The sequence below is a fragment of the Leucothrix pacifica genome (assembly GCF_003172875.1).
GTDB classification, from domain to species: domain Bacteria; phylum Pseudomonadota; class Gammaproteobacteria; order Thiotrichales; family Thiotrichaceae; genus Leucothrix; species Leucothrix pacifica.
In genome coordinates, this window is sequence record NZ_QGKM01000013.1 from 57,672 (window position 1) to 225,784 (window position 168,113).

Genomic DNA, 168,113 nt, shown 5'->3' on the forward strand with positions numbered 1-168,113 from the left:
CACCGTGCTTTATCAAGCGCTTCCAAAACACATGACGCTCAAATAAGATCTTCGGGTGATTATTCAGAAAACCAGTCCCTGCTGACTCCACTTCATTGACCGCTTTAATCGCAGCCAACTCAACCCCTAAACGCTCAGCAGCCGCGACAAGATCGCTTTCTGCCAGGTAGCGGCTTGATGATTGATCCAAAAAGTGACTTCCCATTAGCGTCAGTAGTTTCCAGGTCTTTTCACCAATAATTCCATCGACAACTAATTGGTTTTCCCACTGAAACGCCATCACAGCTGCTTGCGTTTTTTTATCAAACTTACCGTCAATTGCAAGTACATAGCCCAAACCGCTTAACATACTCTGGGCCTGAGTGACTGCATTTGTATTACTGCTATTTAACTTAATTTTATAAAACATATCGTTTACCCCCTGCTGGATTTGAACTATGCCACTGCTTTTTCAGCCCACCTGGCATCCTGAAACTCTGCCAGGTGCTGCGTACTGGTAGTGTTATTAGCAATAACGTGTTTCACCATTTCCGGCTCATAAATAAAGCGCGCACTCTCATTAAACGCAATACGGTTTCCTTCAGAGCTAAAACGTTTCAGCTTATTAGTACCAATTTTAATCCAGCTCTTACGCACATCCGGGCGAGGACTAAATACCAGGTTTTCCTCAATCACTGAGTTTTTTGCCATCCCCAAGGTGATACCGTGATAATGATCAGTCGCCACAATATTGCCTACAACCTGCCCATCCTTCATCAAACCGTTAAAGCAACCAATTCCCTGCATCATGCGTGCTCCCGGCAGATCTGAACGATTCCAGATATAGTTATAGAGGACTGAAACGCCACTCAACACACCCTCGTCCGGACTTGGTGCTTCATGATTCCACATTTGAATAGCGTCAGAGTGGACTTTGTCACTTCCACAGCTCTTGGAAAACATAATGTAGTTATTGGCTAGCTTGACGTTATCCGCCAAGGCTCGCATGCCATCATTAAAGAAATTAGACACGCGGTTAGCAATGGCTGAGCCATGTTTTGCTCTTACCTCGATACCCGTGCGAACGTTGAAAACTTTATTAAACCGAGCATAACAGTATTCACCATCTAAGATGATCCCGTTACGGGCTTCCTCCAACCAAGTGCGTTCCTCCCAGGAATCCGTGTTCTCTGTTGTAAACACTCGTAACCCCTCTACAAGGCAATGCTCACCATTTAGCATGACCATAGGCAACTCAGGATGAAAGCCAACATCACTGGATAGACCGGTGATTTCTGTTCTATCCATGCCACTAATTTTAAGATGACGGCAATCATTAACCGTTAAACGATTGATCACAAGCTCTTGATCCGGTGCAGGAAGCACCTCAATCGGGCTTTCTTCACTACCCAGATCGTAGAAGCTTAGAAAACGGAAGTGACCAGATAGATACACCGTGCTCTTGTGGTTGGAATCAATCAGCTGGCCATTAATCACCAGATTCTCCCCGGTCCCATGAAAGTTATATTGCTTAGACATTGTTGTTCTTCCTCTTGGTAGTAATAAAGACTATCGGCCAACTGATGATACAAATGTATTAAAAACCAGCGACGAAATAAGTCTCTACTGCTACCCCTCGAAAATCCAACGTTATTAAATCACCTGAAAATTATTGCTCGCTGTTACACGGTAGTCTTTTGGTTGCGATTGAATAATGATGACGTGATAGGCAATAAAATTATTTTATGATTGAATAGCAGTGGCTAAAAAATATCCTGTTATTGGATGACAGCCCCTGATTTCAAGGATGTAATTTAATAACATTGCGAAAAAGTGAGAGAATAAAGAACGTCGGCTGATGAATAAGAAAAATCTATAGGAATACTTTGGGCGAGACAGTTCCTATTCAGCCGACGGAAAATAGAATAAATTTTAAACATTAAAAAGGGGCTACCCATGAAAACAATAAGGTATGGCTTAATCGCTTGCGTACTATTACTCAGCACAAATGCACACGCTGGTTCCTGCCAGGTAAGCTACAAAGCCAAGAAAGAACAAATCGATAGATTTCTATTCAGAGATGTAGAGACCCTTAAGTACTCATCGGGAACAATATCCGGGGTTGGGGATACCAAAGAAAAATGCGAGGCGAACGCCCTGCAGAAAATAAAACAGAAAGGTTGGACGATCACTTACTCTGCAGTAAAAATGAACTGATAACAGAGCCGTGCAAGAATCATAATAAACATCTGAGTTTAAACCGGGATAGTACGAGTACTACTCGCCTATCCCAAAATTACATGTCATTCAGTCTGTAAAAATCAAAGCCCGTGGATACCGGTAGCATCTACCTCAAGCCAATAACCTTCCCTTCTTCTGACTTTAACCAAACTTTTCTCAATAAATTTAGCGCCTAACTCTTCCCTAAGCCGCTTAATGGATTGAACGGCATGATCACCCATATCCAGTGAATGCAGAGGTTTGCCGATTACACGATTGTGTGCCAGTTTTCGCAGACTTTCGATCTGTGTTTTATTGAGCTCTAATTCAAGATTATTTAACTTTACGCGGTTTGCCGGTAGAAACTCCAATCGCTCGCAAAGGAAACCGGTTTCCCGCCAGAGATCAATCTTCTTCAAATCAAGACTTCGAAGATACATTTGATAAATCAGGATGCCTAGCAGCAAAATAAGAGTCGCGAATAGCACACCAATCGTTACAGTAAACAAGGTCAGTGTTTTTGATACATAACCGTCAAAAAGAGATAAAGCAGCTGACTCTCCACTGCTGGACGGTGAGTTTTCCCAATAAAGAAATTGCTCAGTAGTTTCTAAGTGCTTAAGTACTGAGCCGTTCTCAGCAACCTGTAACACATGCACGACACCAATCAACACGAAAATTACCAATAACGTAATTGCGCCGCCGACAATCCAGAGAAATAAATTTTGACGTGTTGAACCACGTTGTTTTTTAGCCACGTTGTAACCCCTTACATCATGTGTGATGAAGGCTATTTTGAAACTACCTAATGATCCGTATTAAGAAGACTGCTAGAAGCAGTCAATATATTCCCTATATAAAGTACAGCAAGCCTAATTAGAATAATTTTAATACACTATAACGGGAATAATTTATTGCTGCAATCGATTATTTATATCACAAGAGATCTTTAAGAATAGCCTATAGTTGACAGTCAATATCAAGTCACTTCCTCAGTTTTCTTCTTATCACCACCAATCGTTACAATAAACAACAGGGCAAAGAAAAGACTCGAGGTAATACTGATCAATAATTCCAGTGTAATCCGTAGCGCTTTGACACCTCGAATGGCACCTTTGCCTAACAGACGAAACACACCCCGGGTATGGATACCATAACGCTCAGTCACCCGATGCACCCGATTAAGGTCAGCAGTATTATCGACATATTGTAAAAGATGAATACTGTCAGCAACGGAGGTATTCTTACGAATCCCATTGGCTTGCTCTGCTAATGCGCTAATTTGACGGGCAGCCTGAGGGTTATATGCTTGCTTAGCGATTCGGCTAATACTGCTCAGGTCAGCATTTTTACTCTGCCGGAGAAATTGCTGCCAATCAAACACCTTGCCAGCCATCACAGTCAGTTCATCACGAAAACTTCGGCTAAGTCTGTTCATACGAGTAGCGAGTTTGAGTGTGGAAGCACCAGCTTTAACCGGTGCAGCAGCACCTAAAGATCCTATGCTGGCTGCCGTCAGACCAACGCCAACACCTGCTAATGATGTAATCAATTGATTGACCGGTAAGCCCTGCTGGTAACGGCTATATTGTTCGCTAAGGTCGCGCACATCCCCCACTACGGTGAAGTCTGCTGCTAAAGCACCGGCAACCCCTGACATATCTGCCCCCTTACCAGATAAAAAGCCTTCAGCAAATCCGCTCACATTTTTAGTTAAGCGAGCGCCTGTGGTGTCATGCTTTAACAGGTAATTTTCATAAGCCGGATAGTCGAGTGCGTGATTGTAGCGTTTACCGATGGCAAGCAAAGAGCGCGCCTCATCATACTCTTCAGCCCGAAGTGCATCTTCAACGGACTGTTGAAGCACAGCTGGCTCTACCCGTTGGGCCAACATTTGCTCAATATCAGGCGGATTAATATCATAATCCCAATGCTCAGCGATGCTCACCAGACTATAAATAAAGCCGGCCAACCAAACTAAGAGAAATATTTGTCGGAAAAAAGCACCCATACTCGTTTGAAGTATCTACCAGAAGAAAAGTTCACCAAAGCCGGTGACAACTCCCTCTTAGTATAACAAGTGGGGTGAACCACAACATTACATCGAATAAACAATGCGATCTGGCAGATGAGCATATCGCCCAATGAGTGACTAACGATTAAGGGATACTTAGGACTGTTTTTTCAGATACGCATCGCGTGCAGACTTTGCATGACTAAACATATCCATAATGCCGCTACTGTCTGATTCAGCAACCATGTCATGCAGACTACTTAAATTTTTCTGGAAAGCTTCGATAGACTCCAGAATAGCATCACGGTTTTCCAGACAGATATCTCGCCACATCACCGGGTCACTGGAGGCAATGCGCGTAAAGTCACGGAAACCTCCGGCAGCATAGTGGAAGATATCTTCTGAGACTTCAGAACGAGATAAGGTATCGACCAGTGCGAAAGCCAGTGCATGTGGTAAATGGCTAGTTGCTGCCAATACACGATCATGGTTCTCGACATCCATACTCTCAACATCAGCCCCTGCCGCTTCCCACATTGCTATGACACGCAGCTCAGCATCGCGACTAGTGTGAGCTAGTGGTGTAACAATCACTTTATGATCAACATATAAATCAATCAAAGCTGCTTCTACGCCACTTTTCTCCGCACCTGCAATGGGATGACCCGGTACAAAGTTTTCCGGAACAGTGCCGTAAACAGACTCTGCAGCCGCCACTACACTTGCCTTGGCGCTACCCGCATCCGTAATCACCGCATCCGCTGAAGTATGTCCTTTGATAGCTGATAACACTGAGGCCATCGCACCCATTGGCACCGCTAACAAGATCATGTCAGCATCTTTTACCGCTTCTGCCGGATCGAGTGTGTAGCGGTCTATAACCCCAAGCTCAACAGCCTTTTCTAAGCCTGATGCCTGACGACTGCAACCAACGATTTCTTCACAATAATTCGCACGCTTTAAGGCTAAGGCCAAAGAGCCACCAATTAATCCAACACCAAATATGACTAACTTTTTAATCATATCAGCTCTTACAAAATCGCTTTGGCGTAGGAACCCAGCACACGAATGTACTCAGCTTCATCATCCAATTCAGCCAACGCAGCTTGCATCGCGTCTTCACTAATATGACCGTTAAGATCCATAAAGAAGAAGTAATCCCAATGCGTGTCAGGTGCCGGACGTGACTCAATACGGGTCATATCCAAACCATGTCGCTTAAGTGGTTCTAATAAATGATACAAAGCACCAGAGCCATTGTGAGTGGATATCAAAATGGAGGTACGGTCATTACCACTTGCTGGCACATCTTCTTTACCAATCACCAGAAAACGAGTGACATTATTCGGTGAGTCTTCGATATGTGGTGAAATGATTTTCAAATCATAAAGTGATGCGGCATTTTCACCTGCAATCGCCGCTGACTTAGGATCCTCAGAGGCCAGACGCGCTGCTTCAGCATTACTTGCAACCGCGATCCGTGCAACACCCGGGTAATTTCTATCTAACCAGTCACGACATTGCATCAAGGATTGCTCATGTGAGTAAATGCGCGTAACGCCACTCATATCCTTGGTTTTATTCATTAAATTCTGGTGAATCGCTAAATGTATTTCGCCGCAGATCTTTAGTGGAGAACTAACAAACCTATCCAATGTATGCGAAATCACACCACCAGTAGAGTTTTCAATCGGCACAACACCATAGTCTGCTGTTCCGGCTTCCACTTCGCGAAACACTTCAGAAATCAACATAAATGGCAGCGTACCTACCGCCTGACCAAAATGTTTTTGCGCCGCCGCTTCTGTGAAGGTGCCAGCCGGACCGAGATAAGCCACTTTGATTTGCTGTTCCAGCGCCAGACAAGAAGAAATGATTTCACGGAAGATTGCGGTGACACGCTCCCCGGCCAACGGCCCGGGATTTAACTCGGTGACTCTACGAAGGATTTGTGCCTCACGTTCCGGACGATAGAATTTGATATTCTTTTCACCCGCTTCCCGCTTGGTTTCCCCAACCTCTTCAGCACAGTGTGCTCGTTCGCTGAGCAAACCGAGAATTTGGTTATCGATTGCATCAATACGATCCCGTATTCCACCGAGTTTAGTCAGTACTGCCTTTTCCGCATCCTTGGAATCTACTGAATCCATGGAGGTTGGTTTCCCCTCTTCGCTCATGTACTTGTCCGCTCAAATTCTTTCATAAAGTCAATCAATGCATCCACGCCAGCCTCTGGCATTGCATTATAGATACTCGCCCGCATGCCACCCAAAATCCGGTGCCCTTTCAGATTCATCAACTGATGCTGCTCAGCCTGTGATAAAAACTCAGCTTCCCTGGATTCATCAGCCAATAAGAAAGTCACATTCATGATGGAACGTGAATCCATAGCTACGATATTTCGATAATAATCTGATTCATCGATATAGGAATATAGCTTGGCTGCTTTCTGCTGATTACGCGCTTCCATGACCGTTAAACCACCCTGCGCCAGCAACCAGTCGAACACTAGCCCCGCCAGATACCAGCCATAAGTTGGTGGCGTATTAAACATAGAGTCGTTTTTGGCATAAACCGAATAATCCATCATTGACGGAACATTTGCGCCGGCATGACCAATTAAATCATCGCGCACAATCGCTATCGTTAAGCCGGCAGGGCCAATGTTCTTCTGAGCTCCGGCATAGATCAAACCAAAGTTATTAACGTCTACCGGACGAGAGAGAATGTTCGAAGACATGTCACACACCACAGGAACATCCGCAATGTCCGGCGTGCCAGCAAACTCAACACCTGCAATCGTCTCATTCGAGGTGTAGTGAATATAAGCAGCACTTTTATCGCAATCCCAGCTCGAAAACGCAGGCATTTGCATATAATTTTGCGATTCACCACTGGCTGCGATACGTACATTGCCACCAATTCTACGTGCTTCCTTAATGGCCTTAGTTGCCCAGATTCCGCTATCGATATAGTCCGCTGAAGCACCGGGCTGCAGTAGATTCATCGGTATCATGGAAAACTGTGTGGTAGCACCACCCTGTAAGAACAGCACTCTGTAATGATCGGGAATTTGCAATAACTGGCGTAAGGCAGTCTCTGCATGGTCAGCAATCGACATGAAGTCTTTACCACGATGACTCATTTCCATCACGGACATGCCAGTTCCCTGCCAGTCCATGATTTCGTCGCGTGCTTGTTGTAGTACGGCTTCCGGCAAGACAGCCGGCCCCGCACTAAAGTTGTAACAACGGCTCATATGTATCCCTGTAAAAGAATGGTCGGCCTATTCGTCGTTATCTGAGCTATCACCTGCAGCCTGATCACCTAAATCTGCATTCTCAGCGGACTCATCAGTACTTGTTTCGACTGTGGCTTCACCCGTTGGTGATTTTGCTGAAGCGTCATCCGGGGCAATAGGATTACTCTCTTCGTCTAACTCCTCGTCATCATCACCTTCCATCTTGGCAATACGCTCAACCTGAGTCAGCAATTCACCTTTACCCAGTTTGATCAGCGTCACACCTTGCGTATTTCGACCGGTGACAGAAACGTCTTTAACTGCTGTTCTAACCAATGTACCGCCATCAGAAATCAGCATGATTTCATCTTCGTCATCGACCTGAACCGCACCTACCGCATTACCATTACGCTCAGAAGTCTGGATTGCAATAACACCCATACCGCCACGTTTCTGTACTGAGAACTGATCCACTTCAGTTCGCTTACCAAAGCCGTGCTCCGTCGCCATTAATAAGCGACCCTCAGTCAGAATAAGCAGTGCATTAACTTTAGCACCCTCTTCCAACTTGATACCGCGTACACCAGCAGCCGTTCGACCCATGCCACGCACATCATTCTCGTTGAAGCGGATTGCTTTACCGTTACTAGTGAACATCATTACATCGCTTTCACCATCAGTAATCGCCACATCAACCAGCTGATTATCATCACGCAAGTCAATAGCAATAATGCCGGATGCACGCTGGTTAGAGAATGCTTTCAGATCAGTTTTCTTAACCGTACCGTTCTCAGTCGCCATAAAGATAAAGCGATTATCTTCATACTCACGAATTGGCAGCACAGCCTGTATATGTTCATCTTCCTGCAGCGGTAGCAAGTTCACCATCGGTAGGCCACGAGAGTTTCGGCTGGCGATAGGTAATTGATAAACCTTAAGCCAGTACAAACGACCCCGACTTGAGAAGCAAAGAATAGTATCGTGTGTGCTGGCAATGAATAACTTCTCGATGAAGTCTTCATCTTTCATCTTAGTAGCAGCCTTACCTCGACCACCACGACGCTGCGCATGATACACATCCATCGATTGCGCCTTCACATATCCTGCATGCGACAGAGTGACTACAACCTCTTCATCAGGCACTAAGTCTTCCATGCCGAGGTTTTCACCAATAGTATTAATCTTAGTGCGTCGATCGTCACCGTACTGATCACGTGTTTCGATTAACTCGTCACGGATTACCTGAAGCAAACGCTCAGGGCTTGAAAGAATGTCTAAGAAGTCGATAATGCGATTCAGGATCTCACGATACTCATCCAGAATCTTGTCTTTCTCAAGACCTGTCAGGCGGTGTAAGCGTAACTCAAGAATTGCTGAAACCTGTGCTTCAGACAACCAGTAACCGTCATCCTTAAGCCCGTATTTAGGATGCAAATCTTCCGGACGTGCATCAGAAGAGTTACCTCTTTGCAGCATTTCCAGCACGATTTCAGCAGACCAAGGCTTGGCCAGTAATGCCGCTCGCGCATCAGCAGGTGTTGCCGACGCTTTAATTGTCGCAATGACTTCGTCGATACTCCCCAGCGCAACCGCTAATCCTTCTAAGATATGCGCGCGTTCACGGGCTTTTCTCAGCAAGTAGATAGTACGGCGCGTCACTACTTCACGACGGTGACGGACAAAGGCTGCAAGAATTTCTTTCAGATTTAGTAGTTTTGGCAGGCCATCGATCAGCGCCACCATATTGATACCAAAACTGGATTGTAGCTGGGTGTGCTTGTAGAGGTTGTTCAGCACAACTTCCGGCACTTCGCCACGCTTAAGGTCAACCACCATGCGCATACCGTCTTTATCAGACTCATCGCGCAGCTCGGAAATACCTTCAATCTTTTTCTCTTTAACAAGCTCAGCGATCTTTTCGATCAAACGAGCTTTGTTTACCTGATACGGCAATTCGGTCACGACAATGCGGTCACGACCGTTTTTATCTTGTTCAAAATCAGCAACACCACGAATACGGATACTACCGCGTCCCGTATGGTATGCCTGATTAATTCCCGCAGCACCGTTGATGATTCCGTGTGTTGGGAAATCTGGGCCGGGGATATATTCCATCAACTCATTAATATCCATTTCAGGATTATCAAGCAGCGCCAATACACCGTTAATCACCTCGGTCAGGTTATGCGGTGGAATATTGGTTGCCATACCTACCGCGATACCGGAGGAACCGTTGACCAGCAGGTTAGGAAGTCGCGTCGGGAAGACAGCAGGCTCGGATTCAGACCCATCGTAGTTTTCGATGAAATCAACCGTTTCTTTGTCAAGATCCGCCTGAAGCTCATGCGCCAGTTTAGACATCCGGACTTCGGTATAACGCATCGCAGCGGGTGAATCACCGTCCACGGAACCAAAGTTACCCTGACCATCAATCAGCATATAACGCATGGAGAATGGCTGCGCCATACGAACCATGGTGTCATAAACCGCAGTATCACCGTGAGGGTGGTATTTACCGATAACATCACCGACTACACGAGCCGATTTTTTGTAGGGTTTGTTCCAGTCGTTGCTGAGCACATTCATCGCGTATAAAACACGACGGTGAACTGGCTTGAGACCATCGCGTACATCAGGCAAAGCACGCCCGACAATAACGCTCATCGCGTAATCCAAATAGGATTTACGCATCTCATCTTCAAGGTTTATTGGTATTATTTCTTTTGCGAATTCGGCCATAATTTTTGTCTAAGACGCTTCCTAAAATACATCGATAGAAGTATAACAGAATTGTCACAAAAGAGTTCGTTTTCGCTGCGATTAAGTCCGCTTAAAATGGCTTTATGTTGTTGCGCAGCTATCGCTTGGAAACAGGCTCAAACGATCAGTCGATAATACGATACCAACAGACTCACCTAGCTGATGTTTTGCCAAAGAAGACAGCAATACCTGCAACTGCTCACCGGAGCTTAGTTGCAGTGTGTACATGTAATATCCGCCTCTGAACTGACGAGATACCAGCTCTGCCTGAATCGCTGATGAGACGCTAAGCTGAACATACTCAGGACGTACCAACACCTTAACTTTATCACCAGATGAAAACGACTCTGCAGCGGTGGTCGATAAGACCCCCATCGCCGTTTCAACCCCCTGCTCTGTGATAGTGCCTTCCAGAAAGTTACTGCGACCGACAAAGCGCGCCACAAAGGCAGTTTTAGGATAATGATAAAGCATTCGGGCATCGTCCCATTGCAGTAGATGCCCATCATTCAACACGCCAATCTTGTCCGCCATACTAAAAGCTTCGTGCTGATCATGTGTGACCATGACAGTAGTGATATTTTCGTGTTTTAAGATACTGCGGATTTCTTTGGCAAGCGTACCCCGTAATTCCACATCCATACTGGAAAATGGCTCATCCAACAATAGCAATCGTGGTCGGGGAGCCATCGCTCTGGCAAGTGCTATTCGCTGCTGCTGCCCGCCTGACAACTCATGTGGGTATCGATTCGCATAGCCTTGTAAACCGACCAATTCCAACAACTCATTGAGTCGCGCTTGTTTCTCCGCCTTCTTTTGATGACGAATACCAAAACAAATATTCTGCCCAATACTCAGGTGAGGAAATAAGGCGAAATCCTGAAACACCATGCCAATATTGCGCTTTTCGGTTGGTAGAGTATGGTTAGCAGAACTAAGCAGGTGTTGTGAGGACTTTATCTCACCGGACTGTAACGATTTAAATCCGGCAATCGCTCGCAGCAAGGTCGTTTTACCGCAGCCACTTGGCCCCAGTAAACAGGCAATCTCACCCTCTTCCAGCGTCAGTGAAATTTCATTTAGCACCTGCTTATCTTGGTAAGCCAGCGATACTTTATCCAGTGTCAACACACTCACTCTGCTGCTCCTCGGGGACGTGCTTTAGCAATTGCTTTACTTAATAAAATAACCGGAATGATGCCTGCCATCACAATCATTAGCGATGGTGCTCCGGCATCCGCCAAGCGTTCATCTGACGCCATTTCATAAGCGCGTACTGCCAGTGTATTAAAATTAAATGGTCGTAGAATTAAAGTTGCCGGCAACTCTTTCAAGACATCCACAAATACCAATAATAATGCGGTCAGGACGGTACCTTTCATAATTGGCAGGTGGATTTTGCGTAATACGCCAAACGGAGATAAACCGAGGCTTCTGCCAGCATCATCCATGGACGGTTTAATTTTACCTAAACCGGCATCGACAGCCTGTATCGACACTGACAAGAAGCGCACCGTATAGGCAAAGATGAGCGCGAAAAGCGTACCTGACAGCAACAAACCACTCGATATACCAAAGTACTCAGTAAGCCATTGGTCAATCGTATGATCTATCCACGCCAGAGGCAGCATAACACCCACCGCAATAACAGTCCCGGGAACGGCATACCCCATGGAGGCGACAGCAACACTACCCTTTACCATCGGCGTTCCCAGTAAACGCTTAGCATAACTTAATAACAAAGCAAAACAGACAGCAACCACCGCAGCAATAGCGGCAAGCATGACACTATTAGTCGTTAACACGACAAAATCAGACGTAAAGGTGTGTTGCGCTGTTGTTAGTGTCCAATACAGTAATTGGCTGGCCGGAATTAAGAAGCCAAAAATAACTGGCAAGCTACACGACAAGGTTGCCCAAAATGCAGGCCAACCCTTCAGGGTGTAGCGCTGCCCACGCTGCTCTTTATTAGAGGTACTATGAAAACGTGCTTTTCGTCGAGAGTAACGCTCCAGCAAAATCAAGATCGCCACAAAGCTGAGTAATAGCGACGCTAGCTGTGCAGCAGAGACACTATCATCAAGGCCGTACCAGGTTCTGAAAATTCCGGTGGTAAAAGTGGTAACACCGAAATATTGAACGGTGCCGTAGTCCGCCAATGTCTCCATGAGCGCCAGTGACAGGCCAGTAATAATGGCGGGACGTGCCAGCGGAAGTGCTACACGCATAAAACCTTGAAACGGGGTATTTCCTAATGTGCGGCTAGCTTCCAACACAGAGACAGACTGCTCAAGAAAAGCAGCACGCGCCATCATATAAACGTAGGGATAGAGTACCAGCGATAACATCGCGACGGCACCGCCGATTGAACGGATTTCAGGAAACCAGTACTGACCGTATCGCCAGCCAAACCATTCCCGTAACTGACTTTGCACAGGACCAGCAAAATCCAACACGCCGGTATAGGTATAAGCAATGATGTAAGCAGGTATCGCAAGCGGTAATAGTAATGACCAAGACAGCAGTCTTCGACCGGGGAATTCGCAGGTTGAAGTGAGCCACGCCGTTATGATGCCCATGGATAAAACACCCACAGTCACGCCTAACATCAGTATTAAGGAGTTACTGATGTACTCACCAAGCAGATTGTCATACAGGTGTTGCCAGTTTTGATTAAAGGGCTGAAGCACAAAACCCAAAACCACCAACACAGGTAACGCCATCAGTAAGCCGATCAACACGACCCACCATGATCTGATACCGATCAATCCATTGTGCAAATTGCTCTACCTTGCATGATTAGCTGATAAACGAAAGCCCTCCGAACCACTCCGGAGGGCCAAAGCTTGTTAGAGTATTATCTCCAACCAGCGCGATCCATTAATTTTACTGCATCAGCGTTGTTTTCACCTAATACTGATAGATTTAATTGGTCAGCTTTGAACTCACCCCACTCTTTCATTAGATCACCCCACTTAGCACCTTCTAATACAGGGAATTCGCTATTCACTTCTGCGTACCATGCCTGCGATTCAGCATTGACTAAAAACTCCATCAACTGTTTCGCCTGATCAACATTTTTCGCCGCTTTAGTCATACCAATTCCACTCACATTAACGTGCGTGCCGCGATCTTCCTGATTAGGCCAGAAAATAGCGACTTTATTAGCAGCATCAATTTGATCCTGATCACCACTTGTCAACATGCCGCCGTAGTAGTAGGTGTTAGCTACGGCAATGTCACAAATTCCGGCAGCAGCTGCTTTAATTTGGTCACGATCTCCACCTTTAGGCGGTTGAGCAAAGTTCTTAACGAAACCTTCTGCCCATGCTTCAGTTTTTTCAGCACCGTTCGCCGCAATCAGTGAGGCCACTAGCGACTGATTGTAAATATTACCGGATGAACGAATACATACACGTCCTGCCCACTTCTCATCATCCAATGCTTCATAAGTAGATAACTCTGAAGGAACAACTTTACCTTTCACATAAAAGATTGGACGAGCGCGAACAGAGAGCCCAAACCAGTAAGATTCCGGATCACGTAAGTGCTCTGGTACGGCTTTATTTAAAACCTCAGAATCTACTGACTGCAATACATCGACACTTTTCGCGCGATACAAGCGACCAGCATCTGTTGTGATTAGCAGATCAGCCAGCGACTTATCACCCTCCAGACTAAGACGCTTCAATAGTGCATCCGCGCTACCTGTGACGAGATTTACTTTGATATTGGTTTGCTCTGTAAACTTATCCAGCAATGGCTTGATTAACTGTTCTTTTCTCGCAGAGTATAAATTTACCTCTTCCTGATCAGCCGCATAGCTCGGTGCCATGCTTAACATTAGTCCACTGAAGAGCGCTACCTTTAACAATTTCATGTCATTTCTATCCGTGTTTAATTGATGAATAGATGCTAATGTAAATGCTAAAGATTCGCAACAACAATATCGTTCTATCTTGCTAAATGGTACATTTGTCAGCCTATAGATGAAGTTCATACCTACATTTAATAGACTAGAAACTATAAGAGCGTGATTTGACCCACGACCTCACAATTAATAAACAATAAGCACTTACAAAGGCCCCACAAACAACGATGGAAAAAATAGCCTTGATCATCAACTCCCTAAGCTCAGGCGGTGGGGAAAGAGTTGTCGCCACCCTTTCTCAGGGATTTGCAAAAAACTATGATGTCACCATCATTGTCTTTAACAGTAATAATGTAGATTATGACTTTGGCGGCAAACTGATCGATATAGATTGCATTGAAAAGAAGAGCCTTATTGGTAAGTCTTACAACCTCCTCAAACGTAGCTACAAACTAAAGAAGTTATTTAATCGGGAAAAGTTCGATCATATCTTTGGCTTCATGGAGTCAGCTAACTACCCCGCGATACTGGCATCCAGAGAGACCATCGCATCACTGCATATAGACTTTCATTTCCTCGGTGCGATTGACCGCTTATTGATTAGCTCTTTTTATCCTCTGGCGAAGCGCGTTGCACCAGTATCGGATGATATTGCCAGCTCGCTCAGAGAACAGCTCAAACTCAACAATGTTTCGCGAATCTACAACCCGGTGCCTTTTCAGGAACTGGAAACTTTGTCATCGGAGCCTTTTGAGCACCCTCGTAAGTTTATCATTGCTGTCGGGCGGCTAACCTACCAAAAGCACTTCGACCTGATGATTGATGCGTTTACTAAGTCTAAGGCGCAGCAAGACTGCGATTTGATCATCCTGGGAGATGGTGAGCTTCGGCAAGAGCTGGAGGCACAAGTGCAAGCACTCGGTATGGAGGATAAAATTCACCTGCCAGGGCGCCTTAAGAATCCTTTTGTTTATATGAAAAATGCGGAATTCATGACATTGTCAAGTCGCGCAGAAGGCTTTCCAATGGTACTTATTGAAGCCTTATCATTAAGCTGCCCTGTTATTTCTGCAGACTGTCCAACAGGCCCTCGTGAGATTGTGCAGAATGATGTCAACGGCTTTTTGATTGAGGAAGGTAATCAACAGATTCTTACCGATACAATTGATAAGTTATTTTACGACAAGACATTGAGGGAAAAGTTGAGTGCGAATGCCCGACGTTCAGTTGAACACTTATCAGTAGAGAATATTTGTGCGGAATGGGTTGCACTGTCTAAACAAACTTAGTGCAACCTCATCGCATACAGAAGATGGGCGAGATGTTAACCGTGCGAGAGTAACGTCCCCCACTCTCCCGTTTCATCATTATATATACGTATACGAGTCAGGCTGGCGTAGTCCACATTCAAACGAAACAGGTTCTCATCTTGCATACCGAGAATATGCATCATAATCACCCGTATCACACCGGCATGTGTAACCAGTAATATATTCTGCCCCGCATGTGTTTCAGTCACTTCATTGAAAGCCTTCAGTACACGACTTCTAAAGTCCAGAAATGCTTCTCCATTCGGAGGAATAACACGGGTAGGCGCTTTCCACCAGGCATTCAGCGTTGCAGCATTTTCTTCTAAGATATCATTAGGCGAAAGTCCTTCCCAATCACCAAAGTCAGTCTCCTGAAATTGATCATTGACCAGTAGCTCCAGCTCTTCCTGCGTGGCCAGAGATTCCGCAAACTCGTGACAACGCTGCAAAGGCGATGTAATGATTTTGTCCCAGCTTTCCTCGCTCTCCAGAGACTTTTGCATCTGCGCCCAACCTTTGTCACTTAACGCAGGATCGGTACTTCCACAAAAAACATTACCCAACTCTACTTCGCCATGACGAAGTAGAGTAATCATGGTGGTTTCTGACATATTTTATAATTTTATGACACGCGTCGCGTGATCACCCTTGAGGTTATTTGTATCAGACTTATCGTCAGTCTGTGTAAGTCGCAGCCACAATCTCGTATTCACGCAGACCACTAGGCGCTTTTACAACAGCCACATCACCTTCTTCTTTACCAATCAAAGCTCGGGCGATAGGTGAAGAGACGGCAATTTTGTTTTGCTTAATATCCGCTTCGATATCACCAACGATCTGATAAACAACGATTTCTTCAGATTCCAGATCTTCAAGCTCAACAGTCGCACCAAAAACAACACGACCTTGAACACCTAAAGTTGCAACATCGATAATCTGACCAGAAGACAGAACAGACTCTAACTCCTGGATACGACCTTCAGTAAAGCTTTGTTGCTCACGTGCAGCATGGTACTCGGCGTTCTCTTTCAAATCGCCGTGCTCACGCGCTTCAGAAATCGCCTGAATAATTCTCGGGCGATCTTCTGTCTTAAGACGTAGCAATTCTGCTTTCAGTAGTTCTGCACCTTTCGCAGTGATGGGAGCTCTATTCATGACGCTTTCTCAATACCTTCATGTAAATCTTGTAGGCGATAAACCTCTTCACTATCCGTGAATGCCATTGCCTCACAAAGTGCCCAGGCACCTGTGATTGTGGTGGTATAGGTCACCTTTCCTTGTAACGCTTCACGGCGTATCTCATATGAATCGTTGATGGCCTTTTTACCCTCGGTTGTATTTATAATCAAGTTTATCTCATCATTCTTGATCATATCGACAATATGAGGACGACCTTCTCTGACTTTGTTTACCGGCGCACAGTCAAGACCTGCTTCATTAAGCAAACGGCATGTGCCACGAGTAGCCACCAGTGAGAAACCAAGTTCAACTAAACGCTTCGCAACATCAACCGCGTGCTTGCGATCGGCTTCACGAACACTTAAAAATGCCTGCCCAGCTTTATCAGGGAAATCGATGCTCGCGCCACGCTGTGACTTACCATACGCTTCAGCAAAACTTCTGCCAACACCCATGACTTCACCCGTCGATTTCATTTCTGGACCAAGTATCGGATCTACACCCGGGAATTTGATAAACGGGAATACTGCTTCTTTTACTGAGTAGTACTCAGGAATCACTTCCTTCAATGTACCCTGCTCAGCCAATGTTGTACCTGCCATGCAACGTGCAGCGATCTTAGCTAACGGCTGACCGATTGCTTTAGACACAAAAGGGACAGTTCTTGATGCACGAGGATTTACCTCAAGCACATAAATATCGTCGTCTTTAATTGCGAACTGGACATTCATCAGACCAACAACATTCAGCGCCTTACCCATTTTCACACATTGATCTCGCATACGATCCTGCAGCTCTTCGCTAAGTGAATAAGGAGGCAATGAACATGCAGAGTCACCAGAATGGACACCCGCCTGCTCGATATGTTGCATGATGCCGCCAATTAAGACATTTTCGCCATCACAAATAGCATCCATATCCACTTCAATAGCATCATCAAGGAAACGATCCAACAATACTGGCGAATCATTTGATACTTGTACGGCATTCAACATGTAATGGCGAAGGTCTTCCTCGTTATAAACAATTTCCATAGCGCGACCACCCAATACATAGGAAGGACGTACAACCAATGGATAGCCAATCTCAGCAGCCAGTGCAGCACCTTGTTCAGGGCTTCTTGCTGTACGGTTTGGTGGTTGTTTCAGACCTAAACGCTCAATCATTTGCTGGAAACGCTCACGATCTTCAGCCAAATCAATAGAATCAGGGCTGGTACCAATAATTGGTGTGCCACTTGCCTCTAATGCTTCCGCCAGCTTTAAAGGTGTCTGACCACCGTACTGAACAATTACACCTTTCGGTTTTTCAAGATCAACCACTTCCATTACATCTTCAAGCGTTAGTGGCTCGAAGTACAAGCGGTCTGACGTATCGTAATCCGTTGAAACAGTCTCAGGGTTACAGTTAACCATAATCGTTTCATAACCATCTTCCCGCATCGCCAAAGCAGCATGAACACAACAATAATCAAACTCAATACCCTGACCAACACGGTTTGGACCGCCACCGAGTACCATGATCTTTTCACGATCACTTGGCGCAGATTCGCACTCTTCATCATACGTTGAGTACATATACGCAGTATCCGTCGAGAACTCCGCTGCACACGTATCCACACGCTTATAAACCGGGCGTACACCCTTGTTACGACGGTATTTGCTCATTTCTTTTTCGCTGACATTCAGCAATTTAGCCAAACGGCGATCAGAGAAACCTTTACGCTTTAGCTCAAATAAGTCTGCCTTATCAAGGTCACTCAGGAACTTGCCATCAAGGGATTGCTCCATTTCGAACAACTCCTGCATTTGATCCAAAAACCATGGATCGATGGCAGTATGTTCAAACAGTTCTTCAGCCGTCATACCAAAGCGGAAGCCATCAGCCACGTACAAAATACGCTCAGGCCCGGCTTCTGTTAACTCACGACGCAAGGTATCTTTTGCATCAGACGCTTTAAGGTCTAAACGTTCGTCCATACCATCGATGCCAGTTTCCAAACCACGCAATGCTTTTTGGAACGACTCCTGGAAAGTACGACCAATTGCCATCACCTCTCCCACCGACTTCATTTGAGTCGTTAGGCGATGATCGGCTTTCGGGAATTTCTCAAATGTGAAACGAGGAATCTTAGTGACAACGTAGTCAATTGTTGGCTCGAATGATGCTGGAGTTGCACCACCTGTGATCTCGTTACGAAGCTCATCCAACGTGTAACCAACCGCCAGCTTTGCGGCAATTTTTGCAATTGGAAAACCTGTTGCTTTAGAGGCCAATGCTGATGAACGAGATACACGAGGGTTCATTTCGATAACAATCAAACGGCCATCTTTCGGGTTAACCGAGAACTGTACGTTTGAGCCGCCAGTATCAACACCAATCTTACGTAATACATCAACCGATGCATTTCGCATGATCTGATATTCTTTATCCGTCAGTGTTTGAGCAGGTGCTACAGTGATCGAATCACCCGTATGGATCCCCATCGGATCCAGGTTTTCAATTGAGCAGATGATGATGCAGTTATCCGCAGTATCACGAACTACTTCCATCTCATACTCTTTCCAACCAAGCAGTGACTCTTCCAAAAGAATCTCAGTTGTCGGAGACATATCTAAACCGCGCTCAGCAATTTCTTCAAACTCATCACGGTTATAAGCGATACCACCACCCGATCCACCCATGGTGAACGAGGGACGGATAATCGTCGGGAAGCCGAGCCCTTTTTGGATCTGGCGTGCTTCTTCCATACTATGCGCAACACCGGAACGCGCTGAGTTCAGACCGATATCTTCCATCGCACGACGGAATTTTTCACGATCCTCAGCCATGTCGATAGCTTCTTTTTTGGCGCCGATCATTTCAACGCCAAATTTTTCCAAAACACCTTCACGATCAAGGTCCAGAGCGCAGTTTAGTGCAGTCTGTCCACCCATCGTTGGCAATAAAGCATCCGGACGCTCTTTTTCGATAATCTTTGAAACGGATTCCCACTGAATCGGCTCGATGTAGATCGCATCGGCCATCTCAGGGTCTGTCATAATCGTTGCAGGGTTTGAGTTTACCAAAATGACACGGTAACCCTCTTCTCGCAATGCTTTACACGCCTGTGCTCCGGAATAGTCAAACTCACACGCCTGACCAATTACAATCGGACCTGCACCGACGATCAAAATACTCTTTATATCTGTACGCTTAGCCATGAGTGATTAACCTTGGTTCTCCATCAGTGCAATGAATTTGTCGAAAATGGGGGCGATATCGTGCGGCCCTGGGCTTGCTTCAGGATGACCCTGAAAACTAAATGCAGGAACATCCGTTCGCTCGATTCCCTGAAGGCTATCGTCAAACAAAGAACGATGCGTCGCTTTTAACGTCTCAGGCAAGGTCGCTTCATCAACGGCAAAACCATGGTTTTGACTAGTGATCATCACTTTCTGTGTTTCCAAATCCTGAACAGGATGGTTCGCACCGTGGTGACCAAACTTCATTTTGGCAGTCTTAGCGCCACTTGCTAAACCAAGTAATTGGTGGCCGAGGCAGATACCAAAAGTAGGCACTTTATGCTCTAGTACCTCTTTAATCGCATCAATAGCATAGTCACAAGGCTCAGGATCTCCCGGACCATTCGACAAGAACACGCCGTCAGGCTTCATCGCCAGTACTTCAGAAGCTGGCGTCTTAGCAGGAACCACAGTGACGTCACAACCACGGTCGACCAACATTCTGAGAATGTTGCGCTTAACACCGTAGTCGTAGGCAACCACTTTGAACTTAGCCTGATCAGCACTTAGCGTCAGTTGCTCAAGCGGAGGCAATTGCCAACTCCCTTCATTCCAGCCGTAAGCTTTGTCTGTGGTTACTTCTTTGGCAAGATCCATTCCCTTCAAACCCGCAAACCCTTGGGCAGCAGCCAATGCTTCTTCCTCAGACAAGTTTTCACCTGCCATGATACAGCCGCGCTGAGCACCTTTTTCACGAAGGATTCGGGTAAGACGACGTGTATCGATATCAGCAATCGCCACGATACCTTTTCGTGACAGGTAGTCAGGCAGGCTTTCTTTACCACGGAAGTTGCTATAAATGCGTGGAACATCTTTAACGACAAGACCGGTAGAGAAAATGCGATCGCACTCTTCATCTTCTTCATTCACACCAACGTTACCGATGTGTGGGTAAGTTAGCGTTACAATTTGCTGTGCATAAGAAGGATCCGTAAGGATCTCCTGATAGCCGCTCATAGACGTATTAAATACGACCTCTCCAATGCTTTTTCCATCGCATCCGATTGATTCACCCTGAAAGATACTCCCATCTTCCAAGACTAAAAGTGCACGTTTTTTCAACGTTGCCTCCATAGTAGACTAATCCAGAGTTTGCTTGTTAACGGCTGTTGAGCACCACAACTGTCCCAGTATTCCAGTTGGGTGAAGGGATAAATCCCCAGTCTATATGTATTCCACATACAAAACGGGATGGAGCTTTCAATGTTTGAAATCCCATCCCGTGTTTTTGTCAGCGTAAACCTTCGCTATTCTAATCGAAAGCCGCTCTAAGATCTATGCGTGTTGGCTAAAAAGCGGAAGCTTTCCTAAACTTACGCTTAATCAGTTATTCGCAGTCAGTACTTTAATTTTTTCATCGATATCGCGAATTATTTGAGCCAATTTACGGTTATCATCAGCAACCTTGCTAAATTGATTTTTTAGAGACACATTCTCCTCGTTCGCAGCCTTCAACTTATCTGTGATCGATTGCAGTTTCTTATATGAACTTTGGTATTCCAAGCTCACTTCGTCGGTTCCATTCATTAACACCTCATCAGGATCTGGCAGCACAACTAAATCAGCAGACTGTTTACCAAAGCCTTTTTGAGCGGCAGCCAAACCAAATGGTGACACGATATCCATACTCACCTTACTAACCGAGGTTGCAGTAGCCTCATCGGAAGATTCTTCAACCACCTCCGTTAAAACCGCTTCATCCGGAGCTTGGTATTTACTCAATGTCTCATTGACATCATCAATAATAATATCATCGCCTTCAAGCAGCACCACCTCAAGCGGCTTCTCTTCTGCAAGGTTGAGATCTAAAAACCCAGACTGCTGTTCCGATAATAGCGGCACCTCAGAATTCGTCAGATTGATAAATGTGTCTTCATCTGTTTCTGTAGATGTAGTGACTACAGCACCTTCCTCTTGAGTCATCGCAACGACTTGCTCATCTGACTCTACGGGCTCAGGAGTATGCCGTCTTGGCCCTGACTTGAAAGGATTCTGATAAGGATCTTTGGGGCTTGCAATGATGGTTTGCTCTTGTTTCAGAGACGCATTGGGTGAAGATAGCTGCTCATCCCCGTCAACTGTTGTAACGGTTGAATCAGTTGCTGACATGATTTGTCCGGATATAGCCTCAGGCGCGACTAACATATCTTGAACACCATCACTCTCTGCACCACCATCTACACCATCAACAGCCAGCGAGTCCTGCATGGCTGAGACCAGATTCTCACCACCGATTTTCACCGTTTCACCCGTGTCGGACAGCTTATCCATGGATGATTCATTTACCTGCTGATCAACACCTAAGCCATCAGGTTTGAATGGTGAAGGTCTGTTTACCGCACGCTCTAACTCAGGTCTTGGAACCTCTGCGACCCGAAGCGTTTCATCCGCTATCATCTCCGGACGCGAGTTCAGATAGCCATAAACCAAACCAAACAAGCCTAACGCTAGCAATCCAAACAGAATATTCTTTTTGTGACTTCTCAACATTTTATCTATCTCTTGGCTAACAGCAAAAACACCGTGTCAAAAGACAGATATCCCGTGCTGAAGTATCAAATATTAAGAAATAGATTAGTGCAATATCAGCAAGTTACTCATGCCCTTCCCGACGAACTACCCGAACTCTGGGCGTGGCCGGAAAAAGCGATTATTTAGTTAATTCAAGCGTATAGAAAGCATGGATGAACGGTTACATTACTACCCTTCAGCCAACACTAGACTGTAACCCAGATAGTCAGCAAGGTGATGCATGTGGGCAGGACTGGTAAACAGATAAACCAACACCACCAAACTTGCCAGCAGCATCAAATAGCACAATACGAGCCCGGCTACAGCCAACCTCATACCACCAAACCGATACGGGTTGTGTTTGATTCTGGCACAGGCTATATGTCCGAAAATAATGCCCGGAACAGCAATCAAGGCGCCTAAGAACAGAGATAAAAAACCAAAAATTAATGCAATAACAGATAATCCCACTTCCGGTTGATCCGGATTTGCAGGCATACTTACAGATGACATACGACACTCTCCTTTCGCAGAAATCCGGCTTCTTTACTTTCGGTCCTTCGAAAGCTGGGGGAAAGATGAAGAACGATAAAAATCGAACCAGCCAGATCACATCATTAATTTACTTTTCACAGAGCTCTGACAAGAAAGAATGACTCACTCACTAATTAAGCGATTCACCATTCAGGGAATAGCGATCAATATCTTATTACTATGTAGCTTGGTCGCACTTGTCATCGGGGTTACAGCTCCACTGTTAACCTTACAGAAACTTTATTTTATTGAAAACTCCATTTCTTTAATTTCAACTATACAGGTACTCTATCGCGATCAGGAATGGCTACTATTTAGCATCATTTCTGTGTTTAGTTTATGCGTGCCGGTAATCAAAATTGTCAGCCTGTTATTAATCACGAATGTTGAATATCGCCCCGGATCATTACTGGATAAATCACTCTCTCTAATAGAGACCCTCGGCAAGTGGTCGATGCTGGATGTATTCGTCGTGGCACTGCTGCTGGTTTCTGTCAAATTGGGGGCTCTCGCCAAAGTAGAAGTGCACTACGGTCTGTACGTGTTTGCATTCTCAGTCATTTTAACAATGGCTTTGAGTTTTTGGATTTACAGCCTCGCACACAAGAAATAAAGCCCATATATTTTAACTATGAGCCAATGATAAAAATTTAGCTGACCTTTTGCCTCGCTTTGCTACTACTAATTGATAGGAATCAGACAGATTCCATAGATTCATTACCGATCCTTAAGCTTTACGGGACATTAAACTTAACCTAATCCCATCAAAGCCATAGGAATATTGTTGATATTCATGCAATATATTAGGCAAAAGCAGATTTGTTAACGCGCACTGGAAGCGCGAACCCCGCACAAACTGATACTTCACAGGAGATGAGAACCATCATGATAAAACGAGCACTGCTACTACTATTGCTTACCGCCGTATGGGCTTTTGGCAGTTGGTGGTACTACACCTGCATGATCAAAGGATTCTGTCGCGCAGATGGTGAGTTCACCAGCGTTGCAGATAAAGCCAAAACAGCCGCTGTTGGCGCAACTGCTGCAGCCACAGGCGCAATCGTTGCCGGTGCAGACAAAGTTGCTGACGCTGTTCAACCTAAAACCACTGATTTTGTTGATCAGGATGGTGATGCAATATCGGATGAAGATGAGCGCGCACTGGGAACAGACCCGGCAAATGTTGATAGTGACGGTGATGGCGTTAATGATAATGAAGAGCTTGGTGTAGACCTTGTTAACCCAATCGACACTGACAACGATGGCATTATTAACGCACTGGACGAAGATGATGATAACGATGGTATCCCTAGTGCAGTTGAAGCAGGCTTAACCAGTAATCCACTAAGCGCAGACAGTGACGGCGACGGAGTCAATGATGGCGACGAACTGGGCGCAGACAAGGATAACCCTACCGATAGCGACAACGACGGAATCATTGATCTGATTGACAACATTGATGATAACGCGGCTCAGGAAAAAGCTGATACATCTAAAGAGAGCGATGATGATGCCGCAGCAGCCGATACTACTGAACAACAAGCTGCCACTGCGGATCAGGAACAAGCGCCTTCAGATGAAAACACTTCAGATGATGATTCTGCTAACGTCGCTCAAGATGCACCAGCTCCCGCTGCAGATGACGAAGTAACAGTAGATACCGGAGACGCGCAGCAAAATGCGAGTGCAACTTCAGACATCCCTGTTCAAAAGAGCCGTCTCTACTTCCCGTTCCGTTCAGCTAACCCGGGACTATCAGAGGCCGCAACTGAGTACTTTGAAGGTGTTGTTGCATGGCTTAACCAAAGCCCATCGAACTCCGTAGTACTGACAGGCCACACCGATGATGTGGGTAAAGCTGAAACCAACCTTGATCTGGGCCTCAAACGTGCCGTGGAGATCAAGAACCTGATGACCAAGCTTGGCGCAGACCCTGCACAAGTTGATGTTGCATCAATGGGTGAGACTCAACCAATTGCCTCGAATAAAACTGATGAAGGCCGACGTAAAAACCGTCGTGTTGAGTTAATTCCGGCTATTAAATAATAAGTGAAATACATGGATTGCAGCCGAAAGGCCGCCGTGCTTGAGGATATAAGATGTTTGAACACGCTGTAACAAAGACTTATGAAATGAAAGATGCCAGCCTGGAGTTGCTGATTATGCTTGCCGGCTCTTTCTTACTGGGCTGCCTGTTTTGCTGGGCACTTGGTTCTCGTAAACGCAAACGTAATCTGAAGGAGGTATAAGGATGCCTGCAGACTACTCCTTACTAGATGCAACGCTAGAAATTTTGCTGATGCTGCTTGCCGCCTTTATCTTAGGCTGGCTATTTTGCTGGTTGATGAAAAAGCTTTTTGGCCGCAAGCAAAAAGACACAATTGAATACACCCACGATGCAAAGTCAGCCGACCTAAATCTACAGGTTACAGTTCCGGGGCAACGTACTGGCTTATCTGCCAGCAGTCGTGAGCGACTGTATGACCCTGAAGTTGGCATTCCAAGAGCTGATATTGATACGGATATTGATGTAGACATCCCTACCATTAATGAGCCTAAGCTCGGTTCGGTTGATATCGACACACCAGATGTTGAGCTTCCTGATGTCAATATTGATACGCCACGCCCACGAATCGATATTCCTGACCTCAAGACCCCCGACGTCAGCCTGCCTGACCTCGATATAAAAGGAAAAGTAGATGCCGGGCTGGATGTTGGTAAAGGTGCTATTGGTAAAGGGCTAGGTGCAGCTGCAGCAGGTATCGGTGCTGTCGCTGTTGGTGCAGGCGCGCTAAAGGACAAAGCCGTGGATGCCGTTGGTGATATTGAGCTGAAAAAGCCAGACATCGATTTACCAGACGTTTCAATGCCTACCCCTGACATTCATACACCAGACATCGACTTACCTGATGCTCCTGATACTGACCTATCTGCAGATCTGGACCTGCCGCCAGATGTGAAGACTCCAAGCATTGATGCCGAGCTACCGGATTTGGACGTCCCCGATCTTACTGCTGATGTAGATCTTCCGGATATTGATGTACCTGACTTAGGGGCTGACGTAAGCCTGCCAGAGGTCGATCTGGATAGCTTAAAAGCAAAAATTGATCTACCAGATGTCGACTTACCTGACTTAGATACTGATCTCAATATTTCAAAGCCATCAATTGATGTTGATATGCCTGACGTTGATTTACCAAGCATTGATACACCTGACCTTTCGGGTGCGGCTCAGGCTACCGTTGACAGCGGCAAAGGCCTTCTTGGAAAAGGTCTGGGAGCAGCAGCAGCGGGAATCGGAGCGGTGACAGCGGCAGGCGCAAGCCTCAAAGCCAAAGCTGCCGATAAAACGCAGGCAATGGGTGAAAGTCTGACTAGTCCTGACCTACCGAAGCGAAGAGACAACCCATCGGCTAGTGTTGATAACCGCAAAGTCGATGCCTCAGAAACAGGTGATAATCTAACACGTATCTCAGGTATTGATGATTCCACGCAAGCGCTATTGAATAGCAAAGGAATAACCACCTATGAACAGCTTCGTACAACTGACCGTGGTACTCTCAAACGCTACCTCAGCGAGGCAAGCAACGACAAGCTAAGTGCGGTTGAACCTGCTAGCTGGCCACATCAGGCCAAACTCTGTGCTGACAAAAATTGGGTCAAACTTTCAGAGTATCAGTCATTCCTTGCTGGCAACACCAAAGATCTGACCGAGAAGCGCTCAAGTGCTTCCTTTGATGACCCCATAAAGGATGACCTGAAGAAGATTGAAGGCATTGGTCCGTTCTTTGAGAGCCTGTTAAACAAGGCTGGCATCACAACTTACGAACAGCTGAAAAACAGCAGCAGAGATTCTCTTAAAGAAATTATCGATGCAGCTGGGCCAGACTATCGTATGCATGAACCTGAGACTTGGCCATATCAGGCCGGACTTGCTGATAGCGGAGACTGGAAGAAACTTCAGGACTATATTCAGTTCATGACTGGTCGCAGTTAGACCGACGATCTCAACGCTATAAGAGCCTCCCTGACCGGAGGCTTTTTTATTAGCCAAACTTCTGTTTTTAAAGCAATAATCCGACGAACTGCAAGAGCAGGTGCTTAACTTATTGTCAGACCATGCTAATATTAGATTGATCAACAACAGTCATAAAAATAATGTTGACAACAAACATAATAAAGCAAGGTACCGACATGAAGAAATTCATCCTCCCCCTATTTCTGGTGTTATTGGGCACCCAAGTATCACACGCTGATATCTATAAATGGACTGATAAAGACGGCAAAGTCCACTACTCAGCAACTCCCCCTAAAGAACCCCAAAAAAATGTAGAAGACATTGAAGATGAAATCAAAGCTAATATAGGTAAAGTACAGCCCTCAACTTCTTATCAGGCACCTGCAGCGACTACTGAGAAAGCAGAAGAAAACGCTTCAAAAAAGCCCTCTGAGCAAAAAAATAAGGATCGTTATAAAGGCGACCGCTCACCAGCCAGAGTCGCTTATTGCAATAATTTGAAAAATAATATCCATACAATGGAAAACAATAAAAACGCCAAGCTAGTCAAGGAAGGTGAGTCTAAACCTTTGACTAGTGAACAAGTCGAGTCCCAACTCAAGAAAGACAAAGCCAGTTTAGCTAAAAACTGCATCGGGATTTAATTGACTAAGACACCACATCACTAATACGGCGCAACCTACTTAGTGATGTGGTGCACTCCTTTCATATATGATTATTACAATCCACCCCCTCATTTGATTGTGTTCGCCATACTTCCCAACGCTTTCTGATTAGTTGATTTAGCAGTATACTGTTCTGCCAAATCAACTTCAGAAGCCTGCGGACATTTATGAGAGTTTCCCAATTTCCTATTTCTACCCTACGTGATACACCTGCCGATGCTGAAGTCATCAGTCATCAGCTAATGCTCAAAGCAGGCATGATAAAACGCCTAGCGTCAGGTCTCTACACGTGGGGCCCGCTAGGCCTTAGAGTGCTTAGAAAAGTTGAGAACATCGTTCGTGAAGAAATGAACCGCTCCGGCGCGATTGAAGTGCTCATGCCATCTATCCAACCAGCAGAGCTTTGGAAAGAGTCCGAGCGATGGGAAGAGTATGGCCCTGAGTTATTGCGCATCAAAGATCGAGGTGATCGTGAGTTTTGCTATGGCCCGACACATGAAGAAGTCATCACAGACTACATTCGTAATGAGATAAATAGCTACAAACAGCTACCGGTTAATTATTACCAGATTCAAACCAAATTCCGCGATGAAATCCGTCCTCGATTCGGCGTAATGCGTTCGCGTGAATTCTTGATGAAAGATGCCTATTCTTTCCATACTACTAGCGAGTCACTTCAGGAGACTTATGATGTGATGTATGAGACTTACCAACGCATTTTCACACGCTTAGGGTTAAACTTCCGTCCGGTACAGGCGGACAACGGCTCTATTGGTGGCAATGGCTCACATGAGTTTCACGTATTGGCTGACTCTGGTGAAGATGATATCGCATTTTCAAACAGCAGCGACTACGCCGCCAACATAGAAAAAGCACCCACAAAACCAAGTACGCTTGAGCGCCCCGCTCCTACGGAAGAAATGGTGAGCTTTGAGACGCCCGGCTTAAAAACGATCGATGCGCTAGCAGAGGCAATGAATATACCCGCAACGCAGCAGGTAAAAATCCTCTTAGTTGAAGGTGAGGATGATTCTACGGTCGCATTGTTACTGCGTGGTGATCACAATCTGAATGAAATCAAAGCTGAAAAGATCGACGGCATCACGGCACCACTAACCTTTGCCACTGAAGAAACCATCATCAGGCTAACTGGCAGTAAGCCGGGATCACTTGGACCTGTGGGCCTTAACCTTCGCGTGATCGCAGATTATGCTGTCGCGCCACTATCTGACTTCGTTTGTGGCGCAAACAAAGAAGGATACCACCTTAAAGGTGTAAACTGGGTTCGTGATCTCCCTGAGCCTGAGTTTATGGATATCCGAAATATCGTTGCGGGTGACCCAAGTCCTGACGGTGAAGGCGAAATAGAAATTCGCAGAGGAATTGAAGTTGGTCATATATTCCAGCTTGGTACAAAGTACTCTGACAAAATGGGCGCTAAAGTACTCAATGAAAATGGCAAAAGCCAACTCATGACTATGGGTTGCTACGGTATCGGAGTATCACGTGTCGTCGCATCATGCATCGAGCAGAATAATGACGATAAAGGAATCATCTGGCCAATAGCAATGGCTCCATTCCAGATCGCACTCGCTCCGTTGAACTACCACAAATCAGATGACGTTAAATCGACTGCTGATCAGCTGTATACGGATTTGACTGAGGCTGGCTATGATGTACTTCTTGATGATAGAAATATACGCCCCGGCGCAATGTTTGCTGATATGGAACTAATTGGAATACCACACAGAGTAGTCATATCTGACAGAGGCCTTAAAAACCAGCAGCTGGAGTATAAATCAAGAGCCGCTGAAGAGGCTGAGACCATCGAACTGAAGAATGTAATTCAGACAATCACTGAAAAGCTTAGCTAAACACTCTACAACCCACCTCACTAACGTTGTGAGGTGGGTTTAGACTGACACTTCTCTGATATCTGCAGCGCACTTAATTATTCAAAAAAGTCACTTATCCGTCCCTTGAGCACTGAAAAGTAATCCGACTCTCCAGTCGGCTCATTCTCCGTCTCAGCACCGCCTCCCAAATCAGTTACAGACTTTGCCAACGCAAGTACCACTCGTGCTACTTGCGCATAGTTTAACACCACACTTTCAGGCATGTAGCCATCTGACACCCGTAAGCTCAACATATCGCTGACCTGAACTGCCGGGTAATCATTCAACCAATAGTTAACATGGTCAGATCCCGTTACTAATGGGAAGTTTTCCGGCGCGCTGAATGACTCTACCGGCAAACCTAAAATACTAGCAAAGCTACCCTTAACAGATCGGGTAGTTGTGAAATCCTGAAAGCGACTCGATAACGCAATAAAATTCCCCTGATCAGGATACAACATATTCATAAAGGAAAATGGATAACGCTGAGAATTCTCCTTCTCTGTAAAATAACCAACGCTTTTTAAAGAAATCATTAACTTTACAGGTATGTTTGCATCTCGTAGCAACTTTGCATGATGGTAACTTCCCATCTCGAGAGTACCGTTAGCGGCTACACCTGCTGAAGCATAGGCAACGAATTCAACGGATATAGGAAGCTCTTGATCTATTGCCGATAACAAACGGGCTGCTTCTAAGAATGCGGCTACACCGCTGGGATTCCAGTATTTTCGGGTTGAATCGGTCGGCGGTAAATACTGCACACCAATCACCACTCTTTCACTCGTTCTGGGACCAAGCCTCAGTCGAACATTGGTATGGCGACCACCCATTGTTGTATAGCCTTGCTGACTTGGCTTGCCGAGACGGGAAAAGTAATTGAATATGTAATTATCTGCAGAAAGTGCTTCGCTAGCCAATTCCCGGGATGTATTGATGTGAATCAGATTAGTGACGTGATTTTGTAAGTTTGACTGATTGACCTGTGGAGGGTCATTTACAGCCTTTACAGGTAATAGCAATGGCTGAGTAATTAAAAACCACAGTACTGCACACACGACGACTATAGCTATTAACCAATCAAGAGTTCGGGCAATAAACCTGCTCAACATAGGGCTAAAATCCTTATCAAATTACCTTACCAGAATTAGAATGCCCCTAAATCACTAATCCAAGTACTACATTTATCAAAGCCCGGCACTATTGTAGATTATTATGATGAGACTTCCATAAAAAAACCGGCAAAAGCCGGCTTTTTTAAAATCGCGATGCTAATTAAAGCGCGCGAATACGAGAGTTCAAACGGCTCTTATGACGAGCGGCTTTATTCTTGTGGATTAATCCTTTCGTAACACCTGCATCGATTGCAGGTACAGCAGCAGTGTATGCTTCAGTTGCTGTCTCTTTGTCGCCAGCTTCAATTGCTGTAACAACACGCTTGATCAACGTGCGCATACCAGTTGTGTAGTGCTTTTTATGAACACGACGCTCTTCTGACAAACGTACACGCTTCTTTGCTGATTTGATATTAGGCAAAACTATTCTCCCGTCCGGGCGTCAAAATTTAAGACGCGTATTGTGCCGGATCTAACAACTATCGGCAAGATGAATTTTCATCTTTTTTAGGCTTAACAATGAAAACACCGATAGCACTATGAATCGTGACTATCGGTGCTTTGCAGACTTAACAGTAAACACGTGCTAAATCTTTTGGCTCAACGGTGTTGAGGGCAATTACATCATTCCGCCCATGCCACCCATACCGCCCATACCACCCATATCAGGCATACCACCGGCAGCAGCACCTTCAGGAGCAGGCATGTCAGCGATCATTGCTTCAGTGGTAATGATCAAACCAGCAACTGATGCTGCATTTTGCAAGGCTGCGCGAGTTACTTTAGTTGGATCTAAGATACCCATCTCGATCATATCGCCATACTCAGAAGTACGTGCATTGTAACCATAGCTGGCTTCGCCACCTTTTACTGCATTCAGAACAACTGATGCTTCATCACCAGCGTTAGTACAGATCTGACGTAGAGGCTCTTCCATTGAACGACGCAGGATATTGATTCCCATATCTTGATCATGGTTCTCACCACTCAAACCATCAAGTGCATTCAGAGCACGAACCAAAGCAACACCACCACCTGGTACCACTCCTTCTTCTACCGCAGCACGAGTTGCATGAAGCGCATCTTCAACGCGAGCTTTCTTCTCTTTCATCTCAACTTCAGTCGCAGCACCAACCTTAATTACTGCAACACCACCAGCTAGCTTAGCAACACGCTCTTGCAGCTTTTCAGTGTCATAGTCAGAAGTAGAAACTTCAGCTTGTGCACGAATCTGGTCAACACGAGCTTTAATATCAGCAGCATCACCAGAACCATCAATCACTGTAGTGTCATCTTTAGTAACAGCAACACGCTTAGCTTGACCTAGGTCTTCTAAGGTTACTGCTTCAAGACTCAGACCCACTTCTTCAGAGATCACCTTACCGCCAGTCAGAATCGCGATGTCTTCCAACATAGCCTTACGACGATCGCCAAAACCAGGCGCTTTAACAGCAGTAACTTTTACGATACCGCGCATGTTGTTAACAACCAATGTTGCCAACGCTTCACCTTCGATATCTTCAGCGATGATCAACAAAGGACGGCTTGCTTTTGCAACCGCTTCCAATGTTGGCAGCAAGTCACGGATGTTTGAGATTTTCTTGTCATGTAACAAGATGAACGGATTCTCAAGCTCAGCAGCCATACTCTCTTGATTGTTGATGAAGTATGGAGACAGATAACCGCGGTCAAACTGCATACCTTCTACAACACCCAACTCATTCTGAAGAGAAGTACCTTCTTCAACAGTAATAACACCTTCTTTACCCACTTTGTCCATTGCTTCAGCGATAATTCCACCGATAGACTCGTCAGAGTTAGCAGAGATCGTTCCGACCTGAGCGATAGCCGCAGAATCAGTACAAGGCTTAGACTGCTCACGTAGAGACTCAACTGCAACTGTTACTGCTTTGTCGATACCACGCTTAAGATCCATCGGGTTCATGCCAGCAGCAACTGACTTCATGCCTTCGCGAACGATTGCCTGAGCCAATACTGTAGCAGTAGTTGTACCGTCACCAGCGATATCAGAAGTCTGTGAAGACACTTCTTTAACCATCTGAGCGCCCATGTTTTCGAACTTATCTTCAAGCTCAACTTCTTTCGCGACTGATACACCATCTTTGGTCACAGTCGGAGCGCCAAACGCTTTATCCAAAACGACGTTACGACCCTTAGGACCTAAAGTAACCTTTACTGCGTTAGCCAGAATATTTACACCATTCACCATACGTGAACGCGCGTCATCTCCAAAACGTACTTCTTTTGCACTCATTGTTGCTATTCCTCAATTCTTTCTAAATGTCATTGCCACAGATTGGCAACAGTCAATTATTTATGCTTCAACGACAGCCAGGATATCGTCTTCTTTCATCATCAGCAGCTCTTCACCATCAACTTTGATAGTCGTACCAGCGTACTGACCGAAAAGAACCTGATCACCAACTTTTACATCCATCGCGCGCACATCACCAGAATCAGTGATCTTGCCATTACCAGCAGCAATAACCTCACCGCGATTCGGCTTTTCAGTGGCGCTATCCGGGATGATGATCCCGCTTGCAGTAGTACGCTCTTCTTCAGTGCGGCGAACTACGACGCGATCATGCAAAGGACGAATATTCATGTTCTCACTCCATACATATTTTAAGGGTTGTAACGTTAAATTGCCCTGCGATTAGCACTCTGGGCTTGTGACTGCTAATAATAGGGACGGCACAATAGCAGTTCAAGGGACAATATTTAAAAAAATATAAATTTATATCTCAGAAAGACTTTTCTGAGCAGGAGGGCATTACTTGTTACCGATGTGCTTGTCCGGCTTTTGACTGTACTCACCTTCGATGATGTCCTCTTCGGTCACGACAGAAGCACGAAAACCAGAGGCACCGCCCATACCAGAGGCCTTGATCACGGATCGACTAATGAGCTGATCAACCAGAAAACGACGTGTAAAAGGCACTAAACACATAAAACCCATTGCATCGGTAAAGAAACCGGGGGTCATTAACAAGGCACCACCGATCAACAACAACACGCCCTCGATCATTTCACGCGCAGGCACGACGCCAGTAGACATATTTTTTTGAAAACGCGCTAGCGTAGAAAGCCCTTGCTGCCTCAATAAATAAGCACCAATAACAGCCGTCGCGACAACCAGAAGGATTGTTGGTAGCGCACCGATCACAGTGCCGACCTGAATTAACAGATATATCTCGATGATCGGAACAACCAAAAACAGAAAAGCAAAAATGGGAAATGTGCGCACAGTGCACCTTAAATCATATGAATATTAATTCGATAATGTATACGATTCTGCAAATTTCAAGAGCACTGTAGCATATCCAAATGAATAACGACTCTCCTACCTGAATCTAACTAGCCTTAGCCAAATAGATATTCTCAAAGGCAACAGGCTTACCACAGTGATAACCTTGAGCGTAATCAACCCCCATACGCTTGAGTAGTTGCTTTGTTATGTCTGTTTCGACAGATTCGGCAATAGTAGCCAAATTCATCACCTGCCCTACTTTATTGACCGCATCAACCATTGCTGCATCGACACGATTCTTACTCATATTGCGAATAAACCCACCATCAATCTTTAAGTAACTCACCGGTAGATCGCGCAAATAGCTCAATGAAGAAATCCCGCTTCCAAAGTCATCAAGTGAGCCACAAGCACCAAGCTCTATTAGTTCATCCAGCAAAACCTGACTACGCATGAAATTCGCTAACACAATGGATTCTGATATTTCAAAACACAAGAAAGAAGCCGGCACATTGCGATCTTCAAGCACCGCTTTCACAAAGGAAACAAAAGTTTCGTCATTCACGCTATCAGCCGACAGGTTAATTGTGAAAATTTGTTTAACTTTTGTGTCGGAAATAAAATCACCGTTAGCAATACAATTTATCGTCTTATCTACCACCCAACGATCTAAACTTCCCATCAATCCTAAGCGCTGAGCAGATGGCATAAAGCTACCCGGAGACAAAATCTCACCTTCATGCGGAAGTCGGACCAGCACCTCATACTGCCTCTCCTGACACTCACCCTCCGCCTGCAATGGCATGATTGGTTGGACATATAAAGTAAAGCCATCGTGCTTTAAAGCGCTCTTGAGTACTTGCTCCCAGTTTTCGCCTTGTTCCTGCTTCTGCTGACTAGACTCATCATGAGACTCGATATCATCAACATATAACTGATTGCGACCGAGCTTCTTGGCGGTGTAACATGCCTCATCGGCACTCAACATTAAACGTCCCATATCTGTTACACGATAGCTCGAATCAAAGCCCACAGCACCCAGACTAACACCAACCTGAAACGTATTTTGACTCCAGGAAAAACGATACCCCTGAATATCTTCAAGTATTCGTTCCAGAATCACTTTGGCTCGTCCAACACCACAATCGACAAGTAATATGGCAAATTCATCACCGCCCGTTCTGGCTAAACAGTCCGTGCTTCTGACTCTCTTTGAGAATAAGTCAGCAACCTGCTTAAGTAATTCATCACCCGCAGCATGACCACACACATCATTAACTGTTTTAAAGTGATCAAGGTCCATATAACAGAGAACATTTGTTGTCTTTTTCTCCTGACCTTCTGCCAGAGCCTTTTCCAGAAACTCCTGAAAACTTTTGCGATTATAAAGACCAGTGAGAGAGTCTCGCGATGCCTGATTATAGAGCTCCTCCATAGCAACCCGGTCAGCCGTTACATCTTGTAAAACTAACGCCACGTACTCAATATCACCTTCTTCGCTTTGCACAGGTGCGGTCTTAATTTTTACGTATTTGGATTCTGATTTTTTACTGAGTAGCTTTACATCATGAAGATCAAACATGCTATCCATTTTGCTGAACTGATCTTCAATTATCTGTACCAGAGTGTCAGCGCTACGACCACCATGCAAACTAACAATTTCGCTGATAGGACGATTCGCCGCGTCTTCATTACTCCATCCGGTGATGAGAGATGCTACATCGCTCAGATATTCAGCCTGCAAGTTTCTATTCACCCGGATTACACCGCCAGCCGTTGCTCCGAGTAATGCTTCGGTGTTCTTAAAAGACAATCTTGATGCCTCATGCGTAAGACCCAGAATATCTTGGCTCTTCATCGAATCAGACTTAATTTTATAGAAAGCGACACCCAGTGTCACAATCATAAGTAACAGAACCGACTGCAGCATTGGCAGATAGACTTGAAAACCAGAAACCTCGGTCACATCAAGGAATTGCCACCCAGCCAAGAGAACGCTGAGCACAACCAACAGTACTAAGGTCATGACAGGAACAGTGTTATTGTTATCCGGGAGAACGTTTCTGACTTTCATAGCGGTATATTCTTATTTTTATTACCACTAAATTTACAGGCATCCGTTCAGTTATACTACATTTTTCCGACACCATCCGACGAACGTCACATCTTCACCCACAAAAAATTAAATAAAATCTATTAACAACAACACCAACAATAAGACGAAGTTTTATCTACTCAATCAATCCTGATAAAAAATTTTATATATTTATATTATTAAACCGTAATTAATCTTGACTTAAAAATAGATTTAAATGTAAATATAATTCTGCATTAATAAAACTAGGTGATAAACGTGAGTACTTTAGATTACGATCAGTTTGACAGAGCAACATTGCTACAAATAATGGATGAGATTCCACTTGAGTTAAAAAAGCGCGACAAAATAATGCGCCAGGAACTTAAGTCTAAAATGCAAAAGCTAGCTGAAGAGGCTGGCTATAGCCTTGATGATATTCTAACGGGTGGTAAAGCGAAGGCACCCACTAAAAAGGCGGCACCCAAGTATGAGAACCCGGACGACCCATCGACCACCTGGACCGGACGCGGCAGAAAACCACTATGGGTAGTTGCGGCACTAGAAGCAGGTAAAACACTGGAAGATCTGGAAATCAGCTGATCGAATTTAGCATTTAAGTCACCACCAGCACTTACATCACGGCCGGTGGTGACTTCGATTTAGCGCTAACAAATCTATAGCCACCTGAAGATACATTCTTTATACTTGACCGACTAATAATAAAAAGCAGTCAATAAATCCGCGGAAACGTTAGCATCCACGCACTAACCTTAGGCGTATATGGCATGAACGTTACATAGTATACTTCGATAGGTATACCGTCAGTGACTGTGACATAAATCATTAAACCGGACATGCGAAATATCATGAAAGCTTTTTTCTCAGTTATAGTTTTACTCATTACCACAAGCTTGTACGCCGCTTCGGACACGCTCTTGCGGCCGAGCGAAGCTTTTAAACTAACGACTGAAACTATTGATTCACAGACTGTTCGTGCAACATGGACGATTGAAGAAGGTTATTATCTTTATCGCGATAAAATAGATTTCATCAGCGAAACACAAGACTCCAGCGTTGCAAACGTATTCAAACCGGCTGGTAACCCAAAAAAAGACCCAACATTTGGGGAAGTCGACATCTACAGGGGCGTCGTTACTTTTGATATTTCATTACAGCACAACAACAGCAATTCTCCACAACTCATACAGTTACTGAGTAAATCCCAAGGTTGTGCGGACATCGGGCTCTGCTACCCTCCTCAAAAGCAGACGGTTAATGTAAAGCTGCCACCCAGCTTCTCCAATACGGCAACATCAGAAACACCATTGAATAACCCTATCAGCCCAGTTAGTCTGGCAGATGAGCTTGGTATCAGTAGCATCACAGGTACTAGTGAACCCGACAGTATTACCGGCATCGGTGGTATTAGTAGCATTGGTGGTAACCAAGCCAATGAACCACTACCACCTGATGAAGCATTTAGATTCGATATTATTGCAACAGACAGTAATACACTCAATGCGAGATGGAATGTCACACCAGGCCATTATTTATATCAACATAAAATAGGCTTTAAAGTTGATGGCAATAAACACAATGTAACCTTAGGAAAGCCAAACTTACCCGAAGGTAAAGCTTACAAAGATGTCTATTTTGGAGATGTCGTTACCTATGATAAAGATTTTGAAGTTACTGTTCCTGTCAGTGGTTATAACGAAACGCTAGAAGTTATTACTGAATATCAGGGGTGTTCAGAACTAACCGGTATCTGCTATCCACCACAAACCAAAACAGAATTAGTTGATTTCTCAGCTTTTCCTCCCTCAACGATTACAAAAGCCCAAACTGGTAGTGATGCATCAAATACTACCGATGCAACAACAACTGAAAAGACAGCAACACCTACAGCCGACACTACCACTATTACAGAATCAGCTTCACAACAAAGTGCGCTCAGCGATGCATTGAAAAACAAGGGCATACTGGCTGTTATCGGACTATTTTTCTTGGGCGGTCTGTTATTAACCTTTACACCCTGTGTATTCCCGATGATCCCAATACTATCGGGAATCATTACTGGGCAAGGTGAAGATCTATCCCGAGGTAAAGCATTTGCTTTGTCATTAGCTTATGTCGTCCCGATGGCCCTCACTTATGCAGCAGCAGGTGTTATCGCGGGCTACACGGGTGCAAACCTACAAGCAGCGCTACAAAACCCTTGGGTACTGAGCATGTTTGCATTGTTGTTTGTCATACTCTCACTATCAATGTTTGGCTTCTATGAACTGCAGATGCCTAGCGCCATCCAAAATAAGCTGAACAATATTAGTAATACTCAGCGCGGCGGAAGTCTGGTTGGCGCTGGCATTATGGGTGTGCTATCGGCGCTCATTGTTGGCCCTTGCGTCACCGCTCCACTAATCGCAGCACTTGCTTACATCGCTGATACTAAAGATGTTGTACTTGGTGGACTTTCATTATTTATGCTTGGCATGGGAATGGGCGCCCCTTTACTCGTTATCGGTGTGTCTGCAGGTAGCGTACTACCCAGAGCAGGCGCATGGATGGAGACTGTTAAACACATCTTTGGCGTTATGATGCTTGGTTTAGCCATCTGGATGCTCGACCGTATTGTCCCACCTCAAATCACCCTGCTATTAAGTGGTATTCTCTTAGTCGGTAGCGCGATCTTTTTGGGAGCAACCGACTCACTCAATGAAACGTCTTCGGGGTGGAAGAGACTTTGGAAAAGTAGCGGACTGGTCTCACTATTACTCGGCACCATTCTAATTATAGGGGCTGCTGCGGGAAGTAAAAGTTACTTTGCTCCATTGTCAGGACTACTGGCGACTAATAGCCCTAATAATTCCAGCGACACTCTGGCTGAGCCGACTGGTTTACAATTTAAAAAGATATCAAGCCTGAGTGACCTTGACAGCACACTGCAACTGGCCAGAAACACCAACACCCCTGTAATGCTCGACTTTTATGCCTACTGGTGCTTACCTTGCCGGGAAATGGAACACACTGTGTTTAGTGATTCGGATGTTGTTGCTACATTGGAAAACACTATCGTCATACAAGCTGATGTAACTGATATGAATGAAAATGACAGCGCGCTCCTGAAGGAACTGGAAGTATTTGGCCCTCCTCATGTCATTTTCTACGATAGAAACGGTGAGGAAAGAAAAGACTTCCGAATCAGTGGTGAAATGAAGCTAGAACCATTTAAACAGCATATCCAGCGCTTCTTATCAAACGTCTAGTGTTTGACTGCTGCCTAAAATATATTTAATTCATCTTGCATCTGCGAAATACCCACCCTATAATCTGCACCTCATTCGGATGCGGGGTGGAGCAGCCAGGCAGCTCGTCGGGCTCATAACCCGAAGGTCGTAGGTTCGAATCCTACCCCCGCTACCAATTCACAATGAGTGATTTTAAAGACATTCGTTGTGGGCATCAGCTTGTATTCTTGATGCTTACACAAAAATAAAAAGGCCCCGATAATCGGGGCTTTTTTATTATCTGCTTCATGGGATAGCAATATAAATGCACGAGCAATTAGATCAATTAATTAACTCTACAGTAGTTGGCCTGGGGTTTGAGCTCTGGGGTTATGAGTATCGCCCTCATTCTGAAAGCGCGTTATTACGCATTTTCATTGAAAAAGAAGGCGGTATTTCAATAGACAACTGCACTCAGGTAAGCCGCCAAATTGGTGCTGCGTTGGATGTAGAAGATCTGATTCCGGTTGCTTATATTTTGGAAGTATCATCGCCGGGTATTGATCGCGTGTTATTCACACCTGAACAATACCACAGATATATTGGTGAGCAATTAAAGGTACGAACCCGCTCCCCTATCGAAGGGCGTCGCAACTTTAGAGGCAGTCTCGAAGCAGCAACAGATACACATGTTTCCGTCTTAGTAGACAATGAAACATTTGAAATACCATTTGATGTAGTAGATCGGGCCCGTTTGGTGATGGCATAAAATTAAAAATGCCCGCTTTATTTTTAAGGAAGGACTCATGAGCAAAGAAATTTTATATGTTGTTGACGCCGTCTCAAACGAAAAGAATGTCGATCCTGAGATTATTTTCGACGCAGTCGAGTCAGCACTAGCCACTGCAACGCGAAAGCGTTTCGGCATGGAAATGGACGTCCGCGTGACAATCGATCGTGAGTCTGGTGAGTACGATACATTCCGTCGCTGGCAAGTGGTTGATGACGAAGATCCGGAGTTTGAAAGCCCTGAGCGTCAGATTCTGTTGAGTTATGCAAAGGACAAAGGCCTGGATGCTGACATCGGCGATTTTATCGAAGAGCAAATTGAATCGGTAGAGTTCGGGCGTATCGCTGCACAAACTGCTAAGCAGGTTATTGTACAGCGTGTTCGTCAGGCTGAGCGTGAGCGCATTGTTGAAGCATTCATGGACAGAATTGGCCAATTGGTACTAGGAACGGTTAAGCGTACTGACCGCCGCGGCATTGTATTGGACATGGGTGAAAACGCTGAAGCAATCATTCCTCGTGAAGAAATGATTCCTCGTGAGAATGCTCGTGTTGGCGACCGTATGCGCGGCTTGCTAAAAGAGATTCGCGAAGATGCCCGCGGCCCACAGATGATTGTGAGTCGTACTGATAACAAATTCCTTATTGAGCTATTGAAACTTGAAGTGCCGGAAATTGGGCAGGAGTTGATTGATATCATGGGGGCTGCCCGAGACCCTGGCTCTCGCGCTAAGATTGCGGTTCGTGCCAACGTACCAAATCTTGACCCTATCGGTGCTTGTGTTGGTATGCGTGGTTCACGTATCCAAACCGTTACCAATGAATTGAGTAATGAGCGTGTAGATATTATCCCTTGGGATGATGACGTTGCGAAATTCACCATTAACGCAATGCAGCCTGCTACTGTGACTTCTATCGTTGTTGATGAAGATCAGCAAACCATGGATATAGGTGTTGATCAGGAAAAACTATCACAGGCCATTGGTAAAGGCGGCCAAAATGTTCGCTTGGCGAGCGAGCTGACAGGCTGGACGCTAAACGTCATGAGTGAAGATGACGCGGAGCAAAAAGCCCAGCAAGAAACAACGGCTATCATTGAGTTATTTGCTGAGCAATTGGATGTTGATGAAGAAGTCGCTACAATTCTTCACGAAGAAGGCTTTACCACTCTCGATGAAGTAGCTTACGTCCCTATTGAGGAAATGGCTCAGGTAGAAGAGTTCGACGAGGAAATCATCGAAGAGCTTCGTAGCCGTGCTCGAAACGCCCTACTCACCTTGGCAATTTCAGGTGGTAATGGTAAGCCAGCCAAAGACCTTCTGGAAATGGATGGGATGAGTGACGAGCTAGCAAACAAGCTGGCAGGTGCTGGCATTTGCACCATGGAAGACCTAGCCGAACAATCTATCGATGAACTTACTGTTCTTGATGGCATTGACGAAACCCAGGCGGGCGAATTGATTATGACCGCACGCGCACCGTGGTTCGCCGATGAAACTTCGGAAGACGACGCAACAGCAACCGACTCAACCATTAAGCAGTCTGAGTCAGATGTTTAAGGCGACAGGAGAAACAGAATATGTCAGAAATTACCGTAAAGAAACTATCCGAAATTGTGGGTGCTCCTGTCGAAACACTGCTACAGCAGATGAAAGACGCAGGCATTCACGTTAATGGCGCAGATGACAGCATCACAGACCGCCAAAAACTTGATTTGCTAGAGCACATCCGTCAAAGCTCGGGCTCTACTGAAGAAACCACTGCAAAAACAGGCAAGATCACTCTGAAGAAGCGCTCAAACAATGAGCTCAAGCTATCTGGTGGTGCGGGTAAAGGCTCTCGCACGGTCAATGTTGAGGTACGCCGAAAGAAGACGATTCTTCGTCGCAACCAAAATACTGCAGGCGCTGCTCAAGAGACAGAAGCTCCGGCAGCGGAACCAGCTGCTCCGACCAGCTCGAGCCGTACTGAAGAACTTGCGAAACAGAACGAATCAGAGCGCATTGCTCGTGAGCAAGCTGTACTTGCTCGCCGTGAAAAAGAGAGCAAAGCAAGTGAAGCGAAAGCTGCTGCTGAGCAAAAAGCTGCTGCAGAACAAGCAACATCGCAGGCAGAGACTCCTGCCGCTGATGCCCCACCTAAAGAAGCAGTTACAGCAAAAACTGAAACAGTAACTCCGGCAGAAAAAGAAGCCCCTACTCCTGAAAAGGCAACTGAAGCAACACCTGCCCCCAAAGCCGAAGAAACGCCTGCACCTAAGCAGAAAGCCAAACCGGTTGAGGAAGCTAAACCTGCTAAGCAGGAAAAGCCAGCAAGTGAGCCAGAAGCTAAAGCTGAAACTCCGAAAGCTGACACAGCAAAAACCGAGACAGCACAACCAGAAACAAAAGCTGCTGAGGCTGATAAGCCAACACTAACGGTTAATAAAACCAAAGTTGATGATAATGGCTTACCAACTGACCCAAAAGCACGCCGTGCCGCTGTTGCAGCGAAAGCCCGCGCTGAAGCTGCCGCTATCTTTAAGAAGCGTCCTTCTCGCGCCAAGGTCGCTCCTAAACCTGCACCTGCCCCTGCTCCGGCTGCTGAACAAAAGCCAAAGGAAGCCGCAAAGCCGGCTGCTAAACCTGCCGCTACACCAGCGAAACCTGCTGAAAAGGCAAAGAAAAAGCCTTTCCAGGGTCGTGGTGGTGCTCCGGGTCCATTGCACATTAAAGATGGTCGTGGCAATCGCAAGCAAAAAGGCAAGCGGGGTCAACAGCGTCGTCAGGAAAATACAGTAGACCAGTCTACGGACCATGGTTTTGAAATGCCTACCGCACCAATCGTGCGTGAAGTTGAAATTCCGGAAACAATTGTTGTATCTGAACTGGCTCAAAAACTTGCCGTCAAAGGTGCTGACATTATTCGTGCCATGATGGGCATGGGTGTGATGGCAACCATCAATCAGGCACTGGATCAAGATACCGCTATCCTGATTGTTGAGGAAATGGGCCATAAAGGTATTGTTGCTAAGTCACAAGATGAAGAGTCTCAAGTCGCTGACTTGATCGAAAACATTGGTGATTATGAGCAAACTTCCCGCCCACCGGTTGTTACTATCATGGGTCACGTTGACCACGGTAAAACATCGCTACTGGATTACATTCGTGCCTCACGCGTTGCTTCTGGCGAAGCAGGTGGAATTACACAACATATCGGTGCTTACCACGTTGAAACACCAAACGGTATCGTGTCATTCCTTGATACACCGGGACACGCAGCATTTACAGCAATGCGTGCTCGTGGAGCAAAAGCCACAGACGTGGTCATTTTGGTTGTTGCAGCAGATGATGGCGTAATGCCACAGACTAAGGAAGCGATTGAGCATACCCGCTCTTCCGGTGTTCCTTTGATTGTTGCAATCAACAAGATTGATAAGCCTGAAGCTGACCCTGAGAAAGTAAAGACTGAACTATCTAACTTCGGTGTTATCTCTGAAGATTGGGGTGGTGAAGATATCTTCGTCAATGTTTCGGCAAAAACCGGACAAGGCGTTACAGAACTACTGGAATCAATCCTGTTAGTGTCTGAACTACTGGAACTCAAAGCCAGAACTGATGGCCCAGCAACAGGACTTGTTATTGAATCTCGCCTCGAAAAAGGTCGCGGTGCGGTTTCTACCGTACTGGTTCAGCAAGGTACTCTGAAGCGCGGCGACATGGTACTAGCTGGTAGTGAGTACGGACGTATTCGTGCGATGTTGGACGAAAACGGCAAGCCAATCAACGAAGCTGGCCCATCTATTCCGGTAGAAGTACTTGGTCTATCAGGCACTCCATCAGCGGGTGAGCCAGTGATGGTGATGGAAAACGAGCGTAAAGCCCGTGAAATTGCTGAGATGCGTCACAACAAAGAACGTGAAACCCGCTTTGCTGCCCAACAAGCTGCGAAGTTGGATGAGATGTTCTCTAAGATGAAAGATGGCGAGAAGAGTACGCTGAATATTATGCTAAAAGCAGACGTTCACGGCTCTTTGGAAGCACTCAAAGACTCTCTGAGAAAACTATCTACTGATGAAGTTGCCGTTAAGATTGTTTCTTCTGGTGTGGGTGGAATCAGTGAGACTGATGTTTCATTAGCACAAGCCTCTGAAGCAATTATTATGGGCTTCAATGTACGTGCTGATGCAAGTGCTCGCCGTATTGCTTCTGAATCAGGTATCGAGCTTCGTTACTACAGCATCATCTATGAGCTAATCGACGATGTACGTAATGCACTGAGTGGATTGTTGAAGCCTGAACTGCGTGAAGAAATGACAGGTCTTGCTGAAGTTAAAGGTGTCTTCAAAGGCTCTGGCTTTGGTGCGATCGCTGGTTGTTTGGTCACAGAAGGTGTGGTCAAGAAAGGTAATCCAATCCGCGTATTACGTGACAATGTGGTTATCTTCGAAGGTGAGCTGGAATCATTGCGCCGTCATCAGGACGATGTTCAGGAAGTTCGCATGGGTACTGAATGTGGTATTGGTGTTAAGAACTACGATGACGTCAAAGAAGGCGACCAAATCGAAATCTATACTCGTACCTTGATTGAACGGACGCTGGATAAATAATGCCAAACGACTTTTCTCGTACTGACCGCATTGCCGAGCAGATCAAACGTGAATTAGCGGTCCTGATTCGTAATCATGTCAAAGACCCACGGGTCGGCATGATTGCGATTCTGGATGTTAAAGTCACTAAAGATTTGGCACAAGCTAAGGTCTACTTCGACACACTAGATACTGAATCCCATCAAGATTGTGAAAAGGGCTTGAATCGTGCCGCAGGTTTCTTGCGTCGCGAACTTGGACGTGCCGTTAAACTACGTGCCACCCCTTCCCTGCAATTTATTTATGATGATACTGAGCTGAAAGCCAACCAGCTTTCTCACATCATTGATAAAGCAGTGGCATCTGACAAGAAAGACGACCCTACTGACTGAATGCCAAAACCAAAGACTGGACAACCGTTGGACGGTATTGTTCTGCTCGATAAGCCCTTAGGTTTGAGCTCCAATGCCGCCCTCCAACGTACTAAACGAATCTTTAATGCACGCAAAGCCGGTCACACCGGTAGCTTGGACCCATTAGCGACAGGCATGCTTCCCATTTGCTTTGGTGAAGCCACCAAAGTGTCCTCATTTCTGCTGGACTCCGACAAGCGCTATATCACAACCGCTAAACTTGGTCAGACCCGAACCACGGGTGATCTGGAAGGCGATATCGTTGAAGCTCGCGAGGTTCCTGCTTTAAATCTGGATACGATCGAAGCTGTTCTGGACAAGTTTCGTGGACCGATCGAACAAATTCCACCGATGCACTCTGCCCTCAAACATGAAGGCACTCCGCTATATAAGCTTGCCCGAAAAGGCGTCACAATCGAACGCAAAGTGCGTCACGTCACCATCCATGAATTGAAACTACTGGACTTTACGGCTGACACGTTAACGCTGGAAGTGCATTGCAGCAAAGGCACGTATATACGCACGCTAATGGAAGATATTGGCGAGACACTGAACTGTGGCGCTCACCTGACTGAACTGCGACGCACCGAAGTATCTCCTTTTGGTGAATATACCATTTACACATTAGAAGCACTGGAAGCACTTGCCGAGTCTTCACAACTCACAGAAACTTTGCTGCCAATTGATTCCGCCATTCCGCATTGGCCAATGTTACAACTCACGAGCGAACAGACACAGCGCTTGTGTAACGGACTCAAAGTTGACCGCTCAGACCTGCCGGATTCTGATGGAATACGCCTCTATGATCCGGAAGGAAAATTTCTTGGTATAGGCCAACGCCACGAATCAGGTCAATTAGCCGCAAAACGTCTAATGAGAACAGATTAAAAGGCCTATCATGTGTTTAATCATGCACCTAAAGCATGATATGATGCGCCGCTTGACCCACCGCTTGGTATTAATGAATCCATCAATTAACTCTAGGCCTTGGGAATTTAAATCGATTCGCCTTGCGAATCAAACGTATGGAAATAAAAGACAATGTCTTTAAATGCAGAAACTAAAGCAGCAATCGTTGCTGAATACGCAGTAAAAGAAGGTGATACTGGTTCTTGTGAAGTACAGGTTGCTTTGCTGACCGCAAACATTAAGCACCTGACTGAGCACTTCAAAGCGCACAAGCATGACCATCATTCACGTCGTGGTTTGCTAAGAATGGTTAACCAGCGTCGTAAATTGCTGGACTACCTAAATGGTAAGGACTCTGGTCGTTACCAAGATCTGATCAAGCGCCTCGGTCTGCGTCGCTAAATCGATTTCAAAAAACACCGCTTCACGGCGGTGTTTTTAGTTGGGCAATATTACATGCCTGACACCGGGCAAATACTCATAGCACAAAGTGCTCTCATTCACAGGTACTCACCTGCTATAAAGTTTGCCAAATAAGTATAACAAGTCGTCACGCAGGAAGGTTGTTCAAAAGCAGTTGTCTCCTACAAGCTTGAGCCAAACCGAAAACGACTATTTTTGAACAGCCTGCCGGTGACTCAAATTTCAGAAAGGAATAATTATGTTTTCTGTTGTAACTACAACATTCCAGTATGGTGAGCATACTGTTGAGCTAGAAATGGGCGAGATCGCTCGCCAAGCAAGTGCTGCTGTCAAAGTTGATATGGGTGGTACTGTTGCACTGGTTTCCGTGGTTGGAAAGAAAAACGCAGACCCTGGTCGTGACTTCTTCCCACTAACGGTTAATTACCAAGAAAAGGTTTACGCAGCGGGTAAGATTCCCGGTGGTTTCTTCAAGCGTGAAGGTCGTCCTAGCGAATCTGAGACATTGATTGCACGTCTGATTGACCGCCCAATTCGTCCATTATTCCCTGAAGGCTTCATGAACGAAGTTCAGGTAATCGTCACTATCATCTCTATCAACCCTGAAGTTGACCCTGCGATCCCTGCAATGCTGGGCACTTCTGCAGCACTAGCAGCATCAGGTATTCCTTTTGCTGGCCCAATTGGTGCTTCGCAGGTTGGTTTCGTTGATGGTGCATACGTCCTGAATCCAAGCAAGACTCAACTTGAAGAATCTAAGCTAGACCTAATGGTTGCTGGTACTGACGGTGCGGTTCTGATGGTTGAATCAGAAGCTCAGGAGTTGTCTGAAGAAGTCATGTTAGGCGCTGTGGTATTTGGTCATAACCAGATGCAAAGTGCGATTGCAGCGATTAAAGAGTTTGCTGCTGAAGTTGGCAACGAAGCGTGGGACTGGACTGCACCTGAAAAAGATACTGCACTTGAAGAAAAAGTTGCTGAAATCGCTGAAGCAGACGTGATTGCTGCATTCCAGGTTGCTGATAAGCTGGATCGTCAGGATCAGGTTGCAGCTGCTCTGGACAAAATCATCGCGACATTGATTCCTGAAGATGCAGGTGAAGACGCGCCTTCAGTGGATGCAATCAAAGGTGCATTTAAAGACCTTGAAAAGAAAGTGGTTCGTGGCCGCGTTATTGCAGGCGAGCCACGTATTGATGGCCGTGATACTACAACCGTTCGTGGCATCGAAACTCGCGTTGGTGTATTGCCAAGAACTCATGGTTCTGCCCTATTCACTCGTGGTGAGACTCAGGCACTGGTTGTTGCAACACTGGGTACTGCACGTGATGCACAGATTATTGATGCATTGAGCGGTGAGTACAAAGATCACTTCTTATTCCACTACAACTTCCCTCCATACTGTGTGGGTGAGACTGGTTTTGTCGGTTCACCTAAGCGTCGCGAAATCGGTCATGGCCGTTTAGCAAAGCGTGGTGTATTGGCTGTAATGCCTGATCAAGAGACATTCCCGTACACAGTCCGTGTTGTTTCTGAAATCACAGAATCAAATGGTTCAAGTTCGATGGCTTCTGTTTGTGGTTCATCATTGGCATTAATGGACGCTGGTGTTCCGATCAAAGCACCGGTTGCTGGTATCGCAATGGGCTTGGTTAAAGAAGGCGACAAGTACGCTGTACTGACTGACATCTTGGGTGACGAAGATCACCTTGGCGATATGGACTTTAAAGTGGCTGGTACTCGTGAAGGTATCAACGCACTACAGATGGACATTAAGATCGACGGTATCACGCAAGAGATCATGCAAACTGCATTGTCTCAGGCTCATGGCGCACGTCTTCACATCCTTGATGAAATGGAGAATGCTATCTCTAAGCCTCGTGAAGAGCTATCTGAGTACGCACCTCGCTACGTTGTGATGAAGATCAACCCTGACAAGATTCGTGAAGTTATCGGTAAGGGCGGCGAAACAATTCGCAGCATTACAGAGCAGACTGGTGCACAGATCGATATCAGCGATGACGGCACCATCAAGATCGCTGCTATCGATGGCGTTGCTGGCAACAAAGCAAAAGCGATCATCGAGTCAATCACAGCTGAAGCTGAAGTGGGTAAGATCTACGACGGTAAAGTTGCCAAGATCATGGACTTCGGTGCATTCGTTACAATCCTTCCGGGCAAAGATGGCCTGGTACACATCTCTCAAATCAGCAACGAGCGTGTTGAAGATGTTAATGCTCACCTGAAAGAAGGTCAGGAAGTACGCGTTAAGCTGCTTGAGATCGACCGTCAGGGACGTATGCGTCTAAGTATGAAAGAGGCGAATGCTGATGATGCAGCACCAGCTGAAGCAGATGCAGTGACTGAAGAAGCGCCTTCTGAGTAAACTACTCGTGCAATACAGGGTCACTAAAACGTGATACCAGAAAGGCCTCTTCGATAAGAGGCCTTTTTTTTGGCATCCAAAAAGCATTACACTACGTTATTAATCACAACACTAATAAATGTTCCCGGGCTTGAATTCACCCGATGGAGCACTTAATTATGGACACACCGATGGAAGATAACTTTGCGGAACTTTTGCAGCGCTGTTCCCGGCAAGATCAGCAGGCATTTAAGCAGCTCTATCAGGAAGCATCACCAAAACTCTACAGTTTGGCATTACGATTGATGCAGAAGCCGGAATTAGCGGAGGATGTGTTACAGGAGGCGTTTATCAAAATCTGGCAAAAGGCCGACAGTTATAACGTACAGAAAGGTAAAGCACTGACTTGGATGGCAACAGTAACCCGTAACAAGGCTTTGGATAAATTAAGAAGTCTGAAACTTAAATATGCTGAGACGGATATTCAGTATGAAGGACTCGATTTTGCCTCTGATGATTTAGAACCAGAACATCAGGAAGACTTGAGTCAGGAAATGCAAAGGCTAAGGGAATGTCTGAAACAACTGCAGCCCGCACAACGTGAGTGTATTTTACTCTCGTATTATTACGGCCACACCCACCAAGAGCTGTCAGAAAAATTAAATAAGCCATTAGGAACCGTTAAGGCCTGGATCCGTCGTGGATTGGAGACACTAAAACCATGTCTGAGTTAAATCGATATCAAAACCCGGAAATTTTTGAAAAGCTGGCGATGTCCTATGCTGCGGGCACGCTGCACGGTCGGGCGAGACGCCGCTTTGAAGCACTCAAAGAACAGCACTTTTACCTTGAGGCAACCACTAACGCCTATGAGAGCCAGTTTGGCAGCTTGGTTGAATTATTACCCAACGAAAAGCCTTCGGATCAAGTCTGGAAAAATATTGAATCCAGTATTATGGCAGACATTAGTGAGAGCGAACCTAAGGCAGAGAAACGTCAGTGGTTCAGTTGGTTTAAGCAAAGCTATGCTTTTGCATTGATGGCTCTATTAGTAGCGACACTGGTTGTAATCAACCCTTTCTCGGAGATTGAGGAAGCAGTAGCCTACAGTGTCGTGTTCGAATCTGAAGACAAAACACCAATGGCGATCACACGTATTACACAAGATGATCTGTCTGTCTCGGTTGATATCGTCAAAGATATTCCGGTAGATGATGGCTCAGTTTTGAAGCTATGGTGTCGCCTGAAAAAAGGTGGCAAAGCCATGATGATGGGCACGATTTCCAAGACTGGTCGCACTGTGCTGAAGATAGATGAAAAAGAGTGGGATAACCTGAAGGCAGTTGGTATGTTGGAAATCACATCAGAATCTGCAAAGACAAGTGCTAGCCCAATGACTAAAAAAACCATATTATTAGGACAACTCAATCCGATTACTAGATAATTAGTAAAATAATATGAATAGATCGATTACATCATGCCTGCCAATTCGCGCAGGCATTTTATTACTCAGTGCTTTGCTATTAATGGCTTGTGGCACAACGGCTCACTCAACCTCCTACCGCGTGGCTCTCACTCCTGAGGGTTTTAGTGGCAATCAGTACATGAGAACCAAGCTTTTAGGCAGTATCGCGTTGAGCGGAGCAAAGACTAATGGCATTCCAATGGTTGAGTTATCCGATATCGCCTGGGACCCAACAACTCAGACGCTTTATGGAATATCCGATAATGGCTACCTCTACACCATGAAACTGACATTCAGTAATGATCGATTGCTGAATACCAAAGTGGTCAAAGCAGTAAAACTAACCGGCTCCAACAACAAAGTACTCAGCGGTGCGAACAGAGACTCTGAAGGCTTAGATCTCATCAGAAAAAACAACCGTAGCGAGTTAATCATTTCTTTTGAAGGGAACAGCCGCGTTGAGCGCTATAACACTAATGGACAATATATCGGTACGATTGCCATACCTAAAAAAATTGCTAACAAACGTAGCTACCGAAATGGCAACAAAGCACTGGAAAGTGTTGTTGTACACCCTAAATTTGGCGTACTAACCGCCGCAGAACTGCCGCTTAAAGCGAACTATATCAATACCCAGACCATTTACTCACAACATGGTAAAGAGTGGAACTTCCCGCGATACAAAGCTGCAGAAAGCTCTATCACCGCGTTAGAGGTACTGTCCAATGGCGATATACTGGTTATGGAACGCGCCTTCTCAGGAATCTTTCAGCCTCTGGTGATTAGTCTCAGACAATTACAGATAAACCAATGCGACCAAAAGAATAACTGCCCTATTAAAGACATCGCTGTATTTAGCAGTGCTAATGGCTGGACTATGGATAACTTTGAAGGACTAAGTCACCTAAATGGGAATCGCTATCTAATGGTATCGGATGACAATAAAAGCCCGATACAACAAACGCTTATGGTGATGTTCGAAGTATTGCTCTGAGTGAGTAAATACCTGTCTGATCAGACAATTCTCTTGTAAGAAAGAGACTGTTACGAATAAACGATGTGAGTGACTTCTGACTAAGACACCTTACCGGGCTGTGGCACGAGCGACAGCCCATACAGACACCTTTTCTACACCCGCATCTTTAAGTAATTGAGCGATCGTGTTTGTTGTTGCCCCAGTGGTAATTACATCATCTAAAATAACGATGTGACGAGGCAATTTAACACCCTCTGTTAATTCAAATGCGCCTCGTAAATTCTCCTCACGCTCCTCTCCCTTCACCATCGTTTGATGCTTTGTATTTTTGATACGCTTGAGCCCCTTGAACAAAGGCACGGGTAAATGCTTATTCATAGCCCGATAAAGCTCATGCGTCTGGTTAAATCCACGCGTTCTCAAACGCGCTTTATGCAAAGGCACCGGAACAATAGCATCCGGCATATCTAGCGCTAACTGTGAGAGATGTCTGGCCAACAGAGTACCAAGTACGTTGGCATTCGCGAGCTGATTAGCATATTTCATGCGAGTGATGAGGTGATCAACCGGAGAGGCGTAGTGCAGAGCACACGTGACGGAATCAACAATAATAGGATGTAATTCACAGTTCAGGCAGACGGTCTGCTGTGGGTTTTCAATTGGAATACCGCAGTCACGGCAGGTATGAAGCAACCAAGGTAAATCTTGCTGGCACGCTGTACAAAGTGAGATACCATCATCACTGATCGCATCACACAACACACAAGACGGTGCGAACCACTGTTTCAGCCTTGCGCCAAGCATAGCCCGCACCGGTCTGTTTAGAATGACAAATTATAAATAAACATGTGCACCGCTATACTCGCCACGTAACCCAGTGCAATCGCCCACGTCCACTTTAAGTGAGACATAAAAGTATAAATGCCACGTGCTTGTCCCATCAATGCAACACCTGCTGCAGAGCCAACGGACAACAAAGAGCCACCCACACCGGCTGTCAGAGTAACCAGTAACCACTGACCGTGTGAAAGTTCAGGATTCATACTTAGCACGGCGAACATCACCGGAATGTTATCAACAATAGCAGACATCACACCCACTAGAATGTTGGCATAGGTTGGACCTAATACACCATAAAGCACACCAGAGACCTGCGCCAGATAACCTAACGCCCCCAAGCCACCAACACAAAGGATGACGCCATAGAAAAACATCAAGGTGTCCCACTCAGAGCGTTGCAATTGGTTGTAAATATCAAAGCGACCGATACGGTTATCATCAACTCTGGAACGATCACTATTTTTCAGGTGATGACCATAAAGTTGCAACAAACCAAGACCTGTCATCATGCCCAGCATTGGTGGCAGGTGGAACATATTGTGGAATGTAACTGCAAGGAAAATGGTAAAGACAAACAAGCCCACAACCACAAAAGCACCATATTTTAAACGAGTCTCTTCTGTTTTGGGCTGAGGGTGCGCCTTAGGCAAGAACATTGAAAAGATAAATGCCGGAATTAACCAGTTCACAAGCGCAGAAGGCAACAAACCCAGGAAGCCACCAAAACTGACTTTACCGGCCTGCCAAACCATTAGCGTCGTAATATCACCAAATGGACTAAACGCACCACCGGCATTGGCAGCAACCACAATATTGATACAGGCAAGAACAACAAACTTTTTCGTCTTATCATTTTGTAAGATGGCTCTTTTACCACCCGAGACTGAGATCACCACCGCAGCCATCAATAAGGCAGTTGTCAGGTTATCGGCCAGTGGTGAAATAATGAAGGCCAGCACACCCGTAATCCAAAAGATTCCTTTCAAGGTAAAACCTTTAGAAATCAACCATCCGCGTAACGAGTCAAATACGCCTCGCTCCTCCATTGTATTGATGTAAGTCATCGCTACTAACAGGAACAACAGAAGATACGCATACTCCAGCATATTGTGACTTAGGAATGCATCAACCTGATCAGACTGACCAATTCTTTGATAAGAAATAGCAACAATCACCCAAATAATACCGGCTGCAACAATGACCGGTTTTGATTTTCTCAGGTGAATGACATCTTCCAGGATTACTAACGTGTAAGCCACCAGAAAGACCAGTACAGCAATCCAACTAAGGGGAGATGTTGTTAAATCATGAGGAACTAAGCCTGTGCTTCCGGAAGAGGCAAACGCAGGTGAAATACACGCAAGCAGCATGCCCAGCAGCAGCGCGATTTTAGGATTGGTAGGCACGATAATATTCTCGAATTAGGTTATGCTTAATCTGAGCCAGATTAAAAAAGCGCGAATTGTAGCATGCCAAATTAGAGGATCGATAATACTCAACATGGATAAACTAAGCCATTTCAACCATAACGGAGAAGCTCACATGGTCAATGTGGGCAGCAAAGATATCACACACCGAACTGCAATCAGTACAGGGCGGATTGATATGTTAGATAGTACCCTTGAACATATTTTAAAGGGTGACAATAAAAAAGGTGATGTACTCGGTGTTGCCCGAATCGCTGGCATCATGGGGGCTAAACGTACCGCTGATTTGGTACCACTTTGTCACCCCTTAGCACTGACTAAAGTCGAGATTGATTTGGAAACTCAAACGAATCCTCCCTCAGTGATTTGTACCGCCACGGTAGAAACCCGAGGACAAACAGGCGTTGAAATGGAAGCGCTCAGTGCCGTTCAAATTACTCTGTTGACTATTTACGATATGTGTAAAGCCGTGGATAAAGGAATGCGCATTGAAGGGGTGAGATTATTGGAAAAGCGCGGTGGAAAGTCAGGAACATGGAATGCTGAGTAACCCAGCAAAGAAGGTATCGTGCACTAAACCTTAAGGATAATTAACTAAGCTCGTAATGAGCAGAGCATCCGGCAGCTTTAGGCTAGATAGAGCATCCGCCACCAAAACGATGTGAGGTGGCGGATCAATCAAAGCCGACTACTTCGAATCAGGCAGGGTGATATTGAGTTCCAGCATATCGAAGTCATCTCCCTTCTCCACCTGAAAATTCACATCATTATCACTGACCGATACGTATTTACGAATCACTGCAATAATCTCTTCACGAAGCTTTGGCAAATAGTCCGGACCTTTGTGGCCACCCGCGCCCATCGCATGCTCGTGAGCAATCAGAATCTGTAATCGCTCCTTTGCTGCCTTTGCCGTATTTTTCTTACGGTCCTGGCGAAATAAGTCAAATAAACCCATAATTCTACGACTCTCCTTAGCCGAACAGTTTCTTGAAGAAACCCTTCTTCTCAATATCCATAAATCGGTGAGGAATATCTTCACCAAGGAAACGGTCGATAGCATCAGAGTAAGCCATACCCGCGGTACTTGCCTTGTCCAGAATGACTGGCTGACCACTGTTTGACGCCTGCAATACACTGCCTGACTCCGGGATTACACCCAATAGAGGAATCGACAAAATCTCAACAATGTCGTCTACACTCAACATGTCACCGCCTTCAACACGCTCAGGAGAATAACGAGTCACCAGTAAGTGCTCTTTTACCGTATCGCCACGCTCAGCTGCTTTTGATCGGCTCTGAAGAATCCCAAGAATACGGTCAGAATCACGCACAGAAGACACTTCAGGGTTGGTAACAACAATTGCCTCATCCGCGAAATAAAGTGCCATAAAAGCACCCTTCTCAATACCAGCCGGAGAATCACAAACGATATAATCAAAGCCGTCTGCTTTCAGCTCTTCAATAACTGACTCAACGCCTTCCTGACTCAAAGCATCTTTGTCGCGGGTCTGTGAGGCAGGTAAAATAAACAGGTTGTCTACTCGCTTATCTTTGATCAGTGCCTGCTTTAATGTTGCTTCACCATTGATAACATTAACAAAATCGTAAACAACACGACGCTCCACACCCATAATCAAATCCAGATTACGTAGGCCCACGTCAAAATCAATCACAGCAGTCTTATTACCTTTTTCAGCCAAACCGGTTGCGATCGCTGCGCTGCTGGTAGTCTTCCCCACACCACCTTTACCAGAGGTGACAACAATTACCTTACTCAATAGTGCTCTCCTAATTAATTCTGCCACCGACTATTCCCAGCCAATGGCATACAGCCCGCTCATCATAGCAAATAAACGTAAACGCTTATCTCCTAATCCAATGCTTCAATTATTAACTTTTCTCCATCCAAGCGAATCATCGCTGGTTTTCCGCGCAAATCAGTATCGCCTTCATCCAGTAATTGATAGCGCCCGGCAATCGCAATCAGTTCTGCGTCCAATGACCGGCAAAATATTCTGGCATTTGTATCACCATGCACACCGGCCAGTACGCGCCCTCTCAATGCGCCATACACATGCACAGAACCACTTGCCATAACTTCTGAACCCGCTGATGTATGTGTCAGCAGTACAGCGTCACCCTCTTCCACAAATACCTGTTGTCCTGAGCGAACCGGTTTTTCGATCAACTTGCTGATATTAGCCGATGCTACCGGCGTTTCCTCAACCTCAGCTGGTGCCTTTACCTCATCAGACTCAGAGGCTTCTTCTGCTACAGCAGCTGCTTCTGCTTTCTTAGATGACTTCGGGCCTGCTCTTAACACAGACCAACCTGCCTTGATAATTGCAGCTTGTTGCTCCGGCTCAACACCACGAACACCTACCGGCACAAACATCAAATCGATCAAACGTTGCTTCAACGCAGCTAAATCTAACTCTGCTAGCGTCTCTACAATCAAACTACAGTCAACAATGACCGGACTATTCAAAAAAAACGACGGTACCTCATCACGCTTTTTTTCCAGCTGGTCAGCAATCTCTTTCACATTAGTAGAGTGCAGATGCAATACGTTCAGCATTGACATCTCACCTTTTATTTCCATCGCTGTATTACTCACACCGTGATCCCTGTGCTAATTTTCATGACCTGTGATAATAGCCCATTTAGCATCGCAACTCACCGTAAATACGCGTACAATCACCGCCTTTTAAGCTAAGTGCTATGCCGACTCCAACACTGAATCCGGTTTACCCCTCAAAAACCAATAAACTGATCCATTGGGGACGACTACATGGCTCAGCACAAGAGCTACTGATTGCCAATGCTGCCAAGGAATTTCAGGGACTCATCGTCGTTGTGACTCCGGATACCCACAGTGCTTATCTGGCACAGGCACATATCAAATTCTTCTCCGGTCTTGAAAAAGTAGATATTTTTCCGGACTGGGAAACATTGCCTTACGATGTTTTCTCACCCCATGAAGACCTGATTTCACAGCGTTTGAAAATGCTGCATCAATTGCCGCGCACTCAGAAAGGCGTACTGATTGTGCCGATATCAACCCTGATGCAACGCTTAGCGCCAACGGATTATGTGAATCAACATGCCTTGTTGCTCAAAAAGGGTGAAACACTCGATATCGATAACTTCAGGCAGCAGCTTGAAGCATCCGGCTACCGCCATGTCACTCAGGTCTATGAACATGGTGAATACAGCAGCCGTGGCTCGCTGATTGACCTGTTCCCGATGGGCAGTGAAAAACCCATCCGTATTGATTTATTCGATGATGAAATTGACAGCCTGCGCACTTTTAATACCGAAGATCAGCGTACGCTGGAACAAGTAGATTCATTCGAGCTGCTACCCGCTCATGAATTCCCACTGAGTCCGGACGGCATTAGCACTTTCCGTAAGCAATACAGCGAACAACTCGGTGGCGATTTATCCCGTAGCCTGATTTACGATAATGTCACACAAGGTAATCCACCAGCGGGGATTGAATACTATCTGCCGCTGTTCTTTGATCATACCGCTACGCTATTTGACTACCTGCCAGAGAAAACACTCTTCATCTACAGCGAAGAGGTGAAAGCTGCTGCCGAGCACGTTGAAAAAACAGTGATTGAACGTCACGAGCAACGTCGCCATGATATCGAGCGCCCTATTCTGCCACCAGAGCGATTATTCCTCAGTACCAATAGTTTGTTTGACCTGCTTGAAAATCTGAGACGTATCGAAACATCGCGCTTTGAACGACCAGAGCCTTGCCATAATTATGCGGTGCGTACGCTGCCATCCATGCTGATTCAGGCACGTAGCGAAAAGCCAATGATGTTGCTGGAGCAATTTCTAAAGCAACATGCCGGACGCTTATTATTCACAGCAGACTCAGCGGGTCGCCGTGAAAATTTAATGGGCCTGCTACGGGACAATCACTTTTCACCAACGCTCAGCACGGATTGGCAAGAATTCATCGACACCACTTCGCCGTTTGCTGTCACCACAGCACCGTTAGAAGAAGGCTTATGGGTACTCAATGAAACTGACCCAACTCAGTCATTAGCCGTCGTTCCTGAATCCATGCTGTTCGGTCAGCAGGTGCAGCAAAAACGTCGTCGCCGCAAACCCACGCGTGATGCCGACGCTATTGTTCGCAACCTGACAGACCTTACCGAAGGCTCGCCAGTGGTTCATGAAGAGCATGGTGTAGGTCGCTATTTAGGCATGCAAAAGCTCGATGCCGGCGGTATTCCTCAGGAATTTATTACGCTGGAATATGCGGATAAGGCAAAGCTATATGTGCCGGTTGCCTCGTTACATTTAATTAGTCGATATACAGGCACATCCGCTGACAAAGCACCGCTGCATAAGTTAGGTAACGACCAGTGGGATAAGGCACGCAAGAAAGCCGCTCAAAAAGCACATGATATCGCTGCTGAATTATTGGAGATTCACGCCCATCGTGCTGCACAAAAAGGTCATGCTTATACGCTGGATGAGCTGGAATATAATTTATTCGCAGATGCCTTCGGTTTTGAAGAAACACCGGATCAGGCCACGGCGATTGAAGCGGTAATTGAAGATATGTGCGCACCACGCCCTATGGATCGTGTGGTCTGTGGTGATGTTGGTTTTGGTAAGACGGAAGTGGCTATGCGCGCTGCGTTTGTCGCCGCCAATGCGGGCAAACAAGTCGCCATGATTGCACCAACAACACTTTTAGTTCAGCAGCACACCCGTAACTTTCAGGATCGCTTCGCTGACTGGCCGTTTGAGATTGCCTCACTGTCACGCTTTGGCACAGCCAAGAGTACCCAACAGACACTGGATGGCATTGCCAGTGGCCGCATTAATATCATTATCGGCACGCACAAACTGATTCAGGGTACGGTTGAGTTTAAAAACCTTGGCTTGGTCATCGTCGATGAAGAGCATCGCTTCGGTGTGCGCCACAAAGAACAGCTGAAGAAAATGCGCGCCAATGTCGACATGCTGACCATGACCGCCACACCGATTCCGCGAACGCTGAATATGTCACTGTCTGGTCTGCGTGATCTCTCAATTATTGCCACCGCACCTGCCGCGCGACATGCCATTAAAACCTTCATTAATGAGTGGGATAAAAACACCATTCAAGAAGCTTGTGCCCGTGAGCTTTCACGGGGTGGTCAGGTGTACTTCCTTCACAACGAAGTAAAAAGCATTGCCAAAATCGCAGATGATTTACGCGCTATGCTGCCTGATGCCAATATCCGCTTTGCTCATGGCCAAATGCCAGAAAGCGAACTCGAAGGCATTATGAAAGACTTCTACCATCAGCGATTCCAAATACTGGTGGCAACGACCATTATCGAAAGTGGTATCGATGTGCCTTCGGCGAATACCATACTGATTAATCGTGCGGATAAATTAGGGCTGGCGCAGCTCCATCAGTTGCGTGGTCGAGTTGGTCGCTCCCATCACAAGGCTTATGCCTACCTGATCGTTCCGAACCGCAAGAACTTAACCAGCGATGCGAAGAAGCGTCTGGAAGCACTGGAGTCACTGGAAGAGCTGGGTGTTGGTTTCACACTGGCCTCACATGATTTGGAAATTCGTGGTGCAGGTGAATTACTGGGTGATGATCAAAGCGGCCAGATCCAGGAAATCGGTTTCACTATGTATAACGACTTGCTGGAACGTGCAGTCAAAGCACTCAAAGCCGGCAAACTGCCAAAGCTGGAAGTCGGTGGCGGCAAACAAACCACGGTTGACTTAGGTGTACCCGCCCTTATTCCGGACGACTACCTACCGGATGTGCATAACCGTTTGATTCTCTACAAGCGTATTGCCAGCGCAGAAGATGCGGAATCCTTACGTGATTTACGTGTAGAAATGATTGACCGCTTTGGCCTACTGCCTGAAGCCACGGCCAATCTATTTGAAACAACACGCTTAAAACAAATTGCTCAGGACCTCGGCATTCTCAAGCTGGAACTTGCGGCGGAAGGCGGACGTATTGTTTTCAATGACTCACCGAATATTGACCCAATGAAGTTGATTCAGCTGGTACAAAAACGCCCTTGGGAGTTTAAGTTACTGGGGCAAGATAAAATTAGTTTTGAATACGCTGAATCCACTGTTGAACAACGCGTGCAGTGGGTGAAAAGGTTGTTTAATGATATTAAGCAGGAATAAAGCCCTCAGCGATATCAGCCTTCTTTCTGAGGAGGCTGATTACTACATCAAGCGACTCGCCTCTTGTCACTCCAAATTTTGTCACACGCCATTCATAAAACCAGCCTATAATTCTGTCTTTTAAAAGCGACAGGTATTCGTTCGTGGCAAACATAGGCATTAATGGTTTCGGGCGCATGGGTCGTCTCGGTATTCGCGCGGCATGGGGTAACCCTGCATTTAATTTCACTCACATCAATGAAATTGCAGGCGATGCGGCAACCTCAGCACACCTTCTTAAATTTGACTCGGTTCAGGGAACTTGGCCAGTGGATTGCAGTGCTGAAGGCAGTGAAATGATCATTGGTGACCACACACTCACTTACTCCAGCAATCAAGCCATTGAAGACACCGACTGGTCTGGCTGCGACATTGTGCTGGAGTGTAGTGGCAAGTTTAAAACTGTTGAATCCTTACAAGCCTATTTTGACCAAGGCGTGAAAAAAGTCATTGTGTCAGCACCAGTCAATGATGTGCTGAATGTGGTTTATGGCGTGAATGATCACCTCTATAACCCAGCAGAAGATCATATTGTTACAGCGGCATCCTGTACCACTAATTGTCTGGCGCCAGTGATTAAAGTAATGCATGAAAAAGTCGGCATTAAACACGGCTCGATGACTACCATTCATGATATTACCAACACTCAAACCATTATTGATAAAGGCCATAAAGACCTGAGACGTGCGCGTGCTTGTGGGCAATCTCTTATCCCGACCAGCACAGGGTCAGCTAAAGCCATTACCAAGATCTTTCCAGAGCTGACGGGAAAATTGAATGGGCTGGCAGTTCGCGTGCCACTGCTAAACGCTTCACTCACCGATTTAGTGTTGGAAGTTGAACGCGAGATTACCGCTGAAGAAGTCAATGCACTATTCAAAGAAGCCTCTGAAAGCTATCTGAAAGGCATTCTTGGTTATGAAGAACGCTCGTTGGTATCAGTTGATTATAAGGGCGATCCCCGCTCCTCTATTGTTGATGCGCCATCCACCATGGTGATCAATGGTACGCAGGTGAAGATTTATGCCTGGTATGACAACGAGTGGGGGTATATGAATCGCATGATGGAGTTGTGTGAGAAGGTAACACAAACTCTATAATCACCTGCTTGACTGGCAGGTTATCCAACGCTGCCAGTCAAACTGATATAGCATAAGCCCAAACTCAAACACGGCCTTATCAATGAGCAACTCTCCTGCATTCAAATTCGACAATAGCTACGCCAGACTTTCTGAAGACTTCTATGCCTCAGTTGATCCTACACCAGTCAAAAGTCCCTCGTTAATCAAATTCAATACAGCGTTGGCAGAGCAATTAGGCATCAACGTATCAGCATTAAGTGATCAGCATCTGGCAGAACTTTTTTCAGGGAATGAACTAGCAGAGGGTTCTGAGCCGATCGCAATGGCCTACTGCGGGCATCAATTCGGCAATCTGAACCCGCAATTGGGCGACGGGCGCGCCATCTTGCTTGGCGAAGTTATTGCAAAAGACGGCCTACGCTACGACATTCAACTCAAGGGCCCCGGTCGCACACCATTTTCAAGAAATGGCGATGGACGTGCCGCACTTGGCCCAATTCTTCGCGAATACTTACTCAGTGAGTCTATGCATGTATTGGGTGTGCCAACTACGCGAGCTCTGGCAGCTGTGAGTACTGGTGAAATGGTGAGGCGTGAACAGCTGTTACCTGGGGCCATCATAACTCGCGTTGCTCGTGGCTTTGTCAGAGTCGGCACCTTCCAGTATTTTGCGATTCGTGGAAAAATTGATGGCACCAGAAAGCTGGCTGACTATGTGATTGATCGCAACTACCCCGAACTCAAAGCGACTGAAACTCCCTATCTATCGCTATTAGAGTCAGTAATCGAGCAGCAAGCCAAACTCATTGCGAAATGGATGCAGCTTGGCTTCATACATGGTGTGATGAACACCGATAATATGTCTGTTTCAGGCGAAACCATCGACTACGGCCCCTGTGCCTTTATCGATGAATTCCATCCGACAAAAGTATTCAGCTCAATTGACAGGCAAGGCCGATATGCCTATCAAAACCAACCTGCCGCGGGTCATTGGGATTTGTGCCGGTTCGCTGAGGCCTTAGTGCCCTTGCTTGATGAGGATCAGGAAACAGCTGGTGAAAAAGCCCAACAGGCGATCAATACCTTTCCAAAGCATTATGAGCATTACTGGCTCACAGGAATGGCGCAAAAGCTCGGTTTGAGCGCTCCCACTGAAGCAGACCGTGGACTTATCAACGCCCTACTGGATTGCATGGCAGAAAATAAGGCCGACTTCACTCTGACATTTTACCATCTCTCCAATGCACTAGCAGAGAGCACTGAAAACGATGGAGCTATTCGTCATTTATTTAGCAACCCAGAGTCATTTGATGATTGGGCTAAGACCTGGCGCAAGCGATTAAGCACCGAGCAAACAAGTGATGAAGCGCGCCAGATCGCAATGCATGCAGTAAATCCACTTTACATACCCCGCAACCACTTAGTCGAAGCGGTCATTCGTGCTGCCGAAGATCGAGGCGATTACCAACCGTTTTATGAGTTATTAGAGGTGCTGCAACAGCCTTATACTGAACAACCAAGAAGGGAGCGATTAGCAGAACCACCAAAGCCCGAGGAAGTCGTTCTGAATACGTTTTGCGGGACTTAATGAATTAGCACTCACTACCCAAGCAGAAAACAATCCATGACCAGAGATCTCAAAAACTACCTAACCGTCACCGGCGGTTATTGGGCATTTACCCTTACCGATGGCGCCATCCGTATGCTGGTGGTTTTGTATTTTCATCAACTCGGATACTCAGCACTCGCCATCGCTTCGCTGTTTTTGTTCTACGAGTTTTTTGGTGTCATTACCAATCTGGTTGGCGGTTATCTGGCGTCACGACTCGGTCTGAATGTCACCATGCATATCGGGATGGCCATGCAAGTGGTTGCGCTCGTTATGCTGGCTGTACCTGAGGCATGGTTATCCGTTGTTTATGTCATGGCGGCTCAGGCCTTGTCAGGTATCGCGAAAGACCTCAATAAAATGTCTGCCAAAGCTAGTGTCAAAACGCTGGTTACTGATGACAGCAACGGTCAATTATTCAAATGGGTAGCAATACTCACCGGCTCTAAAAATGCATTAAAAGGAGTTGGCTTTTTTCTTGGCGCTGCACTGCTGCAATGGCTTGAGTTCAGAGGGGCACTATTCGCTTTAGCAGGTGGCCTTTTAATCGTGCTAATCATCACTTGGATGCTGCTGCCTAATGAACTTGGCAAGGCTAAAGCCAAACCCAAGTTCACCCAAGTCTTCTCACAAACAGCCGCAATCAACTGGTTGTCAGCCGCACGCTTTTTCTTGTTTGGTGCGCGTGACGTTTGGTTCGTCGTCGCCCTACCCGTATTTTTGCACAGCGTACTTGGCTGGAGTTTTGTCACCGTAGGGAGCTTTATGGCGTTGTGGGTGATTGGCTACGGCTTTGTGCAAGCTGGCGCGCCTGCATTGCTACGTAAAAGCGCACAGGGCCAACAACAGAAGCTTGCCCGGCACTGGGCACTCATCTTATTAATAATTCCCTCTGCGATGGCGATAGCCCTGTCACAAGGCTTTTCACCATCGGTTGTGGTCATCGCCGGACTTGCCTTATTTGGCGTGGTGTTTGCGATTAACTCAGCGCTGCACTCCTACCTGATTCTGGCGTATGCCGATGGCGATAAAGTATCTCTCAATGTCGGCTTCTACTATATGGCAAATGCAGGTGGCAGACTCATCGGCACTATATTATCTGGCTGGGGATATCAACAGTTTGGTCTGGAAGGTTGCCTGTGGATTTCAGCGTTATTTATTGGACTAACCTTTTTGCTTTCGTTCAAGCTCCCTCAGCTCGGCAGAGCCGCTTAAGCCATCGCGAGCAAGTAAAGCTTTGTTGAAGCAGCGCTTGCAGAATAACAGACACAAAAAAGCCTCGATAAACATTTGCTTACCGAGGCTCTTTCTATTACTGATCGTGGTCAGTACCAGTAACTAAATCTTGGCGGAGAGACAGGGATTCGAACCCTGGGTGGGCTACAAACCCACGCCGGTTTTCAAGACCGGTGCATTCGACCACTCTGCCATCTCTCCGAAGAGCGCGTATAATAATCAAAAACCATCATACACGCTAGTGCTTTTTCAAACTTTTTTAAAATTATTCCTTAGACCCGCCAGAACCTGACGCACTAGGGAAAACTGCAACATTCGTACCGTCATCATAGTCCGATATTTTGCACACACCGCGCTCTTTCACTTCATCAATGCGTACCACACTATGCAGAGGAATAAAGCTACGCTTCACACCATCAAACTCTGCTTTCAGCTTCTCTTCGCTAGGATCAATCACGATCTCACTAGCGTTGCCAAACACGATCTCTTCAACCGCTAAGAACCCGTATAAATCGGACTCATAGACCTGTTTAGCGAAGATATCGTAGACCTTATCTTTATTGATAAAACTGATTTTGTACAGCCGTGAATCGTTCACGCGGATCCCACCTTGAATAAATTGATCGGCCTTTCTACCAGATAAAGATAGCGACCGCAATTAAACCGCGAGACTTTTTAATTTAAGCAGAATCAAACGTGCCGCATCCTCGCGTAAAGCCTTGCGAATCTGGCTTGCTTCTTCCCGCTTACCAAGGACATAGTCTGCATCGTAGTTCATGGTTTTATCAAGTTTAACCTGATCTGACGCGACCGTTTTTCCATCAATAATAATTTTATAATCAAACAGGATGAACAGCATGTACTGGCGCACATCAAGATCTGCATCGAAAGAAGCAGTACGTCTGTCCTCTGATAACCGACTAATGACTAATCGTGTATTCGATTTACTACGGGTGGATAAATTACTGCGCGCATCTGTAAAACTGTCTTTGAGCACCCGACCAAAACCAGATCCCGTACTAATACCCTCCAGTTTTACTTGCTGAAGGGTATCTGGTAACGCAGTCGTTTCCCGCAGGTGAAAACCACAGGCAGTAAGCGCTAACAAAAGCACTACACTCAGAGATATTGTACCGATATGAGCGAGCTTCATACTGCCTCCAGTTGATGGCACTTGCCGGGTATTAGCCAACGACAATGTTAACTAAGCGACCTTTCACTACAATAATCTTGCGGATGGTTTTGTCTTCAAGAAAACGCTGAACGTTACTATTTTCCTGAGCCATCGCTTTAACGCTATTCTCGTCCGCATTCACATCCACGTCGATCTTACCGCGCAGCTTACCGTTCACCTGTACCATCAACTGCACAGTACTTTGAACCAATGCCTGCTCATCCACCTCTGGCCATGGGTAATCGATCACGGCATCGCTATGCCCTAATCCTTCCCACAACACCTGAGTCACATGCGGTGCAATTGGTGACAACATGAGTACTGCAATTTCCAATGCTTCCTGACGTACGCTCAATGTTTGAGGATCAGTACCTTTGAATTTGGAGACATCATTGATCAACTCCATATTCGCCGCGATAGCGGTATTAAAGGTATAACGACGCTGCATATCATCGGTGACTTTAGTCAATGTCTGATACAGTTTTTGGCGCAATGCTTTCTGTTCATCGTTAAGGCTAGCCACATCCAACGCTGGCGCTGTTCCGGCACTCACATGCTCCTGCACCATACGCCACAAACGCTTGAGGAAGCGATTAGCACCCTCAACACCAGAGTCTGACCATTCCATACTTTGATCTGGTGGAGCCGCAAACATAGAGAACACGCGCAAAGTATCCGCACCATACTCTTTAATCAGCTTCTGAGGATCAACACCATTGTTTTTGGACTTGGACATTTTACTCATGCCCGATGCAATCACTTCTTCACCCGTTGCAGTCAGTGTCGTTTTAATCGCTTGCCCGCGACTATCACGCTCAACCGTCACATCTTGTGGAGCAATCCAGTTTTGACCGCCCTTTTCATCCTCAATGTAGAAGGTGTCACATAGCACCATACCCTGAGTCAGCAATTTAGTGAATGGCTCATCACTGTCAACCAAACCTTCATCACGCATCAGCTTGTGGAAGAAACGCGCATACAACAAATGCAGTACGGCGTGCTCGATACCACCGATATATTGATCGACCGGCAACCAGTAATCTGCACGCTCATCCAGAATAGATTTATCGTTATCAGGCCCTGTAAATCGCGCGTAATACCATGAGGATTCAAAGAAGGTATCAAAAGTATCTGTTTCACGAGTCGCTTCGCCACCACACTTCGGGCAGCTGGTCTCGTAGAACGAAGGCATTTGCTTAATCGGCGAACTACCGGACTCATCAAATTCAACGTCAATCGGCAACTCAACTGGCAACTGATCATCCGGAACCGGTACTGCGCCACAATCATCACAGTAGATAATTGGAATCGGGCAACCCCAGTAGCGTTGACGAGATACGCCCCAGTCGCGCAGACGGTAATTAATGGTCTTACGGCCTTTGCTATGCGATTTCAGTAAATCAGCAATGGCATCAAACGCTTCTTCAGAAGTCTGACCATCAAAGTCACCGGAATTAACCAGTACACCTTTTTCAGTGTATGCCGCTTCCTGAACATCAATCTCATCGCCATTAGCTGGTGCAATTACCTGCTTAATTGGCAAGCCATAGCTCTTGGCAAAGTCCCAGTCGCGCTCATCATGACCTGGTACAGACATCACCGCGCCTGAGCCGTATGACATCAATACAAAGTTCGCCACCCAAACCGGCACTGTTTCACCCGTTAAAGGATGAATCGCGTACTCACCGGTTGGCATACCACGCTTTTCCATGGTCGCCATATCAGCTTCTGCGGTTTTAGCAGTCTTACAGCTTTCGATAAATTCAGTCAGTTCAGGATTGTTTTCAGCAGCACGTAATGCCAATGGGTGCTGGGCTGCAACAGCCACATAAGTCACACCCAATAAGGTATCAGGGCGAGTGGTGAATACTGACAAGGTGTCATCGGAGTCTTCAATACCAAACTCAAGATCAACGCCTTCAGAACGACCAATCCAGTTCTCCTGCATGGTGCGAACCTGCGCAGGCCACTCTTCTAACTTCTTAACGTCAGACAGTAACTCATCCGCATAGGCAGTGATTTTGAGGAACCATTGGTCAATTTCACGTTGTTCAACCAATGCACCGGAGCGCCAGCCACGGCCATCCACCACCTGCTCATTCGCTAATACGGTGTTATCAACGGGGTCCCAGTTTACCGTGGCTTTCTTACGGTAAACCAAGCCCTTTTCAAATAACTTAAGGAAGAACCATTGCTCCCAGCGATAGTAGTCCGGCTTACAGGTCGCTAGCTCACGAGACCAGTCATAGGCAAAGCCCATTTTCTGCAACTGGCCGCGCATGTCAGCCATATTGGCATCTGTCCAAGCCGCTGGTGGCACATTGTTTTTGATCGCAGCGTTTTCTGCAGGCAGTCCGAAAGCATCCCATCCCATTGGTTGCAGGACATTTTTTCCCTGCATACGCTGAAAGCGACTGATTACATCACCGATTGTATAGTTCCGCACGTGTCCCATGTGGAGCTTGCCACTTGGGTAGGGGAACATAGACAGGCAGTAGTACTTTTCTTTGCTCTCATCTTCTGTAACAGTAAAGGCATCTTGGGCATCCCAAAAGGCCTGAACATCGGCTTCAACGGTAGAATGATCGTATTGTTCCTGCATAAGCGTCTTGGTAATAATTCTATAAAGCAGGAAGGATACCGAGGATTAACCCCATCTGCTAGTGATGAATGTTAGTTAATGTGGATATTTAGTGTTGTTTTTTGTTTTTTATCACCCACTTGCAGCCCTACATAAAGCCACTTTATCTGCTTATTGATCCTACTTTTATTTAAAGGTTTTCAATTACTTCGCGAGCTATCCGTTCGCTGTAGGCGTGTATCTTCCAGTGGCCCGGACTCCAGCCTTTTAAAAAGCGATAAAAATCTGTCCAGGCGATTGGGTACATCGGTCTCCAGGCAACCTCAACATCCGATGGATTAATCTGCGGCTGATGAACGGCTAATGCAGTAGTCAATTCTGTAAAATAAATATTCAATAAATCAGTTTCGTAACGCTCGCAATCCGCTTCATTCAGGCAGCTACTGATAAAGTAGGCAACATCTTTCATGCCGCAACCACCACCCACATACTGAAAGTCGACAGCAGCGACCTGCTTGCCATCCTCTGAAAAACAAAAGTTGGCCAATTTGGCATCACCGTGCACAAAGGTCTGGAATGGTGCTTCGTTTAATCGATCATCTAATACTGAAGCGGCTTGTTTCAGCGCCCCTTCTTCCATACCTGCAAGCTCATCAGGCCGTGTTGCCAAGTGCCAATAGGTACCAACCGGCCACAGCTGCTCTGGCGTTTTCCCCAGAAACGTTGCATGAAAGTTGGCTAACCACTTCAGGCAAGCGGTTATGTGTTCCCAATTCGCATTACAAACCAGTGACGGAAAACCATTACTGCTAAGGTCTTCCAATATCATGATAAAACTATTTTCTTGTTGCTCCAGACCAAGCGTTTTTGGAACGCGACAGTGCTCGTTACTATGGTCTGCCCAACGTTGGTACCATGCCGTTTCTATTTGGTAAGAACGCAGTTTGCGGTGATGTGAAAAATCCGTATTCCAGCCTCTGGGGTGCTGACTTAACTCTGGCAAGCGGACGTGTTTGACAATGACTGATGACCATTGAGAACCGGTTAATTCATACCGCTCCAAGCTGCCGTAACCGCTCCACAAGCTTTGTATCGTCGTGACAGACCGAATGTCGATGGCTTGGGTAGCATCCAAAATCATGTCTTTAAGTTGTGTCTTCATAAAGTTTGTTATCTACTCAAAATTCTGAGAACTAAGTGGATCAAGTTGCACCTATTGGCCATCAATGATCTTTTAAAAAATGACTGCTCCCCATTAGGGTCAATTTACAGATGGATTAGCTCTGTGCTAGAACTATTCACACGAGGAATCATGAATAGTCACAGTGAAATCAATTATTTCCAAGCTTGTACGATGTCTACTGCCAAGCCTTCTGCTGATTAGTTCAGTCCAGACTGCGATGGCTGCCTCCCCATTAGCTGAGCAAGCCTCCCCATACTTACGAGCACACGCTAAAGATGCCGTTCAATGGCGCCCTTTTGGCACAGCAGCCTTCGCTGAAGCAAAAGCTAAGGATAAAGCAATATTATTATCCAGTGGTTATTTATCTTGTTACTGGTGCCATCGCATGTCTGAAGATAGCTTCAGGAAAAACGCAGTTGGCCAACTGATTAATCAACAGTTTATCCCTATTTTACTGGACCGTGAACTAGAGCCGGAAGTGGATGATTATCTGCAAAAATTCATGACTCAGCAACGCGGTTTCGGCGGCTGGCCACTGACCGTAATGCTCACTCCTGACGCAAAACCGATTGCCGGATTCAGTTATCAAGCGGCCGATGAATTTATTAACACCATCAACAGCTTTTCAGAGAACTGGCAACGACAGCGTCAAAATATCGAAGCAAGTGCTGCGACCAAATCAAAACAACTAATATCGCCATCAACGTCAAAAGCCAACGCTACGACGCTTGATAAACAGAGTTTATTAAATAACTTCTTGGAACAGAGCCAACGCATCGCTGACAATGACTATGGGGGTTTTGGACAAACTGAAAAATTTCCCTTTGCGCCACAATTGGCAACCTTACTTTATCTGGATCGGTTGAAACAAACCCCACAAGTCGAGCTTCGTAACTTTTTAATGATTACATTGCAAGCCATGATGGGCGGTGGTTTACGGGATCATGTGGGCGGTGGCTTCTTCAGATACTCGGATAATCGTCAATGGTCAGCGCCGCACTTTGAACAAATGCTTTACACGCAGGCGCTAATGGCTCCTCTGCTTTTGCAAGCCGGTGAGCAGTGGAAAAACGGTGCTTTCACCGAAGCTGGCAGCGAGGTATTACTAGGTATGATTAATCACTTCCAGCGACCTGACGGCTTATTTCGTACAGCACTTTCTGCCGTCAGTGAAAAGGGGCAAGCAGGTGGATACTATCTATGGACAGAATCTAATTTAAAAAAGCTGCTTGGTCGTGATTATTCCAATATCTATGCACTGGATACCGGCACGCCTAAGCAATATCTGCCACTGATTCAGGTAAGTGGCTTGCAGCGGATGAGTATTCGGCAACGCTTATTGAATGAGCGACAGAAGCGCCAGATGAAATACGACGATAAGGCGCTGCTGGGCTGGAATGGACTCGCGCTATCTGCACTGGCGAGAGGTAGCCAGTTGCATCCGTCTATTTATGATGCAGGGGCACGTTTATATCAGCAGCTTGAGCCACTGTTAGCAATGAAGACATTACCTCGTCTGATTGATACCAAACAGGCAGGGCCGGCCCAATTCACGGATCAGGTTTATTTTGCTCACGGACTCTATCAATGGGGGGCGGCCAGCAAAAATCAATCACTCATCAGTCAATCCGGTCGTTTGCTTCTGACACTTTATGAGAATTATTACCAAAATGGCTACTGGCAAGCAGCAAGCGATAAACCACTGATTGGGGAACAACTGAGTCGGGCGTTAGTTGACACCGAACTTCCCTCAGCCAGTGGGCTATGGCTCAAGACCTCCAGTCAATTACTGAACGACTCAGTTCATAACGATAGTAGTGAAAAACAAACGATAGCGCTTCAGCAAGCCTTAAAAACCATTAGCAAGCAACTCCCCGACACACTTGTTGATGATGCCTTTTTTCACGGCACCAGCCTCAGCGCCCTGCTTTATATCGCCACTCAGAACCATGCCGCAAAGGAGTCAGACCATTGATTATCGCACCACATAACAAATGCGGAAGAATAGATAGTTACCGCCCCTTATATGGCTGGCTAGTGTTATTTGGTTTGATGCTATTCGGTGGCTTTTTGCTGTGGTGGCATGAGCTGTGGCAACCCGTATTAACGCAGGATAAAACTTATCTGTCCGGTGTCATTATCATATTATTCATACTCGTAACCCTGTACTTAGGACGCTGCACCTGGCAATTAACCCAGCAATCCTTACTGGCTGAAGACTTAATCAACGCACCGCACACTAACGAAAATACTCAACAACACAATAGTGGCACCAGCACGCAAAAAACGGAACATAGCTCTTTAAACACTCAAGGCTGGGCCTCGGAGTACCTTCACCTATTACAACAAAGTCAGCAGCAAACTGACAAAGGACAAAACCTTACTGAGTCTTTACAGGCCAGATTAGTGGAGCAAGTTTATGGCCCACATAGCTCAGGCTGGTTTCTGTCAGACCTATTACTACGTCTTGGATTGATGGGTACAGTGATTGGCTTTGTACTAATGCTTGGCTCCGTGGTCAATCTGCAGGATGAAGGAATCAATGCCCTCAAACAGCTAATGACCAGTATGAGTAGCGGTATGCAAGTAGCGCTTCTCACCACACTCACGGGACTCGGCTCTGCCATGCTGATTAGTCTGCAATGTCAATGGCTGGACCGCTGCGCCGATCAACTAGTCAGCCGGATTATTGAAATCAGTACGTTCAATGTTTCATCAACCAATGGCCACCATACGGAGAGTCATTGATGGCTGGCCTCTACCAACGCCAGCGCAACAACCAACGCACAGACCCGTTTATTGATTTGTTATTCAACACCCTGCTCGGGTTTAGCTTTTTATTTCTGATCAGTCTGGTGTTTATCAACCCCGACGAGGATCAGGCCAAGGTGGACAAACAAGCCGAATACGTTATCACCATTAGCTGGGACAAAACACTGGCCGATGATATTGACCTGTGGGTGTATGCGCCAAGTGGTCATACCGTTTCCTATCTGCAAAAAGAAGCGGGTTGGCTGCATTTAGACCGAGATGACCGCGGTGAAGTGAATGATAAATTGCTGATTGACGGTCGTGAGGTAGTCCATGCAGTCAATGAGGAAGTAGTCACTATTCGTAACCGACTTGCCGGTGAGTACATTGTTAATGTGTACTTTTACGCAGCCGATAGCAAAAAGCGCCCACCCCGAAAAATACCAGTCAAATTGAAAATCGACCGCATAAACCCACGCTTTGAAACAGTGTACGTTGATCAGGTGGAGCTGACCGCGCAGGACCAGGAGCTAACCGCAGTGCGTTTTACACTTGATGATGAGGGCAAAGCCGGTCAGTTCAATAAACTCCCCAAACAGCTCACACCCTATGGCTTGGACCACATGCCTGAACAGATACCGGATGACTTATGGACCAAATAAACGCCAGCCTGCCACTTGTGTTCGCCTACGTGTTACCGCTGTGTTTATTGGTCTGGCTATGGCTATCGGTAAACATTAAATCTCGTACCAAACTGTTGTTAACGCTTTGCTTACCCGTGATCTATGCAGTACATTGGTATGGTTTACAGAGCTTACGCGGTTGGCCTGCCAATCAATCATTACCAAATCAATTTGAATTGATTGCTGCCGATGTGGTCGAACCCGAAGCTAGTCAGAATCGCGATGGCAAAATCCACTTATGGATTCGACAAAAAAGCAATGGCGAGCCCCGTGTGTATGGTCTGCCCTACACTCGCCAATTACATAAAATACTATTTGAAACCAAGCAACGCATGGAAGCAGGCCAAACTCAAATGGGAAGACTCTACGATGCCAGCAGTAATCGCGGCGCCGCAATTGGTAACAACCAAAAACTGGAATTCCAGAATGCGACACGCGCGATGCTGCCGCCTAAATAGAGACTTCATTTATCCCCCTCATCAGATTGATCCAAAAAAATTAGGCATCCCCCCCACATTGATGACCTAAGCTTATACAACAATCACATCTGATTATTATTGGAGCGAAATTATGAACCAACGTCAGTTTAAGCTAATTTTACGAAACGCCGTTCTCGCCGCAATCCCCCTATCCGCTCAAAGCGGCTGCATGACTGCTGCTGACTCCGTCAAAAAAGACGATGAGCCAATCAAAATAGACAATCCCTGCCGCACCGGTGAATCTACCCGCAAGTCCGCAACGGAGGCTTACAGCGCGCAAATTGACTTAGTCAAAGAGCCGATAAGTGCTCAGCAATGTATTGCATTGTGTCAGGAAGCGTTTCAAAAGAATCGAATTGGCGGGCAAACTGATTTTGCAAAGTTGGAAAAAATTCAGGCCAGTGACTGTTCAACCAAAACACAACCGTTTACCAGTCGCCCCTTCCGCGCTCCTCCACTTGCCGAACCATCAACATTGGTCTCTTGCCAGATCGAATACACCGCGATTCATTCGCCTTACACTTGCCCCAAAGTGGTTCCGGGAAGAATGCCAAATGGTATACAGATCAATGACCGCAACGATACAACCCAAAGCAGTATCGCAAGCTATCTGGCGAATATGGCGGCGATGGAAACAGCCGCAATAACAGCCTTTGAATATTTGGTGCGTGAACTCACTGCTTACGGCGCGCCAGAAACGCTGATTGCTCAAGCTCAACAAGCTGTTGATGAAGAAAAGCGCCATGCTGAAATGGCAGGATTGCTGGCAGCAGCTCATGAAGCAACGGTGCCTGCGGTTCAGATCGATGACTTTATGTTGCGCTCCATGTATGAAATTGCACTGGAAAATGCGATCGAAGGCTGTGTGAATGAGACTTTCGCAGCGGCCTGTGGTATCTGGCAAAGTGAGTATGCGCAGATGCCTGTGTTTAAAAAGATCATCGGTTATATCACTGATGAGGAAATAAGCCATGCAGCATTATCATGGGAAATCCATCACTGGTTAATGCCTCAGTTAACACCCATGCAACAACAAGCTATTAGCAAAGCACAAATCAAGGCAGTAGATGAGTTGATGACGAGCTTCAGGCAAAAAGGTGATCCGGCACAGCAGTCTGCATTTGGCCTACCTGATGAGGCTAGTGCATCAGTGATTTTATCTCAGCTCCAGCAGAGCACCTGGCGAGACATCCCGTCAGTTCATTAATAATACGGGCTGAATATACCAAGCTGCAGATACCCCACAACTATGAACTAGTTTAGAATGGGGTATCTTTTTAAGTCACAGGATCATTCATGGATACGCAGCTCACGACTCTTTCCAGCTTCATCATCGACGAACAACGCAGACTCGGAAAACAAGCCAGCGGTGAATTCACCGGCTTACTAAACGATATCAGCATTGCCTGTAAGAGCATCGCCTCATTGGTCAATAAAGGTGCGTTAGCGGGGGTTTTGGGTGTAGCAGGCAGTGAAAATGCCATGGGTGATGCGCAGAAAAAGATGGATCTGATCGCGAATGATTTGTTTATCAACGCGCTGCAGCATAACGGTCACTGTGCCGGAATGGCTTCAGAGGAGCTGGACGAGATATTAACGCTACCGGAAGGCAAAATTCGGGGGAGCTATCTGGTTACGTTTGACCCGTTGGATGGCTCATCCAATATGGATATCAATATCGACGTTGGCGCGATCTTCTCAATCCTGAAAGCACCGGCCAGTGGTGAAGATCCGACGGCAGAAGACTTTGCACGTCCTGGTGTTGAGCAAATCGCAGCAGGTTATTGCTTATACGGCCCTTCCAGCATGTTTGTACTCACCACAGGTAATGGTGTCAATGGTTTCACTTTAGATACCAGTATCGGTGAATTTATCCTGACCCACCCTGATATGAAAGTGCCAGAAACGACTAACGAGTTTGCCATCAATGCTTCCAACCAGCGTCACTGGGAACCGGCGGTCCAGCAATATATTGCGGACTGTCAGGCCGGGGAAACAGGCACATTGGGCAAAAATTATAATATGCGCTGGGTAGCAGCCATGGTCGGTGAGATTCACCGAATTTTATGCCGGGGCGGTGTATTTCTTTACCCAATTGATGAGCGCAATCGCGAAGCTGGCGGTAAGTTACGTTTATTGTATGAAGGAAACCCAATGGCGATGATTGTTGAGCAAGCAGGTGGTTTAGCCAGCACAGGTTATCAACGTATTATGGAAGTCATGCCCAATGGCGATCCCCATCAACGCGTTGCGGTCATCATGGGATCAAAGCAGGAAGTAGAAACAATTCTGAAGTATCACGAAGCTTAAATTCTGGCTAACAAGTGACATGATGCCGGGCGATTCCCGGCTAAGACAATCAGCTCATAAAAAACGGCGTTACCTGCATTAGGTCAACGCCGTTTTTATTACCAACCGTATAAGACTGACTTGAGAATCCGATAGAGTAATGACTTAGCTCGTGGGCTCGTTTCTGAATGCATCCGCCAGATACTGCATCATCGACCACACAGTCAGAATGGTGGCAATCGCTAACAACGCCAAACCAATTTCATGCAGCGGTATCCCCCAAAGCGGTTTGTCATACAGCAAGAATGTAAGTGACATAATTTGTGCAGCAGTCTTCAGTTTTCCGGTAAACGCAACAGCTACTTTGCTACGTTGACCGACTTCAGCCATCCATTCACGTAGCGCTGATATCAATAATTCTCTGCTGACTATAATTGCGGCGGCAATAGTCACCCAGGCATTCGCCTGACTTTCTACGATTAGAATTAAAGCGACAGCAACCATCAACTTATCAGCGACCGGATCAAGAAACGCCCCAAAGCGCGACTCTTGCCCCCATCGTCTTGCCAAATAACCGTCGGCCCAATCTGTAAAGCCAGCTAACGCAAAGACAATTGCAGTGGTCAGAGGGTAGTCTAAATAGAACAGCACGACCATTAGCGGAATTGCCAGGATTCTCAGGTACGTCAGCATTATCGGTATATTCAGTATCATGTTGTTACCATATCGGTTGTTTACGGTTTACAGACCTGTTTTGGTTATTCACCATTAAACCGATCATAGATTTTTCCAGCTAAAGCAACACTGATTCCGTTTACTTTTGCTAACTCTTCTACGCTTGCCCGAGTGATCGCTCGTAGCCCGCCAAATTGTTTTAACAACTCTTGCCGACGCTTCGGCCCTAATCCTTCTATACCTTCCAGTGGTGATGTGGTTCGTGCTTTTTGCCGCTTCTGTCGGTGACCTGTGATCGCAAAACGATGCGCTTCATCACGGATCTGCTGAATCAAATGTAAAGCACTGGAGTGAGCCGGCAATTCAACACGCCGTTTACCAATTGTCAGCGTATCCAACTCAGCACGTCGCCCCTCTCCTTTGGTGACACCAACGATATCAACCCCTGAAATCTGTAATGACTCCAGTACTTTAATCGCTTCGTTAACCTGTCCTTTTCCACCATCAATAAACAAAATGTCCGGCAACTTGGCATCTGACTCTGTTACCTTGCCAAAACGTCTGCTTAGCGCCTGTGACATTGCGGCATAATCATCACCAGGCGTGATACCTGTAATATTGTATCGACGATATTCACTCTTAACCGGCCCTTCTGCGCCAAACACAACTTGTGAGGCAACGGTCGCCTCACCTTGCATATGACTAATATCGTAACATTCCATTCGGGTCGGAATATAATCTAATGCCAATGCTTCCTGCAATGCATCCATGCGTTTTTCAATACTGTCTTTTGAAATCAGTTTATTCTGGAGGGCATGTAAAGCATTCTTCACCGCCATCGCGACCCAACGCGCACCATCGCCTCGTGGCTTCCAGGTGATACTGATTTTACGTTCAGCCTTTAGTGCCAGCATCTCTGTTAACAGTTCAGCCTCTTCCGGCTCATGGCTTAACAGAATCTTGGCAGGAATGGTCCGGCTCAGATAGTACTGGCCGATAAAGTGAGCGAGAATTGCGCTCTCCTCCAATTCTACTGCTGGCAACTGAGGAAAATAATGACGACTACCCAAATTATTACCAGAGCGAATTGTCATGACTTGCACACAAGCCACTTCAGAGGCTAACTGTAGTGCAATGACATCCACATCACCCTGTCCACCACTGATGTATTGCTGTTGCGACACCAGCCTTACTTTTTCAATCTGATCCCGATACTCCGCAGCCTGCTCAAAGCGCAATTGGGCCGAGGCTTTCTCCATTTGAGCCACTAGCGTTGCCGTTAGCGCTTCACTTTTTCCCTGCAAAAACTGCACCGTAAAGTTAACACTTTCGCGATAATCACTGACACTGATTTCATTGGTACACGGTGCTGTGCAGCGTTTGATCTGGTATTGCAAACACGGGCGAGAACGATTTCGGAAATAGCTATCCTCGCACTGACGCGCCTTAAATAGCTTTTGCAATTGCCCCAATGTTTCGCGAACAGCGCCAGCACTGGGATAAGGACCAAAAAACTGCCCTTTCTTTTTTCTGGAGCCGCGATGGAAGCTTACACGAGGGTATTTACCCTCAGAAATATAGATATAGGGATAGCTTTTATCGTCACGCAGTAACACGTTGTAGCGTGTCAGGTGTTTTTTGATGAGGTTGCTTTCGAGGAGTAATGCTTCTGCTTCGGTATCTGTAATGGTGATTTGTACATCACAGACCTGTTTTACCATTGACCAGATTCGCGAATTAACTAAATTTCCTCTGAAATAACTGGACACACGGTTCTTAAGATCTTTCGCTTTGCCGACGTACAGCACTGTATTGTCGGCACTCATCATACAATACACGCCGGGCTTATGAGGAACCGTCTTTAAAAAAGCCTTACTATCGAATGATTCCGGTGTAGGTGCAGACATGACAGGTGATCAAGGCTAATAGCGTATCAGCGCTGAGCCCCAGGTAAATCCACCACCGAAGCCTTCCAAGAGAATGATCTGGCCTCGTTGAATCCGGCCGTCTCTGACTGCCTCGTCAAGTGCCAAGGGAATGGATGCACTCGAGGTATTACCATGTTTATGTACCGTAACGACCACATGATCCATCGACATCTTTAGCTTTTTAGCGGTTGCCGAAATAATCCGGATATTCGCCTGATGTGGCACTAACCAGTCAATATCGGACTTTTGCATCTGATTCGCCTCAAGCGTTTCATCTACAATCCTTCCCAATGTTTTGACCGCAAAACGGAATACCTCATTGCCACGCATTTGCAGATACGCTTCGCCCTTTAGGTAATTTTCACGACCATCAGAAATACCACCACTCACATTTAACAAATCTTGGTAACGACCGTCAGAATGCAGGTGTGTTGAGATAATTCCTGCTTCTTCATCGGCTTCCAGAACAACCGCACCGGCACCATCAGCAAATAATATGCAGGTACCGCGATCATTCCAGTCAATAATGCGTGACATGGCTTCTGCACCAACGACCAGTGCACACTTGTGGGTACCACTTTTGATAAACTTATCAGCGACGCCTAGTGCATAAACGAAGCCAGTACAAACAGCCTGAACATCGAATGCTGTCGAGCCATTCGTGATGCCTAAGCGCTCCTGTAGAATCGAGGCCGTACTCGGAAAAACTAAATCAGCTGTTGTCGTTGCAAAGACGATCAGATCAACGTCATTAGCTTCTTTACCAGCCATTTCCAGCGCTAAACGTGCCGCATGCTCGCCAAGCTCGGATACGGTCTCATCTTTAACAATATGACGTTGATGAATACCCGTACGTTCTACGATCCACTCATGTGAGGTATCAACCATCTTTTCAAGATCATGATTTGTCATGATGGTGGGAGGTAAGTAACTCCCGGTACCGGTAATGCGTGAATACATAGTTAAACCTTTATTGTGCTTGTTTCTGCCCTTCATCAACCAATGCCTGAAGGCGATGGCGAATATGCTTAGGTACTTCTGCTTTGGCTTCTTTTCTGGCAATGCTGATGGCGTTAGCAAACGATAAACTGTCTGCACCACCATGGCTTTTTATCACAATCCCTTGCAATCCCAAGAAGCTGGCTCCGTTGTAGTTTCTGGGGTCAAACTGTGTTTTCAGCGCTTTGAGCACTGGCATTGCAACCAGCGCCATTAACTTTGTATACCACGTTCGCTTGAAATGAGCTTTGAGGTCATTTGAAAGCATTTTGGCCAGACCTTCAGTGGTTTTTAATGCCACATTACCCACAAAGCCATCACATACAACCACATCAACCCGATCACTGAATATGTCATCACCCTCGACATAGCCAATATAATTCACAGGTGCTTCTTTAAGCAACCGATTCGCCGCTTTGACTTGCTCATTACCTTTGATATCTTCCTGACCGATATTCAGCAGACCAACCTTCGGTGAATCCACTTTATCAATCGCTCTGGCAAGCTCATCACCCATTATCGCAAACTGATACAGATGCTCAGCAGATGAGTCTATATTAGCCCCCAGATCAAGCATGTGGGTATGCCCGTCATGAGAGGGAATAGGACTACAAATTGCCGGGCGGTCAATTCCGGGAAGTGTTTTGAGCACAAAGCGTGCCGTCGCCATCAATGCGCCGGTATTACCAGCACTGACAGCAGCATCCGCTTTGTCATCTTTAACAAGGTTGATTGCCACACGCATTGAAGAGTCTTTCTTACCACGTAAGGCAAGTGCGGGCGGCTCATCCATATCAACCGTTTGACTGGCATGATGAACCGTCAGACGAGAATCATCCTGAGCATTGAGTTCGCGCAGCTTTTCGTTAATCTGCGTTTCGTCGCCAACCAGTATCAGGGAGATATCACTATGCTGCTTGAGTGCTTCGATAGCCGCAGAAACAGTGACGGAGAGACCATGATCCCCACCCATGGCATCCAAGGATATACGGTAGTGCGAGTCCATGTTAATGTCCAATCATTCGTATATTTTAGTACGCAAAATCGCGGGACGTGCCCGCGATTCTGTGTATCTTGACGATGAAGAGAAGCGTATTGCTTACTCGTCACCCTCTTCCAATTCTTCAACTTCAGCTTTAGGCGCAATCACCTGACGACCACGGTAGAAACCGTCTGGAGTCATGTGATGACGTAGATGAGTTTCACCTGAAACAGGATCAGTTGATAATGTTGCTGCTTTCAACGAATCGTGTGAACGACGCATACCACGACGTGAACGAGTCACTTTACTTTTTTGTACTGCCATTGTTCTAGCTCCAAGTAGGCATACGATCTTAAATCAGATCAACTGCCTGGGTTCTTAAGGTTCTGTAACACTGCAAAAGGGTTTTCACGCTCTTCTTGCACTGCTTTCGTTATCGCTTCTGGTGTTGCTTCGATTAACGGCTTATACGGCTCACATTGATCATGCATCACTAATTGAGGGATATTTAACAGTACTTCATCTTCAACAAAGTCCTGCAGAATAATCCGCCCATCTTCAACTAAGTAGGTCTCATAGCCACCTTGCAACGGCTCTGCCTGCTCATCACTCGAAACCATCACCAAATCTATCGGATTATCGATAGTAATGGATACCGGCTCAAGACAACGCTGGCAAATGAGACTAAGCTCACCAGTCACTCTTCCTTTTATAGAAGGCAGTCCAGACTTGTTCTTAAAAAAGGACAAATCAACAGAGAAAACGCCTGTCTTATCTGCGAGTAAATCTGAAATTCTTGAGAAGTTTGCAACCTCATACTCCCCTTCGAGCTCGCGTCGTTGCTCGATTAGGCGATACGGATTGACTTCTACTGGTAACCTAGTTGACATAAGCGCGGGATTATAGGAATTTCTGCCCCTGTCTGTAAAGCTTTATTATGCCCTTTTCTCAGCAATACGAACAACGGCACATAACTTTACAATTCGTTATTGTTTTGAAGCACTAGATTCACAGTCGTCCTAAACCGAGACATATTTATATGTATAAACTGGTACTCGCATCAAGCTCACCTTACCGCAAAACATTATTGGAAAGATTACAGCAGCCCTTTGTCTGCGACTCACCTGATATCGATGAAAGCCAACAACTCAATGAAACACCCAGAGATTATGTGGAACGTCTTTCAAAAGAGAAGGCAGAAGCAGTTGCGGCAAGACACCCCGACAGCCTGATCATCGCTTCGGATCAATGCAGCGTCATAGATAATGTAATTTGCGGTAAACCCGGACACCATTCTGCGGCCATACAACAGCTACAACAAAGCTCTGGCAATCGAGTGAGTTTTTATACCGGACTATGCATTATGAATAGCAATAATCACGAGACACTATCGGCTGTCATACCGTTCCATGTTGACTTTCGTGACCTTACCCTTCAAGAAATTGAACGCTACCTCAACGCTGAGAAGCCCTATGATTGTGCGGGAAGTTTTAAAGCAGAAGGACTCGGCGTGACACTATTTAAAAAAATGGAAGGCGATGATCCCAATGCCTTAATTGGCCTCCCTCTGATACGCCTATGCGAGATGCTACGCCAATTCGGACTTAATTTGCCATAATCACCACTAAAACCCTGAAAGCAGTGAATTATTGTGTTTACGCCCCGAACAAGCATCAGTACAATAGCGCCCGAATTGCCCTATGGGCACTGAAGTATTTGGATTTTAACATTTTATATTTATTTGGAGTCTCTCGTGGCTATCGAACGCACTATCTCAATCATCAAGCCTGACGCTGTTGCTAAAAACGTTATCGGTCAAATCTACGCTCGCTTTGAAGCAGCTGGCCTGACAATTCTTGGCGCTAAAATGAAGCAACTTACTAAAGCTGATGCTGAAGGTTTCTACGCAGTACATAGCGAGCGTCCTTTCTTCAACGACTTAGTTTCTTTCATGACTTCAGGTCCTGTTATGATTCAGGTTCTGGAAGGTGAAGATGCAATCGCTAAGAACCGTGAGCTAATGGGTGCGACTAACCCTGCAGAAGCAGACGCTGGAACTATCCGTGCTGACTTCGCTCAAAGCATTGATGAAAATGCTGTTCATGGTTCAGACAGTGCAGAGAATGCTAAAATCGAGATCGACTTCTTCTTCGGTGAAGACGAAGTTTGCCCTCGTTTACGTTAATAAGGTCAAACAATGAGTCAAGCTGGCACGGATAAAATTAATCTGCTCGATATGAGTAGTGACAAGATGAAAGAGTTCTTACTGCAACGCGGTGAGAAGCCTTTCCGTGCCACGCAATTGATCAAGTGGCTTCACCAATATCTGGTGGATGATCTGGATCAAATGACCAATATCAGTAAGGCGATGCGTGCGGACTTGGCAGAAATTGCAGAGATCCGCCTACCAGAAGTCGTACTAGACCAAGCCTCCGCTGACGGGACACACAAATGGGTGTTACGTCTGGCGGATGGCAATTGCATTGAAACAGTCTACATCCCGGAAAGTGAACGCGGCACACTATGTGTTTCGTCTCAAGTTGGATGCGCACTAGACTGCACTTTCTGCTCTACCGCAAGACAAGGCTTTAGCCGCAACCTAACCGTTGGCGAGATTATCGGCCAACTGTGGATTGCCCGCAAAACCCTTCAACCTGACCCTAATGCTAATCGCGCAGTCACTAATGTAGTGATGATGGGCATGGGCGAACCATTACTAAATTTCGAAAACGTTGTCGACGCCATGTCTCTAATGCTGGACGACAATGCTTATGGTTTGAGTAAACGTCGCGTTACTTTAAGCACCTCCGGAGTTATTCCTGCACTTGATCGCTTACGTGAACGCATCGATGTTTCACTGGCTGTATCACTACATGCACCCAACGACGAGTTGCGCGACAAGCTGGTGCCGGTTAATAAGAAATACCCTATCAAAGATTTAATTGCTGCTTGCCATCGTTTTCTGGATGGAAAAGCCGCTCGCGAACACATCACCATGGAATATGTGATGTTGGATGGCGTGAATGATTCTGATGAACATGCACGCGAACTCATCCAAACCCTGAAAGGACTCTCAGTAAAAGTCAATCTCATCCCGTTTAATCCGTTCCCGGATACGCGCTACAAGCGATCATCCAACAATAGGATTCATCGCTTTTATGAGATTTTAGCGAACGCCGGCATGGTCGTCATGACTCGTAAAACCAGAGGTGATGATATTGATGCTGCCTGTGGGCAGTTGGCCGGAGAAGTTCAGGACCGAAGTCGCCGAAAAATCCATTTCGCCAGACTGGAAAAAGAGATCACCTAAACATGTACAACTCAATAATAATAATAAAAAAAATCATTCTCCTCGCACCACTACTGATCAGCCTCAGTGCTTGTAGTGGTAACCCAAGCAAAGCCTCACCTAAAGACACAAAAGCGGCAGACTACAATGCACGGCTTGGTGCGGAATACACCCGCAAAGGTAGACTTAATCTGGCGAATGAAAAGTTACAAAAAGCACTTGAACAAAACCCTCGCTCAGCGGACGCCCATCATTATTACGCCTTGCTCCAGCAAAAGCTGGGAGAAACAAGCACTGCGGATACACACTTCAGAAAAGCCTTAAAACTAGATCCAAAGAATCCTCAGTTACTCAATAATTATGGCTCGCATTTGTGCAAGAACGGTTACTACACTGAGGCCAGCAAACAATTTATGGCCGCACTGAATGATCCCCTTTATACTACACCGGAATTCGCTTACACTAACGCCGGTATCTGCATTAAGAAATCTGGCAACGTGGTACAGGCTGAAGAGTATTTCCGCAGAGCATTGGTGAGCAAGCCAGCATTCGGATCAGCACTGTACCAGATGTCTAAGATAAAGTACGAACAAGGTGACTATGCCAGAGCACAGGCATTCCTGCAGCGGTACCATGAAAAAAACAGGCAAGATACTGAAACAACCTCACTTTGTGTAAAAATTAATAATGGGCTCGGAGACACTAATGCCGCAGCACAATGCAGTAATAGATTAGCCGGCAGTTATTCCGGCACCTGATAATTTGCGGAATTTGGTAGCTGAGTCAGCTCAATAATCAGCCCCAAAAAATAAATGGAATTAGGCATTCATGGCAGTAGATCAAACTATAGAATCATCCGAAGTTACTGACGTTCTTCCGGGGGACTTAACCGCTATATTGAGGCATCACCGTGAAGAGCATGGCTTAAATGTCAATCAGGTTGCAGAGGCGCTGTGTTTATCTCCAAAAATCATCACCGCGCTTGAAGCTGAAAAGCTTGACGAACTGCCGGAGCCACCTTACGTAAGAGGTTACTTAAGAAGCTTCGCCAAGTTCACTGAAGTTGATCCCACTGAAATGATCAATGCCTACGAAAAGTTACGTGGTGCCAAGCCCAACGAGCTGGATTATCACTTTGCCAACTCACCTGCAACAAACCAGCGCAAGCGTGGTATTTCGTCGGGCATTCTAAAATTTGGATTACTCATTGTTTTACTTGGCCTACTCGCCATCTTATCTATGATTCCGGGAGTACGTGACTGGGCCAGCACTACCTGGAGCAGCTTCTCACAGCAATCTGATCCCGGCTTTACCGCGACGAATCAAAACGACAATCCTTTACTCACTGGGAACATCCCTCCACCACTGCCGATTAATGAAGACGGTGCTACGGGCGACACGCCGGTTGAAGGCGAAGCAGCATCGACTGACACTGTTAACACTGGCTTCCCAAGTGTTGCCGATGCTCCGGTTTCTGCCGATGCAACGACCAACACAGAAGCAAATGCAACAACTCCTGAGACAGAGGCAGCTACTGAAGAAACGGAAACAGCTGAAGGCAGCGAAAGTGCTGATGATACTGAAACTGACACCGCTTCAGTAGAGGTACCTGAAGGCAGCAGCGCACTGAAGTTAGTATTTAATGACGAAGTCTGGATGCGAATCAGAGACAGTGAGAAAAAGAAACTATTTGAAGCGCTCTCGCAGAAAGGAGATACTAAGGAATTGGTTCTGCCCAAGCCGATGGAAATTCGCGTGGGTAACGCACAAAGCCTGGAACTGACAGTCGATGGAAAACCGTTTGATCTCGCGCCTTTCACAAGAGGCAGTGTGGCTAACTTTACTATCGAATAATACAGTACCGATCAATTTTCCAAGACCTTAGACAAAGACATGCCCAAAGTTATTCAATCGATCCGGGGAATGCATGACATTCTTCCGGATCAATCCGCCGCTTGGCAACACCTCGAAGGCACCATCCGCACACTCTTCACTCAATATGGTTACAGAGAGCTTCGTACACCGGTACTAGAGCCTACAGAACTATTCTGTCGCTCGATTGGTGAAGTGACCGACATTGTTGAAAAAGAGATGTACACCTTTGACGACAGAAATGGTGACAGTCTGACACTCAGACCAGAGTGCACAGCTAGCTGCGTACGGGCGGGCATTCAGAATGGCCTACTTTACAACCAGCAACAACGCATTTGGTACATCGGCCCAATGTTCCGGCACGAGCGCCCTCAAAAAGGACGTTATCGTCAGTTCTATCAGGCTGGTATAGAAACCTATGGCATTCCCGGGCCTGATATCGATGCTGAAGTCATCGCTGTCTCTGCCAGACTCTGGCGAACCTTAGGCATCAAAAACGTCGAACTGCAACTCAACTCTCTGGGAAGCAACGAAGCACGCATGCAATATCGAGAAGTGCTGATTGAATACCTAAAGCAGCATGAAGATGTATTGGATGAAGACGCTAAACGACGCATGCTGACCAACCCATTGCGGGTATTGGACAGCAAGAACCCCAAAATGGCGGATATTATTGCTGCGGCCCCTCAACTTCTGGATCACCTTGACGACGAATCAAAGGAACACTTCGATCGCCTCAAGATGTTATTGGATGAGATGGGGATTGAGTATGTAATCAACCCTCGACTAGTACGTGGATTGGATTACTACTGCCGTACGGTTTTTGAGTGGGTAACAACCGAATTAGGCACACAAGGTACAATCTGTGCAGGTGGCCGCTATGATGGCTTGGTTGAGCAATTAGGCGGCAAGCCTACCACCGGTCTTGGTTTCGCAATGGGCCTTGAGCGTATACTACTATTACTTGAAGAACAGAATATAGAGGTACCTGCACTAGCACCTCACATCTACATTGTCATGCAGGGCGAAGAGGCCGAAACAAGCGGACTAACGCTGAGCGAGACCTTACGCAACCAACTTCCACAACTACGCATTATGAGTAACTGTGCGAGCGGAAGCTTTAAAGCACAAATGAAGCGCGCTGATAAATCAGGCGCTGAGTACGCAATTATATTGGGCGACAATGAACTTTCCGAGGGGGTTGTCACAATTAAACCATTACGAAACCAAGGCGAGCAATGCCAGGTATCACGAAATGGTTTGGTTGAACAACTGACGAAAACAGCTTTTGATGGAGAATAATAATGGCTGAAGAATTAAAGAGTGATGAAGAACGCGCAGAAGAACTCAAAGCGTGGTGGCGAGAAAATGGTGTCTCTGTAGCTGCTGGCGTAGCAATCGCAGTTGCCGGTGTGGTTGGCTGGCAGCAATGGCAGCAATATCAAATTCGTCAGGCAGAAACAGCCTCTGCTCTGTTTCAGCAAGCACAAGCCACTGAAACTGATAAAGTTGCCGCACTACAGAAAGTTAGCGAAGAATATGATTCAACACCTTACGGTAGTTTAGCTGCATTATCAGCCGCCGCCGAGACCAGCCAAAGCAATCCAGCTCAGGCTATTGAGTCCCTGAAGAAAGCGCTAGATGGCAAAGATCCGAATCTGGCAACCATTGCTAAACTTCGCCTTGCGAGAGTTTACATTGCTGAAGGAAAATTGAACGATGCAGAAACTTTGCTGGATACGAATCTAGCAGTCGCTTACACTTCTCTGGTAGAAGAGCTTAAAGGCGATTTATACGTCGCTAAAAAGGATTTAGATAAAGCACGCGCAGCTTACGACAAAGCCATCCTCAGTGCAGGTAGTAATTCTGTTCAGTATTTGAAGATGAAGCGTGACAACCTTGGTAAAGGAGCGTAACCACGTGATTAACAGACTACCCCCCCATGTCTCAATGTCGGCACTGACCCTGTCTGTAAGCCTTGTATTATCAGGCTGTAGTGGTCAGTCCTTTCCGGGTAGTCAACTTTTAGGTGGACAGCAAAATGCTTACGTAGCACCTACGCTTAAACCTCTGAAAACCATCGCAACTAACAACAACGCCCAAACCCTGTGGCAAGTTGACACGGGTGCTGCCAACAGCGGCGTTAAAGTTCATCCTTTTACTAATGATTTTGCAGTTTTTTCAGCTGTTGGTGGCACTGTCGCAGCCTGGGATAAACAAACAGGCAAATCTCTCTGGAAGAAATCAGTTGGTGACACTGTTACTGGTGGCGTGAATGGCGGTAATGGCATGGTTTATGCTGGTACCCGCAGCGGAAACGCCATAGCGCTGGATGCCAAAAGTGGAGATATTCGTTGGATCGCACCGGTTGGCACTGAGGTACTAGCGATATCGGAGTCCAGTCAAGGTTTCGTTGTATTCAGAACCATTGACGGTAAATTACATGGTGTTAAAAGTAGTGACGGTGAAGTTGTATGGCAGCGCCAGCAACGCACGCCTCAACTTTCTGTTTACGGTGCAGGCACCCCAATTATTGTATCAAAAGGTGTCATTGCTGGTTTTGATAACGGCAAGGTAGCCGCTTACTATCTGGCGACAGGTAAGCCAATTTGGGAAATAACGCTTTCTACTCCCAAAAGCAACTCTGACAGTGACAGCATTGTTGACGTCGATGGACGCTTAACACCACTCGGTAATGCCTTATTTGCGAGTAATGCTAATGGCCGTGTCATCGGTGCCAATATGACAACCGGTAAAGTTGGCTGGGCAAAAGCATTTGCCTCTTCGACAGGCACTGAGGCCAATGAGAAAGGCCTCTACAGTACCGATGAGCGAGGGCACATCTGGAAACTTGCTCCACTGAGCGGGGACAACATTTGGAGTCAGGACTCCTTAGAAAACCGCCAGCCTACAGCGCCTACATTAACCAGCAGCGGCAGTCATATTATAGTCGGTGACCGACAAGGCAACTTGCATTGGATTGATACCAATAATGGCCAAATCACCAGCCGAATTAAGGCAGACCCGGCGGGCTATGCGGTCGCACCAGTGGTTAATGGTGACATGATGTTCGCACTCGGTAGAAGCGGCATACTGACTGCTGTTCGCACTCGCTAAAGAATTTTTTTAAACATGAGCTACTTCGGTGGCTCATGCTATCTACACTACAGCTTTCGCTGAATCATAATTTGCAGTGACCGCTGCCCGTTAAACTCATTAACTGACAGTTGATACAGAAAGTGGGCCTTTTCACCAATCTCTGGCCACTGCTCAACATCGATATTAAAGGCGATTGCCGATAACGCTCCACTCTGCCCTTCTTTTCTAAGCATGTACTTTAAGTGTGCACCTTTAAGCACACGACGCTCAACAACTTCAAATACATCATCAAATACTGGCGCGGGAAAAGCCTGCCCCCAAGGAATTCGTTGAGACAGCTCTTCAGCTACTGCCAAAGAAAATGACTCCGGCTCAAGCGCCCCATCACTTAATAACGCCTCATTAAATACCGAAGGGCTTACTTCAGACGACACCACCTTGGTAACTGCAGTTTCAAAGTCAGCAAAGTCCTCTGTTTTTAAGCTCAAACCGGCAGCCATCGCATGCCCACCAAACTTTTCAACCAGACCTGTGCTTGAGGTCGCAACCCGGTCAATGACATCGCGCATATGAATACCTGGAATAGAACGGCCTGAGCCTTTAATTTCTCCACCGGTTCCGGGAGCAAAGATAATACAGGGTCGAAAATAACGCTCACGAATCCGTGCAGCAATTATGCCGACAATACCCTGATGCCATTCTTCATGATAAAGACAGATAATCGGTGGCAATGCCTCCTGATTAAGCTCGATAGAATCAAGTAGCTTTAGTGCATCCTGTTTCATCCCTGACTCAAGTTCGCGACGAGTTCGATTCATCTCATCCAACTCTGCCGCTATATTCATCGCAACATCAGTCGAATCGGTTAGCAAACATTCAATACCTAATGACATATCATCAAGACGGCCCGCAGCGTTTAAACGTGGGCCACAGGCAAACCCTAAATCCTGACTACAGGTTTGTTTATGATCTTTTTTTGCTACCCGCAAGAGTGCTGCTACTCCGGCAGTACATTGCCCAGCCCTTATTCGCCTCAATCCCTGCTCTACTAATATCCGATTATTTGCATCTAAGGGAACAACATCAGCAACCGTGCCTAGTGCGACTAAATCTAGCCATCGCACAATATTTGGTGAGGGAAGTTGCCTTTTCTCAAAATAATTTTGTAGTGTGAGTGCCTGTTTCAGTGCCAGCATCAGGTAGAAAATAACCCCTACACCCGCCAGATTTTTAGACTCAAACTCATCACCTGGCTGATTTGGATTTACAATCGCTACCGCTTCAGGCAATTGACTTCCGGGCAAGTGGTGATCAGTAATAACAACATCAATACCTAACTGACTCGCGTAATCCACACCCTCAATGCTTGATATCCCGTTATCGACAGTAATAATGAGCTCCGGACGAAACGGCGCTGCAACATCGATAATCTCAGGCGTTAAGCCGTAGCCATACTCGAAACGGTTCGGAACGATATAATCCACAGACTGAAACCCAAAAGCAGACAAAGCCCGTTTGCATAGGGCAGTGGCTGTTGCACCATCAGCATCAAAATCCCCGACAATTAATATTCTCTGCTGCTTCTCAAGTGCAAGACAAAGTCGTTGTGTCGCGACATCAACACCCTTCAGACTATGAATCGGCTGAAGGTGCCTTAGTTCGCTCGACAGTAAGCGCTCATCATCAACTCCCCTGCTCGCTACAATTCGGCTAAGTAGCGCCGAACAATTATGAAATACCGGGATTTCTGTCGGAACCGGACGACGAATAAGGGTTACAGATTGCATATTTAGATGTTTATTCCCTGAAGTTCTAACTAAGCGACCAATCCGCGCTTATTATCAAAGCAGTCAGCCCAAAAACCATCTGATCCATAGCTTTTTAATCACTATAGATGTGCACCTAATACACTTAATGTTTCATATTCATGTATTTAGAGCTACACTTCTGCGGATCATAATCCAGCAGCATTCCCCATGAATCATACCCCACCCGAGACACTCATCCAACACAGCCGTAATTGGCTGGAAAATGTCGTCATTGCTCACAACTTCTGTCCGTTCGCTAAACGCGAATTTATCAACAACACAATCCATTTCGACGTCATCCCTCACTCAGACACTGAGGCTTGTCTGGAGTCCCTAATTGTGGCGTGTGAGCAGCTTGATAATAATCAGAACATTGAAACCAGCTTGCTAATCCTACCGAATGGTTTTAATGATTTTGAGCAGTATCTGGATTTACTGGAGTATGCTGACAGACTGCTGGAAGCCCAGAATTATGAAGGGATCTATCAAGTTGCAAGCTTTCACCCCGATTACTGTTTTGATAATGCAACACCCGATGATCCCGCAAATTACACCAACCGCTCACCCTATCCTATGCTCCATTTGCTGAGGGAAGCTAGTATCGAGAGAGCTTTGGAACATATCTCTGACCCTGAAGCTATTCCTGAGACCAATATTAAAATAGCTGAGCAATTGGGAATTGAAACATTGAGACAACAATTTGAAAACTGTTTTAAGGACGACTAAACCACTGAATAGCTTAAAATAGCACCACTTTATCTGCCGAGTTAGAAACACAATGGATTTGCAGGTATGCTACACAAGCTGTCAAAACAAACAGAGATACGCTAGCTACCGTGTCATGCAGATATCTCACAAAATTGTGGTTTGATTGAACCATATTACAGCCATTTAACGACTAGCTACGCACCGAGCGAGTTAACAGAATATTTAGGAACAAAAACACAATGCAGTGTCGCATCTGTTCGAACCAGGAAAAAAACACCACCTACGAAGCCCGTGAGATGATGCTTGGCATCAGAGACATGCATACATACTTTAAGTGTGGTGAATGTGGCTGCCTACAAATTGCTAATGTGCCTGAAAATATACAGGAATATTATCCCGGTGATGATTACTATTCTTATGACCAAATAAAAACAGAAACGGGTCTTAAGAAAATGCTGATTACGCTGCGAGATCGCTATGCAGCAACAGGCCAGGGATTCATTGGTAAGCTATTACAAATGAAAATGCCTCATGACAAACTACCGAGGCTTCAACAAGCGGGTGTATCGGTTCAGTCTCGTATTCTGGATGTTGGTTGTGGTGCGGGTCATTTACTGCACTCGCTTAAAGAATGCGGCTTTGAAAACACACATGGTATTGACCCATTTAATGCTAAGAAAATTGAGTATGCCAATGGATTGACCATTGAGCAAAAATCAATTCATGAGGTCACCGAAGGTGGTTGGGATCTCATCATGATGAATCATTCCTTTGAACACGTACTTGATCAGCACGAGACACTGACACAAATTAAGAAATTACTAAGCCCCAACGGGGTATGCATGATACGTATCCCAACCGTAAGCAGTTGGGCTTGGGATCACTATGGTGTTAACTGGGTTCAGCTGGACGCACCGAGACACTTGTTCCTTCACTCCCAAGAAAGCATGCAATATCTGGCTGACAAAGTTGGCTTCGAGCTTCGCGATACGATTTACGATTCATTTGCATTCCAGTATTGGGGCAGTGAACAATACCTCAAAGATATTCCATTAAACGATGAGCGTTCTTATGCGGTCAATCCTGACAAGTCTATTTTCAGTGACCACCAAATACAAAGCTATGCAATCCGAAGCAAAGCGTTGAATGCCGAGCAACAGGGTGATCAGGCGGCATTCTACTTACACAATAAATCGGCATAAGTTGAATGACTAAGAAAAAGAAAATACTGGCTATCTCATCTCCGGGCGGTCATTGGATTCAGTTGAATAAAATCTGTAATGACATGGAACAGCGTTTCGACGTGGTCTATGCCACCGCGGGCACTCAGTATGGCTCACAAAAGAGTCATCGGAAGATTCATAACATTATGGATGCCAGTGCTGATAGCAAACTCAAGCTGATTCCTCTCGCGGTTCAATTACTAATTATTATGGCTAAAGAACGCCCTACTGCGATCATCTCGACGGGTGCTGCGCCCGGTGCTATCGCTGTTTTAATTGCAAAATTCCTACCCATTAAAACTATTTGGGTAGACAGCATTGCCAATGTTGCAAAATTATCCCGCTCCGGAGATATGGTAAAAAACCACGCGAACCTTGTCATCACTCAGTGGGAGCCCTTGAGTGATGGTACAAAAATTCGTTACCAAGGTTCTGTCTTATGATTTTTGTAGCAGTAGGTACACAATTCTCGTTTGATCGCTTAATCCAGTACATGGACGAGTGGGCACGTGATAATGAAGAAACTGTTGTTGCTCAGATAGGTGAAGGCAGCTATGAACCTAAACATATGCAATGGGAACGCTTTCTGAACGGTGATCAATATAATAAGAATATAAAAGAGTCCAGTGTATTTGTCTCTCATGCAGGCATGGGAAATATTATTAGTGCTCGTGAAAACCAGACACCTATCATTGTAATCAATCGTCAATATGAACTCGGTGAACACCGCAATAATCATCAGGCTGAAGGATTATTATGGATGGGAAAACTGCCGGGTGTTTACACTGCAGATACTCAGGAAACGCTTTACTCACAGCTTGAGTCACGTGACGCAATGGAGTCTCCGGAAGAATCAGACAATCAGAACCGTCAAAAGCTGGTTAGCTTTTTAGGTGACTATATAGACGGCAGTATCACCTGACCCATGCAGATTATTCAGAAACTCCTCCGTAATCCGCTCATTATTCAAAGCGCTTTGTCAATTATTGCGCGCTTTACCGGGGTTGCTTTAAACTTTGCTGTGGCGATACTGGTGACACGCCAACTAAGCCTTGGTAATGCGGGCGTCGTTTTCTTATTAATGACTTTTGTTGCCGGTGTTGCGTTAATCAGTCGAGTCGGTCTGGATCAATTGATAGTAAAAGAAGTCGCGAGCGCTCATGCCGATCACATTGACTTTAAATCAGCTTATTTAAAACATACGCACCTGCTCGTTCTCTACATCTCACTTGGTTTTGTCGCAATCTGGTTATTATTAAGCCCAACGATGCGAGATGCTTTTTTTCACAATGAAATTGAGCTCAATCAGTTAATGTGGGCGTCTGTGTGCATCATATTTTTTAACTTCATGATCGTGAATAGCTTTTATTTGAAAGCCGTTCAACAGTCCTCTTTATCGGTATTAACACAAAATGCTTTACCGGCAGTTTGTTTTTTACTGTTTATTGGTTTGGGTTGGTCATACTTCGGCTCGGGGCAAGGCCACATAATTATTTATATCGCCTCGCTTGTTTTAGCAGGCGCTTGCTCATTTATTATTATAAAGCCCTATGCAATTCGACGATTTAAAGCGGACCACAATGCCCCTCCTTTAAGTCAACTGTTTGTTAAATCACTACCACTGGCGCCCGTATCGCTGTTTTCATTTATGATGTTGTGGGCTGATACGGTCATGGTCGGTTATTTTCTCAACAATGAAATGGTCGCACTTTATAACGTTGCTGCAAAAATATCCTATATCAGTCTGTTTTTCCTCGGCGCGCTGGATGCAACAATTTACCCTCGCTTGTTAGCGGTATACAATCACCAACCTGAAAGGCTTTGGAACTTCTTCTGGCAAGCCACTGCACTCGTCATCGTCGTATTGCTTGTGGTTACCGGAATTATGTATGGTTTATCCGATCTTTTATTGGTCGTATTTAAACCCGAATACCTTGCAGCCTCAGGGGTGTTAGCACTGCTACTACTTGCACAACTACTACGTGCAGCTAGTTTAACGTTCTCGTTTTTATTTATTGCCAGAGAAAAAGTTCGTTTTTTAAACGTGTCACTGGCGATTGCAATGGTTGTTAATTTAATTGCAAATGTAGTACTCATTCCCAAGTACGGCATAGAAGGCGCGGCAATTGCGACGCTGATGGCTAATGCAGCCTTGGTTGCTTTAGTGATTATTTTGTTTTATCAGCAGAAATTGCTGACTCGTTCCCAAGTAAGTGAAGCCGCAACTTATGATTCTTAGAATACTGGCAATCCTGTTTATTATTTCCATCTTTATTCCGGTGGAATTCCACTACTTGCTGGGAAGCCTTCGCATCGAGTCCTATCGTATTGTATTAGGACTAGCTCTGGTTGTTAGTATTATCAATATTAAGCAAGTATTAGACAGGGCCGATATTGTCGATGTATTACTGGGTATATTCATTATCCTCGCCACCTTGAGCCTGATGTATAACCATGGTGTCCAGAAAGGCCTGGAGTCATCAGGGATTTTGGCGATAGAAGTGCTCGGTTCGTTCTATCTAGCCAGACTCTTTATCACCACTCCAAAACGCTATTACTCGGTGAACATGGCGTTTGTAACGATTCTGTCATTGGTATTAGTCTTTTCTCTGTACGAAGCATTTGCTCAGCACCGTATTCTGCACGAATGGGCAACAAAAATAACCGGCAATAACTCGCTGGATTATCGCTTATATACACACTATTACATTCGTTTCGGAATTATGCGGACAACCAATTTGTTTGCGCATCCGATACTGTACGGCACAATCGGGGCGATTTTCTTCCCGTTTGCCATATTGCTAGTGATCAATAAATTTAAGCTAGTGAATTTAGCAAAGGCGCTAGCATTACTGGTCGGCATGATAACCACGTTATCCTCAGCGCCACTTCTTTCAGTTGTTTTCCAAGGCGCAACAGCGGCATTAGCACACAACTGGCATGGCGCAAGACGATTGTGGTCCTCATTAATATTCTTTGCCTTTGCAGGCTTTTTATTAATCAACGCTCTGTCGAATCGTGGCTTCTTCGCAATCCTGATTTCTTACCTCACATTCAACCCAGTTACGGGTTACTACCGAATGTTGCAGTGGGAACATTCGATGGATGATATTGCTAATAACCCCGTAATGGGAATTGGCTTGCATGACTGGACACGCCCTGAGTGGATGAACTCCAGTATTGATAGCTTCTGGCTACTGGTGACTATGCAACATGGTGTGTTTGCAGGCTTTATTCTACTGCTGTGTTGCTTTATCGCTGTGTTCAAGGTGCTCGGCACACTACACAAACATCACCCTGCTGTGAAATGGATGGTTAGTTCATGGATTATGGCTTCCATGGCACTGATCCTGATCGGCTTCACGGTTGATTATTTCGGTAAAATTCAACCGATGTTCTTTTTTGTATTGGGCTCAATCAGCTGGGCACAATACCATGAGCAGCTGTCTGATTCGGTGACTCGCTTAAGCAGAATCGCCCAGATTAAGGCCGCTTATAAACGAAAAATGAAATAAGGCACGCGCACTATGAGAGCACGCTTCGTTAACCAACGTATGTTTATGGTACTGGTAAATATTCGTAATGGATTGTTGTATTTTAGAACGTGGTACTATCGCACGATCTATGGCATGAATATCGCCCCAGATGTACGGCTATCTTTTAAGGCACGCATCGACAAAACCAATCCCAAAGGCTTAACCATTGGTGAAAAAACGATGGTGACTTTTGATGCCATTGTGCTTTCACACGACTACTCAACCCGAAAGCACAGTGCGCAGACCAAAATTGGCTCTCATTGCTTCATTGGTTGTGGCTCTATTGTGCTGCCCAATGTCACTATCGGTGACCATGTTATCGTCGCAGCAGGAAGTGTAGTAACGAAAGATGTACCGTCAAATAGCATTGTTGCCGGCAACCCGGCTAAAGTCATTGCGAGCGACATCCAAACGATCGAGTATGGGATGCTAGCGGAATGAGCAAGGTCGACATCATACTGGTATCCTATAACACTGCTGAATACACGGTTCGGGCTATTGAATCCGTTTTTGAACAGACAAAGCAAACTGACATCAATCTGATAGTCGTTGACAATGCATCCACTGATAACTCAGTAGAGCGCATCAAACAAACATTCCCGGATGTTAAGTTAATAGAAACAGGTGCTAACTTAGGTTTTGCTGGCGGTGTTAACGTTGGTGCCAAAGCGGGCGATGCAGAATATATATTACTACTAAACCCGGATACGGTCATTTTGGAAGGTGCTATTGATAAGTTGGTTTTATTCGCAGAGCAGCACCCACAATCAGGGGTTTGGGGTGGTGTTACACTGAACAATGACCTTAGCCTGAATCCAAACAATGCGCGAGCCAGAATCGACTTCCGAACGTTACTCTTTAGTGCATTAGGTTTAAGTAAGCTATTCAATAAGAGCTGCTTCTTTAATCATGACAACTATGGCTGCTGGGATCGCAAGTCTGAGCGAGACGTTGATGTAATCACCGGATGCTTCTTTCTGACTCCAAGAACGCTTTGGGAGTCCCTGAACGGCCTTGATGAAACCTTCTTCATGTATGCTGAAGAGGCGGATTACTGCATTCGAGCTATTGAAAAAGGCCATCAACCAAGAGTGACACCAACTGCCAGAATTATTCATCATGGCGGCGTGAGTGAAGTGGATCTATCCGGCAAGATGATCAAACTGCTAAAAGGCAAATCACACTTTATAAAAAAACACGAGCCAAGCTGGAAGCAGCCCATTTTTAAAGGACTTCTCCTGCTGCACGTTTTTAACAAGTATATTTCAAGTTCACTAGTCGCTTTGATTGAGAAAGACAAGCAAGCACTTAGTAATGAGTGGCGCAAAATTTTCAAACAAAGACAGAGTTGGCTGGCGGGGTACCAATAAATGGCGACAGTAATTGTTCCTGCACATAACGAATCAAGCGTGATTGAAGCATGTCTTGACAGCATCATCAATCAACAAGAAATTGATCATGTGATTGTTGCTTGTAATGGCTGCACTGACGATACAGCTGACATTGTTAGAAAAAAATATCCTGACGTGCATTGTCTGGATATTAAAAAACCATCAAAGGTAAATGCACTCAACGAGGCCGAAAACTACGCTCGTGAACTTGGCTGGAGTTTCCCTGTCTACTACATTGATGCTGACACCAGAATCAGTGCTGATTGTATTCCAACAATCAACCGATACCTTGAGTCTGAAGAAATTTTATTAGCTGCCCCCACGCCAATAATTGATACTTCACAGTCATCGTGGTTAGTCAGAACTTATTACAAAGTCTGGACCAATTTACCCTATATAAAAGAAGGTGTGATTGCTACCTGTAGCTATATCATCACAGAAAAAGGAAGAGAGCGATTCGAGACGTTTCCCGATGTCATCAATGATGATGGATTCATCCGCTGTAATTTCTGGAACCGTGAAATAAGTAACGTTCCGGGTGCTGAGATTTATATCAATGCCCCACGAGACATTTACTCTCTCATAAAAATTAAAACACGTGCACGATTAGGCAATATGCAATTACTTGCCGCTGATTTATGCAAAGTAAAAGAGAACAAAAAATACGGAAGTGTCATGCGCTCTAAACTGCTAAGTAAAGAGTGGTTCCCGACGATGATTTATATCGGGATCGCTACTATCATTAGGTTTCGGTCAAAAATGCAGTTTAACCAGTTAAAGGACTACCGTTGGGAAAAAGACATGTCCTCTCGCAATGCATGATTAGTATACAATGCACAGAAATAATAACGAATACATTCTTATTGAATGTGATTAAAAAAATTGAACCAATACTGTGTCTGGTAACCCCCACTAATAGACAGTATAAAACCCGAAAAGAAAGAGGATGACCGTGGACGATAAAAGAATAAGCTCGGAGCTAATATATCGCTTAGTAGACATCTCGGTAATACTGTTACCTTTAATGGTCGGTGCGTTTTACACTCATTTTTATAATGTGCAAGGCTACTTAGTTGCAGGACTATCAGCTGTTGTACTATTCGGCCTGTATGGACGATTCACCGAAATATACACCTCATGGGGCGGAAGACCGATTCGTGATGAGGCTGCAAGAATTGTGGTTGCTTGGCTACTAACGTTCCTATCGATGGTGTTTATTGCTTTTATATCTAAAACGAGTGAACACTTTTCTCGTGTAGTCTTGCTTGCATGGCTACTTATTACACCAGTATTACTTATCACTGCCAGACTCATGCTTCGTCAGCTATTTTCACACCTGAAGCGCTTGGGTATGAACAATCGCTCTGTCGCAATCGTCGGTATGACTGAAAACGGCTTAAGATTTGCCAGAGACCTCGAAAACAACCCTGATTTTGGTTACAGAATTGCGGGGTTCTATGATGAGCGTCAGAGTGAAACCCCAAACAATTTTGGCGGCTACGCAAACCTCGGTAATTACCAAGACATGATCAGTTCCGCACGCCAGGGCGAGTGGGATCAAATTTACTTTGCGCTACCTGTTGAAGCCAAGCAGCGCATGCATGCTTTGTTGGACGATCTGTCAGACAGTGCGACCCCTATCCGCTTACTACCTGATTACTTCACAACCAACCTGCTTCACAGCAAGTTTATTGAGATTGCGGATACTCCGGTACTTTGTATCTACGATTCGCCGTTTTCATCAGATCATGCCCTTATCAAACGATTGGAAGATATTTTCTTTGGTAGCGTGATACTGACACTGATCTCGCCAGTACTACTCGGTATTGGACTGGCTGTTAAACTGACTTCCAAAGGCCCGATCCTGTTTAAGCAGACCCGATATGGCTTAAAAGGTGAGAAGATTCTGGTTTGGAAATTCCGGACTATGACGGTCTGCGAAGATGGTGACAACGTACGTCAGGCACAACGTGATGACGACCGCTTTACGCCTATTGGTCGCTTCCTGCGTCGTACCTCACTGGACGAATTACCTCAGTTTATTAATGTCCTTCAAGGCAGAATGTCTATCGTAGGCCCACGGCCTCACGCTGTTGCACATAATGAACAGTATCGTTCACTGATCCCTGGCTACATGCTCCGCCATATGATTAAACCTGGCATAACTGGCTGGGCACAAATTAACGGCTGGAGAGGTGAGACTAATACGGTTTATAAAATGAAGAAGCGCGTCGAGTTTGACTTGGAATATATGCGCGAATGGAGCTTATTGTTGGACCTGAAGATCATCTTCTTAACAGTGACTCGTTCTTTTATCGATAAAAACGCTTACTAACAACAGATTTCCCAGAGTTGCTGCTTTGCAAATTAATCAAATTACATTTACGCGGTTCATAGCCGCGTTAACCGTTGTATTCTTCCATTACGGTACTCATGCATTTCCAGCAACCTTTAGCTGGTTAAGCGAAAGCGTTACAGCAGGTCCCATTGCGGTAAACTACTTTTACGTACTTTCTGGCTTTATTATGGCAATTGCCTATTATCAGCCGCACAACCCAGCACCGCTGAGTAAACGTAAGTATTGGATCGCCCGCTTTGCACGAATCTACCCTGTCTACTTAGTTGCACTGTTGTTAATGGCAGTTGCGAGTTCCAGTGAAGTTGTCAACAACCCACTAGCTTTACCGCTGCATGTGACTATGTTACAAGCGTGGGTTCCTGGGTATCCGATGACACTTAACAACCCTGGCTGGTCATTGTCTGTAGAAGCTTTTTTCTATCTTTGCTTCCCATTTTTGCTAGCGTTGATTTATCGAACCGGACTCAAGTACCTGACAATAGTCTGCTTCGTACTTTGGCTTATCACTCAGTTTATCCTGTTAACAGGAATCAATAGCCCTGAGTATACTGGTAAAAGCTTGCTACATGATTTTGTGTATTACCACCCATTGATGCACATCAACGCGTTTATTGCTGGATTACTTTGCGGAGTACTTTACAAAAGCAAGGCTGATTCTCTCAAATCTCCGAACCCGGTTTTGCTCTTAGGATCACTTTTATTGATCGTGATGCTTCTTGAATTTAGACCATTTTTCGAGAACATAGTGGGCTATAAACTTGCATATACTAATGGATTGATCGCACCAGTATTTTTATTATTTATTTGGTTACTCGCATCAACCAAAGGACGCATTCAAACACTGCTGAGTCACCCTACCCTAATCTTGTTAGGCGAGGCGAGCTTTTCTCTGTATATACTGCAAAAGCCAGTCTATGGGCTCTACAACAGAATACTCGAACCTCGGCTGGGGCTAGGCGAGGTAGCGGATTTTTATGTGGCACTTATTTTGTTAATTATTCTCTCGATTGCTTCTTATAAGTTGTTTGAAACACCTGCCAGAACCTATATAAACAAGGCATTGGCAGCTAAGCCAACATAGCTGAATAATTAATCTTTTAATATCAAAGAGATAAGATAACTAAGCATGATTGTGCTTGAGCGGTGTAGTTGCTATTATGAGCCGATATTTAATAAGCCACTTGTTCCCGTTAATATGCCGTAAATACCTCTCGCAGCATGATTGCGAACCGATAAAACAGGCTTATCTACTTTAAAGGCTTGTTTATCTACATGCGTTTGAATTACGCATGTAAACCACTAACAATGGTCGGAAAATAAGAGCTAGAGAAAATCAGGAACGACTATCTAGCTAAACCAGAATAACCCTATTATCAAACTAGATGACAGAATTTTATGAGTGTTGACAATAACCAGAGACTCCCCTCCCGAGTCACGAATAACCAAGCGGCGAGCGGTCAAGTTGTTCCCCATCCGAGCACTATATACCCTGAGGAGCTACTCGAGCCATCAAACGGTCTTAACCTAAAAGACTTCATTGTCATCATTACCCGTCGTAAGTGGTTAGTTACTACAATTGCACTCCTTACTCTACTTGCTGTTATCCTTATCACTCTGATGATAAAGCCGGTTTACCGTGCCACATCGACCATTCAGATTGAACGTAACGCTAAACAAATTGTTAGTGGAAACACTTTCGATGCAATTGAGTCCCGAAGCGATAAAGACTTTCACGAAACGCAAAGACAACTTATTCAAAGTAAAGCATTAGCTGGCCGGGTTATCAACCAACTGGGGCTTGACACAAAAGATACTTCTTCTGGCTTAGTTAGTAGCATAAAGAAGGCTCTGGGTATGTCTTCGGCTGACCAAAGCAATGCAGAAAGAACCGAAGCATTATTCCTAGACAACCTAACGGTCCAGCCAGTCAGCAACTCTCAGCTGGTTAGTATTAACTACGACTCTACTGACCCTAAACTAGCTGCTGACATCTCAAACGCCATTTCTAGAACATTCGTTAGAATGAATCTCGAAAAGCGATTTGACACAGCATCTTATTCTAAGGATTTTCTGAGTGAAAACATTCAGAGAGTTCGTCAGACACTAGAGAAGTCGGAGCAAGCCCTCAACGACTATGCCAAACAATACGGCATTGTTCAGGATATTGACGGCGAAAGCACGGACACTCACTCATTAAAGAAACTGAGTGAAGAGCTTGTTAAAGTTGAACGCGAGCGTATCGAAGCCGAAGCACTCTATAATCAGGCCAAAAATGCTGACACTGACAACCCGACCATTATCGCTGTTCTGTCAAAAGACCCAACACTGCAGGAAAAGGGTAATGAATTAGCGCTGATGATCGCTGACCGAAATGCACGAATCCAACGTTCCAGTTCAGGTACGAGTCGTACCATTCGTAACCTAACGGCTAAAATCGAAAGACTGCGCGCAGAGATCAACGCACAATCAAGCACGGTTCTTTCTTCACTGAAGTCTGAAGCTGATACTGCTAAAAACCGTCAAGAGCTAATCAGAGAACAACTCGCTGAACTCAAGAATAATGCTATCGCGACTCAAGGCGACAGTATTAAGTACAACACCCTGAAAAGAGAAGTTGAATCAAACCAGGCGCTATATACCGACTTACTACAGCAGCTCAAGACTGTAAATGTTGCTAGTACGGTTGGTACCAACAATATTAGCATCATCGACAAGGCCGGTGTTCCTTACGAGAAGCACAAACCAAAGCTACGTAACAATGTCGCTTTTGGTCTGCTACTTGGCCTCATGCTTGGAATGGGCGCAGCGTTCTTGCGTGAGTTCATGGATGATACTTTAAAAGGGTCAGATGAGCTTGAAAGAACAACAGGACTTCCGGTACTAGGTCTACTACCAAATATCAAAAACCAGCCTGACGAGCACACTGCACTTCTGGCACACATGGAACCGAGGTCTCCTCTGGCAGAAGCTATCCGTTCATTACGCACTAGCCTAAAGTTCTCTACTCAGTACGGTGCACCACGTACAACCTTTATTACCAGCTCTAATCCGGCTGAGGGTAAAAGTAGCATTGCGCTAAACTTAGCAACTGCATATGCGCAAGTTGGCAGTAGAGTATTACTAATTGATGCAGATTTGCGTAATCCAAGCATTCACCATCTGCTAAAGTTAGATAATCTGGAAGGTCTAACCAATTATCTTGCAGGTGCAGGAGAAGCGAGTGCCATCAGCCGACCTTGTCTGATTAAACAGCTGCGAGTAATTACTTCAGGTCCAATTCCACCTGATCCGGTTGAGCTGTTATCAGGTAATCGTATGACCGAGCTGCTCGATCTGGCCAAGAATGAATTTGATTACATTATTATTGATGGACCTCCAGTCATTGGTCTGGCAGATGCATTAGTACTGTCTAACTTGTCCGATGCAACCATTCTGACAGTACAAGCTGGCATAACCAGAAAAGCCTCTCTGATGGCTGCCCTGAAGCGATTAGAGCGCAGTAGTGGTAATATCATTGGGACGTTGTTGTCACGGGTAGATCGAGCTAGTAACCCTGAATATAACGAGGACAGTTACTATACATATACAAGTCCAAATCGTAATGTGTAGACATGGCTGAATAATAAACTTTAGTGAATCCTATGAATAAATCAGCGATCCAGTTTGCTTTATATTTACACGAGTACCCTGAAGCAGGCTTGCAGCAGTGGCATCTAATGCGGACATTACCTCACGGTATGACTGAGATGCTACAAACTGCCGCCTCGGCTCAAAAGCGGACTGAGGTCGCTCATTCATTAGGCGTTGACGAGAACAACTTTCAACAAGCACTCGTTAAGTTTTTACAACTAGTCATCTCTGACAGCCAAAAAAGCCCCTATCGTGGCTTAGCAACCAGAGATCAAACTAGCTTGGATGTTTGTAAGAAGCACAAAAAATTACTGCAAAATATATTTCATCCAGACAAGTTCCATCATGAAAAGTCACATCAACTGATTCAGCAAATTCAACAATCCTATGATGAAGTGATCGCCTTGAACTCTAAAACAGACATGACAACAGATACACCCCAGTTTACTTCTGATACAGGCTTTTATAACTCAGAACACAACGACTCTGTGATGGAGTTTCAGGTTAACCATGCACCACGTCCAAGCAGTGCATACAGAAGGCACGAATCAAAGAAGCAAACGAACTACTTATTGGTTGCAGGAATAGCCGGACTAGCACTTGCCAGCTTACTGGTAGTCATTATAGTTCCGTCTAATCCTCAGGAAATGGTTCGCCAAGCAGTTATCACTGACACAACCATCCCTTCTACACCTGAAAAGAAGATTATTCTGGCTGGCTCAACCAGCACCACTAACACTAGTTCTCGCTCTTTAGGTAGCCAATACCAGAGCGCTAACAGTAATGATAGTTCTCGCATACAAGTGCTTCTAAATGAGTTTGAAAGAGGTCTTGAAGGTGACTTGATTAACGAGCTGCTCCGCACAAAAAACCCGTCACAATCCTCTAAGCAAATTATGAATTTATTTGCATCTGCTGATCAGAAAAAAGTACTGCTTCATAACTTCTCCTGGAGCCTGACAGAACAAGGATTCTATGGCGAAGGTGAGTTCTTGGTTCGCTTCCAGTTTAGTGAACAGAACCAGTGGGTGACTCGCAAAGGTAAGAGTTCAATAGTACTGTCTGACAATGACTCTAAATTATTAATCGAACAGTTCCACTTCGAAGACAATCTACACTAATAAAAAATGTCATCAGATGTTTCGAGTATACCTGCTCATCAAGATGTGATCAGACTCAGGGATGCTGACTTTAATGAAGTCGCAAAACTGCTAAGCCAGTATGGCTTAACACTCAACCTCACACATGACAACACAGACATACCCGGCAGTTTCTGGGGTGATGACGAGGCAGGGCTTATCGCAGATCAAGTCTATGCCCGCACTGACACTCCCCTACACTCAATCCTGCATGAAAGCTGCCATTACATTTGTATGGATCAGAGTCGTCGTCGTGAACTCCACACCAATGCCGGAGGCACTGCTGATGAGGAAAACGCTGTATGTTATTTACAGATCATCCTATCCAATGAGTTAACGTGTATGGGCGCTAAAATGATGATGAAAGACATGGATAGTTGGGGATATAGTTTCCGCCTTGGATCTTGCGCAGCATGGTATCAAGACGATACTGTCGATGAAGTTGAATGGTTGTTAAGCCACGGCATTATTACTGAAAGCAACAAACCGACTTTTTTACTACGCCAATAAAAAAGCCAGACAAATTAACTCGTCTGGCCTTATGAAGTATATAAAGTCTAGACTACTTACTTATATTTTAAGCGAGTTACTACCTCGAGCTATACCAATACATCCAGAGCGGACAACCTCGATTATTATCTGATCCTGCATCGCTTCAAGAAAGGCATCGAGCTTCTCGCCTTGACCTGACACTTCAATAGTAAACGTTTTATTGCTTAGATCAATAATTTTACCTCTGAATATATCGGCTACTTGTTTGATCGATGTAATCGCATCAGTATGTTTTGCCTCAACTTTCAATAACATCATCTCACGTTCAATATATTTGAAGTCCGACAAATCTGAAACCTTAACGATCTCAATAAGCTTGTTCAGTTGCTTGATAATTTGCTCAATGATCTGCTCACTACCACTGGTTACCAGAGTTAGGCGAGATAGACTATCATCGTCCGTCGGTGCCACAGACAGTGACTCGATATTGTAACCACGTGCTGAAAACAAGCCGACTACACGAGACAACGCACCTGATTCATTTTCCATTAAAATTGAAATTACATGTCGCATAGGGCTATACCAAAATCATTTCATTCTGCCCTGCGCCTGCAGGAATCATCGGATAAACATTCTCTTCAGGATTCGTAATGAAGTCCAGAAAGTACAAACGTTGCTTGTTGTCAATCGCTTCTTTTAAAGCACCCTCTACATCAGCCGGATTCTTAATTTGTAAGCCTACATGGCCATAAGCCTCAGCTAACTTGACAAAATCCGGTAACGAATCCATGTATGACATGGCGTAGCGTTTTTGATAGAAAAACTCTTGCCACTGACGAACCATACCAAGATATCCATTATTCAAAGAAATAATATTCAGAGGTAATTGATACTGCAGGCAGGTTGCCAGCTCCTGAATACACATCTGGATACTGCCATCACCCGTAATACAAGCAACTGTTTCATCCGGATGTGCCAACTGAACACCCATGGCTGATGGTAAGCCGAATCCCATTGTCCCTAAACCGCCAGAATTGATCCAACGGTTCGGCTTATCAAAGCGATAATACTGTGCCGCCCACATCTGGTGTTGTCCGACATCTGAACAAACAAAGGCATCGCCATGGGTCAGTTGCCACAGCTTATCAATGACATACTGCGCTGTAATGAGTTCTTCGCCTTGGTCATAACGCAGACAGTCTGTCTTACGCCACTCGTTGATAGTATTCCACCACTCAGTATTTGCCTCTTTATCCGGTTTTTCGTTGCGCTTCTTAAGCTCATCGATTAAATCAGCCAACACCTGCTTCACATCACCCACGATAGGGATATCAACCATGACATTTTTTGAAATAGAAGCCGGATCAATATCTACATGGATGATTTTTGCATTCGGGCAAAACTTTTCAATATTCCCGGTTACGCGGTCATCGAAGCGAGATCCGATCGCAACCACCAAATCAGACTTATGCATTGCCATATTAGCTTCATACGTCCCATGCATACCAAGCATCCCAACGAACTGCGGATCGCTGGCAGGAAACGCGCCCAAGCCCATTAACGTGTTGGTAACAGGATAGTTAAGCATTCTAGCGAGCTCTGTCAGCTCACTTGAGGCTCCGGATAGGATAACGCCGCCACCGGTATACAAAATCGGTGTTTTAGCTTCTAACAAAGCGTCAGCAGCCAGACGAATTTGTCTCGGATTGCCTTTGTTATTAGGATTATAAGAGCGAATGTTGACCTCTTCAGGGTACTCAAATTCACACTTTTCCTTGCCGTCAGTAATATCCTTGGGGATATCAATCAACACAGGCCCTGGACGACCGGTACTGGCTATGTAAAAAGCTTTTTTGATAGTCGGCGCTAAATCTTCAAGCGACTTCACCAAAAAGTTATGCTTAACACAAGGACGTGTAATGCCGATGATATCAACTTCCTGAAACGCATCGTTTCCAATCAAAGCACGGGGTACCTGACCTGTAAACACAACCAATGGAACAGAGTCCAAATGCGCATCTGCTATACCAGTCACTGCGTTGGTAGCACCTGGTCCGGAGGTAACGATTGCAACACCCACCTTATTGGTAGATTTTGCGTAGCCTTCCGCGGCATGAATTGCTGCTTGTTCGTGACGGACTAGGATATGGTCAATGTCAGCAGCCGCTTTATCTAGCTCATCATACAAAAACAGTACTGCGCCACCAGGATATCCAAAAATAGTATCCACGCCCTCTGCCTTCAGACTCTCAACGAAAATCTTGGCTCCGGATAATTCCACTAGCTTTCTCCTGATATAAATGCAAAGTCACGCGGAGCGAAAGCCCTTTCGAGCTAAGTATTGCGCCGCAAAAGTACGTCATAATAATATGCTTTTACGTTTAAATCATCCCCAGAATTTGTATTGCTGAACATATTGATAAAGAAGATACCAATCTGAATGTAATTAGCTCTAGATTCAAGCCGTTAGGCTCTAACATAGTCCTTAATAATTCATGACCGTCGATATGCTATCTAAGTATCGTTCTTAAAGCCAATGCACACCAATTGAATAATATTAACACTACTAAAAGGTACTGATATCTATGGTACTAACACCGCTATGGATAAGGGGTAATGGATTCTATGTGAGTGGCTTTTTTACAGGCACAAAAAAACCCGGAAAACCGGGTATTTTTGGCGTTTCTTAATTATTAAGAAACTGTGTAATGGTGGCTACACCGGGATTCGAACCTGGGACCCCATCATTATGAGTGATGTGCTCTAACCAGCTGAGCTATGTAGCCAATCAATTCGTCGAGGGTGCGAAATATAGCGATATCCCCGACGGCTGTCAACCGTGTTTATACATTAAATCTAAAATGAACCACATCGCCTTCCTGCATGATGTAATCCTTACCTTCCAGACGCCACTTTCCGGCATCTTTTGCGCCCGCTTCACCATTACACTCAATGTAATCATCGTAGCCAACTACCTCTGCGCGAATAAAGCCTCGCTCAAAGTCAGTATGTATACGTCCGGCACCATTAGGGGCAGTAGCACCGACTGCAACGGTCCATGCGCGTACTTCTTTCTCACCTGCAGTAAAGAAGGTCTGAAGATTCAACATGCTATATCCTGCACGAATAACCCGATTTAAGCCCGGCTCTTCTAAGCCGAGATCAGCCAAAAACTCCTGCTGATCCTCATCATCCAATTGGGACAACTCTTCTTCTAGTGAAGCACAGACAACGACCAATTCAGCCCCCTCTGTTTCAGCTTGTTTTCTCACCGAATCCAGCAACGGGTTATTCTCAAAACCATCATCATTAACATTAGCAATAAATAATAGCGGTTTAATTGTAATCAGCGTTAACTCACGAACCAATAGTCGCTCATCATCTGTAAAATCGAACGAACGTGCTGGTTTAGCTTCACCTAAATGTTCATACAAACGCTCATAGAGCTCTTTTTGGGCGAGGGCGTCTTTGTTACCAGAGCGTGTGTTTTTCGTTACACGTGTAATTGCGCGCTCAACAGAGTCAAGGTCAGCCAGTGCCAGCTCAGTATTGATTGTTTCGATATCTGCCAGCGGATCAACTTTTCCATTCACGTGAATGATGTCATCATTCTCAAAGCAACGAACGACCTGAGCAATCGCATCTGTCTCACGAATATGGGACAAAAACTTGTTCCCTAAGCCTTCACCTTTTGATGCTCCTTCGACCAAGCCTGCGATATCCACAAACTCCATTGTTGTTGGAATAATCCGCTCTTTAGGCTTCACAATATCAGCCAGCGCCTGCAAACGTAGGTCAGGTACAGGCACAATACCGACGTTGGGCTCAATTGTACAAAACGGATAGTTTTCAGCCTGAATTCCAGCTTTAGTCAAAGCATTGAATAGAGTCGATTTGCCCACATTTGGCAAACCAACGATTCCACATTTAAAACCCATGATCGTTACCTTAACTATTTTGTGTGCAGAGTGTTCATAACCTTCTGCATATCACCAATAACAATTCTTTCAATCTCATCAGCCGCATCATCGATCGTCCGACGAATCTCTATTTCATCAGAGGCAGATGGACGCGACAACACATAATCAGCGACTTTCTTTGCATCACCGGGATGTCCGATACCCAGACGTAAGCGCCAATAATCTTTGCCTATCTGAGCATGTAAATCGCGAAGGCCATTATGCCCGCCGTGACCACCGCCATTTTTCAGACGCACTGTACCGGGAAGAATATCTAACTCATCGTGAGCGATTAGAATTTCATTGGGAGAAATTTTGAAAAATGACGACAGTTGTTTAACCGATAAACCACTGCGATTCATAAAGGTTGATGGCTTAAGAAGCCAGACAGTTGAGCCCGCAATGTCAATCTTGCAGCACTCGCCAGAGAAGCGGCTCTCAACCTTAAATATACCATTGTATCGACGAGCAAGCTCATCAACAAACCAAAACCCGGCATTGTGCCGGGTTCCGTCATACTTAGTACCAGGATTACCAAGACCCGCGATCAGTTTTATCGCTGAACCAGCCACGTATTGGGACTCCTGTTTGTTACTTACTTGGTGACAGTCGCAATTGACAAGTCATGATCTTCACCATGAGCCAACTGAACAGATTCAACACCTTCCGGAAGCTTCAGATCAGAAATATGAATAGACTCACCCACTTTCAGATCAATCACATCAACTTCAACAAACTCAGGAATATCTTTAGGTAAGCAATATACTTCAAGATCCATCATGGCTTTACTGATTTTACCACCATCAGTCTTAACACCAGCACACGCATCTTCGTTAACGAAGTGTAACTGTACAACAACCTTGATCTTCTCGTTAGAGCTTACACGCTGTAAATCAGCATGCAAAACAACTGGACGTGCAGGATGACGTTGCAAGTCACGTAGCAATACTTTCTCAGCGCTACCGTCAATGTTCAGGTTGATGATTGAAGAATAGAATTGCTCTTCCTGTAAGTGACGAACCAGCTGGTTCTCAGCAAGGCTGATAGAAACAGCTTCGCCTTCACCACCGTAAACGATAGCAGGAACTTTACCAGTGCGACGCAGGCGGCGGCTCGCACCTTTGCCTGAGTCTGTACGCAATACTGCGTCTAGAGTGTATGAATTAGCCATGGGATCTCCAGATAACTAAAAATGTCCGTTAGGACTTTAATAAAACGACCGATGCATTCGCGACCAAATTGCACCAACCGACAAAAAATTATACTTCCCCGAACAAGTCACTAACCGACTGATCAAGGTTAATATGCTGCATCGTATCTGCAAGCACCTGCGCAACCGTCAGCTGACGGATCTTCTCACACTGCTGCGCTTGTACAGACAGCGGTATGGAATTACTAACCACAACTTCGTCGAGCTGTGAGCCACTGATATTGTCAACTGCAGGACCGGAGAATACTGCGTGCGTCGCATACGCGACCACTTTCTTAGCACCCTTCTCTTTCAACGCTTCAGCCGCATGGCACAAAGTACCTGCTGTATCCACCAAGTCATCGATTAATACACAGGTCTTTCCATTGACATCACCAATGATGTTCATAACCGCAGAGACATTCGGCTCCGGGCGACGCTTATCAATGATCGCTAGATCGACGTCACCTAATGTTTTTGACAATGCACGTGCACGAACAACACCACCAACGTCTGGTGATACAACCATTAGGTCATCATAATTCTTACTAAGAATATCCTGACGCATCACACCTGAGGCGTAGATATTGTCTACGGGTAAGTCAAAGAAACCTTGAATCTGATCAGAATGCAGATCAATAGTCAGTACACGGTCTACATGACTGGTAGACAGCATATCAGCAACGAGCTTGGCGGAAATAGGAACGCGACGAGAGCGAACTCTTCGGTCTTGGCGCGCGTAACCGTAGTAAGGGATAACCGCTGTGATCCTTCCTGCTGACGCTCTGTATAGTGCATCAACCAAAATAAGAAGCTCCATGAGATTATCATTCGTTGGTGCACACGTTGGCTGTACAACAAAGACATCCTGGCCACGAACATTTTCAAGGACTTCGGCATGCACTTCGCCATCACTGAAACGGCTTAGCTGCAATCTGCCAAGAGGGACACCAACACAGTCTGCAACTTCTTGTGCTAGCATTGGATTCGCATTACCTGCGAAAATCATCATCCTGCTTATCTCGGACATGATTAGTCTCTTCCTAAATGAAAAAAGTCTGCTTAGAGCAGACTTTTATCGGAAATAATGGCTGGGTCGGTAGGGTTCGAACCTACGAATGCCGAGATCAAAACCCGGTGCCTTACCACTTGGCGACGACCCATCAAATGAAACTATTTTTTATCTGCGTATAGCTTCAGTGCTTTGAGTAACGGTGACGTGTTAACTGCTTTTGCTATAAAAGCACTCCACTCATCCGGAACCTTCTCTAACACAACTTCGGCTTCCTGAAGTGACTCGAAGGATGCAAACAAACAACTGCCTGTTCCCGTCATTTTCGCTGTTGAATACTTACTCAACCAATTAAGCGATTTATCGACTTCAGAATACGTTTTCCTGACCACTGACTCGAAGACGTTCTCGCTGTCTGCATCAGGAAAGTCGCGTATTCTAAGGATGGGTTTATCCCTTGTCAACACCTCTGATGAAAAAAGTTTCGCTGTTGAAATAAATACCCCCGGATGTATCACTAGGAACCATACCTCCGGCAAATCCAACGCTGTTAAATCCTCACCAATACCCTCTGCCCAAGCACTATACCCATTCACGAATACCGGAACATCTGCACCCAATGTTGCTGCAATTGACATCAGCTCTGAATGACTGAGGTTACATTGCCACATCGCATTGAGCCCCAGTAAGGTTGTGGCAGCGTCTGAGCTACCACCACCAATACCACCACCCACCGGCAATAACTTCTCCACTCCCACATTCGCACCGTAACCGGTGCCTGTGTAATCTTTTAATGCCTGAGCAGCACGGACAATTAGATCATCCTTTGGTGCGACATCAGACAAACCATTGGTCCGCGATATCACACCATCATCTCGCAATGACAAACTTACCTGATCAGAGTAATCCAACAACTGGAACACTGTCTGTAGATTATGATAACCATCTTCCCGCCTACCAGTAATATGCAGGAAGAGGTTTAGTTTCGCAGGTGCGGGTAAACGCCAGACTGGGTTTATCGGGTTTTCCATTGCTTAGCCAATACCCTTACATTCACTTTATCCTGTGCTCGGGAAATATTAATCTTGCCTGGCAATGCTGCGTAGCTGTTTCCTTGGTATGAAGAATAATCTATGACCCAACCTGACTGAATAATCTGTGTTGGACGACCTTGTCCGTCAAGCTTAACTTGTCCAACCGGGTATTGAGGAGCCATAACGCCTCTTACCCAATACGGCATACCATTAACTGGCATTTTTACGCGCATTTGCTGCTCAAGAAGACGTTCAGCATCTGTTCCTGTATGAACTTTACCTTGCGATCTCAGGACTGCTTTGCCCGGACTCTGGTCAAGGACAGCAACAAGTGTTCCGGTGATGGGGTTTTTAATCTGCAATGTATATTGTTGTTTATTTTTCTGGAGCCAATTCAGGCCAAACGTCCAAGCATCACCCTGAAAGCGCAGTGCGGCTCTTCCACTCATATCCCAAGACTGCATATTATTCATCGCAATCTGACGCTGCTGCCAGGGGTTCGCAACAGCGACCGGCTTAGGTTTGGTAACGGTAGCAGCCGGAGCGGTATTGACGGTCTGTACTGAACAGCCAGCCAGAGACGTACCAATAGCAGTAAGTGCTGCTAACGACTTCAGTTTATTCATTGGATTTTCCTTCCATGGTTATTGTTTACTATTAAACTGTGCGGAACCCATTATATATCGAATATTTTTTTCTGCATGGACTTCAGGCGCTCATCATCAGGGTACTGCTGAATCATACGCACTAGTAGGGCTTTAGCTTCCTGCTGTTGCCCTTGCATAATCATTACCTGGATCAAATGACTTGCTATTTCCGGATCTTCAGATTGCTCATAGGCGCTCATCAACAAAGACATCGCTCCTTTTAAATCACCCTGCTTATACTTCAGCCAGCCCAGGCTATCAATTATAGCCACATCTTCGGGACGCAACTCATGTGCTTTTGATATGTAGGCAGCTGCATCTTCAAGACGATCTGTCTTCTCGAGTAGCATAAACCCTAATGCATTTAATGCATCAGCATTAGCAGGTTCCCGCACGATAATCTCTGCCAACAAATCCTCTGCACGCTCTATTTGACCAATACTTTGAGCAATGATAGCGAACTGATAATTCATATTACTGTTATTGGGGTCTATCTGGTAAGCCTTCTCAAAAGCACCAACAGCGCCTTGGGCATCACCGTATTTAACCAATAACTCCGCTTCCAGACGCCAATAAAGTAGCTTCTGATCGGGAGACACTGCTGATTCACGCTGACCCTGTAGCCATTCCTCAGCAATATCTAAACTATATTGTTCGACCAGTAGCTCAGAAATTCGTCTTTGTGCACTACTGAAATATTGCCCTTCACCAACATCACGATACTCTCTCAAAGCAGCATCCATCTCATTCCGGCTTTCATGTATTTCTGCTAAAAAGTGATGCGCCAGATTTTCGTATACAACGTTTTCTGCCAGTATGCGGGCATTTTTCTCAGCCTGAACGTACTGCCCTTGAGCAATGTGCAGTGCAACCAAAGATTTTAGTACCTCCAGATTACCCGGCGAGTTTTGATAGATAATACTTAATTGATCAATTGCGCCCTGCTGATCATCATTGAGCATTAACAGTCTGGCATATTCAAGACGGCTAACATCATCAACATCAGGAGATGTGACTAAGTTACTCATGACATCCAGTGATTCTTCTTCACGGCCCTGCTTATAAAGTGCTTTACTTCTCAGAACATTAGCTTCTGCATTCTCTTCAGGTGTTAGGCCACCTTTCAATGCATCGACGCGGGATATCACCTCACTGTAGCTGCGCTGATCTAAGGCAACACTCGCTAACTTCAACTGAGCCAGAGGCGTATCATTGTATGACTTAACGTAAGTTTCAAAGGCTTTGAAAGCTTGTTTCTGGTGAGATTCCAGTGAGATTAATGAGGCCAGGAAGGACAACCCATCGTGATCACCCTCTGAAATAAGCTGGTAGATATGATTGAGCTGTTTAGCAGATGCGTCGAACTGGTTATCTCTCAGCAGTAATAATGCCAAATACTGACGTGACTCCACTAAATCCCCACCGAGAGCAACCCACTGTTTCGCACTGGCGATAGCTTTATCCAAGTATTCCGTTTGGGCGGCAGTTTCAGTCGCTACGCGCGCCAGCTCCGGATCGGTATTTCCCGGGAGAGCTCTCTCATAATGCAGTGTTGCATTTGCATCATCACCCTGCAACCGATACATTTCTGCAGCCATCACGTGATACATTTTTTGCCCATCAGAGATAGACGGGGACCTCACGACATCATCGGCGACGGCCAACGATGCTGCGTTTGTCTCACTCACCATAGGAAGCTCTGCGTCCGCGCAGCCACTCACTAAAGAAGACACACTGATTACTGTGAGAATAATAAAATTACGCACATCCAATTGTTTTCGCATTAACGTCACTCTAACATCCGGGGCTTGTTGTAGAATAACCACTACTTCTACCGCAAACTTTTAAATAAGACCAGCGAGATTGCATGAAGTGCTCGAAAAAGCTGCCAACTGGATCTACATTTTTCACAAAAAATCATGGGTAAAACTTTGTTTATACCCGAATAACCTCTTTTTTATACTCCTAAACGCGCATTATTGAAAGTCTACTTGTATTCCTCAGGTAGCTGACAGAGAATCTAGCCTCCTGAAAATTCGTATAAAATGCTTACTGTATGTCGATCGTTGTTATTGGAATCAACCATAAAACTGCTCCCGTCTCTATCAGAGAGAAAGTCGCATTCACTGAGCAACGACTTGAGAAAACACTACAGGAAGAGCTACCACTCTTTGATGAAAAGCTCATCCTTTCGACCTGTAACAGAACTGAAGTTTATGCAAGCGTCAGTGATGACACACCGGTTGATACCCTCAAGGAATGGTATACCCAGCAACATCAGTTAGAAAACGAGAACCTGAAACCATACGTCTACCAACTTTCTGATGCTGAGGCAATCCAGCATACCTTTAGAGTGGCCAGCGGTCTGGACTCAATGGTACTTGGCGAGCCTCAGATTCTCGGGCAACTAAAAACGGCTTTAAAAACGGCGACCGATCATAAAGCGACCGGCAGTAAACTCAATCGCCTCATGCAACATGCGTTCTCTACTGCCAAGAAAGTGCGCACAGAAACAGAGATCGGATCGAATCCGGTTTCAGTGGCTTATACCGCTGTCAATTTGGCCAAACAGATTTTTGGAGATTTAGGGCGCCACACAGCCCTACTCATCGGTGCTGGTGAAACGATCGAACTGGTTGGCAGACATCTGCATAGTGCTGGTATAAAACAAATCATTATCGCCAACCGCAGCCTTGAGAACGCACAAATATTAGGCGAACAGTTCAATGCACGAATCATAGGGCTAACTGATATTGCTGCAAATTTAGAGTTTGCGGATATTGTCATTTCCTCAACTGCCTCCCCCATTCCGGTCATAGGTAAAGGTAGTGTTGAGAAAGCGCTAAAGAAAAGAAAGCATAATCCTATTTTTATGGTTGATATCGCTGTACCAAGAGATATTGAACCAGAGGTAGGCGAGTTAAACGATATCTATCTCTATACCGTGGATGATCTGCAGTCAGTCGTGGATCAAAACATAGATACCAGAAAACGAGCTGCCGACATGGCAGAAAATATGATTAGCCATGAAACACAGGTGTTTATGTCATGGTTAAACGCGCAAGAACAATTACAGCATGTGAAGTCCTATCGCTCACAGCTTGAAACAGTCAAACAAGAAGTACTAAACAAGGCACTACAACAGCTCCGCAATGGCAAATCGCCGGAGGACGCGTTACAATTTCTGGCCCATACGTTGACTAACAAAATTGGTCATATGCCAACCCAGACAATGAATCACGCAGCACATGCCGGTGATTTAGACACATTACAAGCAGCCGTAAAACTGCTTGGGTTGGAAGATAACACTCAAAATCACAAAGAAGACACTCAGTGAAACCATCCATTCTGCTCAAACTTGAAAATCTTAGCGAACGTCATGCTGAAATCGCCATATTGCTCTCAGAGAATGAGGTGATTGCTGATCAAAATCGTTTTCGCAAGTTATCCATGGAATACAGCCAATTAGAGCCTGTTGTCAGAGAGCATCAACGCTATCTTCAGGCAACTGAAAACAAAGAAACAGCGCTGGAGATGCTTGATGATCCTGAGATGAAAGAATTAGCTCAGGAAGAATTAAAAGAAGCGGATAAACAAATCGAAGAGCTTGAATCAACACTTCAGATACTACTGCTTCCTAAAGACCCGCATGATGATAGTAATATCTTCCTCGAAGTACGCGCAGGTACGGGTGGCGATGAGGCAGCCATTTTTGCTGGTGACCTCTTCCGCATGTACTCACGTTACGCAGAAACAAGAGGCTGGCAAGTTGAAGTGATCAGCCAAAATGTCGGTGAGCATGGTGGCTATAAAGAGGCAGTGTTGAGAATTATCGGTAATGGTGCTTATTCCCGCCTGAAATTTGAGTCCGGTGCGCACCGAGTTCAGCGTGTACCGGAGACAGAATCACAAGGCCGGGTACATACCTCTGCCGCAACAGTTGCAATCATGCCTGAGATTGATGATGTGGAAGCTCAGGAAATTAAAAGTTCAGACATTCGTGTGGATACTTTCAGGGCATCAGGCGCTGGCGGACAACACGTAAATAAAACTGACTCCGCTATTCGTATCACTCACTTACCGACCGGTACAGTTGTTGAATGTCAGGATGAACGCTCCCAACACAAAAACCGCGCACGTGCGATGTCTTTACTGCAATCGCGCATTTTAGAAGCGGAGCGTCAGGCTCAACACAATGAACAAGCTGAAGCACGCCGTAGCTTGGTCGGCAGTGGTGATCGTTCGGAGCGCATCCGTACTTATAACTTCCCACAAAGCCGCGTTACAGATCACCGTATTAATCTAACGCTGTATAAATTAGACGAAATAATTGCCGGCGCATTAGATTCAATTATTGACCCGTTAATCAGTGAACATCAGGCAGACCAGCTTGCCGCTATGGCTGAATAATTATCATGAGAGTCGATGTCGCACTCCGACATGGTACAGAAATACTCGTCAAACACAGTGACACTGCACGTTTGGATGCAGAAATTCTGCTGAGTCACTATTTAGGCAAGCCACGCAGTTACCTGTATGCCTGGCCAGAAGTCGAAGTCAGTGAATCGATACTCAACCAGTTTAATGATGCCTTATCACAAAGAAAAACAGACTACCCGGTAGCCTACATCATTGGTTATCAGGAGTTTTGGTCACTACCTATACAGGTATCACCAGACGTTCTTATCCCTAGAGCAGACACCGAGTTATTGGTAGAACTAGCGCTTAGCAAACTAGAAAATATTAAATCACCTAAAATTCTGGAGTTAGGAACAGGCTCTGGCGCTATTTCGATAGCCATCGCAAGCGAGAGGCCAGATTGTGCAATTATCGCAACTGATTATTCTCGCGAAGCGCTTTATATCGCGCAAGAAAACCAAAAAAAGTTAGATCTGTCAAACATCACCTTCGTTAAATCAGATTGGTATCAGTCCATTTCTGAGGATGACTTTGATCTGATTCTCAGCAACCCACCCTATATCGATCCAGATGACCCATACATGACCACAGGCATTCGCCATGAACCACTACAGGCTTTGTGTTCCGATGAAATGGGTATGGCTGATCTAAAAGAAATTATTGATAAGGGAAAGCATCATCTTAAGCAATCCGGATGGATACTGTTAGAGCATGGCTACAACCAAAGAAAACCCGTCACTGAACGACTGGCTCAGGCAGGCTTTTCAATGGTTGATTGTATAAAGGACTTAGCGGGAAATGACCGGGTGAGTCTTGGCCAACTACCCAACCATTAAGTCACTGGAGTAACTAGTTCCAGCACTCTTCTATCGTGGTTGCATTGTTCCAGTTATTATCAGTACTACTTTTAGCCTGCTTCAAGCCAGTATTCCACAATCTGAAGCCTTTTGCACAAGCATCATCAGAGTCCTGACCTGCTCCGGACACTGGCAATGCCTGAATTCTGTAGCCTACACAGGGGTTAGTATTATCACCACTACAAGTATTTGCTTTATTTGCGCTATCTAAGCCCCACGTCTGAATACTGTAAAGTCCTGACTCGGTCTTTATTTTTCTGGCACCAAAACCCAGTCCACCGTTGCCATTTAAGAACTTTGCATAACTGAGGTTTTGAACATAATAACTTTCCTGTAGCTGAGCAATTTTCAGCAACTCGGTTTTGGCTTCCGTTCGCTTTGATTCACGCACATACTTCATATATGAAGGTACTGCCACAGATGTGAGAATCCCCAATATAGCAACGGTGATCATTAATTCAATCAGGGTAAAACCCTGCTTTTTATTCTTATTTAACACGCTTATATACCTTTATTTACTAATCATTTAGCCAATAGACTTTTGGTAAGAAATCACCTAGATCTACGTTTCCGTTGACGGTATCTTTGTCAATGATAGGAACCAGTCGCTTCCCTACACGTATATCAACATGTTGGTTACAACCTTCACTCGTACAATTACTTGGAGCGTTGAACACTAACTGCGGTGTATCCAGAATATCACCGTGAGAGATATTAATAGATTCGTCTTTGGTAGAAACAACACCGTCACCATCTAAATCAACCGTCGCAGCGGCTGTCATTAAATCCAGCACATAGGTTCTGGTTTGGTTAGAAGCAAAAGCAGAACAACTATCCTCGTCTCCGGTCGATACTGCAGCATCTGTGGTGGCGAAAGTTGTAAACATCACTTTATTCAAGAAAATGATTGGTGATGCTAATACCTTCTCACCATTCCCCGTTACCAACGGTTTATACCAACCTTTGAAACTTGGCAGGAAACTCCCACCCATAAGTGCAGAGCTTGCAGCCAAGTCGGCTTCGGTTAAAGGTGCTGGTGCTGTTTCAGGAATATTCAGCACGTTCTCGTCATAAAGCACATAAAAACGATCTTCGATATTGGTACCTAATGGTAATGAACGATGACCACTACCAATTGAAACCAAGATAACGTACTTACCTGCACTTCTGAAGAAGGAGACATCAGGCTCATAGAAGAACTTACGATAATCGCTTCCAGAACCACCTAAGCTCGCAAACAAACGGACTTTGGCATCATTCTTAACATCAAACAAGCTCGCATCATCATCAACATCGTCAGCATTTAAGTCAACACGCCAGATGTTCCCACCGGTGTCACCGAAATAAAGTCTGTCGATTGACCCATTGCGATCAAGGTCTAGCACACGAATATTACCTGGCACACTATGCTGCAGATTTAAGCCTTCATATGACCAAATCAACGCCTTAGTTTTTGCGTTTACAATATAGATCGCGTTACCTTTTGTATCACTAAGACTTGTACGCGCAGCCCGGTCTGGCTCATCTAAACGGTTATCATAACCACCGCCGAAGATAAGCACATCATCAGTCACAGCTGCCGCCGTACTACTTGGCTTATAACGTAACTTAGCTACCACTGGCTTGGACCACGTCTCACCTAACTTTGAAAAGCCGGTATCTGTGTTTGATATTTTCCACAGCAGTGATGGCGCATCCGGGTTGGTAACGTCCAGAGCATACATATGGCTGCCACCTCGACGAAGACCGAAGTATAGATATGCTGTATCACCATCAGCTGGATCTACTTTACCATTCTTGTTTTTATCATTGATCCAAACCGTCATTGAACCATCTACACCATAAATCCTCTGCAGATCACCAGTTAACTCAGTATTGCTTACTTGGCCTTCGATATTTTTAAGCAAGGCGCTCGGCATAAAGGCAAACTTTTCTTTACCGCCTCCTGTACTCGTAGCATCAGCTGCATCAATCGCATGTAGATAACCTTCGTTAGTACCAAAAAATACAACCTGCTGTGAACTATAACTCACAACAGTAGGCTTACTGTGGAGGATATCACCAAGGTGTTTACGAGGTGTCGTGCCGTCAGATTCATAGCCTTTAATGAACTGAATCAATTCATTCTGATAAGCGTCTGACATGCTGGCGTCACCTAATAATGACTTGGTTGCCGTTGTCGTGCTTAATGCTACCAGCGCTGAACCGCCGTCATCTGTCAATACCTTACGGGTAGACGGGTCAAGCTGGCTTGCAGCACCGCCTGATGTAATTGGATTAGAGTCAGCTGCTACAGTGCCTGAGGTGTCAGCCCAAAAATCAATAGCAGAAGCTTTCAGTGCTCCTTTTTCATCAACAGCTTCAACACCGTTCTTATCGACGATCTGTCCACTGTCATTCAATTTAAATTTCTTTAAATTACCCGACCATCTTGGGAGCGCACTATTCTCAAACAGTGGTAAGTAAATATCTTTGCTATGTGATAACAATGAAGCCGGATCCACGGTATAGACTGGTGCTGCATAACTGCGTGCGCTTGAGTCGATATCCTTAATGATTCCCTGAAATGCTGCAACTAGTGCAGAAGAATCTGTGGCTGAGTAGTATTTTCCACCGCCATTGGTCGCAAGGGAACGAAGATAATTTTCAGCACCTGCGTTATCAGAGACCCCAAAACCGACCGTGTACGTTTTAACAGTATTGACACCATCAATATCAGCATTCTGATCTTCATTAGCCAAATAACTTGTCAATTCAATACCACAACGACCATCAGACAAAGTGTTTCCGGGTACATTAGGAATCACTTGCCCCGCGACATCACTACAATCGGCAGTGCGTCCAATTAGTGTTTTGAGATTATCGCGGGCTCCACTTAAGACTGACTGATTACTATTCAACGGCTGACCATCAGAGAGTAAGATAATTGCGTTACTCTGACATTCATCGGTGATGGGTGAAATGTATTTAGCATCTGTTACCGTAGTGACTGTTTCTTTGATCCTTTCACAGCGATATTTACTGTGGTCACAGGTGGTTATATCGGTAGGTATTTTACAATTGTAATAACTTTTCGCAGTGCAACTTGAGGTTGTTTCACCCAAACAAGCGCCTGTTTCATAGTCTTTTTCGCCTGTGCATGTTGAGCTACAGTCATCATAGCTGATTAGCTCACAACTACTGTAATCAGGGTTATCGGCTAAACAAGCCGCTTCAGATGATAAGTTACAAGTGTACGACCAATCTTGTGAAACCGTCGAACAGTTAGTTCCCAGTCCACAGCTAGTCACGCCAGCAGCACAATTACTTTGAACTGTTGTCAGTGCACAATTTTGTCCGCAATCAGGTGTATCACAGGTGTTATAGCTGCCGTCAGGCCCTTCTGTCACAACTGCGTGAATTGATCCGGAATAAGTCGACGGGTGCGCACTATGATTTTCATGAGGTGGCGCGTTACCAAACGATGGCTCCTCCCCTCTGAAATAAAGTGCTGCCTCATAAAGTGACTCCAACATTGGTGTCTCACCGCTCACATTCCAGGACGAGAGAACATCTGGCAAGTACTCACGCACAGTCTGGCCATCGACAGGATTGACTAGACTATCATTATCAATCGAAAAGTAACCAATGGTATTACCATCATTCATGGCTGCAGGTAATAAGTTAGACAACATTATTGGAGTAGCTGCAGCATCAATAGGTGACACCGGAAAAGCGACACCGTGCGGGTATGGCCATGCACTTGCAGCAACATAACGATACACACCTGCACTAGCAGGCCAGTCAGATTCATTAACTCTGGGGAAATTAGACGAGTAACTGAATCCCATCAATCCAATATTCAGATCCTTCAAATCAGTATTGGACAATACCTGATTGAAAGCTGTCTGGAGCGAGCTAGCACGTGTCTCACCAGAGGTTCCGATTGGTGTAGCCATACTTCCGGACTGATCCAGAACAAACAGAATGTTAGGTTCACTCGGTGCTTTTTCATTAGCAAAAATCTCTATATCTTCAGCAAATGAAGAGGAGACTAAGCATAAGCTAAAAGCCAATGTGATTGATTTGATAGTATGACAAAAACTCATTGTCGTTTTCCTATTATTTTTATTTTGTCTAACAATGTAAATTGCGATTAGTTACTCAAAGTCGCATTGGTAGGAGGTACTATTTTTGCAATTCCAAGCAAATGCTTAGCTTTTGCACCGGTACCACTTAATCGTGATTCAGCATCAACCTGATAAATCTGACAAGTCACACCACCCGCACTGGGAGATGCGTTGGTTGACATCGCAATGCCATTCACCGCCGGGCAAGGCGCATAGCCAACATAAGCCACACTTGCACTAGACGTGAGGCTCCCACCACTAACCGCTTCACTCGGTAAGTCTGTGCTGGGTACTGCTTTGTTACGCCCCGGTGTATTGATCGCTGCCTGATGAATATAGTTTGTGTTAGCAGTCTTAGTCAGTGTGGATTCAACACCCTGAAACACCATCATTGAAGCCATACTGTTACCTGCAATTCGCGTATTTACATTGGATACTTTGACTGAACTGATACTCAACATGGTGAGTACCAACAGTATGGCAAGTGCCCAAAGCAGAACGGCACCTTGTTGTTTTTTGTATAATTTATGTTTCATCAGATACTCCTATAAAACATTACGCAAACGAACAGTGGATGTAAAAACTGCTCTCAGGTATTTATCGTTTGATGTCACGATAGTATCTTCAGATAACTGATACGACCTTGAACTATTTGCAACAGCGACAGGAGCCAATGAACGGACTAATACTGCGATATTCACACTCACCACACTACTCCAGTTACTCACACCATCCGAATTGACATAGCGATCTGCAATGCCATCACTATCCACATCCTCACCATAGGTAAACTGAATATTTTCAACACCTTCAGCAATCTCTTGAACAGTAGACGTTCTAGAGCCTGCACACATCAGTACGGGGACACCATTGGCATTTTGCTGTACTGAGAAGTAATTATAGATTCGCGAAGCTGTCGTCGCGGCAGTGCCACCGTACTGGCATGTCACCGGCAGCACATTAGACGCACAATCCGTATTTAACTTATCGTCTCCCATGTACATCACACCGATCGTATCACCGAAAGCAGTATTATTCGCCAGAGGCGAAAACAATGCTGAGTTGCTAACACTATCGCTACCGTCGCTACACATAGAGGTCGGCACAGCCCCGCGGATAAACATATCGTTAACAGGTGCTGCTGAAGTTGATGTGTAGGCAGTGTGTTGAATGACATCCGTTAATAGTTGCAATACGGCTCTTCCGTTATCCTGAAGTTGTGATAACTCACTACTCGTCATATTAGAGCGTTTATTTCCGACATAGACGGAAGAAATTCCTATAGTAATAAACAGCCCTATGATCATCGTGACCAATAGCTCGATCAGAGATAGACCTGTCTGTTTGCGTGGACTGATGAGGTTCATTCGCCTATCACCGTATTGATTGTTAACTCTCGTGAAATCGTCTTATCGCCACTTTTCTTACCTTCATTGCCCAGTAATTGTTCATCCCAGCCCAGCATCAAAGCGACTCCCGTTTCACAGTCGACCGGACATGAAATGTTAAGTGTCGCATTACTTAAATCACCTTTGATTCCGCCAACAGTCCCACCTTTGCGACCACAATAAGCGCGAAATAAGTCGTAACTGGCTATTTGTGCTGGTGTACAGGTTGCGGACGCCAGACCGCAATTTTCCGCAGGCTCAACAGCACAGTTGTATGTAGTGCTATCAAATAAATAACTATCTGAAATGACAGCGGCAGGATTGCCCCGCATTCGCTCTAGTATTGCTTGTGCGTGATGAGCCGCTTGGTTTTTTGAGAACGATTGCTGGTTACCTTTTAAACCAACTAATTGCATTCCCGCAACACCTAGCAGGCCAATGGCGATTACCAAAACGGCAACCAATACCTCGATTAGACTGAAGCCATGCTGTAGGGAAATTCTGGGCATTGTTAAGATTTGCCTGTATTGTTTTTATTATTTAACGATCTGATCTCTGCTCAATTTTAGAAGCAGAAATTAATTTATATTTTGTTCAATTGTACCTAGCGCAGGTATTATATGGGAAGTACCATCGGTCAGAGTTACGCTCGGAACAAAACTTTTAAGCGATAACACTTAAAAACATACTACTTTATATTTATTATTATCAATAACTTATAATTCAATAGTGCGATCAAACTCAATAAACTGACCGGCATTAGACGTTTCGACTAAAGCCCCGTTAGACCAGACGACTTGTCCATTAACCACAGTGGTCTGAACCGATGAGCGGAATTCGTTCCCATTAAAAATAGTCCAGGCAGCCCGGGACAGAACATCTTCATCACGCGCAATAAAAGATCTATCAATATCGACTAATATTAAATCAGCCCAGTAACCTTCACGAATATAGCCACGCTCTTTTATATCAAAGCGTTCAGCGACAGAGTGGCTGGTTTTCTCAACAATGCATTCGAGACTAAGTATCTGATCCTGGAAATGCTCTAAAATCGATGGCATTGCAAATTGGGACTGTGGCAAACCGGGTGGCACCTCAAGGTAATCTTTTTCTTTATCACCTAGAGAAACCGGGATGTGGCCGCTGCAGATGTTATCGATATTATTATCAAGTAAGCCTTGCATCAACGCTGCACGGTCAATATCCGTTTTGATAGCAGGGTTATATTTGAGTAACGCACCGCGCTTATTGCAGTCGATGTCCGAGAAAGTCAGAAAATGAGAACACACATCAGCGCTGATATGTTTGTTGCTTTTTCGGTATTTTTCCAACAACTCAACTTCAACTTCGCTGGACACGTGTAAAAGATGTATGCGGTTCTTAGCTGGATCTGCAACCGTTAGTAACTGCTCAGCAGCCGATACACAGGCCTGTTCACTTCGAATGGAACTGTGAAAATTTGGCGGAATATCGTCACCATAAATCTGACGATAACTCTCTTCACTTTCGAGAATAAGGGGTGCGTTCTCAGCATGAGCGGCTATCAGAATAGGAGCTCGCTCAAGAAAAGTCTCAAGCGTATCCGGATCATCAAAACGATACTCATCATTTTCACTACACATACTGAGATAGAGGCCACAGCAATGCTGATAATCACCAGATTGAATGCTCTCCAGCTCTGTGATTTTAACCGCTTGATAGTAACTAAAATTATTAACTAAACGAGTTCTCAGAGAATCGATAACTTCAGCAGCCGGTGCCAGTTCACTCTCCTCAGTTGTGGCAATATCAGGCAACAACATGATACTAGTGATACCTCCGGCAATAGCCGCCTGACATTCCTGCTCCAGATTACCCTTCACAAGAACGTCGCTGGCTACACTAAACTGCGTATCTATCATTCCGGGTAACAGATGCAAACCTTTTGCATCGATGAACTTATCTGAAGGAAGGTGACTCAAGTCAGGGGCAATTTGCGCGATGCGTCCGTCACGAATGAATACATCAGCCTTCTCAATACTACCTTCATTGACTAGCTGTGCATTACAGATCAAGAGTGTGGTCATAGGCTAGCACCTATATTCTGGTTAATCTGGCAGCCTTTCCAATATCTCGAATGAGTATGGCCACTGATTTTTAGCGTCAGCTTGATGGCTGGAAGAACTTACTTGCTTCCAATTATAGATCGTATAATCAGGAAAACGAGTATCGCCTTCAACACTTAATGATATATGAGTTAAATAAAGACGATCTGCTATCACCAGAGCCTGCTCGTACAACTGCTGACCACCAATAATAAATATTTCATTGACCGAGGCATCAATAGACTGCAGAGCGTCATCCAAACTCTGAAAGACGTCTGCACCTTCAATCCGAAGCGATGCATCGCGACTTAATACAATGTTACTGCGCCCAGGTAACAGGCGCCCTATCGAGTCGTAAGTACGACGACCCATGATAACAGGACATCCCAACGTGCTGCGTTTGAAGTGCGCTAAGTCAGCCGGCAAGTGCCAAGGCATCGCACCATCAAGACCAATCACCCGGTCTTCAGCCATGGCAGCAATCATTGAGATAATCATTTTACGACGCGAAGTGCCGGACGTTTACCCTGTGGTGGAGGCTCCGGTGGATCCGGCTCAGGATCACCCTCTTCTGGCACATTAGCTTGCGGCAGTGCTTCAAACATCATTCCTTCACTATTTTCGGCAGCATAGATTGCTCTGATAGCATCTATTGGTGCATAAATACTCGAAGGTCTGCCGCCGAATCTGGCATTAAACGCCAGGCAGTTATCATCAATCGCAAACTGCTGAACCGCACTAGGGGATATATTTAAGATGATTCGACCGTCCTCAACATAATGTTGAGGGACATCAACATCCTGCATAGTCGCATCAATCAAAACGTGCGGCGTCATATCATTATCAAGAATCCATTCATAAATGGCTCTCATCAAATAAGGGCGGTTCGAAGTCATCATGGACGAATAGCTTTCTCGGCTTCAGTCAGTGAGAATTGGAACATTTCACGTGAAAACACACGATCCATATATCGCATTAGCGGCTTTACATCTGTTGCAGGCAGGTCAATACCATACTTAGGCAGACGCCATAATACGGGTGCAATGGTGCAATCTACTAAGGAGAATTCGCTGCTTAAGAAGTAAGGCTTGATCGAGAAAACATCAACTGCCGATAGTACGCCTGAACGTAAAATACGACGAGCTTCATCTGCCTTGGCCTGATCATCACTATCCATATCGCGTAGCAAGCTGTACCAATCTTTTTCGATTCTGTACAAAGCAAGGCGAGAATGAGCACGGGTTACCGGGTCAACAGGCATTAGAGGCGGATGAGGAAAACGCTCATCCAGATATTCCATAATTACACGAGCATCATATAGCACTAAATCACGATCAATCAGCGTAGGTGCTGTGTTGTATGGATTCAGTTCCGCAAGATCTTCAGGCTTGTTGTCCGGATCAATCTCAATAATATCTACTGTGATGTCTTTCTCTGCCAACACAATTCTTACGCGGTGACAATCTGCGCAATCCGGTAGTGTAAATAATGTCATTACCGAACGTCGATTGGAAACTGAACTCATTCAAATTCTCCCAAATCCAAATACAAAAAGGCCACCTCACTAAATGAGGCAGCCTCGGAATACTACAGCAAAATGCGTTTAATGAATATCCTTCCAGAACTCTTTCTTCAGCAAATAGCTAAATATAAAGAGAACAAACAAGAATAACAGCGTGAGTACACCATAAAAAGTACGGTGTAATTGCGCTGGCTCAGCAACATAAACGAGGAAGTTGGTTAAATCACGAGCAACTTGATCGTACTCAGCAACCGACATTTTACCTGGCTCAACTAGCTTAAGCGTCTTTGTAACGTGGCCTTTACCATCGTCATGCACTTCCAATTCCTGCATACCCTGCAGTTCAAGTAAGACATGCGGCATACCCACATTCTCAAATACTGTATTGTTTACACCGAATGGGCGAGAGTCGTCTCTATAGAAACTTTTCATGTAACTATAAATCCAATCACCGCCACCACGTGAACGTGCAATCAATGACAGATCCGGTGGAGCCGTACCAAACCAACGAGCAGCATCTTTAGTTGGAATAGTATTTTCCATCAATGCGCCAGTCTTGTTGATCTCATTATCTTCATTACGCGTGAAGATAATTGACTTAATATCTTCTTCTTCCAGACCGATATCAGCGGCAACTCGGTTGTAACGGCTAAACTTCAGCGAGTGACAACCCATACAGTAGTTAGCATAGAACTTAGCACCACGCGCCAGACTCAGTTTGTTGTCCAGATTTACCTGAGCATCCTGTAGTGGCACGCTACTACCCGCACTAAAGGCAGGTGCAGTACTAAAACTTAAAACAGCCGCAGCGAGTATTAATTTAAGTGATTTCAGTTTCATCCTGTGACCCTCGTTGGTACTTCTTTCTCTTTGTTAGTCGCAGATATGAAGTGCGGTAGCAATAAAGTCGTTGCAAGGTAAGCAACAGGTATCAACATCATCTGCCAGAACAAACCACGCTGGATATCAGTGAAGCTTGGATCTAAGCGCATGAAGTCCCAAAGCAATACAGGAGCCAGCAGTATCGCGAACCACATTAGGTAGTTGGCTTGCTGAGGACGACTGTGCACATAAGTAACAGCGAAAAACAGGAAGTAAATCTGAGTACCACGCGTACCAAGCTCACGATAAACGTCTGTAACCGCAAGTACACCTAAAATACCCAAAACAATGAACGTTACAGTGAACCAAGCAAGGTTGATTAAGTGTGCACGGTTACGGTAGCGGACAGATTTAATAGGGTTTCTGTCGATCCACGGCAGTACAAACAATACTGCAATCGCTGCGAACATGGCTAACGTTCCATACCATGGATCAGGAACAGCACGAAGTACTGTATAGAACGGCGTGAAGTACCATACTGGGGCAATATGCTCAGGTGTCTTCAGCGGATTAGCCGGTTCAAAGTTCGCATGCTCAAGGAAGTAACCACCACCTTCAGGCATGAAGAATACAATCGCAAAGAATACTGCCAGGAATACCACTACACCCACAATATCTTTTACTGTGTAGTAAGGATGGAAGGGAATACCGTCTAACGGAATACCATTTTCATCTTTCAGCTTCTTGATCTCAACACCGTCCGGGTTATTTGAACCCACTGCGTGAAGTGCAACGATATGTACAAATACCAAACCAACCAAAATCAGAGGCACCGCGATAACGTGGAACGCGAAGAAACGGTTGAGGGTTGGATCAGAGATTACAAAGTCACCACGAATTGTTGTAGACACGACATCACCAATGAACGGGATGGTGTTAAACAAGTTGATGATTACCTGAGCACCCCAGAATGACATCTGACCCCAAGGTAGCAAGTATCCCATGAACGCTTCAGCCATCAGAGCTAAATAAATTAGCATACCGATCAACCAAACTAATTCACGAGGCCCCTTGAACGAGCCGTAAATCAATCCACGGAACATGTGGAGGTAGATAACTACGAAGAACATTGATGCGCCCGTAGAGTGCATATAGCGGATAAACCACCCACCTGGCACGTCACGCATAATATGTTCAACAGACGTAAAAGCCATCGCTGCGTCAGGCTTATAGTGCATTGTCAGAAATACACCCGTTACAATTTGTAGCACCAGCACCAGCATTGCCAGTGAACCAAAGAAATAGAAGAAATTGAAATTCTTCGGTGCGTAGTATTCTGCGATGTGCTTGTTCCACGTATCTGTCAGTGGAAACCGGGCATCAATCCAGTTTAGTAAACCATTCATTAAGCAACTCCCCCGTCTTCACCTACTAGTACCAAAGAATCTGTCTTGTAGTAGTAAGGTGGAACAACCATGTTCGTCCCTGCAGGCGAGCCTTTATAAACACGACCAGCAAGATCGAATCGCGAACCGTGACAAGGACAGTAGAAACCACCCTTCCAGTCAGCGCCTAAGTCAGCAGGTGCAACCTCAGGGCGATACGTCGGTGAACAACCCAAATGAGTACAAATTCCAACCATTACCAAGTACTTGTCCTGACGTGCTCTCGACTCATTCTTTGCATAGTCAGGCTGTTGAGCTTCTACCGCTGAATCAGGATCTTTAAGCTTATCATTCAGGCTTGGTAATCCTTCAATCATTTCATCTGTACGATGGACTACCCAAACAGGTTTTCCTCGCCAAATCACACGAACCAAAGCACCTGCTTCGATTTTCGAAATATCCACTTCTACAGGAGCACCAGCTGCGAGTGCGCGAGCACTAGGAGTTAGGGAACCAATGAAGGGAATTGCGATTGCACCGACGCCAACTGCGCCGACTGCTGAGGTAGCACCGATAAGAAAACGCCTGCGTTTCTTATCCACTTCAGTATCTGCCATTATAATCTACTCCCAGATCTTAGAAACTGTGCCGCTAAGCCGAAGCGGCGGGGCTACGTGGTAGACACGAAAACCCAAGTCAGGACAGGCCAAAAGGCCGCCATCAGCCCTAACTATAAATCGGGGTATAGTCGCGCAACTTACTAATAAGGTCAAGTCAAAATGGCTCATGCCACCTCAATCAAACATTTTCAATACTAACTATCTGCCGAGCAAAATAGCGCGGGGCAATAAAATCGAAGTTGTTTCTCGCTATGCGACATATAATCTGCCTATTTTAGGTATTTTTTACACTTTGTTATCTCACCAAAGCGATACCTTTCTGATATGCTCTAAAGCGATACTATTTATCGGAGGAAGTATGACAACAGTAGAACAAGCAGGATACACCAGCCCATCAGACGTGAAGGTCTACCGCGCGGATAATGAAGCACCAATGAGGTGGCTGGAGAAAGGTTTTATCGACTTTAAAAATAATTTTAAACTCAGCATCCTCTATGGAATCTTTATTGCTGCTATTGGCATTATTCTGATATCGACCATGCAGTTTTCTGCCAGCTTTGTGATTGGCGCGATTACTGGTTTCGTGATTGTTGGACCTTTTGTAGCGATTGGCCTTTACGATATGAGCCGGGAGATGGAATTTGGACGAACACCAAAACTCTATCACGCGATTTCTGCTCTCAAAAAGAACACAGGAACATTACTGGCATTTGCGGTAGCACTTGGCTTCCTACACACCGTCTGGACACGCCTGACAGGTATTTTGATTGCGATCTTTTTTAGTGACCTGAATACATCCGGTAAAAATATGTTTGAAATCCTTAGCGATCCTCAAACTGTGATTTTTCTGGCTATCTTCTTGGTATTAGGTGCGATTATCGTTGGTTTTGCTTTCTCGGTGAGTGTCATCTCAATTCCGATGATTATGCACCGTAATGTAGATATCGTAACGGCAGCCATGACCAGTATCCGCGTTGTTAGGAAGAACCCTCGTAAGATGTTCACATGGGCTGTGATGATCTCAGTCATTATGTTTTTGGGCATGGCAACCGCCTTTATCGGCTTAATATTTGCCTTCCCAATCGTCGGACATGCTAGCTGGCATGCTTACCGTGAACTCGTAGAACGTCCTGACCACCGGATTGCTGAAAACGGACCTCTGAAAAGCGACAACTAAATTCGATAAGAGTTAGTTCATGACATAAAAAAGGCCTCCATTACGGAGGCCTTTTTGTTGGTCTGCTATCTGCCGCCCTGAATGTAATCACTGAATATCACGAATCAACCATTACAGGGCAAGCTCTCGTGCTAACAGAAATTAACGACTCTGCGACACCATGTGATCTACTGCAGCCTTAACCGCTTCATCACTGAGACTTGGGTTACCACCCTTAGCTGGCATTGTTGGCTTAGCTGGGTCACCATTCACAGCAGTATTATAAAGTGAAGTCATACCAAGCTCTAAGCGAGGCGCCCAGGCAACTTTGTCACCAATGATAGGTGAATTAGCTACACCGGTGTCGTGACAAGCAAAACAAGCTGCCTTATAGGTAGACTCGCCAAGCTCACTTGACGCAACCGCTGCAACACTGATCTCTTCGACAGCAGCAGGCTTTTCCTCAGCGCTCTGTACAACCTCAGTGGTTGCTGCAGGAGCGGCTTCTTCAGTGGTTGCAGCAGCAGTATCAGCTGGTGCAGCCTCAGCTACTTCAACGCCAACAGTAGTAAGCATCGACACGATAGCATCCTGAATTTCACCATCAGTCAGACTTGGGTCACCACCACGAGGAGGCATACCACCCTTACCATTGATTGCACTTTGAACTAATGCATTCATGTCGCCCGCCAGTCGAGTTTCCCAATCGCCCTTTGCACCTGCATCAAGCTTAGGTGCATTCGCAAGACCAATCGAGTGACACACCGCACAATTTGCTTTTACGATGTCATCACCAGAACGTGCTGCCGCGACCACCTCTTCTTTCTTCAGTGCAACAGATCCAATTGGATCTAATGCAGCGATCATCTGCTTTTGCTCAGGTGACTTAGCTTCAGCATCCCCATGACCTTTGGGGGTCGGAGCAAACAAATACAACACACCGACGATCAGCACCAATACAATCTGCACCCAAAAAAGCCGGGGTAGTTTTTCATGAGAACCAGACATGGTTTCCTCCATTAATTATTAATTCTATAAATTCATTCATAAGCTGACCAACCCTTAAGCTGCCTAGGCCTTTAAGTTACTATCAACCCGTTTTGTGTTTAGTTTTATATACAAAAACATAGCAATCAAAGCCATGATAAACCACTGTGCTGCATACCCTAAGTGCTTACCAATCTTGCCATAATATGGCTGCCAATCCCGCACATAACCGTTACCTTCGTCAGGCGCCAGCTCGAACAGTATTGGTGAAACAGCCAACTCCAACTCGGATGAGATCACCACCGGTTCATATGCCTGAACGACATGCGGAAATTTCAATGCTTTTTGATCCAACCTGTTTGCAAGCTGTATGGTGTTCGAAGGGTTCTTAATCACTCCGGTCACTCTTTGTAAATCTTCCGAAACGCTAATATCAGCAAACTGATCCCGTCGTCCTAAAATTGGAATCCAACCTCGATTAACCATGACAATCATGTCACTGCCTTCAAGCCTGAACGGCGTCAGTACCTGATAACCGGAACGACCTTGGTACGTTTTGTTATCCCAGAGATACTGCCTCTTAGAGTCATATCGCCCACTCATCTCAGCAGGACGGTAAACATTATTCACTAAATCCGATGCTTCAGCAGTATTGATAAAAAGCGGATCCTTCTCTATCGCTTCTTGCACACTACGTTCGATACCACGCTTTTCTTCAGCACGATCCAGCTGCCAAAGACCTAAACTAATCAACACCGGTAGCAATACTAAGAATGCAAGCGTTGGGACTAACGTGGGTTTGAATTCATACTGACCTACTTGCATCTGGTATCAGCCTAAAACCGGCCATCTGGTTGAATCCAACCCATCCAGAACGCAAACATCATAAAACCAAACAAAGCTATTGATGCGCCGATTCGCATGGCCAAGGCCTTCATCATTCGCTGAGAGCCTGCTCCGTCATTCATCATGTAGTACAGAGCAGATCCCAAGCTGTATAAAATAAACAAAAAGAAACCAAGTACTACAATCTTAATCAAAGCAGAACCTCATTACGTGGTTAAGTGACAATTTTGAAACAACACTGGGGTATTCTAAAATACCCCAGCATAGATTAGCGAATCAAACCAAGTGGCTTACACCAACCAGTAAACGTAGATAAACAGACCAAGCCATACTACGTCAACGAAGTGCCAGTACCATGCAACGGCTTCAAAACCAAAGTGATTGTCAGCATCGAAGTGGCCGCGAATGACACGCATCAATATAACCACCAGCATGATTGTACCCAAGACAACGTGGAATCCATGGAAACCAGTCAACATGAAGAAAGTACTACCATACACACCTGAGGTCATTTTCAGATTCAAGTGACCGTATGCTTCGCCATATTCTGCTACCTGAAAACCGATGAAGATCACACCAAGAACGATTGTTGCTATCATACCGTAGATTAGCTGATCGCGCTTGTTGTTTAACAGTGCCCAATGCGCCCAAGTCAGTGTCGCACCACTAGCCAGAAGCAACATTGTATTGATCGCCGGGATACCCCAGGCATGAATTAGTCCATCTGGTGACGGGTAAAGCTGAGGATCAGGCATTTCAACCAGAGGCCACGCAGCTTTAAACTCGGGCCATAGCAATTCGCCTGTCCAGAAGTTATTACCCTCACCGTTGAGCCACGGCACAGAGAACTCACGTGCATAGAACAACGCACCGAAGAATGCCGCAAAGAACATAACTTCAGAGAAGATAAACCAACCCATACCAATTCGGAATGACTTATCTACCTGTAGGTTGTAGTGCCCAGCTTCACTTTCCTGAACGACTTGACCCATCCACCCGAAGACCATGAATAAGATGATACCAAGACCCAGAACCATGATTCCGGTTCCAAGATGATTATCATGCAACGAACTGGCAAAACCACCTAGTAAAGCGGCCATCCCCACGGAACCAACCATTGGCCAGTAACTGCCGGATGGTACGTAATACTGCTCATTAGACTGCATTAATTTCTCCTACACTCGTTGACGCCGTGTGATTAAGCGTCAGGTTGTATTCTAAAAAAGTTGTACGAAAGTGTGACGTTCTGAACATTCTGATCGAGCGCGGGCTCAACAACGAACCGCACTGGCATTTCCACTGGCTCTCTGGCCTTGAACTCTTGACGTGTAAAACAAAAACACTCTAACTTTTTGAAGTGTGTAGCAGCCTGACTCGGTGCAACACTAGGTACGGCTTGACCGACGATTGCTTCATCTGAACGATTTTCTGCCAGATAAACCATGGTGTAGACCTTACCCGGTACTACCTCCATCTGACTCTGCTTCGGCTTAAAGTTGACCGGAAAGCCCGGTGCAACTGCGGCTGCAAAATCAACCATCACGGTGCGTGACTCATCTATTTCATAAGTTGATACATTCTGATAACTGCTGTTAGTGGTACGACCATTAAAGCCAGTGATATCACAAAGAATGTTGTAGAGCGGCACGAGGGCAAAAGCAAAGCCAAACATTGCCACCGGTATAAATACCAACTTGACCCAAAAACTTTTACCTACGCGCTTATTCATTTATTACCCGATAACGTCAGTGTCATAAAGAAAATGCCTATGACGACAGCGAACACGATGACAGCTGTTAGCAGTGCCCCGCGTCGCTTTCGTTTCGTCAAATCAGACATCAGTGAACGCCTGTGTGGCTTGACTCTTTCAGAATCAATTCACGAGATGGCTCATCATTAAATGTGTGGTATGGCGCTGGTGTTGGAAGTGTCCACTCCAAACCTTTAGCACTCTCCCAAACACGTGGCTCTTCGACACGCTTACCGTTGCGGATACAATCAACAACGATATAAGCAAGCAGTAAGAACGACAGACCGAATGCAAAACCACCCAAGCTTGCGATCAGGTTGAAATCAGCAAACTGCAAGGAATAATCAGGAATACGACGCGGCATACCTGCTAATCCTAAGAAGTGCATTGGGAAGAACAATACGTTTACAGAAATAACCGCCCACCAGAAGTGAATCTTCGCCAACTTTTCGTTGAACATGCGACCACACCACTTAGGCAACCAGTAGTAAACACCTGCAATGATTGAGAATAACGCACCACTCACCAGTACATAGTGGAAGTGTGCAACCACGAAGTAAGTATCATGGTACTGAATATCCGCCGGTACGATTCCGAGCATCAGACCTGACAGACCACCAACAGTGAACAGGATTACGAAAGCAATCGCCCACATCATTGGAATCTCAAAGGTCATTGAGCCCTTCCACATCGTGGTAACCCAGTTAAATACCTTCACACCTGTAGGGACTGAGATCAGGATCGTCGCATACATAAAGTACATCTGACCTGCTACTGGCATACCTGTCAGGAACATGTGATGAGCCCATACCACGAAAGACAATATCGCAATCGAAGCGGTTGCATAAACCATTGAGCTGTAACCAAACAGCGGCTTACGTGCAAACGTTGGGATAATCTGAGAGACAATACCAAAAGCTGGCAGAATCATGATGTAAACTTCAGGATGACCGAAGAACCAGAAGATATGCTGGAACATGACCGGATCACCACCACCTGCTGCATCAAAGAAACTGGTACCGAAGTTACGGTCAGTCAGCATCATTGTTACCGCACCAGCCAATACAGGCATCGCAGCAATAAGCAAGAATGCAGTGATAAACCACGTCCAAACGAACAATGGCATATCCATTAGCTTCATACCGCTAGCACGCATATTCATAACTGTTGCGATAATGTTGATCGCACCCATGATGGATGAGAAACCAAGCATGTGAATCGCAAAGATGAAGAAGTCAGTACTATCCGGTGCAAATGTTGTTGATAGCGGCGCGTAGAAAGTCCAACCAAACGCCGGGCCACCACCTTCCATGAACATCGTGCTTAATAGCATTGCACCAGCAAAAGGAAGAATCCAGAAACTCCAGTTATTCATACGTGGTAACGCCATATCCGGCGCTCCCACCATGGTAGGAATCTGAATATTTGCCAGACCAACAAAGGCTGGCATGATCGCACCAAATACCATAATCAGACCGTGCATGGTCGTCATCTGGTTAAAGAACTGTGGTTCTACAAACTGTAAACCCGGTGTGAATAACTCAGCACGGATTACCATCGCCATTGCACCACCAATCAGTAGCATTGCAAATGCAAACCACATGTACAGGTATCCAATGTCTTTATGGTTGGTTGTTTTTACCCAACGCATTAAGCCTGGTTCAGGACCATGATCGTGATCGTCATGTGCATGATGGATGTCGGCTTCAATATCAGTTGTCGTTGTTGCCATGTTACTGCCTCCTTATCGTGCAGACTTAATAGTTGCGGGTTGAACAATGTCGCCTGTGTTGTTACCGAAGCCATTACGCTCGAAGGTAACGACTGCTGCAATGTCGCTGTCACTTAGCTGTTTGCCGAAGGCCTGCATCGCCGTTCCGGCTTTACCATTGATAACAATATCAATATGCGCCTGTAGCTGATCTGGCTCGACCACCATCGGGCTACCAGTCATTGCAGGGAATGCACCCGGCACACCAGCACCTGTTGTGCCATGACAAGCTGCACAGTTCGCACTATAAACTTCCTGACCTTTTACCATCAGCTCATCCATAGTCCACTCACGATCACCAGCTGCAGCTGCAGCTGCCATCTGAGCTTTTTGATCTTCTACCCATTTAGCGTAGTCTTCTTTTGACTTAACTTCGACTACTACCGGCATAAAGCCGTGATCTTTACCACAAAGCTCGGCACATTTACCGCGGTAAACACCCTCTTTCTCTATGTAAGCCCATGAGTCATTGATAAATCCCGGATTAGCATCCTGCTTAACCCCTAATTCACGTACCCACCAAGAGTGAATTACGTCATTTGACGTCATTAGGAAACGAACACGTGTGTTAACCGGAAGTACTAAACGGTTATCGACATCTAAAAGATAGTTCTCGTTAGCATTACGAACCGCTTCGTTTTTAATACCGTCGCGACTTTCCTGCGCCAGATTACTAAAGAAGCTAATTTTTTCGTCTAAGTACTCATACTGCCATTTCCACTGGTAGCCAGTAATTTTTACCGTCATATCAGCTTTTTCAGTATTTTCCAGATCAATCAGTACTTTGGTTGCCGGTACCGCAATGGCAATCAGAATCGCTAATGGCACTAATGTCCAGATTAACTCAACTGTTGTACTTTCATGAAAATTGGCAGCGACTGCGCCTTTAGATTTACGGTGATAGATCATTGAATAGATCATGACACCAAACACGATTACCGCTATCCCCACACAGACCCAAAAGATCGTCATGTGCAAGCCGTATATATCACGGCTTATGGGCGTTACCCCTTCAGGGAGATTCAAACCATATTCAGCAAAAGCCATCCCCGGCACTGCAAGCAGCGGCAAGATCAGGATTTTGAGTAAGGTCGCGAAGAATCGGTTGTTCAACATATAGCCTCCTCCAGTATCGAATCATATTGACCCGCAAGCAGACCAACAAACATCGAAGTTTTTAAGTGTGTATTCTAAAACTTGTAATTCTTAAGCGTAACGTTTCAGTACCGCAACCTATGATTCCTCAAGATAATCCGCCTGATTAGGCTCTCTCCAACCTAATACAAACAGACACACCCTCCGGTCGCAATGACCTGTAGACTCTTGGAACAGCAAAAACGTGCTCGATAAATGATGGCTAGTCTACAGTCAAGTTTAGAAATTTGCTAGTAGCTATTATAAAATCTAAACACCCAAAAAGGGATAGAGTTTTATACGTAAAACAGATTAAATTCACCCGCCTGCTTGCATTAATGATAGGAACTATATGTCATCTGCGATAGTATCTGCCACCAACTTAGGAGATGGAAAAACTTATGGCTATGGCTTCCGGAAAGAAAACACTACTCACCATACTTATCGTGTTTGTCGCACCCATGGTAATCGGCACGGTAATGTTTCTTAATGCAGAACGCTTTGGTCTCAGTACCCAGACGACTAACTACGGCACTTTGATCGAGCCAATCGTCAACCTGAGTGTAGAAGGTGTTAATGTGGACGGCGACGCTGCAGATGTGGAGGAGCTGGTTCGTAACAAATGGACACTGCTCTACTTTGCACCTGAAGTCTGCGGCGAAAAATGTGCAGCGCGACAGGCGCTCATGAAACGCATCCGTCTACTCACTAATGAAGACATGCGCCGCATACAAACAGCGAGTATTTACCCTCAAACGCCAAGCAATCCAGATGTGCTCGCCAATGAATATGCAAACATGCATATTGGAATACTCAATACAAAGGGTGCTGACTTTAAGGCGCAATTTCCTAACATAGATGAACAACCAATTTATCTAATTGACCCATTAGGGAATTTGATGATGTATTATTCTGGTGATACGCCTGATATCAAACGCATTATGAAAGACTTCAAGCGCATCCTGAAATATTCACAGATCGGTTAAACCATGACAACTGCAAGCCGCCCCACCCTACAAGACTACCTGAAGCTCTGTAAACTCAAGGTTGTCGCACTGATTATGCTAACTGCCATTGTTGGTATGTTCATGTCCGTGCCCGGTTTGCCACCGATGGATCTGGTTATTTTTGGTTCGATTGGTATCGCCTTGGCCTCATCCTCTGCAGCCGTCTTTAATCACGTTGTTGATCAACGCATCGATAATATAATGGGCCGCACTAAAGACCGTCCTATGCCAAAGGGTAAGGTCAATACCAAACAAGCGATCATCTTTGGCGTGATCGTGGGTATTATCGGCATCGGCACATTGGTTGTCTTCGTTAACCTGCTGACAGCGATCCTTACATTCTTCGCTCTTATTGGTTATGCAGTCATTTACACCATGTATCTGAAGCGTGCTACACCCCAAAATATCGTCATCGGTGGGGCTGCAGGTGCTGCACCTCCGATACTAGGCTGGACTGCTATCACTAATTCGGTTGATGTTGGAGCACTACTACTATTTCTGATCGTCTTTATCTGGACACCACCACATTTCTGGGCACTGGCTATTCACAGACATGAAGAGTATGCCAAGGTTGATGTACCAATGCTGCCGGTCACACACGGAATTCCATTCACTCGCCTGCAAATTCTGCTATACACTATTATATTGGTGATCGTTACCATCGTGCCTTATCTCATCGGCATGTGCGGTTTAGTCTATCTCACTGGAGCAATAGTGCTGGGCGGCGGTTTTCTTTATTATGCTATTCAGATGCTGAGACGCCCTGAAAACAGCAAATTACCGATGAAAACATTCGGCTATTCAATCAACTATCTGATGGCATTGTTTGTGATTCTACTAGTTGATCACTATTTCCCACTACACCTTAACCAGCTGGTTTAAGGCTCAGGAGACGAAGCATGGAATTTCTGAACGCAATCAAAAGTGTCATGGCAGCCTTTGTTGGGGTACAAAAAAAGAAGAACCTGGAAGAAGATTTCGCCAAGAGCAGTGCCACGCCGTTTATTATTGCCGGACTGTTGATGGCTTTGGTGTTTGTTCTGTTGGTTTATGGTGTGGTGCAGTTGGTGTTGAGTTAGTCATTCCAGTTACAACCTTGCTGCACAATCATAACTTATGCCAGTTTTAGCGTCTTACTTTCCCTTTAGCATCCATTTTTTAAAATTAGTCTTTATAATAAACACTTCTATAAGTTTTAGGTGGTGTAACTTTGAGTGACCTGATACAAAGCGAAATTAATTACTATCATAATGACCAATGGTCAGTCATCGATGAGCTAGGGCTTGCTGGCGCCTCCGAGCGACTTGCTAGAATGACTCTCCAAGTTTCTCCTCCTTTTAGTATTTCTGTAAACGGTAAGTGGGGGTCGGGAAAAACTAGCATAATGCGGCGGTCTTTCATTACCTTAGGTGGACACCCCGCTAGCCAAGCATTACTGCTTGGCGAAGATAAGCAAGACACCAATCATCAAGAAGATGATATGAAATTGTCAATAATAAAAGAAAATGGCAGTGTTAACAGTGCACGGAAACTAGAATTAAAGAAAAATGCAGATTGGCAAGAAAGAGACTTCAAAGCTGCAAATCAATCTCTTTTTGTCTGGTACTCACCTTGGCAACATCAAAATTCCGAAAACCCACTAATACCACTGTTACTCGAAGTACGAAATCAATTTAAAACTCACCACAAGTTATTAGAGAAGAGCAAGAGTACTACCCGCAGAGGAGCTTTAGCTGCTTTAACTTTATTCGAACGAGCAATTGATGCTGCCTTGATTTTGACCCAAACAAGTAAGCGCCCTTTAGCCACAGGCACAACGGAAGCTGTACGAAAGGTGTGGCAGGATGAGGATAGTTCGTCAAAATATAGTGATGGCCAACGCTTTCACTTGCAGTTTGAGGATGCAGTTGAAACTGCACTAGCAAGTCTAGATCCAAAAATGAAGAATCAAGATAGTATTGATCATAAAGCCCGACTCATTGTTTTCATTGATGATTTAGATCGCTGCGAAGAGGCGACAGTTGTGAAGCTGCTAGAAGCAATCAAGCTATACCTTGGAACATCTCGTTGTGTTTTTGTATTAGGTTTGGATAACAACGCAATTTTACATGCGCTAGGAAATCACTGGTCTTCTAGAAGTGAAGACTACAACCGGGAATACCTTGAAAAGTTATTTCAGGCAACAATTAGAATACCGAACCCGCAGCCTTCTAAGGTTAAAGAGCTTATTGCGAAGCAGTTTAAAGCCCACGGTATCCCCGAAGAAACATTGTTTGCAGGCGTTGTTTGTGACTTGATTGAACCCAACCCTCGTAAGTTGAAAAACTTTACCAATAGCATCTGTGCAACGTGGGGTTTGCATAATATTCCAAATAGAGAAAATCATGATAACTCTGTCAACTGTAACCCTGAGACATTACAGCTGATCCTCCTGCAGTATTTAGTTCTTTACCACCCAGCAGTTTGGCGCATCTTAGAAAGGCAGCCTTGGGCTTTGAAAGTATTAATCTCCATCTTGACAGCAAATGAGTCAGAGCCACTTGATCTTCCAGAAGGACTATCTGAATTAGATCAACATGTTATGAAACACTTCATTACTCGATCATTCAGCCATGTACTAAAGCAAGAAGGAGATAATGATGAGAAACACCGAGGGCTAGGCTTAGATAGTGCGGTTGACTTGTTCTTAGAGCGTATAGATAGAAAACGTTCAGATGAGCTTTTTATCTATCATCTCAAAAATGCATTTACTCGCAATGATGAAGTTCCTGCACACCTTTTAACAATCGGTGAGATCTAAATGGTAGATTTGAATAGTAACTCAGAAGTCAATAGCCGATTTTCAGCACGAGGCATCTATTATAGATGGCTTGTACAACAATACGGCTCAATCCCCATGCTGGAGTTACAGGAAGATAATCAAGACCCAATTAGCCTCAGAAAAATATTTATTCCCTTACGCTTGGACATTGAAGATCGTGATGAAAGCTCCTTAAATTCGCCCACCAAATTTAGAGAAGAGAATGAAGATAATCAGTTGGGCCAGGATGCATTTCAAGAAATAACTCAGCATAGTTTTTTAGTAATATCTGGTAGACCTGGAGCAGGTAAAACAACGCTAATAAAAGCACTTATTAATGAATTATGTGGAACACATAGTAGCCGATTTCGAAACCAAATCCATAAACAACATGGAGCTATCTTCACAATACCTGTGATATTACGAGAGTTATCTGATGTTGAGAGCATTCTGGACTTTGATAGCTTATTAGCGCGATGGTGGGCTAGGCTAGACGAACTTAACGGATTAGCATTTCAAAGAAAAACATTTTCTGAGCGACTTGACTTAGCTAAACTCAAAGCGAGCCTCAAGCACGATAGTTTGCAACCGCTGATTTTATTTGACGGCATAGATGAGGTTGGTAGCTTTGATTTACGTTGTAAGATTTATCAGATCGCAAAAGAAGCGAAGAGACGTGGTTACCGAGTTATTTTAACAGGACGCCCTAGTGGACTTGCTGATCTACATATTGCTGTTAAGAATGGGCGATTGAACCGCTCATTTGATGAAACTGACTTAAGTCAAATAAATGACAGTCTGAATAACTCTCCAGATCTTGAGCTTCTAAGAACTGCGGAGGCTCTGACTTCTAGAGATACCTTCCAAACAGCAATAGATAACTTACCCAATAATGATAAAAAACCAGCAGTAGCCAATATTCCAATAAGCCCCAGAGACGAAGAATGGCGATATATCCAGCCATTAACTCGCCCACAAATCGATTTATTTATAAAAAAGTGGTACCAGCTTGATCCAACATGGGTTAGCAAGTTAGGAACTCATCCAGAGGAGTTTAAAAAAGCACTAGCTGACCCGCAAAGAGATCATTTACTCCCTCTTGCTCGCAGACCAATTTTCTTATCCCTAATGGCAATTGTGCATTGTACTAAAAATGAAATGCCTCACGGCCGAGCTGAATTATACAAAACAATTGTTGATGTGTATCTGACCCGACAACGTAAACATAGACGCTTAAAGCTAACAACTACCGGGGACAGCATGCCGCAATGGGATAGCCATGAGCCACGAACCGCTCTAGGCTTTCTAGCATGGCGTAGTATGCATAGAGATAATGACAGCAATGATAAAAGTGACAGACGCATTCTCTGGAAGAGAGAGGAAATGGAGTTTGAATTACAAAAGGCCTTGAAGACTACACTACGATTCAGCGAAGTTACACCTGAAGATGCCCCTAGCTTAATTAGTTACTATTTGAATCCAGCTGGACTACTAATTGAGCCTATAGAAGGGTACATTCAGTTTGCTCACTTAAGCTTTCAGGAATACCTTTGTGCAGAGTACTTACAAGGTCAAATGTCTGGACGACGCATCGATGAACTATGGCAAGAAAAAGTTTTAAGCCACCTTGAGTCTCCTGGCTGGCATGAAGTCGCTTTACTATTACTTACTGTGCATGCCAATAAGACACAAAACCGTGGCCATTTCGAACTAATAAGCTATCTAGATGCATTAAATTACCCACAAGCCAAGCTTATGTTTTGTGCATTACTCGGGAAAGAACTTCCGATACAAACGAGTGACCGTCAACATTGGTTTGGCCTTTTAGTCATGACTGGGTTAATCCACCCTAAAATGCCAGAAATTGAATATCTTCGGGAGTGGCAAGATTTAAATCAAATGGGGCATGAAAGCATCCCTAAAATGCTTGAGAAATTCAATGATGGTGGTGGCGAGAGTGTTTGGAAGTACCTATGTGAGTTAGGACATAGCAACTCTGCATTAGAGTGGAAAGAAGAGTATTTTGATAACTACTCTGAGCATATCGAACCAATATACAAACGCTGGATTACCCCTCTCGAAGGTGAGTCATGGCCTGTTCAAGCCAATGCGTTTGAAGCACAAAGATTTTCTTTGTTAAGTTTGTTGATAAAAAGCAGCTGGGGTGGTGTTGATCCTAACAATTTAAATTCACCTGTTAACAGCATAGAACTACAAGCTGCTCTAACAGAGATGTATAAAAAACACCCTACTTTCTTCAAAAAAGATTATCACCAAGAAGTCCTAGGCAGCCAATTTTTATTCGAGAACTTATTTAATTTAGGAAGCAACCTTGAGAAAGAGATAAGAAAGTCAATACCTTTAAGCTTATGGCTACCAGAGGGAGAGTACTCCCCTTTCCTATCCATCCAATTCGCTATAGCCAGCAAACTTGCCACAGACGAATATCGCACACGTCTTAATATAGCCTTTATACAATTGCAAAGATTTCTCGATATTATAGCTTCTGGAGAGAATGCTCATAATTACCTCAAGAATAGTAAAAAAGTAGGAATAGGTTTAGAGTTCATAGACTATAAAAATAGGCGATCTAGTTCTAATCCTAGATTAGCCAGTAGAAACCTAATACGCGCAATGACATATTTATTCTCAACCATGATGACATTTACATCTTTAGGAAAGATTAATCCGACACTAACAAATATTACATCTTTAATCGAACTGTCTACTAGTAATTTAACGCCCCCCTTTCCTTGGTATAAAAACTTCGCAGATTCTTTTAATAGACTAGTTAAACTTCAAGTAATTGGTAATTTAGATATTGAAAAATTGGCAATAGTACGAAGAAATATTACATTTACTGGAAATAATTCTACTGCGTGGGACTGGTATATTGAGCAAAGTGAAATACCTGAATTACTGGTAAATCGAGGTGGAAGAACTAACGAACCCTTACCTTTTGAGCTAGGACTATTAACAACAAAAGGCCTTCCAAAACAAATACAAAAGCGAGAAAATATACTCAAGCTCCAAAAATGGGTAGATGACAATGAAAACTGGTTAAGTTTTGTTTTCCCCAAAGAAACCTTACCTATTGAAACACGTAAACTTTTACTAGAGGATATAGAAGACTTAAAAAAATGTGACTGGTCACCCTATGCGTTTATCAAAGCGATAATATCCGATTGGCCAGAAAACAAAAAGACCTTTAATTGCTCATTTAAGGCTTCTGAAAAAAGATTGAGTAAATCCATTGATACACTTTTTTCGACACAATCTGAAGTGGTAGATAAATAATTATGACTTACAGAAGACTCAACCAATTAATTCAACATCAGGTTTCGATCGCCTACCCGCTCCACATCTTCATTCTGGTGTGTAATCAGTAGTACCGTTTTATTGCCAGCCTTAGCGGTTTCACGCACCCAGTCATTTGCAATCAGGCGCGTCGTAGAATCCAACTCAGCAAATGGTTCATCCAGCAATACAATGGGCTCTGGTCGCAATAATGTCCTTAAAATCGCAATACGCTGACGCTGTCCACCCGATAATTTCAATGGTGATTTATCCAGCTGATCGCTGACCTCCAATACCGCTGCTGCCTGCCGAATTCGCTGCTCGATATCATCGCCCACTAAACCAAACTGCAAGTTCTGCCAGACACTGAGGTGCTCAAATAAATTGTGCTCCTGAAACAGCATACTCACCGGTCGCTGTGTCACTTTGAGGGGCAGCAGCGATTCACCCTGCCAGCGGACATCACCTTTAGCAGCTTGCTCAAATCCAGCAATCACGTTGAGTAAAGTGGTCTTACCGACACCACTTCGCCCCTGAATGGTTAAAATCTCACCTACGTCGACAGTGAAGTCGTAATTTAGCGTGACACCCTTCCAAGCCACTTCCAGCTGATCAATTTCCAGCATGTCGCCGACTCCTTTCAAAATACAGCACGATGATCGCACAAATTAATAACAAGATTGCAGAAGCCAAAGAGGCTTCAGCCATACGATATGTGCCTGCAAAGCGGTAGATTAACCAAGGCAAGGTCATCCAGTCTTCGTCACCAAAAATTGAAAATATAGCCACGTCACCCATGGCAAATAGCAGAACCAATGAAAAGCTAAATAGCAGCGTGCCTTTCAACCACGGCAGTTCTACTTTTAAGCGTGCCCAGCCAGTGAGTTTTAAGGAGTCGGCCAAGCGATAATATTGCTGATCAAATTGTAATAACCGAGGTCTTAGATGCTGCGCTGCGAATGGCACGATGACGGCGGCATTTAATAAAACAACAAACAGCATTCCCCAAGCATCAAGGTCAATCCGAGGCAGGAAGTAAACATAGAGACCGACTGATAGCACCATCGCGGGTGCCAGCAAAGTGTGCATGCCTAACCATTCGTGGAGCAACTGTAACTTGTGCTGCCCTCTAATGGCTGATTGCCTCAACGGTATTAGCACTCCGTAGGCAACGACCAATGCGATTGAAGCACTCATTACGCCAACTACGAGCGTTGTCAGTGTGGGTAATAACACGGATTGCCAGTTAAATTTCTGCCAATTCATCTCTGCGATGCCAGGAATTAACGCGAGTAACGGCATTAACAAAATACACCAGACTAATGTGTACAACACGGCATTGAACACACTCACTAAAGCAGACGGTTTTGGCAGCCACTGTCGCACGCTGGTTTCCGCAGATAACCAATTTACCGAACCCCAACGCGACACCATGACGTAGAGCAAGCCTGTGATGGCGAACTGAATCCACGCCAAAGCCAGTGCTTCGGGAATATTAAAATCGTATTTGAGTGCCTGAAACACAGCTACTTCAAGCGTCGTAGCCTGTGGCCCACCGCCTAGAGCCAATACCACAGCAAAACTGTTAAAACACAACACCGCAATAAAACCAAACAACCGTAAAAAAGTTGCCTTAAGGCTAGCCCACTCTACCCAACGCAGACGCTGCAGGGGAGTAAACTTTAATTGTCCCGCAAGCTTCCAACTAGTGTCCGGAATATTGTTCATCTGCTGATATAAAACACGCACTGCGAAAGGCATATTCAGAAAAACATGGGCGATTAAGATGCCATGCAAACCGTATAAATTCCAACCTTCAACCCATCCACTCACTAGTAATCCGGAACGCCCTAACAAGACGACCAAGCCAGTAATTAACACCAGTGTTGGCATAATAAAACATAATAAACAAAGACTTAGAAAACCAGAGCGAAACGGTAACCACGGAGAATAATACAAGGCTCGGGCAATTGGCCAAGCTAATACAACCGACAGTATCGCGCTAAGACCTGCTTGCTTGAGTGAGAACCCGAGAATTGACCAGAAGTAAGAATCATGCAATAACGACCAGTCAGCACCAGAGTTTCCCTTACTGGCGGAGAATCCCATTAAGCCATAGAAGGCGAGTGCTGTCATAGACAACAATAACGCCAGACTAAATTTGCCAAACAACTGCGTCATTGCACCGTCCGAAAATGCGAAGATGCGATTATAGTGCAAGCGACAGGAACATACTATGCAGCCGGACTGGCAACAGGAGATCAACCAACAACTTGGCGGTAACTATGCATGGAGACCTTTTGCTAAAGGCAGTAGTAACACACTGTATCTTGGGCAACCGCCAGAACCACAATGTAGTGACTCGGATAAGACCAACAGTCATCATGACAATTCAAACCATCGCGATCACGATAATCCTCAGGCAGTCATTCTAAGACTGAACGCCCCCACGCACCTCACTCCCGGAGTGGATCGACAACGCGAAGCGGCATTACTTAGGCTCATCAAAAGTCAAAACTGGGCTCCAAATATTATCAAAAACAATGTTAATGATGGCTGGTGCGCTATGACTCTATACCACGCGATGACAACTGAACAACCATTATCCGCACCACTGACGTCTCAGCTTATCAAAGCCGTTTCTGAGCTACAGAAAATTACGACTAAAAAGCCACTAAGCAAGCAACTAACCACCGCATTGACAGTGGATTATAATGTACTCTGGGAAACAACCTACGTCCCTCAGGCAACAGCCAGACATGACCAGATCACGCTTGATTTAATTGATGAGATCAAACAAAACCTTCGTGAGTTACCACTAGTACCCACCTGTCTGGTTCATCATGATCTGCACCTGGGCAACCTGGTGTTGAAGCCTTGTGACCAGCACTCAAGCGCAACACAGGATCAGTTAATTATTCTCGACTGGGAGTACGGCGGACTAGGCAATCCTTGGTTAGATGCTGCTGCATTAGCAAACTTTTTCAAGATACCTGCCCGAACGATTGCCACTCTCCCTGCCTTCCACTATCTTGATCCCTGCACATTTGAACAGGGCTTAGTAAAAGCCTTTGATATCAGAGATTTAATCAATAAACTGTGGTACCGGGCCAGAGGCGAAATCTAACTTCATGACTAACGTGGTAAGACATACGATGCAAAAACTGACGGCCAGTGATGCCAGAAAATTAGTTCTGATTAGCCAAGGAATCCATCGCGAGAGTGATTTTAAAACTGGCAAAGCAGGTGTCGTTGATGCCGTTGAAAAACTCAGCTATATCCAAATTGATACCATATCGGTGGTCGAACGCGCCCACCATCACACATTGTGGAATCGTCTCAAACACTACCATCCTTCACAGCTCGACTCTGCACTCAATGATCGGGATCTATTCGAGTACTGGTCACATGCTGCCGCTTTTTTACCGATGAGTGATTACCGCTATTCCCTTCCCCGCAAACATGCGCTGGCGAATGGCGAAACACACTGGTACAAGCGCGAACCCAAAGAAATGGCCTACGTGCTTGACCGTATTCGTGCAGAGGGAGCGTTACAAGCTTCGGACTTCGCTCAACAGCGTTCTGTGCAAGGTGGATGGGAGGAGCAAAAGCCTGCCAAGCGCGCACTGGAGCAATTATTTATGGAGGGCGAGCTAATGATCACTGCACGCCAGGGCTTCCAGAAGGTTTTTGATCTGACTGAGCGCGTGCTGCCTGACCACATAGATAGCTCAACACCCAGTGAACAAGCATTTTTTGATCACCTCATCATGCGTTATTTGTCAGCAAATGGCTTGGGAACGGCGGCTGAAATTAGCTATCTGCGTAAAAAAATCAAGCCCGGCATTCAGGCGCGTTGTATGGAACTGGTTAAAGAGGGAGCTCTACAGGCAGTGAGTGTCGGTGATCTCAAGTATTTTGCCCTCAGTGACTATTGTAGCCTGCTAGAGAAGAAACTGAGCCGTCAAAAAGTGAAAATACTCTCACCCTTCGACAATCTGCTAATTCAACGACAACGCATGCGGGACTTGTTTAACTTTGATTATCAGATTGAGTGCTACGTACCAAAAGATAAACGCAAACATGGTTACTTTGTCTTACCCATTCTGCAAGGTCAGGAGTTTGTTGGCAGGCTTGATGCCAAAATAGATCGTAAAACCGGACATCTCAGCGTACATAACCTCTACATAGAAAGTAACAATGCCGACTTCGTGCTTGAGCACCTACAACCGGCACTTCAAGCGTTTATGAGATTCAATGGTGGAAAGACTTTAGAAATAATAAAAGCTCATCACCTGGATAAGCCTTTTGATATTGCTTTAAATTAAAGCAGATCTAACAGGAGATACACTGACTGAAGTTACTCAGCGCCAATCACTGCAAAACCTTGATCTCTCATCGCGACCAGTACGGAATCACCCGAGTCATCAACACGAAACTCACCGTACTTAGCTGCCTCATATAACTTCGCCTTCCCTTCCTGAAAGAAAAATGCATTGGTCGCAAACTTAATCGCCCTTCCGCGCAATCGGTAAAGCATTTTAACTTCGCCCTCTTTTAAGTCAGACAAGTCATCAATACGAGAAAAGCGTCCGACGCCTTGCTGGTCAAGGGCTAGTATCACATAGCCATCTCTTGCCTTACTCTCTTGAATTAAGGCACGGGCCTCTCTGGCGACAGCGAAGCGCAAGGCCATATAATCGCCTTGCATCAAGGAGCGAGGATCAACAGGCTCCAATTCTAGTAACACCGTCCTACCATGCGTCACTAATTGCTCACGCTGATAAATACTGTAATTCACCAGCATTAAGATCAGCACTCCCAGCAGCACTATCCAATACTTACGCATCTGCTGCTCCTTTGGGCCAGAAATGTTTGAGAACTTGTCGTACCGCTAACAAAACCAAACCACTCCCAAAGAGCAAAATTGATTTTTGCAGAAGTGTGAGGTGTAACAGGTAATAGAACTGTGAAATGAACACCACCAGCGTTACCAAACCCAAGCCCGTTAAAATAGTGTTACCACGCGAGTAACCTAATAAGACCACGACGATACCAACCGTAATACCGGGTGCCTGTAAGCCAATAAGCGTCACCAGCACGGCAAGCACTAATGACGCGATTGAGATGCTACTGCCCAGTGCGATCTCGCCACGCTTGAGCAATACAAAGACCAAGGCAATCAGTATCACCCCCAGACACAACGACGCCAGCCATTCACCGACCGCACCACCTAATGATTGTATACCAAAGACATTCTGCCAAAAGCGACCATCATCCCAGAAGTGATTCTGTGTGAGTAAATGAGAAATACTGACGATAATTAATGAGTACCCCAAGGCTCGCAGCATTTCCCCATACCTCGCCCAATGAAACTCTTGCAGCCATAGCATTGTCCCGGCAGCTAAAGTAATTGCCAGTGTAAAGGGATATAAACCGTATTGGTTCAATAGAAAAACTGCCGCCCCCACACCAATCAATGCGGACCATGTGCGATGCAAAATATTTGGCACGACCAGAAACAGGATGCTTTGCAGAACCACAAGCACCATCGCAACCTGCCTAACCCTACTGATAAACGCTTCAGTATCCTGAAACAGATTGAGCCCTTTGAGGATGCTGTAGACCAGTAGCGCCTGCCCTGCCAAACTCACCGCAAAAGCAAACTGTTTCGCAAAGTCATTATGATGAGTGGCACGGTAAATAATGACTGCCACCAAACATGCCCCAGCCCCTAACATACCCGCAACCACTGCAGAGTCCGTCAGTAGCGCAAAGCCACCGAATAACGCACCGAGTAGCAAAATGGCACCTACCCAACCAGCAATACCAAGCATTGTTCGCACATACCACGGCGCCGTGTCGTCATTAAATTCTGGCTCTTCGCCGGTCACTAAACCCTGTGTCAGCAACTTCTGCCAGAGCAAGGAATGAGAGGATTTCTTCATGTTTGCGCTCCTTTCACGACACCACGCAACCAGAATGCACCGAATGAAGACAAACCAATCACAGACAAGCTCATCACTAACAATCCACCGGAATGCTCAAGCACGCCATTGAAAAGAATACGCGCCAAAACAACATTTACCACTGCTACAGCCGACAACACAGCGATTGCCAGTACATAAACATCCAGCACCACAGTGCGATACCACAGGTAAGCGCAAACCATCCACACTAACCAAATAATGGGTCCTAACAGGGACAACCACTGAGAGTCACTAAAGATACCGAAGATTGCCAGTGCAGTGATCAAGCCGCAGCTAACGGTAGCGAGTAGACGAGTCATCCAGCGAATGCTTCGGCGTGAGGAATGGCCACGACTCACTAAGAACTCCCACACCAGCAAAGCAGTCGTGTTGATCAGGAATAACAGCCATAGCATTTGCTCAACGCCGAAAACGACACCAAAGATACCGCCGAAAGTATCGTAGTAAATAATCACAGCGACATTGAGCAGGAATAACCAGAAAACCCAAAGCCCATCGAACCGGGCGATGAGCGTCCAGGGAAGGATAAGTACGCACCAAACCGCAAATAACTCATAAGTGTCCGCACCGGTTTGGTAAGTTTGCCCCACCAAAGCCAATAATACACCCACAAAAACGGCTGCCACCATCAAGGCGATTTTGCCGCTCAGTCGGTCGATACCCAGACGCCATACACCCAGCAAAGCAACAAGCAGCAAACCCTCGACCAGAGCGAAACGGGTAAACCGTCCCAGATCATCCCAGTTATAGGCAAAGAAGAACACCACACCGCTCGCAGTCAGCAACGCGCCCAACCACAATAGTAAGGTATCCAGAAACCCTCGCCAATCATCAGCCGAAGGCAATACATCACTGACACGCATCGCTTCAGTCAAACGCTCAGGATCAATCCGCGACTGCTCAGCCCATTCCAGCAACAGCAGACGTTTGCTTTTTCTCATTATCAGCAGCCCGTTTATGAATTATTCGTAGCTATACTCAGCACTAGGGAACGTCCCTGCTTTTACCTGCTCATCATATAACTTGATTGCATCCTGAATACTGCCGTCCGTGTCGCTCAGGAAATTCTTAACAAATTTAGCCGGACGACCGGGCCACAAGCCCATCATATCGTGCCACACCATAATCTGTGCATCAGTTTTAGCACCCGCACCAATTCCGATAACAGGAATCGTCAGTGCTTTGGTAATCCGCTCACCCAGTTCTTCCGGAATGCACTCCAATAACAGAATGCTTGCACCGGCCTCCTGCAACATCAAGGCCTCATCCACCATCAACTGAGCAGCATCAGGATCACGTCCCTGCACTGAGTAACCACCTAAATGATTCACTGACTGAGGCGTTAATCCCATATGCGCGCAAACAGGAATTCCTCGCTCTGAAAGTAGACGAGTGGTTTCCGCCAACCAAGCACCACCTTCCAGCTTAACAATGTGAGCGCCCTCACTCATCAGCACTGCAGCGTTCTTTAACGTGACATCTTCTGAGTAATAGCTCATGAATGGCATATCTGCCATGATCATACTGCCCACATTACCACGTCGCACACAGCGAATATGGTAAGCTATATCCTCAATCGTCACCGGCAAACTGCTGTCATGCCCCTGAATCACCATTCCCAATGAATCACCGACCAGAATGACTTCAACACCGGCACTACTGACCGCATAGGCCGAGCAATAGTCGTATGCTGTCATACTACTGAACTTTTTCCCTTCTGCTTTTAGTTTAGCCAAGGTTTTGATTGTGACTGACTGTGGTGCATTGTGGACTGACATTGCGTGCTCCCCGTAAATTAGCAAAGATTAATCATAGCAAATAAGGCGTATCGATATAGCGTGGTTTGACTATCGACGGCGTAAACCCAGAAACAACCCCATCCCTGCCATCGCAGCCGATGAAAGATTTGCAGTGATAAAGTTTTTCAAACCGCCAAGGTGTGGTGATATCCAGGCGATTAATGCATTATAACTGCCTTCAAAGCTAGCCCAGTTGACATCAATCATGCCGTTATACTGAAGCACAAAAAGCACTAAAAGAATCGTTCCAACCACAAAAAACATGATTTTCAGAAAGGTTTTGACTGCAAAGCCGATGGCGAAGCCAACGAAAAAACTAAAGCCCATATATGCCGCCAAAGCGACCCAGTTCCCAGTTTCTATTGACTGTTGTGGATCCATTATTTTTATCCTTATTAAAAAGTCGTTCGAATTCTAGCGTGTTACGGTATAATTTGCCTCTTTTAAAAATCGGCAAACTGCTTTGACACACTCCCCAAGACGCTATTGCGTGGCCCCCATGCTCGATTGGACAGACCGCCACGAGCGTTATTTTCTTCGTTTACTCTCCAAAAATGCCTGGCTGTATACCGAAATGGTTACTACAGGTGCCCTCATTCATGGAGATAATGAGCGTTACTTAAAATTTAATCACCAAGAACATCCAATTGCTCTACAATTGGGAGGTAGTGATGTACAAGATATGACCATCTGCGCCAAAATGGCAGAAGATTTTGGTTACGATGAGGTCAATATCAACGTCGGTTGCCCCAGCGACCGTGTACAACGCGGCGCGTTCGGTGCTTGTCTCATGGCAGAACCTGAACTCATTGCAGAATGTGTCTCAGCAATGCAAAATGCCGTCTCAATTCCGGTAACGGTCAAAAACCGTATCGGTATCGACCAGCAAGACGAAGAAGTGAGTTTACGACGGTTTATCAGTACCGTTGCTGAAGCTGGCTGCAATACCTTTATAGTGCATGCCCGAAAAGCGTGGTTACAGGGGCTTAGCCCCAAGCAAAATCGAGATATACCACCGCTGAACTACGATTTGGTTTATCAGATCAAGCGCGAATTCCCCCAGTTGGAAATCATTATCAACGGTGGCATCACGACATTGGACGAATGTACAACCCATTTACAGTCAGTTGATGGTGTGATGGTTGGGAGAGAGGCCTATCACAATCCCTATCATCTGATAGATGTAGATGCGATGATATATAATGACATAGGATCTAATGCGAGTCGCATGCAGATCTTAGATCAGTTCAGTGAGTACATAGAAGCACGTCTTAGCGAGGGAGTGCCTCTGAAACATATGACGCGACATATTCTTGGATTATTCCAGGGTATGACAGGAGCGAAGGCCTGGCGTCGACATATTAGTGAACAGGCCTATAAGCCAGGCGCTGGTATCGAGGTCTTGCGGGAAGCCGCGAGCCATATCAAAGAATCGGAGTAATTCATGTTATTTGCGAAACGGGATATGACAAATCAGGGCGAAAAGACCCTGAGTCAGCGATTTACCAAACGATTTACACGTTATCTAAGCAGCCAATCCACAGATGCAGCTGCCTCTGATAATCAATTAATCGACATTAGAGAGTGTTATGAACTATTAGGTGAAGCCGAGGCATCAAAAACAAAACAACCCTCAGAGCTCCCTCATATTATTCATCGTATTGTCACGGCCTACGAAAAACGAACCGGCCATTGGCTGGAAGCAGAACAAGTTGCTCTGGCCGCCATTCATTATGACATCGAACAACAAGCAGATATTTTAAGAAAACATTTTAAACAAACATTAACAAACTCCACAGAACTTTACTGCAGCAGCAACACCTCTTATCTTCGACTGGCACTTCTCGCCGAAATACTCAACATTAAACACTTCAGCTTAGGCAAGCCTGCCCCAGACTCTGCAACACCACCTAGCTGTGAGCGCAAATTAAATGTGCTTCTTGACGACATCAGCATGTCAGAGATCGAAGAAAGCGGACGCAAACTGCGTGAGCATTGCACTCAATCCCTCATGAAAAAGGGCATCAGTCCGGATGCATTACAGGCCTGTTGGCACTTGCGCATGCGTTATAGTGATACTGAACATAGTCTGCTAATGAAGTGCATGCCTATCGATATGATGCGCGATGTCTTTAAAACTCAGTACAAAAAGAAGTATGGCTACATTCCACAAGACCAGTCTATTCTCATCGACTCTTTAGAAATTGAAGTCAAGTTAAACGAACCGTGTAAGCCGGGTATGCCTGCTGAAAACCACCATGTGCAACAAATCATGTCACAGTGGGATAGCTGTAATTGCCAAACCAATCAATCATGGCGATACCTTGGTGCTGACGTAAGCCTTATAAACACCAAGCTAAGCTTTATGACTTGCCCTGTTTTGAAAGAAATATTAGCAAATCACGTCGCCAGACCAGCCGACTTAGCAATGTCTAATTTTTTTGTACGAAACTTCAAGAAAGAAGTTGACGAAGCTGCCGCGGATAACTAATATACGCCGCTCAAACGATTCCTCAGTAGCTCAGTTGGTAGAGCAGTTGACTGTTAATCAATTGGTCGCAAGTTCGAGTCTTGCCTGAGGAGCCATATTCTAAAAGCCTGTTGAAGCAATTTAACAGGCTTTTTTTTATGCTGCTAACCAGTCTTCAATTTATAGTTGACGAACAAGCCAGCCATAACTATTATACGCCGCTCAAACAATTCCTCAGTAGCTCAGTTGGTAGAGCAGTTGACTGTTAATCAATTGGTCGCAAGTTCGAGTCTTGCCTGAGGAGCCATATTTTAAAAGCCTGTTAAAGTAATTTGACGGGCTTTTTTGTGTCTGTTTAAAGTGACTTTATTTGATTTATATCAATACGCTAGCTCACCACTCACTTATTATGAAACCCTAGCCACAAGCTATGATTTTTACACCTTTGTAAGATTATTAGGAGTTTCATCATGTACAAGCACATTCTGATTCCCGTTGCCCCAAGCCACCCTGCTAATACACAAGAAGCCATTAAGTTGGCACAACTACTCAAAGCTGACGATGGCAAAATAACGCTAATCTCTGCAATGAGTCATATTCCTGCTTCTGTCGCTCAGTATTTACCAGCAGATCAAATTGAACGAACCTGGTCTGAAGCAAAGACTGCTCTGCTTGAAGAAGTTGAGGGTGTCAGCGACGTTGAGGTTCAGATCATTAATGAAGACGGTTCTGCTGGCTCAACGATTATTGAATATGCTAACAAGCACGAGTCAGATCTGATTATCATAGCCTCGCATCGACCCGGCTTGCAGGACTATTTTCTTGGGTCTACGGCAGCGCGGGTTGTTCGTCATGCTTCGTGTGCGGTGCATGTCATTCGCTGATTCGTAAGATCATAAAACCTGATCCTATTGATCCCATAAAATAATTGGATCTAATCTTATACACATCGTATTCTGATGCCACATTGTTTGGTAAAGGATACGCTGCAGATGACTCAATCTTCTATTCGTATGGGTGTGGACATAGGTGGCACGTTCACTGATGTGGTTCTGGAGGTTGGTGAAGAGCAGTTTTCCACTAAAGTCCTCACTACCTACGCCGCGCCTGAAAACGCCATTATCGACGGCATGCAGCAGGTCTGTCAGCTAGCAGATGTACAGCCCTCAGACATTGGTCAAATCATTCACGGCACTACATTAGCCACCAATGCACTCATTGAACGACGCGGCGCGAAAACTGCATTGATCACCACCCAAGGCTTCCGTGATGTCATTGAAATGCGCACAGAGTCGCGGTTCGAGCAATACGATCTCAACCTAACGATTCCCGAACCACTACTCCCTCGCCAACAGCGTTTTATCTTAAATGAGCGAGTGGATGCGCAAGGCAATGCGCTCATTCCACTAGCACGTGAAGACGTTGAAGCATTGATCGATAGTATTAAAGATGCTGGCTATGAAAGTATCGCGGTTGGTTTGCTGCACTCCTATTTAAACCCTGCTCATGAGCAATTAGTGCGTGAAGTGCTGGCCGATAAAATGCCAGATGCCATGGTATCGCTATCCTGCGAAGTCTCCCCACAAATGCGTGAATACGAGCGCTTCAATACGGTGGTAGCAAATGCATACATCAAACCGCTGATGAAAAGCTATTTGGGTCGTCTGGAAGGTCAACTCAAACAACAAGGCGTGGATTGCTCGATCTTCCTCATGCACTCCGGTGGCGGCATTATCTCCATCGAAAGTGCCGCAGAATTTCCGGTTCGTTTAGTGGAATCAGGCCCTGCTGGTGGTGCAGTATTTGCTGCGAACATTGCCGCTCGTTATGGTCTCGATAAAGTCTTATCTTTTGATATGGGCGGCACTACAGCCAAAATCTGCCTTATCAAAAATCAAACACCAAAGACCAGCCGTGTATTTGAAGTGGCCCGCACTTATCGCTTTAAGAAAGGCTCCGGCATGCCCATATCAATTCCCGTGATTGATATGGTGGAAATCGGTGCAGGTGGTGGCTCACTGGCACATGTGGATGCGATGCGACAAATCCGCGTTGGCCCAGAATCCGCAGGCTCTGAACCCGGCCCAGCCTGTTACGGTCGAGGTGGCGAACGCCCTGCAGTCACCGATGCAGACTTAGTATTGGGTAAACTTGACCCTGACAATTTCGCAGGTGGCTCCATTCAGTTGCATACCGACAATTCCAAAGCAGCGTTGGAAACTGTACTGGGTAATACTTTAGATATGGATGCCCTCACCGCCGCCTACGGCTTAGCCGAAGTAGTGGATGAAAACATGGCGAATGCCGCACGCGTTCATGCGGTAGAAAATGGTGAAGACCTCGCTGATTACACTATGATCGCTTTTGGTGGTGCCGCTCCACTACATGCCGGACGACTGTGTGAAAAGCTCGGTGTTGATCGCTTACTGGTACCAGCTGGTGCAGGCGTTGGCTCTGCCATTGGTTTCTTGCGCGCACCGTTTAGTTTCGAGGCGAACCGCAGCGTGTATATGCGATTATCTGACTTCCAACCCAATGTGATTCGTCAACTACTCACAGATCTTGAAACTGAAGCTACAAAATTTGTGCGCTCCTGTGATGCTGATGCAGAGATTATTTCAGAGTACAAAGCGTATATGCGCTACTCCGGTCAGGGCTGGGAGCTACCGATTGCTCTCAATAAAGCACAAGCATTAGATCCTGACGCCACCGTTTTCAGGCAGCTATTTGAGGCGGATTACATCAGTTTATTTGGCCGTGCCGTTGAAGGCATGGATATAGAAATCACGGTGTGGGCAGTGAATGCCACTACACCAACTGAATTGGTGGAACCTGTTGAGGTATTAACGGGATCAGGCGAAGCAGCCGGAAATAAAACCGATGTATCCCCAGCCTCAGCAGAAATGTCTCTGGCAGAGAAAAAACGTACTCGCACGTTATTTGATCCTGCTTTGGGTAACAGTGTCGAGGCCACCGTAGTACTGCGCCATGACTTGCAAGACGGTCAATTAGTTGAAGGGCCAGCTGTAATCACTGAAGATGAGACAACCATAGTATTACCATCCAGCCGCCAAGCCATTCGCCAAAGTGACGGCTGTATTGATGTGAGGACAAAGTCATGAGCCTTTTCACGAAGAAGCCTATCAACAGTCATTTCAGCAACTCACAGTCCATATCAAACAAGCAGCAAGGAGTCACTTATGAGTAATGGCACAGCAAACCAAGCCTCCACCGTTGCCTATCAGGTCATGTGGAACCGCCTGATATCCGTTGTTGAAGAACAGGCACAAGCCCTCATTCGTACCGCGTTCTCAACCTCCGTGCGTGAGGCTGGTGACTTATCTGCCGGTGTTTATGACACTCAGGGGCGCATGTTGGCACAGGCCGTCACCGGAACACCGGGGCACGTTAACGCGATGGCCGATGCGGTTGGTCATTTCATCAGGCGCATTGGTTATGAAAATATGTTCGAAGGCGATGTCTACATCACCAACGATCCTTGGGAAGGCACTGGCCACCTGCATGACATCACGGTTGTTACCCCCTCTTTTCATAACGGTAAGCACGTCGGATTCTTCGGTTGCACCGCGCATATCGTGGACATCGGCGGACGCGGTTTTGGCGCTGATGCCAATTCTATCTACGAAGAAGGCTTATACATTCCTATCATGAAGTTTGCCGAGCGAGGTGAGTTTGATAAGACCCTGCAAATGATTATTCGTGGCAATGTTCGCGAGCCAGACCAAGCCATGGGCGATATGTATGCGCTGGCAACGTGTAACGAAGTCGGCCATCATCGTTTGGTAGAAATGATGGAAGAGTTCGGGCTGGAAAATCTTAGCGGTATTGCAGCATTTATACTGGAAAACTCACACATCGCCACTGTCGAACGAATCGCTGCCTTAAACAATGCCGAAGCGGATGGGGAAATGCGTATCGATGGATACAGCAAACCAATCGACTTAAAAGTACATTTGGAAATCAAAGACGATCACATTCTCTGTGACTTTGCAGGTACTTCCGGATTGGATAAAAAAGGCATCAACGTGCCCTTGGTGTATACACAGGCTTATGCCTGCTATGCGCTGAAGTGTGCAATTGCGCCGGAGATTCCCAACAATGCCGCCTCTTTAGCGCCTTTTAAGATTACCGCGCCAGAAAACAGTATTGTAAATGCACTCCACCCTGCCCCCGTTGCACTGCGCCATGTCATCGGCCATATGCTGCCGGATGCTGTTTACAATGCCTTGGATAAAATACTCCCCAATACCGTTCCAGCAGAAGGAGCCGGTACGCTGTGTAATTTCCAAGTGTCTGTGCGTCCTCGTACCGATGAGCAAGCACCACCTGAAGCTGTTCGTGCTGAAGTGTTGACGTTTAACTCCGGCGGCTCCGGTGCCCGCCCAAGCGTGGATGGCATGAATGCAACAGCCTTCCCGTCTGGCGTAATGACCATGCCGGTTGAAGCAACTGAGCACACTGGTCCAGTGATCATCTGGCGCAAAGAATTACGCGAGGATAGCGGTGGCTCTGGCAAATTACGTGGCGGCTTAGGTCAGCACATGGAAATTAGCGCCCGTGAAGGTCATGAATTTGATTTCTCTGCCATGTTAGATCGCGTAGATCACCCTGCTCACGGTCGTCAAGGAGGACAAAGTGGCGCGCCTACCGTTATCAAACGCAGTGATGGCAGCATTATGAAAGGCAAAGGAAAGCAGTTCGTACCACATGGTCAACGTGTCATTATGGCGTTTCCCGGCGGCGGGGGTTATGGAGAGGCCAGCGAACGCGACCCTGAGCTAGTTAAACGTGATTTAGCACGCGGTTATATTTCATCCACTACGGCTAAGCGTGATTATGGCTTTAGCGATCAGGAAATCGCTGCTATTGTCGAAGCCGCACAACGAGGAGAATCAATCTAATGCAGAAGACCCAACAAACACAAGCACCCAAGCAGTCCAGCTATGATGTGGTGATTATCGGTGGTGCAATGCTCGGTTCTTCCGTTGCCTGGTTTCTGACAGATAATCCGGATTTTGATGGCTCTATTCTGGTAGTTGAAAAAGACCCCAGCTATGAATTCACCTCGACGGCTCACACTAACAGCTGCATGCGCCAGCAATTTTCCCGCGAGATCAATGTGCGTATCTCACAATTCGCAGCGGATTTTGTAAAAAACTTCCAGCAGTACATGGGCAATGATGAACGCGTGCCTCCGCTTCATTTCCAAAGCTATGGCTATATGTATCTGGCTGATAACGATGGTTTTGTTGATGTACTGAAAGAGAGCTTAAAAGTACAACAAGCTTGCGGTGCAGGTACAAAATACATGACCGCTGAAGCCATTAAGGCCGCCTACCCTTTCTATAATTTGGAAGATATTATCGGAGCCAACCACAACCTGATTGATGAAGGCTATTTTGATGGTGGTACGTTATTTGATTGGTGGAAGCGCTCTGCTAAAGAACGGGGTGCCGAGTACCTTACTAACGAAGTGGTGGCGATGACTAAGAATGATTCCGGCGGTCGCGTCGAGAGCATCACCCTGAAATCAGGTGAAGTAATCGCCTGCGGTAAAGTGGTCAATGCCTCGGGCCCTCGCGCCGTGCTGACCTCACGCATGGCGGGTATTGAAATACCCGTTGAACCACGCAAACGCTACACTTTCATATTTGATGCGGAGCAACCACTGGATCGTGACCTGCCGCTAACCATTGACCCTAGCGGTGTACACATGCGCTCGGAAGGCCAGTACTACCTCGCAGGCTGTCCGCCAGATGTTGATCCAGCCGTGGATTACCATGACTTCGTGCAAGACCACAGTATTTGGGAAGAAAAGCTCTGGCCTATTATCGCCAACCGTATCCCACAGTTTGAAGCCATCAAAGTCATCAACTCTTGGGCGGGGCATTACGCGTTTAATACCTTCGATCAAAACGCAATCCTTGGCCCACACCATGAGGTCGAAAACTTTATATTTGTGAATGGCTTCTCCGGTCATGGCTTCCAACAATCACCGGCTATGGGACGTGGTACTGCGGAGTTAATTACCTATGGTGAATACCGAGAGCTGGATTTATCGCCGTTTAACTTTGAGCGTATTGTGAATAATGAACCCTTTGTGGAAAAGGCGGTGATATGAGTCGACGTCTACTAGTAGCACAACTTAAGCAACATACCTTGGGAGCTGATTCATGAAACTCGCCAGCAACCCATTCACCAAAGCACTCAGCGAAGGCAAGCAACAAATCGGCTTATGGGTCAGTCTTTGCAGTCCGTTTGCTGCCGAAGTAGTGGCACATTCTGCTTATGATTGGGTACTGGTGGACATGGAACATACACCGAATGACCTTCAATCCGTCATGGGGCAATTACAGGTTTTCTCGGGATTTAACAGCACCGCTATTGTTCGCCCGCAATGGAATGATCCGGTACTGGTCAAGCGCCTATTAGATATCGGCGCTCCCGGCTTACTGTTCCCGATGATTCAGTCGGTTGAAGAAGCCGAACAAGCAGTGGCTTCCACGCGCTATCCTCCCAGAGGTATTCGCGGTATGGGTGGTACTACACGTGCTAATGCTTTTGGCCGAATCAGCGATTACAGCAGTCGCATTGAAGATGAAACGGCAGTACTTCTGCAAATCGAAACACGTGTGGCATTGGAACAAACCGAGCATATTGCAGCGGTCGATGGTGTCACGGGGATATTCTTCGGCCCTGCTGATATTGCTGCGGATATTGGACTCATCGGCAAGCCCTTAGATAAGGCCGTGTGGGACTTGATTTTGCCACAAGCTAAAAAACTCATTAGCAAAGGTATTCCGGTTGGTACCTTAGTTGGTGACCCTGATTTTGCTGCGGACTTACTTCAGCAAGGTTTTAGCTTTGTCGCCTGTGGCTCTGACTTAGGCTTGCTTGCCAAAAGCTCGGATCAATTGCTTGCAAAAATGCGTGGCGCTGTAAAAGAGACTATTAAGAATCCGGTCAATCACAGTAATTCTGAAAGTACCTCCGAGGTCAGCGACATCGATAGCCATGGAGAAAACGGCGAATGAGTTTTCAGGCCTCCCGACTTGATCCAGTACGCCCTTCTGCGTCTGCCGCCACCAGCCAACGCGCAAGAGAACTACGAGCTGAAGGCCATGAGGTGATTGATCTGGGTTTAGGCGAACCTGACTTCGACACGCCAATGCACATTATCGAGGCCGCTCACCAAGCCGCATTAAACGGACAAACAAAGTACCCACCTAATGGCGGCACTGATACGCTGAAAAAAGCCATTATCGCCAAATTTAAACGGGACAATCAGCTGCACTTTACTCCCTCTGAAATCATCGTATCCAATGGCGCTAAGCAGATCATTTTCGGCGCCCTCATGTCTACTTTGGAAGCAGATCAGGAAGTGTTGCTATGCGCACCCTACTTTGACTCCTATGAAAACATAGTGTTAGCGATTGGCGGACAACCCAAATTTATACGTTGTGATGCCGATAACAGTTTTCGCCTTACTCCCGCAGCACTGGAAGCCGCTATCAGCGACAACACTCGCTGGCTAATCTTCAACTCACCCTCCAACCCAGCAGGCGCAATGTATTCGGATGATGAGTTACTCGCGCTAGGTGCTGTTCTGGCACGTCATCCGCAGGTACTGGTTTTAGCAGATGAAATCTACGAACACATTATTTTTGATGACCGTAAATACTCCTCTCTAGCAGCTCTAAGCCCCAACTTGCGCGAACAAGTTCTCACCGTCAATGGTGTTTCCAAGGCTTATGCAATGACAGGCTGGCGTATTGGTTATGGAGCAGGTCCAGAGCAACTGATCAGCGCAATGACTAAAATGCAGTCGCTGATATCTTCCGGTGCATGCTCAATCGCTCAAGCAGCTGCTGCCGCTGCACTCAACGGCCCGCAGGATGAGGTCGAACGTTTCAGACAAGCATTTGAAAAACGTCGAGATCTGGTCGTCAATGCAGTCGCTGATATTCCCGGCTTAACACTGGATGCACCAGGTGGTGCATTTTATGCCCTCATTGGATGTGAGGCGCTCATGAATAGCACCACTCCAGACGGTGGCATTATCGAAAATGACGCTGAGTTTGTCGCCTATATTATGGATACCGCTCAAGTCGCGACAGTACCCGGCAGTGCTTACGGCCTCAGTCCATTTTTCAGAATATCAATGGCTAATTCTGAAACGAATTTATCGGAAGCTTTACGCCGCATTGCAAGCTGCGTAGCTCAACTCAAACACCCCTGATTAAGTGAGATCATTATGAAAAAATTAGTACTAACTGGCGCAGCTGGCCGCCTTGGCTCTTACCTTCGCGAGCCACTGACCAAACTTGCTGACACCCTCGTTTCAACCGACTTAGTTGAAGACATCGGCAAACTCTACGATGGCGAGTCATACGTTAAAGCCGACTTGTCCAAGTTGGATGAGATGATGGCGGTATTAGAAGGCGCTGACATGGTGGTGCACTTCGGTGCGATTGGTGACGAAGCCCCGTTTGATGACATTCTGCAATCGAATATCATCGGTGCTTACAATGTGTGGGAAGCGGCCTACCAACAAGGCGTGCGTCGCGTGGTTTATGCCAGCTCGATTCATGCTGTCGGTATGTATCCTAAGACTGAATTTATCGGTACGGATGTTCCGCATCGTCCAGATACCTTCTACGGGTTGGCTAAGTGTTTTGCCGAAGACCTTGGTAGTTTGTACTGGGATAAGCGCCAACTTGAGTCTGTGTGTATGCGCATTTTGTCAGCAGCTCAGGTAAACAACCCACGTTCACTCGGCTCATGGCTTTCTTATGATGATCTGATTCATTTGGTTGAGACCTCAATCAATACGCCAGTGACAGGCTTTTCGATTGTTTATGGTGTATCGAATAATGACCGTGCACCTGTAGATAATCACAAGGCAAGTTTCTTAGGCTATCGCCCGAAAGATAATGCTGAGCAGTTTGCTGAGAAGGTATTAGCAGAATCCGAACATCTCGATCCAACTGATCTAACACATATGTGTCAGGGTGGGCCATTTGCTACGGTGGAAATTGGTAATAGTGGTCTGGCGAATATGAACGTTGTGGATGATAAGAAAACTACATAACAGTTCGCATTAGGAGCCTCTGGTATGCGCAGGCCCCTACCTATTGAGCAAGTGTGACTGCTTACAAAATCTGCGATGGATTAACAGCATCGCGAGTAATATTCAGGAGAATAAAGATGTCTAATAAACAAGTTGTGTTAGTTGTCGGTGGCGGAAGTGGTATCGGTGCAGATTCTGCCAGAAAGCTCGCAGAAGATGGCTACGATGTTGGTGTGATGTCATCTTCAGGTAAAGGGGAAGTATTAGGCAAGGAGCTTGGCGGACTGGGATTTACTGGCTCAGTACTCGAACCAAAAGATTTGACGACATTCGTTGAATTAGCTATGGAACGCTTTGGTAGAATCGATGCGGTGGTCAATTGTACTGGTCATGGTCCTAAAGGTGACATCATGAAAATTAGCGATGATGACTGGCACTTGGGCATGGATTACTACCTGATGAATGTGATTCGCATGACCCGTTTAGTGTTACCAATCATGCAAAAGCAAGGGGGTGGTTCAATCGTCAATATTTCCACCTTCGCCACATTTGAACCTGACCCGCTATTCCCAACTTCAGGTGTATTCCGAGCCAGTTTAGCGGCTTATAGCAAACTGTTTAGTACCCAGTTTGCCGCTGAAAATATTCGCATGAATAACGTGCTACCCGGCTTTATTGACAGCTTACCTTCGACTGAAGATCGTTTGGCACGTATTCCTGCCGGACGTTATGCCAAAGTCCGTGAGCTTAGTGAAACGGTCGCCTTTTTAGCCTCGGATAAGTCTAGTTACATCACAGGGCAAAACTTACGCGTTGATGGTGGATTAACCAGTTCCGTCTGATAGCATCACATATAAAGAACCTAGCAGGAGTACCGTATATGTCAGCACTTTTTAGCCCCCTCACCATCAAAGACATCACCTTCCGCAACCGGACTGGTGTGTCTCCGATGTGCCAATACTCCTCCGTTGAGGGTGTCGCCAATGACTGGCATATGGTGCACTTGGGTTCCCGTGCCGTTGGTGGCGCGGGACTCATTATTGCTGAAGCCACAGCTGTTAGCCCGGACGGACGAATTTCTCCGGGCTGCGCAGGTATTTGGAATGATGAGCAAGCCGAGGCATTAATTCCGGTTAACCAATTTATCAAACAGCACGGTGCGGTAGCCGGTATTCAGATCGGACATTCCGGCCGCAAAGGTTCCTCTGCCCGACCTTGGGACGGTGGCGCGCACCTTGCAGATGATGCTGGTGGATGGCCAGTGATCGGTCCTTCGGACGTTGCATTTGACGATGACGGTGTACGACTTTGGAAAACGCCTCATAAAATGACTATCGAGGAGATAAAAGCCATGCAAGGCCTGTTTGTTGATGCCGCTAAACGCTCCTTGGCAGCAGGTTATGAGTTACTGGAAATCCACGGTGCTCACGGCTATTTACTCCACAGTTTTTTCACACCACTGGTTAATTCACGTGATGATGAGTATGGCGGCAGCACAGAAAATCGCGCACGCATGATGCTAGAAACAGTCGAAGCAGTACGCGCCGTGTGGCCGGAGAATCTGCCATTGGCCGTTCGCCTGTCTGCTGCGGACTGGATTGAAGGTGGCCTGACCGTTGAAGACAACATTCAAATGGCTGGCTGGTTGAAGGAACGTGGCGTAGATTTTGTTGATTGCTCCGGAGGTGGCGCTACGCCTGCTGCCCGGGCATCGGTTGGAACACGCACGGCAGATCAGGTGGGACTTGCGAGTGACATCCGCGCTGCGACAGGCATTGCAACCATGGCAGTTGGGGCTATTACCGATGCTAAACAAGCTGAGGCAATCATTGCCAATGGTCAGGCGGATATTGCGCTAATGGCGCGCCAGATGATGCGCAATCCATACTGGCCACTGCAAGCGGCTCAGGAGCTGGGCGTGGATGCAAAGCAGCATGTGGCGACGCAGGTCAGTTTTTTTGTTGGCTAGAGAGATCGCTGGCAAGTGCTGCTTAGGGAATGCCCCTTAAAATATTGCTTTATATTTCATGAAGGTACTCGTATACCTAAGCATGGAATATTAATAAGGAGACTTCCATGTTAGATCAAGCTCGCCAGCGCACCCTTGCTTTCCAACAGCGCCTGAAAGATGCCAATATAGATATTGCCATCCTAACCGATGAAAGCTCTATTGCTTATCTTGCGGGGTTCTGGGGATATTTATCCGTCGAGTTTGGACGCCCTACTTTCTTAATTGTACGACCTGATGAGGCGCCCATTGTCATCACCCCACTGATGGAAAGTGAGATGGTGTCAGCCATGACATGGGTGGATAATGTCCTGACGTGGGAAGACTCCGGACCGAATCGCTGGGAAAACGTCTTAGCCAAAGCGCTGGGGATTAACAGTCAAACCAGCACACAAACCCTTGCTGTAGAACGTGCAATATTACCTGCCTTGGTTCGCAACTGGTTCGACGATTATTTACCTGGCACAGTGTTAAACGATGTTGCTGCCATCTTAGGCGCAATGCGAACTATCAAATCTCCTGAAGAAATAGCAGTTATGAAACAAGCCGGCGAGATAGCCGGAGCAATGATGCATGCAGCAGAAGACGCATTAGCTGCGGGTATACCAGAATATGAAGCAGCACTAGCAGTAATCAACGCAGGCACACGCAAAGCAGCAGGGTTTCTGACAGATAAAGGCTGGGAAGCATTTGTTTCACCTATGATTCATAATCTACAAATTATGCAATCCGGACGTGATACTTCAATGGTACATAGAAGGGCCAACGTCAAAGCACTCGCTATTGGTGATCCGGTTTACTTCTGCTTCTGCAATATGGCGCAGTTCAAACAATACAAACTAGGCTTTGACCGCATGTTTTTTGTTGAAACTGTCACAGACAAGGCCGCTAAAATTCAACAAACTGCTATTGACGCACAACAAGCAGCGATCAGTGCTATTCGCCCGGGAGTCAGCGCAGAGTCCATTGCTGAAGCAGCTAATGAGGTTTATCAATCACAAGGATTTGAAACCGGTTACCGCACAGGACGTTCGATTGGCATGTCATATCTGGAGTCGCCAGAGCTAAAAGCCGGTGATAAAACCATTCTCCAACCCGGTATGACTTTTGCCGTTGATGGTGGTATCTCAGTGGATGGTGAGTTGGGTGGCCGCATTGGTGATTCGATAGTGGTTACCGAGACAGGTTCAGACTATCTCACCAATTACCCCCGTAAAATTCTAATTGCCGGATAAGGTCAATGAAGTCAGCTATTTTTCAATGTGCAGGAGGTGGACTTAGTCAGGAGCAACGATTGGCTGCACTGGAAAAACAACTCAGTTCCAATGATGTAGCACTGGTGGTCTGTCCTGAGTTGTTTTTATCCGGATATGCTGTCGGTGACCAACTGATAGCGCTAGCTGAAAACCTCGATAAAGGTAGGTTTCGTCAAGCAATTTCCGGATTAGCCAATCGCTATTCTACCGCCATTGTTTACGGCTACCCCGAGCGAGCTAACGACACAATTTATAACTCAGCAGCTTGTATTGATGCCAATGGTGAAGTGATTGCCAATCACCGTAAGCTACTGCTGCCTCCCGGGTTTGAAAGTGATTATTTTTCCTCAGGCACTCAGCCAACGCTGTTCGAACTCAACAGCTTACGCTGTGCAATTCTGATTTGCTATGACGCGGAATACCCGGAGGCCATCCGAGCGATGGCTGAGGCTGGAGTGCAGCTGATTATTGTTCCCACTGCCTTAGTAAAGAACTGGGCTGTGGTAGCACGCAAAGTCATGCCTACACGCGCTTTTGAAAATGGCGTCTGGCTAATGTATGCCAATCATGCGGGTGCCGAAGGCGATCTTAATTATCTTGGTGAGAGCTGTATTATTGCTCCTGATGGCCAAGATGCTGCGCGTGCGGGTGACAATGAAGCGTTTATCATTACTGAGATTACAGCTGACAAAGTTGTGGCATCACAACAGCGACTGCCTTACTTACAAGGCGTGAAAGCGCTGAGACAGACTTTGAAAGATGCGATACTGCAGGAATGAATTTCAATTTAAAGCAAATCGAAGCCTTTATTTGGGTGGCAGACCTTGGCAGTTTTCGCAAAGCTGCCTCGCGTTTGAACACTACTCAACCTAATATTTCTGCAAGAATTTCCTCTTTGGAAGCTGCATTAGGTGCCCATTTAATGGAGCGTGATGCAGGCTCAGTCAGACTCACCTCTCAAGGCAAAGAGCTATTAAAATACGCTCGGAAAGTCTTACGCAGTACCGAAGAACTAGCGGCTGCATCGGGTAAAAACAGCCTATTTCAAGGCTCGCTAAAGCTAGGTGTGACTGAAATGGTAGTGCATACGTGGCTACGGGAGTTTCTGCGAGAACTCAAAGAGCATTATCCCAATATTGCTGTTGAACTGACCGTTGATGTTTCAGTCAATCTGGAAAAAGAACTGATGGATCGCTCAATCGATTTAGCATTGCAAAACGAACCCTTTGTGCATCAAACCAGTGGCTCTGAGGATTTAGGCACCTACCCGCTTATCTGGGTTGCTTCGCCGGATATGGGACTGCATAAAAAAAAGGAAGTCACCAAAGAAGACCTCGCCATCTACCCTATTCTGACTCATGCTAAAAACACCCGACTCTATGAAGAAGTTGAGAATCACTTTAGCCCGCTAAACAATGTGCGCATCGTGCCCTCAACAAATCTTTCAGCTTGCCTGCACATGACGGCGGATGGTATGGGTGTAGTCACAGTACCTGAGGTGATGGTGCAGAATGAACTGGCATCCGGGGAATTGGTGAAGATTAATTACTCTTGGACGCCAGAGAGTTTGCATTTTTTGGCGCGGTTTGATGCTGAAAGATCATCGGGGTTGGTGAGTTCGGCGGCAACAATAGCAGGGAATATCACTAAGCTTTTTGGCACTTCCAGAGCACACTCATGAGATCTCTATAGCTTTGCACTATGGAATATTTAAAGTTAGCTAATTTCATTCAAATTCTATTTATTAGCAATAATTCATTGGACTGAGCAAGTTGTATAAATATACTCCAGCCACATGCGGTAATCTAAAGTGCCAAGTTTCAAGTATGCCGCTTCTAGTAAAAATATTAATTAATAAAGGATGACCTAAATGAAAATTAAGGAAATGTCAGATCTAATCTCTAATGATGCGAACATTAAAGGCAAGAGTTATGATTGAAAGT

152 protein-coding genes and 6 tRNA genes (1 of these 158 only partly in view) are annotated in these 168,113 nt (G+C 45.6%); 81 read left to right on the forward strand and 77 right to left on the reverse strand.

The window, feature by feature from the left end; all coding sequences use genetic code 11:
- Both DKW60_RS06465 and DKW60_RS06470 read right to left on the reverse strand, forming a co-directional pair.
- Window positions 1-409: the start of an N-acetylmuramidase domain-containing protein gene (locus DKW60_RS06465; protein WP_109836839.1), read on the reverse strand. 464 nt of this gene lie to the left of the window's left edge; 409 of the gene's 873 nt are visible here — the first part of the coding sequence; its start codon is at window positions 407-409; its stop codon lies off the left edge, out of view.
- Between the two features lie 26 nt (window positions 410-435).
- Window positions 436-1,518, reverse strand: coding sequence for a hypothetical protein (locus DKW60_RS06470; RefSeq protein WP_109836840.1), 1,083 nt, complete (start codon window positions 1,516-1,518; stop codon window positions 436-438).
- Window positions 1,519-1,935: 417 nt separating this feature from the next.
- Here DKW60_RS06470 and DKW60_RS06475 point away from each other — a divergent pair, with 417 nt between their 5' ends.
- Entirely contained in the window at window positions 1,936-2,196 is a 261-nt protein-coding gene (locus tag DKW60_RS06475) for a hypothetical protein (RefSeq protein ID WP_109836841.1), read from the forward strand.
- Between the two features lie 104 nt (window positions 2,197-2,300).
- On the opposite strand, the gene DKW60_RS06480 is transcribed toward DKW60_RS06475, so the two are convergent.
- From DKW60_RS06480 to DKW60_RS06520, 9 genes are all read right to left on the reverse strand, one after another.
- Window positions 2,301-2,957, reverse strand: a complete 657-nt coding sequence (locus DKW60_RS06480; protein WP_109836842.1) for a hypothetical protein — start codon at window positions 2,955-2,957, stop codon at window positions 2,301-2,303.
- A 221-nt stretch (window positions 2,958-3,178) separates the two neighbouring features.
- Window positions 3,179-4,210, reverse strand: a complete 1,032-nt coding sequence (locus DKW60_RS06485; protein ID WP_109836843.1) for a hypothetical protein — start codon at window positions 4,208-4,210, stop codon at window positions 3,179-3,181.
- A gap of 159 nt (window positions 4,211-4,369) precedes the next feature.
- Entirely contained in the window at window positions 4,370-5,236 is an 867-nt protein-coding gene (locus DKW60_RS06490) for a prephenate dehydrogenase/arogenate dehydrogenase family protein (protein WP_109836844.1), read from the reverse strand.
- Window positions 5,237-5,244: 8 nt separating this feature from the next.
- Entirely contained in the window at window positions 5,245-6,390 is a 1,146-nt protein-coding gene (gene pheA, locus DKW60_RS06495; RefSeq protein WP_245929604.1) for a prephenate dehydratase, read from the reverse strand.
- The gene (gene serC / locus DKW60_RS06500) at window positions 6,387-7,472 is read right to left on the reverse strand and encodes a 3-phosphoserine/phosphohydroxythreonine transaminase (protein WP_109836845.1); all 1,086 of its coding nucleotides are present in this window, start codon (window positions 7,470-7,472) and stop codon (window positions 6,387-6,389) included. The genes pheA and serC overlap by 4 nt, the downstream gene beginning before the upstream one ends.
- A gap of 27 nt (window positions 7,473-7,499) precedes the next feature.
- The gene (gene gyrA, locus DKW60_RS06505; RefSeq protein WP_109836846.1) at window positions 7,500-10,193 is read right to left on the reverse strand and encodes a DNA gyrase subunit A; all 2,694 of its coding nucleotides are present in this window, start codon (window positions 10,191-10,193) and stop codon (window positions 7,500-7,502) included.
- 102 nt (window positions 10,194-10,295) lie between these two features.
- Entirely contained in the window at window positions 10,296-11,351 is a 1,056-nt protein-coding gene (locus DKW60_RS06510) for an ABC transporter ATP-binding protein (protein WP_219988655.1), read from the reverse strand.
- A complete protein-coding gene (locus DKW60_RS06515) occupies window positions 11,348-12,994 on the reverse strand; it encodes an ABC transporter permease (protein WP_342767111.1) in 1,647 nt (548 codons plus the stop codon). The genes DKW60_RS06510 and DKW60_RS06515 overlap by 4 nt, the downstream gene beginning before the upstream one ends.
- 77 nt (window positions 12,995-13,071) lie before the next feature.
- Window positions 13,072-14,094, reverse strand: coding sequence for a Fe(3+) ABC transporter substrate-binding protein (locus DKW60_RS06520; RefSeq protein WP_109836847.1), 1,023 nt, complete (start codon window positions 14,092-14,094; stop codon window positions 13,072-13,074).
- 218 nt (window positions 14,095-14,312) lie between these two features.
- Between DKW60_RS06520 and DKW60_RS06525 the strand changes: the two genes are divergently transcribed.
- On the forward strand, window positions 14,313-15,374 hold the full coding sequence (locus DKW60_RS06525) for a glycosyltransferase family 4 protein (protein ID WP_109836848.1): 1,062 nt from the start codon (window positions 14,313-14,315) through the stop codon (window positions 15,372-15,374).
- 35 nt (window positions 15,375-15,409) lie between these two features.
- On the opposite strand, the gene cobC is transcribed toward DKW60_RS06525, so the two are convergent.
- The 6 genes from cobC to DKW60_RS06555 all read right to left on the reverse strand — a co-directional run bounded on the left by cobC (window position 15,410) and on the right by DKW60_RS06555 (window position 22,882).
- Complete coding sequence (gene cobC, locus DKW60_RS06530; RefSeq protein ID WP_181389604.1) at window positions 15,410-15,991, reverse strand: alpha-ribazole phosphatase; 582 nt, start codon at window positions 15,989-15,991, stop codon at window positions 15,410-15,412.
- Window positions 15,992-16,070: 79 nt separating this feature from the next.
- Window positions 16,071-16,550 (reverse strand): transcription elongation factor GreA, encoded by a 480-nt coding sequence (greA, locus tag DKW60_RS06535; protein WP_109836850.1) that lies wholly within the window; start codon window positions 16,548-16,550, stop codon window positions 16,071-16,073.
- Window positions 16,547-19,777, reverse strand: coding sequence for a carbamoyl-phosphate synthase large subunit (carB, locus tag DKW60_RS06540; RefSeq protein ID WP_109836851.1), 3,231 nt, complete (start codon window positions 19,775-19,777; stop codon window positions 16,547-16,549). Before carB ends, greA begins: the two co-directional genes overlap by 4 nt.
- Window positions 19,778-19,783: 6 nt before the next feature.
- On the reverse strand, window positions 19,784-20,920 hold the full coding sequence (gene carA, locus DKW60_RS06545; RefSeq protein ID WP_219988656.1) for a glutamine-hydrolyzing carbamoyl-phosphate synthase small subunit: 1,137 nt from the start codon (window positions 20,918-20,920) through the stop codon (window positions 19,784-19,786).
- Between the two features lie 261 nt (window positions 20,921-21,181).
- Window positions 21,182-22,348 (reverse strand): hypothetical protein, encoded by a 1,167-nt coding sequence (locus tag DKW60_RS06550; protein WP_109836853.1) that lies wholly within the window; start codon window positions 22,346-22,348, stop codon window positions 21,182-21,184.
- 210 nt (window positions 22,349-22,558) lie between these two features.
- A complete protein-coding gene (locus DKW60_RS06555) occupies window positions 22,559-22,882 on the reverse strand; it encodes a DUF4190 domain-containing protein (RefSeq protein ID WP_109836854.1) in 324 nt (107 codons plus the stop codon).
- 139 nt (window positions 22,883-23,021) lie between these two features.
- On the opposite strand from DKW60_RS06555, the gene DKW60_RS06560 reads away from it, so the two are divergent.
- From DKW60_RS06560 to DKW60_RS06580, 6 genes are all read left to right on the forward strand, one after another.
- Window positions 23,022-23,516, forward strand: a complete 495-nt coding sequence (locus DKW60_RS06560) for a paraquat-inducible protein A (RefSeq protein ID WP_109836855.1) — start codon at window positions 23,022-23,024, stop codon at window positions 23,514-23,516.
- Between the two features lie 272 nt (window positions 23,517-23,788).
- Window positions 23,789-24,949 (forward strand): OmpA family protein, encoded by a 1,161-nt coding sequence (locus DKW60_RS06565; RefSeq protein ID WP_181389605.1) that lies wholly within the window; start codon window positions 23,789-23,791, stop codon window positions 24,947-24,949.
- A gap of 53 nt (window positions 24,950-25,002) precedes the next feature.
- Window positions 25,003-25,152 (forward strand): hypothetical protein, encoded by a 150-nt coding sequence (locus DKW60_RS23625; RefSeq protein ID WP_181389606.1) that lies wholly within the window; start codon window positions 25,003-25,005, stop codon window positions 25,150-25,152.
- Between the two features lie 2 nt (window positions 25,153-25,154).
- Window positions 25,155-26,900, forward strand: coding sequence for a helix-hairpin-helix domain-containing protein (locus DKW60_RS06570; RefSeq protein WP_109836857.1), 1,746 nt, complete (start codon window positions 25,155-25,157; stop codon window positions 26,898-26,900).
- Window positions 26,901-27,097: 197 nt separating this feature from the next.
- Window positions 27,098-27,565, forward strand: a complete 468-nt coding sequence (locus DKW60_RS06575; RefSeq protein ID WP_181389607.1) for a DUF4124 domain-containing protein — start codon at window positions 27,098-27,100, stop codon at window positions 27,563-27,565.
- A 188-nt stretch (window positions 27,566-27,753) separates the two neighbouring features.
- Window positions 27,754-29,460, forward strand: coding sequence for a proline--tRNA ligase (locus DKW60_RS06580; protein WP_109836859.1), 1,707 nt, complete (start codon window positions 27,754-27,756; stop codon window positions 29,458-29,460).
- Window positions 29,461-29,537: 77 nt separating this feature from the next.
- Here the strand turns inward: DKW60_RS06580 and DKW60_RS06585 are convergent, their stop codons facing one another.
- The 6 genes from DKW60_RS06585 to DKW60_RS06610 all read right to left on the reverse strand — a co-directional run bounded on the left by DKW60_RS06585 (window position 29,538) and on the right by DKW60_RS06610 (window position 35,941).
- Window positions 29,538-30,593 carry a zinc-binding metallopeptidase family protein gene (locus tag DKW60_RS06585; protein ID WP_109836860.1) on the reverse strand — a complete coding sequence of 352 codons (1,056 nt, stop codon included), beginning with the start codon at window positions 30,591-30,593 and terminating at the stop codon, window positions 29,538-29,540.
- A 163-nt stretch (window positions 30,594-30,756) separates the two neighbouring features.
- On the reverse strand, window positions 30,757-31,017 hold the full coding sequence (gene rpsT / locus DKW60_RS06590) for a 30S ribosomal protein S20 (protein ID WP_109836861.1): 261 nt from the start codon (window positions 31,015-31,017) through the stop codon (window positions 30,757-30,759).
- A gap of 198 nt (window positions 31,018-31,215) precedes the next feature.
- On the reverse strand, window positions 31,216-32,871 hold the full coding sequence (groL, locus tag DKW60_RS06595; RefSeq protein WP_109836862.1) for a chaperonin GroEL: 1,656 nt from the start codon (window positions 32,869-32,871) through the stop codon (window positions 31,216-31,218).
- Between the two features lie 60 nt (window positions 32,872-32,931).
- Window positions 32,932-33,222, reverse strand: a complete 291-nt coding sequence (groES, locus tag DKW60_RS06600) for a co-chaperone GroES (protein ID WP_109836863.1) — start codon at window positions 33,220-33,222, stop codon at window positions 32,932-32,934.
- Window positions 33,223-33,390: 168 nt separating this feature from the next.
- On the reverse strand, window positions 33,391-33,864 hold the full coding sequence (locus DKW60_RS06605) for an FxsA family protein (RefSeq protein WP_109836864.1): 474 nt from the start codon (window positions 33,862-33,864) through the stop codon (window positions 33,391-33,393).
- A gap of 106 nt (window positions 33,865-33,970) precedes the next feature.
- Complete coding sequence (locus DKW60_RS06610) at window positions 33,971-35,941, reverse strand: sensor domain-containing protein (RefSeq protein WP_109836865.1); 1,971 nt, start codon at window positions 35,939-35,941, stop codon at window positions 33,971-33,973.
- Between the two features lie 279 nt (window positions 35,942-36,220).
- On the opposite strand from DKW60_RS06610, the gene DKW60_RS06615 reads away from it, so the two are divergent.
- From DKW60_RS06615 to DKW60_RS06675, 13 genes are all read left to right on the forward strand, one after another.
- The gene (locus tag DKW60_RS06615; protein ID WP_219988657.1) at window positions 36,221-36,544 is read left to right on the forward strand and encodes an H-NS histone family protein; all 324 of its coding nucleotides are present in this window, start codon (window positions 36,221-36,223) and stop codon (window positions 36,542-36,544) included.
- A 266-nt stretch (window positions 36,545-36,810) separates the two neighbouring features.
- Entirely contained in the window at window positions 36,811-39,210 is a 2,400-nt protein-coding gene (locus DKW60_RS06620; protein WP_181389608.1) for a protein-disulfide reductase DsbD, read from the forward strand.
- 80 nt (window positions 39,211-39,290) lie between these two features.
- Window positions 39,291-39,367: transfer RNA gene (locus DKW60_RS06625), tRNA-Met, on the forward strand.
- Between the two features lie 129 nt (window positions 39,368-39,496).
- Entirely contained in the window at window positions 39,497-39,940 is a 444-nt protein-coding gene (rimP, locus tag DKW60_RS06630; RefSeq protein ID WP_109836867.1) for a ribosome maturation factor RimP, read from the forward strand.
- A 37-nt stretch (window positions 39,941-39,977) separates the two neighbouring features.
- On the forward strand, window positions 39,978-41,519 hold the full coding sequence (gene nusA, locus DKW60_RS06635; RefSeq protein WP_109836868.1) for a transcription termination factor NusA: 1,542 nt from the start codon (window positions 39,978-39,980) through the stop codon (window positions 41,517-41,519).
- Between the two features lie 20 nt (window positions 41,520-41,539).
- On the forward strand, window positions 41,540-44,548 hold the full coding sequence (gene infB / locus DKW60_RS24470) for a translation initiation factor IF-2 (RefSeq protein WP_109836869.1): 3,009 nt from the start codon (window positions 41,540-41,542) through the stop codon (window positions 44,546-44,548).
- Window positions 44,548-44,919, forward strand: coding sequence for a 30S ribosome-binding factor RbfA (rbfA, locus tag DKW60_RS06645; RefSeq protein ID WP_109836870.1), 372 nt, complete (start codon window positions 44,548-44,550; stop codon window positions 44,917-44,919). Before infB ends, rbfA begins: the two co-directional genes overlap by 1 nt.
- Window positions 44,920-45,828: a tRNA pseudouridine(55) synthase TruB gene (truB, locus tag DKW60_RS06650; protein WP_109836871.1), complete on the forward strand. Its 909-nt coding sequence runs from the start codon at window positions 44,920-44,922 to the stop codon at window positions 45,826-45,828.
- Between the two features lie 153 nt (window positions 45,829-45,981).
- On the forward strand, window positions 45,982-46,251 hold the full coding sequence (rpsO, locus tag DKW60_RS06655; RefSeq protein WP_109836872.1) for a 30S ribosomal protein S15: 270 nt from the start codon (window positions 45,982-45,984) through the stop codon (window positions 46,249-46,251).
- 259 nt (window positions 46,252-46,510) lie between these two features.
- Window positions 46,511-48,658 carry a polyribonucleotide nucleotidyltransferase gene (gene pnp / locus DKW60_RS06660; RefSeq protein ID WP_109836873.1) on the forward strand — a complete coding sequence of 716 codons (2,148 nt, stop codon included), beginning with the start codon at window positions 46,511-46,513 and terminating at the stop codon, window positions 48,656-48,658.
- 158 nt (window positions 48,659-48,816) lie between these two features.
- Complete coding sequence (locus DKW60_RS06665) at window positions 48,817-49,371, forward strand: sigma-70 family RNA polymerase sigma factor (protein ID WP_245929605.1); 555 nt, start codon at window positions 48,817-48,819, stop codon at window positions 49,369-49,371.
- Window positions 49,359-50,081: an anti-sigma factor gene (locus DKW60_RS06670; protein WP_109836874.1), complete on the forward strand. Its 723-nt coding sequence runs from the start codon at window positions 49,359-49,361 to the stop codon at window positions 50,079-50,081. The genes DKW60_RS06665 and DKW60_RS06670 overlap by 13 nt, the downstream gene beginning before the upstream one ends.
- 13 nt (window positions 50,082-50,094) lie before the next feature.
- Window positions 50,095-51,096, forward strand: coding sequence for an esterase-like activity of phytase family protein (locus DKW60_RS06675; protein WP_109836875.1), 1,002 nt, complete (start codon window positions 50,095-50,097; stop codon window positions 51,094-51,096).
- A 90-nt stretch (window positions 51,097-51,186) separates the two neighbouring features.
- Here DKW60_RS06675 and DKW60_RS06680 read toward each other — a convergent pair whose 3' ends face one another.
- Entirely contained in the window at window positions 51,187-51,882 is a 696-nt protein-coding gene (locus DKW60_RS06680; RefSeq protein WP_109836876.1) for a ComF family protein, read from the reverse strand.
- A gap of 17 nt (window positions 51,883-51,899) precedes the next feature.
- Window positions 51,900-53,288 carry a sodium:proton antiporter NhaD gene (gene nhaD / locus DKW60_RS06685; protein WP_109836983.1) on the reverse strand — a complete coding sequence of 463 codons (1,389 nt, stop codon included), beginning with the start codon at window positions 53,286-53,288 and terminating at the stop codon, window positions 51,900-51,902.
- A 130-nt stretch (window positions 53,289-53,418) separates the two neighbouring features.
- Here nhaD and moaC point away from each other — a divergent pair, with 130 nt between their 5' ends.
- A complete protein-coding gene (moaC, locus tag DKW60_RS06690; protein WP_109836877.1) occupies window positions 53,419-53,895 on the forward strand; it encodes a cyclic pyranopterin monophosphate synthase MoaC in 477 nt (158 codons plus the stop codon).
- Between the two features lie 138 nt (window positions 53,896-54,033).
- Here moaC and minE read toward each other — a convergent pair whose 3' ends face one another.
- The 3 genes from minE to minC all read right to left on the reverse strand — a co-directional run bounded on the left by minE (window position 54,034) and on the right by minC (window position 55,965).
- Entirely contained in the window at window positions 54,034-54,303 is a 270-nt protein-coding gene (gene minE, locus DKW60_RS06695) for a cell division topological specificity factor MinE (RefSeq protein ID WP_109836878.1), read from the reverse strand.
- A gap of 16 nt (window positions 54,304-54,319) precedes the next feature.
- Window positions 54,320-55,126, reverse strand: coding sequence for a septum site-determining protein MinD (gene minD / locus DKW60_RS06700; protein WP_109836879.1), 807 nt, complete (start codon window positions 55,124-55,126; stop codon window positions 54,320-54,322).
- A 92-nt stretch (window positions 55,127-55,218) separates the two neighbouring features.
- Window positions 55,219-55,965, reverse strand: a complete 747-nt coding sequence (gene minC / locus DKW60_RS06705; RefSeq protein WP_245929607.1) for a septum site-determining protein MinC — start codon at window positions 55,963-55,965, stop codon at window positions 55,219-55,221.
- A gap of 104 nt (window positions 55,966-56,069) precedes the next feature.
- Between minC and mfd the strand changes: the two genes are divergently transcribed.
- The 4 genes from mfd (at window position 56,070) to arsJ (ending at window position 63,470) form a co-directional block, all read left to right on the forward strand.
- Window positions 56,070-59,525 (forward strand): transcription-repair coupling factor, encoded by a 3,456-nt coding sequence (mfd, locus tag DKW60_RS06710; RefSeq protein WP_109836881.1) that lies wholly within the window; start codon window positions 56,070-56,072, stop codon window positions 59,523-59,525.
- A gap of 176 nt (window positions 59,526-59,701) precedes the next feature.
- Window positions 59,702-60,664: an ArsJ-associated glyceraldehyde-3-phosphate dehydrogenase gene (locus DKW60_RS06715; protein WP_245929614.1), complete on the forward strand. Its 963-nt coding sequence runs from the start codon at window positions 59,702-59,704 to the stop codon at window positions 60,662-60,664.
- An 82-nt stretch (window positions 60,665-60,746) separates the two neighbouring features.
- Window positions 60,747-62,234 (forward strand): protein adenylyltransferase SelO, encoded by a 1,488-nt coding sequence (locus DKW60_RS06720; protein ID WP_109836883.1) that lies wholly within the window; start codon window positions 60,747-60,749, stop codon window positions 62,232-62,234.
- A gap of 36 nt (window positions 62,235-62,270) precedes the next feature.
- The gene (gene arsJ / locus DKW60_RS06725; protein ID WP_109836884.1) at window positions 62,271-63,470 is read left to right on the forward strand and encodes an organoarsenical effux MFS transporter ArsJ; all 1,200 of its coding nucleotides are present in this window, start codon (window positions 62,271-62,273) and stop codon (window positions 63,468-63,470) included.
- A 131-nt stretch (window positions 63,471-63,601) separates the two neighbouring features.
- Here arsJ and DKW60_RS06730 read toward each other — a convergent pair.
- The 5 genes from DKW60_RS06730 to DKW60_RS06750 form a co-directional block, all read right to left on the reverse strand.
- Window positions 63,602-63,692, reverse strand: a tRNA-Ser gene (locus DKW60_RS06730).
- 64 nt (window positions 63,693-63,756) lie between these two features.
- On the reverse strand, window positions 63,757-64,089 hold the full coding sequence (locus DKW60_RS06735; protein WP_245929609.1) for a DUF1820 family protein: 333 nt from the start codon (window positions 64,087-64,089) through the stop codon (window positions 63,757-63,759).
- Between the two features lie 60 nt (window positions 64,090-64,149).
- The gene (locus DKW60_RS06740) at window positions 64,150-64,644 is read right to left on the reverse strand and encodes an LPS-assembly lipoprotein LptE (protein WP_109836885.1); all 495 of its coding nucleotides are present in this window, start codon (window positions 64,642-64,644) and stop codon (window positions 64,150-64,152) included.
- Window positions 64,645-64,675: 31 nt separating this feature from the next.
- Window positions 64,676-67,267, reverse strand: coding sequence for a leucine--tRNA ligase (leuS, locus tag DKW60_RS06745; protein WP_109836886.1), 2,592 nt, complete (start codon window positions 67,265-67,267; stop codon window positions 64,676-64,678).
- Window positions 67,268-67,436: 169 nt separating this feature from the next.
- Window positions 67,437-68,408: a phosphotransferase gene (locus DKW60_RS06750; RefSeq protein WP_109836887.1), complete on the reverse strand. Its 972-nt coding sequence runs from the start codon at window positions 68,406-68,408 to the stop codon at window positions 67,437-67,439.
- Between the two features lie 238 nt (window positions 68,409-68,646).
- Between DKW60_RS06750 and DKW60_RS06755 the strand changes: the two genes are divergently transcribed.
- The 6 genes from DKW60_RS06755 to DKW60_RS06780 all read left to right on the forward strand — a co-directional run bounded on the left by DKW60_RS06755 (window position 68,647) and on the right by DKW60_RS06780 (window position 74,652).
- Window positions 68,647-70,404, forward strand: coding sequence for a thioredoxin domain-containing protein (locus DKW60_RS06755; protein ID WP_109836888.1), 1,758 nt, complete (start codon window positions 68,647-68,649; stop codon window positions 70,402-70,404).
- Window positions 70,401-71,177 (forward strand): MotA/TolQ/ExbB proton channel family protein, encoded by a 777-nt coding sequence (locus tag DKW60_RS06760; protein WP_109836889.1) that lies wholly within the window; start codon window positions 70,401-70,403, stop codon window positions 71,175-71,177. Before DKW60_RS06755 ends, DKW60_RS06760 begins: the two co-directional genes overlap by 4 nt.
- Window positions 71,177-71,842 (forward strand): hypothetical protein, encoded by a 666-nt coding sequence (locus DKW60_RS06765; protein WP_109836890.1) that lies wholly within the window; start codon window positions 71,177-71,179, stop codon window positions 71,840-71,842. Before DKW60_RS06760 ends, DKW60_RS06765 begins: the two co-directional genes overlap by 1 nt.
- Window positions 71,830-72,321: a hypothetical protein gene (locus tag DKW60_RS06770; RefSeq protein WP_109836891.1), complete on the forward strand. Its 492-nt coding sequence runs from the start codon at window positions 71,830-71,832 to the stop codon at window positions 72,319-72,321. The genes DKW60_RS06765 and DKW60_RS06770 overlap by 13 nt, the downstream gene beginning before the upstream one ends.
- Window positions 72,322-72,433: 112 nt before the next feature.
- The gene (locus DKW60_RS06775) at window positions 72,434-73,549 is read left to right on the forward strand and encodes a ferritin-like domain-containing protein (RefSeq protein WP_109836892.1); all 1,116 of its coding nucleotides are present in this window, start codon (window positions 72,434-72,436) and stop codon (window positions 73,547-73,549) included.
- Window positions 73,550-73,638: 89 nt separating this feature from the next.
- Window positions 73,639-74,652: a class 1 fructose-bisphosphatase gene (locus tag DKW60_RS06780; RefSeq protein WP_109836893.1), complete on the forward strand. Its 1,014-nt coding sequence runs from the start codon at window positions 73,639-73,641 to the stop codon at window positions 74,650-74,652.
- A 144-nt stretch (window positions 74,653-74,796) separates the two neighbouring features.
- Here the strand turns inward: DKW60_RS06780 and pgsA are convergent, their stop codons facing one another.
- From pgsA to DKW60_RS06810, 6 genes are all read right to left on the reverse strand, one after another.
- Window positions 74,797-75,345, reverse strand: coding sequence for a CDP-diacylglycerol--glycerol-3-phosphate 3-phosphatidyltransferase (gene pgsA, locus DKW60_RS06785; protein ID WP_109836894.1), 549 nt, complete (start codon window positions 75,343-75,345; stop codon window positions 74,797-74,799).
- Between the two features lie 44 nt (window positions 75,346-75,389).
- The gene (uvrC, locus tag DKW60_RS06790) at window positions 75,390-77,213 is read right to left on the reverse strand and encodes an excinuclease ABC subunit UvrC (RefSeq protein WP_109836895.1); all 1,824 of its coding nucleotides are present in this window, start codon (window positions 77,211-77,213) and stop codon (window positions 75,390-75,392) included.
- Window positions 77,214-77,228: 15 nt separating this feature from the next.
- Window positions 77,229-78,230 carry a beta-ketoacyl-ACP synthase III gene (locus DKW60_RS06795; protein ID WP_281271823.1) on the reverse strand — a complete coding sequence of 334 codons (1,002 nt, stop codon included), beginning with the start codon at window positions 78,228-78,230 and terminating at the stop codon, window positions 77,229-77,231.
- Window positions 78,205-79,239, reverse strand: coding sequence for a phosphate acyltransferase PlsX (gene plsX, locus DKW60_RS06800; RefSeq protein ID WP_109836896.1), 1,035 nt, complete (start codon window positions 79,237-79,239; stop codon window positions 78,205-78,207). Before plsX ends, DKW60_RS06795 begins: the two co-directional genes overlap by 26 nt.
- A 93-nt stretch (window positions 79,240-79,332) precedes the next feature.
- Window positions 79,333-79,539, reverse strand: coding sequence for a 50S ribosomal protein L32 (gene rpmF, locus DKW60_RS06805; RefSeq protein ID WP_109836897.1), 207 nt, complete (start codon window positions 79,537-79,539; stop codon window positions 79,333-79,335).
- A 38-nt stretch (window positions 79,540-79,577) separates the two neighbouring features.
- Window positions 79,578-80,105: a YceD family protein gene (locus DKW60_RS06810; protein WP_109836898.1), complete on the reverse strand. Its 528-nt coding sequence runs from the start codon at window positions 80,103-80,105 to the stop codon at window positions 79,578-79,580.
- A 149-nt stretch (window positions 80,106-80,254) separates the two neighbouring features.
- On the opposite strand from DKW60_RS06810, the gene DKW60_RS06815 reads away from it, so the two are divergent.
- The 8 genes from DKW60_RS06815 (at window position 80,255) to bamB (ending at window position 87,493) form a co-directional block, all read left to right on the forward strand.
- A complete protein-coding gene (locus DKW60_RS06815; protein ID WP_109836899.1) occupies window positions 80,255-80,833 on the forward strand; it encodes a Maf family protein in 579 nt (192 codons plus the stop codon).
- 135 nt (window positions 80,834-80,968) lie between these two features.
- On the forward strand, window positions 80,969-81,400 hold the full coding sequence (ndk, locus tag DKW60_RS06820) for a nucleoside-diphosphate kinase (RefSeq protein WP_109836900.1): 432 nt from the start codon (window positions 80,969-80,971) through the stop codon (window positions 81,398-81,400).
- A 12-nt stretch (window positions 81,401-81,412) separates the two neighbouring features.
- On the forward strand, window positions 81,413-82,525 hold the full coding sequence (gene rlmN, locus DKW60_RS06825; RefSeq protein WP_109836901.1) for a dual-specificity RNA methyltransferase RlmN: 1,113 nt from the start codon (window positions 81,413-81,415) through the stop codon (window positions 82,523-82,525).
- A gap of 2 nt (window positions 82,526-82,527) precedes the next feature.
- The gene (gene pilW / locus DKW60_RS06830; RefSeq protein WP_109836902.1) at window positions 82,528-83,262 is read left to right on the forward strand and encodes a type IV pilus biogenesis/stability protein PilW; all 735 of its coding nucleotides are present in this window, start codon (window positions 82,528-82,530) and stop codon (window positions 83,260-83,262) included.
- 70 nt (window positions 83,263-83,332) lie between these two features.
- Complete coding sequence (locus tag DKW60_RS06835) at window positions 83,333-84,358, forward strand: helix-turn-helix domain-containing protein (protein WP_109836903.1); 1,026 nt, start codon at window positions 83,333-83,335, stop codon at window positions 84,356-84,358.
- A gap of 39 nt (window positions 84,359-84,397) precedes the next feature.
- Window positions 84,398-85,678 carry a histidine--tRNA ligase gene (gene hisS / locus DKW60_RS06840; RefSeq protein WP_109836904.1) on the forward strand — a complete coding sequence of 427 codons (1,281 nt, stop codon included), beginning with the start codon at window positions 84,398-84,400 and terminating at the stop codon, window positions 85,676-85,678.
- A gap of 2 nt (window positions 85,679-85,680) precedes the next feature.
- Window positions 85,681-86,292 carry a YfgM family protein gene (locus tag DKW60_RS06845; RefSeq protein WP_109836905.1) on the forward strand — a complete coding sequence of 204 codons (612 nt, stop codon included), beginning with the start codon at window positions 85,681-85,683 and terminating at the stop codon, window positions 86,290-86,292.
- A gap of 4 nt (window positions 86,293-86,296) precedes the next feature.
- Complete coding sequence (gene bamB / locus DKW60_RS06850) at window positions 86,297-87,493, forward strand: outer membrane protein assembly factor BamB (protein ID WP_146203441.1); 1,197 nt, start codon at window positions 86,297-86,299, stop codon at window positions 87,491-87,493.
- 47 nt (window positions 87,494-87,540) lie between these two features.
- On the opposite strand, the gene recJ is transcribed toward bamB, so the two are convergent.
- Window positions 87,541-89,262 carry a single-stranded-DNA-specific exonuclease RecJ gene (recJ, locus tag DKW60_RS06855; RefSeq protein ID WP_109836907.1) on the reverse strand — a complete coding sequence of 574 codons (1,722 nt, stop codon included), beginning with the start codon at window positions 89,260-89,262 and terminating at the stop codon, window positions 87,541-87,543.
- A gap of 189 nt (window positions 89,263-89,451) precedes the next feature.
- Between recJ and DKW60_RS06860 the strand changes: the two genes are divergently transcribed.
- From DKW60_RS06860 to DKW60_RS06925, 14 genes are all read left to right on the forward strand, one after another.
- Window positions 89,452-90,009, forward strand: a complete 558-nt coding sequence (locus DKW60_RS06860; RefSeq protein ID WP_109836908.1) for a DUF1415 domain-containing protein — start codon at window positions 89,452-89,454, stop codon at window positions 90,007-90,009.
- 221 nt (window positions 90,010-90,230) lie between these two features.
- On the forward strand, window positions 90,231-91,193 hold the full coding sequence (locus DKW60_RS06865; RefSeq protein ID WP_109836909.1) for a class I SAM-dependent methyltransferase: 963 nt from the start codon (window positions 90,231-90,233) through the stop codon (window positions 91,191-91,193).
- A 5-nt stretch (window positions 91,194-91,198) separates the two neighbouring features.
- Window positions 91,199-91,657, forward strand: coding sequence for a glycosyltransferase family 28 protein (locus DKW60_RS06870; RefSeq protein ID WP_109836910.1), 459 nt, complete (start codon window positions 91,199-91,201; stop codon window positions 91,655-91,657).
- On the forward strand, window positions 91,654-92,136 hold the full coding sequence (locus DKW60_RS06875) for a glycosyltransferase (RefSeq protein WP_109836911.1): 483 nt from the start codon (window positions 91,654-91,656) through the stop codon (window positions 92,134-92,136). Before DKW60_RS06870 ends, DKW60_RS06875 begins: the two co-directional genes overlap by 4 nt.
- 3 nt (window positions 92,137-92,139) lie before the next feature.
- The gene (locus DKW60_RS06880) at window positions 92,140-93,453 is read left to right on the forward strand and encodes an oligosaccharide flippase family protein (protein ID WP_109836912.1); all 1,314 of its coding nucleotides are present in this window, start codon (window positions 92,140-92,142) and stop codon (window positions 93,451-93,453) included.
- Entirely contained in the window at window positions 93,443-94,729 is a 1,287-nt protein-coding gene (locus DKW60_RS06885; RefSeq protein ID WP_109836913.1) for a hypothetical protein, read from the forward strand. Before DKW60_RS06880 ends, DKW60_RS06885 begins: the two co-directional genes overlap by 11 nt.
- A gap of 12 nt (window positions 94,730-94,741) precedes the next feature.
- Window positions 94,742-95,191, forward strand: coding sequence for an acyltransferase (locus DKW60_RS24475; protein WP_109836914.1), 450 nt, complete (start codon window positions 94,742-94,744; stop codon window positions 95,189-95,191).
- On the forward strand, window positions 95,188-96,120 hold the full coding sequence (locus DKW60_RS06895) for a glycosyltransferase family 2 protein (protein WP_109836915.1): 933 nt from the start codon (window positions 95,188-95,190) through the stop codon (window positions 96,118-96,120). Before DKW60_RS24475 ends, DKW60_RS06895 begins: the two co-directional genes overlap by 4 nt.
- Entirely contained in the window at window positions 96,121-96,963 is an 843-nt protein-coding gene (locus tag DKW60_RS06900; protein ID WP_109836916.1) for a glycosyltransferase family 2 protein, read from the forward strand.
- Window positions 96,964-97,087: 124 nt separating this feature from the next.
- Complete coding sequence (locus tag DKW60_RS06905) at window positions 97,088-98,476, forward strand: undecaprenyl-phosphate glucose phosphotransferase (protein ID WP_146203442.1); 1,389 nt, start codon at window positions 97,088-97,090, stop codon at window positions 98,474-98,476.
- 25 nt (window positions 98,477-98,501) lie between these two features.
- A complete protein-coding gene (locus DKW60_RS06910) occupies window positions 98,502-99,581 on the forward strand; it encodes an acyltransferase family protein (protein WP_181389609.1) in 1,080 nt (359 codons plus the stop codon).
- 314 nt (window positions 99,582-99,895) lie between these two features.
- Complete coding sequence (locus DKW60_RS06915) at window positions 99,896-102,109, forward strand: GumC family protein (RefSeq protein ID WP_109836918.1); 2,214 nt, start codon at window positions 99,896-99,898, stop codon at window positions 102,107-102,109.
- A 32-nt stretch (window positions 102,110-102,141) separates the two neighbouring features.
- Window positions 102,142-103,251, forward strand: coding sequence for a hypothetical protein (locus DKW60_RS06920; protein WP_109836919.1), 1,110 nt, complete (start codon window positions 102,142-102,144; stop codon window positions 103,249-103,251).
- Between the two features lie 6 nt (window positions 103,252-103,257).
- The gene (locus DKW60_RS06925; protein ID WP_245929610.1) at window positions 103,258-103,779 is read left to right on the forward strand and encodes a hypothetical protein; all 522 of its coding nucleotides are present in this window, start codon (window positions 103,258-103,260) and stop codon (window positions 103,777-103,779) included.
- Between the two features lie 60 nt (window positions 103,780-103,839).
- On the opposite strand, the gene ilvN is transcribed toward DKW60_RS06925, so the two are convergent.
- The 11 genes from ilvN to DKW60_RS06980 form a co-directional block, all read right to left on the reverse strand.
- Entirely contained in the window at window positions 103,840-104,334 is a 495-nt protein-coding gene (gene ilvN, locus DKW60_RS06930) for an acetolactate synthase small subunit (protein WP_109836920.1), read from the reverse strand.
- Window positions 104,335-104,338: 4 nt separating this feature from the next.
- Complete coding sequence (ilvB, locus tag DKW60_RS06935) at window positions 104,339-106,042, reverse strand: biosynthetic-type acetolactate synthase large subunit (RefSeq protein ID WP_109836921.1); 1,704 nt, start codon at window positions 106,040-106,042, stop codon at window positions 104,339-104,341.
- Window positions 106,043-106,470: 428 nt separating this feature from the next.
- Window positions 106,471-106,547 (reverse strand) — tRNA-Met (locus DKW60_RS06940).
- Window positions 106,548-106,604: 57 nt separating this feature from the next.
- Window positions 106,605-107,699 carry a redox-regulated ATPase YchF gene (gene ychF / locus DKW60_RS06945; RefSeq protein ID WP_109836922.1) on the reverse strand — a complete coding sequence of 365 codons (1,095 nt, stop codon included), beginning with the start codon at window positions 107,697-107,699 and terminating at the stop codon, window positions 106,605-106,607.
- A gap of 14 nt (window positions 107,700-107,713) precedes the next feature.
- Window positions 107,714-108,292 carry an aminoacyl-tRNA hydrolase gene (pth, locus tag DKW60_RS06950; protein ID WP_219988658.1) on the reverse strand — a complete coding sequence of 193 codons (579 nt, stop codon included), beginning with the start codon at window positions 108,290-108,292 and terminating at the stop codon, window positions 107,714-107,716.
- A 23-nt stretch (window positions 108,293-108,315) separates the two neighbouring features.
- Window positions 108,316-108,891 (reverse strand): 50S ribosomal protein L25/general stress protein Ctc, encoded by a 576-nt coding sequence (locus DKW60_RS06955; RefSeq protein ID WP_109836923.1) that lies wholly within the window; start codon window positions 108,889-108,891, stop codon window positions 108,316-108,318.
- An 88-nt stretch (window positions 108,892-108,979) separates the two neighbouring features.
- Complete coding sequence (locus DKW60_RS06960; protein WP_425451307.1) at window positions 108,980-109,939, reverse strand: ribose-phosphate pyrophosphokinase; 960 nt, start codon at window positions 109,937-109,939, stop codon at window positions 108,980-108,982.
- Window positions 109,940-109,997: 58 nt separating this feature from the next.
- A tRNA-Gln gene (locus DKW60_RS06965) sits at window positions 109,998-110,072 on the reverse strand.
- A 10-nt stretch (window positions 110,073-110,082) separates the two neighbouring features.
- Window positions 110,083-110,952 (reverse strand): 4-(cytidine 5'-diphospho)-2-C-methyl-D-erythritol kinase, encoded by an 870-nt coding sequence (gene ispE / locus DKW60_RS06970; protein WP_109836925.1) that lies wholly within the window; start codon window positions 110,950-110,952, stop codon window positions 110,083-110,085.
- Window positions 110,937-111,581: a lipoprotein insertase outer membrane protein LolB gene (gene lolB, locus DKW60_RS06975; protein WP_109836926.1), complete on the reverse strand. Its 645-nt coding sequence runs from the start codon at window positions 111,579-111,581 to the stop codon at window positions 110,937-110,939. The genes ispE and lolB overlap by 16 nt, the downstream gene beginning before the upstream one ends.
- A gap of 50 nt (window positions 111,582-111,631) precedes the next feature.
- Complete coding sequence (locus DKW60_RS06980; protein WP_109836927.1) at window positions 111,632-113,386, reverse strand: tetratricopeptide repeat protein; 1,755 nt, start codon at window positions 113,384-113,386, stop codon at window positions 111,632-111,634.
- A 272-nt stretch (window positions 113,387-113,658) separates the two neighbouring features.
- On the opposite strand from DKW60_RS06980, the gene hemA reads away from it, so the two are divergent.
- The 3 genes from hemA to prmC are packed head-to-tail and all read left to right on the forward strand — an operon-like array spanning window position 113,659 to window position 116,857.
- Window positions 113,659-114,939: a glutamyl-tRNA reductase gene (hemA, locus tag DKW60_RS06985; RefSeq protein ID WP_109836928.1), complete on the forward strand. Its 1,281-nt coding sequence runs from the start codon at window positions 113,659-113,661 to the stop codon at window positions 114,937-114,939.
- Window positions 114,936-116,012 carry a peptide chain release factor 1 gene (gene prfA, locus DKW60_RS06990; protein ID WP_109836929.1) on the forward strand — a complete coding sequence of 359 codons (1,077 nt, stop codon included), beginning with the start codon at window positions 114,936-114,938 and terminating at the stop codon, window positions 116,010-116,012. Before hemA ends, prfA begins: the two co-directional genes overlap by 4 nt.
- A 5-nt stretch (window positions 116,013-116,017) precedes the next feature.
- A complete protein-coding gene (gene prmC / locus DKW60_RS06995) occupies window positions 116,018-116,857 on the forward strand; it encodes a peptide chain release factor N(5)-glutamine methyltransferase (RefSeq protein ID WP_109836930.1) in 840 nt (279 codons plus the stop codon).
- A gap of 13 nt (window positions 116,858-116,870) precedes the next feature.
- Here the strand turns inward: prmC and DKW60_RS07000 are convergent, their stop codons facing one another.
- From DKW60_RS07000 to petA, 12 genes are all read right to left on the reverse strand, one after another.
- Entirely contained in the window at window positions 116,871-117,377 is a 507-nt protein-coding gene (locus tag DKW60_RS07000) for a type IV pilin protein (protein ID WP_146203443.1), read from the reverse strand.
- Between the two features lie 19 nt (window positions 117,378-117,396).
- Entirely contained in the window at window positions 117,397-120,966 is a 3,570-nt protein-coding gene (locus DKW60_RS07005) for a pilus assembly protein (RefSeq protein WP_109836931.1), read from the reverse strand.
- 47 nt (window positions 120,967-121,013) lie between these two features.
- Window positions 121,014-121,523, reverse strand: coding sequence for a pilus assembly PilX family protein (locus tag DKW60_RS07010; protein WP_109836932.1), 510 nt, complete (start codon window positions 121,521-121,523; stop codon window positions 121,014-121,016).
- 9 nt (window positions 121,524-121,532) lie between these two features.
- A complete protein-coding gene (locus DKW60_RS07015; protein WP_109836933.1) occupies window positions 121,533-122,354 on the reverse strand; it encodes a PilW family protein in 822 nt (273 codons plus the stop codon).
- Window positions 122,351-122,884, reverse strand: a complete 534-nt coding sequence (pilV, locus tag DKW60_RS07020; protein WP_109836934.1) for a type IV pilus modification protein PilV — start codon at window positions 122,882-122,884, stop codon at window positions 122,351-122,353. The genes DKW60_RS07015 and pilV overlap by 4 nt, the downstream gene beginning before the upstream one ends.
- A 207-nt stretch (window positions 122,885-123,091) precedes the next feature.
- The gene (locus DKW60_RS07025) at window positions 123,092-124,441 is read right to left on the reverse strand and encodes an amidohydrolase family protein (RefSeq protein ID WP_109836935.1); all 1,350 of its coding nucleotides are present in this window, start codon (window positions 124,439-124,441) and stop codon (window positions 123,092-123,094) included.
- Between the two features lie 21 nt (window positions 124,442-124,462).
- The gene (gene folA, locus DKW60_RS07030; RefSeq protein ID WP_109836936.1) at window positions 124,463-124,957 is read right to left on the reverse strand and encodes a type 3 dihydrofolate reductase; all 495 of its coding nucleotides are present in this window, start codon (window positions 124,955-124,957) and stop codon (window positions 124,463-124,465) included.
- Window positions 124,954-125,358: a ClpXP protease specificity-enhancing factor gene (locus DKW60_RS07035; protein ID WP_219988659.1), complete on the reverse strand. Its 405-nt coding sequence runs from the start codon at window positions 125,356-125,358 to the stop codon at window positions 124,954-124,956. Before DKW60_RS07035 ends, folA begins: the two co-directional genes overlap by 4 nt.
- Entirely contained in the window at window positions 125,355-125,984 is a 630-nt protein-coding gene (locus DKW60_RS07040; RefSeq protein ID WP_109836937.1) for a glutathione S-transferase N-terminal domain-containing protein, read from the reverse strand. The genes DKW60_RS07035 and DKW60_RS07040 overlap by 4 nt, the downstream gene beginning before the upstream one ends.
- Window positions 125,985-126,062: 78 nt before the next feature.
- Complete coding sequence (locus DKW60_RS07045; protein ID WP_109836938.1) at window positions 126,063-126,821, reverse strand: cytochrome c1; 759 nt, start codon at window positions 126,819-126,821, stop codon at window positions 126,063-126,065.
- A complete protein-coding gene (locus DKW60_RS07050; protein ID WP_109836939.1) occupies window positions 126,818-128,209 on the reverse strand; it encodes a cytochrome b in 1,392 nt (463 codons plus the stop codon). The genes DKW60_RS07045 and DKW60_RS07050 overlap by 4 nt, the downstream gene beginning before the upstream one ends.
- Window positions 128,209-128,805: a ubiquinol-cytochrome c reductase iron-sulfur subunit gene (gene petA / locus DKW60_RS07055; protein WP_109836940.1), complete on the reverse strand. Its 597-nt coding sequence runs from the start codon at window positions 128,803-128,805 to the stop codon at window positions 128,209-128,211. The genes DKW60_RS07050 and petA overlap by 1 nt, the downstream gene beginning before the upstream one ends.
- Window positions 128,806-129,166: 361 nt before the next feature.
- On the opposite strand from petA, the gene DKW60_RS07060 reads away from it, so the two are divergent.
- Complete coding sequence (locus tag DKW60_RS07060) at window positions 129,167-129,985, forward strand: DUF2189 domain-containing protein (protein ID WP_181389610.1); 819 nt, start codon at window positions 129,167-129,169, stop codon at window positions 129,983-129,985.
- Between the two features lie 141 nt (window positions 129,986-130,126).
- Here DKW60_RS07060 and DKW60_RS07065 read toward each other — a convergent pair whose 3' ends face one another.
- From DKW60_RS07065 to coxB, 7 genes are all read right to left on the reverse strand, one after another.
- A complete protein-coding gene (locus tag DKW60_RS07065) occupies window positions 130,127-130,972 on the reverse strand; it encodes a c-type cytochrome (protein ID WP_181389611.1) in 846 nt (281 codons plus the stop codon).
- Between the two features lie 63 nt (window positions 130,973-131,035).
- Window positions 131,036-131,776 carry an SURF1 family protein gene (locus DKW60_RS07070; protein ID WP_109836943.1) on the reverse strand — a complete coding sequence of 247 codons (741 nt, stop codon included), beginning with the start codon at window positions 131,774-131,776 and terminating at the stop codon, window positions 131,036-131,038.
- 11 nt (window positions 131,777-131,787) lie between these two features.
- A complete protein-coding gene (locus DKW60_RS07075) occupies window positions 131,788-131,991 on the reverse strand; it encodes a twin transmembrane helix small protein (RefSeq protein ID WP_219988660.1) in 204 nt (67 codons plus the stop codon).
- A 96-nt stretch (window positions 131,992-132,087) separates the two neighbouring features.
- Window positions 132,088-132,963 carry a cytochrome c oxidase subunit 3 gene (locus DKW60_RS07080; RefSeq protein ID WP_109836944.1) on the reverse strand — a complete coding sequence of 292 codons (876 nt, stop codon included), beginning with the start codon at window positions 132,961-132,963 and terminating at the stop codon, window positions 132,088-132,090.
- A 32-nt stretch (window positions 132,964-132,995) separates the two neighbouring features.
- Window positions 132,996-133,526, reverse strand: coding sequence for a cytochrome c oxidase assembly protein (locus DKW60_RS07085; RefSeq protein ID WP_109836945.1), 531 nt, complete (start codon window positions 133,524-133,526; stop codon window positions 132,996-132,998).
- Window positions 133,527-133,635: 109 nt separating this feature from the next.
- Complete coding sequence (ctaD, locus tag DKW60_RS07090; RefSeq protein WP_109836946.1) at window positions 133,636-135,279, reverse strand: cytochrome c oxidase subunit I; 1,644 nt, start codon at window positions 135,277-135,279, stop codon at window positions 133,636-133,638.
- 12 nt (window positions 135,280-135,291) lie between these two features.
- Window positions 135,292-136,434 carry a cytochrome c oxidase subunit II gene (gene coxB, locus DKW60_RS24480; protein WP_281271825.1) on the reverse strand — a complete coding sequence of 381 codons (1,143 nt, stop codon included), beginning with the start codon at window positions 136,432-136,434 and terminating at the stop codon, window positions 135,292-135,294.
- A gap of 419 nt (window positions 136,435-136,853) precedes the next feature.
- Between coxB and DKW60_RS07100 the strand changes: the two genes are divergently transcribed.
- The 5 genes from DKW60_RS07100 to DKW60_RS07120 all read left to right on the forward strand — a co-directional run bounded on the left by DKW60_RS07100 (window position 136,854) and on the right by DKW60_RS07120 (window position 143,556).
- The gene (locus DKW60_RS07100) at window positions 136,854-137,438 is read left to right on the forward strand and encodes a hypothetical protein (protein WP_109836947.1); all 585 of its coding nucleotides are present in this window, start codon (window positions 136,854-136,856) and stop codon (window positions 137,436-137,438) included.
- A gap of 3 nt (window positions 137,439-137,441) precedes the next feature.
- The gene (gene cyoE / locus DKW60_RS07105) at window positions 137,442-138,341 is read left to right on the forward strand and encodes a heme o synthase (RefSeq protein WP_109836948.1); all 900 of its coding nucleotides are present in this window, start codon (window positions 137,442-137,444) and stop codon (window positions 138,339-138,341) included.
- Window positions 138,342-138,358: 17 nt separating this feature from the next.
- Window positions 138,359-138,538 carry a DUF2970 domain-containing protein gene (locus tag DKW60_RS07110; protein WP_109836949.1) on the forward strand — a complete coding sequence of 60 codons (180 nt, stop codon included), beginning with the start codon at window positions 138,359-138,361 and terminating at the stop codon, window positions 138,536-138,538.
- Window positions 138,539-138,669: 131 nt separating this feature from the next.
- Window positions 138,670-140,259, forward strand: a complete 1,590-nt coding sequence (locus tag DKW60_RS07115) for a KAP family P-loop NTPase fold protein (protein WP_109836950.1) — start codon at window positions 138,670-138,672, stop codon at window positions 140,257-140,259.
- Window positions 140,260-140,355: 96 nt separating this feature from the next.
- Window positions 140,356-143,556 (forward strand): NACHT domain-containing protein, encoded by a 3,201-nt coding sequence (locus DKW60_RS07120; protein ID WP_146203444.1) that lies wholly within the window; start codon window positions 140,356-140,358, stop codon window positions 143,554-143,556.
- Between the two features lie 26 nt (window positions 143,557-143,582).
- Here DKW60_RS07120 and DKW60_RS07125 read toward each other — a convergent pair whose 3' ends face one another.
- Together DKW60_RS07125 and DKW60_RS07130 are read right to left on the reverse strand one after the other, a co-directional pair.
- The gene (locus DKW60_RS07125) at window positions 143,583-144,182 is read right to left on the reverse strand and encodes an ATP-binding cassette domain-containing protein (RefSeq protein ID WP_109836952.1); all 600 of its coding nucleotides are present in this window, start codon (window positions 144,180-144,182) and stop codon (window positions 143,583-143,585) included.
- Window positions 144,169-145,737, reverse strand: coding sequence for an ABC transporter permease family protein (locus DKW60_RS07130; RefSeq protein ID WP_109836953.1), 1,569 nt, complete (start codon window positions 145,735-145,737; stop codon window positions 144,169-144,171). The genes DKW60_RS07125 and DKW60_RS07130 overlap by 14 nt, the downstream gene beginning before the upstream one ends.
- Window positions 145,738-145,792: 55 nt before the next feature.
- On the opposite strand from DKW60_RS07130, the gene DKW60_RS07135 reads away from it, so the two are divergent.
- Entirely contained in the window at window positions 145,793-146,683 is an 891-nt protein-coding gene (locus DKW60_RS07135) for a phosphotransferase (RefSeq protein WP_109836954.1), read from the forward strand.
- 28 nt (window positions 146,684-146,711) lie between these two features.
- Complete coding sequence (locus DKW60_RS07140; protein WP_109836955.1) at window positions 146,712-147,884, forward strand: winged helix-turn-helix domain-containing protein; 1,173 nt, start codon at window positions 146,712-146,714, stop codon at window positions 147,882-147,884.
- Between the two features lie 32 nt (window positions 147,885-147,916).
- On the opposite strand, the gene DKW60_RS07145 is transcribed toward DKW60_RS07140, so the two are convergent.
- The 5 genes from DKW60_RS07145 to DKW60_RS07165 form a co-directional block, all read right to left on the reverse strand.
- Window positions 147,917-148,405: a GDYXXLXY domain-containing protein gene (locus tag DKW60_RS07145; RefSeq protein WP_109836956.1), complete on the reverse strand. Its 489-nt coding sequence runs from the start codon at window positions 148,403-148,405 to the stop codon at window positions 147,917-147,919.
- The gene (locus DKW60_RS07150; protein ID WP_109836957.1) at window positions 148,398-149,504 is read right to left on the reverse strand and encodes a DUF4401 domain-containing protein; all 1,107 of its coding nucleotides are present in this window, start codon (window positions 149,502-149,504) and stop codon (window positions 148,398-148,400) included. The genes DKW60_RS07145 and DKW60_RS07150 overlap by 8 nt, the downstream gene beginning before the upstream one ends.
- Window positions 149,501-150,487 carry a DUF2157 domain-containing protein gene (locus DKW60_RS07155; protein WP_109836958.1) on the reverse strand — a complete coding sequence of 329 codons (987 nt, stop codon included), beginning with the start codon at window positions 150,485-150,487 and terminating at the stop codon, window positions 149,501-149,503. Before DKW60_RS07155 ends, DKW60_RS07150 begins: the two co-directional genes overlap by 4 nt.
- A 21-nt stretch (window positions 150,488-150,508) precedes the next feature.
- Window positions 150,509-151,324: a 3-methyl-2-oxobutanoate hydroxymethyltransferase gene (gene panB, locus DKW60_RS07160; protein ID WP_109836959.1), complete on the reverse strand. Its 816-nt coding sequence runs from the start codon at window positions 151,322-151,324 to the stop codon at window positions 150,509-150,511.
- Window positions 151,325-151,393: 69 nt separating this feature from the next.
- Window positions 151,394-151,726, reverse strand: a complete 333-nt coding sequence (locus DKW60_RS07165; RefSeq protein WP_109836960.1) for an FUN14 domain-containing protein — start codon at window positions 151,724-151,726, stop codon at window positions 151,394-151,396.
- A 118-nt stretch (window positions 151,727-151,844) separates the two neighbouring features.
- On the opposite strand from DKW60_RS07165, the gene dusA reads away from it, so the two are divergent.
- The 16 genes from dusA to DKW60_RS07245 all read left to right on the forward strand — a co-directional run bounded on the left by dusA (window position 151,845) and on the right by DKW60_RS07245 (window position 167,851).
- Complete coding sequence (gene dusA, locus DKW60_RS07170) at window positions 151,845-152,786, forward strand: tRNA dihydrouridine(20/20a) synthase DusA (protein WP_109836961.1); 942 nt, start codon at window positions 151,845-151,847, stop codon at window positions 152,784-152,786.
- A 3-nt stretch (window positions 152,787-152,789) separates the two neighbouring features.
- Entirely contained in the window at window positions 152,790-153,836 is a 1,047-nt protein-coding gene (locus DKW60_RS07175) for a hypothetical protein (protein ID WP_109836962.1), read from the forward strand.
- A 19-nt stretch (window positions 153,837-153,855) separates the two neighbouring features.
- A tRNA-Asn gene (locus DKW60_RS07180) sits at window positions 153,856-153,931 on the forward strand.
- 115 nt (window positions 153,932-154,046) lie between these two features.
- A tRNA-Asn gene (locus DKW60_RS07185) sits at window positions 154,047-154,122 on the forward strand.
- Between the two features lie 163 nt (window positions 154,123-154,285).
- Window positions 154,286-154,699, forward strand: a complete 414-nt coding sequence (locus tag DKW60_RS07190) for a universal stress protein (RefSeq protein WP_109836963.1) — start codon at window positions 154,286-154,288, stop codon at window positions 154,697-154,699.
- 108 nt (window positions 154,700-154,807) lie between these two features.
- Window positions 154,808-156,937, forward strand: a complete 2,130-nt coding sequence (locus tag DKW60_RS07195; RefSeq protein ID WP_109836964.1) for a hydantoinase/oxoprolinase family protein — start codon at window positions 154,808-154,810, stop codon at window positions 156,935-156,937.
- Window positions 156,938-157,015: 78 nt separating this feature from the next.
- Window positions 157,016-158,737, forward strand: coding sequence for a hydantoinase B/oxoprolinase family protein (locus DKW60_RS07200; protein WP_109836965.1), 1,722 nt, complete (start codon window positions 157,016-157,018; stop codon window positions 158,735-158,737).
- Window positions 158,737-159,957: an NAD(P)/FAD-dependent oxidoreductase gene (locus DKW60_RS07205; RefSeq protein WP_109836966.1), complete on the forward strand. Its 1,221-nt coding sequence runs from the start codon at window positions 158,737-158,739 to the stop codon at window positions 159,955-159,957. The genes DKW60_RS07200 and DKW60_RS07205 overlap by 1 nt, the downstream gene beginning before the upstream one ends.
- 52 nt (window positions 159,958-160,009) lie before the next feature.
- Window positions 160,010-160,870 carry an HpcH/HpaI aldolase family protein gene (locus DKW60_RS07210; RefSeq protein ID WP_109836967.1) on the forward strand — a complete coding sequence of 287 codons (861 nt, stop codon included), beginning with the start codon at window positions 160,010-160,012 and terminating at the stop codon, window positions 160,868-160,870.
- Window positions 160,867-162,075, forward strand: coding sequence for a pyridoxal phosphate-dependent aminotransferase (locus DKW60_RS07215; RefSeq protein WP_109836968.1), 1,209 nt, complete (start codon window positions 160,867-160,869; stop codon window positions 162,073-162,075). The genes DKW60_RS07210 and DKW60_RS07215 overlap by 4 nt, the downstream gene beginning before the upstream one ends.
- A 15-nt stretch (window positions 162,076-162,090) precedes the next feature.
- Complete coding sequence (locus tag DKW60_RS07220) at window positions 162,091-162,927, forward strand: NAD-dependent epimerase/dehydratase family protein (RefSeq protein WP_109836969.1); 837 nt, start codon at window positions 162,091-162,093, stop codon at window positions 162,925-162,927.
- A gap of 116 nt (window positions 162,928-163,043) precedes the next feature.
- Window positions 163,044-163,748, forward strand: coding sequence for an SDR family oxidoreductase (locus DKW60_RS07225; RefSeq protein ID WP_109836970.1), 705 nt, complete (start codon window positions 163,044-163,046; stop codon window positions 163,746-163,748).
- A gap of 38 nt (window positions 163,749-163,786) precedes the next feature.
- Window positions 163,787-164,875, forward strand: coding sequence for an NADH:flavin oxidoreductase/NADH oxidase (locus DKW60_RS07230; RefSeq protein WP_109836971.1), 1,089 nt, complete (start codon window positions 163,787-163,789; stop codon window positions 164,873-164,875).
- A gap of 107 nt (window positions 164,876-164,982) precedes the next feature.
- Entirely contained in the window at window positions 164,983-166,149 is a 1,167-nt protein-coding gene (locus DKW60_RS07235; protein ID WP_109836972.1) for a M24 family metallopeptidase, read from the forward strand.
- 5 nt (window positions 166,150-166,154) lie between these two features.
- Window positions 166,155-166,949: a carbon-nitrogen hydrolase family protein gene (locus DKW60_RS07240; RefSeq protein ID WP_109836973.1), complete on the forward strand. Its 795-nt coding sequence runs from the start codon at window positions 166,155-166,157 to the stop codon at window positions 166,947-166,949.
- On the forward strand, window positions 166,946-167,851 hold the full coding sequence (locus DKW60_RS07245) for a LysR family transcriptional regulator (RefSeq protein ID WP_109836974.1): 906 nt from the start codon (window positions 166,946-166,948) through the stop codon (window positions 167,849-167,851). The genes DKW60_RS07240 and DKW60_RS07245 overlap by 4 nt, the downstream gene beginning before the upstream one ends.
- Window positions 167,852-168,113: the final 262 nt, after the last annotated feature.

Coding starts and splice junctions, on each gene's coding strand:
- DKW60_RS07130 (WP_109836953.1), bottom strand. CDS start 145,737: ATGACGCAGTTGTTTGGCAAATTTAGTCTGGCGTTATTGTTGTCTATG.
- DKW60_RS07025 (WP_109836935.1), bottom strand. CDS start 124,441: ATGACCACACTCTTGATCTGTAATGCACAGCTAGTCAATGAAGGTAGT.
- DKW60_RS06555 (WP_109836854.1), bottom strand. CDS start 22,882: ATGTCATCTGTAAGTATGCCTGCAAATCCGGATCAACCGGAAGTGGGA.
- DKW60_RS06610 (WP_109836865.1), bottom strand. CDS start 35,941: ATGAAAGTCAGAAACGTTCTCCCGGATAACAATAACACTGTTCCTGTC.
- DKW60_RS07015 (WP_109836933.1), bottom strand. CDS start 122,354: ATGAACCTCATCAGTCCACGCAAACAGACAGGTCTATCTCTGATCGAG.
- DKW60_RS07200 (WP_109836965.1), top strand. CDS start 157,016: ATGAGTAATGGCACAGCAAACCAAGCCTCCACCGTTGCCTATCAGGTC.
- DKW60_RS07005 (WP_109836931.1), bottom strand. CDS start 120,966: ATGAGTTTTTGTCATACTATCAAATCAATCACATTGGCTTTTAGCTTA.
- DKW60_RS06960 (WP_425451307.1), bottom strand. CDS start 109,939: ATGTCCGAGATAAGCAGGATGATGATTTTCGCAGGTAATGCGAATCCA.
- DKW60_RS06715 (WP_245929614.1), top strand. CDS start 59,702: ATGGGTCGTCTCGGTATTCGCGCGGCATGGGGTAACCCTGCATTTAAT.
- groES (WP_109836863.1), bottom strand. CDS start 33,222: ATGAATATTCGTCCTTTGCATGATCGCGTCGTAGTTCGCCGCACTGAA.
- DKW60_RS06845 (WP_109836905.1), top strand. CDS start 85,681: ATGGCTGAAGAATTAAAGAGTGATGAAGAACGCGCAGAAGAACTCAAA.
- moaC (WP_109836877.1), top strand. CDS start 53,419: ATGGATAAACTAAGCCATTTCAACCATAACGGAGAAGCTCACATGGTC.
- DKW60_RS07010 (WP_109836932.1), bottom strand. CDS start 121,523: ATGAAACATAAATTATACAAAAAACAACAAGGTGCCGTTCTGCTTTGG.
- hisS (WP_109836904.1), top strand. CDS start 84,398: ATGCCCAAAGTTATTCAATCGATCCGGGGAATGCATGACATTCTTCCG.
- DKW60_RS07085 (WP_109836945.1), bottom strand. CDS start 133,526: ATGAATAAGCGCGTAGGTAAAAGTTTTTGGGTCAAGTTGGTATTTATA.
- DKW60_RS06565 (WP_181389605.1), top strand. CDS start 23,789: ATGATAAAACGAGCACTGCTACTACTATTGCTTACCGCCGTATGGGCT.
- DKW60_RS07165 (WP_109836960.1), bottom strand. CDS start 151,726: ATGGATCCACAACAGTCAATAGAAACTGGGAACTGGGTCGCTTTGGCG.
- minE (WP_109836878.1), bottom strand. CDS start 54,303: ATGGGTTTATTTGACTTATTTCGCCAGGACCGTAAGAAAAATACGGCA.
- rimP (WP_109836867.1), top strand. CDS start 39,497: ATGCACGAGCAATTAGATCAATTAATTAACTCTACAGTAGTTGGCCTG.
- DKW60_RS06810 (WP_109836898.1), bottom strand. CDS start 80,105: ATGTCAACTAGGTTACCAGTAGAAGTCAATCCGTATCGCCTAATCGAG.
- DKW60_RS06915 (WP_109836918.1), top strand. CDS start 99,896: ATGAGTGTTGACAATAACCAGAGACTCCCCTCCCGAGTCACGAATAAC.
- pheA (WP_245929604.1), bottom strand. CDS start 6,390: ATGAGCGAAGAGGGGAAACCAACCTCCATGGATTCAGTAGATTCCAAG.
- DKW60_RS06475 (WP_109836841.1), top strand. CDS start 1,936: ATGAAAACAATAAGGTATGGCTTAATCGCTTGCGTACTATTACTCAGC.
- DKW60_RS06675 (WP_109836875.1), top strand. CDS start 50,095: ATGAATAGATCGATTACATCATGCCTGCCAATTCGCGCAGGCATTTTA.
- DKW60_RS06880 (WP_109836912.1), top strand. CDS start 92,140: ATGCAGATTATTCAGAAACTCCTCCGTAATCCGCTCATTATTCAAAGC.
- DKW60_RS06905 (WP_146203442.1), top strand. CDS start 97,088: ATGACCGTGGACGATAAAAGAATAAGCTCGGAGCTAATATATCGCTTA.
- DKW60_RS07145 (WP_109836956.1), bottom strand. CDS start 148,405: ATGCGTAAGTATTGGATAGTGCTGCTGGGAGTGCTGATCTTAATGCTG.
- nhaD (WP_109836983.1), bottom strand. CDS start 53,288: ATGCTGCTTGCGTGTATTTCACCTGCGTTTGCCTCTTCCGGAAGCACA.
- DKW60_RS06795 (WP_281271823.1), bottom strand. CDS start 78,230: ATGAAGGGCAGAAACAAGCACAATAAAGGTTTAACTATGTATTCACGC.
- DKW60_RS07065 (WP_181389611.1), bottom strand. CDS start 130,972: ATGTCTGGTTCTCATGAAAAACTACCCCGGCTTTTTTGGGTGCAGATT.
- DKW60_RS06900 (WP_109836916.1), top strand. CDS start 96,121: ATGGCGACAGTAATTGTTCCTGCACATAACGAATCAAGCGTGATTGAA.
- DKW60_RS07150 (WP_109836957.1), bottom strand. CDS start 149,504: ATGAAGAAATCCTCTCATTCCTTGCTCTGGCAGAAGTTGCTGACACAG.
- rpsO (WP_109836872.1), top strand. CDS start 45,982: ATGTCTTTAAATGCAGAAACTAAAGCAGCAATCGTTGCTGAATACGCA.
- DKW60_RS07240 (WP_109836973.1), top strand. CDS start 166,155: ATGAAGTCAGCTATTTTTCAATGTGCAGGAGGTGGACTTAGTCAGGAG.
- recJ (WP_109836907.1), bottom strand. CDS start 89,262: ATGCAATCTGTAACCCTTATTCGTCGTCCGGTTCCGACAGAAATCCCG.
- DKW60_RS23625 (WP_181389606.1), top strand. CDS start 25,003: ATGTTTGAACACGCTGTAACAAAGACTTATGAAATGAAAGATGCCAGC.
- DKW60_RS06470 (WP_109836840.1), bottom strand. CDS start 1,518: ATGTCTAAGCAATATAACTTTCATGGGACCGGGGAGAATCTGGTGATT.
- arsJ (WP_109836884.1), top strand. CDS start 62,271: ATGACCAGAGATCTCAAAAACTACCTAACCGTCACCGGCGGTTATTGG.
- DKW60_RS06980 (WP_109836927.1), bottom strand. CDS start 113,386: ATGCGAAAACAATTGGATGTGCGTAATTTTATTATTCTCACAGTAATC.
- DKW60_RS06955 (WP_109836923.1), bottom strand. CDS start 108,891: ATGGCTAATTCATACACTCTAGACGCAGTATTGCGTACAGACTCAGGC.
- DKW60_RS07080 (WP_109836944.1), bottom strand. CDS start 132,963: ATGCAGTCTAATGAGCAGTATTACGTACCATCCGGCAGTTACTGGCCA.
- hemA (WP_109836928.1), top strand. CDS start 113,659: ATGTCGATCGTTGTTATTGGAATCAACCATAAAACTGCTCCCGTCTCT.
- DKW60_RS07135 (WP_109836954.1), top strand. CDS start 145,793: ATGCAGCCGGACTGGCAACAGGAGATCAACCAACAACTTGGCGGTAAC.
- DKW60_RS06885 (WP_109836913.1), top strand. CDS start 93,443: ATGATTCTTAGAATACTGGCAATCCTGTTTATTATTTCCATCTTTATT.
- DKW60_RS06765 (WP_109836890.1), top strand. CDS start 71,177: ATGGCTGGCCTCTACCAACGCCAGCGCAACAACCAACGCACAGACCCG.
- coxB (WP_281271825.1), bottom strand. CDS start 136,434: ATGTTGAACAACCGATTCTTCGCGACCTTACTCAAAATCCTGATCTTG.
- plsX (WP_109836896.1), bottom strand. CDS start 79,239: ATGGACTCGCACTACCGTATATCCTTGGATGCCATGGGTGGGGATCAT.
- leuS (WP_109836886.1), bottom strand. CDS start 67,267: ATGCAGGAACAATACGATCATTCTACCGTTGAAGCCGATGTTCAGGCC.
- DKW60_RS06570 (WP_109836857.1), top strand. CDS start 25,155: ATGCCTGCAGACTACTCCTTACTAGATGCAACGCTAGAAATTTTGCTG.
- DKW60_RS07050 (WP_109836939.1), bottom strand. CDS start 128,209: ATGAATGGTTTACTAAACTGGATTGATGCCCGGTTTCCACTGACAGAT.
- DKW60_RS24475 (WP_109836914.1), top strand. CDS start 94,742: ATGAGAGCACGCTTCGTTAACCAACGTATGTTTATGGTACTGGTAAAT.
- DKW60_RS07245 (WP_109836974.1), top strand. CDS start 166,946: ATGAATTTCAATTTAAAGCAAATCGAAGCCTTTATTTGGGTGGCAGAC.
- rpmF (WP_109836897.1), bottom strand. CDS start 79,539: ATGGCAGTACAAAAAAGTAAAGTGACTCGTTCACGTCGTGGTATGCGT.
- DKW60_RS07035 (WP_219988659.1), bottom strand. CDS start 125,358: ATGATGACTTCGAACCGCCCTTATTTGATGAGAGCCATTTATGAATGG.
- truB (WP_109836871.1), top strand. CDS start 44,920: ATGCCAAAACCAAAGACTGGACAACCGTTGGACGGTATTGTTCTGCTC.
- DKW60_RS06720 (WP_109836883.1), top strand. CDS start 60,747: ATGAGCAACTCTCCTGCATTCAAATTCGACAATAGCTACGCCAGACTT.
- DKW60_RS07060 (WP_181389610.1), top strand. CDS start 129,167: ATGACAACAGTAGAACAAGCAGGATACACCAGCCCATCAGACGTGAAG.
- DKW60_RS06585 (WP_109836860.1), bottom strand. CDS start 30,593: ATGTTGAGCAGGTTTATTGCCCGAACTCTTGATTGGTTAATAGCTATA.
- mfd (WP_109836881.1), top strand. CDS start 56,070: ATGCCGACTCCAACACTGAATCCGGTTTACCCCTCAAAAACCAATAAA.
- DKW60_RS06920 (WP_109836919.1), top strand. CDS start 102,142: ATGAATAAATCAGCGATCCAGTTTGCTTTATATTTACACGAGTACCCT.
- DKW60_RS06770 (WP_109836891.1), top strand. CDS start 71,830: ATGGACCAAATAAACGCCAGCCTGCCACTTGTGTTCGCCTACGTGTTA.
- DKW60_RS06550 (WP_109836853.1), bottom strand. CDS start 22,348: ATGTTGAGAAGTCACAAAAAGAATATTCTGTTTGGATTGCTAGCGTTA.
- DKW60_RS07110 (WP_109836949.1), top strand. CDS start 138,359: ATGGAATTTCTGAACGCAATCAAAAGTGTCATGGCAGCCTTTGTTGGG.
- DKW60_RS07235 (WP_109836972.1), top strand. CDS start 164,983: ATGTTAGATCAAGCTCGCCAGCGCACCCTTGCTTTCCAACAGCGCCTG.
- ilvN (WP_109836920.1), bottom strand. CDS start 104,334: ATGCGACATGTAATTTCAATTTTAATGGAAAATGAATCAGGTGCGTTG.
- DKW60_RS06775 (WP_109836892.1), top strand. CDS start 72,434: ATGAACCAACGTCAGTTTAAGCTAATTTTACGAAACGCCGTTCTCGCC.
- nusA (WP_109836868.1), top strand. CDS start 39,978: ATGAGCAAAGAAATTTTATATGTTGTTGACGCCGTCTCAAACGAAAAG.
- serC (WP_109836845.1), bottom strand. CDS start 7,472: ATGAGCCGTTGTTACAACTTTAGTGCGGGGCCGGCTGTCTTGCCGGAA.
- DKW60_RS07155 (WP_109836958.1), bottom strand. CDS start 150,487: ATGAGAAAAAGCAAACGTCTGCTGTTGCTGGAATGGGCTGAGCAGTCG.
- DKW60_RS06520 (WP_109836847.1), bottom strand. CDS start 14,094: ATGAAATTGTTAAAGGTAGCGCTCTTCAGTGGACTAATGTTAAGCATG.
- uvrC (WP_109836895.1), bottom strand. CDS start 77,213: ATGTCTGCACCTACACCGGAATCATTCGATAGTAAGGCTTTTTTAAAG.
- DKW60_RS06485 (WP_109836843.1), bottom strand. CDS start 4,210: ATGGGTGCTTTTTTCCGACAAATATTTCTCTTAGTTTGGTTGGCCGGC.
- lolB (WP_109836926.1), bottom strand. CDS start 111,581: ATGAATAAACTGAAGTCGTTAGCAGCACTTACTGCTATTGGTACGTCT.
- DKW60_RS07230 (WP_109836971.1), top strand. CDS start 163,787: ATGTCAGCACTTTTTAGCCCCCTCACCATCAAAGACATCACCTTCCGC.
- DKW60_RS06860 (WP_109836908.1), top strand. CDS start 89,452: ATGAATCATACCCCACCCGAGACACTCATCCAACACAGCCGTAATTGG.
- cobC (WP_181389604.1), bottom strand. CDS start 15,991: ATGATTACTCTACTTCGTCATGGCGAAGTAGAGTTGGGTAATGTTTTT.
- rlmN (WP_109836901.1), top strand. CDS start 81,413: ATGAGTCAAGCTGGCACGGATAAAATTAATCTGCTCGATATGAGTAGT.
- DKW60_RS06670 (WP_109836874.1), top strand. CDS start 49,359: ATGTCTGAGTTAAATCGATATCAAAACCCGGAAATTTTTGAAAAGCTG.
- DKW60_RS06870 (WP_109836910.1), top strand. CDS start 91,199: ATGACTAAGAAAAAGAAAATACTGGCTATCTCATCTCCGGGCGGTCAT.
- DKW60_RS07140 (WP_109836955.1), top strand. CDS start 146,712: ATGCAAAAACTGACGGCCAGTGATGCCAGAAAATTAGTTCTGATTAGC.
- pilV (WP_109836934.1), bottom strand. CDS start 122,884: ATGCCCAGAATTTCCCTACAGCATGGCTTCAGTCTAATCGAGGTATTG.
- ychF (WP_109836922.1), bottom strand. CDS start 107,699: ATGGGTTTTAAATGTGGAATCGTTGGTTTGCCAAATGTGGGCAAATCG.
- DKW60_RS06575 (WP_181389607.1), top strand. CDS start 27,098: ATGAAGAAATTCATCCTCCCCCTATTTCTGGTGTTATTGGGCACCCAA.
- DKW60_RS07125 (WP_109836952.1), bottom strand. CDS start 144,182: ATGCTGGAAATTGATCAGCTGGAAGTGGCTTGGAAGGGTGTCACGCTA.
- DKW60_RS06490 (WP_109836844.1), bottom strand. CDS start 5,236: ATGATTAAAAAGTTAGTCATATTTGGTGTTGGATTAATTGGTGGCTCT.
- rbfA (WP_109836870.1), top strand. CDS start 44,548: ATGCCAAACGACTTTTCTCGTACTGACCGCATTGCCGAGCAGATCAAA.
- pnp (WP_109836873.1), top strand. CDS start 46,511: ATGTTTTCTGTTGTAACTACAACATTCCAGTATGGTGAGCATACTGTT.
- DKW60_RS07045 (WP_109836938.1), bottom strand. CDS start 126,821: ATGAAACTGAAATCACTTAAATTAATACTCGCTGCGGCTGTTTTAAGT.
- DKW60_RS06665 (WP_245929605.1), top strand. CDS start 48,817: ATGGACACACCGATGGAAGATAACTTTGCGGAACTTTTGCAGCGCTGT.
- DKW60_RS07205 (WP_109836966.1), top strand. CDS start 158,737: ATGCAGAAGACCCAACAAACACAAGCACCCAAGCAGTCCAGCTATGAT.
- infB (WP_109836869.1), top strand. CDS start 41,540: ATGTCAGAAATTACCGTAAAGAAACTATCCGAAATTGTGGGTGCTCCT.
- DKW60_RS06925 (WP_245929610.1), top strand. CDS start 103,258: ATGTCATCAGATGTTTCGAGTATACCTGCTCATCAAGATGTGATCAGA.
- ispE (WP_109836925.1), bottom strand. CDS start 110,952: ATGGAAAACCCGATAAACCCAGTCTGGCGTTTACCCGCACCTGCGAAA.
- DKW60_RS06780 (WP_109836893.1), top strand. CDS start 73,639: ATGGATACGCAGCTCACGACTCTTTCCAGCTTCATCATCGACGAACAA.
- DKW60_RS07070 (WP_109836943.1), bottom strand. CDS start 131,776: ATGCAAGTAGGTCAGTATGAATTCAAACCCACGTTAGTCCCAACGCTT.
- DKW60_RS06525 (WP_109836848.1), top strand. CDS start 14,313: ATGGAAAAAATAGCCTTGATCATCAACTCCCTAAGCTCAGGCGGTGGG.
- DKW60_RS07220 (WP_109836969.1), top strand. CDS start 162,091: ATGAAAAAATTAGTACTAACTGGCGCAGCTGGCCGCCTTGGCTCTTAC.
- DKW60_RS06620 (WP_181389608.1), top strand. CDS start 36,811: ATGAAAGCTTTTTTCTCAGTTATAGTTTTACTCATTACCACAAGCTTG.
- DKW60_RS06750 (WP_109836887.1), bottom strand. CDS start 68,408: ATGAAGACACAACTTAAAGACATGATTTTGGATGCTACCCAAGCCATC.
- pgsA (WP_109836894.1), bottom strand. CDS start 75,345: ATGATACTGAATATACCGATAATGCTGACGTACCTGAGAATCCTGGCA.
- groL (WP_109836862.1), bottom strand. CDS start 32,871: ATGAGTGCAAAAGAAGTACGTTTTGGAGATGACGCGCGTTCACGTATG.
- gyrA (WP_109836846.1), bottom strand. CDS start 10,193: ATGGCCGAATTCGCAAAAGAAATAATACCAATAAACCTTGAAGATGAG.
- DKW60_RS06835 (WP_109836903.1), top strand. CDS start 83,333: ATGGCAGTAGATCAAACTATAGAATCATCCGAAGTTACTGACGTTCTT.
- cyoE (WP_109836948.1), top strand. CDS start 137,442: ATGACAACTGCAAGCCGCCCCACCCTACAAGACTACCTGAAGCTCTGT.
- DKW60_RS07040 (WP_109836937.1), bottom strand. CDS start 125,984: ATGAGTTCAGTTTCCAATCGACGTTCGGTAATGACATTATTTACACTA.
- DKW60_RS06560 (WP_109836855.1), top strand. CDS start 23,022: ATGACTCACTCACTAATTAAGCGATTCACCATTCAGGGAATAGCGATC.
- prmC (WP_109836930.1), top strand. CDS start 116,018: ATGAGAGTCGATGTCGCACTCCGACATGGTACAGAAATACTCGTCAAA.
- DKW60_RS07225 (WP_109836970.1), top strand. CDS start 163,044: ATGTCTAATAAACAAGTTGTGTTAGTTGTCGGTGGCGGAAGTGGTATC.
- DKW60_RS06740 (WP_109836885.1), bottom strand. CDS start 64,644: ATGAAGCTCGCTCATATCGGTACAATATCTCTGAGTGTAGTGCTTTTG.
- DKW60_RS06865 (WP_109836909.1), top strand. CDS start 90,231: ATGCAGTGTCGCATCTGTTCGAACCAGGAAAAAAACACCACCTACGAA.
- folA (WP_109836936.1), bottom strand. CDS start 124,957: ATGATTATCTCAATGATTGCTGCCATGGCTGAAGACCGGGTGATTGGT.
- DKW60_RS07175 (WP_109836962.1), top strand. CDS start 152,790: ATGTTATTTGCGAAACGGGATATGACAAATCAGGGCGAAAAGACCCTG.
- greA (WP_109836850.1), bottom strand. CDS start 16,550: ATGAATAGAGCTCCCATCACTGCGAAAGGTGCAGAACTACTGAAAGCA.
- DKW60_RS07120 (WP_146203444.1), top strand. CDS start 140,356: ATGCTGGAGTTACAGGAAGATAATCAAGACCCAATTAGCCTCAGAAAA.
- DKW60_RS06875 (WP_109836911.1), top strand. CDS start 91,654: ATGATTTTTGTAGCAGTAGGTACACAATTCTCGTTTGATCGCTTAATC.
- petA (WP_109836940.1), bottom strand. CDS start 128,805: ATGGCAGATACTGAAGTGGATAAGAAACGCAGGCGTTTTCTTATCGGT.
- DKW60_RS07190 (WP_109836963.1), top strand. CDS start 154,286: ATGTACAAGCACATTCTGATTCCCGTTGCCCCAAGCCACCCTGCTAAT.
- panB (WP_109836959.1), bottom strand. CDS start 151,324: ATGTCAGTCCACAATGCACCACAGTCAGTCACAATCAAAACCTTGGCT.
- DKW60_RS06755 (WP_109836888.1), top strand. CDS start 68,647: ATGGCTGCCTCCCCATTAGCTGAGCAAGCCTCCCCATACTTACGAGCA.
- carB (WP_109836851.1), bottom strand. CDS start 19,777: ATGGCTAAGCGTACAGATATAAAGAGTATTTTGATCGTCGGTGCAGGT.
- DKW60_RS07215 (WP_109836968.1), top strand. CDS start 160,867: ATGAGTTTTCAGGCCTCCCGACTTGATCCAGTACGCCCTTCTGCGTCT.
- DKW60_RS06815 (WP_109836899.1), top strand. CDS start 80,255: ATGTATAAACTGGTACTCGCATCAAGCTCACCTTACCGCAAAACATTA.
- DKW60_RS06680 (WP_109836876.1), bottom strand. CDS start 51,882: ATGCTTGGCGCAAGGCTGAAACAGTGGTTCGCACCGTCTTGTGTGTTG.
- DKW60_RS07100 (WP_109836947.1), top strand. CDS start 136,854: ATGGCTATGGCTTCCGGAAAGAAAACACTACTCACCATACTTATCGTG.
- DKW60_RS07210 (WP_109836967.1), top strand. CDS start 160,010: ATGAAACTCGCCAGCAACCCATTCACCAAAGCACTCAGCGAAGGCAAG.
- dusA (WP_109836961.1), top strand. CDS start 151,845: ATGCTCGATTGGACAGACCGCCACGAGCGTTATTTTCTTCGTTTACTC.
- ctaD (WP_109836946.1), bottom strand. CDS start 135,279: ATGGCAACAACGACAACTGATATTGAAGCCGACATCCATCATGCACAT.
- DKW60_RS07195 (WP_109836964.1), top strand. CDS start 154,808: ATGACTCAATCTTCTATTCGTATGGGTGTGGACATAGGTGGCACGTTC.
- DKW60_RS06580 (WP_109836859.1), top strand. CDS start 27,754: ATGAGAGTTTCCCAATTTCCTATTTCTACCCTACGTGATACACCTGCC.
- pilW (WP_109836902.1), top strand. CDS start 82,528: ATGTACAACTCAATAATAATAATAAAAAAAATCATTCTCCTCGCACCA.
- DKW60_RS06895 (WP_109836915.1), top strand. CDS start 95,188: ATGAGCAAGGTCGACATCATACTGGTATCCTATAACACTGCTGAATAC.